Source organism: Shewanella algidipiscicola, from assembly GCF_900380485.1.
GTDB lineage: Bacteria > Pseudomonadota > Gammaproteobacteria > Enterobacterales > Shewanellaceae > Shewanella > Shewanella algidipiscicola.
The window spans coordinates 115,344-346,029 of sequence record NZ_OXJV01000017.1; the positions used below are offsets into that span (position 1 = coordinate 115,344).

Below are 230,686 nucleotides of genomic sequence, written 5' to 3' on the forward strand. Positions count from 1 at the left end.
ACATGACATAGCACAGTGAGATAGAGCAGTGAGTGTTACATAGAGATTGTTAAACATAGCGGCTTGCTTGACCAAAATGGATAATTTAATTGTGATAGAGGTCATTAACATGTTTAAGAGGTTACGCCGACACGGTCCACGTCACTGTTACTCTCTTACCCTTGTCGCCGCGCTGCTCAGCGCGGCGGCTCATAGCACCACATTTACCCCACAACAACAGCAATACCTCGATGCTAGAGCGGCACTGGCAAAAGGTGATACTGGGCGCTACCTCGCCCTAAGACAAGGGTTAGAAGGTTATCCCTTAACCCCTTATTTAGACTTTCACGCCAAGCTGGAGGATATGCTCAAGTTACCAGCAGAGCAAGCACTGGGGCAACTCAAGCGATTTCAAGGTACACCACTGTACGCGACAGCCCGTTACCGTTATTTACTGGCTGCAGGTCAAGATAAACGCTGGCAAGATTTTCTAAAAATCTCACCCACAACACCACGTGATGTGGCTCTGCAATGCTATTTTTATCGGGCTAACTTGGCTCAACAACCTGAAACGGCTTATCAAGGCGCGCAGCAATTGTGGCTCTATGGTCGGTCCCGCCCTAAAGCCTGCGACCCACTGTTTCATGCGTGGGAAAAAGCCGGCTATCGCACCCAAGCATTAGTCTGGTCACGTATGTTACTCGCCTTCAATAGTGGTCAATATAGCTTGCTGCGCTACTTAGCCTCTAAGGTCAATAATCAAACCCAAGCGAAACAACTCTTGGCGGTGTATAAAGATCCGCAGCGTCTACGCCACACTCAAAAATTTATGACATCGGCGCCGATAAATGCTGACATTGTCGATGCAGGATTACGCCGCTTAGCCAAACAAGATCTACAGCAAAGCGTCAAGTTATACGTTACTTACCAGCAAGCGGGTCGTTTCAGTGAGCATCAAGGACGTAAACTCAGTCACTATTTGGTCAGACGCGCCCTGATAACTCAAGACCTTGAGCTGCAACCTTTTGTCGATAACCTGCTGCCCTTAATTGACAGTGACGACCTTAAAGAGCTGCGTTTACGCTGGGCGATACGAGATAAGGATCAGCAAAATATCGACCATTACTTACCTCATTTAAGTCGCGAAAAACAAGCCAAATCCCGTTGGCAATTTTGGGCAGCTAAACGCGCACTCAGCCAAGATGAAACAGTGGCTAACACTCTATTATCGACCTTGAGTCAGGAGCGAAATTTTTATGGTTTCAGCGCAGCTTATCTACTCAACACTCAAGTGCAGTTGCAACATCAGGCGACCGTTTTTGATGCTACTTTAGCCACCACATTAGCCAATGATCCTGGGCTTGCACGCGTGACCGAGTTATTAGCCTTAGATAAAACTATCGATGCCCGTGCCGAATGGGTGTTACTGCTTGGCAGGCACGATAAACCCTTACAGGCGCAATACGCATTGCTGGCAGAGCAAAACCAGTGGGATGATTTAGCGGTCCAAGCGACCATTCAAGGCAAACTATGGAACGACATGACGCTGCGTTTTCCGTTTGCGGCAAACCGCGCTTTTGAAACCGCTAGCCAACAAGCGAAAGTTGACATTGACGACTTAAGAGCCATTGCACGGCGAGAATCTGCTTTTTACCCTTATGCCACCTCGGGTGTCGGGGCCAGAGGCTTGATGCAACTCATGCCTGCAACCGCTAAAGAAACCGCCAATAAAAGTGGCCTCAAATACCTAGGTAGAAAAAGCCTCTATGACGTCCACTTTAACACCCAGCTGGGAAGTCGATATTATGCCAGCCTACTTGAGCGCTTCGATAATAACCGCGTGCTGGCGACCGCCGCGTATAACGCTGGCCCCCATAGAGTCACGCGCTGGCTCGACGAGAGTAATGGCCAATTGGATGTTATCGCCTTCATAGAGTCTATTCCCTTTCGCGAAACCCGCGAATACGTGCAAGCGGTGCTGAGCTATCGAGTGATATACCAAGTCAAACAGAACAAGCCTGTCGACCTGTTTTCGGCGCAAGAATGGCAGTTCAAATATTAAGTCATCACTAGAGCCTAAGGCGATGCAATGGCATCAATCATCGCATTATCATCTAAGCTGCATGTGTTGCTAGGTACCATCAAGCCTCGGGGCAAAGTGCAATATACAACAGTGCCCCCGGGTGACGCTTTATTTACCAAGCTTCACTTGCCAGTATCGATATTTTGCCACTTAACTCACCAAGGTTACGTTACTATTTCAGCTAAAAAGGACTGATATGGCTAATCCCATAATTGCATCATTATTAACCCAACTGGAACGGGTGTTACTGGGTAAACCACAACAGATCAAATTGGCATTAGCCTGCATTTTGGCCAAAGGCCATCTATTGATAGAAGATCTGCCTGGCATGGGTAAGACCAGCCTATCTCAGGGACTCGCTCAAAGTTTGGGCTTGAGTCATCAGCGGGTGCAATTTACCAGTGACATGTTGCCAGCCGACATTATTGGCGTATCGATTTTCGATAAAGAACAGTCACAATTTGTATTCCATCCCGGGCCGATTTTCAAACAGATGATCCTCGCCGATGAAATCAATCGCGCCAGCCCTAAAACCCAAAGTGCCCTGCTCGAAGCCATGGCTGAACATCAGGTGACAGTCGATGGCATGACTCACCCACTACCCAAGCCATTTTTTGTGATCGCCACGCAAAACCCGAGCGAGCAATCGGGCACCTTTCCCTTACCTGAATCACAACTCGATCGCTTCATGATGCGCCTCACCATTGGCTACCCGAGCGCGGTGGCAGAACTGGCCATGCTTAAGGGAGAGGATTTATCACCGCAAAGCGCGCCATTGCCGCAATGCATCGATCCTGTCACCTTAAGCGCCTTGCAACAAGAGGTCAGTACGGTCAGCGCCTCGGATGCGTTATTACAGTATATTTTGGCGCTGGTCGATGGGTCACGTCAGTTACATGAAGGTTACGGGCTGTCGCCGCGAGCCAGTAAAGCCCTATTGAGCGCCGCCAAAGCATGGGCCTTTATTGCCGGGCGACGCTATATCGTCCCTGAAGATGTACAAGCGGTATTTGCCTCAGTGGCAGAGCATCGCCTGCGTCACACCAGCCAGCAACAAGGTGAGGCACTATCGCAAAAATTGCTTAGCAGCACGAACCCCATACGCTAATCCGATGCCACAGGCTAAGGCTGGACTCAAACCTTATCAAGGCTGGTGGCAACACTGGTTGTCGCGCCGCTTACCTGCGCAATCCCCCATAACCTTAGCGCATAAGAGTATTTTCATTTTGCCGAGCGCATTTGGATTATGTTGGCTTGGGGTGGTGGTACTGTTATTTCTGTTTGGTACCAACTACCAAAACAATTTAGTGATAGGCCTTGCCCTCTTACTACTGAGTATCTTTAATACTTGTATTATCTACAGTTACCGCAATCTCGCAGGCCTTACCCTTAACGCTGCACAAGGCCCCGCGGTCTATGCGGGGGAAGATGTGCTCTATCCTGTTGAGTTAACGGCTAAGCAAGCCCAACACCAAATCCAATTGCGTTATGGCAATAATGCGCCGCTTAGCGCGGCGCGCGTCGATGATAAAAAACAGCGCTTATTATTGCCCTTTACCAATCAAGGTCGTGGCTGGATCCATCCAGGTCGATTAACTGTTGAGACTCACTACCCGTTAGGATTGTGCCGCGCTTGGTCGGTTGTCGATTTGGCTAACCGCCAACTGGTGTTTGCGGCCCCTAAAGCGGTAATGACACCACTTAGCCAACAAGCTGCTCACGCCCATGAGCAAGCTCATCTAAAGGGAAGTTTGGCGGCGGGGGTGGAAGAATTTAATACCTTAAAGCCCTATGTCTGCGGCGAATCGCCCAACCAAATCGCATGGAAACAGTTGGCGCAAGGCCGAGGTATGCTCACCAAATCATTTGGTGAGCCCGTGAGCGCGCCCACTTGGTTAATACTCAACGCCCAGCATCCTGACATTGAGCAGCACCTCAGTGAATTGACATGGACGGTAGACACCTTATGGCAAACCCAGCAAGTATTTGGTTTACAGCTCCCGATGCTCACCATTGCTCCCAATAGCGGCGCAGCACATCGGCTGCAATGTCTCACCGCGCTAGCCGTCTACCCGGAGGTTCCCAACGTTGTCAGCTCAGGTTCCCCACCCGTCATGTTCCACACCAAGGAGCCGAGCCAGACACAAGCAAATGCTGCTACACCAGAGAAGCCGACAAGCTCGCAGGAGCAACATAATGGCTGATCGGCAAGAGATCATCACGCGCCACACACTCGCTTGGCTACTTCTGGTTAATATCGCCGTGTTGGCACCGCTACACGATAAAATGACCCATTGGACTCTCGCCATCTGCGCCATCTGTTTCGTCTGGCGTGTGGGCATTTTTAGCGCCAAAGTCGCTCGTCCACCGCGCTATCTGGTCACCCTGCTCGCGCTTGCATCGGCCGCTACGTTAGTGTTAGTCACCAGCCAAATAGGCATGCTCAATGGTTTGATTAACTTACTGATTTTAGGTTACGCACTTAAGTATATCGAGATGCGAGACCGCCGCGATGTGCGCGCGGTCGTCATGGTCGGCTTTTTCTTAATCGCCATCACCTTTATCGAAAAACAAAGTCTGTCGTTTACCCTACAACTGACCCTAGTCGCCACCCTTAATTTAGCGGTGTTACTCAGTTTATACCGTGAAAATGAGGCGATGATGCATACCGCCAAGCGGGCGAGTCAGCTGCTGTTACAAAGCGTGCCACTGGCGCTCTTGTTATTTATCGTGCTACCGCGATTACCCCCACTGTGGTTGGTGCCTAACGCCAATAATGCCACTACAGGACTGTCAGATACGGTTTCCTTGGGTGACATCAACCAATTAACCCGTTCGCCAGCACTGGCGTTTCGGGTCAGCTTCGACAACGAACCGCCACAGCACCAACAACGCTATTGGCGCGCCTTAGTGATGGAGCATTATGACGGTAAAAGCTGGACCCCTTCTGCGGCAATAAAGCAGCTTGAAGCCAACCCCAGTCAAGCTAAAGCGGCGCAAAGGCAACGCCCTGTAGGTCAAGCATTGCAATATCAAGTGATCGCCGAGCCCAGTCATCAGCACTGGTTATTTGGCCTAGACCTTGCCTACAGCCCAAGCGATGGGGTGATTAACCTACCCGACGGTCGGCTATACGCCATAAGCTCGGTGGAGCAGCAATATCAATACAGCGTCGCCTCCTACACTGAGGCAAGTTTAGACAGCCAGCTTAGCGAGGCGCAAATCCAAGGTAATTTACAGTTACCCGCACGCAGTAATCCTAAAACGCTAGCGTTAGCCGAGCGGTTTAAGCAAAGCTATCCAGATCCTCAGCAGCGTATGGCTGCCATGATGCGCTATTTCAATGAGTCGCCCTATTACTATACTTTGCAACCACCACCTGTTGGACCACAGCAGATAGATGATTTCCTGTTTGAAAACCAAGCGGGCTTTTGCGTGCATTATGCCAGCGCCCTCGCCTTTATGGCGCGGCAAACTGGCATTCCAGCCCGCTTAGTGACCGGATACCAAGGCGGAGAGTGGAACCAAAGCGCACAATATCTCAGCGTGTATCAATATATGGCCCATGCGTGGGTCGAAGCATGGCTTCCTAACCACGGCTGGACCCGATTTGATCCCACCGCTATGATAGCGCCAGAGCGCGTTGAACAGGGATTTGATGCCTTTTTTAATCCCGCAGATAGCTATCTACAAGAGCGTCCTTTTAGTAGTTTACGGCTCAGACAATACCCCTTACTTAACCAGCTCAGGTTGTCCATTGCCAGTATCGACTACTACTGGAGCAAATGGGTGTTAGGCTTTGATAACCAGCGTCAGCAGCAACTGCTTAAACGCCTGCTGGGCGATGTTGACAGTACTAAACTGGCCATATTGATTATCTGTACCATGGCCCTTATTGGCGTCGCTATTGCCTACAGTGTTGGATTATTGCAGTTTCAACGCCAGCCAGACCGACTTAAAGCAGGCTTCGATGCCATCACCGCCTTGCTGGCAAAAAAAGGCCTGCCCCGTGAAACCGACGAACCGCCGCAGCGTTATGCTCAGCGCGTTGCAACGCACTTGCCGACACTCGCCGTTCCCTTGCAGCGGTATATCGACTGTTACATGGCGTTAAAATACCAGCCTCACAGCCCTAGTGAGCGCCAAGCGTTACAACAGCAGATAACGAGGTATCGCTGGCAATTACGCTTGGCGATATTAAGCCTTGATAGCCGCCAAGCTACGCGCTGATGTTTTTTCAGGCAAATGTTTGTTTCACTCGATAAAATTGACCTTGATGATTGGCTATCAAGCATTAACACCATAGAATAACCCCTATAAGTTTGTCACTCTTGGCGCACACCTTCGCGCGCAGCATCATAAAGATAAAGGCCCACTATGCTTTACTTGGTTCAGTCAAATCGAATGGAATCGTTAGCCCAATTATTGGCTGATGAGCTGAAATCGCCTCAGGCCATGGACTCGCTGTTATCGTGCGAGCAAATTTTGGTGCAAAGCCCGGGCATGTCCACTTGGCTGCGTCTGGCGATTGCGCAGCACAACCACATTGCTGCGGCGCTCGAATTCCCCCTGCCTTCCAGCTTTATCTGGCAATTGTGTCACACCCTGCTGCCTAACGTGCCCAAAGAAAATGCCTACACCAAAGCGGCGATGACCTGGAAATTAATGGAGCTGTTGCCGCAGTTGCTGGCACAACCTGTGTTTGCGCCCCTAAGACACTATCTAGATGATGATGCCATCACAGATGATCTCAACGCGACTCACTCGCTTAAGCTGTATCAGTTATGCGGTCAAATCGCCGATATTTTTGACCAATACTTGGTCTATCGCCCCGATTGGATTTTAGCTTGGGAGGCCAATGAGCCGTTGCTGCCCCCCAAAAATGAGCGCCTTAGCCCAGCACAAGAGTGGCAACCAGTGCTTTGGCGCGCGCTTATCCAATACAACAATCAAGAGTTAGGCCAAAGCACCTACCACAGGGCCAACCTGCATCAGGCACTGTTTGATACCTTAGATGATCCTAACTGCGACTTAAGTGGCTTACCTCGACGACTGTTTGTGTTTGGTATCTCATCCATGGCACCGCAAACCCTAGAGGTGCTCTATTTCTTAGCCAAACGCATCGATGTGGTGATGCTCAACCTCAGCCCTTGTCAGCATTATTGGGGCGACATTGTCGACCCTCGTCTGCGCGCCCGTATGGCGCTGCAATATGCAGATAAGCAGCAACTGTGTATGGACTGGGAAGATAAACTGGAAGTGGGTAACCCTTTGCTTGCCAATAATGGCAAGATGGGCCGTGAACTGCTGGATTTAATCCTCGAACTGCCTGAAGAAGATACCAATTTTAACTTCGAATGCTATCAAGATCCCGGCAATAACACCCTGTTACACGGCGTGCAGCAGGATATTTTGGAGCTTACCACCCGCGGTAAGAGCCTTGGCCCCGATGGCGAGCTCTATTTAAGCCTCGAAGGGCGGCGACGGTTACACGCCAATGATGACTCTATTACCTTTCGAAGCTGCCACAGTGCACTGCGCGAAATTGAAACCCTGCATGATCATTTATTGGCGCTACTGGCACAGCAAGAGGGCAGCGAAACGCCCATCAGCCCGAAAGACATAGTGGTGATGATGCCTGATGTTGCGGCCTACGCGCCCTATATCGACGCCGTGTTTGCGGCTAAAAGTGGCGCGCACTATATCCCTTACGCCATTGCCGATCGCGGCGCCGCCCAAGAGTCGCCCTTGATCAGCAGCTTTTTACACCTGTTAACCCTAAATCAGAGCCGCTTCGCCCTCACCGATATTTTAGGCATTGTGGAAGTGCCAGCGGTACTGCGCCGCTTCGATATCAGTGATGATGAACTGGATATTATTCGTCGTTGGTTAGAGCAAGCTGGCGTGCGTTGGGGCCGTGATGCCAAGGCGCGTCAGGCACAACAACTGCCCGCCTTTGAGCAAAATTCTTGGGCCTTTGGTATTAAGCGATTGATTTTAGGTTACAGCTTTAGCGATCACGCCCCTATCTACCAAGACAACTTGGCGTTAGAGGGCATTGAAGGTCAATCGGCTCAGGCCTTAGGTAAGTTACTCAATTTTATCGAAGCGCTCGATGAATTTACCCTGGCGCTCAATCAGCCTTGCTCGCTCAATGAGCGTATCGGCCAGCTGCAGCAGTTAGTCGATGAGTTTTATGATTGCGATGAGGAGGAGCTTAATCAAGAGCAAGCCATTCGCGGCGCCATTAGCCGCCTAAGTGAAGAGCTAAACCAGAGCCAATACAGCAGCGAACTGGATATTAGCGTACTGCAAAATTGGTTTGTTAGCCAACTGTCTGAATCCCGCGTTGGTCAACGTTATTTAGCCGGTAGTGTCAATTTTTGTACCTTAATGCCGATGCGCTCTATTCCCTTTAAGGTGGTGTGTTTACTGGGGATGAACGATGGTGTCTACCCTAGGGTACAACATCCGGTAGGCTTTGATTTAGTCGCACAGTTTGGTGCGCGCAAAGGCGATCGTTCACGCCGACTCGACGACAGATACCTGTTTTTAGAAGCCATGTTATCGGCAAGGCAGCAACTGTATATTAGCTACATAGGTCATAGTGAGCGCGATAACAGTGAGCGCATCCCCTCGATGCTGGTCTCTGAGCTGATCGAATATTGCCAGCTGTGTTACCTGCCTGCATCGCTCGAAGCTACGCTTAATGCGCCAGACTCTGGCGCTGTCGATATTGATGCCATTGAAAAAACCATTGCCGCGCAGTTGATAAAACAGCAGCCGCTACAGCCCTTCGATGAGCGTCTGTATCAAGCCGGCCAAGGCTTACAGCACAGTTATAGCCAGCAATGGTGCCCCGTTGCCAGTCACAGCAGCGACGCGCAAGGCCAACAGAGCCGCTTTATTGAGCACGCGCTCAAGGTTAACAGTGAGGATGACAGCCGTGAAATCGAGCTCTCGGCGCTGATCCGCTTTTATCGTAATCCCGCGCAGTATTTCTTTAACCGCTCGCTGAAACTGGATTTAGGCTTAGATATTCAAGCCGATGACAATGATGAGCCCTTTAGCCTCAATCCATTATCTCGCTACAAGTTGCAAGCCCACCTGATTGATGATGCCATTAAGCGGCAGCAAGAGCTGCCCGACGAGCAACTGCTGCATAAACTCAAACTGGCGGGCCAACTGCCCCTAGCGCCGTTTGACGATCTGCTGCTTAATCAATATCTACACGATATTAAACCCATTATCGGCAGAGCTAACTACCTCAAAGGCGAACAATCCCACGCGCTAGAGATAGCTATCGCCCTCAACGATAGCCGTCAAAGCCACCTTGTGGGGCGGATAGACTCGCTATCGGCCAAAGGGCTCGTCAATTATCGTCCAGGCACGGCCAACGCCCGCGATCTTATTCGGGTTTATTTGCGCCACCTTTGCCTTAACGCCATGGGCACCCAAGCCATTGGCGACAGTTATCTGCTCGATATTGGCCATTTTTATGGGTTTGCCCCAATTACGAGCGAGCAAGCCATCAATCAGCTCAGTGTGTGGGTCGACTACTTTCACCGTGGCCAACATCAGCCCTTGATGTTTATTCCGCGCACGGCCATGAGCTATGTCGAAGCCGAAGGCGACCACACAGACAAACTTGCCGAGGCGCAAAAACAGTGGCTCGATGATCAAGGTACCATGGGGGAAGGGCTCGAACCCCATTACCAGCGCCTATTTCGTTTTCCAGAAGATTTCACTGAGGCCCAATTTGGCGAGCCTGCCACAACACTATTATCGCCCTTGCTTAGCCTGCTTTATAAGGCGCCATTAAGTGAGCTGGCCACCTTTGTGGAGGGACGCTAACATGAGCACCATACTCGACACCCTTACCCTGCCTTTTGACGGCACCCGTCTTATTGAAGCCAGCGCCGGCACAGGTAAAACCTATACTATCGCGGGCCTATATGTGCGCCTATTGCTGGGTCATGGTTGCCCGCAGCCGCTGCGCTGCGAGCAAATATTAGTGGTGACCTTTACCAATGCCGCCACAGGTGAACTGAGGGATCGCATTCGTAAAAAAATCCAGCTGGCTTATCGCTGTTTTATTGGCCTGCCCGTGAGCGATCCCCTGATTGAGCAGCTCTACGCACAGACCCCAGCAGAGCAGCTACCGCTGGCGCGTAAACGACTCGATTTGGCGCTAAAATCCCTCGATGAGGCGGCCATTTTTACTATTCATGGTTTCTGTCAGCGCATATTAGCCGACATGGCGTTTGAATCGGGTTTGCTGTTTGAGTCTGAATTTACCCTCGATGATAGTGAGTTTTTACACCATGCGGTGCGCGATTTCTGGCGAGAAACCTGCTATCCGCTGCCCGGCTATCTTGCCCAAATTGTGCAAGGTAAGTTTAGCGATCCCGATGGCTTGGCCCAGCAACTCAGGCCGCTGCTCGGCGCCAGTCAAGCCAAAGCGACTCCCACGCCGCAGCCCTTTAAACAGATAGCCCAGGCGCTGAGCCAAAGCCTGAGTCGCTTAAGACTCATCTGGCCGCGTGAGCGCGATGCACTCGAGCAACTCTTGCTGCAGCTGCCGCTCAATGGAGTGCGGTTTGGTAAAAAAGATCAAGGTTTTCCCAAACTCGCTGCCATGTTAGCGGCGATGGACAATTGGGCTCATCATGGCCAATCACTGCCCGATAGCAAAGTGCTCGATGCGCTCGCGTTAAGCCAGCTTAAACTCAATAAAGGCGGCGAGATCCCAACGGCTGAGCAAGCGCCGCTGTTGGCCCATATCGACAATCTGAATCAATTGATAACTCAGTTTGTGCCCAGCTTTCTGTTTGCGGCGCGCCAAGGGATCTCGAGCCGTTTTGCAAAGCAAAAACAGGAGCGTAATCTGCTGACACCCGACGATCTGCTGCTCACCCTTGCGGGTGCACTGAGTGCGCCCAGTCAAGATAACAGCGACGCAGCGCAGAGTCTGGCTCACAGCATCGCCCAGCGTTTTCCTATTGCGCTTATCGATGAGTTTCAAGATACCGATCCACTGCAGTATCAAATTTTTAGCCACATCTATCAGCAGGGCGAAAACCTAGCGCATCCGGCGCAAAGCTTATTGATGATTGGCGATCCCAAGCAGGCCATTTACGCCTTTAGGGGCGCCGATATTCACACCTATATTGACGCTCGCCAGCAGGCTCAAGCCCACTACAGCTTAGACACTAACTTCCGCTCGAGTCGCAATATGATAGCCGGCGTGAATCAGTTATTTGGCCAACATCACGATCCCTTTATTAGCGAAGCGATTCCGTTTGAGATCGTGGCGCCCTCACCCTTTGCCGATAACAAACGTTTAATCGAGGCCAATAGCGATAACAGTGCACTGCGGCTCAAACTGCTCGGTGAAGATCCCGACAAAGGGCTCAATAAAGCCACCGCGAGAAGTTTGCTCGCCGAAGATGCCTGTAATGAGATAGCCAGACTATTAACCGAGGCGCAGCAAGGTTTATGCCTGCTGGATGATAAACCCCTTAGGGCCAAAGACATTGCGGTGCTGGTTCGAGACCGTAACGAAGCCGCCTACATTAAAGCCGCCCTCAGCGAGCGCCAGATAGGCGCTGTGTTTCTCAGCCGTGACAGTGTATTTGCCACCCTCGAAGCTAAAGAGCTGGCACTGGTGTTGGTCGCGATTGCTAATCCAAAGGATGAGCGCGCGCTAAGAAGCGCGCTGGCCACCCAGCTGCTGGGCTACAATGCCGAAGCTATTCATCAGTTTAACCTCGATGAAGACAGCCGACAGCAACTGCTGGAACAATTTAATGGCTTGCAGCAGATCTGGCAAAAACGCGGCATTATGCCCTGTTTATTGGCCATGGCCAGCGATACCGCGCTTATTCAGCGGCTGTTAAGTACCGCAGACGGCCAGCGCCGCTTAACCGACTTTAGGCATTTAGGCGAACTGTTACAGCAAAAAGCCAGCGAGCTTGACGGGATCAGCGCCCTGCTCAATTGGTATCAGCAGGCGCTGCTCGACAGCCACAGCACAGAAGAAGCGCAGCTCAGGCTCGAAAGCGAGCAAAACCTTGTGCAGATAGTCACTATCCATAAGAGTAAGGGGCTAGAATACCCAGTTTGCTTTGTGCCCTTTGTCAGCCTTGCCCGCGACAACCGCCGTAAGCCGGCCCCCATGTTGTACCACCAAGATAACCAACTGCTGTGGGACATAGAGCAGAGTGATGAGGGCTGGGCGCGGCATAAACGGGAAACGCTGGCCGAAGATTTACGCTTACTCTACGTGGCGTTGACTCGCCCCGTGCTCGCCTGTTATCTGTATGTGGCAAACCACTCGCGCTACACCAAAAAAGCGGGCATTAGCAGCCAACTACACGAAACCGCCATTGGCTATCTGCTTGGCATCGAAGAGGCCAAATGTGAATTTAGCGATATACAAGCGCGTGCCCAAGCCTTGGCAAGTGATGCGTTAAGTGTCACCAGCATCGAGGAGATAGCCAGCGCCACAGTGCTGGCGCCAACGAGTGTCGATAACCTAAGCCTAGCGCCTAAGGCACTGCGACGCCTTCAAACCACCCCATGGCGGGTCGGCAGTTATTCGGGGCTGGTAAAAAACCAAGCCCATGAACGTGTCATGCCCGGCGGTGACGATGAGGCCTTTCCTGAGCTCAACGTGATTGAAGATGATCTCGATAACCAGATGTCACGTTTCACCTTCGAGCGCGGCGCCAATGCAGGTAGCTTTATGCACTTGGTATTAGAGCTGATTGATTTTACCCGCGCCGATGTCACGCTACAGGAGCAACTGCCCATAGCGATGGAAAAATTTGGCATCGATAGCGTCTGGCAACCTGTGCTGCACCAGTGGTATATGGACCTGCTCGGTGCGCCGCTCAATGACAGTGGGCTGTGCTTGGCGCAACTTCCAGCAAGCAAAACCTTAGTCGAAATGGAATTTTACCTACCGATATCGCACTTACAGGCCAGCGCATTGAATCAGCTACTTAGCGAGTTTGGTTATAGCGCCGAACTCAGCTTCGATGCACTACAGGGCATGCTAAAAGGCTTTATCGATTTAACCTTCGAATATCAGGGCCAATTTTACATTGCCGATTATAAGTCCAATCATTTGGGTAACGATGTGAGTCAGTATCATCAAGGCCAGATGCAACAGGCCATTAGTAGCCACCGTTATGACTTGCAATACATCCTCTACACCTTGGCGCTGCACCGCTACCTTAAGCTGCGCTTAGCCAACTATTGTTACGAGCAGCATATCGGCGGGTGTTACTACCTATTTTTACGCGGTATGTCACAACAAGCACCTGGTGCTGGGGTGTTTTATGATAAACCCAGCCAAGCCCTGATCGAGCGACTCGACCATCTATTCCAAGCTCCCTATCAGCCTTTGGGCAGTGGGACATCTGCGGAGCTCGCACTATGATAACCTTAGAGCAACCCTTAACGGCACTGTTAAAACAGTGGGAACAAGAACGACTATTAACCCCACTCGATCGCCATTTTGCACTGCAGATGAGTGCGCTGCATCCGAGCAGCAATGAGCTGTTTATCTTGATCTGTGCCCTGCTCAGCCGCCAACTGTCACTGCAGCATAGCTGCCTACCCATTGAGCAGATCGATGTCGATAACCCCATGAGTGAGCAGCAAGCTCAATGCCGTATCACCTTAAGTCCACAGGAGATCATCGCTGAGCTGAGTCGCTGCGATGCGGTCGGCTTAGCGCCTGAGCAACTCGATAAACCGCTGATCCTTGATGGCTTCAACCTCTACTTGCAACGTTATTACCAGTTTGAATCTCGCGTGGGACAGCAACTCAACGCCTTAGCCCAGCCCATTCGCGTGAGTGATATCGGCGCAAGCACCAATATGCTCGCCAGCTTATTCGCCCCTACCGAGAGGCAATATGACTGGCAAAAAATCGCCACGGCCACAGCGCTCACTCAAAAGCTGGCGGTGATCACGGGCGGCCCGGGGACGGGTAAAACCACCACAGTGACTAAGCTACTCTTGTTATTGTGTCAGCAAGAAACCATGACTATCCGCCTCGTTGCGCCCACGGGTAAGGCCGCAGCGCGATTAAGTGAGTCGATTAAAGCCTCTAAAGCGCGCCTAGCCACTGAACTGGCTCCCTTTAGTGACATTATCGATCTTAACGCATTACAACAGGTGCCGGAGGAAGCCTCGACCCTACATCGTTTACTGGGGGTTATTCCCAACTCGCACCGTTTCCGCCACGATAGCGACAACCCACTGCGACTGGATCTCTTGGTGGTCGATGAAGCCTCAATGGTAGATCTGCCTATGATGTATAAACTGCTAAATGCCTTGCCTAGTCATGCTCGGCTTATTTTACTTGGCGATCAGGATCAGCTGGCGTCGGTAGAAGCCGGCGCTGTGCTGGCCGATATTTGCGCTGGGTTAAAAGACAGAAATGGTCAATGGTCAATGCGCTACTCGCAAGATAAGGCAGCATTACTCAGCCAGCTCACGGGGACAGATCTTAATGGCTTTGTCAGCGAATCACCCCAGCTCGGTGACAGTTTGGCGATGCTGATGCACAGCCACCGCTTTAAGGGGGATGCCGGTATTGGTCAACTGGCCAGCGCCGTTAACATCAGTAATTTAGCGGCCATAATGCAGGTCTGGCAGCGCGGGTATGAGGAACTGTTGTGGATTGAGCATCAGATTAATCAGCAAACCAATTTGGGCTTAAACGCCTTGCTCGAGCGCAGCGTGGCGCAATATCGTCACTACCTTGAGGCGATCACTCAAGAGCAAGATGCCATGAGTATTATCGACAGCTTCAATCGTTACCGCGTGCTGTGTGCCATGCGCGCTGGTGAATATGGCGTCGATGGCATTAATGCCAGTATCACCCAAGCCCTCGCCAAGGAAAAATTGGTCAACCCGGCCACTGAATTTTATGCAGGGCGGCCGGTGATCATCCAAAGTAACGATTATAACCTTGGTCTGTTTAATGGTGATATCGGCATTATTTTGCCCGATGCCCATAACCAACATCGCTTAATGGCCCATTTTGTTCAAGCCGATGGCACCTTACTCAAAGTATTACCGGCGCGCCTGCCAAGCCACGACACCTGTTATGCGATGACAGTGCATAAAAGCCAAGGCAGCGAATTTAGTCAAGTGGCGTTAGTCATGCCACCTCGCCCAAGTGTCGCCCAGCGGCAACTGCTCACCAAAGAGTTGGTGTATACGGCGATCACTCGCGCTAAACACCATTTTACCTGTTTAGGTAGCCAGCGCGTGTTTGAACAAGCATGCAGCCAAGCCACACTGCGCGCATCAGGACTGGCGAAACGCTTATGGCAGTAACAACATAAAATAGGCTGGCAAGCCTATAAAATCGTCAAACGATAACGGCGCTTGATAGCAAAACTTGCATAAAATTATTAGCGCGTCATAGTGCATCATAACATCTACATTCAGTTGTAAACGGAGACCCGATGAGTCCGACCAATCTATTATTGTTATGTGGTGGTGGTGGTGATGAACACGCTATCTCACTGTTGTCAGCTAACTATTTTGAAACTTCGCTGGCAAAATTAGACCAGGTGAATGTGCTACGTGTCGAACTTGACGGCCATGGTCAGTACACCACCAAAGACGGCCACCACTGTGAGCTCACTAATCGTAAAGAGATCCGTTTCGAAGATGACAGCATAGCGCCTTGGCCTGTGGATTACGTCATCCCTTGTATACATGGCTATCCGGGTGAAACGGGTGATATTCAATCCTATTTTGAACTCATAAAACTGCCCTATTTTGGCTGTAACTCAGAAGGTTCGAGTAACTGTTTTAACAAGGTCACCGCAAAAATGTGGTTTAGCGCACTGGGGATCCCCAATACCCCCTACCTGTTTTTAAATCAACTCGATGACGACGCCATTGAACAAACGCAGCAAGCCTTGGCGGACTGGGGCTCAATTTTCATTAAAGCCGCCTCACAAGGCTCATCTGTTGGCTGCTACCGAGTTGATGATGCAGCGCTTATCCAAACTACGCTGACCGATGCCTTTCAATATTCCCCCTATGTGGTAGTTGAAAAAACCATCAAGGCTCGGGAATTAGAGGTGGCTGTCTATCAATATAAAGGGCAGACAGTGGCGACCCTGCCCGGTGAAGTGATCTGTGCTGGCGACACTTTTTATACTTTCGATGAAAAATATGCAGCTAACAGTAAGGCCACTACACAAGTGGTTGCCGATGTTTCGCCGGCTATCGCCCAACAAATACAGCAGTATGCCATCAAAGTATTTGATGGCATGAAACTGCGTCATTTGTCACGTATCGACTTTTTCTTAACCGAGCAAGGTGAGATCTTACTCAATGAGATCAATACCTTTCCGGGCTTAACTCCAATCTCTATGTTTCCTAAGATGCTAGCCAACCATGGCGACGATTTTAGTGCGTTTTTACACGAAACCATTATGGCGGGGTTATCGGCGGAAAAATAACCGCCTCATGAGCTTATCCTGAGGCGTAGGTTGTAAGGTGTTATGCGTCATTAGCACCGATTGAGTACAAAAAAGGGAGCCAAGGCTCCCTTTTTTGTTTGTGTGAGCAATGCAGGCTAAGCCGCATTGGCTAAGGCGGTATTACTCTTTATTGAGTAAACCTGAGTGGTTGATCTCAATTTTACGAGGTTTGAGCATCTCAGGGATCTCACGTTTGAGATCGATATTGAGTAAGCCGTTTTCTAAATCGGCACCAATCACGGTGACATAATCGGCTAACTGGAATGTACGCTCAAAACCACGCTCAGCAATACCTTGGTATAAGTATTTGCGTTGTTCATTGGCTTGTTCCGCCTTTGTGCCCTTCACAATCAATTTATCACCTTCGCTGGTGATCTCTAATTCTGACATCGAAAAGCCGGCTACAGCCATGGTAATACGGTAACGATTTTCGCTGAGTAGCTCGATGTTATAAGGTGGGTAACCTGAGTTACCTTTGTTCGCTGCTGCATGCTCTGCAAGCTGAGCTAAACGGTCATAACCAATGGCACTGCGATAAAGTGGAGATAGATCATAATTACGCATTTTTATATCCTTGTATTAAGCAATATAGTGAAAATTTGGCCGACCACCCATATAGTGGGCTTGAGTCGCACCGTTTGACTGTCTCTCTAGTAACGTTAATTCAATGAGGGTGACAGCCCTGTTAATGGTCGATTGCACAGCCCCAAAGGCACTGTACTTCAGTCAACCCGAAAGCCTCGTCGAGCGCTTCCTACAGACTATATAGGGATAGGCAAAATTGTTTTCAAGTCATCACTGCAAAAAATTTTATCGCGTCTAACTTATCTATTAACCGCCAATAAAAAAGCAGCCTTGCGGCTGCTTTCACGCTGTAAAGTGTAAGGTAATAACCCTAACGCCTCTGGCATAGCAAGGTGCTAGTTAAATCATGTCATTACTCTGCTGCACAACTTGCAACAACTTTACCCGCTTTAGTGAACGTGAGCTCGCCATCTACCGGCGCATAATCGACTATCGATAGGCTTGGGTTTTTAACGAAGTAATCACGGAATACCGCGGCATCGGTCAACTGGGTGTCAATATAATTTGGGTGTTGGTTAACGATAGGGTAATCATCACCACCCGCTGCACTAAAGTGGATCAGTGCAAAGGTGTAATTTTGCTCTAGGTCAAAGGCGCGGCCACCTAATTGAGCAATATCGACAGTCCCTGCATCACAATTAACGTCCATTGCGACTTTGTTAAATTGTGGGTAACCTCCACCGGTTTTAACAGCAACAGCGGCCAGGTAATCTTGCACTTCAGCGCCGGTCATGGTGACGTATGACACAAAGTTACCAAATGGCTGCACGGTCAGTACATCACGATAAGAAATATCACCTTGTGCAATCGATGCGCGAATACCGCCTGAGTTCATTACGCCAAAATCGGCCGTCACATTAAAGTTATTGGTCACAAATTCAGAATATGCAGTTGTCAGCAATTGACCTAGGTTAGTTTGCTGACCACGTACTATATTTCGCTCCCCTTCAAATACCCCATCGGTGTACGAGATCACCACATCAAGCAACTCTTGACCGCGCTCTTGGTAAGGCTTGAGCATGGCATACACATCTTGGTCTTGCTCAATCTCTTCGGTCACGTAGACCAATTCACCAGCGTCATCTTTGGTCTTTAAGTTAATTGGGATCAACTGATAACTTGCCAGCGTTAACTCACCGTCAAGGTATTCAAAATCGGCGCGGCCCACATACTTGCCCCACTCGTGGGCTTGCATGATATAGGTGCCATTTTGCACATCAGGTTTACACTCATCACCAGGTTTGAAGTCGGCATATTCGCTGCCTTCCATACACACTGGATTTTGCGAATGACCACCAATAATGGCTTGTAATTGGCCAGCCTCCACCGAGCGGGCTAACAACACATCACCTGGGGCCTCTGTACCATGATTACCGTTGGCGTAATGGCCCATGTGGGTTAGTGCAAATACCATATCCACAGTTTCATTTTGTTCAATTTCAGCTAATACTTTTTTAAGCTCGACCTGTGGATCGGTAAAGCTTAGTGGCTCAACATTTTCCGGGTTAACGATCTTTGGTGTATCAACGGTTGTGAAACCGACAATGGCCACTTTAACCCCATCAAGTTCAAACACACGGTAGGGTTCAAAATAGCGCTCATCACTATTCTTATGGTAAATGTTAGCCGCTAACATGGGGAATCTCGCCAGCGTTTGCTGCATATCGAGCACATCTAATGAGTTATCAAACTCATGATTACCCACAGCCATTGCATCGTATTCCAGTAGGTTCATACCGACAAAATCGGGAATAGCCTGTTGCATATCAGACTCTGGAACACCGGTATTGATATCACCACCAGACAAAACGATGGCTTGGCCACCACGGCTTTCAACTTCGTCTTTAATCTGTTCGATGACCGTCATACGAGCGGCCATACCATATTCGCCTTTGCTGTTTTGCCAAAAACGACCGTGGTTATCGTTGGTGTGGATCACAGTAAATGTTTTACAAGCATCACCTGCAAGTTCACATGCTGTTTTAACTTGATCATCATCGCTATTACAACCAGCAAGTGCAGCGAGCACTGCTGTCGCAACTAATCCTTTAATAAGCTTATTCATTATTACATCAACCCCTAATTTTAGTTTTTAATAACCATTATTCTTGTGCCGGCGAATCGGAGTTATCGCCAGCCAATATAATAACAAACATTACACCTAAATTGTGGCATTTTTATGAACAAGCTTGAGCTAACTCATTATTTTAAAACAATTTTATTAAAATCATTGTTCGTTAACAAAAACAAGGGTGTTTAAAAGTGAAAACAAACACGCTCATTGGCACTTCACTTTGAAATAAAATCGCTACATTTAAATCACTTACATCAGTCAAGTATCTATAACCCAGCATCCTCTACTCAAAACAACAAAACAGTAACAATCCTCCCGTGATTGCTACGGAGATGAAACTTTTATGCATTTTATTGGTTAACTGAAGGTCATTAATGCTGGTAAAGCGTCAATAGGAGCGATGCCGATTTGTGGATGCTTAACTGCGCGCCACAACAATAAATTGCGGCGCGTGTAACTTAGGTGACTGGATAGCGCGATATAGCATTAGCGATTGACTCGAAGAAGACGGCCTAACGCCGCACGGAACTTGAGCCGTTTATGTCGCATCATGGCTGATTATAGGGAGTTAATTTGTGCTTAGCTTAAACAGTCAGTCAACCAGCGGCCAATATCTTGTAACTGATTTGGCAGCACGCTATGCCCCATAGGGTAGGTTTGCCACTGGGTTGGGTAACCTGCGGCTCGAATAAGCTCAAACGCCGCCAATCCTAAAGATAACGGCACCACCTCATCTTGCTCACCGTGCTGCTGTAAAATAGGCGTCGTTAAATTTGCTTCACTTAGCTGCGTTGGTAATGCATTACCTGTTGGCAGATAACAAGAGAGCGCCATGATCCCAGCTAATTTTTTAGGGTATCGCAATCCGGTAAATAGGCTCATCACCCCACCTTGACTGAAGCCTGCTAAGACAATGTTCTCTGCTGGGATCCCCGCCGCTACCTGTCGATCGATTAAAGCGGCGATGGCTTTCTCAGAATGCAGCACGCCTGGCATATCGGCGCGATTATCCATCTCCATCCCCTTGATATCATACCAAGCAGGCATGACATAACCTTGATTAATGGTCACGGCCATACTTGGCGCATGGGGGAAAATAAACCGCACAGCTAGCGCATCTGGCATGCCTAACATGGGGACGACTGGGGCAAAACCGGCCCCAGAATCTCCCAATCCATGTAACCAGATCACACAGGCTTTAGCGGGAAATTTGGGTTCTATGGTGATCTGCTCTAATGGCTGATTCGACATTTTTATATCCTTTAACAAGAGATTGTGGATTGTTTATGGTTGTGATGACTGCAGCGATGATGCCAATGTTGTTCGATTCACACACGCGCAGTCGAAAAATGAGTGTCACGGTTTAGGTTGTTATCTGAAGCGCCACCGAAACGATAGCCTTACTCACCAATGGTTCTCACCTCGCCATTGAGCACACTTAAAAGGAATGGCCAACAAAAATTAAGCCAACCCGCTGGTGCGCAATCATAACAGGAAGGCTCAACACACCCAACTATTCGAAAAATTCGATATTTTAAGGCCGTTTTCTGGCCTTTTTATTTCGTTGGTGGACTTATACACTCAATAGACCAGCAAATAATGAGGCAAACTAATGGGATTACTACAAGGTGGTAAGTGGGTCGACCAATGGTACGACACAGAAAAAACCGCGGGGCAATTTGTAAGAGAAGATGCCGCCTTTCGTCATTGGATAACAAAGCCAACCCCTGACAACCCTCATCCTAAATTTGAACCTCAATCGGGCCGTTACCATCTCTATGTTTCGCTGGCCTGCCCGTGGGCACACCGCACCTTAATTTTTCGGTCATTAAAGTCACTGCAATCACATATCGATGTGACCGTAGTGGAGCCGCATATGTTGGCTAATGGCTGGGAGTTTAGTGGGCCAAACCAGAGTAGTGATGCCATACATATTGACGGGGCTGAGCCAGATAGCCTTAATGGCCGTGATTATCTGTATCAACTGTATCAACAAGCAAAAGCGGATCATAGTGGCCGAGTTACCGTCCCTGTTTTGTGGGATAAGCACCACAACACCATTGTCAGTAACGAGTCGGCGGAGATCATCCGTATGTTTAACGATACATTTGACGATATTACTGGCAATACCAGCGACTTTTACCCCAGTAAACTTCGAACTGAAATCGATACGCTAAATGATTGGATATACCAAACCATTAATAATGGTGTCTATCGAGTCGGGTTTGCGACCACTCAACACGCCTATGTGCAGGCATTTGATACCCTGTTTAGTGCGCTCGATACTTTAGAGCAACGCCTGACGACCCAGCGATATCTCACTGGTGACACCATCACCGAAGCCGATTGGCGCCTGTTTACCACGCTTATCCGTTTCGATGCTGTGTACGTGGGCCACTTTAAGACCAACCGCAACAGGCTGGCCGATATGCCTGCCATTCACGCTTATATGAAAGCACTGTATCAATACCCTGGGATTGCAGAAACGGTTAATTTTGAACACATTAAGCAGCACTACTATTTCAGCCATGGGCAAATTAATCCCACCCGCATTGTGCCTGTAGGGCCAAGGCTGGATCTACTCAGTCCCCATGGTCGTGATTAAGGTCGTTTCAATGCGCCATGAGAATATGCTTAGTGAGAGCCACCATTATAAAATATTGATCTAGTAGCTTAAGTTGCCAGCGAGCTTAGCCATCAATGCCAAGCTCGCTTGCCACGTCATCGAACTGTTCGATAGAGTCGAGTTTAATGCTCCAACGTACCGCGCCTGCATCGGCCACTAAGGTGAGCGCGCTGCGCATCAGCTTAATGTCTTCTGCCATGGCATATAACGACACGCCTGTTGCCGAAAGCAATATTTGGATCTCCTGCATCGACACCACAATCTTACCTTGAGCGAAATTAATCACCATTATTGGACCCGTCTTCTAGCGTTGAGTATGAACATAAAAAAACCCAAACGCTTGTCTGGGTTTTTAGCGATATGGCACTTAATTTTCACCTTAGCCTCAGTGCTGAATCACTGAGGCTAAGGCATTAAAGATTTAGTGGTGATGGCCGCCAACCCCGTGGGCGTGACCATGAGCAATCTCTTCGGCACTGGCTTCGCGCGCATCGACAATCGTTAAGTCAAAGGTTAACTCGCGACCGGCTAAAGGATGATTAACATCCACGGTCGCCATAAACTTACCCACTTTAACTACGGTCACTTGGCGCTGACCTTGATCAGTGTTGATAATGGCGCGCATGCCGGGTTTCCACACTTTAGCGCCCTGAAGATGCTTAACTGAAACCCGCTGCTCTGCATCCTCATTACGAATACCGTAAGTCAACTCTGGTGGCAATGTCACTGAGAAACTGTCACCCACGTCACGACCGGTAATGGCATTTTCGACACCGGGCATCATATTGTCATGACCATGAAGATAGGCGATGGGATCTAGCCCTTCGTTGGTCTCAAGCACGTCGCCCGCTTCGTCACGTAACGTGTAGTTAAACTGCACCACCATATCATCTTTAATGCTCATCAAGGATCCTTTGTCTCTGTTCAAAAATAAAATTCGCCAGAGCTTAACAAAACTTGTTTCATTGCTCTAGCGCTATCACTACCTTGGCACGATTTAATTAGGCTAAGGCAACCATGACCACCGCCATGGACGCATCATGCAGCGCTCGATGATTATTCCAACCCCAGCAGCTTGAAGGTTTCATCACTTGGAAAACCATCGGCAATTAATCCCACGCTGCGCTGATAGTCCTGTAAACCGGAGCGCGAATTACGCCCAAGTACGCCATCTGGAGTGCCAACATCAAACCCTTTTTCATTGAGCTTAGTCTGTAACGCTTTGAGCTTGTCACGACTGATATTCGCTTGTTGCGGCGGCGCTACACGTAATGGCGCCGCGCCATTAATACGGTCGGCTAAATGCCCTACCGCGATGGCATAAAATTCAGAGCGGTTCCAACGCATGATCACATTAAAATTGTCATAGCCTAAAAATGCAGGGCCTGTATGACCTGCCGGTAAATATAAGGCCGCCTGCATATCTGGGGTCGACAACGGCTGCCCATTAGCTTTCGTTAACCCAAGTGTCGCCCACTGGGTCAGTGGTAAGGTGGCTTTGCTACCCAAATAACGATAATCATAGGCGTTAGGCACCAAGACTTCACGGCCCCAGCGCTCATTACGTGCCCAGCCTAATTGTTTTAAAAAATTGGCCGCTGAGCTAAGCGCATCGGCAGTACTGTTCCATAAATCGGCTTTACCATCGCCATCGCCATCGACCGCATATTGTGCATAAGCCGACGGCATAAACTGAGTGTGTCCCATGGCGCCCGCCCACGAGCCAACCATGTCACTGGTATCAAACTGATAGGCTTCCTTGAGTTTCAATGCCTGAAGTAACTCGCCACTAAAATAACGGCTACGACGTTGATCGCAGGCCAATGTAGTAAGCGAATCAATCACTGGCATCTTACCTTTATAAGAGCCAAAATTAGTTTCCAGCCCCCAAAAAGCCATCAAATACTGAGGAGGAATGCCGTAGGTCTGTTGTAATTGACTCAGTAATGGACCGTGTTGCTTTAATAAACGGCGCCCTTCTTGTACACGCCAATCGGTCACGCGCTTAGTAAAATAATTTTCAAATGTTTGACTAAACTCAGGCTGCTTTTTATCCAGCTCAATAACGCGTGTCACATACTTAACCTGACCCAAGGTTTCATCAATGGTTTTGGTCGAAATGCCAGCGGCTATGGCTTGCTGTTTTAGATTATCGACGCAAACATTGAAATCTTGTTCCGCATTAATGGGGTCAACAGCCAAGGCTGAAAAAGCACTGAGACTCGAGGCAAACATGATTGAGGCAAGGGTGAACATTTTAGTCAAAATAGGGACTCCACAATATTAGGGCTGAATATACACGCTACCCAATAACTGACAGCCTAAAAAAGATGATAGCGTACTGACATCATAGCGATAGAAACTATTAATACTAAGTATTTTATGATTAATTATTGTTGGAATTGCCGCTTTTAAGAGTGAGCGTTTAAATAGTGCACTTTTTCATAAAACAATCACTTGGTCGAGCACTCACTTGGCGTATAATAGGGCCGTTTTTAATCGACTTCTAAGAGAGCAACATGACTGATAGCAATCCCGTATTAGCAAGTTTTATCGACAACGTAAAAGAACACCAAGCCGTTTGGGGTCTTCAAGACGAAACTGGCGAAGGCTGGGTGGTATGTGACTCTTCAGAATATGAAGAAACGGATGTGATGCCGCTGTGGTCAAGTGAAGCACAGGCAAAAGTGCATTGCACCGACGAATGGCAAGATTATCAACCCGCGGCTATTAGCCTAGAAGAGTTTTTAGAATACTGGGTTAAAGATCTACATGATGATGGCGTCTTAGTGGGCGTTGACTGGATAGCTGAGCAAGAGTGCTTAGAGTTAGATCCTATCGACCTAGCTAAAAACTTAGTCGATATCGAGCAAGAATAATTCCTTGGCAAGTCTTATTGTAGTGATGTCAGTAGCCGAGGGAACTTCCCTTGTCTGCTGATATCCCGTTAATCGATATCCCATTTGAGCAACGTCACACCTGTTGGTTTTGCAGTGAACCTTGCGATTGCGTGCTGCATTATGAAGCACAGCCTTACACTCCCCATCCCTCATTAGCCGTCCCCTGCTGTAAAGAGTGCCTCAACATTGCCAAACGCTCGCCATTAACCTCTATTTGGGATTGCCATATGGCAGTTAAAGATGAATTAATGCGCATTTATGCTAAACATTTAGCCATTGGTGAAAACTGGACAGAGCAAGAACTCGCCGAGTCTGAGTTTTCGTGTAAGGTGTTTGAGGGGTTTAAAAAGAGTGCTTGGTTTATGTATCAAGTGGCTAAAACCCGCGTAAGTGTTGCGCCTTGGCCACTGAGCATCGATGGAGTGCTGATTGACAATCAAGATTATCAACTGGCGTTTGAATTTGATGGGGTTCAATATCGCAGTATTGCTAATGCTGTAGAGCATTACAGCCAGATGCTGGGGTTAGACCGCCACTTTTTACATGATATTGTAACGCTCGTCGGGCGAGAGCGTTTTGCCTACGCGGTCAGAGTCTGCCGCCTTAATATCGTTAGTACTCAAGCCGTCAAACGGCAAATCTTGGCTGACATCGCCAGCCAAGAAAATCACATTTAAGCCTCGACTAACTGCCTGAGACGATCTTGCACCACACCGACCAATAAATCCGGCTGGAACTTTGAGATAAATTTATTACAGCCCACCTTTTCGACCATAGCATGATTAAAACTACCACTGAGTGAGGTATTGAGGGTGATGAATAATGCCTGCATGCGTTTGTCATTACGTATCTCATGGGTGAGCCGGTAACCGTCCATTTCAGGCATTTCTGCATCGGTTATCAACATCAAAATCTCATCGTAAACGTTAATCCCTTCATCACACCAGCTTTGCAACAACTTCAGCGCTTGCAAACCGTCAGATACCTCTATCACTTCGATACCCAAGGGCATTAAGGTCTCTTTAATTTGCCGCCTAGCTGTTGAGGAGTCATCGGCAATTAAAATCTTGCGCCCCACCATATTCTCAACCAATGACTCATCTAACACGCCATCAGATAGCGTGATATCGTAATGGATGATCTCAGCCAGCACCTTTTCTACATCGATAATTGACACTAATTGTGTTCCACCATCGACCTCAATTTTAGTAATAGCGGTTAAATAACTGTTACTACCAGCGGTTTTCGGAGGCGGCATAATGTCGCCCCAGGTCATGTTAATGATGTGCTCAACCTTACCCACCATAAAACCTTGCACGCTGCGGTTATATTCAGTGATGATTAAATTAGCCTCAAGGTTCTCTGCCATCGGCTGATAGCCAATGGCACGACGTAAATCGATCACTGGAATCGATACGCCGCGGATATTGGCCACCCCTTTAATACTGTCATGGCTACCAGGAAGATGACTTAACGCCGGCAGTTTAACGACCTCTTTCACTTTGAAGACATTAATGGCGAACAATTGGGTGGCATTAATACGGAACAATAAGAGCTCTAAACGATTTTCACCCACCAATTTTGTTCTTTGATCAACTGAATCTAACACCTTAGCCATACATCATCCCGTTACTGCTTTTAAATGTGTGTACTTATTTTGCGTTGATTATAACTCGTATAGCGGGATTTAGAATCACCTTAAGCCATTGAAGATCACATGTTATCTATATTTTTAATGACATTTCCGCTACTTTACCTAATCAAAAGTATTAAGCTAACCTCTGCCATCGCCATCATATTGCCAGTGACCAGTTGTCATAAGGTTATTCAACCAACTCCAGCATAAAACCTAGGGCCTATTGATCTTTGCTGGTTGAATGTTGTTCGAGACAAAAACGTGTTAATCGAGGCGAATGGATTACAGCCTAGCCATCTAAGCAAAATTCACTTAACAAAGAGTCAAATGATTTTAGCCAACCCTTTCGGGCAGCATTTGTTGAGTATTTCTACTGCGTTCTTAGCTTTTTATGTGGAATAACTACACCACAAAGCTTCTGCCTTGTATAAATACCCAACAATTCGCTGTAACAACAAGCTTGAAAGATCAACAGGCCCTAGGCAAGCATAATAGATAATATTCAAAGCACTCATTGAGCAAACAAGCCTTAATAAAACAATACCTAAACAGCACACCGCTAAAAAGGCACGGTTCAATCATTCACTTAGCCACTCACGTATGTTGCGTAAAATGCACATAATGATAGCGATAAGGCTAACGAATGAAATAAAACAACAATAATGACAGCAATATGTTGACAAAGGTTAACTTGTCGATATACTCGCTCAATTGAACTTCCTGCCCCATTTGCTTGTATAGCTCGACCCTTCAGTCATCGCATCCAACAAAAATCAGCAGCATCTCTTTTGTCATAGATTTGTCATCAAACGATGGTTAACTCTATAGGCTAACAATTCAATGTTGTGATCTGTCTAACAACGATTATCAGATTAAGCCACAACGTCGACTTGATTAGCGCTAAAGAAATGGATAGTCTCAGTAACTTAGAATTCATCTTTCGCTAAAGCTAAGGATATTTTTATTATTAAATTTCAACTGCTAACCAAGCAGTCATTATTAAAGGAGTATGGCCTATGTCGTACAATATGAACGGTCAAGAGATCACGGTTAATTTTCCAGTGGCCTCGATATCATCAAACAAAACGTCTATCGCATTTACTGACAGTGTTGGTAAAAATAGACAAACCTTTTCAAAACGTACCGAAGCGTTACAGTTTATGAAATGGTTACTTTCAAGCAATAAATAAATCTCAGGCTATTCGATACACCTCCTCTCATCGTATCGAAGGTTGCTAACGCAACAAGTAGGATTGACATCATTCGTCAACGACTCAGCACACTTCATTTGGCCTAGGTTGTATCACTTTCACAGATACTGACCTAGCCAAGTGATATTACCCCCCATATTTGCGCCTGTATCTCGGCAACATAGACTCATTCCCCAGTAATCCACCTTGATGTACATAAAGCACCTTAGCCATTGGCTTATTTGCAAGAAAGTGCAGTAATACTAGCCAGCCGAGTGGATCGTACAGTAATTCAAACTCCATTCCAGCTTGCTTAAGCTTTTGCCATACTTGGAAAAATTCGGGATAAAGCTTACCAAAATGGTAACGTTTATTCGGGCTCAAAATTTGAGGAAACATAGACTCATCGCTAGCCAACATTCGCCATTGCAGCTTAAGGTAATCATCCCCGCCAACGGCTGAGCATGTCATTACTTGAATGCTATCATCGAGTTCGGTAAAACTCTTTTGTAAAAATAGCGCTGTGGTTCCCGTCCCCGAAGGTAAAAAAACCGTAAGCTGACTTAACTGCTCGGCCTGTTTCCACGCTATGATCTCACATGCTAATTGCCGCACCCCAGGTTCTGCATAATGACAACGTCCACCTTCTGGAATAAATAACAGCTCGTCACGGCCCGGTAATACACATTGCTCAATATAATCCGCGCAATCATGCTGTCCCCTATCTAGGCACTGACTTAAGTCAATAATCTTAGCGCCATTTTGCAACGCTGCACGGTAATTACCCAGCGGATTGTTAAGGAGGTGGCTGGCGATATGATCGACATAAAACTGTAATTGCCAGCCCTTGAGTTTAGCCAGTGCGGACATAGAATAGAGTGAGTTCGCTTGGGGTGAGCCATATCCCACCAAAGTGTCAATACTGGGGAAGTCCTGCTCGAGAAAATAGGCAAACTTGCGCGCCTTATTACCAGAAAAAGCCGGATGGAGTAAGTCATCTCGTTTGACAAAAACATCATGCCCATCAACATGTAGCACATGTACTGGTGTATCAGTCAGTTGTATCATAAGCCGATCATAGATAAAGAACTCCATTTTACACGGGCTGTTACGCCTTGGCTAACTTCAATCTCAAGTACCTTAGCGACGCTATGGCGGTGCACTGTTGATAGCATGCTCCCGCTTATTTGTTAGTCTGATGTGCTAAGCAGTAGTGAAAAATCCCATCTATGCGTGTAATGAAAATTAAAAAGCAATAATAAACAGCAGGTTAAATATTGGCATGATTATCGCTTGATTGCATTTATAGGTGATTAACAATACTGAAATAGCGTGAGACACATTCGCCCTTACTGGCGACATCGATAGCATAAGTGAAAACAATAACAGGAGCGCTCAATGACCGTCATTCGTTTACTACTCAATATTGCATGGTTTATTTTAGGTGGGTTAGTGATGGGGTTAGCCTGGTGGTTAGCCGGCATACTCTGTTTTATCAGTATTATTGGCATTCCCTTTGGCCGCGCCTGTTTTGTGATTGGTGAAATGGCTTTTTGGCCCTTTGGTCAAGAAAGCCACAACCGTAAAGCTTTAACTGGCGTTGAGGATCTAGGCACCGGTCCACTGGGTATGATAGGCAATGTCATCTGGTTTCTATTATTTGGTTTCTGGTTAGCGATAGGTCATCTTGTCCATGCACTGGCTTTATTTGTCAGCATTATCGGCATTCCGTTTGGGCTCCAGCATTTAAAACTGGCCCTACTCAGCCTAACGCCAATAGGACAAACCATCAAAACCAAAGCCGCTTAACTCAACCTGCTGTTCACTATTTATGGAGTATTAATTAATGGGTAACCCATTGCGTAAGATGGTTATCGCCATGATAGGAGGCAGCTTAGTATTGCTTGGTGCTGTGCTAATAATACTGCCAGGCCCTGCATGGTTACTACTGCCTGTAGGGCTCGCAGTATTGAGTATTGAATACCCATGGGCAAGGCGTTGGCTCAAACTCAGTCAACGCCAGATGAAACAATCGGCACTTTGGTTAGATAAGCGTTGGGCCAATAGGAAAGGCTAAGTAAGGTAAATAACGCGCAGTAATTCGTTACTGCGCGTTATTCATTGTTAGCACAGTCACATTGCCAAGCGAGCATCACTCCGACAAGCATTTAAGAAATGCCTTGTAAAATAATAATTTAATTCAATTAATTGTTATGTTAGCGTTTGATTAGTTATGGATCATTTGGTTGAGTCGCTCTAAAATGGCTAATAACACGCCTTGGCGACGCATATTATCGAGCAAACCTACACTAAAGCGCTCAAGACGCGTCATAGCGGTCAATAATAACTGACACTCTTGCAAGCTAGCATCACCAATATATTCAGGCCTATCGATAAGATGGCTATTTTGATACCAATCATTCCAGTCCAAGCACTCTAGTAACAGGCCACTCTCGTGCAACTGTTCAGTAAAAGCATGCAGTTTACTGCTACATACAAGGTGTTCACCTTGGGTAAAATGCTGAGCATATTGCGCATATAATGCAGAGATTTGTAATGACATAATATCACTCATACCGACCTCCTAAAGCGAAATATCAGGACTCGCAACCAACAATGTGGCGCGTGGCACTAAACTAACGACAAAAGAGATAAGCACGTCACCTTTACCAACTAACGGGGTATTAGGCTAAGTCAATGCAGCTGAACCATAGCTTAACGGCTGAGCATAAGCCTGCGGCGGATCATAATTCGAGAGGGCTGCGGCGTGCAAGAGCTGCTGTAGTATCAGAAATGAAGCCAGACTAAACAGGTACGCTGGTAGGGTAATAGGAATTAAACCACCTTACACTGCGAGTGTTGATACAGTGCAAACTCCTGTAAAATCAGATCGGTAAATAGACGACCAGCCCGGCCTAAAGGCCGCTCCATGGTGGAGACAAGTTGCGGAGTAAAGCTGTAACGACTGGCGCCGATAAAGTCCACTTCCACTAACTCCCCCGAGGTCAGTTCGGTTTGAATCAAAAATTCAGGCATCCATCCAAAACCCAAGCCCATCTGCAGCGCATTTTTCTTCATAATAAAACCAGATAAATAAAACACCTTGTCGCCGCCAAACTGTAGTTGGTCACTGTGGTGCACACTGGGGGATGAATCTTGAATGGTGAGCTCGACATGTTGCAATAACTCAAATAAGGCCACCTGTTGCATCGCGGCAAGTGGGTGTTCGCGACTGACCACCAGCACACTGTTAATGATGGGCAAAGGTTGAGGACAATAGTTAGGACCAGAACGATAGTCCTTCACCAGCATAAGATCGGCGGCGTCACGCTCAAACCTGTGTTGTACCCCCCCTAAAAATTCTACATTAAGCTGGATCTTGGTGGGGATATTCTGCTCGGCCACTTGCTTAAGCGCCCGCATTATCGGCTCCATAGGTAAAGAACCGTCGACCACCAATTCCAATTTAGGCTCCCAGCCTTGGCTAAATCGGCTGGCTAAATGTTCAATATTCCCCAGATACTGCAGCAGCCTTTGCCCCTCGGCCAACATAACCTTACCTTCTGCAGTTAATTCGGCCCGATACTTATCCCGACAAAAAAGCTTTACACCTAAGTGTTGCTCTAGTTTTTTAACCTGATAACTCACAGCCGATTGCGCCTTGTGTAAACGTTCTGCCGCCTTGGCAAAGCTGCCCTCTTCTACCAGTACTTCGAGTACCTTAAATGCTTCAATATCAATTTTCATCAGCCCTCCAAAGCGTAAAGCAAATACAACCATCTAATTATTAGATTAAGTTAAGCTATTTATTATTCTTTTTTTTGTTATTGCTAGCAACTAAATTGATAACTCGGTCACAAAAAATGCGTTCACCACAATAACAACAAGATCTGTGTGCTGTTAAAGCACCGAGGAAGAACAGTATGCCGTTTTATGTTAAGCAGGGGCAGATCCCACACAAGCGTCACATCACCTTTCAAAAAGACAACGGTGAACTTTATCGTGAAGAGTTGTTTTCTACCCACGGCTTTGCCAATATTTACTCTAATAAATATCATCACAATATGCCCACCAAAGCATTAACTGTGGCGCCTTATGAATTAAACCACGGCGAAACTTGGCAAGATCCACTGATCCAAAACTACAAACTTGACTCAAAGCAAGTGGATCGCCAAGGCCACTTTTTCTCCGCCCGTAATAAGATTTTTTTCAATAATGATGTGGCGATCTATACCGCCAAAGTCACTCAAGATACCGACGAGTTTTATCGTAATGCCTATGCCGACGAAGTGGTGTTTATTCATGAAGGGCAAGGCATGCTTTACAGCGAATATGGCACCATTAGTGTCAAAAAATGGGATTATCTGGTGATCCCACGAGGCACTACCTACCAACTTAAATTTACCGATGTTGATCATGTCCGCCTGTTGGTGATTGAGTCCTTTTCCATGGTGGAAGTGCCCAAACATTTTCGTAACGAATATGGTCAACTGACTGAATCGGCGCCCTATTGCGAGCGCGATATTCGGGTGCCAACCTTGCAAGACGCCACAGTAGAGCAAGGGACATTTCCCTTGGTGTCTAAATTTGGCGAGCGCTACCAGCTCACCCAACTGGAATGGCACCCATTTGACTTAGTCGGCTGGGACGGCTGTGTTTACCCATGGGCATTTAACATCCAAGATTACGCACCTAAAGTGGGGCAAATTCACCTGCCTCCCTCTGAGCATTTGGTCTTTAGTGGCCATAATTTTGTCATCTGTAACTTTGTGCCGCGCCCTTATGACTTTCATCCCCAGTCGATCCCGGCACCTTACTACCACAACAATATTGACAGTGACGAGGTGCTCTATTACGTCGACGGCGACTTCATGAGCCGAACAGGCATTGAAGCCGGTTACCTCACCTTGCATCAAAAAGGGGTACCACATGGGCCCCAACCGGGACGAACCGAAGCTTCCATTGGCAAAACCGAAACATATGAATATGCCGTTATGGTCGATACGTTCGCCCCACTACAACTCACCCAGCACGTACAAACTTGTATGAGCCCAGATTACAACCGCTCGTGGATAGAAGAAAAACAATAATCACTCATGGTAGCCAAGCTGCCGACACAGCTCAAGCCGATGGTTCAACACACAGCGGCGAGATAACATATTGAACGAGGACATTGACATGGCAAGCGAACAAAATCCCCTAGGACTCTTAGGTATCGAATTTACTGAATTTTGCACGCCTGATAGCGAGTTTATGCATCAGGTATTTATCGACTTTGGTTTCTCTAAATTAAAAAAACATCAGCAGAAAGAGATTTTTTACTACAAACAAAATGACATCAACTTTCTGTTGAATAATGACAAAAAAGGCTTCTCCTGCGCCTTTGCCAAAAAGCATGGCCCTGCGATTAGTTCTATGGGCTGGCGGGTGGAAGACGCTCAATTTGCCTTTGACGGTGCCGTGGCGCGCGGCGCAAAACCTGCTACAGCAGCGGCGAAAGATCTGCCCTATCCTGCAATTTACGGTATTGGCGACAGTCTTATCTATTTTATCGACACCTTTGGTGAGCAAAACAACATTTATGCCAATGACTTTATTGACTTAGATGAGCCTGTTATCACCCAAGAGAAAGGTTTTATCGAAGTCGACCACCTGACCAATAATGTCTACAAAGGCACCATGGAGCATTGGTCTAATTTCTATAAAGAAATATTTGGCTTTACCGAGGTGCGTTATTTCGATATCAAAGGCTCGCAAACGGCATTGATCTCCTATGCACTGCGCTCACCCGATGGCAGTTTCTGTATCCCAATCAATGAGGGGAAAGGCGATGATAGAAACCAAATAGATGAATATTTAAAAGAGTATGATGGCCCGGGTGTACAGCACCTGGCTTTTCGCAGCCGCGACATAGTGGCCTCGCTCGATGCGATGGAAGGCAGCTCGATTGAAACATTAGACATCATTCCCGAGTACTACGACACCATCTTTGACAAGCTGCCACAAGTCACCGAAGACAGAGAACGTATTAAGCATCACCAAATTCTGGTCGATGGGGATGAAGAGGGTTATCTATTGCAGATTTTCACCAAAAACCTATTTGGGCCCATTTTTATCGAGATTATTCAACGCAAAAATAACTTAGGTTTCGGTGAAGGTAACTTCAAGGCGTTATTTGAGTCCATTGAGCGCGACCAAGTGCGCCGCGGTGTGCTCTAAAGTCCACCGGCTCTCATAGGATACTAAAAACCAGCTCAAGGGCTGGTTTTTTTATTGGCACCCAAGCGATAAATCACTACACTAGCGGCCTGTTTATATTCACTGATTAGTCCTTATCGCCATGTCTGAACACATTCTTATTGCGGTATTTTTACCGACCTTCTTCTTTGTCTCGATAACCCCAGGCATGTGCATGACCTTAGCCATGACCTTAGGCATGAGCATTGGCGTACGCCGCACCCTGTGGATGATGATAGGTGAATTGGTGGGCGTGGCACTCGTGGCCATTGCCGCCGTAATGGGCGTGGCCAGCATGATGCTCAATTACCCCCAGATATTTGAGATCTTAAAATGGGTTGGTGGCCTCTACCTCGCCTTTATCGGGGTGCAGATGTGGCGCGCCAAAGGTAAACTCGCCCGTTTAGAAACCTCAACCTCTATCAGTAATCGCGCCCTTATTACTCAAGGCTTTGTCACCGCCATCGCCAACCCTAAGGGCTGGGCCTTTATGATCTCTTTACTGCCGCCTTTTATCAATGTCGATAACGCCATTGCGCCGCAAATGATGATGCTGTTATCCGTCATCATGTTGACCGAATTTGTTAGCATGTTGGCTTATGCCAGCGGCGGTAAATCCCTCAAACTGTTTTTAAGCCGTGGTGACAATATTAAGTGGCTCAACCGCATCGCCGGAAGCTTAATGGTGGGTGTGGGTTGCTGGCTGGCGCTAGGCTAGACGCTAGCCTCTAACGTAAACTGCTTCACTCTTGCCCTTTTTTGTACGGCAGAGCCTGTTTAAGCTGTGTCATGTAATGCTGTACCTGTACCCGCTCTTGCTTGGTAAAGTCGGCGATGGCGGCGCGAAATTGCCCATGAGCTATCTCATGGGCCGAATAGGTTTCCACCGGTTCAAAACCCCGTAACACCTTATGTTCGCCTTGAGCCCCCGCATCAAACACCTTAAACCCATGAGCAATAGCATACTCGATCCCCTGATAGTAACAGGCCTCAAAGTGCAACCCATCGAGCTCAACTAAGGTGCCCCAATAACGCCCATAGAGGGTGCTGTCAGAGACAAAATAGAGCGCCGCCGCAATCATAGACTCATCGCCTTCCTCTTGCTGGCTCACCAATAACAGGCGTATCGCATCGCCCATGGTGGCCACCAGCTGAGTAAAAAAAGCCAAGTTAAGATAACCGCTATGACCTGAACGTTTAAAATAGGTCGCTTGATAACACGCCACAAAATGTTGCAATGCATCACAGGTGATCTGCGGCCCCTCAACAAACCGAAAATACAGTGATTTATCCTGTAACTGCCGTCGCTCTTTGAGGATGTTTTTACGCTTGCGGCTGCTCATTTGCGCTAAAAATGCATTAAAATCATGATAACCACGATTATGCCAATGAAACTGAGTGCCCAAGCGGGTTAAACACCCGGTACTGGCCAAACGCTGATGCTCGGCGTGAGGATGAAACAGTTGATGCCAGCCAGAGCCTGCAACACGTGCAACCTGCTGTTCAAGGTAACGACTGAGCTGCGTTAACAACGCCTGCACCTGTGCGGCATTTAACTGCGTCGATATTGCCAGCCGCGGCCCGGTCACAGGCGTGAAAGGCACGGCACTAACGAGTTTGGGATAGTAGTTGAGTTGATGCCTCTCATAGGCCTGCGCCCATGCCCAATCAAACACATATTCGCCATAGGAGTGGGTCTTAAGATACATGGGCATGACAGCGACTAGGTTAGTTTCAGCACCAGTAGTGCTATTGACAGTCTCATCCCCCTCAACCACCTTGACGATGACATGCATCGGCTGCCATCCTGTTTCGATACTCACGCAGCCACTGTTTTCTAATGCATGTAAAAACTCATAGCGGCTGAAGGGGTTATCACTGCCCATTAACTGCGCCCACTGCCGCTGGCCTATTTGACTTATCTGACTGACGCACGTGAAGGTAAACAAGGGCACAAGACTCCTTTAGGATGATGGTTTAAGTGCAGCAACACGCTGTGGCAAGCATCACTTGCTATGTTTCATTTGATAACCGCCTGTTGACAGTACGCTGTAGCAAAAAAGCTTTAACGGCACTCTTTTGACAGCAATGACTTACTATTAATAATGCCAGCGGCTTGATTTTAACAGCAATAGTCGGCACATTGAGGAACAAATTTAGACACAAAGGATCAATTGTGCGCCCACTGAACACCCTCATTATCGCCCTATCGCTTTCACTGCCTTTCACCTTAAGCCAGTATAGCCACGCGGCTGAATCATCAATATACAGTAATAGCGCTACCGTCCAACCGGTATGGGCAAAGCATGGCATGGTCGCCAGCCAAGAAGCGCTCGCCACCCGAATTGGGGTGGATATTTTGCAGCAAGGAGGCAATGCCGTCGATGCTGCCGTGGCCGTTGGCTTTGCCTTAGCAGTTACCCTACCGCGCGCGGGTAACCTCGGCGGCGGAGGTTTTATGCTGGTCCATATCGCTAAAGACAATAAAACTATTGCCATCGATTATCGCGAGGTCGCGCCCGAAAAAGCCGATAAGGATATGTTTTTAAACGCGCAAGGCGACGCCGTCGCTAAGCTCAGCCGTGAACATGGCCTCGCCGTAGGCGTGCCCGGCACCGTAATGGGCATGGAATTAGCCTTAACACAATATGGCACCATGACCCTAGCACAAGTCATTGCCCCGGCCATCTCTTTAGCCAAACAAGGCATTGTCGTTACCCCAGATTTAGCCACCTCCCTTGCAGGGCTTAAGCGTCGCATTAGCCAATGGCCCAGTTCGAAAGCGATTTTTTATCGACCCGATGGCAGTAACTTTGAGATTGGCGACACCTTAGTACAACAGGATCTGGCTCACTCGCTAACACTGATCGCCGAGCAAGGCAGTAAAGGCTTCTATCAAGGCAGTACGGCTGAAAAAATCGTGACTGCGGTAACCGACGCTGGCGGTATCATGACTCTGGCCGATCTGGCCGACTATCATGTGGTTGAGCGCGAACCTGTGAGTGGCGAATATCGCGGTTATCGGGTGGTCTCTATGCCACCGCCATCATCGGGCGGCGTGCACATCATAGAGATGCTCAACATGCTCGAGCCCTTCCCCATCGATAAAATGGGCCATAACACCGCCGATACCCTGCATGTGATGGCTGAAGTGATGAAGCGCGCCTATAGCGATCGCAGCAAATACTTAGGCGATCCCGACTTTGTTACTGTGCCGGTGGCCGAGCTTATCAGTAAGCCCTATGCCAAACAGCGTTCTAAAACCATCACCTTAGAAACATTGACCCCAAGTCATCTTATCAACCCAGGTAAAGTCTCAGGCTATGAAAGTCCACAAACGACCCACTATTCTGTGGTCGATAAATGGGGTAACGCAGTCGCGAACACTTACACCCTTAACTTTAGTTACGGCTCTGGTTTAGTGGCTCAAGGCACAGGGATTTTACTCAATAATGAGATGGATGATTTCTCGGCAAAACCCGGCGTGCCTAACGGGTATGGGCTAGTTGGCGGTGATGCTAATGCGGTCGAGGGGCATAAACGCCCGTTAAGCTCAATGAGCCCAACCATAGTGATGCAAAACGGCAAACCTTTTATTGTCACCGGCAGCCCCGGGGGCTCGCGGATCATCAACACCACCTTACAGGTGATCATGAATGTGATTGACCATAAGCTCAACATTGCCGAAGCAAGCTATGCCAGCCGAGTTCATCATCAATGGTTGCCAGATGAGCTGAGGGTTGAGAAAAGCCTCAATCGCGACACTATTAAGCTACTAGAGGCCAAAGGCCACAAAGTGACGATAGGCAATGCCATTGGCTCGACCCAATCGATTATGGTCACTCCCGAGGGGATCTATGGCGCATCGGATCCACGCCGAGCTGGCAGTGAAACAGCGGGTTATTAACATAGCCACTGTGTATGAGTCAAAAAAGCGCCGTCGAGGCGCTTTTTTATTGAGTCAGCCAAAGCCATTAAGGTAAAGTGAGCCATCAACTCCACCACAAAAGAGCCGCAATGAATCAAGCTGATGGACTGCCCTACTCCCAAGCCTGCGAAAACAATAAACAGGCCATTTTATCTGTGTTACGCCACGGCTTTGCTCAGGCCACTCAGGTATTGGAAATCGGCAGTGGCACGGGACAACATGCACTCTATTTTGCCGAGCAGTTGCCTCATCTCACTTGGCAACCAAGCGATCAAGGCGCCTATCTTGCGCCGCTGTGCCTTAGAGTGAGCCTAGCGACCCACCTTGATAATCTTGCCCTGCCGTTAACTATTGATGTTATGCAGCCTTGGCCCTGCGAGTCGCAACAATTTGATGCACTCTTTAGCGCTAACACCTTGCATATTATGAGTAAAGCCATGGTAGAAGCCATGTTTGAGGGGATATCGCAGCATTTAGCTCTAGGAGGAGTATGCTGCCTGTACGGGCCGTTTAATTATCAACAAGCCTACAGCAGCGCCAGTAATCGTGAATTTGATACTTGGCTAAAGACTCGCGATCCTCTCAGTGGTATTCGCGACATTGAGTGGATAATCCAGCTTGCCGCCCGCGCAGGTATGCGCTTAATGGCTGATAATGAGATGCCTGCCAACAATCGCTTACTGCAATTTTTAAAAGAGGCGTGATCATTCCCCCTGATATGCCGCGTGACCACGGCATATCATTATCTAGCAGTCATTAAAAATGGTGGCTTAGAAGTCGGCCTCGGTCAGTGAACAGATAATCTCACTACTGGACTCAATTTGCGCCCCCAAACTGCGAGTTTGCACCGCCCAATACGCCATGTAAAACGCGGCGGTTTTCAGTTTATCCTGATAAAACGCCTGCTCTTGCGAGGAATGCTCGAGCGCCACCGCCGCCATCCTCGCCCACATCCAAGCTAACGCGGCAATGCCAAACATCTGCATATAGGGCATAGACGCCGCCCCGATGATATCGGGATTGTGACCAGCATGAGTACTGATATAACTTGTGGCCTGTTGCAGCTCCTGTAAAGCATCACGTAGCGGCATAATATAGGGAAGCATGGCATCATTACTTTTATGCTCATCGATAAAGCTGGTTACTATCTCAGCCCATAGGGCTAAAGCTGCACCGCCATCGCTGAGTATTTTGCGCCCAACTAAATCCAATGCCTGCACGCCATTAGTGCCTTCATAGATCATCGCAATACGACTGTCGCGTACAAATTGCTCCATGCCCCACTCATGGATATACCCATGGCCACCAAACACCTGCTGAGCATCGACACAGGCCTTAAACCCTTGGTCGGTCACAAAGCCTTTGACCACTGGGGTAAATAACGCGGCCAGCTTACTGGCATTAGCAGCCAGTGACTTATCGTTAGCGCGATGGGACTCATCGAGCCACAGTGCTTGCTGGCCCATTAAGGCTCGCGCCCCTTGATTAAAGGCCTTTTGGGCCATCAACATACGCCGAATATCACCATGCACTATGATAGGATCGGCGGCCTGTTCGGGTGCCTTGACACCGCTCAGCGCGCGACCTTGAATCCGCTCTTTTGCATAGGCTAATGCATTTTGGTAGGCAATCTCCGATACGCCAAGGCCTTGCACTCCCACCCCAAGGCGCGCCTCATTCATCATGGTAAACATGGCACGTAAACCTTGGTGCGGTTTACCCACCAGTTCCCCCATGGCCCCATCAAACACCATCACGCAGGTTGAATTACCATGAATGCCCATTTTATGTTCCAGCGCACTAGCGACCACCCCATTGTGCTCGCCTAAGCTGCCATCGTCATTGACGCGATATTTCGGCACCGCAAATAAGGAGATCCCTTTCACTCCAGCAGGCGCATCGGGCAGACGAGCCAAGACCAAATGCACTATGTTGTCGGCCAAGTCATGATCGCCCGATGAGATAAAAATTTTCTCGCCGCTAATGGCATAATATTGCTCATCAATCGCGTGTGCCTTGGTACGAAGTAGCGCCAGATCGGTTCCCGCATGGGATTCCGTTAAGTTCATGGTGCCGCTCCATTCACCGCTGACCAATTTGGCTAAATATTTCGCTTTAAGCGCCTCACTGCCGTGGGCATGAATCGCCGCATACGCCCCATGAGTTAAGCCGGGGTACATGGCAAACGCCATATTGGTGGAGGTGTTCATTTCTGTAGCAAATATCCCCACCGACTCGGGAAGCCCCTGGCCACCATAATCAGGATCGCTGGTCAATGTAGCCCAGCCATTGTCTACATATTGTTGATAGGCCGCTTTAAAACCTGTTGGGGTGCGAACTTGCCCGGCGACAATTTCGCAGCCTTCGACATCGCCGCTGCTATTTAATGGCAACATCACGTCGGTAGTAAAATCTGCAACCCCTTGTAGAATCGCGTCCACTAATGGCGCATCAATCTCATCGAATCCTTGTAGATCGCGGCGCTGATAAATCGACAGTAACTCACTTAATATAAATTGATAATCTCGAAGCGGAGCTTGATAGATAGGCATTGAATCATCCTTATTAATCGCTATTTCATCCATTACGTCATACCGAGCTTAAGTTCTGTTACGTGACAAAGAGATTGCATCGCCACCCATGTAGTCACAGTAACGGCCACTGCACACCTATGCATCGAACTTGAGCGTCAATATATTCCTCAAGAGACAAGCTAAACATGGCACTTGCTCTTGTCCTCCCACTCTAACCAAATCAGCCTAAAAATACAGCACTTATAAGACTAATAATCTTGAGCGGGGATAATAAAACAGCAAAAAAAATCAATGCGATACTTATGCTTAAATAAAAAAAACGTTAAGCTAACATCTCTGCCGCCTCAGGCCAATATTGGGCAATAAGGATAAGACGATGGCTTCTGTTACCACCAAAAAACACCCTAACGGACTCGACTATGTCGAAATCGACACGCCCTTATGCGAGGCGCGGATCTTTATGCAAGGCGCGCAGATCGACCGTTTTACCCCTAAGGGTAAGCCTCCATTACTCTGGGTATCGAGCGCCGATGATTATCAGCCAGGACATGGTATTCGTGGTGGTATTCCCGTGTGCTGGCCTTGGTTTGGTATGAGTAATCATCCAGAATGGCCACAACATGGTTTTGCGCGCACTCGTATTTGGACGCTCGATTCGGTGCAGCTGCGCAATGACATAGCCGAACTGAAATTTAGTTTATCCATCAACGATGAAGATAGGATCAGCTGGCCCCATGACACCAAAATCGAGCTGCTATTTACCCTCAGCGATACCTTAAGTGTCAGCTTAATCAATACCAATCTCAGCGATGAAACCGTGAGCCTAACCCAAGCCTTACATACTTATTTCCCTATTGGCGATATTCACCAACTTAAGGCTACAGGCTTTAGTGGTGCCCATTACATTGAATTTGGTAAGGGGCCCTATGCGCAGGCCACTGATGAAGTGATATTCAACCAAGAAACCGATAGGGTTTATAACGCCCTTGGCTCCCAACAGCAGCTACATACGCCACAAGGGGTGATTAATGTCTGTCGCCGCAATAGCCAGTCAGCGGTACTGTGGAACCCATGGATTGATAAATCCAAGCACCTCGCACGCTTTAATCATGATGATTATCTCACCATGGTGTGTCTCGAAGCGGCCAATGTGCTTGAGGATAACGTCACACTTGCCCCCTATGGCAGTCATACCTTAACGACTGAGATCAGCTGGGCCAACTAACAACATTGGCCTCAAATAGCTAACATTAGCAGCTTATGTTGCGCCAATTGAGGGCTAACTGACTTAACTGCTAGACTGATCGTAACGACTCTATTTGTGGCGCAGCATGTTTAACCAACGACATTAAGGGCAGCAAGCGAACCAAATGACAAAGAGACAGGGATAGATGTGGCAACGACTGAGTCAATCACGCCTAATGGCAGTGCTACTGATCGCGGCGCTGCTAGTGGTTGTCGCTCTTAGCTTAATGGTTGTCAATCTCAGTGGTATCACCCAAAGCCTAGCGAATCGTTACCTATTACCGGCCAACACACAAATCAGTGCCCTCAATGTTGGCCTTAACGGTGTGCTCAACGGCCATATTGCACGGTTAGATTTACAGGTCAACGACAGTCATATCGCCATCAGCGATCTGCAATTGACCTTCGATGATGCCGTTGAATGGACACACTTCTCTCTCGAGCATATCGACACGCTGGCCATTAGGCGCATTGAGGTGCTGCTATCACCCACGCTATTTTATCCCCGTCCCAGTACAGAGTTTGCCCCGACAACTAGCCCAGCACTGTCGCTCGATATGGCAGCATTACCTAAAATAGCCATAGGCCAGACGCAACTGAGTGTGCAGCAGATCCCGAGTGAGCAACTGAGCCTAAATCTGGATTATCTTAATATCGATAATCAAGGAAGAGTAACCAGCCAGTTAAGTCATCATGATAAATTTCTGTTTGGTCTCGATGCACAACTATCTGACGAGAGCTGGCAGTTCGACACTCGCCTATCCTTAGATACCCTCCAAGCATTCATGACTCAGTGGATAGCATCGGCGCCAGCACAGCAGCAAGACACGCCACCGCTGCGCCAATTTATCGCGCTAAAACACCAGTTAGCTACCCAGCATATAGATGTGAGCGGCCAGCTTATTTCATCGACTCGGCTCGATATTGCCAAGGCCCGCATCGATTCTAGCCATCAACTTGAGCCGTTTTCGCTAACACTTAACGGCTTGGCTGGTGCAGTACTAAGCCCACCCTTGCAATTAGTTCCAAAAGCGCTGCCGATTGAGGGCGGTGCTGACTCAACCTCCGTTTCGACGCCAAACAACTCGTTGCCATCAAATAGCATTGCCTTCGAGATCACAGGTCCAGTTAGCGATCTGAGCGTAAACCTTGCGCCAACCCAACTTGAACTGGCAATATCGCCATTGCAACGTCAGGCATTCTATAGCGGGGCAACGACCCTCGCGCCTTTGCTCAATTCACTCGATAGGCTATTGAGTACAACCGCCTTGTCTGAAAGCAACGTAGCTGACAACAATTCGTCTGATAATCGCCGCCCCCCTTCTCCCCCAGATCAGGACACTTTGGACTCTCAGCAATCTCTGCGCACTCAGCATGGTGAGCTAATTGGCGACGTGCTAACTGGCCAGCCACTTTATCTTACGTTGCGACTCGCCAGCCCGCTAAGCTATCAAATTAATTCACAGCAATTAAGCATCGATCACCTACAAGCTGAGCTGTCATGGGGTAATTTACAGCTTAATACTGAGCTAAAACATCTCAATAGCGTTAAAAAAAATGATGAAACGACTATCACCACTGATTGGCAGCTGACACTGTTGCTGCCATCAAGCTTGTGTGTCGATTTGTCAACGCAGCAAGAAGACCCAGCCCCTATTGCCCCCTGTGATACGATGAAAGAGCTGCAGTTACGCGCCGATGAGGTGGCATTGTCGGCAACAGGCAGCGCCAGTGCAACCTCCCCCACAGCAGCGCTCGCTGCATCGAGCTTTGCCTTAACGGTGCAGCCTAATGCACAATTGATAATCGACGGGCCAAATTATCGTCATCAATCTCTTGATGTCGCCTCAACACGGTTTACACTTGCGCTCATAGAGCCGTTACGCTTTAACATTGCCGATGCGGTTAAACTGCAATTTGGTCATATTGATATAGGCAGCAGTGACAATCAATTCACCTTCACCCACGCTGGCGAGCAGTACCAACTTGCCAGTGAGCGTAGCTCGCTGCAGCTAAATGGTGGCCATTTCAGCAGGCAGACCAGCGGCGCAAGCCAGTGGCTATTGCACCCCTTAACCATCGCCACGGTAAACCCACAACTGAGCCAATTCAGCGAAACCATCACGGCGCCGCCAACAACTACATTGACCAGCTCTGAGCTTATGCTAAGCAGTAAAGCAGCACTGCACCTGCATCTCGCCGCTAAGCGCGATGATACAACCCCATTATTAACTGGCGTTGCGGCCAGAGTCGCCACCTCGCCAGCTAGCACGGTGACATTTAATCAGCAGTTAGTTGCATCTGCCGCTTCGCCTGCACCGCCACAAGCGGACTCAAGCGCGACTCAACTTTATCTACCGCCACTTACCCTACAACTTAAGGCGACACAACTGACGCAGCAGCGTATGAATGAGCAGCAACAGACTATTGCCACCACAACTAACATAGGCGCCGCACACCTAAATATGGGTGCCGTCGACATGCAGCCTGCAGCCTCCTCTGCTGTAAATATCAGTCCTGCTGACAACAAAGGTATTACTGAACTTAAAAACGCTGTAGCCAACACGAGCGTGCAGTCAAAGGAGAATGCATCATCAAACTCGCTGGCCGCGCAGCTTCTTAACGCACCATGGCACAATCAACTTGAGCTGAAACTTGAGAATGTCAGTGTTAATCAGCAGTATTATCAATTTAAAAAACGACGCCAACGTAACCTATTCGCTATCACCCTGTTGGGACTGACTCAACAACTCGATTGGCAAGCAAGTGCCAGCCATTATCGACTCAGGACGGCTGAGCAATGGATGGCAGGACAATTATCGATGCGCAGCCATCAGCAGCTAACACTGCAAAAACACCACGACAGTGCAGCGCTACAAGGTGAGTTCACCCATAATAGCGATCTTCAGCAATTGATAAACCAACTCAGTAGCAGTTTTGCTCTCAATATGCCTATCGCGACCATAGGTGATATTCAGATAACAAGCCGCCATCAACTGACATGGCAGCCCGATGAGCTCGATTTTTCAATGCAGCTAACACCACTCATACAAATAAGCGAAGGTAGTATTAACCTACTGCCCTTTGAACAGGTCAAGCTTGCAGGCGAGTGCCATCTTAATGCGAATATCGCTCAGCTACGTCCGAGCAAACACTCTATTGCCTGTGATAGGCTAAGCCTTCAAGCACAGGCATTTAATCCAGGAGTGGTGCTCAATAATATCAATGCAGACTCTCAATTTAATTGGTCTTCTCAAAGCGCTTCATCGTTTAAGGGCGCTGGCGCACAACTGCTAGACTCGGCCTATATCAATATCAACGCCAGTGCTGATACCCTAGGAGGCCATCTGCTACTGCCCAAGTTCTCGCTCGACTTACATCACCCCTCGGAGGCGTATCTGGTGTTACAGGCGGTAGATTTAGCCCAGCTACTGGCCATTCAACCACAAGAAGGCATTTACGCCGATGGTATTTTCGACGGTGTTTTACCTTTGCAGATTGTCGATGGCAAAGTGTCGGTCACAGGCGGTAAATTGGCCGCGCGTGCTCCGGGTGGCCTAATTAAAGTCAGCAATAATCCTGCCGTGATACAGATGCGCGCCTCTCAGCCCTATTTGGATTTTGCCTTTTCTGCACTCGAAGAACTGCACTATAGCGAGCTATCGAGTCGTTTTGATATGGCCACTAATGGCGATGCCGTGCTGCATGTCAATGTAAAAGGTCAAGCTAAAGATATTGAACGCCCTATTCACTTGAACTACGCTCAAGAAGAGAATATGTTGCAGTTGCTCAAGAGTTTACAGATAGGTGATCGGCTACAACAGGGTATTGAACAGTCGATGGCACAATAAACGTGCCCTATCTTGTTCAGGTTATGGTCATCTATAAAGGATTAAGCTGAGCTCATCTTGGATGATCCTTACACGATCATCGCTACAGAAAAAGGAATCACCAGTGAAAATATTGCCGACGTTAATACGCACCACGATAGCGGCCGCGCTATTAAGTACCATAGGGTGTACCCCCACGGTTAAAATCGAGCCGCCCGATAAGCCTATTGTGATTAATCTCAATGTTAAAATTGAACATGAGATCAAAATCAAGGTCGATAAAGAGCTTGATGAATTGCTGAATAACAATGAGCTATTTTAACCCATTTTGAGATCAGGGGATCATCATGAAACGTCAAATACTTATACTCATAACCGGCTTACTGTTGAGCCTAAATGCGTTCGCTATCTCCTTACAAGAGGCCAAGAGTCAAGGCCTTGTGGGTGAGCAGACTAATGGTTATTTAGGGCTCGTAGTCAACAACAGCGAAGCCAAACAACTGGCTGACTCGGTCAATGCCAAACGCCGTGCCCATTATCAAAAGATTGCGACTCAAAATGGTATTAGCGTCGAAGATGTGGCTAAACTGGCTGCAGAAAAAGCCATTGGTGCTGCAGATAAAGGCGAGTATATCCAAACACCACAGGGCGTTTGGGTTAAAAAATAATCCTTACGAATACTTGGTACTAAGTGATCGGCATATGCACTAAACTCAGGCGTCAACCTCGATTGGCGCCTTTTATTTTGCCGAATGATAAACCGCCGATGAGTGGGGTTTCACCACCAGCAAATCACAATCGATACGATCGATCACCTGCTCGGCAATATTACCGCACATGTTAGAAAGCAAATTCGATTGGCCGCAGTCCCCCACTATCACTAATTCAGAATCCACCTGCTTCGCCAACTTGGCAATAGCATCTTCAGGTAAGGCCTTTGTTACATGGAAATGGCTGGCAGACACATGACGGTCACTCTGATTAGGCAGAAGATGATAGCGGCTAGAATAGAGTGACAGTTGGCATAAATGATACTGCTCATCGGTTTCTGGCATGACAGGTTGTTGAAAAGAGATGCTGGGACTGTCACCGTAATAACAATCGAGCAGATGACAATCTCCCTTTAGCAGTTGGGTGAAATGTTCGGTTGTTTGTAAGACCGCTTCGTTAATGGATTTTTGCCCCCCTTCTGCGCAGGGCTCCACCAGAGATACAATGCGCCCACCGGGCTGCCACGCATGCTCTTTCACTATCACCACTGGCCGCGGTGATTCTTTAAGTAATCTCACATCTAATGATTTAATCGCCAACCAATGCCATAACTGGCGCGTAGAGGCACTAATCAACACGGCATCAACTTGAAAATCTCGGCAACACTGCAACACATCATCAATGCAGTGACACGATGTTGATGCAGGTGATATGGCGACGCCAGTCTGAGCCACAGTCTGAATAAAGTCGGCAAGACAGTGACGTTTAGCGCTAATCGTTTGCCCGAGGTTACCTAGATTGCTGGGATATGATGCTTGACTGTGGTGGAATGTCTCTACTAATCGGGAAACGAAATGGCTATGTTCAAGCAGCATGACTAAAATATGAGCTCGGCTCTTATTGGCCATATAGGCCGCTCTTGAAATACCTCTAAAACTAAAATCGTGTTCATCAATAACCACTAACAATCGTTTGTAGCTGTCCATAACTGATCCATCTTTGCCATGGGTGAAACCTAATTGTAGCTTAGCATCATGTGTTATTTTGGGCAGTCTCCCCCATAAACACTGGCCTAGCGACAAACACCTGATAATGAAAATGATTGCTGTTTATAATGTTTTTGACTTAAAAAAGAGAATCAACATCATTTTAGGCCCAGTTATCTAGGCTCTAAAGTCTGTCAACAGACTTTAGAGCCTAACATTGGCATTAAGTGCTTATTATTGTTATTGATAAAAAATACCATTAACGCGACCTGCAGCAAAAAACACGGGGTCTGTGTCCCTCTGAAATCGGCTGCCTGAGTTAAGCTGGCAACATCCATTGTCGCTAAGTAGTGGCATATACCCCAACATGCAATTTGGCAACTTAAGCCACCTTGCAACGCCACTATGCAAATCACAATGACCAAGAGGGCTAATCACTCATTTGTGACTTCAGTCCTTAGGCTTAATACGTTGGCGTGAACCCGCTCACATGGTGCAGAAAAAGTGAATTAGGTAGCGCTACTATTGCGCTAAAGCGCGTAAAATCGGCTTATCGCATAAGCAAGTCATACTATTAATAAGCTTCCCTGCTCTCATACCGTCCTTTTGGTTTTTTAACACCGTGGAGTTTTTATGATCGCAACTGAGCTATTTGTAGTACTGGCATTTATCTATCTGGGCGCGAGAATGGGTGGAATAGGTATCGGTCTGGCTGGCGGCGCTGGCGTACTGGTGCTCACCCTCATCTTAGGGCTAGATAGCGGCCATATTCCGGTGGATGTGATTTTAATCATCATGTCGGTGATCGCCGCCATTGCAGCCATGCAGGTCGCAGGAGGATTAGACTGGCTGGTGCAACTCTCCGAAGCTTTTTTACGAAAAAACCCTAAACGAATCACTTTTTACGCCCCGGTCGTAACCTATTTAATGACGTTACTCGCTGGCACTGGCCACACCGCATTTTCGACCCTTCCCGTCATTGCGCAAGTCGCTAAAGAGCAAGGGATCCGTCCGTCTCGACCATTATCCATTTCCGTTGTCGCCTCACAAATCGCCATAACCGCATCGCCTATCTCTGCCGCTGTGGTATTTTTTTCAGGCATACTCGAACCGTTCGGGGTTGATTATCTAACGTTGTTGGCCATCTGTATTCCCGCGACCTTGTGTGCTTGTATGGTGGGTGCCATGGTAGCCAATGTGATGGGCTGTGAATTACAAGACGATCCGATTTACCAGCAGCGTTTAGCCCAAGGGCTGATTAGCCAGCAACAAGGTAAAACGCAGGAGATAGCCCCCAGTGCCAAACTCGCGACGGCCATTTTTATCAGTGCCATTGTTTGTGTCATCCTATACGCCACTCTTATCTCAGACTCAGTAGCCTTGATCACCGACCCCAATTTGAGCCGTAACGATGCGATCATGGTCTTTATGTTAACGGCGGCCGCGGCGATTGTAACCTTTACTCGCATCGATGCCAGCAAGATCTCTGAAGCGTCAACCTTTAAGTCAGGAATGAGCGCCTGTGTTTGCGTATTGGGCGTTGCTTGGCTTGGCGACACCTTGGTCGCGGGTCATATTGATGAAATTAAAGACGTCGCAGCCGAGTTATTACAGCAGTATCCTTGGTTATTGGCATTAACGCTGTTTTTGGCATCTATGCTGCTTTACTCACAGGGTGCGACCACCACCGCATTGATGCCTGCTGCGCTCGCCATTGGTGTTGCGCCTATGACGGCGATAGCCTCTTTTGCCGCGGTCAGTGCATTATTTGTGTTGCCAACCTACCCAACCTTACTGGCTGCTGTCGAGATGGACGATACTGGCTCGACCCGCATAGGTCGCTGGGTTTTTAACCATCCCTTTTTTATTCCCGGTGTGGTGACCATTAGCACCTCAGTGCTACTTGGCTTTGTTTTTGGCGAGCTACTCTTAGGATAAGGCTTTGACTGAGCAAACCACGACTTAACCTCTATGCTGTCATCGCTGCAATGCTTGAGGTCATCGCTTAATAATTAATCGAGATGCTATTAAGTCATGACTAGCGGCATCCACCTATGCATTAATCCCCATTTCAACTAAGGCCTTCATCACTAAATTAAACCAGTTGTGCTTAGTTATTCCGCCGTATGGCTATGGGGGCTCATCAAGTACTGTCGGTGAGATGGCTCACCAGAGGTTATACAGACAGCCGTTAGCGCTTTTGGGGATTATGGCGATAGATGTACTCATCGGCCTACTGCAACAATCGGGTTATCTCTGTGAGTTCATTGGCCACCGCGGTGCCCAGAAGATGCAACGCCGTTAACCAAGATAGGCGATAGGGCTCATCTTGGGGCTGACACATGTGCGGCCACTGTTATCAAAGCGGGCAAAATTATCTGAGGTCTGGCCAATAGCGGGCGTAGGCTAAGCGGTCACTTAGCCCAACACAGATACTGATACTGATACTTGTTATTTATTGCTCCAAATCAAAACCTGCGCAAGCTCACCGCTTTTTCGCGTCGCGCGGTACATACCTTCGGTATTAAACGGCGTGGCAATGTTGCCACGTTGATCGATAGCAATTACCCCTCCAGTGCCGCCAGCGGTGATCAAGCGCTGATTAATCACCTCATCGGCGGCCTGAATAATCGATTTTTGTTGGTATTTCACTTTCGCACAGATATCACCCGCGACATGATAGCGGATAAAATACTCTCCATGCCCCGTTGCCGACACGGCGCACACCTTGTTTTCAGCATAAGTGCCAGCGCCGATAACGGGCGAGTCACCGATACGGCCAAACCGTTTGGCAGTCATGCCTCCGGTAGAGGTGCCTGCAGCTAAATTACCTTGCTTATCCAATGCAACGGCGCCTACGGTGCCGAACTTATAATCAAGCTGAGCCGGGTCGTCAAATAATCCGGCGCCTTGTGATCCGCCGCGCTCATCAGCCCCCTTGAGCTTGGCTTTGGCATCGAGTAACTGTTGATAGCGATGGTCATCATCAAAATACGTCACTGGCACTAAATCAAAGCCTTGGGTCAACGCAAACTCCTCTGCGCCACTACCTGCCAACATCACATGGGGCGAATGCTCCATCACACTGCGGGCGAGCGTGATGGGGTTCTTAATGTGTTTAACCCCCGCCACTGCACCGGCATTTAAGGTGCGGCCATCCATGATGGCGGCGTCCATCTCATGTTGGCCATCAAAGGTATATACCGCGCCAACACCGGCATTAAACAAGGGGCTATTTTCTAAGATACTGATGGCGGCGGTCACGGCACTCAAGCTATCTCCACCTTTTTCTAATACTTGATAACCCGCATCAACCGCCTGCTTTAACTTGGCGCGATAAGCTTGTTGCTGTGTATCAGTCAACTCAGCTTGTGAAATTGTGCCAGCACCGCCATGAATGGCTATCGAAAATGGCTGGGAAGATGACGCCGCGCTGGCCGTTGTGGCGACGATACTCAAGAGTGCAGTTAAGCTAAATAATTTGATAGTGCTGTTCACCTAAGGCTCCTTATTATGGTTTGCATTGTTTGTACCGATTTTAATTATTAATTACAATCATCATCTTGCTTGGCCGTAATAATCTGCGACAATAAAGCTTAATCACTTTTCAATTAGACAAAGGCTTTTTTGTTGCGAATTTTTTTCGTTAAGTCGCTTCTCCTCCTAGTGGTCACTTGGCTAGGCATTCATACATCACTAGCATCAGCAAATCAATGGCTTAATATTAATGTGGTGGGCGCTAATGAGGCGCTTACTCAAAATATCAATGCCCACTTAAGCCCTTTACCAACATCAGAGGTACAACGCCGCGCTTTTTTGTTTAATACCGCGGATAACCTGGATGCGGCACTGCATTCCCTCGGTTACTACCACGGCGTGGTAGAACAACAATTAGCCAGCCCAGAGCAAGGTCCCTGGCAACTGACCTTAACCGTGACGCCGGGTGAGCCGACTCTTGTCCAATGGATTGATATTCAACTAAGCGGTGAAATTCGCCAAGATAAGGCCGTCAACAGATGGCTAGCTAAACTCAAAATGAAACCTGGCGATATTCTTAACCATGGCCAGTATGAAACCATCAAGTCACAACTGCTTACCTTGGCATTAGCCAGAGGTTATTTTGATGGCCACTATGTCACCAATACCATAGTGGTTAACCGTGATCTCAATCGTGCCCAAATCAATCTGCATTATGATTCTGGACCACGATATAAAATGGGCAGTGTTAACTTTAGCGGCGACACTCTGATCCCAGGATTACTCGAACAATTAATTCCCTTCGAGCCCAACAGCGATTACAGCACTGGCGCCTTGGGGGATTTAAACCGGGAATTGGTCGACACGGGTTACTTCACTAACATCAAAGTATTGCCGCAACTGGATAAAATTGAACAACATAAAGTTCCTATTAAAGTCGAGCTGACGCCAAGACCCAGCCACTCGATTAAATTGGGACTGGGTGTCGATATTGGAAGTTCGGCCAACAATAGCGTCGAACCTAGAGTGCGCGTCACGTGGCGTACTCCGCAGATCAATCGCTATGGCCACTCACAAGAAACCAGTGTCGAATGGTCACCCGATCGCCCCAAATTTCTGACCACTTATACGATTCCACTTAGCCATCCGCTAGACGACCAGCTTAAAATTCGTGTTGGTTTGCTGCGCGACAAGTACGGTATAACACAAGTGTATGACGCTAACGATCGCAGTTACGTTAATACTGGGGAGCTAGAGTCCACTAAACGTAGCGCCGGGGTGTTAAGGCAAAAGCGCCTCGATAATAATTGGTTGCTCACCTATTCACTCGATGCCCTTAAAGAGTCTTACACTCAATCAGATATCTATTACGATCCTAATTTTTTGCTCATGGGCACGAGCCTAAGCCACACCCATCGCGGCGATAACTCGCTGGATCCTAAATCAGGTTTCTTTCAGTATTACAGTCTTGAATATGCCGATCCTAGCTTGGGTTCAGAAGTGCGTTTAACACGGCTACAAGCCAAGTTTAAGTGGATTGATACCTTTTTCGACAAACACCGCTTGGTCGCTCGTATGGATCTAGGTGCCAACCTTGCCGCCGAAGGTGACTTAGCGAATATCCCTCCCTCATTACGATATTTTGCCGGTGGCGATCAGAGTATTCGTGGTTACAGCTTTAATGAACTGGGCCCCTATATCGACTACCAAACACAAGATAATCAATTAGCTCGCATGGTGGTCGGCGGACGCTATTTAATGGTGGGCAGTATTGAGTACCAATATTATGTGACTCCAACTTGGCGGGTCGCGACCTTTGTCGATGGCGGTAACGCCTTTGATGTCGATCAAGTTGAGCCAATTGTGGCCGTCGGCGCGGGGATCCATTGGATCTCCCCCATTGGGCCAATTAAGCTCGATTTAGGGGTAGGGCTTAACGAGTCTGAAACCGTTGACCGCTCTTGGCGCATCCATTTGTCGATGGGAGCCGAGTTATGACCCAAGTGACACAAGAGTCATCGAACTCAGACTTACCAGCTAAAACAACACATAAAACCAAAACCTTAAGCGCCAGATTACTGCGCTGGCTAAAAAATACCATCCGTTTGGTGCTCTACCTACCGCTTTTGCTGTTAGTGATAGTGGCAGTGTTGTTTGGCACCCCGTTTGGCAGTCGAATTGCCGTGAATATCGCCGATACCCTTGTCGATGGATTGGCACTTAGCTATCAATCTGGCACCCTCAATAGGCAACTGAATCTGACCCATGCCCGTTGGCAAATGAATGGCCTCAATGTTGCCATTGACGACTTAGTTCTTAATTGGCGGCCGCTGTGTTTGCTACAACGTCAGGTCTGTGTTGAGGCATTAACCGCCACGGCGGTGAGCGTCGACATTGATACCGACCAACTTAGTGCTGACTCACCTGCACCCACTGTAGATGATGCTAGCCAACAGCAGCCACTGCAGCTGCCTGTGACTATCTTACTGACCCACGCTCAATTGCAACAGATCAAGGTGACGGTTAATGAGATGCAATTTAATGCCGAGCAGCTCAGTGGCAAAGCCAGCTGGTTAAGCAATGGCTTACGCATTCACTCTCTGGACAGTCTAGGCTTATTCATCTCTCTCTCACCAAGTGAGACCGCCCCCAAGGACAATAACGTCGCCCCTCCCCATCAGCAGGAGTCCGCGACCACATCTAGCCCGAAGAGTGAGCCACAAACAGAAGTCGCAGCTACCAATGATAGCCCATGGCCCCTAGCCTCCTTGCCTCAAGTGGCCATGCCCATGCCGATTTTTATCGATAACTTACAGCTCAACGACAGCCAATTGCAACTGAGCAGTCGCACTGACAAGTTCGCCGAAATCCGCTTACAAGCCAACTACATTGACTATCGTCTTGCCCTAGAGCTTCTGCAAGTCAAACACGATTACGGCCAAGTCAGTCTCGATGGTGATATTACCCTTAACGCCCATTATCCCATGACACTTCACCTTGAAACGGCAATCGATAAGATAGCCGAACTGCCAAGCTTGACCCAGCAAGGGCTCAGCCTTGAGCTTAGCGGCGATCTGCAGCAGTTACAGTTAACCGCAACGGGCCAAGGGCATATTAACTTAGACTTACAAGGTGAAATTGATTTAGTCGACCCCGAGCTCCCTTATCAGTTCAATTTGTCTAGCGAGCGATTGATGTGGCCACTCGATGCGCCACAGTATCAAGCCAAAGCTGTCACACTCGACACTCAAGGCTCACTCAGCAAGCAGCAAGCTAAGGTCAGTGCGCAGGTATTGACGCCTTATCATCCTAGCTTGCAACTGGAGGCCAAGTTAAGCCACAGCGAACAGACTATTGCGCTAAGCCAGCTAGATATTGTCAGCGACATGGGTCAGTTACAGGCAACTGGGTCGGTCAGTTACGGCGATGAAATCTCATGGGATTTAGCACTAGCAAGCGAGGCTTTGCAACTGGCCGACCTTAAGCTTAATAGCGACACTGTGCTACCCAGCACAGATATTACCGGCTCACTGACCAGCCAGGGCAAAGTGACGGGACAAGCGTGGCAAATTGGCATTCGAGAGGCCTCGCTTCAAGGCCATGTCGATGACTATCCGCTCCGACTAGAGGGTGATATCAAAGTTAACAATCAATGGCAGCTTAATGCCGACAGCTTAATCATCCATGCATTAGATGCTCAATTAGCTTTATCGGGCCACGTTGACCAGCAATGGGCCCTCAAGGGGCAATTGTCTGTGCCAGCACTCAATTTATGGCACCCTGAGGCCGCAGGCAATATTCAGGCCCACATTAATGTCTCTGGTAACAGCGACCATCCTGAAGTGACAGCCAATGTCGACAGTAACGAGCTCAGTTTTAGCGACTATTTAATCCACAAAACCAATATAAAAGCCTTCTATCGCCCGTTAGATGATCACCAATTGGCGTTATCGATAAAAGCATCGGATATATCGACTCCAGCGATCAAACTCAATACCATCAACCTTGGGATCAAAGGCGATCAGGCAACGCAGCAACTTAGCCTACAAAGTGATGGTGATGTTAAGCTTGATACCGTTATGGTATCGACGTTTGATAGCATAAAACAGCGATTAGCACTGTCTGTGGATAAGCTTAACCTTAATTCGCAGATGGGATTAGTACAGCTGGATCAGCCCATTCTCTTCGATTGGGATAATCAAACACAGCAAGGGCAGATTGCGCCATTTTGCTGGCAGCATCAACATGGAAAACTCTGCCTCAGTGACACAGCCGAACTCGGCAGTGCCGGCGATGCCAATGTGCAGTTTAACGGTGATGTGGGGGCAATCCTTAAACCTATATTGCCACAAAACCTCGCTTGGCAAGGCCCAGCAACATTGGACTCACACTTTAGCTGGGCACCTCAGCAAAAACCTCAAGCTCGGGTCGATTTAACTTTTAGTGCTGGACATGTGTTATTACAAACCAGCAAGCGCAAACTGGAAACCCATTATCGGCAACTGCAGATCAACGCTTCATTAGACGCCGATAAGCTCATGTTAACCACACAGCTTGATGCACAGGAGTTGGCACAACTCACCAGTGATATTGAGATAGGTGTGGGCCCTGATAAGCGCTTATCGGGTAGCATTAATATCGATAAGATTGACCTACAAGCACTGACCAACTTCACTCCACAATTAGAAACATTAAAAGGTGAAATCGACAGTAAGCTAACGTTATCGGGATCGCTGAGCCAACCGCAGATTGCCGGCAACATCCACTTGAGACAGGGACAGCTATTGGCAGCAGCCAACCCCACCCTACTCGATGCCATCAATATTGCTATCCAGCTGCAGGGACAAACGGCCAATATTCAAGGCGGCTGGCAAATGGGTGATGGTAAAGCGAGCGTCGGCGGGGAGATCGATTGGAGGGGGAAAGCGTTTCAAGGCAACTTAACGGTCAATGGCGACAAGCTAACCGTGATCCAACCTCCCATGGTCATTGTAGATGTATCGCCTGCGCTCAACATTCAATTTGGACCTAAGCAACTCGACATTAGCGGTAAAATTGATGTGCCATCGGGCCATATCAACATTGTCCAATTGCCAGAAGGTGGCGTGGCCGAATCCAGCGATGTGGTCTTTAACGACAGTATGGCGAGTGCGCAAAAAAACACTAGCCCAGTGGCTACCACCTCAAAAATAGACATCAAGGTCGGTGATCAGTTAACCATTGATGGCATGGGCTTAAAGGGTCGATTACAAGGTGCTTTAACCCTACGTCAAGAAGCCTTTAAACCGCCACTACTGTATGGCGATGTCAAAGTCGTGGATGGTTTTTACAAATTTATGGGGCAAAAATTGTCAATCGACACCGGTGAAGTGCAATTTGTCGGTCCTATCGATGTGCCTAACCTCAACATTGAAGCGGTGCGCGTCATTAAAAGCGAAGATGTTATCGCTGGAGTGCGCATCAGTGGTACGCCTTTAAAACCCATAGTCACACTATTCTCATCTCCTGCCAAAGAGCAAGCAGAGATCTTGTCATACATAGTTAAAGGCACTGGGTTTAACAATAATAATGACTCCCAAAATAACGCCTTAATGATGGGGGCGGCATTAACCCTTGGTAATCAATTGGGCGGCGGTGCGGTCAATACCATAGGCAGTTCGGCCACAGGCATTGTAGAAAAATTTGGTCTCTCCAACGTACAGCTCGATACCAATGATGATGGTAAAGTGGCTATCAGTGGTTTTATAGGGGATAACTTGATGGTTAAATATGGTATTGGCGTATTTAATCCAGGTTATGAGATGACAGTACGCTACTACCTACTCTCTCAACTCTATTTAGAAAGTGTCTCGGGCACGGTCGAAAAATCACTCGATATCTATTACAACTTCAATATCGATTAGCAGCTTGTATTAACTCGTTACGCTAAGCGCATTTTGCTAAAGCCATCCCCCTGACAAGCTAGGCTGTTGATAAGGCATTAATCTGACCTTGTGCATCACCACGCAGGCAGACTTTAGATATGAGTGCTTATGGATATGTATGCTTTTGTATATGAGTCCCACTCATAAAGATAAAGCGAATCAAGTAATATCGATATAAGCATCACACAGCCACAAAAAAACCGCGACTCACAGCGAATGTAAGCGCGGTTTGTTGTTTATTGATTTAGCCATGGACTCACTGCATTTATTTAGCACTTTATTGACAAGAGAAACCTCTTAATCATACGGTTAGCCACACAGCCATCACAATGATTTTTCTGCCTGTAACAAGAGATCATTTTTATACCGTTGCCAGACTTTACCGCTATTAATACCGTAGCTGCGCATCAACACCGGGATATCATTATGATTATGCTCTTTGGCTAACGCCTCGAGTGCCTGATAAAAATCAAGCGCCAACTCTCGAGCCTTATCGATGGCAAAATACTCTTTACCCACTCGGCTATATAAGCCTTTAAAGCCATTAAGGATCAATACGTAAAGTGGATTTCCCGAATGGTAAGCTAGGGTATGATGCAGTTGATAATCGAATTCGATATAGGCTTTTGCTTCATCTTTTAAGGTGGCTAATGGCGCTAACGCTTCTAGCACTTTATCAGGGTTATAACGTACGGCCCCTTTAAAATAGATAGCGCTGATATTGGTACGAGCCGACAATAGTTGCTCTAACAAGACAGGCTCGCCAGCTGGATTAAGTTCGGCAATGGTCTCTAATACATTTAAACCGGAAGTTTCCCAGATATCATTAACCCTAGTAGGCTTACCATGTTGAATAGTCAACCAACCATCACGAGCCAATCGCTGTAATACTTCGCGTAAAGTGGTACGGGTCACCCCGATAAGTTCAGACAGCTCGCGCTCTGCGGGTAAAATAGATCCTGGAGGGAATTTACCTTCCCAAATAGAACGTACAATATATTTTTCGGCAAAGCTTGCGGGCCCTTTCGCTTCAATTATATCTTTGTTTTTCGGCGGTACTGGTGCTTGGGGGACAGTTGTCATCAGGCCACTATTCCAAATCTATGAGAGTAATTTTGGCACTGATCATACCAGAGCGACGAAAAATGGAAACCTAATCTGCGACATTACTTACTCACCCAGAAATGACATAGTTCTCAAATATTCACTAAGCGTGCTGTCGATCAAGCATCGTTTTGCTAACTTATTGTCCTAAATCTTAGTTTTTAAACTTTAGCGTCAAAAAAGTATTAATTTATAGATATCATTGGGCTACACTGTGGCGAACTTCAGTCTGTTCCTTGATCTTTTTCTATCAAAAACAATTAAACATTTGAGAGGGTGCCATGCCTGTGACCATGAGTCGGGCGTTTATTGATAACTTCTTAGGAAATTCTCCTAAGTGGTTCAAAATCGCAATTTTATCGTTTCTAGTGATTAATCCCATCGTATTCTATATCAACCCATTTGTGGCGGGTTGGTTATTGGTGGTCGAGTTCATATTCACCTTGGCTATGGCATTAAAATGTTACCCGCTACAACCTGGGGGGCTATTAGCCATTGAGGCCGTGATCATCGGTATGACCTCCCCTAGCCAAGTGCTGCATGAAATTGAAGCCAACCTTGAAGTGTTATTACTGTTGATCTTTATGGTCGCCGGTATCTACTTCATGAAGCAGCTACTGCTATTTGTCTTCACTAAGATGATCACTAAGGTACGCTCGAAAATTATCGTCTCTTTGATGTTTTGTATTGCCTCGGCATTTTTATCGGCGTTTCTCGATGCATTGACCGTTATTGCAGTGATCATTGCCGTCGCTGTCGGGTTCTACTCGATCTATCACAAGGTCGCGTCGGGCAAAAATTTCTCCGATGATCATGATCACACCAGTGATCAGCATGGTGATGGGCACTCTTTATGTGAAGATGAACTGGAAGCTTTCCGCGGATTTTTACGCAACCTATTAATGCACGCAGGTATAGGTACGGCATTAGGTGGTGTTTGTACCATGGTGGGTGAGCCGCAAAACCTGATCATCGCAGCCCAAGCCAATTGGCAATTTGGTGAGTTTGCTCTGCGTATGGCACCAGTGACAGTACCCGTGTTTGTTGCCGGTATCCTCACCTGTTTCTTAGTTGAGAAGTTTAAAGTGTTCGGCTATGGTCAACAATTACCAGAAGCGGTACACAAGATCTTGGCTGATTACTCTTCATACGAGGATGCACGTCGGACTAAACACGACAAAATGAAGCTAGCTATCCAAGCGTTAGTGGGTATTTGGTTGATTGTTGGTTTGGCATTCCATTTGGCATCAGTAGGCTTAATTGGCTTATCAGTCATCATTATTACCACGGCATTTAATGGTGTCACTAACGAACATGCTTTAGGTAAAGCGTTTGAAGAAGCCTTACCTTTCACGGCGTTACTGGCGGTGTTCTTCGCTATTGTGGGTGTCATTATCGATCAACAACTGTTTGCTCCAGTGATCCAATGGGCATTAAGTTATCAAGGTAACACCCAATTAGTGATCTTCTACATTGCTAACGGTTTACTGTCGATGGTCAGTGATAACGTGTTTGTGGGTACCGTCTACATTAACGAAGTAAAAGCAGCGTTATTGGATGGTCAAATTACCCGCGATCAGTTTGATCTACTCGCGGTGGCGATTAATACCGGTACTAATTTACCGTCAGTTGCGACCCCTAACGGTCAAGCTGCGTTCTTATTCCTGTTGACCTCTGCCATCGCACCGCTCATTCGCCTCTCCTATGGCCGTATGGTCTGGATGGCACTACCTTACACTATCGTGTTATCGGTGGTCGGCGTGCTGGCGATTGAAACCGGGTATTTAACTGATATGACCCAGTACCTCTATGATTCACAGATGCTGATCCATCATTCAGTAGCCGAAGTGAGTCAAGGTGCTGTTAGCGGTCATTAATTTGTTGATTGACCTCAGCGACGTTGTTTCGTAAAGTCGTAAAAACGCCTCTCAATGTGAGAGGCGTTTTTTTATAGGAGAAGATTGTTTGAGTCCACTCACTCGTTTTGCTCAATCTCGTACCGCATGGTTAATATTATTTGCCAGTGCGGCGGCACTCGAAGGCTGTGCCTTATATTTTCAATATGTGATGTTACTTGATCCCTGTGTGATGTGCATTTATCAGCGCCTAGCTCTATTTGGCGTGTTGTTTGCTGCTGCATTGGGCTGTATAGGTTATCGCCACCGTGTAGTGCGTCTAATGAGCATTATATTATGGGGGATTAGCGCCGCATGGGGCTTAAAACTGGCCATTGAATTGGTGGATATGCAGACGAATCCATCGCCTTTTTCGACCTGCTCTTTCCTACCGGAATTTCCGGCATGGATGCCCCTACATGAATGGTTACCTTCGGTATTTATGCCAACAGGCATGTGTACCGATATCCCATGGCAGCTATTTGGTGTCACCATGGGACAATGGATGATTGTGGCATTTAGCGTCTATTTACTGGCCTTAATTATTTTTGCCATCCCCGCTTTGAGTCAAACCAAAGACTCGCGTAATTAAGCCAGCGCCTCTTAGTTAATCGACCATAAAAATGCCCGAGTATCACTACTCGGGCATTTTTATGGTGTGGCTTTTAACTAAGATCTTACCACTATATATTCATTAGATAGTGTCAATTTCGATATGATAAGTTCTACATTCGAAGGCACGGTTACTCGCAATCCTTGAGCGGCCATAACACAATATGATCCTCTAAATATTTCACTTTCGTTTCATTAACCACTTTACCTTGGGTAGACATCCCCAGCGCATGCATCTGCTGTTTGTCGCCCGTCACTAACGGATGCCAACTGGGCAAACTGCGCCCTAGATATAACCGTCGATATGCACAGCTATCGGGTAACCAAGTCAGCTCAGCGATATTATCCAGTGTCACTTTAGTGCAGCTGGGAACAAAGTCAAAACGCTGCTCATAGTGGCGACATTGACACTGCTGCGCATCCAACAATTGGCAACTGACGTTGGTGTAATACAACTCCTCAGTCTCATCATCAATAATCTTATTTAAACAACACTTGCCACAGCCATCACACAACAGTTCCCACTGTTCACTGTTCATCTGTGCCAAGGTTTTTTCTTTCCAAAACGCCATGTTTTTCATTCTATACAATGCCTGCACACGCAGACGGGTTGACATTATTTTAGCCCGGTATGGCTGATAGCAACGTCCTATTATTGTATGGCTGGATACTTGATCCGCTCAGACAGATAGGTCAAAGACAGCAGGTCATAATCAGATGCATTCCACTGGGTTAGCGCACGATAATTGTCATACACCAAGTATTTCCGTCCCTTAATGCCGTCAGGCATAATGAGCGATACTTGCATATCTTGTTTGTTCGGCAAGTTAGTACCATCGAAACGTTTAACCCCTAATGCCTGCCACTGCGCAAAGCTCTTGCGTGTCTCTATGCCAATCAGATCGAGTGGAATAGCCTGAGGCACTTGCACTTGGCGCCCCCACGTCTGCTGGTCATTCCAACCTAATTGCTGTAAATAATAGGCTGTCGATGCAAACGCATCATTGAGATTATGCCAAACATCGATGATGCCATCATCATCAGCATCTTGGCCAAAACGGTTATAATCGCTAGGAGAAAAATGCGCATAGCCCATTTTTCCTGAGGCGTTACTCTTTAATGCATTGAAATCAATCTGCTTACGCTCAATCACTTTAAGCGCATCCATAAATGCTTGTCGGTTTTCAGCAACATTATCGCCATGATATGCATTAGAAGCCGTGACAGCTAATATCGGATAATGACCCACATCATTCCCCGATTTTGACGTCAATCCCCATAAGGCGATGACAAATCGAGGCTGCACACCATAGTGAGCACCTAAGCGATCAAATTGGGCTTTATTGGCCTGATATAAGCTTCTCGACTGCTCGATTAATGTGCTCGTTACCTGTTCTAAATGCTGCTCTAAAGTCAAAGGGATACTCGGGGGCTCTAGATTAAACGACGCTTTCTTAAATAACTTAATTTGCGGAAAAATAGCACTAACGGTAGCATCAGAGACCCCTTCAGTAAGCGCCTGTTGTTGCAACACATCCAGGTATTGCTCAAACATTAAGTCTGATGGGGCAGCTTCTGCAGCAGATAGAGATATTACTAAGGATAACAGTAGGCTTCCCCACAATGTATTTGCAAACATGCACATTCCTTTCATCATGAGCCACATAATGGATCAGTCACGACTATAGCCGATCTCTTTTTTATATTCTTCGAGTAGGTTTATCGGTGGTGGTGGTAACTGAAGATAATAGCCCTTCTCTTTGAGTTCAACCTTTACCTTATTGATATCGGCAATCCCTAAATGTTGACGCTTATCCAGTGGCACTATCATGACTAATTCTGGTGCACCAAACATCTGCATCAATTGCTCAGGTACCCGTTCAAATTCATTGCGTTTTTCAACAAACAGATAAGAGTCCGCTTTAAGTCGACTTTTGTATACTGCACAGATCATATTGAGTGAAATTCCTGTTGATTCAACTTGCCAGCAAATGAGGCACACTATACCATGTGGCCTAGGATTATAATAATATCTAACTGGCGTTAGCCGGTTTATTTTATAAAGAGCAAAATTAGGAATGCAGAAACCTAGCCTCGAATTAAAAGGCTCTTCTTTTACGCTTTCAGTACTGCACATTAATCATGCTGATCTCAATAAAGTTGCCGCTGAATTGGACAACAAATTAGCGATTGCGCCGCAATTTTTTATCGGTGCACCTCTAGTGGTAAACTTAAGTAGTATTCAAGATGCTAATTATCCATTAGCAGGGCTTAAAGATCTGTTGCTGTCGCGTAACTTAGTCATTGTGGGGATCACAGGGGCTCCCAGTGCCATAGCTAACCAGGCTCAATCCCTTGGACTGGCCATCATTAAATCTGGCAAACAAAGCGCCAATCAACCGCAATTACCGAGAACCACCAAAATAGTGAAGCAAAATATTCGCTCAGGACAGCAGATATACGCTCAAAATGGCGATCTCATTATTGTCGGCGCCGTGGGTAATGGTGCTGAAGTGATTGCAGATGGCAGCATACACATATACGGTAGTCTAAGAGGTAAAGCCATGGCGGGTGCCAATGGTGACAGAAATGCCGTCATTATTGCACAAACGCTGGACGCGGAACTGGTGTCCATCGCAGGGCAATATTGGCTAACCGAAAATCTTCAGGCACATGCCACGATAAAAAGCGGTTGTATTCGGCTCGAAGGTGACAGCCTTACCCTCGACGCATTATCGCTATAGCAACACATTAAGGATAGAAATGCACATGGCACAAATCATTGTTGTCACCTCAGGTAAAGGCGGAGTGGGCAAAACCACTTCTAGCGCAGCGATAGCCACTGGGTTGGCCTTAAAAGGACATAAAACCGTCGTTGTCGATTTTGATATCGGCCTACGTAACCTCGATCTCATCATGGGGTGTGAACGTCGGGTTGTTTACGATTTCGTCAACGTGATTAACGGCGAAGCCAATTTAAATCAGACCTTAATCAAAGATAAGCGCACCAGCAATTTGTATATTTTGCCGGCGTCGCAGACTCGAGATAAAGATGCGCTGACCAAAGAAGGGGTTGGCCGAGTGCTCGACGAGCTGCGTAAAGAGTTCGAGTACATTATTTGCGATTCTCCTGCCGGCATTGAAACAGGCGCAATGATGGCACTTTATTTTGCAGATATCGCGATCGTTACCACTAATCCAGAAGTCAGCTCAGTCCGCGATTCGGACCGTATCTTGGGTATGTTACAGAGTAAATCTAAGCGCGCCGAAGACGGGCTAGAACCAGTCAAAGAATTTTTACTGTTAACCCGTTATTCACCTACTCGAGTGGCGACTGGTGAAATGCTTAGCGTCGCTGACGTTGAAGAAATTTTAGCCATCCCACTCTTAGGGGTTATTCCTGAATCACAAGCGGTTTTAAAAGCCTCTAACTCTGGTATTCCCGTTATCGTCGATCAAGAAAGTGATGCAGGTCAAGCCTATAGTGATAGTGTGGCACGTTTACTCGGTGAAGATGTTGCAATGCGTTTTGTCACCGAAGAGAAAAAAGGATTCTTAAAAAGGATATTTGGTAGCTAATTATGTCTTTACTCGATTATTTTAAAACCAAGAAAACACCGAGCACAGCAGTGACAGCCAAAGAGCGACTGCAAATTATCGTGGCCCACCAACGTGGAGAGCGTGATGTGCCTGACTATTTTCCTGCGATGAAGCAAGAGATCATCGAAGTGATCCGTAAATACGTGCAGATTGACTCAGACCAAGTCACTGTGCAGTTAGATCAAAACGATGACCATCTATCCGTGCTTGAGCTCAACGTGACCTTGCCTGAAAAATAGTCGTAACCTCACCAATGACGCTGTTTAAGCTAATGAATATGGCAAACAGTAAATGGTTACAAAGACAAATAAGCCCTCATCAATGAGGGCTTATTTATAGCGAATTGTCATGATGACTTGTTAATTAGCCAAACAAGATCATGATGTTAGACTAACTGCCTACTAACGTTAAATGGTCAACTGCTGCAACTTATCTTGGGTGAGTGAAGCTCGCCAACCACATAACAAGAGTGGTAAATCACCCGTTTGCCCTTCCCAGCGCCACTGTAAATATTCATGAATATGACGCTTTGAACCAATTAGCTCCATCGGTACATCGTGCTGCTCGGCAATCTCTGTCAGGCAGTTTTTAAGCTGTTTAAAGGCCGACTTATAACCCGGCTTTAATGCAATCACATCAATCGCTTTGGGCAGATTATTCAGATCTGCTGTGGCCATCACAGCGACTATCGCCTTAGCATGCACCCGCTTTTCTTGCTCAGTAAGCTCCGACATCTTAAAGATATCGGCAGTCGTTTTAGGCTGTTTTTTAGCTAACGCGATCAATGCATGATCTTTAATGACAAAACCCAAAGCTAAATCTTTAGCCAAGGCTTTCTCAAGGCGCCACTTAGCCAGCACTTTTAAATACGCCAGCTGTTTAGGGTTAAGCTGAAAACTATTTTTAACTTTAAGGTAAGCCGTTTCACCATCGGGAGCATCCAAGCGCCCTTGCGTCATGCGCTCTCCTTCTTCATAAAGCCAAGCCAATCGGCCGGATGCCTCAAGCTTGCTTACCAGTTGCGGGTATAACTGATACAAGTATTCGACATCATTGGCCGCATAATGTAACTGCGCCTCGCTCAAAGGGCGCTTGAGCCAGTCGGTGCGAGACTCACCTTTATCTAACGTGACATTTAAGCAATGTTCAACCAACTTAGCGTAACCTAAACCATGCCCTAAGCCACATAACGCCGCGGCAATTTGGCTGTCAAACAAGACCTTAGGTTGGCATAGGCCATATTTTGCCAACACTTCGAGATCTTCACTGCAAGAGTGCAACACAGTAATAATATCATCGCGCTGAAACAGCGCCCAAAAGCCGCTGAGATCGTTAACTGCCAATGGATCGATTAAGGCCAACGATTTACCGTCATACACCTGGATCAAGCCTAAACGCGCATAATAAGTGCGTGTGCGAACAAACTCGGTATCCAGCACCAGCACACTCGCTTGACTATACTGCGCTACAAGCTCAGTTAAGCTTGCATCATCCTCTACATATTGAAACGCTAACAATCTCATCTCCCCAAACACGGATCTATTTATCGCAGCGACATTAACTCAGCATGCGATCACTTAATGTCACCGCAATTAACATAAAAGCCGGCAATAAGCGCCGGCTTTTAGTTAACATTAATACGGTTGATACCTAATGACTGATACCTAATACCTAATACCTAATACCTAAGCTTAACTACGCTGATTTGGCCTCATCGCGTAATTCGCGGCGCAAAATTTTGCCGACATTACTCTTAGGTAACTCATCTCTAAATTCTACCAGCTTAGGCACTTTATATCCCGTCAAATGATGACGACAATGCTTAATTAGCTGCTCTTCGGTCAAAGATTTATCGTTCGCGACCACAAAAATCTTCACCAACTCGCCACTCACCTCATGCGGTACGCCAACGGCTGCGACTTCCACCACCTTAGGATGCAATGCAACTACCTCTTCGACTTCATTAGGAAACACGTTAAAGCCAGACACTAAAATCATGTCTTTTTTACGATCAACAATAAAGAAGAATCCTTGCTCGTCCATGTAGCCTATGTCACCGGTTGCCAAATAGCCTTGGGCATCAATGACTTTTGCCGTTTCTTCTGGACGTTGCCAATAGCCTTTCATGACTTGTGGGCCTTTAGCAAACAACTCTCCAGTCTCCCCTTGTGCCAATACATTACCGTCATCATCACGCACCTGCATATCGGTATTGGCTACAGGAAAACCAATAGATCCGTTATAACCTTCAAGATTATAAGGGCAGCAAGCCACCAGAGGTGAGGCTTCAGTTAATCCATAACCTTCCAGTAATCTTGTCTTGGTGATCCCCTGCCACTTATCGGCCACTGCACGTTGCACCGCCATACCACCGCCAATTGACAGTTTAAGTGCAGAGAAATCTAATGTCTGAAACTCCATAGAGTTCACCAAGGCATTAAACAGCGTATTCACCCCTGTCAGTGCCGTAAAGGGGTGTTTCTTTAACTCAGCCACAAACGCTGGGATATCTCTAGGGTTAGTGATCAATAGGTTATTGGCCCCTTTATGAAGAAACAATAAGCAGTTAACCGTTAATGCAAAGATGTGGTACAAGGGCAATGCCGTCACCACAAACTCTTTACCGTTTTCCAGTAAAGGGGAGTAAGCGGCATCGGCTTGCAATAAATTACTGACAATGTTGCCATGGGTCAGCATCGCACCTTTAGACACCCCTGTGGTACCACCTGTATATTGCAAAAAGGCCACATCATCGGCATTTAGCGTGGGCTTAACATACTGCATACGGCGCCCTTTCGATAACGAACGGCGCATAGAAATGGCGTGTGGGAGGTGATACTTAGGTACCATCTTTTTAATATATTTCACCACGAAATTCACTAGGGTGCGTTTAGGCGCGCTCAGCAGATCGCCAAGCCCAGTTAAAATCACGCTTTCAACAGGAGTATCTTCAACCACTTCTTCCAGCGTACTGGCAAAGTTAGAGACGACGATAATCGCTTTGGCACCCGAATCATTAAGCTGATGCTTTAATTCCCTAGGGGTATACAGTGGATTGACGTTAACCACCACCATCCCGGCACGCAAAATACCAAACAGTGCAATAGGATATTGCAACAAGTTTGGCATCATGATGGCAACGCGATCGCCTTTTTGCAGCTTAAGTTCATTTTGTAAGTAGGCGGCAAACGCACGGCTACGCTCTTCGAGTTTGCGGTAAGTCAGTGTCGCGCCCATATTCACAAATGCAGGCTGATCGGCATATTTTGCCACTGAACTTTCAAACAGATCGATTAGCGAACTGTACTGTTTCTCGTTAATAATGGCGGGTACATCATCGGGTAAATTTTTCGTCCAAAGCTGTTCCACTAGATCTCTCCTAAATCCCGAGGCAGAGTTATTGTGAATGAAATCAATCACTAATCGTTTCAAAAAACAGAAACTAAACACTGACTTATCAATATTGTAAGTAACACCCAAAAATCATACAGGCGTTTTAATTTTGAACATCATCACATAAATAGAGTAAAAATCCTAGACTAATTTTGCGTACCGATGATTATTCAGTCGACTGACTCATGTCAGCTTAAAAATTCACAAATATGCTTTGCCACCTGCTGTGCATTCCCCATATGCAGATGATGGTCACCCTCGAGTTCTACATGGGTTATTGCCTCGTACCAATCAAGCACTTGCTGGGCGATTTCTGGCTCGCGTTGATAACCATCACGAGCAGTAATCAGCAACACGTGGCCAGTATGGCCTTGCATTAATCCAGTCAGATGTTCGAGGTTAAGCCGCATCGGCGAGTCCAAAGTCAGCCTTGGATCGGTGCGCCATCGCATCAGTGCTTCATCATCATTAACATTACGTTCGATGATAAGTCGACACCAAGGTGTTGCCAGTCCGGTTAAACGATGCCGTGCCGTTACGGCACTCTCAAGTGTAAAACTGCGCGATGGCGCGCTCTTTCTGGTCAACAAACGGCGATAACCTTGAAAACTGCGAACCAAACGTCGCCGGCTATTTGCTGGCGCTTCAAATAGTGGTGCCATTGCTTCAATCAATATCCAGTGGGGCACTTTGTCGGCAAATGCAGCACTATAAGCAGAGGTCACAATGGCGCCGAGTGAGTGGCCTATCACCGCATAAACCGGTTTAATCGCCATCACAGCATCCAGCAAGATATCGACATCATAAAGATAATCAATCCAATGCAGCGGATAGGCGCCGGGTCGATGTTGTGAGCGACCGTGCCCTGGCCAATCAATGGCCAACACTTGAAAGTTATCAAGATACTGGGTTAATGGCGCAAAGCTGTTGGCATTATCTAACCAACCATGCAACGCCAGTAACAATGGCTTATCGTCGCTTCCCCATACTCTTGCGGCCAAACGAATATGAGGTAACTGAATCGTTACCTCATTTTCTGCGCCGCAAGATTGCCATAGCAGGCTCTTTTTGTCAGGCATTTATTACTACTTTTTGATAAATTTGAGCGTCATGCGATCGCTTTCGCCTATTGCTAGGTATTTTTGCTTATCTAGCTCACCTAATCTCAGACTTGGCGGTAAGGTCCACACCCCTTTAGGATGATCTTTGCTGTCTTTGGCATTGGCGTTAATTTCGCTGCTAGACACTAAAGTAAAGCCTGATTGCTGCGCCAAATCGATGATCTCATCTTGCACCATATAACCTGAGCTTAACGCCATTCCAGGCTTAGCCCTATGCTCAACAATGCCCAGTACTCCACCGGGTTTTAGCACCTGATAAGCACTGTCAAACACATTCTCTAACTGATCTGAACTCGCCCAGTTGTGAAGATTACGAAAAGTCAGCACTGCATCGACGCTGTTATCTTCACCTAACTCGGTCAGGCGTGGTGGAGCAAATGCCAAAGATGAAGCTTGACCAAGCATTGAGCGATTTTCATCAAGCCACTGCTCTAATGCCTTACCTAAACGAATTTGATAGTCAGGTAACTTAACTCCTTCTGGCGGGTTGGCGTCGAAGTTTGCCGCAATATAATGTCCTTCGGCGGCTAAATATGGCGCCAAAATCTCTGCATACCAGCGTCCACCAGGCCACCAGGCCACAATTCAATCACGGTATCTGTGGGTTTAATACCAAAAAAAGTGAGGGTTTCACCGGGATGACGATATACATCTCGCTGAAGATTTGCCTCTTGGCGTAGGTCATTGTTTAAAGCTGCGGTCAATTGTGGATTCACTTCGGTTTGTGCATTTGCCACTGTTCCCAACAGCGATGGCACTAATAACGCGGCAATTAATGTCATTTTTTTCATTATAATTCTCCCTGATAAAACCTTAAACCTATCAGCCTCAGCCAATAAATAATACCTAAATAAACAGTTAGGATCAGTTGATCTTTCGCGCTTGATGTTTGTTCTAATGCAATGCTGTTATTGCCAAGTATGAACAATGATGCTCAACGGGTTAACCTACAGGTGCGTAACGGCGTAACAACAGGATTGAAATAAACTCACAGGATCGCGTTTATTGGCTTTGTTGCCTGTGTGCTAGGCTACTTACATGGAGCGACTTCTTTTGGCTAAGGCTAAAGGTCATAACCGCCGACTTGCAAAATTGTCATTAACTTCGCCCCCGTAGAGAAGGTCAACAGATCCGAGTTATATTTTGGTATTGAGTTATTCGTTATTTGGCAGCGTCATCGATACGCCGCCAGCACAACCACAACATCAGCAGGCTGGTCAATACCCAGAGTGTCACCCAAAACACCGCTGGCAACCATGTCAGCTGTGCCAACATCGCGGCATCTCCCAGACCTGTTAAGCCAAATAATACCGTTGGACTGGCCAAAGCATTTAGCATCACCATCAATGCCATCACCCTGAGTGATAACGTCAATATTGGACTGTGACTTAACTTTAGCGGTAATAAAAACAGCAATGCTAATAGCGACAAAATACCAAGCGTCAGCAGATCGCGCCCCCACAGTAACATGGTCAACAATACCGCTAAGCCTAAAACAGCAAAACTAAGCCGTATCCACTGCCGCCACGTGGCTAAATTAAAAATCAGTAATCCCCATAAGGCTGCACCAAAATACCCAGCAAAACCTATGACCACAGGCCAACCACCTTGGCTAAAACACAGCCCCGCGCCATTAGGAAACAGTTGGATATGGCTAACGACGCCGCCCGTTATCAAGGTCGCTAAGCCATGAGAGATCTCATGAAAATAACTCTCTAACCATTTAAATGGCACGCTGATATAGGGAATACGCGTTAGCACCAGTGCCAGCAACAGTTCGACGATAAACTGACCACGACTTGGGATTGAGATTGCACTAGGTGCTGGTAATTGACCGAGCGGCGCCATTAGTGACTCAGCCTAGGCAAGTAGTAACTGTGATTTACGGTATGACTAATTAAGCTATTGTTATTTAAGCAATAGCAACTTAAATCGCGTACATAACCTAAGACATCAGGTGACAAAAGCGATTTCAGCTCAGCAGAAACGGTTAATCTCCAGATAGAGACAAAAGAAGTAAAATCAACCCAAAGCCTGCCCACGCTGAGCCGCTTAAGCATAAGTGTCGATACCCACCATTTGCGAAATCGCTTCTCGCTGGGCGGCATGTTCGTGGTGAAGGTAAGTTGTAATCGCGCCTAGCTTGGCTTGAGTGTTCTGCTCATATTCGAGCTTGGCATCGAGACGGGCATCGAGTTGCATAACACTTGAGTTGTCTGCATTATCAGCATTGTCAAGTTCCACCTCAGTGGCGCCTGACTGGCCTTGTTGACGCAATAGATCGCTAGACTCAATCGCTTTGACATCAATAATCGCAGGCAAGTCTTGTGCCGCCTTGAGCGGCGCAATGCTGTCACTGATGGTTGTTGCGCTTGGCAATGTATTGCTACGCAGCACATGACCTGATTGGATCTGCATTCACTTACCTCATAGCGTGGCGCTTGATATATGCAGTTCGCCACGACAACGATTAGATTATCGATATTGACTCATGTATTACTCGTTACAACAGCCCCTAGCTTTTAGCATTGTAAACTTGTTAGGGTTAACCTCAAAGTCAACTCCTATAAGTTTAAAACAGATCACTCACGGCCGGGTAACTTTTTCCACGTAACGGTATCACGTAAATAAACCGGTTCAAGTCCTTCTACATCTGTAGATTGCCCTGCACCATGGGCGATATCAGCAAGTTTCAACATATATTTAGCTTCTGGAAACTTGGCCTCTGGTGCCACCACCATACCATCGATAAGCAACTCAGGATAAGCATCAAAGCCGGTGCCACATGCCATCACCGCGTACTGATAATCTAAAGCACGGCTGACTTCAGCAGGAGTACACACGTTTTCTCGGCCTATCAGTGTCGCTACACCAGACTGATTAATAAATTCGCCCCAATAGACTTCACCCATACGGGCATCGATGGCAGCCACGACTTGCGCCGTGCCATGAATATCCATTGTCGCCTGCGCCATCGCCTGTAAAGTTGAAATACCCACTACAGGTAAGTCTTGGCCTAACGCTAATCCTTGAGTCATTGATGTGCAGATGCGTATACCGGTAAAACTGCCTGGGCCGCGGCCATAGGCTATCAAGTCAACATCACTTAACCCAATATTGGCATCATTGAGCACCTTATCGACCATAGGTAATAGCCTTTGGCTGTGTTCACGCGGCGCATCGGCCTGCTGGGCATACACTTGCCCCTGATACCTTAAGGCCACCGAGCAAGATTCGGTGCAGGTGTCTAGTGCAAGCAGTGTCAAAGATGAAGCATTGTCTGTATTATCAGGCATTAATCTAACCAAAATAGGAATAAAAGCGCATGTTGATCGTCAATCGATGTTCATTAAGGTAACCAGTATCGCAGCGCGAAAAGACTCGCTCCAGTAATCGAGTGACAATAACATATTGAATGACGCCGATTATAACGTAAATTCAAATCAGGTATAGCCCAAAAGCGTGCATAGACTAAAGCTAACTCAAGATATTGCGCCGCTTTGCGCACTTGTGTTCACCTTCCCGCATCTTAACCTCTCGATATAAGTAACATAAGTCAATAACATCAAGCTGCACCTTATAAATCGCTATCATTACCATCACGCAGCTGCGGTACGTAAAAAGGCTTTCGTATTTTGGGCCAATTGGCAAGAGTCACTTTGTTGAAAATTATTTCATGGTCAAATTGATGAAAAACGATACCATAAAGGCCATATAGCCAAAATACTCAGCCCATAAGACATTCTGACCACAAGGATCGGCAGCACCATGACACAGGATACAAGTATGAGCACACCACCTCTTAAGATCATTATTGTGGGTGGCGGCGCTGGAGGTCTAGGCCTTGCAACCCAATTGGGGCATAAACTGGGGAAAAAAGGCCAAGCGGAGATCACCTTAATCGATAAAAACCGTACCCATATTTGGAAGCCGCTACTCCATGAAGTCGCCACCGGCTCACTCGATGCCGATCTCGATGGTGTGGTCTATTCGGCCCATGCGGTGCGCCACGGTTATCAATTTCAATTAGGCGAACTCAATCATGTCGATCTTAAGGCTCAGTGCATTACGCTTGCCCCGATCATGAACGCTAATGGGGAAGCCCTACTCCCCAGCAGGCAGCTCAGTTATGATAAATTAGTCATCGCTGTTGGCAGTGTCAGTAATGATTTTGGCACCCCAGGGGTACAAGAGCACTGCTACTTTTTAGACTCCCACCAGCAAGCCAATCGATTCCATAATGCACTGTTAGACAGCTTTACTCGGGTGCATCAATCGGATGAACTCGGCGCACTAAAAATTGCCATTGTTGGCGGCGGCGCCACAGGCGTTGAGCTGTCGGCAGAGCTATACCATGTCACCGAGCAACTCAAAATGTACGGTTTAAGTAAGATGACCGCCGATAAACTGAGCATCAGCTTGATTGAAGCGGGCCCGCGTATTTTACCTGCGTTACCTGAACGGATTGCCGCCAGTGCAGCGCGGGAGTTAACGGCACTGGGCGTTAATATCAGAGAAAACACCCGTATTAATCAAGCCACGGCGCAAGGTTTTATCACCGCCGATGATGAGCTCATCGATGCGCACCTGATGTTGTGGGCTGCGGGGGTTAAGGCCCCCGAGTTTATTAAACAGATTGAGGGGCTCGACCTTAACCGCGCCAACCAAATTCTGGTAAAAGGCACATTGCAAAGTACCCAAGATGATAACGTCTATGTGATTGGTGACTGCTGTGCATGTCAGCAAGCCGATGGCAGTTTTGTCCCACCGCGCGCACAATCGGCACATCAGATGGCCCAATGTGTTGAACACAATATGCTTGCCGAGATAAAACAACTGCCATTGCAAGACTATGTTTATGTCGATCACGGCTCTTTAGTCAATCTATCGCGTTACAGTACCGTCGGTAGCTTGATGGGTAACTTAACCAAAAACAGCATGTTTGTTGAGGGGAAGATCGCTCGCTTTATGTATATCTCGCTATACCGTATGCATCAAAAGGCGATCCATGGCATACCGAAAACCTTGGCATTATGGATGGCAGAAAAAATGATGCGCGTAGTGCGCCCCAGAATGAAGCTGCATTAAGCTCAATCACTCGCATCCTCAAATAAACAGCCTGTATGCTCTGTTTATTTGAGCCGCCAAGTCGCTATTAGCACAAATAGCAGTAAGACAAGATGAACATCTAATCGATTTCACTTATGCGTTTTTCTTAAGTATTTTAACTTAAGCACTTAAAGACTCAGCTATCAATGTCAGCCTTAAAAGCGAACGTTACCGTCTGTTGGGGCTCAATCTATCTGCTGCAAAAAGGTAATTGCTTGGTCAAGATCCCGGGTGCGGTGCATAGGTGGCAATGAGTTGATAAACGCCTGTCCGTAGGGGCGATTAACGATGCGGTTATCGCATAAAATCAACACGCCGCGATCTTTTTCATCACGGATCAATCGACCAACGCCTTGATTTAAAGTGATCACCGCTTGGGGCAATGACAAACTCATAAAGGGATCGAGCCCATCACGCATGACCCCCTCGGCTCTCGCCTTATACAAGGTGTCATCGGGTGACATAAACGGCAGTTTATCGATAATGACGCAACTTAACAGTTTGCCGCGCACATCAACCCCCTCCCAAAATGCCCCCGTACCCAACAAGACAGCATTACCCAATTGGCGGTACTTTTTCAGCAAGGTTTGTTTGCCCGCCTGCCCTTGTACTAATAAAGGATATTGCACGCGCCCGTGCAGCGCTTGGGCCACCTGATTAAGCATTCGATGGCTAGTAAACAGCATAAAAGTGCGACCTTTAGCGGCATTGATGGCTTTTATCGCCACATCAACCAACTGCTTAGTGGCATTGTCGTGTTGACTGACGCTGCCAAGATGACGTGGCACACAAAATAGCGCTTGGCGCGCATAATCAAATGGACTGTCTAAGATCGCCGTTGGCGCGCTTTTTAATCCTAACGCCTGAGTAAATAAGCCTAAATCACGATTAATTTGTAACGTCGCCGAGGTGAAAATCCAACTGGTATCAGCCCTAAATAATGCCTGGCACTCTTTAGTCACATTAATTGGCGATATTCGCAGCGTCATATGCCGATAACCGTATTCGATACTGTAGGCACTGTTGTGATTATCGCATTGAAAAAACACCGCTAATTTACTTAATTGCTGATTAAGTTTCTCGACGCTATCATCGAACTCTTCATTACGGCCAAGGTACCCCATTAACAGGGTTTGATAAGCGGTCAGCTCTTGTAACAGCGCCCATGAGGCTGTCATTATCGCTTTGTCGGCCAGCAGATAGCGCCAATTGACTTGTTCGGTAGCAAAGACTTGAGCTTGCCATTGCTCTATCAAGGTGTAACAGCGGGCCGTCATCGACGCTATCTGCGCTGAGTCCGTCATCGATTCACGGTAAAGCTGGGCAAAGCGTTCGATTAGGTTAATCACGCTTTTAATATTCAGCTGCTGACCAAAGTAAGTGACCGCAATATCGGGCAGCAGATGTGCCTCATCAAAAATAACGGCGTCGGTATCGGGCAACAGCTCGGCAAAGCCAGTCTCTTTCAACACGCTGTCGGCAAAAAACAGGTGATGATTAACCACTATCACCTTGGCATCCATCGCCTTTTGCCGCGCTTTACGGGTAAAGCAAGATTCATAATGCTCGCAGGCTTTACCAATACAACTCTCTTTTGAACTGACCACCAAAGGCAAGGCTGCTGAGTTTTCTGACACACTATGAAGACCGCCGATATCACCATCTTGAGTCTGTCCTGCCCATTGATTGATACGCAGCAGATCGTCAAGGACTTGGCTGTCCATCACATCTGCACCGTTGAGTTGCCGCTCCATATTGAGCTGACAAAGGTAGTTGCTGCGGCCTTTGAGTAACGCGACGTTTAGTTTAATATCGAGCATCGACAACAATGCAGGAATATCTTTAAAGAACAATTGCTCTTGTAGGTTTTTACTGCCGGTGCTGATGATAACTTGCTGACCACTGAGCAGTGCTGGCACCAAATACGCGTAGGTTTTACCCACACCAGTGCCCGCTTCAACCACCAAGTTGTCTGCACGCGACATCGCTTGGCTGACTAAAGCTGCCATCTGTTGCTGCTGTGGGCGGCAACTGTAGCCGCTAACGCCTTGGGCTATAACACCGTCATCAGCGAAAATACGCGCCACTTCTTGGGTTAATCTGCTGCTCGTCAATCTCAATCCATCATAGGGTTGTCAGTGCTATCGTGTGGGCATTATCCGTGTTTCATCTCTGAGCACAAGTGGTCGGCATTATCTCACTGTCAAAACTTGTTACCTTTACGGCTCACCACCCAACCGATTTTACGACGGACAACGCGACTTCCCTACCACCAAAGCCATTTTGACTTTGCACAACGCCTTTTCCCCACGCAGCTTGAAGATGAAGATCACTCATGATGCAAATTAGGGGTTGCATAAATATCCAATCTTGATTAGTTTAAATACAACTTAGGCGACAGCATCGCCGCTTTAGCAAATGATTACACGAGAAAAGAACATGACACAGCGTTTGAACACTATCCATCATCACCATCATATGCGGTAGCCTTCGGACGCTTACTGCCGGAGGACTATTTCCTTCTGGCGGTTGATTCAAGACAGATCAAAAACCCCTGGAAGGAATTCCGGGGGTTTTTAGTTTCTAGCTTAATATTTTGTTTTAAAACAGTTTTTAAAAAATTATAGAATCAACCATAGAGGAAGTCAGTTATGTCAGAGTCAAGCAGATTACGTATCGCCATCCAAAAATCTGGCCGACTATCAAAAGAATCACAAAAGTTATTAAAAAGCTGCGGGGTTAAGTTTAACGTTAACGAACAACGCCTTATTGCCCACTCTGACAATATGCCTATCGATCTGCTGCGGGTGCGTGATGATGATATCCCTGGCCTTCTGATGGATGGCGTGGTTGATCTGGGCATCATAGGTGAAAACGTGCTTGAAGAGGAACAGATTGAACGTCAAACCTTAGGCAAACCAGCTGAATGCCTCAAGCTAAGAGAACTCGATTTTGGCGCCTGTCGATTATCGCTGGCTGTACCTAATGAATTTAATTATCAAGATGCGACCTCACTCGAAGGACTGCGCATCGCCACCTCTTACCCGAACCTACTTCGCCGTTATATGCAGCAAAAGGGCATAAGTTATCGCGACTGTATGCTTAAGGGCTCGGTCGAAGTTGCCCCTCGCGCAGGCCTTTCTGATGGGATCTGCGACTTGGTATCAACTGGCGCCACCTTAGAAGCAAATGGCCTGTACGAAACTGAGGTGATCTACCGCTCTATGGCCTGCATCATTCAATCGACTCAAGAGCAAACCCCTGACAAACAAGCGCTGATCAACAAGATTCTTTCTCGTATCAATGGCGTTGTACGCGCTAAAGAGAGTAAATATATTCTGCTGCACGCGCCTACCGAAACCCTCGATCAAATTGTGGCCCTATTACCCGGCGCTGAAAACCCAACCGTACTGCCCCTTAACGATGATACCAATCGCGTCGCTATCCACGCGGTAAGCACTGAAGATCTGTTCTGGGATACCATGGAGGAGCTCACTCAGCTCGGAGCCAGTTCAATACTGGTCATGCCAATCGAAAAAATGATGGGTTAACACTATGACATTAACGACGAGTACCGATGCGATTAAGGTCGAGATGCAACAACTTAAGTGGGCAGAGTTAAGCCTTGGCGAGCAACAACAAGCACTGCAACGCTCTCCCCTCGTTGGCGATTTGGCGCTAGAACAAAGTGTCAAAACCATTATTGATAAGGTGGCTAACGAGGGTGATGTCGCGCTCAAGCAATTGTCAAAGCAGTTTGATGGCGTCGAGTTAGATAAGCTTGCACTGTCTGACATTGAGATAAAGGCCGCCTGCGCAAGAGTTAGCGATGAGATAAAAACCGCCATCGCCCAAGCTATGGGTAATATTGAAACCTTCCATAAAGCACAAGCGTTTCAAGGCATTGATGTTGAAACTCAAACGGGCGTACGCTGCGAGCTTCGCAGTGAGCCCATCGAGAAAGTGGGACTTTATATTCCTGGCGGCAGTGCGCCATTAATATCTACCGTATTGATGCTCGCATTGCCAGCTCAAATTGCTGGATGTGAGCAACGCGTACTCGTCAGCCCCCCGCCAATTGATGATGCCATAGTCTATGCTGCAAACGCTTGCGGTATAGAGCAGATATTCCAAGTGGGCGGCGCCCAAGCCATCGCCGCCCTTGCATTAGGCACAGAGTCAATTCCTGCGGTCGATAAAATATTTGGCCCAGGCAATCGCTATGTCACCGAAGCTAAACGTCTGGTATCCCAAGACAGTCGCTGCGTGGTGAGTATCGATATGCCAGCGGGCCCATCAGAGGTATTAGTTATCGCAGATAAAGACGCGAACCCCAGCTTTATTGCCGCAGACCTATTATCTCAAGCGGAGCACGGCCCAGACTCTCAAGTGATGCTGGTCACCGACAGTCAAAATTTGGCCAATGAGGTCAATCAGGCGCTGCAACAACAACTTGCTCTATTACCTAGAGCCGATATCGCCACAACGGCGCTAAGTTGCAGCCGTACCATATTGGTTAAAGATATGGATGAAGCGGCCAAGGTGTCCAACCGTTATGGCCCTGAACACTTAATTATTCAAACCAATGCGCCCCGTGAGCTGCTTAAGCAAATTCGCGCAGCGGGTTCGGTCTTTTTAGGGGCTTACACACCTGAGTCGGTTGGCGATTATGCCAGTGGCACCAATCATGTGTTACCCACCTACGGTTATAGCAGAGCCGTATCTAGCCTATCGCTTGCCGATTTTAGCCGCCGTTTTACCGTGCAAGAACTCAGTGCAGAAGGCTTAATGGGGCTAGGACAAAGCGTGATGACACTTGCCAGCGCCGAGCAACTCGATGCCCACAAAAATGCCATTGCAGTGCGCCTGCTTAGCATTGAAACCGAAACGAGTATGGATAAAGGAGCGTAATATGGGTCAGCAAAAGTTAACTATTGCCGAGCGACTTGCACGCCCAGAGCTGCTGACACAGCAGCCCTATGAGTCTGCGCGCCGCATTGGGGGCGAGGGTCAAATTTGGATCAATGCCAATGAGTCGCCTTTTAACAACAGTGATGTCGATAATCTCAACCGTTACCCTGAATGTCAGCCACCAGCGCTCATTAACGCCTATGCGCAATACGCCCAAGTGCGCAGTGAACAAGTCATCACCAGTCGCGGCGCCGATGAAGCTATCGAGCTGTTAATCCGCACATTTTGCGTGCCGGGCAAAGATAGCATCGCCTGTTTTGGACCGACCTATGGCATGTATGCCATTAGCGCCCAAACCTTTAATGTCGGCGTTAACGCCCTGCGCCTCAATGATGAGTATCAACTGCCAAATGATATCGCAGAGCAAGTTAGCGATGCCAAGCTAGTGTTTATTTGTAACCCCAACAATCCAACTGGTACTGTCATTAGCCCACAGGTAATAGCACAGGTTATCGCAAAGCTGCCTGATGCACTCGTCGTTGTCGATGAAGCCTATATTGAGTTTTGCCCCGACTATAGCGTTGCCAACCTTATCGACCAGTTTGACAACCTTGTGGTGCTGCGCACCTTGTCCAAAGCGTTTGCATTGGCTGGCGCACGCTGCGGCTTTATGCTCGCCAATAAGATGATTACTGAGATGGTGATGCGAGTCATCGCGCCCTACCCTGTACCTTTACCAGTATCGAATCTTGCTTGCGAGGCGCTCAGTCCACAAGGCATCGACACCATGAAACAACAGGTCAGCCAACTGAAACAAAATGGTTCACGACTCAGTGAGGCACTGCTGCGCATCGGCGCTAGCGTGCTGCCCGCCAATGGCAACTTTGTGTTGGCGACCTTTAGTGATGTGACCGATATCCAACATCAGCTTAAGCAAGGGGGCGTCGTGGCCCGCGCCTATAAAGATCCCGCCCTTGCCAACAGCATTCGCTTTAGTTTTGCCTGTGATGAACAAACTGATACGTTAATCAAACTGCTGGTCGATTAATAGCTGCGAAACACTGACATTGCCCCATATAACCCTAACTAGTGGCACAGAATAAGAATTGAAATTGAAGGTAGACAAAAGATGAAGCAAAAGATCCTTTTTATTGATAGAGATGGCACCATCATCGAAGAGCCTATTACTGACAAGCAAGTTGATAGCTTAGCCAAGTTAGTCTTTGAACCACAGGTGATCCCTGCGCTGCTTAAGCTGCAAAAAGCGGGTTATCGACTCGTTATGGTCAGTAACCAAGATGGATTAGGCACACCTTCGTTCCCGCAAGATGATTTTGATGCCCCGCAAAATATGATGATGCAGATCTTAACCAGCCAAGGAATAGTCTTCGATGACGTGCTGATCTGCCCTCATTTTAATGATGAAAACTGCAGCTGTCGTAAGCCCAAACTGGGCTTAGTCAAATCTTACCTCACCGAAGGCCGCGTCGACTTTACCGCCTCTGCGGTGATTGGCGATAGAGAAACCGATTTAGGTCTTGCCGATGCCATGGGAATAGCCGGACTGCAGTACAACCGTGAGACCCTAAACTGGGATGCGATTGCCGATAAGCTCCTTTGCAGCGATCGCGTTGCCACGGTCGTGCGCACCACCAAAGAAACCGACATTCGCGTCACCATTGATTTAGATAGCCAGCAGAAAAGCGACATCAATACTGGCATTGGCTTTTTTGATCACATGCTCGACCAAATCGCCACCCACGGCAGCTTTAAGATGGATGTTAGCGTCGATGGCGACCTAGAAATAGATGACCATCACAGCGTCGAAGACACCGCGTTGGCCATTGGTGACGCACTAAGGCAAGCCCTAGGTGACAAGCGTGGCATCGCCCGTTTTGGCTTTAGCATCCCTATGGACGAAGCCAGTGCCACTTGTTTGCTGGACTTATCAGGGCGACCGTTCATCAAATTTGACGGCCAATTCGAACGTGAAATGGTGGGCGAAATGGCTACCGAAATGGTGCCGCATTTTTTCCGTTCTTTCGCCGATGGGCTGCGCTGCACCCTGCACTTATCCACCAATGGCGATAACGATCACCACAAGGTAGAAAGTCTGTTTAAAGTGCTGGGTCGCACCCTTCGCCAAGCCGTCAAAGTCGAAGGTGATACCTTGCCATCAAGTAAAGGTGTGCTATGAGCAATGATAAAGACAGCACCATTATCATCGACACTGGCTGCGCCAATTTAAGCTCGGTCCGCTATGCGTTTGAGCGTATCGGCGCCGATGTTCAAATCAGTGACGATTTGACCAAAATCAACGCCGCCACCCGCGTAATACTGCCCGGTGTGGGTAGCGCTCAAGCGGCAATGGCATCACTTAATGACAAAGCCCTCCTCGATACCATTAAGTCATTAACCCAACCCGTACTTGGCGTATGTCTAGGCATGCAGATGATGACTAACTCATCGACTGAGCGCGGTAATTTTGCAGTAAAAAACAGCGCTGACGGTTGCCGCTGCTTAGGGCTTATCGATACCGAGATTAGCGACCTCGATAGCCATGGACTGCCACTGCCGCACATGGGCTGGAATCAGATAACGCCAACGGCCCATCCATTATTTGCAGGGATTGCCGCTGGCAGTTATGTCTATTTTGTTCATAGCTACCGCGCGCCAATCAGCCAATACACCATAGCCCAGAGTGAATATGGTGAAGCCTTCAGCGCTGCAATCGCGAAAGACAATTTTATGGGGGTGCAGTTTCACCCTGAAAAAAGCGCCGCCATTGGCGCTCAAATACTGAAAAACTTTATGAAGATGACCCGTGACAGTCTTAGCCCACAAACAGCGGAGGTCGCCCAATGATCATCCCCGCAATCGATCTTATCGACGGCCAAGTGGTTCGCCTCTATCAAGGCGACTATAACCAGCAAACGACTTTTGCCTTAAGCCCATTAAGCCAACTGCAATCTTATCAAGCTCAAGGCGCAAAATGGCTACACATTGTCGACCTTACTGGTGCGAAAGCACCTGAAAAACGCCAAACAGCATTGATAGCTGGGCTAGTGAACGGGCTTGATGCCAATATTCAAGTGGGCGGCGGCATTCGCAGTGAGGCGCAAGTGGCAGAGCTACTCGAAATCGGGGTCAAACGGGTGGTGATCGGCTCGCTCGCGGTGAATGAGACCGCGCTGGTGCAAAGCTGGTTTACCAAATATGGTAGCGACGCCATCTGCTTAGCACTCGATGTTAATATCAACGAGCAAGGTGAAAAAATCGTTGCCGTTTCGGGTTGGCAATCGGGTGGCGGTAAAACCTTAGAGTCATTGGTGGAAGCTTTTAAACCTTATGGCCTAAAACACGCACTGGTGACCGACATTAGTCGTGATGGCACCCTTAAGGGCAGTAACACCGAATTATACCAAGAGATCGCTCAGCGTTATCCCAATATTGCATGGCAAGCCTCTGGTGGTATTGCTACTCTCGAGGACGTTGCCGCAGTAAGAGACAGTGGCGCTAGCGGCATTATTATTGGCAAAGCGCTGTTAATTGAAAACTTTAGTGTCGAGGAGGCTATCGCATGTTGGCCAAACGCATAGTCCCCTGTCTCGATGTTCGCGAAGGTAAAGTGGTTAAAGGCGTGCAATTTCGTAACCATGAAATTGTCGGTGACATAGTGCCACTTGCCGCACGTTATGCCCTTGAGGGCGCCGATGAACTGGTGTTTTATGATATCACTGCCAGCGCCCACGATCGGGTTGTCGATAAAAGCTGGGTCAGCCGCGTCGCCGAGCAGATAGATATCCCCTTCTGTGTTGCGGGTGGGATAAAAACGATTGCTCAGGCGCGAGAAAAGCTTGCCTTTGGCGCCGATAAAATCTCGATTAATTCACCGGCTTTAAGTGATCCTAGCCTTATCGATCGCCTGCAAGATGAGTTTGGCCGCCAATGCATCGTCATCGGTATCGACTCCTTCTACGACGCCGACACCGATAGCTACAAAGTCAAACAGTTTACTGGTGATGAAGCCGCCACCAAAGATACCCAGTGGTATACCCAAGACTGGGTCGAAGAGGTGCAAAAACGCGGCTGCGGTGAAATCGTACTCAATGTGATGAACCAAGACGGCGTGCGCCAAGGCTATGATATAAAACAGCTCTCGATGATCAGAGCGATATGCGATGTCCCATTAATTGCCTCAGGTGGTGCAGGTACTATGGCGCATTTTAAAGCAGTCTTTGAAGAGGCCAAAGTGGATGCGGCATTAGCCGCCAGTGTGTTTCATAAAGGGATCATCGACATTCAAGCATTAAAACGTTACCTACAAGATAATGGCATCCAGATGCGTTTGTAACCGCAAGCTGATAAGGATCAACAATGAAAAACAGACAAGATTTTTCCAATTTAGATTGGGATAAACAGCAGGGACTTATTCCTGCCGTGGTACAAAACCACCTTACCGGTAAAGTATTAATGCTCGGCTATATGGATAAAGCCGCATTAACAAAAACCCTAGACACCAAAATGGTGACCTTTTTTAGTCGCAGTAAACAGCGGCTGTGGACCAAAGGTGAGACCTCTGGTAACACCCTAGATTTAGTGGCCATCGATTGTGACTGCGACAATGACAGTTTATTAGTGCAAGTGATCCCAAATGGGCCTACCTGCCACCTGGAACGTGAAAGCTGCTGGCCAGACGGGGATGCCCATCCGTTTATCGATAACCTTACTAAGCTCATTGCTTCACGTAAGGGCCAAGATGCCAAGTCGAGCTACACTGCTCATCTATTTGAGCGTGGCACTAAACGTATTGCGCAGAAAGTTGGCGAAGAGGGATTAGAAACCGCGCTCGCCGCGGCGACGCATGATAAACCTGAGCTAATCGATGAAGCATCCGATCTTATCTATCACTTGTTAGTGCTGCTAGAAGATCAAGAACTCAGCCTTGCCGACATTACCGCTAATCTGCTCAAGCGCCACAGTCAATCGAGCCAGTAGCAAATAGCAAATAATAAGTAGTCGATAGTAAGTCACTCCGTACATAGCAAACCATGATGTAAAGAGTCCATTCGGGCTCTTTTTTATACGCTACGTCAGCCACAATCAGCAATGCTCAACTAACATCATCAGCGATAATTCATTAAACAAAACACTCTGTTTTCAAGTAAGTTATCCCACCGAAAAGACTGTTGCCACCTGTCAGTTCTGTTACAATTGCGCCGTTATCTCATCCTCTAACATGACAACTAAAAATAATACCCTATGAATCAATCAAACAAAGTTTTAGCCGTTAATGATGATCTGCCAATTCGTACCGATAAGGCTGTCCATTCAGGTAAAGTGCGCAGCGTATATTGGTTAACCGCAGCCGATAGCGCCCGTCTTATCGAGCAAAAAGGCTACGATGTGCCTGCCGATACCCCGCTAGCCATTATGGTGATCAGTGACCGTATTTCAGCCTTTGACTGTATTTGGCAAGGCGAGAATGGCCTTAATGGCGTACCCGGAAAAGGCGCCGCACTCAATGCCATCTCAAACCATTGGTTCAAACTGTTCAAAGAGAAAGGACTAGCAGATAGCCATATTCTTGATGTGCCGCATCCATTTGTATGGATAGTACAAAAAGCGAAGCCGGTAATGGTTGAAGCGATCGCAAGACAATACATCACCGGTTCCATGTGGCGAGCATATAGCAAAGGCGAACGTGATTTTTGCGGTATTACCCTACCTGAAGGGCTTAAGAAAGATCAAAAGCTGGATGAAGTACTAATCACCCCATCGACCAAAGGGGTGCTAACCGGACTTGAAGGCGTACCTGAAGCCGATGATGTAAATGTGTCGCGCGCCGATCTTGAGCGTCACCTTAACGCTTTCAACTTTCGTTCAATCAGCGACATCGACTTATATGAAAAACTCCTCAAAGAAGGCTTTGCGGTGATCAGTGATGCACTAGCAGAACAAGATCAAATTTTTGTCGATACCAAATTTGAATTTGGCTATGTAAAAGATGCCAGCGGCCAAGAGAAGCTTATCTATATGGATGAAGTCGGTACACCTGATTCATCACGTATTTGGGACGGTGAAGCACATCGTAACGGCAAAATCGTCGAGAAATCAAAAGAGGGTTTCCGCCAGTGGTTACTAAACCATTTCCCCGATCCCGACATCTTGCTCAATAAAGAGCGCATGCCTGAGCGTTTTGCCCTCGCCCGCGATAATAAGCTGCCAACAGAAGTAATGATGGATATCTCAAATACCTATGTTGGTATCGCAGAAACCATTATTGGTGAGAAACTCATCTTAAGTGACAACCCGCGTCAAGAAGTCATTAATATCCTGCGTGATGAGTATCAATTAATTGTGAATTAATCGCTGACACCTTGCACCAGCGTCAATGATAAAACCGTAATGGTAACTGCTCCATTACGGTTTTTTTATGCCAAAATGAAGCTCAGGTATTAGCTTCTTAGCTTTAAATCATATTCCCGCTGCGACATGAGCATCTTTATCGTCATCACCAAACCTCAGCATTAAGTAACCACTTTAATGGCAAATGATACCTTCAAGTCACCCAGCATAAATTAACTCATAAGCTTGCCCACAGCACTTATAATAAAGTGATAATAATTCATTAATGTGGGACACCTATGAATACTCTTAATCTAGATACTATCAATTACATCTGTGGATTTTTAGGTTGGTGTACGATACTCAATATCGTGTTGTTCTGTTATATGGCAGTTATGCTTATCGCCTTTAATGCACCAATCAAGCGCTTGCATAGCCGTATAATGCTTATCCCTAAAGAACAGCTAAACGGGCTTTACTTCTCACTTTTAGCACACTATAAATTGGCGATATTGATCTTAAATCTGGTGCCTTATTGTGCCATGAAAATAATGGCTCAATAACATTTTGCTGTAGCCTAGCCCGCGCTCAATATTGTGATTCTGTCATCGTGCACACGGTGTAATGCCTTATTTCAGCAAGCCTAATGACAACAAGCAACGATTTAACAGATCCAAAGTCACCATATAAAACAGGTGGATCGCACTTGTTGTCGAGCCACCTGTTTTCTGAGATTTCTCAAGTTTACTTGGGTGAGTCGCACCTCAATAAATAGGCGCCTCTCCTGGCGGGCGGGTACGTAAGACTTTTAAAAACCACATATACTGCTCTGGATACGCTGAAATGACCTGCTCTACTGCGCGGTTAAGCGCTAAGGCTTCATTTTCTTTGCCTTGCATCTCATCGGGAGAAATCGCCGGCATGACAGTTAACTGGAATTTGCGGCGCTGTTGATCGTAGCCAATTTTAACAGGCATCACCTGAGCGTTTCCAGCCGATGCTAATCTTCCCACCACAGGCAGCGTGGCTTTTACCGTGGCAAAAAAAGGCGCAAATACACTTTTTTCTGGGCCTAAATCTTCATCGGGCAGATAAAAGAAACTGTTATCATTTTTAAGTTCAGAAAGTAGTGCCCGAATGCCAGCATCGCGCATATAGATATTGCCACCTTGTGAGCTGCGCATGCGATTATTAAACCAATCAAAGAGTGTATTGCGGTGCGCTTTAGCCATAGAGACCATAGGCAACTCGAGATTCAAACGCAGCCCCGCATACTCAATTCCCCATACATGGGGCATGATAAAGATAACGGGTTGGCCCGCATCGCGCGCCCGCTGTACATGCTCAAAGCCATCAAGCATGACACGGCGACGTAAATTATCGCTCGAGCGAATAAGTAACTCTGATTGTGCCAGCAAGATCATCACAAAATTAGCGATATTCTCATCGAGTAACTGACTAATTTCGCTCTGTGATTTTTCTGGAAAGCAGGTTTCTAGGTTAGCCCTTGCAATGCGCAGCGGTTTTTTAGCCACTTTTTTAACTAATTTGGCGAGCATGCGCGCTATGGGATCGCGCACTCGTGCTGGCATTGCACCAAAAATGACCAACACACCGATCGCCAGCCATGTTGGCCAAAGTTTGGGGTGTAACAAGCTAAGCTTAAAGCGGCGATCAAAATATTTGGGTTTTCTAGACAAGTAATTAAACCTCTAAACTTGCAAAAAAGTAAGATGAATCGGCAAATAAAAAACAGAAAAAGCCACTCTTTGAGTGGCCTTAACTGTCTCGATAACTAACGTTATTTATCGGCTTTATTAGCCTCTTCGACTCGGCTCTTGAGCTTCTGTCCTGGACGGAAAGTCACCACACGACGAGCAGAAATTGGAATATCCTCGCCTGTTTTTGGGTTTCTTCCCGGTCTTTGGTTTTTGTCCCTTAGGTCAAAGTTGCCAAAACCAGATAACTTGACCTGCTCACCGTTTTCGAGTGCTTGACGAATCTCTTCGAAAAACGTCTCTACCATCTCTTTTGCGACTCGCTTATTAATACCAAGTGTCTCAAAAAGATGTTCTGCCATTTCGGCTTTGGTAAGTGCCATACTTTTAATCCCTCAACAATGCGTTGAACTCTGACTTGAGTTCAGAAACTACTTTTTCAACCATCTCAGCAATTTCTTTTTCTTCAAGTGTACGAGCGTTGTCTTGTAGTGTAAGTGCTATCGCCAGACTCTTTTTGCCCGGTTCAACACCTTTACCTTGGTATACATCGAACAAGTTTAAGCCAACCAACTGATTTTCGCCAACTTTTCTTATCAAATTTATAACATTGCCCGCTGAAACCTGCTCATCAACAACAATGGCAATGTCTCTACGATTTGCTGGAAACTTAGACACAGCCTGGGCTAGCGGTAAACTTGCATGCAATAAAGCGTCTAATTCAAGTTCAAAAATAATGGTTTTACCGTTTAATCCAAATGGCTTTTCTAAGCTCGGATGGACGGCACCAATGACACCTATGACGCGATCATTTCTTAATATTTCAGCACATTGCCCCGGATGTAATGCCGGGTGAGATGCTGATCTAAAAGTAAATTCTTCATCAGATACTGTCAAGCCGATAATGGCTTCTAGGTCACCTTTAAGGTCGAAAAAGTCGACCGTTTTAGATTCCATTGACCAATGTTCATCATTTTGGTTGCCTGAAATCACCGCTCCCAACATTGGTTGTTGACGTACTTGAGACTCTGCCGTCTCATCTGGTACAAAGCGCAAGCCAGTTTCAAATAGGCGCACACGGTTTTGCTGACGACTTTGGTTATACCCTACCGCGGTCAATAAGCCAGTAAACATCGACAAACGCATCGCTGACATCTCTACCGAAATAGGATTAGGCAAGATCATTGCCGGCGCATCAGGATGGATCAGGGCTTGCTGCTTAGGATCGACAAAACTATATGTCACCGCTTCTTGGAAACCACGCGCCACCAACATTGCCCGCACACGCTTTAAATCAATGTCAGATTCTTTATGATCTGGCATACGCAGCGCTGCTATTGGGGCCGTATTAGGAATGTTGTTGTAACCATAAATACGCGCCACTTCTTCGATAAGGTCTTCTTCAATCGCCATATCGAAACGGTAAGTCGCCGTGGTCACGTTCCAAGCGCCATCGATCGCCTCAACGATAAAACCTAATCGTTGCAGAATTTCAGTGACATCATTGTCAGCAATATGATGACCCAATACGCGATCAAGCTTACTGCGACGTAGCGTAATGCTAACAGGCTTGGGCAAATGCTCATCGGATTTTGACTCAACCACTGGACCGGCTTCGCCGCCACAGATATCAAGTACTAGCCGCGTCGCTCTGTCCATCACTTTAGCTTGCAGCTCAGGATCGACACCACGCTCAAAACGGTGTGATGAATCGGTATGTAAGCCTAAACGACGCGATTTGCCCATAATGGCCAGTGGCGCAAAGAAAGCACATTCAAGTAAAATGTCTTGTGTTTGCGCACCCACGCCCGATGCTTCACCACCAAAGACACCAGCCAACGCCAGTGCTTGTTGTTGATCGGCTATCACTAAAGTATCAGCCGGCACCGTAATTTCATTGCCATCAAGCAAGGTCAGTTTTTCTTCACCATCAGCCAAACGCACCACGATGTCACCGCTAAGCGTGGCTAAATCGAATGCATGCATTGGTTGACCAAACTCGATCAACACATAGTTAGTAATGTCGACTATCGGATCGATAGAACGAATACCACTGCGGCGCAGCTTCTCTTGCATCCATACTGGTGTTTGTGCTTTAACGTTGATGTTCTTAACCACACGGCCTAAGTAACGTGGGCATGCCGCAGGCGCTTGGTTATCAATAACAACCGCATCAGTAATCGTCGCAGTTACCGCTTCCCATGTTGGCTCGGTCACTGCTTGACGATTTAATACGCCGACTTCGCGAGCCAGACCTACCATACCTAAACAATCGGCGCGGTTAGCTGTTAAATCAACGTCAATCACGGCATCATCTAGATCTAGGTATTCACGAACATCGGTACCAATTGGTGCATCTAATGGTAGCTCGATAATGCCATCACTTTCGATATCGATACCCAGTTCGCCATAGGAGCACAGCATACCAAATGATGGCTGACCACGAAGTTTAGCCTTCTTAATTTTAAAGTCGCCCGGTAATACGGCGCCGACCATAGCCACGGCCACTTTCAGTCCTAAACGACAGTTAGGCGCACCGCAAACAATGTCGATCAACTCATCTTGACCCACATTAATTTTAGTCACGCGCAATTTATCGGCATCTGGATGTTGGCCACATTCGACCACTTCACCGATAATCACGCCAGAAAACTCACCTGCAACGGCGTCGATTCCATCGACTTCAAGACCTGCCATGGTAATTTGGTGAGATAATTCTTCTCGGGTCACACTTGGGTTAACCCATTCACGAAGCCAAGATTCGCTAAATTTCATTTTTACTCGCTCCGTTATTTGAATTGCTTAAGAAAGCGCAGATCGTTCTCGAAGAATGAACGCAAATCGTTAACGCCATAACGCAGCATAGATAAACGCTCAACTCCCATACCAAAGGCAAAGCCTTGATACTTTTCAGGATCAATTCCTACGCTGCGCAGCACATTAGGATGTACCATGCCGCAACCCAATACTTCTAACCACTTACCGTTTTTACCCATCACGTCGACTTCCGCTGAAGGTTCAGTGAAAGGAAAGTAAGATGGACGGAAGCGTACTTGTAAATCTTCTTCAAAAAAGTTACGCAAGAAATCGTGCAGGATCCCTTTTAACTCGGCAAAGTTTACCTGCTCATCAACCAGTAAACCTTCGACCTGATGAAACATCGGCGTGTGGGTTTGATCATAGTCATTACGGTAAACTCGGCCCGGAGAGATAATTCTCAGCGGCGGCTTTTCGTTTTCCATGGTACGGATCTGTACACCCGAGGTTTGAGTACGCAACATCAACTTAGGATTAAAGTAGAAGGTGTCATGATCGGCACGTGCCGGGTGATGCTCCGAAATATTGAGTGCATCGAAATTATGGAAATCATCCTCAATTTCAGGCCCCTGCTTGACGCTAAAACCCAGTTCACCAAAGAAAGTTTCAATACGTTCGATAGTTCGCGTAACTGGGTGTAGTCCACCATTGTCAATACGACGTCCTGGCAAGGTCACGTCGATACTTTCTGCCGCTAATTTGGCTTCAAGTTCGGCTGATTTCAGCCCGTCTATACGCTCAGATAACTTCTGCTGCACGGCTTGCTTAGCTTGGTTAACTGCTTGGCCAAAAGCAGGCTTCTCTTCTGCACTAAGCTTCCCCATCATTTTCATCATGTCGGTGATCTTACCTTTTTTACCAAGGTAATCGACACGAAGCTCATCGAGGGCTTTCAGATCATCAGTCCCTTCGATAGCCTGCAAGGCCTGTTCTACGATTTCTGTTAACTGTGACATCATCTCTTCCAGTACGCCCGCTCCCGAGTTCGAGAGCCAAGACTTTCTATATGCTGACTATTTATCTTGCGAAAATAGAAAAAGAGACAAATTTTACGTGAGCCTAAGCCGTTTGACTAGGGCTTATTTGCTATTTTTCCTTAGAGTTTCGCGGATCTAAGCTGCTGAGGCAGAAGGATAACGGGTTTTAAGATTAAAAATAGGGCTGAAATGCTGCCTATGGTGTGATCTTCCCCTGTAACCACAACAAAGACAAATACGTACAAATAAACAACAAGCAGTCATTGCGAGTTGCATTTGCTATAAAGTAATTACAATTCAACCCGATAACATGGTTACCACTTTGCACCGCAAACGAGTATTTCGATGAAAGAAGTCAAGTTTAGATGGATAGACCAATACCTAATCCACATGAGCTTAAAAACAAAATTTACCGTTTTAGCCATTATTCCCATTATGACCCTCATTGGCTTAGCCCTGGTTTTATATGGGCTGTTCAATCATCAACTGAGCCAAAGTCATCAAGTCACTAGCATTAATAATGCACAGCAACTCGCCGATGCAATAGAGATCAGCTATCAACACATCCCGATTGAGCAGCAATTAGCCTTCAAACGTGCCTTAGTTCAACAAGGTATCGCCACACCATCGGACTCGTTAACTGTCGATGTGGCGCGTATGGCGTCACAAGGCGGTGGCGTGAACCTTATCGATGACGACATTAACGCCTATAGCCGCATAACAGATAGCGGGCTTATCGCCCTCGTTCAGGTCAAGGATTTACGCCAGGCACTTGATTCGGCTAAACCCTATGTATTGACCACTTTAGTCGTGTTGACCCTAATCATCTTGATCGCTTGCTATTATATTTCAACCTTTGTTGGCGGCGCGCTCTACACCAGCGTAATGGCCCTAAAGCGCGCAGCCGATGGCGATCTCACCGGCCGGCTTAACTTCTTCGAAGTGAAAGATGAATTTAGCATCTTGGCAGTCAGCATAGATACCTTAGTTGAGCGTCAGCACAACCTTGTCCGTCAGCTATCACAAGCCAGTAACCAAATTCGTTCAGTGGTTCAAGACTTTAGGCAGACGGCCGAAGAAGGATTGCACTTGGCCGCGGGCCAACGTCAACATTTAGACTCACTCGCCACAGCGATGGAGCAGATGACAGCCGCAGTTAAAGAGGTGGCACATAACGCCGAGTTATCGTCGAGCGAAACCCAAGAAGCCAACCAACAAGTTGAGACGGGGTCTAAAGATATTGAGATTACCGTGGATGCAATTGGTGCGTTATCCAACGAGATTGGTGACGCCTCACATGCCGTTAATGTGCTTAATGAGAATGCCAGCAAAATTGATGAAGTAGTGTCGACCATTAATGCGATTTCTGAACAAACAAACCTGCTGGCATTAAATGCCGCCATTGAAGCTGCTCGCGCCGGTGAACAAGGGCGAGGCTTTGCCGTGGTCGCCGATGAAGTGCGTACCTTGGCAGGGCGGACTCAAGCCGCTACCGTAGAAATTAAAACCATGATTGAAGCGTTACAAAGTGGCTCGCAAAATTTAACTCAAGTGATGCAGCGTACCGTGGCATTGGCGCAAAATGGGAAGCAACATGTACTCGATACCGGTAATGACTTGAAAGCCATCGCCCACCATAGTGAAAAGGTGTACGAGATGAGCGTCATGATCGCGACCTCTGCCGAACAGCAATCTGCGGTGGCTAACGAAATAGCCACAAACCTCATGGAAATACGCAATCAATCTCATGAGGTTGAGACATCGGCTAACCAATCTGTATCAGGTTGTGATGAATTACACGCCACCGCAGAGCAATTAGATCGGCTGCTCATCGGCCTAAACGTTTAATACCTAACCGACGCTAGCCTTATTAACTATAAGGCTAGCGCACTGTTTTGCTTTACTATTTAATCTCAGTCTGCTTTGATTAAACTCGATTATATCGCGTTGGGTAAAAGGAACTGCTACTGAAAATGGCTATTCACACTAAACACAATACAACAATGCGCAATACCCGATGGAAAAACAGCCTGACGGTTAAATTTACTTTCGTTCAATTTGTTGTTGCCGCACTCATCATAGCCTCCAGTACTTGGTTTATTTTTACCGCTGAAAAAAAGCATCATATCGACACCCAACTCTCCTTAAGCCAAAGCTATGCTCACGCTGTTATCGCTCAATTACAACAAGTGACCTCTAAAGTGGAAACTTTAGCCCGTTCACTCGGCACAGTCGGTGAAACTTACCAAGGTCAAGCTACACAAATTAATAAATTAATTCCGCCACTGCTGACGATGGAAGATGATCAGCAGCTGATTGTTAGCGGTGGCATTTGGCCTGAGCCGCAAAAAGCGTCAGGGGAAGCGTCATTAAATGGTTTTTTCTGGGCTAAAGATGACACCCAACATTTTCGGCAAGTTGATGGCTATAACCAAACGGGCGCAGGGCCAAGCTACGATAAAACGAGCTGGTATACTCCGGCGAAATATTTACAAGATAGTCATACCCATTGGTCGCAATCCTACATCGACCCTTACACCCAACAATTGATGATCACCGCCACCATCCCGATGCGCGTTAATCATCAATTTATCGGCGCCGCATCTGTGGATATGGCATTGAGCGGAATCGATAAACAATTTACTTTTTCAGATCAAAACCCGCTCTCTAAAGGTTATATTATCGCGTTAGATGCCTATAATAACCTGCTTAGCGATCCATTTAAAAACCACGCCAATGAATCACAACATTTAGGTAAATCCTTTACCAATTTAGTGAGCCATTACCCTGCTCTCGCCCCGCTTGGCGCGGCGATTGAACAGATGGATAAGCAGTTTTATCAACACGTCATGGCTAAACCGGCTTATCAAAGTGCACAGTTACAGCCATTACTTGACCACACAGCTAAGGCGCAGCATGACAGACTCGTGGCAGTTATCAATGCCTCGCTGCAACCTAAAGCCATTAAACAATCTGTGGTCACCTTAGAGCTTGACTCTGGTCCACTACTCAACAAACCCGTATTGATCTCGATCCTCACCATGGAAGAGACCTTATGGAAGATCATTCTAGTGACCCCTATCTCTGGGTTATCACAGCAAGCCAACGCAATCGCGGTGAAGGTAGGGGCGTTTCTGTTACTGTCACAACTGGTGGCATTGATCATTTTATTTATCTTTCAGCATAAGCTGTTTATTCGGCCTATCTTTCAAATATCATCAGCCTTACAAAGTGGCAATTTGGGCTGGTTGGCCCTCGATGCCAATGCACGTCAAGACGAAATTGGTCAGCTCGCGAAGGCCTTTGTCGCCCGCAGTAACCAATTAGAGATAGCCTACGCCAGCCTAGATGCCAGTAACCTTGCACTGGAGCAACAATTATCGATGCAACAACAGGCTCAAGCTGAGTTAGAAAATAAAAAAGAGCTGATTAATTCGCTGCTTAATGCATCCCAGAACCTAATTTGCATCAAAGACATGAGCGGTAGATACACCTTAGTCAATGACAAGTTTTGTGAAATATTAGGCTTAGAGCGCGAGCAGATACTGGGCGCAAAAGACAGTGATATTTACCCACAACATATTGCAGAGATAGTGGCACACCATGATGCCATTATTAAAAATAATGACAACGCGCAGAGCTTCGAGCAACCCATACCCACCATACATGGTGAGTTAACCTATTTAGTGACTAAGTACCCTATCAACGACGCCGACGGAAATCTCATGGCTTTGGGCGCCATGGCAATGGATATCAGTAGTTTAAAATCACGCCAGCTAGAACTAGATACGCGCATTCAAATACTAGCCCAACAAAATGCACAGTTACAACAAGCGCTCAATTTGGCGCAGCAACAGAGTCAAGTACAGGCAACGGCCACAACCGCTAATCGCCACAACTTTGCAGCGAATAACTCATCCATTGCAACGGCTAATAGCGAACACGAGCAACAACAGCTCTTATTGCACTTAGTGCAGCAACTTAATAAGCAACAATTAATTGCACTTGAGCATCTATTTACTCGGCTGCAAAGAATCGCTACCGGCGCGACTAATCAAAACGGCACAAACGAGCACCTAATAGACGAGTTAGCCGAGCAGATTGATATCTTACGTCATACGCAACCACTACTGCTTAACGAGCATCAAGAAACAAAATCCATCCAGATCGAACAATATTTACAAGATATGTTGGCGATGCTTGCACCGCAACTGAAACAGAAACAAGTGCAGTGGCAGGTAAACAGCGAGCAATCACTGGCGGTGTCTCTGCCCTCTTGGCACCTGTTTTATCTAAGTTACCGCTTAATCAATAACACACTAGTACACGCTTTCCCCAATGAAGTCCCTTTCGACAATCCAAAAACGTTACATCTTGCTGTGAGCTACCAGGAGGGCAAGCTCACCATCACACTGCGCGATAATGGTATTGGTCTCTCGAGCAGTGCCTTAACTAAATTACAAGCACAACTGACTAACCATGAAGGTTATGGCACCTTAGTAGCACTTAACCGTTGGTTAGCCACCCATTATGAGGGCGAAATAAGTATCACATCGCTGGCCCGCCAATTTACTGAGATACGTTGTCAGATCCCCTTGAGTGGCCAGCAAATACATTGCAGTTAATATTGCTCAACTCAGCCATAAACAGGGATAAGCCATATGACTAGGCAAGCGGCTTAAGGCTTACATTTCGTGATAACTGCTGCTAATTAGCTATTTTTGTAGTGGCGTAGACCCGCTGAAACAAGCACTGACAGCTTAAGCTTTGGCAAGGGAGGCTGTTCTGACTCTGATTGACACCGAAATAATTTAACAAATAAACATGAGGTTAAAGTTGAGCTGCGGCAGTTAGCGTATCGATAAGCATTTGAAAGCGATCTGGATTGATAACTATAATATCGACAGGCAAAAAATAGGCGCACAAATGGCGCCCAAGCTAGCCAACGTTAAACTGTCTACCGTCATGAAAGTATATTAGCGCGAGACATCGACCATATAATGCCCCTGCAACCAATTGCGCCCAATAAGCAGTTTATTGGTCATTTTTGAGCGATCACGTAAATTCACCTTGGTTTTATACTCTTTACCTGGCTCGCCCACGTTAAGCTCAACCATATAGCGGATCTCGCTGCCTTGGGCGTTTCGAATCAATGATGTTTCCACGATGCGGCTACGCACCCGCTGTCTTTCACCCTGCTCATTTTCAGTGGTGAAAGCTATCATCTTACCGACATTTTTTTCCATATCTTCGACGCCGCCTTCAATCTTAAGATCAACAGCATGCAGTGAATTTTCAACCGCTCCCGTATCAATACGAGTCTTATACTGTAATCCTGTCTCCACGATATTAATCATTGCCACTGGGCCTATCAGCTGCTTTTCAGCAACATCAACAATATAGTGATCTTTAAGCCAATTACGACCAACCAGTAAACGGTAATCCATATGGCTACGATCGCGCAGGTTCACTTTCACTTGACGCTCCTTGCCATCGAAACCAACGTTTAATGACACCATGTAGCGCGTTTCTCTTCCCTGTGAATTTTTCACTGTGGACACTTGGATAATTTTGGCACTTAAACGCCGTGCTTCACCGGCTTCATTTTGTGTCGTAAACCAAAGGGTTTTGCCGATGTTATCTTTCATTTTGGCCGCGCTACCACCTTCAATCTCTAGATCGATGGCATGTAATGAGGTATTTGCCGCTCCCGTGTCCATGCGTGCATCGTAGATGAGGCCCACCTCTTCAACAGATAATTGAGCCGTTTGTCCAATGATCTCTTTTTGTGCACCCCAGCTTGGCATGGTAAGCAAGATGGCACAAAAACAAATGACTTTAAGCATTTAACACCTCATATCTAATCAATTAAAAAGCCGACAATTTGAGTCGGCTTAATGGCAATATATTGTTTTTACTCGGTGACCTCTTGGTCGGCTAACCACTGACGCGCTGCATCCCGATTGTCACGCTCAAAGACTTTAACAGGACAAGGCACCATGCAGGCTAGCACTGAAGCCATACGTGCATCACGCCCAGTGATAATGACAACTCGTGAAAAATCAGTCAAATGAAAAAACGCTAATTTTGCATCATCCCAAAGTGTCTCAACCGACACTCCTTCAAAGTGTTCACCCAACTCATACCACAGCTTAATCGTTGCATGATCTTTTAACTTGGTCTCGATAGCAGGCAATAACCGTTGATTATAATCATCACTAGTCAGTACGCCATCCACCTTCATTGCTATCACTTCATGACTGAACCCATCGAGTAACTCGATCATTGCTTACTCCTTGTCTAATCAAGTGCCGATTAAATGGCCCTATTCGATAAATGCCGATGCAAAGAGCAACTGGCAATAACCACTGACTTATGGCGAAGATTAACGTCTTCTACAAGGTCAAAAACTCATGGTGTCTTGCCTTTAGCAACCTCTCACGCAGCGGTGCTACATTGACAAATCATTGTTTGGTCAGTTTATCAGGGATCGGTAAGGCAAGCCGCTCAAGGGACATTACTGTAACTTTGCAATTTCTTGGTCAAATAAATTTTTGATTAAGCCTGAAAACTCAGTGATAAACAGCGTTTGCTCAGAGGTGGCATTATGATGCGCAACTTTAGCCAAAATCTCTTCTAGATCATAGACAATCGCATCGACTTCTCGTATGACGGTATTACGCTGAGCAAAGGTTAATGCAGGGTTTTGACCACACACCATAATAATCTGCGCCGCAAGCTGCTCTTCAAACAGCTCCATCACAGTGTCGCCGCCAATTATGGTGCTATCTGACGACTCAAAAAGCCCCAGATGCTCGGTGAGATATTGTATGAGATGGATATATCCGTCTTTATCTGTAACCATGATTCGCCTTAACAAACATTAATTGAAGAGCATGTTCTCACCCATGCTCTTAATTCGGTAATTGCCGCTATTATGGTACAAATCGCGTAGTCAGTCTCGTCTAAAGTGCACGTTTTTAGTTAACGGTTTAAAGTTAACACAAATGATACTGGCACGGCTTGGCTAATAGCGCTTAAGCCGGCGAGTTCGCGTAGCTTCTCGACCCCTGCTGCTAAGTCGAAATCGGCGGCATTGATGATAAGAGGCATTTCACTGGTAACTAACAGCGTGTTTTGATTCAGTTTGGCAACCCGCACCGTAATATCTAACGCTTTAGATTGACCGTGCAACATAACCTTAGCAGGGATAGCCATGGTGTCCATGCTGCCCACCGCCAGCTTATCTACCGTCTGAGCATCAATAGCGGCGGTTAATGACAAGGTTGGAAACTGCGCTGTTTCAAATAATACCTGCTTCATGCGCTCATCACGGATATCGATATTGGTCCATACACTGGTTAATGGAATCGATAAAGAAAAATCGCCATTAGCAGCTAACTCACCGGTGATCTGAGTAAACTTATGGATCTCTGCAATATCGCCATTTTTAAACGACATAAAATTGACCACTGAATCTTGATTATTCACTTGCCAATTTGAGGCAAACACACTCAGGCTCATAACGGCGGCCCATATACCTAATAATACTGTTTTCATTTCACGCTCCATTGAGTTAGCTGTAATTCCATTAACCAATATCAAGCTATTACACTGATGGTTATTTCTATATTAGCCTATTATAAAATGCGTTGAAGCGCGAAATTAATCGCCATAAAAAAGCCCTAACAAGGTTAGGGCTTTTTATTATCGCTAGCTATTTTGCTTTTGGCTTAGCCTTGGGTTTCGCTTTAGGCTTGGCCTCTGTCACCCATTTACCATCGATATATTTAGCGGTCCAACCTGTAGCCTTACCATCAACTTCGGTAGCCACATACTGCTCTTTGGTCTTACGACTAAAGCGCACAAACGCCTTATTCCCGTCATCATCTGTCACTGGAGCATCGGCAAGATACTGATACTTAGGCCATAATAATTCTCGGTATTTAACCAACTCTTCGACTAAGGGAGCACGAGTTTCACGTGATTTAGGGAAAGTACTGGCCGCCATAAAAATACCCGCTGCACCATCACGTAATACAAAGTAGCCATCGGACTTAGTACACTTAAGATCGGGTAGATGAATCGGATCTTCTTTTGGTGGCGCCGCTTCACCGCTTTTAAGCAGTTTACGGGTATTTTTACATTCGCTATTAGTACAACCGAAATATTTACCAAATCGGCCGTTTTTAAGCTCCATGTCATTACCGCAGCGGTCACACTCTAAGATAGGACCTTCATATCCTTTAATCTTAAATTGGCCCTGTTCGACTTCATAGCCGTCGCACATAGGGTTATTACCGCACACATGCAACTTACGCTTCTCATCAATTAAGTAGCTATCCATGGCTGTGCCACAGACACCACAGCGATGTTTGGCCCGCAGCGCATCCGTCTCGGCATCTTCGCTGTTTTCACTCACCGCCTCTTCACCCGGGGTCAAGTTCATGGTGGTTTTGCAACGCTCTTTAGGCGGCAAGGCATAACCAGAACATCCCAAGAACACCCCGGTAGTGCCTGTGCGGATACCCATAGGACGCTGACAAGTTGGGCATTGAATATCAGTTAGCACCATCTCGTTAGGACGCATGCCGCCCTCTTCTGGTGGTAACTCGGCTTTTTCTAATTGCGCCGTTAAATCTTTGTAGAAGTTGTCGAGTACTTTTTTCCAATCAAGCTGGCCTTGGGCCACGTTATCGAGCGTTTGCTCCATGCCCGCGGTAAAGTCGTAACTCATTAACTCTTCGAAACTGCCCACGAGGCTTTCGCTCACGATTTCACCCATTTTCTCGGCGTAGAAACGACGATTTTCCACCTTGACGTAACCGCGGTCTTGGATGGTTGAGATGATCGTGGCATAGGTCGATGGACGACCAATTCCGCGTTTTTCTAACTCTTTCACCAGTGACGCTTCGCTGTAACGCGCGGGCGGCTTGGTGAAATGCTGTTTGGGTAGTAACTCTTCGAGCGCCAAATTGTCACCTTTGGCAACAAACGGCAAGGTGTTATCTTCTTCGTTTTTCTTCTTGATGGCGGTTTGTACGCGCGTCCAACCATCAAATTTAAGCGTACGACCAGTCGCCTTTAATTCATAATCGGCAGCCGATACGGTTAAGCGAGTAGCATCGTATTTAGCAGGTGTCATCTGACAAGCCACAAACTGACGCCAAATCAGCTCATAAAGACGCTGAGCATCACGCTCCATGTCCGAAAGGCTCGCAGCCGTCACTTTTACGTTGGAGGGGCGAATCGCTTCGTGGGCCTCTTGTGCGCCTTCCTTGCTACCGTATCGAATCGGGGCTTCGGGTAAATACTTATCACCAAAGTCATTGGCGATCATTTCCCGAACATTATCTAACGCTTCTTGACTCAAGTTGGTTGAATCGGTACGCATATAAGTAATATGACCAGCCTCATAGAGACGCTGCGCCATCATCATGGTTTTCTTGACGCCAAAACCCAATCGGGTGCTCGCCGCTTGTTGCAAGGTCGAAGTAATATAGGGCGCAGACGGTTTACTCGATGTGCCTTTGTCCTCACGATCGCTCACCACAAAAGTGGCACCAGATAAGGCCGCCACCGCCGCCATGGCTTGGGCTTCATTTACCGGATTGAAGGCATCGCCTTGGTACTTATTGACCTGCATTTTAAGCGATTCATTACTGAGCGTGTTTAGCTGAGCATGAATGTCCCAAAATTCTTCTGGCACAAAGGCTTTAATTTCGCTTTCGCGTTCAACCACTAAGCGAGTCGCAACCGATTGCACACGACCCGCAGATAAGCCTCTGGCCACTTTTTTCCACAACAGCGGCGATACCATAAAGCCAACAACACGGTCGAGGAAGCGACGTGCTTGTTGAGCATTAACCATATTGGTATCTAGACTAGAGGGATGGCTGAAGGCCTCTTGAATGGCAGTTTTGGTGATCTCATTAAACACAACGCGCTGATAGCGCGCCGGATCCCCACCAATCACTTCTTGTAAATGCCAGGCGATCGCCTCTCCTTCTCTATCCAAATCGGTTGCGAGAAAGATATGGTCGGCATTTTCAGCAAGAGATTGTAATTCTTTGACGACTTTTTCTTTACCGGGCAGAATTTGATACTGGGCTTTCCAGCCATTTTCAGGATCTACCCCCATGCGAGCGACGAGAGCTTGCTTGGCTTTTGCGGCTTTATAAATTGCCTTTTCTTCAGGAGACATCTTGCGCACTTCAGCGGGCGTTTTCGTCAAAGACTTCGCCTCACTGGTGGAAGATGTTGGTAGGTCACGAATGTGCCCCACACTCGATTTCACGATGTAATCTTTGCCGAGATATTTATTAATAGTCTTGGCTTTGGCCGGTGATTCGACAATAACTAGCGATTTACCCATAGAATGATCTGCGCCAAAAAGTCTCAAAATTCTGTAAATTGGCTCCATATATAGAGTGTTGTACTCCGAGTTTCAAGCAAATCCCTGTTTTATTTGTCACAGACAGCCAATTTTTAACCATTTCTTAAAAAAATGTAAAAAATAATATTTCGCCATAACATGCTAATTTTCCATTATTGTGCACTCATAAGTGATACTTATGCACTTATAACCCTATCGACACTCACATGCCCAAAGTGGCAACTTGTTAAGCACGTCACCTTACGTATACTGGTGCCCAAATTCAGCAAATCATCAAGTACCGTATTAATGGTTTGCCTACAATAATAATGATATTGAAGGAATGGGAATGAAGCATTACGAAGCGAATTTTGATGGACTCGTTGGACCAACACACAACTATGCAGGCCTCTCCTTTGGCAATGTCGCCTCACTAAACAATGCCGCATCGACCTCAAGTCCAAAGTCGGCCGCTAAACAAGGCTTACTGAAAGCCAAAGCACTTGCAGATATGGGAATGGTTCAAGGCATGCTGGCCCCTCAGGAGCGACCAGACCTACATACACTGCGTCGAATTGGTTTTTCCGGCAGCGATGCACAAGTATTAAGTAACGCGGCTAAGCAAGCCCCTGCGGTCCTTAGAGCATGTTGTAGCGCATCCAGTATGTGGACGGCAAATGCGGCCACTGTCTCGCCCAGTGCCGATACCCACGATGGTAAGCTACATTTTACTCCCGCTAACTTAGTCGATAAATTACACCGCAGCATAGAACCAATTACCACAGGCAACATTCTTAAGGCCACATTTAATAACTCTCGCTATTTTAGCCACCACCAACATCTACCAGAACATGCCAGTTTTGGTGATGAAGGCGCGGCTAACCATACCCGTTTATGCAGTGAATATGGTCATGCTGGGCTCGAGCTTTTTGTCTACGGCCAAGAAGCGACTAACCCTTTAGCGGCCAAGCCCAAGCTTTTCCCTGCTAGGCAAACCTTAGAAGCGTCACAAGCGATAGCACGCTTACACCAACTCGATGATGACAGCGCGGTATTTATCCAGCAAAATCCTGATGTGATTGATCAAGGGGTGTTTCATAACGATGTCATCGCCGTGGGTAACCAAAATGTACTGTTTTATCATCAACAAGCGTTTGTCGACACTCAAGCGAAAATCGCCGAGATCCAGCGTAAATTTAATGGTCAAGAGTTGCACTTTATTGAGGTGCCCACCGCCAAGGTCAGCATTGACGATGCGGTTAAAAGCTACCTTTTTAATACTCAAATCATTACGTTACCCAGTGGTGAGATGGCCATTATTGCACCTACAAATTGCCAAGATAATCCAGCGGTTGCAGCTTACCTTGATGAGGTCGTTGCCTTAGGCACCCCCATTAAGCAGGTGCATTACTTCGATGTGAAGCAGAGTATGCAAAATGGCGGTGGCCCAGCTTGCCTGCGTTTACGTGTGGCCATGAATGAGATGGAAGTGGCGGCCGTAAACCAGCATACATTAATGAGTGATGCACTTTTTGCTCGCCTTAATCTCTGGGTCGATAAGCATTATCGTGATGAGCTGGCCGTTGATGATCTTGCCGATCCCCAGCTTGTTATCGAATCGCGTACCGCCCTTGATGAGCTAACGCAAATTATGAAACTGGGTAGTGTGTATCAATTTCAAAAATAAACTAAAACTTGAATCCTTAATAATCAATAAAAAAGCGCACGTTAAAGTGCGCTTTTTACTGACTTTATTGTCCCTTTAACTGAACTTGATGAGCTTCAGCCTATGCTATCTAGTGAATAATCACAGGGATGGTAGCCACTTGACTTAGTTTTCCTTTCGGTGTGACAGCCTCAATCACTAATGTTCCAGAATCGGCTTGATCAGCGCCTTTAATCACCACGCTGTAAATACCCGCACGATTATCGTTAGTCGATTCGACAGTAAACTCACCTTTACTCGCAAGGCTGCCCGCTGACGGTGTAAAGGTTATCTTAGTACCTGCTGGTAAAGGCTGATTATGCAAATCGCCAATAATGATGGATACGCCACCGGTTGATTTGCCGATAATATCTAAGGTCTGGTTATCATTAAATCCGTCACATGGATCCGCTACGTTTTTGTCATCGATGCAGCTATCCTCGATAACTGGTGTCGATGACACCGCATCACTACCAGCCATCACTAAGACAATCGATGCACGCACATTGAGTGACTTTTTAACGCTTGAACAGCCATCGTGCCCGTCGCCATTAGCATCTAACGTACATAGACTGCCGTTATATAAGTTATCAGCAATATCAAATACCTTGTTATTGTTAAAATCAACAAAGGTCTCTGCATCACCACCCGCTTCACCGGTAAATCTTGGGTTAAACAATGAGTCTTCATTATGATCGACAAATGCCTCATCTAGATCATAAGGCTTACCTGAAACATTAAGCTTGGCTCTAAAGTTGACGACTTCATTGGCATCGAAGCGACCATTACCATTGAGATCAGGAAACGACTCTTCACCAATGGCTCTGGCTAAAATGGTTACCCGTCCACCATAGGGCTGACCTATATCTGCATCTAGAGATGGCTCTTGAGCCAAATCGAATAAGGTTTTACCTGTAGGTCTTGGGTTTTGGCTGGTCCATTTAACCGAGCATACACCATTGACAGTGACACATGACGGGTCAATGACACCGCCTTCTGCGGTAAAGGTCACGGCGGTACCATCTGGCACAGGGTTATTAAAGGCATCGGCTAAGCGCGCCGTCACACTCACCTCAACACCGTCATAATCCCACCCCTCAGGATTCAGGTTATCGGCAGACAGAGAAAAACTGTCTTGATCTGGTAACCCAGTTGAGACAACCAATAGTTTAGATTGGCTCGATATTTCAGGCGAGCTACCATCCACAATCGCGGTGACTCTGACTGATGTAGACACCGCACCTGAATTAACCACTGTCTGAGCGATACCTTGAGCATTAGTAGTTGCAAAATCAGGATCTAATTCCACATTACCAGTATCGGTATTTAAAGAGAAAAGAACCTTTTGATTACTGACGGGAATACCGTTTTTATCTGATACTTTAAATTTGACTGTTGAGGACTCAACCCCACCGGTACCTTTAAGATTAATCACCTCTGGCAAGGCTTCGACAAATGCTATACTGCCGACACTTGCAGGCAACACATTCACCAAAGCACTGGCTGAAAGTGATTTCCCTCCCACATTAGCACTGACATTTATCGCATCATCTCCCACACACCCTTTAGCCAAATAGGTCGTGGTTGCCACGCCATTGATCGCCAATACCGGTGAGCTAATTTCAGCTTCTGCTTTAGTTGAACATGTAGATGAAAAATTCACTTCCACAGGCTCAGTAAATACGGCTCCAGTATCATTTTGCAGTGATACTGAAATGCTGGCCGTACCACCGGCTGAGACTTCAGCTGGCGAAACTGAAGCGACACCAGATTGAAACGGTGTGCCACTGCCCATCTCAACATTGGTTGCACCGATTTTAAAGACTAAATCCGCTTTTTCACCAGACAATAAGGTCGCCGTCGCAGTACCAGCACCAGGTGTGGTGCCAGCTAAAATTTGCACATAAGCTTTACCATTGTCGGTGGCAGCGGTATCGATCGGGATCTCACCCAAGGTGCTGGAAAACTGTACAATCGCCGTTTTAGAGATACCAGATACGCTTGCCACCAAATAACCAGATGATAATGATGAAATAGTGTCGATAGACTTTTGAGTGGCAGGATCGTCAACTAAAATGAGGGATATTTGAGCACCATCGGTTGGTGCTCCGCCATCTCCCAATGTATTAAAGGAGACCAATGCCGTTACAGTCCCCCCATTGGTAGGATTATAAGTGGCAGTCACACTGCCTGAACCCAATTTATCACCTGGCAATACATCAACAGTAACCTGCCCTGCGCTATCGGATACCCCACTATCAGGTGTTAACGCCCCCTCACCTTCAAGGGTAAATACAATACGCCCACCAGATAGTGAACTACCATTTTTGGACAGTGTGGCTTTTAATTTACCTGGTGTGGCATTAGAAATATCGTTAATGACCTGTCCAGTCGCATCCGTCAGCACTAATGTCAGGCTATAAACATCATCAACAGCCGGAGGTGTCCCTCCGTCCGAGCCACCATCAGTGCCGCCCCCACCACTACAAGCTACGATAAAAAACAAAAAGAAATATGAGGTAAAAACTTTATACGCTGACTTCATTGTCAGACTCCCTGTTACTCAATTCATCTATAATGATTACTGCTAACATAAGCGCGTTACTTGCGGCTACAGATAGCAAAACACCATTGTAACCATTGGGATATAATTAGCACTTATTTTTTACAAAACAAACTCAAACAGGTAACTTAAATAAAATCAATCTAGCCAGTTACACGTTTTGTCTTACTTGGCTTTATAAATAAATGAGAAGTATAAAAATAATACAGGACACACTATGGCGCAAACTCAACAAAAGAAGCTTGGTTTAACCGGTAAAATACTCATTGGTATGGGGACAGGGATTTTATTTGGCTTACTTCTTCGCAACTTATTTCCCGAAAGTCAGTTTCTTCAAGATTATATTACTGATGGGATCTTAAATGTTATTGGCACTATCTTTATCTCCAGCTTACAAATGCTTGTCGTTCCCTTGGTATTTATCTCACTGGTCTGTGGTACCTGCTCGTTAAGCGAGCCCTCGACTCTAGGGCGTCTGGGAGGAAAAACCATTGCGTTTTACTTATTTACCACCGCTATAGCGCTGAGTATGGCGATTCTTATTGCATTGCTTATTCACCCAGGTAATGCCTCCTTGGCGACAGAAAATATGCAATACAGCGTCAAGGAAGCGCCCAGCCTTGCCAATGTATTGATCAACTTAGTTCCTCGTAATCCAATACAAGCCATGACTGAAGGTAACATGCTGCAAATTATTATCTTTGCCGTTATTTTTGGTTTTGCGGTTGCCCACATTGGTGAAAGAGGTAAACGGGTTGCGGCATTATTTACCGACTTAAACGAAGTGATCATGCGTGTTGTAACCTTAATTATGCAACTCGCACCTTATGGTATTTTTGCCTTAATGGCTAAATTGGCCTTAACCCTTGGTTTAGAAACGTTCGAAAGTGTTGTTAACTACTTCTTTGTGGTATTGGGCGTATTGCTAATTCATGCTTTTGTTGTTTACCCCACTTTACTAAAAGCCTTCTCTGGCTTAAGTCCACTGTTATTTATCCGCAAAATGCGCGATGTACAACTGTTTGCATTCAGTACAGCCAGTTCAAATGCAACACTGCCCGTGACCATTGAAACCTGTGAACATCGTCTTGGTGTTGACAATAAAGTGGCATCCTTTACTTTGCCATTGGGCGCAACCATCAACATGGACGGTACGGCGATTATGCAAGGCGTGGCGACCGTATTTATCGCGCAAGTTTTCGGTATCGATTTAACCATCACCGATTATGCCATGGTCGTCGTCACCGCAACCCTGGCCTCCATCGGTACTGCAGGCGTGCCTGGTGTGGGCTTAATCATGCTCGCTATGGTACTTAATCAGGTGGGTCTACCAGTTGAAGGAATAGCGCTCATTATGGGGGTCGATCGTCTTTTAGATATGGTACGAACGGCCGTCAACGTAACTGGTGATTCAGTGGCAACATTGGTGATTGCAAAATCAGAAGGCGCATTTAACGAAGTGGTGTTTCACGATACCCAAGCCGGCAAAACCACTGGCAGCTTTGTTGACCAAGTCAATTACGAAGCCAAAGAGTGAGGCCATGATACTCGCGATAAAAAGTGATAAACTTACAGGGTAAATCATTGATAAAAAAGTATATATTGTAACCTCAACATATCACCAAGCCTAACGGCAACAAAGGCGTCCATTGGACGCCTTTGTTGACAATCACCCTTCTGGGATTTAGCGTTCCCAGTAAGCTTCTTCTAAGCTGTCTTCTTTTTCTGGTAAGCCACGAGAAAGGCGTGGGCTGTGCTGGGCGAGCACCTCATAAGCCACACGGTTAGCGTATTTACAGACCTGGGAAAATGAGGAGTAACATAACCCGTCTCGTTTGTGTTTACTCGAACCTGGCACGTTAGCTTTATGATAGGTGTTTGAGGCCAAATCATGCAGTAATGCAGCCAAGGCTCCATCACCGGCACCGTTAGTATTGCGGATCACTTCAGGCCCTCCCATGTAAGGTGGAATATGAGCAAACACCTTAATTGGGGTATCACAATCGTTTTTAAGTTTGGGTCTAGAAAACTCATAACGATTAAACTCAGGAATGATGCCAGGTAGCAAGGTATGACTGGTTTCACGTTTCTCTGAATCTTCGGTATAGCCCGCCATATACAAGCCTAGTGGGCCAGCTGTGGTTAACACTAAATCACACCACTCTAATGCGGCATCACTAGCACTTAACGGATCACGACAACCAGTTAACGCTTCACCTTCATCTTCATTCATCGCCAAAATAGAAACATTTTCTTTGATAAAATTAATCCACCATTGTGGATCTTCCTCAATTAAAAAGCGCGTTCCTAATGTCAACACCACTGGCACATCGGCCTCTTTGGCGTATTTAATGGCTGTTAACGCTGCATCAGTTATCTGATCACCATCGCTGGCACGCATCAAATAAGCCGTTAACACTAACGCCGATGAGCTCTGTACCACCTCTTTATCGATAAACTCAGGGGTCAACTTATCCATAGCCCCCTTACTGATGGCAAAGGTGCGCTCACCACAAGCAGAGATCAAAGTAAAACAGCGGCCAATAGGGCCATCAACGGGTTGTAAATAATTGAGGTCAACTTTTGAAGAGGTGTTACAGAGGTAACGATAAGCATAACTGCCCACTTCAATATTGTTGCTCATGACCCCAAATAACACCGAGCGATCGTCAGCTAAGATAGAGTAGTTGTGAACGGTATTGCCAATGGTACCGCCGGCAAACTCGTCACTTATCATGTTTGATTGCTTGAGTTCGATATAAAGTTGTTGCGCCTTCTCATCGTTAATAAGTGTGGAATTACCTTTGGGCAATCCATAGCGGCTAAGCAACTCATCTTCGACTTTGGCTTCGATATCAACCAAGGTTTGATCAATACCACTGATATGGGTAGTAATATGTTGTGGCTGCAGGGTTAACTGCGCTAATAATGGATCGCGATTTTTTACTGGAAAGTAATGCTTAGACTTACGTTGACCAGGAAACTTCATACCTAACTCACTTGTGCCGCATCCATGCAAAATCAAATTGAAGTAAATAGTAAACCAGACCCTCTTAATTCACTATTTACAGAACCGTGTCAATGAAAATGACGACAGCCCTTACCCTACTAAAATGGCGGCAGATTCTACCATATAAAATACGACTAAGCAGTGATTTATACGTCTGTAATGACATTGAATGTGTATTCAAACAAGCCAAGTCCATGACGACCGCGTCAACATACATCATCCACAGGCTATTTATACCAGATGAATACTGCTGAGCATAATGTGTTAGCACTGGCGCGCTGAGGCGATATCATCAATGAGGACAGCTAAATGGCCAATGCATTCTAAAACAGTAACAGGCTCTACATCTGTAACCAGTAAATTGTAGGGGGTTAAACACAAAAAAGCTCACCGAAGTGAGCTTGTATAGTGCGTTTAATCTAGTGATTAACCGATGGCCTTGACAATGGCATCACTAACAGAGGCAACGCTTTGAGTACCGTCAAACTTATTGTAAGTCACGCCACCTTTGGCTGCTAGGCCGCCATAATAGTCAACCAATGGTTTAGTTTGCTCATGATAAATCGCAAGACGCTTACGCACTGTGCTCTCTTCATCATCAGGGCGGATCGCCAAGTCTTCACCCGTCACATCATCTTTGCCTTCCACTTTAGGTGGATTAAACACCACGTGATAAACACGGCCTGAGCCTGGGTGAACACGACGTCCGCTCATGCGCTTAACGATCTCTTCATCTGGTACATCGATTTCAATCACATGATCGATTTCGATACCGCTGGCCGCCATAGCATCGGCTTGTGGAATCGTGCGTGGGAAACCGTCCAGCAGGAAACCTTTTACACAATCATCTTGTGCAACTCGTTCCTTAACTAAGCCAATAATCAGCTCATCAGACACCAATTGTCCTGCGTCCATCACTTTCTTTGCTTCAAGGCCAAGTGGCGTTCCAGCTTTAACCGCGGCACGTAACATGTCGCCTGTTGAAATTTGTGGCACACCATATTTTTCCATGATGAACTGGGCCTGAGTACCTTTACCGGCACCTGGGGCACCTAATAGCATAATGCGCATCTGAGAGTCCTCTTATTTCGCATAGAGTTGATTATTAGTTTTGATGATTCAATTAGAATTATTTTTATCATTGGGCGGCGATCTTCGCACATATGGCCGCCCTTTTGAAGTGAAGAAACGCTCGTTTTAGTTCGACTTTAGGCTGATGCAGTTAAATCAACTGCCCTTTAATCATTAAACAGCACTAAAAGCCATAAAGCAGATAGCAAGTAGCAATGACTAGTACAGCAAGCTGTACAACTTGCGTCGATATTGATTCGCAATCGAGTTACTTTGCCCCATTGCCGTCAAAATATCCATAAATAACTGCTTCAACTCACCGTTGTGAGCACTGATATCTTGCCGCAGCACAGCAAATAACCTATCCAGTGCCTCTTCATCTCGGTTAGCACCATGCAGGGCTTTTGCCAAAGAGAGCAATAAACTCAAATCTTGTGGATTGGCCTCGACATTGTCCATCAATTGGCGAATTTCAGGTGTATCGGCAGCATCGAGCGCGAGGGTTAATTTCGCACGTAAACTTTGATAATAACCATCTTGATCTGCCAACCCTACGCCATCGAGTAGTACTTGAGCCTGATTGATATTACCAAGGCTTAATAGCGCATCGGCATAGACCAAGGCAACTTCCGCTTGTTGATTGGCTTGATAGGCCTGCTGCAATAGCGGTAATGCTTGCTCAACGTCATTTGTGGCGAGTAAGGTTTTGGCCTCTGCCAGTTGTAATTGCCAAACTTGTGGCAAATGCGGCTCAAACATGGCTTCAATTTGGGCCGGTTCTTGTACGCCAGCAAAGCCATCGATTGGTTTACCATCGCGCAGCAGCAAGGTCGTCGGCACACTCTGGATCTGGAAATAATTCGCAATTTCCAGCTCGGCATCGCAATTGACCTTAGCGAGTACAAAACGACCCGCCTCTGCGCTGGCCATTTGCTCTAGTGTCTGTACCAATGTCATGCTTTCAGGGCTTTGCTGACTCCAAAAAGTCAACACCACCACCTGTTGCATTGACGCATCAACCACTTGTTGGATGTTCTCTTTAGTTAAATCCAATACCGTATCCATAAGATCCCTTCGCATAGATTAAGCGCATATAAGAAGAGGCAGTTAAACTGCCTCTTACGTTTGACGACTAATTACTTCATGCCCGCCAGCAACATCTTGTTCATTAACTTAATGAACGCCGATGGGTCAGCTAGACTCCCTTTTTCAGACAATTGCGCCTGTTGTAATAATAGCTCAGACCATTGACCAAACACCTCATCATCTTGCTCGTTATCTAAACGGGCGACCAATGGGTGTTCTGGGTTAAGTTCAAACACGGGCTTAGTTTCAGGCACAGCTTGACCAGCGGCTTGCATCAGTTTAATCATCTGTGATGACATTTCGCCTTCACCCGCCACCACACAAGCTGGGGTATCGGTTAAACGCGTGGTGACTTTAACATCAGAAACCTTGTCACCCAGTGCGGCTTTCACTCGCTTGATCAAGCCTTCAGATTCCGTTTCCAGTTGTTTCTGAGCTTCTTTTTCCTCGGCATCTTCAAGATCGCCCAGTTCTAAGTCACCACGTGTGACTGAGTGAAGTTGCTTGCCTTCAAACTCGGTTAAGTGGTTAATTAACCACTCATCGATGCGCTCGGACATCAATAGCACCTCAATCCCTTTCTTGCGAAGCAACTCAAGGTGTGGGCTATTCACGGCCGCCTCATGGCTGTCAGCAACGATATAATAAATCTTGCTCTGGCCCTCTTTCATGCGGCTCACATAGTCACTGAGCGATACGGTATGCGCAGCTTCATTAGTGTGAGTCGATGCAAAACGCAGTAAACCTGCAATACGTTCTTTGTTAGCAAAGTCTTCAGCTGGGCCTTCTTTAAGCACTTGGCCAAACTCTGCCCAGAAAGTTTGATACTTTTCAGGCTCATTTTTTGCGAGTTTCTCAAGCATACTTAATACACGCTTGGTCACAGCAGTGCGCAGTGCGGTGGTTATCTTGTTGTCTTGCAAGATCTCGCGCGATACGTTGAGCGGCAGATCGTTAGAGTCAATCAGACCTTGCACAAAGCGCAAGTAGCTTGGCATAAACTGCTCGGCATCATCCATCACAAACACGCGCTGCACAAACAGTTTTAAACCATGTTTACGATCGCGATTCCATAGATCCCACGGCGCTTTTGCCGGGATATAGAGCAAGCTGGTGTACTCTTGCTTACCTTCTACGCGGTTGTGGCTCCACAACAATGGATCGACAAAATCATGGGAAATATGTTTATAAAATTCTTGGTATTCTTCGTCGGTCACTTCGCTCTTATTACGAGTCCAAAGCGCGGTGGCTTTGTTCATCGGCTTCCAGTAACCCTCGGTGGCTGGAATGGCTTCGCCACCCTCTTCTGTCGCCTCTTGCGCTGGTGTTCCTTCTTGCCACATCTCTACAGGGACAGAGATATGATCTGAGTATTTAGCGATGATTGAGCGCAAACGGTAGTCATTGGCAAACTCTTTTTCCTCTTCACGAAGATGCAAGATAACCTCTGTACCGCGAGTCTCTTTAACGATGTTTTCAACGGTAAATTCACCTTCGCCAGCTGATTCCCACTGTACTGCTTCATCGGCAGCATGACCGGCTGCACGCGTGCGAACGGTTACCTTGTCGGCCACGATAAAGGCAGAGTAGAAGCCCACACCGAATTGACCAATGAGCTGTGAATCTTTTGACTCATCGCCAGAGAGGTTTTTAAAGAACTCCGCGGTGCCTGATTTCGCAATGGTACCTAAGTGCTCAATCACGCCATCGCGAGTCATACCAATACCATTATCTTCAATGGTGATGGTGCCCTTTTCACTGTCGGCGCTCACACGGACGCGTAACTCTCCGTCACCTTCGTACAGATCATTATTGGTCAATGCTTGGTATCTGAGCTTATCGGCAGCATCGGCGGCGTTGGAGACCAATTCACGCAAGAAAATCTCTTTGTTTGAATACAAAGAGTGGATCATCAAATTAAGTAATTGTTTGACTTCAGTTTGAAAGCCATGGGTTTCTTGTTGTGACATCGATTATTCCTTCTTAAATTTCACAAATGACGCTCTATGGCTTAAGAGATGGGGTTAGAATTTTGCTTTTCAAGCTTAAAGTTGTCAGCACTGTTCATTTGCTCAAAAAAAATCCAGCATCTAGGTGCTGGATTTAAAAAAATCACGATAAACCTATGATAATTACAGCGGTAAGCGCCCGTTGAAGGACAAGGCTAATGTGGTGCTATCGACATATTCGAGTTCGCCCCCCACTGGCACACCATGGGCAATGCGACTGACATTAACAGCATGTTGCCGTGCCATGTCGGCAATAAAGTGTGCCGTTGCATCGCCCTCCACTGTGGGATTAGTCGCTAAAATTAACTCGCTAATCTCACCGCTGGCCAGATGCTGCTCAAGTAGACTAAGACCTAACTCTTCGGGCCCGACGCCATCGAGGGGCGATAAATGCCCTAAGAGCACAAAATAACGACCAGAAAAATACCCGCCCGCCTCAATGGCTAACACATCCGCAGGGGTTTCCACCACACAGATAAGATCGGACTGGCCGCGTCTGCTACTGGCGCAAATAGGGCACAAGGTCTCTTCAGTAAAAGTACGACACGCACTGCAGTGACCCACATCGCTCATGGCACTGGCCAGCGCCCGCGCTAAGGTTTGCCCCGCTTTACGATCGCGTTCCAACAACTGAAACGCCATGCGCTGCGCCGACTTAGGGCCAACACCGGGTAAACAGCGTAATGACTGAATTAACTCATCGACCAAGGGACTAAATTTCATAATTAAGCGGGCATCCTACTGGTTAAAACGGCTATAGTGATAAGTCGTTCATTGATATGACCAATGGCTTCTCATCAAATTATGCGCAGGATATTATCATAAATCATCGGCATGATGAGTCCTATTTAATGCCGAACTTAACCGGTCGATTGACTTGTACCACCCAATGCCATTTCACCGATGTTGAACAGCTTGAATAAGATCCATTAAGTTAGTCAATACAATTGCTAATAAATGGGGTTTATCGATTTTCAGCAACAAAAAAGCCTAAGACTTGCTTAGGCTTTTACTGCATTATTATCTATCGCATCCCTATTTACCCATCAACGGAAGAGGTGCCATCAACAGGTATTACATCATGATGCTAGCTTAAAATGGCATCTTCATGCCAGGGGGTAGTTGCATACCGCCGGTCACTTCAGCCATCTTCTCTTTTTGATTTTCTTCAACACGGCGCGCTGCATCATTACAGGCTGCTGCGATCAGATCTTCTAGCATCTCTTTATCGTCTTCTAGCAGGCTAGGATCGATGTCAACCTTACGAACACTGTGAGAGCCTGTCATAGTGACTTTTACAAGACCCGCGCCGGCTTCACCCGTCACTTCCATACGTGCAATCTCTTCCTGCACTTTGGCCATCTTGTCTTGCATCATTTGGGCCTGTTTCATCAGGTTACCCATACCGCCTTTTCCAAACATATCGAGTTCTCTTCAATATTAAAAAACTGGCTAATCTTACTTAATTAGCACCAAGAAGCAATCAATGCTGATCACCAATCTACAAACTTATGATCTAAATACCCACGAACTTAATACACATCACGACTGCCATTATGACTCTGCTTTAGCAATAAAGTTCGATTTATTAATAAGCGCAATCGTCTTGCCACGTTGGCCTAATCGCTCTGGAGCATAGCTTAAACTATCAGGCTCCATCTGCGCATTCATGGTCTCACTCAACCAGCGAATATTATCATCATTAAGCAATTCATGATGCGCTAAGCCTAACAGTTCTCGATGAAAACGCTGCCTGATCTCAAGTGGTGTCTCACGATTGGACTCCATGCCAACGGTAATGGTAACCGTGCATTCGCCCTCTAAGGCTTTGGATAGCGCCGCTTCCAATTGCTGCACCGCGCCAGGCGCCGCCAAATGCTTTTGGTTGGGTTTTAACACGAGCGGCAACGGGTCAACAAATTGCTGACATACTGAGTTAACCGCTAATTGCCGTACCCTGCCCCCTATGTCGAGTGCCGACATGAGTCGGTACCATTGCAGATCGATTTCATTACCACTAATGTCAGCAGTAAGCGTAGGCAAGTGAGTCTGTTCACTTGCCTCAGGCATCTGCATACTGTCTTGAACAGCTCGAATATTTTCAGGTTCAGCTTGCTGGGACATCATTGTCTGTGTTGCACCAGCGGCAGCTGACGACTGAGCCTGGGTTAACTGCGACTCTGGCTCATGTGATGTGTCCGGTGTCAACAACGCTTTGTCGTCTGTGGTTGGATCCTGAGCCTGTACAGGCGCTTCCCATGGTGGCCTATCATCAGGCTCATTAACCATTACGCTATTGCCAGCCGTATGTTCAAGGGCTGAGGCTTGATCACTTTTATGAGTTAAAGAGGCTGCCTCGCTTACGACTGCGGCCAGCTCATCAGCTTGAGATGATGACGCTTCGCGCTTAGGTGGCACGAACGCCTGTCGCCCCGCTTCAGGCTTTTTTGTGTCACTCTCCTTAGACGAGGTTTCATCTAAGTCGCTGAGCAAGGATTGCCTCGCTGAAAGAACGGCATCGAGTACATCATCATCTGAAAATAGGTCAGCTTCTTGCTCTGGTGCCATATTTAACGCTAAGTCAGCGTTAGCGCCTGCTTCATCGTTGGCTGAACTGACAGGCTCATGTGTTGTGCCATAAGGCGTTTGATACGCGTCAGCCACTGCCGTTTGACCACTGTCATTGGCCTGCATTTGGCTAGCAAGGTAGGCTTCATAATCGCTAGGATCGGCGTCATTCACCTCATCAACATCATCCAAATACCCTTGTGGTATCGAATAATCATCTGCTTCTTCAGCAGCAACCGGCCCCCCTTGGCTTTGCGCTTGGCTTAAAATAAGCGCTTGCTCTGCAAGCAAGGCGGTGTCATCACAATCGATATTGCCCGGCTCTTCTGTTTGAGCCGGCTCACTGGCCTCATCGATATCGCTGCCACTTGAGAGATGTTTAGAGTGCTCATCGCCCGCCTGAGCGGCAGTATCGAGGGCAGGTTTGCTCACCGCAACACTGGGCTGACTGGCTAACGCTTGGCTTGTCTCATTACTGCTAACATGGTCATGTTTAGCTTGACTATCATCAGGCACCTCACTTGTCGCTACTTCAGCAGCGTTAGCAGCGTTAGCAGCACTGGTTGGCAAAGTAACCTTATGATTAGCTTCCACTTGCCAGCGTTTCACTGGCGCTTCTGGGACAAAAGCGATAGCGCGCAGTAACGCCATCTCTAATCCTGATTTGGGATCCGGTGCATGGGGCAGATCTTTACGCCCAGTTAACAGTAACTGATAGTAAAGCTGCACTTGCTCAGGGCGTAGCTGCTCGGCAAACGCCTTAATCTGCTCGGCATAACGAGATAATTGCGCGGCGGCGGGGGCAAATTGGGTTAAGGTAATTTGGTGCAACAACTCCAGTAAGCTACGTAACACCTCAAACGGATCGGCGCCATAAGAGAGTACTTCATCAGTCACCTGCATCAAATTAGCCACATCGCCATCACACAATGCCTTAAGCAATACAATAACATAGTGCTCGTCTATGGTGCCGAGCATGGTTTGCACTTGGTTCAGTTGCACCTGTCCTGCACCAAAGGCAATAGCTTGATCGGCCAGACTTAAGGCATCACGCATACTGCCGTTGGCGGCCTTAGCCAGCAGTTTTATCGCGCCATCATCAAACGCGATATCTTCTTGAGCCAAAATAGTGGCAAGCTGCTGGCAGATCTCATCGAGTGTTAAACTTTTTAAGTTAAATTGCAGGCAGCGCGATAGTACGGTAACTGGCAGTCGCTGAGGGTCGGTGGTTGCCAGTAAAAACTTCACATGTTCTGGTGGTTCTTCTAGGGTTTTAAGCAGCGCATTAAAACTGCTGCGAGACAGCATGTGCACTTCATCGATAAGGTAGACTTTATAACGCCCACGTGATGGCCGATATTGTACGTTATCGAGCAGTTCGCGTGTATCATCAACTTTAGTACGTGACGCCGCATCGACTTCAATGAGGTCAACAAAACGTCCCTGAGCGATTTCTACACAGCTGCTGCATTCGCCACATGGCGTGGCCGTGATCCCTTGCTCACAGTTGAGTCCCTTAGCAAATAACCGCGCCAAACTGGTCTTACCGACACCTCGGGTGCCTGAAAACAGGTAAGCATGATGTAAGCGGTTTTGTGTCAAGGCGTTGGTCAAAGCATGTAAAACATGTGACTGGCCGACAACTTGCTCGAACTTGGCAGGGCGCCACTTTCTGGCTAACACCTGATATGACATGGAACTCCCCAACTGTGTCATCAATCAATAACGGAACTCGCTTCCGACAATGGGCAAACAATAACACGCTAAGGCGTAACTCGCTAGCAAGCAGCGGCCTTGGTTAAGGTTATTTTTAACCATTACGCTACCGTCGCAGCATGTTTAATCAATAACGTTAAAAAGTCGTAATGAGTGTTTGAAAATCAATCAGATAAATATGGTATTAAAAAACAAAAATGCTACGAATACGTCGGCGTATCGTAGCATTTAAAAGGAGATAATCAGGATATTATTCGCCGTCAAACTCACATAACGTCATAAGTTCAAGGCCTAAATCAATTAAACGTTGCTCACCGCCCAAATCGGGTAAGGAGATCACAAAGGCAGCGTGGCTCACTTCACCACCGAGCTTACGGATGAGTTTTACTGTCGCTTCGATAGTACCGCCCGTGGCTAATAAATCATCGACCACTAATACCTTATCACCGGCGTTAATGGCGTCGGTATGGATCTCTAACATATCGTGACCATATTCAAGCTCATAGCTTTCTGAAATGGTTTCACGCGGTAATTTACCCGGTTTACGTACTGGCACAAATCCTAAGCCAAGTTCTAATGCCAAAGGGGCCCCAAATAAAAAGCCACGAGCCTCAGTGCCGACAACCTTGGTAAATCCACTGTCTTTGTACTGTTGTACAAACATTTCAATGGTTGCTTGATAGGCATTATGATCTTCCATCAGGCTGGTCACGTCGCGAAACATGATACCTGGTTTGGGATAATCAGGAATTGTTTTAATGCTCTCTTTGATCAAGGCTAACTTGTCTATATTCATTGCTACCATCTTTGTCAATTAAACCCCTTTACGGGAAAAACTGACCATAAGGCCAGTTAGATAAGAATTTTCGGCTAAAGCTTAAGCCCCTTTGCCAAGGGTTGCAACAACGGGTGTCACAAAGCGCAGTCAAGACTGGCGCGCCATATCACCATTCGCCATTTAAGCTCTGTTTTATACGACGTTGCTGCAAACTAACCAAAATAGTGTCGTTGCCCCATGACGCAATAAAGCTTACTAGGGTTACTCTTCCAACTCAGGGATCTGGCGTAAATAAAGCAGTAACAACGTTACCATGCATAGCAACATCACTTTCACCCACAACAGTGGCACTAGGGCAATGCTGATGGCAAAACTTATGCTGGTTGCCACATACGCTTTACGTTTTAACCCCTTGCGCATCGCACGTTTGCTTTCCCAATCTTGCAAAGCATCAGTAAACCAAGGATGACGCATTAACCATGCGTGTAAACGACTACTCGAACGGGCAAAACAGAAAGCCGCTAATAAGATAAATGGCACTGTTGGCAGTAAAGGTACGACAATACCAATAACCCCCAAAAGCAAACTTATCAGGCCAACCATTAGCAACACACCACGCTTTAACGCCATTAGCCCCTCGCATAAAAAAACCACTCAGAAATGAGTGGCTAGTATACCTGAGTTCAGAATTGAGACTACAGCAGTTGTAGGTGCTTCAACCAAGATAGCGTAGCGGGTAATGTTGGCAGCATCAATACGAGCAAAAATCCAACAAAATAAACAATATTAAACGGGTCTTTAAACGGCTGACTCATGACTTCCTCACTCGAGATTAATGACTTTTATTGATCTAGATCAATTTTCGCGGCCATTATAGTGAGATGTGCCGGAGATAGAAAGTCTTATGAGCCACAAATTAACCGCGCTGCGCTAAGACAATATTTTTATCACTCATCTCAATTAACATCTGCCGACTGCCATTAACCAACATATCGCCATCCATCTGATTAAAAGTCTGTTTAAGCCACTGACAGACTTCTCTAAAAGTCACACCATTACTCTGGCCAATGTAAGCCAATACCTGTGCAGTTAATGGATTTAATTGTAAAAAACACACCTCATCCTGTGCATCTCGGTAGATACAGAAAAATTGGGGCTGAGTGCTCGGACTTAACGGGCGATAACTGGGGCTGATATGCTGCACATCGAAGTGATATTGCGCCACTTGCGCCGCGACATTCAGGCACAGTGTCGTATTTTCAAGCTCTGATGAGCTAAATGGGTGCTGTATTGATTGTGCAGGCACCGTCGCCACCAGTAACTCAAGCCATTCATAGTGTGCAAGCTCCAACATAAAGGGCGCGTCATGCTTATTAGGTTGATATTCATGCTGTAAAAACAGCAAAAACTCTTGTGCAATTTCAATAAAGATAGGCGTTTGACACTCATGATGCATAAAAAAGTCTTGCACCAGCGCATTCCAGTCATCCTCCTCATATAAAGAACAAAGTACCGGAAAGCCGCTTGAGATAAATCCCTTAATATTATTGAAAAAGAGCTCTCGATAAATTTGCATCCGGCGTTTATCTGTCCCCGGCGGTAAAGGTAAAGCGGGATCACGAATGTAATCGATAAAGGCTTGCTGCACCGTTAAAAAATTCATTTACGCACGCCGCTCCTGTTGTGACAAGGCCGCCGCTTGATAAGCGTGTATTTGGTTAATCTCCTGCAACAGTATTTCAGTCTTGGGGATGTTAAAGTCGCGCTCTAATAGTGTTGGAAACACGCCATGGTGGGCGTAGCATTGTTGCAATAACTGCCACACGGGGGTGATAACATCGCTGCCATGGGTATCAACCATTAAATCAGCCGCTTCTTGGTAATGTCCGGCAATGTGCAAATAGGCAATACGCTCGGTGGGCATGGCCTGTAAAAAGGATAAAGCATCATATTGGTGGTTAATTGAATTGACATAAATGTTATTTACATCGAGTAATAACTGACAATCCGCCTCGCTTAATACTGCGTTGACAAATTCCAGTTCGCTCATCTGGCTGGCGGGCGCCGCATAAAAGGAGACATTTTCAAGAATAAATGGCCGCTCCAGTATCGCCTCCACTTGCTTAATACGCTTAGCAACATGAATAACCGCGTCATCGGTAAAGGGGATCGGCATTAAATCATACAGATGGCCACTGCCAGAGCAGTAACTTAAATGCTCGGAATAGATCTCGATACCATGCATGTCTAAAAAATGTTTAATCCGGTGCACAAAATCGGTATCCAGCGGCGCAGGGCTACCAATTGAAAGTGATAATCCATGACAAAAAAATGGATGTTGCTCTGTCAGTTGACGAAATTGACGCCCAAACTTACCGCCTAAGGTCATCCAGTTTTCAGGCGCAACCTCAAAAAAATTGATCCCACTCGGTACCGATTGGCAAAATTCATTGAGCATCTCTCGGCGTAAGCCTAAACCAACGCTTGCTACTTGAGCCATAAGGTCCTCTTCATCATTAACCCCATAAATATACAACACAATAGTAAACAAACTAGGCCAGTAAACACTGACCTAAAAAGGCATGAGAGCATTTTATGCTTACGATATAACCATTAACCTTGCGCGTATTAACTCACCACTTAGTAAATAAATGCGCTTAATCAATGTTATAGTCATGTGTTATAACATGAAGTCACAACACATTGACTTGTCATGCCTACTGATTGCCACCGCACTTGCCTTCTTTCACTTTGGTCTCACCGCCACATTTACCTTCTTTCATGGCTTTCTTCTCGGCGCCGCATTTACCTTCACCACATTTGCCCTCTTTCATGGCTTTTTTCTCTGCGCCACATTTACCTTCGCCACATTTGCCCTCTTTCATGGCTTTATTCATGTTTTCGCCGCACTGACCTTCTTTGGCTGCTTTCTTCATGTTCTCGCCGCATTTACCTTCTTTAGCGGCTTTCTTCATGTTTTCACCACATTTACCTTCACCGCATTTGCCTTCACCGTCGAGAAGTTGGTAACCAGCCTGCATTTCGCTATAACCAAATGGGTTAGCTTGTGCTTGCGCCGCAAAAGCTGAACCGACACAAACAGTACCTAAAGCAACAGCGACCGCAGTTTGTTTAACTAATTTCATAATCTTTTCCTTCCTTCATCCAATGGTATGCAATTGGTTGCCAACTCCATAATGTTGCTGGCTCGTATCATATGACCTGACACCATCACATTTTATTGCAAAAACTTATCCTGCATCACAGTTATGGTGCAAATGCTGTGGTAGTGCAACTCAATTTAGCACCACTTAAACGCAATTGACTGATGAGTCACCCGTAATATTTTTGTAAGTCCTCCGCCCATGGCGTAGAATTAGCGCCCTTTAATCCGCTGCGTAGTAATGCTAGATACACTTACTACCGCGGGCAGCAACACGGCACGTTGTTTACCGTGCTTGTAGTACGATCAGAACGCGAGTGATAAGAGAGAACCGAGTCGATGCGAGTAGTTTTAGCCCCAATGGAAGGTGTTGCAGATGCACCAATGCGCGCGTTACTCACTGCAGTGGGCGGCTATGACATGGTGATAAGCGAGTTTATTCGCGTCGTCGACCAACTGCTGCCAGAAAAAGTGTTCTATCGACTGTGCGCCGAATTAAGATATCAATGTCATACCGAAGCCGGTACGCCTGTGAGGTTACAACTATTGGGGCAACACCCTAATTGGATGGCTGAAAATGCGCTCAGGGCCATTGAACTGGGCTCTCGTGGTGTCGATATCAACTATGGCTGCCCAGCCCCTATGGTTAACCGCAGCAATGGCGGCGCCGCGCTCTTAAAAGAGCCCGAAACCATATATCAAGTGACGAAAGCGGTGCGAGACGCGGTGCCGTTAGATAAACCGGTTTCGGCTAAAATTCGACTCGGGTGGGATGATAAAAGCCGTTGCATTGAGATTGCACAGGCCATTGAAGCTGCAGGCGCCAGTGAACTCACAGTACACGCTCGCACTAAAGAGGAGGCCTACCGACCTCCTGCACACTGGCACTATATTCAAAAAATCAAACAGGCGACTTCCCTGCCCATTATCGCCAATGGCGAAATTTGGAGCCGAGAAGATTACCTTAATTGCAAAGAGGCCAGTGGTTGTGATGATGTGATGCTTGGCCGCGGAGCATTGACTGTGCCCAATCTAGCCCATGTTGTTAAAGGCAACCAATTACCAATGACATGGCCCGAAGTAAAAGCGCTACTGATCCAATATTCAGAGTTTGAAATTGTCAGCGAAAAAGAGAAATATTACCCCGCTCGCATAAAACAGTGGCTGAGGTTTATTGCCCGTCATTACCTAGAAGGTGAAGCCTTATTTTTACAGGTTAGAGTGCTAAAAAATACTGCTGAAATCCTGTCGCTACTGCGCAGCAGCTAGCGTGATCCACTGGTAAGTTGGCAAAGACCGACACAGCGCGCTCGATTGGTGTCGATATTTAACAAAATATCACTCACTTTTGATCTTCGTCATAGTCAAGTTGAGTCAGCGGTTTAGACTGGCTACCTAACACGATTAAACTAGGCAATGATTTGTGAGCAGATCCTATATCAGACATGAACTGTCAGAGCTTGAAGCTAATCTCAGGGAAGAGTTAGGCCAACTGCTAGCGCTACACCAGCTATCGATTGATAGTGAGACACTCTCGTTATCGGCATTGATCGATGCCTTAACCGCAGCAAGACTCTGTGATGAGCCATTATTTATACAACTCACCCAGCTCGATGCGGCAATTTGCCAGCTCGATATTGGTCTCTATGGCTTATGCGCCGACTGTGAGGCAGACATAGAAGCGCAGCGCTTAACCCTCAACCCGCTGGAGCAACGTTGTCAACAATGTGCGGCAGAACACGCCCATGAGCATCGTCACGAGCTCAGGCTAACCCACTGATAAAAACAGCGTTAACCAAATGTTAGCGCTACTGTTTTTAGCCTACTATTTTAACTCGCACCAAGCGTCACATTGGCAAAATAGAGGGCGCATTTTCCTTCATGAGATGAGTAGTAACTGACCAATAACTCATCACCTTGCTGCACAATGCCAGCATAACTGGTATCACCACCCGATGGGAACCTCAAACACTCAACCACAGTGCCTGTATCTAATTTTATTTCCACCAAGGATGTTCTCACTATCTTGTCATATAGACGCACAATGGCGTACAACCGCTGCCGGTAGATAAAACTTACCGGTCCGCCGATACGTTTGTCTAATACCCGCCACTGCCAGTGAGTATAGGGCGCTGTTGACTGCCCTAACAACGCCCGTTCATCGGTTTGCCACAGTGGATCGCGGCGTAATAAGCAGTAGGCAACGCCTTGTTCATCAATGCTTAATCCCGCCTCATTGACATATCCAGCCCGACTCAAGTGACTAACTAAGGGTTGCCAGTCGAGCAATGCATCCTCGGCAAGCTGTGCTTGGTAAAGCCGTACATAACCATCATGTTCATCGGCATAATAGGCAATGCCAAGTAAGCGATGTTGATGGGCAGTAATGCGCCATAACCATTCATCTTGACCGCCCACAGCCACGGGCTTAGACCAAGTGCAGCCATCATGAGAATACCAATAATAAGATTGAATGCGCGGCGAGCGGCCTTTGGCGAAGGTCGCACCGCTAAACAGATACAGTTGCCCCTCAAACACCACCAACTTGGCATCACGTAGATCGGCATCGCTATGGGTTAATGTTGCCACTAAGTGCCAAGTGACACCGGCATCAGATGATGCCAACACCCGAATCATGCCATCGGGCGAGACATGTGCACTGCCCTCTCTAAAGGCACAATACAGTCGTTGTTTAAACAAGGTGAGGTCGCTAAAGGCATTATGTGCTCCCTTGTCCCAGATCTTATTCACCCAATTTAATCTCATCGCCATAACATACCCTTCATTACCTTTATCACGTCCACCATTAAGCGTGAACTGCGCGATAAGTGCAACCATCACAGACTCAACGGCAACTGACAAATAGATACCAAGAGAGTAAACGTCACGCCATCACCACGACGGCTCAACTTTGCCCCTCCTTAAGCTGCCTAACCCTCATGCATAAATCGGCATGACTAAATCAAGCCACATGAGTCAATTTTTATCGATAAACCATAGCGTAGTAAATATAGGTGGGAAGAAATAGCGCAATAGAAAATGTACGAAGAAACGGCTTAGCAAGGTTCTGGCGACACTCTACTCACAAGCTAAAGGTGAAGAGGAAGATCAGCAGCCTTACTAAAGTAATGCTAATCACTCAGTTTAAGGCTAGGTAAACCAGCACAGTCGAGCAATGAATGACATAATGACCAGCATCAGGGTTAATGAGCAAATGCCACAGGCCAAGTACAAAAAAAACCGCTGAAGCGGCTTTTTGTGAGCGTCACGCTAGCTGTGTATACAAGTAAAATAACACCACAGCTATGCGTGTTTTTTAGACGGTAAGTGGAGTAGTAAAAACGTTTTTCAGTCATGTGTCACATATAAAAAGATTTTATAAACAACACACTCGATATAAAAACATCATCATTCAACAAATCTAGCTAAACGACTGAATGTACACCAAGATGGTGTGCATTCAGTCAATAGCGTAAGGCTCTTATGCCTCAGTGCTCAGCAGCTCACTTTAAGTGCGTTGACGAGGCGTCTTACCCGCAGTGGTCTTGTGCTTGCGCACCGCACGACGGATCTTGGCGCTTTTCACTTTAGAGCGGGCAACACTGTGTTTATCGGTACCCATTAAGGTGCGGGTCTCTTCTTCGAGTCCGGCTAATTTACGTAGGTAATTAACCTGCTCAATCGGCAATTCTACCCAACCACCACGTGGCAATGTCTTTGGCAGCTCAATCATACCGTAACGAATACGGATCAAACGGCTAACCTGCACCTCTTGAGATTCCCACAAGCGGCGCACTTCACGGTTACGGCCTTCAGCCAGTGACACATGCCACCACTTATTCATGCCCTCGCCGCCCGCAGGCTTTACTTTATCAAAGTGAGCAGGGCCGTCTTCCAGAGTCACCCCATTACGAAGGCGCTGAATAACAGCATCAGACACTTCACCAAAAGTACGCACGGCATATTCACGCTCAACTTCATGTGACGGATGCATGAGGCGATTAGCCAATTCACCGTCAGAAGTAAACAGCAACAACCCAGAGGTGTTGATATCTAAACGACCCACTGCAACCCAGCGTGAATCACGCGTACGAGGCAAACGGTCAAATACCGTTGGACGTCCTTCAGGATCTTTACGACTGCAAATCTCACCTTCAGGCTTATGATAAGCAATCACACGACAAACTAAATCTTCTTCAGATTTAACCGATACGCTGCGGCCATCGATACGCACTTTGGCATCAGCTTCGATACGATCGCCAAGCTTGGCAATTTCACCGTCAATACTAACTCGACCTGCAGCAATCCATGCCTCCATCTCACGACGGGAGCCATGGCCTGCACGGGCCAAGACTTTCTGCAATTTTTCACTCATTAGTAGACTCTTCTGTAGTTTTGGGCGCGGACTCTGGCGCGTCTATGTCCGTCTCAGGACGGGTCACACCAGAAAACAGCGCCGCTAATGACTCAGCATCAGATAAAGCAGGAAGATCTGCTATCGTATCTAAGCCAAAATAGGCTAAAAATTCATTTGTAGTCGCATACAGAGCGGGCCGTCCCGGCACCTCTTTATGGCCTACAATCTTTATCCAATGTCTATCGGACAAACTCTTAATTATATGGCTACCGACTGCTACACCGCGGACAAACTCAATATCGCCACGTGTCACAGGTTGACGGTAGGCTATCACCGCCAAGGTTTCTAGCGTCGCTCTTGAGTAGCGCGGCGCTTTCTCTTGCCATAAACGTTGTAAATAAGGACTTAAGGTTTCAATGCTCTGAAATCGATAGCCCCCTGCCACTTTAACTAATTCAACGCCGCGGCCTTGATAGTCTTGCTGCAAAGCATCAATCGCCGCCTTAATTTTAACCCGTGAAACGTTAAAATTGGCCAGCACGCTCTCGCTTAAATGTTTTATCGATACCGTTTTCGCCATCACAAATAAGCTCGCCTCGATTAGCTGCTTAAGTTGTTCTGGATTGATTTGCAGTTTATTTTTCGACAACTCAATACGCCCTAACGTGGATGGTCGACAACGGCTCGGCCTGAATGACGTCAACCAGTAACTCTTTGACCAGCTCCATCAGCGCCAGAAAACTCACCACCACACCACTGCGCCCTTCGGCAACATCAAACAGGTGTTCAAACGGGACGTAAGACTTACCTTCTAGCATAGCCAAGATCTGGATCATGCGTTCACGTGTCGACAAGGTTTCCCGACGAACATGATGGTGCTCAGTCGCTTCAACCCGTTTTAGCACAGCGGCAAACGCGCTGGCCAACTCGACTAACGACACCGAAGGCGGCACCAATACTGGCTTAATATCGGCAGCAGGTAAGGCTCTGGCTTGAAAAATATCACGCTCTAAACGGGGTAATTCATCCAGGCGCAACTGCGCCTCTTTGATCACTTCATAAGCTTTTAATTGCCTAATCAATTGCGCGCGAGGATCGTCCTCTTCTTCATCAGCCATATCAGGTTTAGGCAGCAAAAGCCGAGACTTAATCTCGGCCAAGGTCGCCGCCATCACCAGATAATCGGCGGCTAATTCAACCCTAGCCCCTTGCAGCAGTTCAATATATTCAAGATATTGATCCGTCACTGGTGAAATGGCCAAATCTACCACATCGAGTTTCTGCTTGCGGATCAGATACAGCAGCAGGTCGAGCGGACCTTCAAACGACTCAAGAAATACTTCGAGCGCTTCGGGAGGAATAAAAAGATCGGCGGGTAAGTGTTTCACCACTTCACCGCGTACCACGGCTAAAGGTAGACTTTGCTGTGTACCCTGCATCCGCTCTCCCAATACTCCCTTATTTTTCAAAGGGTAAAACGATAGTCACCAGCACCATCTTAACGGTATGGCTTTTATCAAACGCGCGATTATACCTGCTTAATCCCCCAATAGACAGGAAATTAACCAAACTGACTCACATCACCCGCCCCAACGCGCAGTATCTCAATCTCCCCTTCAGACAAGTCGATCACTGTGGTGGGTTTCTGTCCTAAATATCCGCCATGAATAATCACATCCACTTGGTGCTCTAAAATATCGCGGATATGCTCGGGATCAGATTCGGTAAACTCTTCTCCTGGCATGATCAAACTGGTCGACATCAGCGGTGCATCCAACGCTTCAAGTAAGGCCAGCGCGATAATATTGTCGGGTACCCGAATACCTATGGTCTTCTTTTTCGGGTTTTGCAGACGCTTAGGCACCTCTTTGGTCGCCTTAAAAATAAAGGTAAACGGCCCAGGTGTGTTGTTTTTAAGCACACGATAAGCTTGGTTATCGACGCGTGCGTAGGTTGCCAGCTCAGACTGGTCACGCACCATCAAGGAAAAATCGTGATCGTTATCAATCTGACGAATGCGCGCAATACGCGTCATCGCCTCCTTTTCACCCAATAAACACCCTAAGGCGTAACCAGAATCGGTGGGGTAAACTACCACTCCTCCTTGCTTAATCAGTTGCGCCGCTTGGTTAATCAACCGCGTTTGTGGGTTTTCCTCATGAACATAAAAAAATTGACTCATCGGCTTTCCATCCATTTATCCATTTGCCAAACCCAGTCTACCCCCTGGGGTTGGAACATATTTTTACCCAACTCAATCCAGCTACCCGGAAAGTGGAAATCACTACCAAGGGACGCGAATAGCTGATTAAGTTTACTAAGGGCAATTAAATTATTGCGATCATCTAAAGTTTGCTGACCCAGCACCACTTCCATGGCATCGCCGCCGGCCGCTTTAAAGTCGCGCACTAAACGCTTTAGCCATTTAGCCGACAACTTATAGCCACTTGGATGCGCTAATACCGCAACGCCGCCAGCCTGATGAATAATCTCAATGGCGCTGGCCATGTCGGACCAATTATTAGGTACATAACCTGTTTTACCTCGGGCAAGGTATTTCTTAAATACCGACGCCTGATTGACCGCATAGCCATGTTCTGCCAGCCATCTCGCATAATGGCCACGACTTAATGCCGCGCCACCCGCGAACACTTTTGCACCTTCGTAAGCCCCTTCGATACCGGCTTTTTCTAACCTAAGACCTATCTCTTTAGCGCGGGTTTCGCGCAGGGAACGCTGCTGACAGAGAAACCCATCAAGCGTGGCGTTTGTTCTATCGATGTTTAAGGCAACGATATGAATATCAAAGTTATTCCAACGAGTCGATATCTCGGTGCCATCCACCAATTTTAGCGGCTTAGGCTGCGCATTGTTAAAATGGTGCGCCTCATCGAGGCCCGCCGTCGTATCGTGATCAGTAATGGCCAACACCTGCACCCCTTTTTCAAGGGCACGAGCGACTAATTCGGATGGCGTTAATTGGCCATCAGATGCGGTGGTGTGGCTGTGTAGATCGATTAAAAGCGTTTCATCTGTCATCCGTATATTCTACTCGAGTTTGCCATTAGAAACATCTAATTGGCTTAACTTATTTACACAAACATTGATGCTCAAATAGCGCAGTGCCTTGGCATTAATCACTATTTTTAGAAATAGAAAAATATTCCATTGACATCACTACCATGCTGATGCTTTTATATAGCCAACGACATAATTTAACTTTTACATGACTTTTAGAGACACAATCTTATGACACAGCAATTTAATCACATCATTTGGTGGTGGCACTTCCCAACATAGCGGGTGGTGTGAATTTCTGTGCTCATGTAAAAGAGACTAGATTTAAACAAAAAGCCCGCATTAAATGCGGGCTTTTTGCATTTAAGGGTTTAATTTCATTAATGTATTTTATTAATTTATACCAATCAAATTAACGGTTTGATTGACGCAGGAGCAGACACATGGCGCTACCCTCTTTGGCAAGAGTCAACACAGTAAAGGAGCGGATCACTTACCAAGACGATCCACTCAACTTGTATCAACAACTTACCCAAAATGCGCCGCACACCATGTTGCTCGAATCAGCAGAGGTAGACAGTAAAGACCATCTTAAGAGCATCGTGATGACGCACGCCTCGATGATGATACGCTGTGAAGGATTTCGCCTAACCTTTACTGCACTCAATGCTAATGGTCAGTCATTGCTAGCGCCCATTAAAGCTTTTTTTAACCTCGACAATGCCAAACTGAAGGGTAATTGCTTAACCCTGACGCTCAATCAGGCGCCAGCCCAGCTCGATGAAGACGCCAGACTCAAAGCCACCTCACCTTTAGATGGTCTTAGGACTTTAGTGCAACATATCGATTGCGGTGATGATGTCGAGTTTGAGTCGTTATTTCTAGGCGGCGTATTGGCCTATGATCTTATCGATACCGTCGAGCCCCTGCCCTCGGTGCCTGAGAGTGAAAATAGCTGTCCTGATTACCTGTTTTATTTAGCTGAAACCCTCATTTTAGTCGATCACCAGCAGCAAACTGCCAACTTGATAACCCATGATTTTAGCCAACAAGCGAGTGTTCAGGCAGTGCTGGCAGCGCGTACTGAGACCCTAAAAAGAGCCTGTCACACACTCAAGCCTATCGATGTCTTAATCCCAATTGATGCGCCCACCCAAGTCAATATTGATGATGAGGCTTTTATAAACATAGTCAATGACTTAAAAGAACATATTATCGCTGGCGATATTTTTCAAGTAGTGCCTTCACGCAGCTTTAGCTTGCCTTGCCCGAACACATTAGGGGCATACCGCGCACTGCGCCTCACCAACCCTAGCCCTTATATGTTTTATTTTCGCGGCGATGATTTTACCTTGTTTGGCGCCTCACCCGAAAGCGCCCTTAAATATGAGGCGGCAACCAATCAAGTGGAAATTTATCCCATTGCCGGCACACGCAAACGTGGCAAAAAAGCCAATGGTGACATCGATTTTGATCTAGACAGCCGTATCGAACTGGAATTAAGACTGGACAAAAAAGAGCTGTCTGAACATTTGATGTTAGTGGATCTTGCCCGTAACGATATCGCACGTATTAGCCAAAGCGGCAGTCGCCAAGTGCCTGAGCTACTTAAAGTGGATCGCTACTCCCATGTGATGCATTTAGTCAGCCGCGTAACCGGCCAACTGCGCAGCGACCTCGATGCCCTACACGCTTACCAAGCCTGCATGAACATGGGCACCTTAACGGGCGCCCCAAAAGTCAGTGCAGCCCAATTGATCCGCGGTGCCGAACAAGCGAGGCGCGGCAGCTATGGCGGCGCCGTTGGCTACATCAATGGCCTAGGCGATATGGATACCTGCATAGTGATCCGCGCAGCCTTTGTGAAACAGGGAACGGCGCATATTCAAGCCGGCGCAGGGGTTGTGTTTGATTCCGATCCCCAGGCCGAAGCCGATGAAACCCGCCAAAAAGCACAAGCGGTCATTACAGCCATCAAGATGGGAGGCGGACAATGAAACTGTATCTGCTGGATAATTTCGATTCATTTACCTACAACCTGGTGGATCAATTTCGCAGCCTAGGTTGTGAAGTGATTATTTACCGTAACGATGTGGCGGCAAGCTTTATCGCCGATAAGCTGCTCAGTGAAACCAAGCCTGTGGCGTTAATCTTATCACCAGGCCCTGGAGCCCCCCATGAAGCAGGCTGCTTAATGGCGCTTATTGGCCTGCTGGCGGGCAAAGTCCCTATGCTGGGGATCTGCTTAGGCCATCAAGCTATGGTTGAACACTTTGGGGGTAAAGTTGAGCGCGCCACACAGGTGGTACACGGTAAGGCCAGCCCAACCCTGCACAGCGGCCAAGGGATCTTCCACGGATTGCCCTCGCCGCTGCCGGTGGCCCGCTATCACAGTTTAGTCGCCACCCAAGTACCCGACTGTTTAGCGGTGATAGCCACCACAGACACCATGCCGATGGCTATTAGCCATAAGGAATTCAAAGCCATTGGCTTTCAATTTCACCCCGAATCGATTTTGACCACCTTAGGCAGCCAGTTGTTAACCCAAACATTGGACTATCTAACAGGTGACAAACTCGGGTTAAGTACTGATAAAGGAGCACTGTAAATGAGCGACCTACAAGCGATTATCGATAAGTTGTATTTAGGTCAGAGCGTCAGTCGCGACCAAGCTAACTTGCTCTTTAGCGCCATAATTCAAGGTGAAATGGGTGAAGCCACTATGGCTGGCATGTTGGTCGCCATGAAGATGCGCGGTGAAACCATCGATGAGATCTCCGGTGCCGCCGACGCGCTACGCGCCGCCGCCAAGGTGTTTCCGATCCCCAACGCCACCACTCGTCGCCAAGGAATAGTCGACATAGTCGGCACTGGCGGCGATGGTCATAACACCATCAATATCTCCACCACTGCAGCCTTTGTGGCTGCCGCTGCTGGCGCCAAAGTAGCTAAGCACGGTAATCGCAGCGTATCGAGTAAATCAGGCTCATCGGATCTACTATCGCAATTTGGTATCGACTTAGCCATGTCGCCAGAGACGGCTCGCGACTGCCTCGATGAGCTGGGGTTATGTTTTTTATTTGCGCCCCATTACCATGGCGGAGTGCGCCATGCCGTGCCGGTGCGTCAATCATTAAAAACCCGCACCCTGTTTAACTTGTTAGGTCCGCTTATCAACCCTGCCAACCCAGATTATATTGTACTGGGCGTGTATAGCCGTGAGTTAGTTGAGCCTATCGCAAATGTGCTCAACACATTAGGGCTCAAGCGGGCCATGGTGGTGCATGGCAGTGGCTTAGATGAAGTGGCAGTGCATGGTGACACCTTAGTGTGCGAGCTCAAAGACAAGCAGATCTCCCAATATACCCTAACCCCAGCGGCATTAGGGGTTGAGCAAGCGACATTAGCCGAGCTTGAAGGTGGCACCCCTGCGGAAAATGCCGCCATCACGCGCGCCATTTTACAGGGGCAAGGCAGCCAAGCACATCGCAATGCTGTGGCCGTCAATGCTGGGTGCGCGCTCTATATTTCGGGCCACAGCGACACTCCCCTCGAGGGGGTAAAGCAGGCCTTAGCCATACTCGACAGTGGCAAAGCCTTCACCTTACTCGAGCAGCTCGCCAACGCCAGCCGCCCTGCCAATTAATCCGAGGAGTCATTGTGAGTAGTCAAGCAGCGCCAAGCCAAAGTAACGTATTAACCCGTATTGTTGCGACCAAAGCGGCACATATTGCCGCGCTTAAGTTGCGTTTTCCTGAAGCATCACTTCAGCCCAAACAGTCGGATCGCAGTCTATTTGACGCATTAAAAGCGCCTAATGCTGGTTTTATCTTTGAATGCAAAAAAGCCAGTCCGTCTAAAGGGCTAATTCGCCAAGACTTTGATGTTGAAGCCATTGCCGACGTTTACGCCCATTACGCTGCGGCAATATCGGTACTGACCGATGAGCAGTTTTTTCAAGGGGATATGGATTATATCCCTAAGGTGCGGGCGCGCGTTGCACAACCGATTTTGTGTAAAGACTTTTTTGTCGACACTTACCAAGTCAAGCTGGCGGCGCATCAAGGTGCCGATGCAATTTTGCTGATGTTATCTGTGCTCGATGATGCGCAGTATCGTACTCTGGCTCAGCAAGCGCAGGTCTATCAACTCGATATCCTGACAGAGGTGAGCAACGAAGCCGAGCTGCAGCGAGCCATCGCGCTCGATGCCGCCATCATTGGCATAAACAATCGCAATCTTCGCGATCTATCCACCGATTTAGCCACCACAGAGGCGCTCGCTCCCGCCATACCACAAGATCGGGTGATCATCAGTGAGTCAGGCATTTACCAGCATGCTCAGGTACGCCGCTTGAGCCCGTTAGTCGATGGTTTTTTGGTGGGCAGCTCCTTGATGGCCGAGGACGATTTAGATATCGCGTGTCGCATGTTGACACTGGGACACAACAAGGTGTGTGGGTTGACACGTGATGCTGATATACAAGCTGTAACCGACGCCGGCGCCGTCTACGGCGGGCTGATTTTTGCCCCCAAATCTCCCCGTTATATCAGCCCAGCGCGCGCACTTGAGCTAGTACAGCGCCAACGTGCCAGAGGTAAAGCGTTACGATTTGTCGGGGTTTTTGTCAATGAGGCCACTGAGGTTATTGCCGCGATTGCGGCTTCGCTTAACCTGTTTGCGGTGCAATTACATGGCAAGGAAACCGCCGAAGATATCGCTACGCTGCAACAGGCACTCAAGGCTCTCGATTGCAACGCGCAGATATGGAAAGCGCTCCCCATTAGCGTCGATAGCGGCACAGCAAACCTTAACATCGAAGTGCCATCCATGGTTGATCGACTACTGTATGACAGCCAACGGCTTAACAAACAAGTCGATAACGCTGGCCAATTTGGCGGCACTGGGCTGTGTTTTAATTGGCAGTTGGCCCTGCCCCATAAAGCACAGGCCATGTTAGCTGGCGGGCTCAATGACGAAAACGCTACACAAGCGGCAACACAAGGATTTTTCGGTTTGGACTTTAACTCCGGCCTTGAGAGCGCGCCTGGGCTAAAAGATAGCCATAAACTGAACGCTGCCTTTAAGGCGTTACGCCAATATTAAGCAGATTGACCATACACTTATTGATATTTCGCCCAGCACTCACTCTGGGCAACACATTAGGACACGATTATGACTAAGCTTGACCCTTACTTTGGCGAATATGGCGGTATGTATGTACCACAAATATTGATGCCAGCATTGAAGCAACTGGAGTCGGCCTTTGTCGATGCGCAGCAAGATGAAGCCTTTCAAGCCGAATTTAACGACCTGCTGAAAAACTATGCCGGGCGTCCTACCGCCTTAACCTTAACCCGAAATTTAAGTCCCAACCCTTTAGTCAAAATCTACCTAAAGCGTGAAGATTTACTCCATGGCGGCGCCCACAAAACAAACCAAGTGTTAGGTCAGGCTTTACTGGCTAAACGCATGGGCAAAAAAGAGATCATCGCCGAGACGGGCGCAGGCCAACACGGCGTCGCGACCGCCCTGGCTTGTGCCCTGCTGGGGTTAAAATGCAAGGTGTATATGGGTGCCAAAGATGTCGAACGTCAATCCCCCAATGTGTTTCGGATGAAACTGATGGGCGCCGAAGTCATTCCGGTGACATCAGGCTCTAGCACCTTAAAAGATGCCTGTAACGAAGCCATGCGTGACTGGTCTGGCAGCTATGACAAAGCCCACTACTTACTTGGTACAGCGGCAGGGCCGCACCCGTTCCCTACCATAGTGCGTGAATTTCAGCGGATGATCGGCGCCGAAACCAAAAAACAGATCCTCGAGCGCGAAGGATGCCTACCCGATGCCGTCATCGCCTGCGTCGGCGGCGGGTCAAACGCTATTGGGATGTTCGCCGACTTTATCGATGAACCCTCGGTGCAGCTTATCGGTGTCGAGCCCGCGGGCTTAGGCATAGACACGCCGATGCACGGCGCGCCACTTAAACACGGTAAAACTGGCATTTTCTTTGGCATGAAAGCGCCACTAATGCAGGATAAAGAGGGCCAAATTGAGGAGTCTTACTCTATCTCGGCAGGGCTGGACTTCCCCTCGGTAGGGCCACAGCACGCCCATTTGGCGGCAACGGGACGAGCCTCTTATGAGTCTGCCACCGATGATGAAGCCTTAGAAGCGTTTCAACAATTAGCGCGTTGTGAGGGCATTATTCCGGCATTGGAGTCGGCTCATGCACTCGCCTACGCCGTTAAACTGGCCAAACAAGCCACCAAAGAGACCCTGCTCGTGGTTAACCTGTCGGGCCGTGGTGATAAAGATATCTTCACCGTCGCCGACATTCTCGAACAACAAGTCAAGTCAGCACCACAGGAGAGCGGCAATGAGTAACCGTTATGACGCCACGTTTAGCGCCCTTAAGGCTATTAATCAGGGCGCTTTTGTCCCCTTCGTTACCTTGGGAGATCCAAACCCTGAATTGTCGCTACAAATAATCGACACCTTGGTCGATAATGGCGCTGATGCCTTAGAGCTGGGGTTCCCATTTTCCGATCCGCTCGCCGATGGCCCAGTGATCCAAGGGGCAAATCTGCGCTCGCTGGCAAGTGGCACCACCGCCAGCCACTGCTTTGAGATGTTAAGCCAGATCCGAAACAAGTATCCCGATATCCCCATTGGCCTACTACTGTACGCTAACTTAGTCTATAGCAATGGCATCGACACTTTTTATGCCAAGGCCAAGGCGGCCGGTGTCGATTCGGTGCTAATTGCCGACGTGCCCGTGGAGGAAGCCAAACCCTTTATCAAGGCGGCAACGCACCATGGCATAGCGCCCATTTTTATTGCGCCGCCCAATGCCGACAGCGATACCCTGCAACAGGTGAGCGAGCATGGTAAAGGCTATACCTATCTGTTATCTCGTGCAGGCGTGACGGGCACCGAGTCGAAGGCGGGCATGCCCATCGCCGATATTTTAGCCCGCCTAAAGGCCTTTAACGGCGCGCCGCCCCTGCTGGGGTTTGGTATTGCCGAACCGGCACAGGTACGCGAGGCGATTAACGCCGGCGCTGTTGGGGCGATTTCGGGCTCTGCCGTAGTTAAGATCATCGCCGAGCATCAAGATGATCCTGCAAGGTTACTGGCCACATTAGCCGAATTTACCCGAAATATGAAAGCCGCCACCTTAATGTAACCAAGCTGAATCGGTACTCATGTTCATCGTATGACTCAACAAAAAAAGCGCCTAATATCAGGCGCTTTTTTTATCGACGTAATGAGAGTTAATGTTGACTTAATTGAGCGTCAATAAGGCTCACACGCCATGCTTTAAGCTTGGGTTTTTACCGCCTCTAGCTTAGCTTTATGATCTAACTCGAAGCTAGGCAGGTCACTTGCATCTTGCTTAAGGTAATGATCCATCCAGCGCATTAAACGCAGGTGATAATCATATTGAGCCGCCGCTTTACGGTTGCCGTGACCTTCGCCAGGGTAATACACCAAACGTACCGCTTTACCTTGCACTTTCATATAGCGATACAGCTCCATTGACTGCGCCGGATGCACCCGAGGATCCTCTTTGCCATGCATGATTAGCAGAGGCGTCTTAGACTGACCCGCCCAATAAATAGGGCTACGCTCTAAATACCATTGCCATTTTTCCCATGGGTATGAACGTGCATGCACTAGATGCATCTCGTTGGAGATATCTGTCGTACCAAACTTAGACAGTTGATTAGTCACCCCAACAAACATCACACTGGCAGCAAAATGATCAGTTAACTTAGTCGCCGCCCACGCAGAGGCGTAACCGCCGTAGGAGCCGCCTGTAATGCCGACTCTCTTGGCATCCACCAGCCCCATATCCACAAGGTGATCTTTAAAGCTAACTAAATCGTCAAACTCTTTACCGGCATAATCGTTTTGCCCAAGCTTAGAGTAATCAACCCCCTTACCTGTACTGCCGCGATAATTAGGATAAAACACTGCGTAGCCTTGCGCCGCTGCTAGCTGCCCTGGACGCGAGTAGTTGGTTAACCATCCATCTTTATCATGGCTCTCTGGCCCCCCATGTACCGACATGATTAAAGGGTATCGCTGCCCCTTTTTATAATTCAATGGGTAGATAAGAACACCGCCAATATCGACACCGTCACTGGTGGTAAATGAGATAGACTCTTGCTTCGCAAAGCGTTTATTGTCTAGCCAAGGATTAGAATTACTCAAACGCGTGGCGCTAGAGTCACGGCTTCCAATCCGGTAGACCTCATTAGGGTGCTTAGCGTTATTGGCACGCATCACTAGGGTCTTGTCCGAGTCAGATAAGCTCAGTTGTGAGGCGATAAGCTGCCCAGGTTTGACTACCTTGCGGTAATCGCTGCTCCCGGGTCTGAGTAAACCCACGATGGAGTCGGTGTTGATATTACTGATAAAATACAGTTCGTTACTCTTGTTTTTCCACTCAAAATCACTCACATGACCTAAGTGATTAGGTAACCATGAGCTGATCTTGCCTGTTTTCGTCTCGGCCAGATAGAGACGGCCTAACGCGGGATCGTGCTTGTCCTGCGCCCCTAGGATCGCCACATATTGCCCATCATAAGAAAACTCTGCCGTGCCTAATTTACCTTCGGTGATAAAAGAGGTCATGATCTTTTGTTGGTTGGCATCGACAATGTGCCATTGGGATTTCATGTATTGATCGTCAATTAATGCGCTAGGCTGAGTCTTTACCAATAACTGGCTGTCATCTGCCGACCACTGCACTGCAGACACCACATCATCTATTGGCCAAGCAACAGGGGTTAACGGCTTATCACTAACGGCCAAGTCCAGCACAAATAACTGTTTCGTGGTTAAGTCTTCTTCATAAACTTCGGCCATAAAGCCGAGTTTTTTCAATTCATCGACACTGCTATCTTTGGCTGGTTTAGCGATTAAGGCGACTTGCTTACCATTATGGCTCAGAGCATAGTCAGCGACATCCGTTCCCTTTAGCGACAAGGTCTTAACCGCTTGTCCCCCATTAAAAGGGATTCGATACAGGGCGGTGTGTTTATCTTCGCCCATCTTGGCTAAGAAGTAGACCAACGAGCCATCGGCAGACCACTGAATATTGGTGATGGTCACCTGCCCAGTAATGTAAGGACGCTCAACCCCCTTACCGTCCACCAAGTAAAGCTCGGCCCAATGGGCACCATTTTCTTCTTTATACAATTGGCGAGGCACATAACGGGTAAATGCCACATTATCGCCCGATGGGCTCACTTGCACCTGGGCTACCTGCTGTAGGCCTATGACCTCTTCGGCCGTCAACACATCTGCGGCGCTACTACTAAAACTGAAAATCCCCAGCGATAACGCTATCGCCTGCTTAACAGTATTAAACTGTTTAATCATCAATATCACTCCAATTTGTTCATTTTATTGTTTTAATCTTGATCTGCTCTGCCATTATAGGTTTTTGTTAACAAAACAAAAGCACCTTGGAGGCATTATTCACCTCTGATGACGACTATAATGCAACAGACGTGGGCTATTGCCTGTGCTTTAACATAAAGCAACGAAGCGACTGTCGATAAGTGATCGATTGATATCGGGCTCGCGTAATACCATGACCATTATGGTCTCGGGAGTTAGACATGACGCAAGATGAACTGATTGAACTCTTTAAAGCAAAGCACCTTTCACCCACCATCATTAACACCGCCGATGCCACCCACTACCTTGTTGGCGGCGAAGATCCCCAAGGTAATTTTTATCAGTTAACCTATGACGATCTCAGCCCGATGCAATATCAGTCTCTGGAGCAAGCCAAAGTGCAGTTGAAACAGATGGGGGTGTGTAAAGCCACTTTTGAACTTTATACCGCCTATGATGAGATGATTGGCGTGACGCCCCAACACGATAACAAAACCAGTATTGAATTATCCCTCTAACTCAATACTGCAGTTAAATGGACGCCCAATGAATCACGCCATTAATATGACCCAAGCGCTACGAGTCTATGCGCTGGTGATCGATAAAGGCACTAAAGCCCAAGACTCACAGCAGGCAAATACCCAACAGCTAAACACTGAGAGTGACGACAACAGTTACTGTTATGAAGAGATGCTGGCTTGGAGCGATTATGACGGGTATACCGCCTACCTGAAATATAATCAGGTTACTCTGACCTTGTTATTTCATGGGAAATATTTGCTCGACTACCCAAGCGACGCCAAGTTAGCTGCCTTTATCCAGAAACTGAATAAGCTGGCCAATGAGGTCAAATAAGGAATTAAGATGCAACGTTTCACTCATAGCTTTCAAGGCGTTATTTTCGATTTAGATGGCACGTTAGTCAGTTCTAATTTGAATTTTAGTGCATTACGTCAAGCGATTCAGTGCCCAGTCGAGCAAGATATTTTGCATTTTATTGCCAAGCTACCTGCTGTACAAGCGGCCCAAGCCCAACGCATTATTGAACAAGCGGAGCAGCTTGATGCGCAGCAAGCGCGACTGCTCAATGGCACCGAGGCCTTATTGGATTTCCTGTTAATGCAGCAGATCCCTATGGCAATTGTCACCCGCAACAGTAAAGCGGCGGCGCTGCAAAAAGTGGAGCAAAACAATCTTCCCATTGACCTTATTCTAAGCCGCGAAGATGGCCCAGCCAAACCTGATCCCACCAGTCTTATACAAGTGGCAACCCTATGGGGGCTAGCGGCGGATAAAATTGCCTTTGTCGGTGACCATCATTATGACGTCGATGCGGCTAATCGCGCTGGCATGCAATCGGTGCTGTTGACCTTTGACGAGCACAAAGCCTATCAACACCAGGCACGTTTTGTGTACCGCGATTTACAGCAGTTGTTGCAAGCCATGCCATTAATTTCGCTGTGCGCGTAATTAAATGAACACTGCTGATGTCCCCGCCGATGATATTTACGCCACTGCCAGCGCAGGAGCTCACATGTACAGTATCGAACTACTGAATCTCGCTGACGCGCCACAACAGCAGTGGAGCATAGTTAATGACGGCGTGATGGGCGGACGCTCAAGCAGTCGAATAAATAATCATGGCGACACCTTGCTTTTTTTTGGCACGGTTTCACTGGAAAACAATGGCGGATTTGCCTCCATCAACCAGCCGATAACGCCCCGGCAACTGAAGGGTAAAGACACATCATCCGCCGCCCTTGTGGCGCAAAAAAGCGCCGCAATCCGCATGACTCTTACGGCAAAAGGTGACGGTAAGCGCTATCAACTGCGGATCAAAACGGGTAATGGTATGGCCCAAACTACCTATAAGGCAGGTTTTACCCCCTTAAACGGGACGCCACAGCAATGGCAATTTACCCCGCAGCAATTTATCGAAACCTTTCGTGGCCGCGACTACCCAACGCGCCCCAAGCCCGACTTTAACCAACTGAGCGCCGTGGGGATCTTAATCAGCGACAAGCAGGCGGGAGATTTCCAACTCGAACTGCATTCATTGCAGTTGCAGTTTGAGGAATGACCACAGCCAATGGTATCGCCTCTGCTGCCAGCCAACATGAGCGCGCATGCCAGATAAAGGCTTGCTTGAGCCGATTAATTTAAATTCATCGCAATTAGCCGCCTCTGCCCAGTGGATATCTTTTTCACACTTAGCATGCGTGCTACACTTCGGCCAATCTGTTTATTGACTCATTGAAACCAAACTTATGAAACAACTGCTCGACTTTTTGCCATTAGTGATCTTCTTCGCAGTGTACAAATTTTTCGATATCTATATCGCCAGCGGCGCCCTGATAGCGGCAACGGCGTTACAATTGATCGTCACCTATCTGATGTACAAAAAAATTGAAAAGATGCACCTTATCACCTTCGCCATGGTCAGTTTTTTCGGCACATTAACCTTAGTCTTTCATGATGATGCCTTTATCAAATGGAAAGTGACCGTGGTATATGCTCTCTTTGCACTCGCTTTGGCTGTCAGTCAATTCATTAATAAGCCTATTTTAAAGAGCATGCTGGGCAAAGAGTTGGTTGTCGCCGATAACATATGGGCACACGTTACTTGGTATTGGGTGCTGTTTTTTGTGGGCTGTGCTCTACTGAATATTTATGTCGCCTTTAGCCTACCTCAAGAGACTTGGGTTAACTTTAAAGTGTTTGGCCTTACGGCACTTACCCTACTTAACACTGTAGTTACTGTGGTCTATCTCTATAAACACATGCCAGAAGAACATAAAAAGGAACTCAAATAATGTGGTATATGATCTCATCTCAAGATATTGAAAATAGTTTAGAAAAACGCTTATCAGTGCGTCCTGCACATGTGGCGCGGCTACAAGAGCTATCCGACGAAGGTCGGCTGATGCTGGCCGGTCCCCATCCCGCTATCGATAATGAAAACCCGGGTGAGGCTGGTTTTACTGGCTCACTCGTCGTGGCAGAGTTTGACTCATTGGAAGCCGCACAAGCCTGGGCAGATCAAGACCCATACGTAGCCGCAGGTGTCTATGCCAATGTCATCGTCAAACCGTTTAAACACGTATTGCCATAGCATTTACAGGATCAAACACATTGAAAATCGTATCATTTAACATCAATGGCCTCAGGGCAAGACTGCACCAGCTTCAAGCCCTGATCGATAGCCATGCCCCCGATATTATCGGCTTACAGGAGACTAAGGTCCATGATGAAGCGTTTCCGCTCGCAGACGTCGAAGCTATGGGCTACAAGGTGCACTACCACGGTGGCAAAGCACACTATGGGGTAGCCATGCTGTCTAAGCGCGAGCCGCTCAGTGTACAAAAAGGCTTTCCTACCGACGAGGACGATGCTCAGCGCCGCATGATCATCGCCACTTTTGAGCAAGACAATGGCAGACCGTTAACCGTGATAAATGGCTATTTCCCTCAGGGCGAAAACATCAGCCATGAAACGAAATACCCCGCTAAACGTAAGTTTTATCAAGATTTAATGCACTATCTCAATACCCATTGTCATCCTGGAGATGATATCGCCATCATAGGGGATATCAATATTTCTCCCATCGATTTGGATATTGGTATCGGTGAGGTGAACGCTAAACGTTGGTTAAAAACCGGTAAGTGCAGTTTTCAACCAGAAGAGCGTCAATGGCTCAACACGCTACTCGATTGGGGTCTAGTTGATACATTCCGGCAATTACACCCCACTCGCTGTGAACGCTATTCATGGTTTGATTATCGCAGCAAGGGGTTTGATGATAACCGCGGTCTGCGTATCGACGTGATTTTAGCCACGCCATCACTGGCTGAGCGCTTAATCGAATCTGATGTCGACTACAAACTGCGCGCTATCGAAAAGCCGTCGGATCATGCGCCAATTTGGAGCACCTTTAAATAACCAGCGCTTTCAAGAGCTGATGAGATAAGCTGATGAGAAATTCGCCGTTTATCTCACGCTCATTTGTGCCAACAGGGGGGCTTGTCATACGCCCGAGCGAAACGCATATTGTTGAGATGCCACGCTGTTAGCGCAACTTAAAGTAAGTAAAAGGGAATTAGAGGGAGCCAAAGGGGTAACGGACTGCTTAGCAAATTGAGTCATTAAGCGCAGCACCAGTAAAGTACCCCATTTAAAAAAGGTTCAATATCGTCTTAACAAGACGTCATTGAACCTTTTTTGTACTGCTTTTTATTCTGTACGTCACCGCTTACAGCCTAATTAGCGGCATTAACTCAAACGATATTGGCTTAAAATCCCCTCAAGTTCAGTCGATGACTGCTTAAGTGAGGTGGCCAGAACCACTGAGCGTTCGGCGGTTTCTTTAATGGTTTGCGACTGCTGGCGAATATCATTTAACTGGCCGCCAATATCACGGGCCGACACACTTTGCTGCTCGGCTGACGCCGCAATTTGTGAATTCATATCAAAAACATGATCGGTTGAATCAGCCATATTATCAATATCAACGCCCACAGTTTCTATGGCTCTGCGGCCAAGTTCGGCCTGCTCAACAATCTCATTAGTAATGCTGGCCAACTGACCAGATCCCGTTTGCAAGCCTTCAATCATAGATTGAATTTCAACCGTCGCCTGCTGAGTGCGGCCGGCTAAGGTTCTCACCTCATCTGCCACCACGGCAAAACCGCGGCCTTGCTCACCCGCACGCGCCGCCTCAATGGCCGCATTTAATGCCAATAAGTTGGTCTGCTCGGAAATGCCGTTAATAGTGGTAACCACAGCGCCAATCTCGCTGGCATTGGTTGACAGTGTATCTACCGCGCTAGACGCCGAGGCGATTTGCTCGCTGAGCTGGCCAATACGCGCCATCGCCTCACCGATGCGTAATTTACTGTCGGCCGCCGCATCGGCATTTTGTTTAGTATGATCTGAGGCATTGGCTGCATTTTGAGATACTTCACTAATGGCAGCAGTCATTTGATCCATCGCCACCGCCACAGTGTCGAGAAACTGCCGCTGAAATTTAGCCAGTTCATCATTTTGCTGCGCTTGTTGATTAAATTCATCGGCGGCATTGGCAAGCGTGGCCGCATTATTACCAATGGCAGTGACCATTTCACTCATATTGTCGGCGCTGCGATCGATTTCGCGGGCGATCAGACTGAAGTCATCGGTACCGAAAAAGTTAAGCCTAAATGATAAATCACCATCGGCTAAACGCTTGATGGCAGCATACATGTCCCATAAGCCGGCCCCAAGGGATGTCGAGATCCAGTAACTGAGTTGATACAAAGGATATAAGCCAATCAACGCCAACCAAAACATCCACCACGCATCGCCCTTAATCTCTTTTTCCCACTGAGCCACATTGGTGCTCGTCTGTAAAAATTGACCTGCAATTGGGGCGCTGACGGTGACATTATCGCCCTGACGCGTATTGACGGCGCGACTGGCTAAGCTCAATCCGTGCTGCGTGGCAAACTGCGCAAGTGTTGATTCAGTGAGTTGTTGTGATTTCGCGATATTGGCATAGGCATCGAGACTGGCCTGCGCCCGTGCGACAGAGCTGCTGTCGGCGTATTGGGTGAGTTGATTGAGATTAAGCAAGGCGATACTTAAGGTAATGAGGCTGACCATAGCGCACACCACCCCAAATTTACCATTGAGGCTTAACTTAATCATTAATGCATCTATCTTTCTAAATTCGATTGCTTTCATGGGAGTCCACTTATTTTTATACGACGAGGTGAGCCTCTAGCTATTTCACAGACTAACGTTTTCCGCATTAGCAGCTGAAGTCTTGACGATGTCGAAGATTTATATCGGCTAGGCAAGATTTTACTGTATGGATAGCGGAAGAAAATGTGACATCGACGATGCGTTAGGCTTTAGGGAACACACCTGCCAAGCCACCTTAGCTTGTGAGGCTTAACGCCATGCTCAAGATGGTGTTAGCTGTTGCATACCCGCAAAGTCAAAACAGCATGATGCCAAACGGCTGAGCGCACCTAAAATCAAGGGAGGTAAGATGGCGGCGATATTAACACCCATAACAAAAGTGATGCAACACTCAAGAGGCGATCAACATCGACTATCGATTTTAATGACAAATCTTTAAACAATTACACTAAAATCACTTGGGCACAGCATGCTGATGTGCCCAAGTAACACTTAAGCAACCCGCTCTCACGTATAACGGGGCATAGTTTAGGTTGCGCTTACGTCATGCCAATTAACCTGGAGCAGTTTATTGACATCACATTACACCGACATATGGGCGTTAATTGGCAACTGCCGAATACGTTTGCCCGTCGCAGCAAAAATAGCATTAACGACACTTGGCGCCACCGGTGGTACGCCTGGCTCACCCACCCCAGCAGGCACGGCATCCGAGGCGATGATGATTGTCTCAATATCAGGGCACTGTGACATACGTAACAATGGGTAATCATGAAAATTAGACTGCTCTACCCGCCCCGCTTTAAAGCTGATTTGCCCCATTAAGGCGAGGGTCAAACCAAACATCACCGCCCCTTCAAGCTGAGAGCGAACGCGATCTGGGTTAACTAAGGTACCGGCATCGATAGCAATAATCGACTTAAGCACCTTGAGTTTATTATCCGTCACCTCAACCAAGGTGGCAGTGGCGACAAACGCGGTAAAGCTGCGGTGCACGGCAAACCCCCACCCTTGACCCGACGTGAGCTTAGGTTGACGAGCCATGGCCTGTTCGACCGCATCGATCACCCCTTTAAAGCGCGCCGTATCCACAGGATGGCGACTCAGAGAGTCACCATAGTTACCATAGGTGAACCCTTGGTTTTCAAAGGTTTCGTGCCTATCGCTGCCAAGCAGTTCGCGCCACATTTGCACTGTGGGTAGGCCGCGTTTATGTGCCAATTCATCGACAAATGAGCCAATGCCAAACCCGTGCTGAATATTACACACCGAGCGCAGCCACCCGATACGTGTATGAGCCTGCGCTTTTACCGACTCGCAGCGTAAGCTGTTGATACTCAGCGGCACATCGACAAAGCCCATGTCCAATTCTGAGGCGCTAGGCTCATCAACACTGGCATTAAAGGTAGAACTGATGCTCGGGAAACCACTGCGTTGCAGTATGGCTTCGACGCCATCGGCCCCCACTTTGCCTTTAAAATACTGGGCGCTAATGGCATGCAGATAACCGTTTTGCAGCTCATCTTCGCGGCTCCAACTGACCTTCACCGGCTTACCAGTTTGTTTGGCTAATAAGGCGGCCTCGACACAAAAATCGGGTTTCGACTTACGCCCAAATCCCCCACCGAGCAAGGTCACATGAATGATCACCTGCTCAACTTTGAGCCCCAGCGCATTAGCCACGGTTTGCTGCGCACTTTGCGGGGTCTGAGTCGATGCCCACAACTCAACACCATCGGCAGTCATTCTGGCGGTGGCTGTCGGGGGCTCCATCATAGCATGGGCCAGATAAGGCACGGTATAGAGAGCACTGATGGTCTGCTCTTTTGGCCAATCAGTATTGACAGGCCCTTGTTGGCGTACCACTTTGCCCGGTTGCTTCACCCGCTCACTGAGCTCGGCTAAATACTGCTGTGAGTCATGCGCGTCATTAGGCGATTTCCCCCAACGGATACTCAGTTGTTTGCGCCCTTCGATGGCGCTCCAGCTATTGGTTGCAACAACCGCCACGCCGCCTAGGGGTTGGAAACTCGGCGCACCTATAGGCGCTGGCAAGGTGATCACATCGACCACGCCAGCGGTGGCACGCGCCAGAGTGTCATCCAGATGATTTAGGACGCTGCCCGCCACGGGGGGGCGTGTAATGCTGGCATATAGCATCCCATCAAGCTGCACATCGTAACCAAATTCTGCTTGGCCAGTGAGAATATCCTCCATATCGACAATCCCATGAGATTTACCAATATGGGTGTACTGCCCCGCCGATTTCAGCGTTAAGCTAGCAGGATCGGGCAAGGGCAGCGCAGCGGCCGCTAAGGCGAGCTCACCAAAACTCAGGCGTCGACCAGAGACAGAATGCACCACCTCATTGTCAATGCAGATTAGCTCAGAGGTGGGCACCTTGAGGCGCTCTGCACCAGCTTGTTCTAGCATGGTACGAGCCATCGCGCCCATCTCACGCATCTTATCGAAACCACGGCGAATACTGCGCGATCCATCGGTATTTTGGCTGCCGTAACGCTCATCCGCCAGCCCTTGTACCACCACCACATTATCCCATTTAGCACCCAACTCATCGGCCAACACTTGCGGGATCCCGGTTCTGATCCCCTGACCCATTTCTGAGCGATGACACGTTAAATACACCTGATTATCTTCACCGATAGCGATAAACAGATTAAGCCGAGACTCTGACGTGCCTTGCTGTGCAAGCGCCATCGGGCTCCAACTTACGCCACTGGCTCCTAAGGCTAATCCGCCTCCGGCAACACCAAACAGCTTTAATACGTCGCGGCGACTAAAATTTTGTACTGCAGTGAATTGACTCATGCTTGTGCCTCCTGCTCAGACTCGCTACGGGCGTCGGTTTGGCTGACTTTTTGACCCGATGCCGTTTGAATCGCCGCCTTAATGCGCGTATAGGTACCACAGCGACACAGGTTACCTGCCATCGCCTCATCGATTTGGCGCTCTGTCGGTTGCGCCGTCTGAGTTAACAAGGCCGCAGCCGACATCAACTGCCCCGCTTGGCAATAACCACATTGAGGCACATTATGCTCACGCCAGGCCCGTTTTAACGGCTCAAATGTCAAGCCTTCGATGGTGGTGACCTGCTTACCTTGTACCTGTTTTAGGCTGGTTAAACAGGCACGTTGAGGTTGACCATCGACATGGACAGTACAGGCGCCACATAAGCCTGCACCGCAACCAAATTTAGTACCAGTGAGCCCAACAATATCGCGTATGGCCCACAGCACAGGCATATTGGGGTCGGCATCCAAGGTGTAATCTTTGCCGTTAATCTTGAGTCCTAATGAATTCTTGGACATCTTATTTCTCCTTGATAACCCCGACAACGACTACAGGGTGTTCGACTAGTTAAACAGGTACTGAGCACCTATATCTTATAAAAATCATACAGTTGCTCTTGGGTATCGATATCAAGTTCGGCACGAGGTAAGCTTGCGGCAATCAGTTTGCCCTCTTGATACCGGCGTCTAAGCAGCGCCTTGGCCCCCCTATCCCCTTTTAATGTGAGTAATGCAGTATAGTCATCACGATGAAATATCGCGGGCACCGCAGGGGCCGAGGCATAATAGGCGCTAACACGGGTACAGGCTTGCGCGCGGGCGCCATACAGGGTTAAGTAATCGGTAACTTGTAAGCCAAGCTGATCGCCCAAGGTGATCATTAACGACTCGGCGCCCCTTGCCTGCGCATACTCAGTCGCAACGCCAATGGAGCTGGCCATCCCTTGTTGCCAGTGACGGTTATCCAATACCTTGGCATCGGCAGGTAAACCGTCGATCACCGCCTCACGATGCCCACCGACCACCACCACTAACTGTGCGCCCACATGGCTGGCAACCTGAGACAAACGCCCATACACGACCCCAAGAAGTGTCTGTTTGTGGCCCGTTTGTGAGTCATCAATTGAGTTGTCAGCCTTAATGGGCGTGGCTAATTTGGCCCCACCAAAACGGCGGCTCCCGCCTGCGGCCAGCAAGGCGATCATCTGTAATGGCGACTGAGTTTGGAATGGCGATTGAGTTGTCTGCGTCATAACATCACCTCTTGCAACGCTCCAAGTTTGGCCTGATGCAACACCCCATGACACTCAGACAAGATGCTCAGCGCAATCGATGCGGGCAGCTCTCCGCCTAAGGCCAAGCCTGCCGGCGCCGAAAAAAATGGTTTAATCGCATCAGAGGTGAGCTCGGCTAACGCCAGCACGCGATCGCGCCTATGCCCAGGACCAAGCAGGGCAATATAGGCGATATTTACGCCATTGGTATGTAGCGAAGCCAAGGCCTTAGCGTCGAGGGATAAATTGTGGTGCATAATAATCGCCCCATCGAGGCCGTGCCAAAATGACGCATCTAGCGCCTCGATGGGCAGCTTAAGCACGCGGGCACCGACGAAATCATGACTACGCGCATAACTGGTGCGTTCATCGACCACATCAACCTGCCACCCTAGCTCCATGGCGATACGACACACTGGCTGGGCGTCCAGACCGCCGCCAAAAATGGCAATACGGTAACGACTGCGCAGCGGGATCACTAAGGTAGCCTGTTCACTCTGATGAATCCCCGCTCGGTTAAAGTCACTCAACTGTAGGCTAAGCGCTTGTTTATCAATTTGTGCCTGACTGGCCCATACCGCTGTGGTTATCGCCCCTTGCGGCGCCCTCGAATGACACAAGCTGAACTGGTAATAGCACCGCCCTCCCAACTTTAACGCCTGACTCAGGGTGGGGAAATTAAGGTAGTGATTTTCACGGCACAGGGGAATTAGCATCAAGTGCACCACGCCGCCACAACCCAGTTGATAGCTGGCGTCAGACTCGTCGCTGGCATCGTAACAGACACTCAGCGCTTGCTGAGTTTGTAATGCTTTTTGGGCGTAACGTTTTAAATCAGCCTCTAAACAGCCACCACTGATCACCCCAACGCTCTTGCCCAGAGAGTGGATCAGCATCATGGCACCCACTTTACGATAGGCCGAACCTTCAACCCGAGTGATCACTACCAGCACCCAGTCGTCATCGGGCGCCGCTTGCCAGCTGTTCACTAGATCTTCAATATGATGTGACATTGCCGTCAGCCTCCTGCGTGTGACGCGTTACAATCCACTGCAGGTTACAACCTACCCTAACAAAGCACAGATAAGCAAACTCACATTATTGTTATGTCAAAATCAACGGCACACTAAGTCGCCACTCGTCATGAAACGATGGCGACTGATGGCAAGGCTGAGGCCAGTATGAAAAGGTTAGGCTAATAGCTGATCGGCAACGAAAGGGTTTTGCTCGCGCTCGGCGCCAAAATTAGAGATAGGTCCATGGCCCGGAATAAAGGTCACATCGCGGCCTAATGGCCATAAATTTTGGGTTATCGACTCGACTAACTGTTGATGGTTTGACTGCGGAAAATCGGTGCGACCAATAGAGCCTTTAAACAGCACATCGCCCACCCACGCCAACTTCGCTTGCTGATTAAAAAACACAATATGCCCAGGCGTATGTCCGGGGCAATGCAAGACTTGCAATGTTTGTTCGCCAACCGAGATGGTATCGCCCGCCGCAAGGTATCTGTTGGGGACAAAAGGCTGTGCCGGTAAAAAACCAAAATGTTTGCTCTGCTCCGCTAACGAAGTCAACCAAAATTCATCGTCTTTATGAGGGCCAATAATATCGACGCCAGTGGCTTCACTGAGCGCTTTTGCACCGCCAACATGATCGATATGACCATGGGTTAACAAGATTTTCGTTATCGTTAAACCATGATGAGCCAATTGCTGCTCGATACGAGCGATATCGCCACCGGGATCGACAACTGCAGCTGACTTGGTTTTTTCACACCAAATAATACTGCAGTTTTGCTGAAAAGGTGTGACCGGCACAATTTGATATTTCATCTGCTACTTCCACTCTTTCAATTAAGCATAGATTAGGATAACACGTCAGTTTTAACTAATATCGGTTATCAATATATTGATCTAGGATAATCTATGCCACGCTATTGTTTTTATATACAATTCTTGCGGGCTACATCCACTGAAAATCAAAAGGATACACATGAGCAATTGCCAAATACTGTCTGGGATCCAATCCATTAAACACACCTTTATGCTGCCATTGGATCACCAACAGCCCAATGGGCCGCGCATCAGTGTGTTTGCTCGCGAACTCGTCTCACCCAGCCACAGCGATAAAACACTGCCTTATCTAGTGTTTTTTCAAGGTGGCCCAGGATTTGGCGCCGTAAGGCCTGTCGCAAACAGCGGCTGGATAAAAAGAGCCTTGCAAGAATATCGGGTGTTACTCCTCGACCAACGCGGTACCGGGCTGTCGTCACCCGTTAACGCTGTGTCGCTGAGCCATTTAGACGCTACCGCTCAAGCCGAGTACCTTAGCCATTTTCGCGCCGATAGTATCATTGCCGATGCTGAAGCGATACGTCAGCAGCTTTGTCCGGGTAAAAAGTGGAGTATTCTTGGGCAAAGTTTTGGCGGCTTTTGTGTCCTAAAATACCTTAACGATGCCCCCCATGGCCTCGAAGAAGCCTACATCACCGGCGGAATTCCCTCGCTCACTCGCCGCTGTGATGAGGTCTATCAAGCCACCTATCAAAGAGTGCAACGCAAAAATAGCGACTTTTTCGCGCGCTTTCCCGACGCGCAGCCATTAATACAAAACCTCGCACAATATATCAGTACCCATGAGGTGCGTATCGCCACTGGCGAGCGACTTACGGTAGAAATGTTGCAACTGCTGGGGATCAATATTGGCATGGAGCAAGGCCCAGAAGCGGTATATTATCTGTTAGAGCAAGCCTTGATGGAGAGCGACCAAGGCCTGCAGATGAATCCGCTGTTTTTAGCCCATTTTTGCCAGTTACTCGACTTTAATACCAACCCGATTTTTGCCTTGTTGCACGAGAGCATCTACTGCCAGCAGCACGCATCAAACTGGGCGGCGCAGCGCGTACGAGGCCAATTCGAACAGTTTAACTACCGTGCCGATAGTCCATTTTTATTTACTGGCGAAATGGTATACCCATGGTTTTTTGAGCAATTTACTAACCTTAAACCGCTCAAACATGCCGCGCACCTGTTAGCCGAAAAAGCCGATTGGCCCATGCTATACGATGTTAATATTTTAGCGCGCAATCAGGTGCCGGTCGCCGCAGCCATTTACAGCGAAGATATGTTTGTCGAGATGACCTACAGCTTAGAAACCGCAGCTCAGGTGGGTAACCTAACCTATTGGCTCACCTCTGAATATGAACACAATGGTATTCGTATGGATGGTGAGCGCATTCTAGATAAACTTATTGCCCTTAATCGCCGCCAGCAGCTACGCTAAACCCTACTTGCACCCTATAAAAACGCCAGCGAGATGAAGGCTGGCGTTTTGGGTGGAGACAGTTTACGGATTAGAACCCTTGGACACCTCGCATATCCGGTAAGTGATGGGCGATGCCCTTGTGACAATCGATACAGGTTTTTTCACCACTGGCCAGAGAGGTTGAGTGCATCTGCGCCGCTCGAGGCGATTGGCGAGTAAAATCCATATAATCGAAGTTATGACAGTTACGACATTCTAAAGAGTCATTGGCTTTTAATCTTTCCCATTCATGCTCAGCTAACTCGCGGCGTTTTCCCTCAAATTTTTCACGGGTATTAATAGTGCCAAATATCTTCCCCCACACCTCTTTCGATGCTTGCATTTTTCGGGCAATTTTATCGGTCCAATTATGTGGTACATGACAATCAGGACAAGTGGCACGTACCCCACTGCGGTTGGTAAAGTGTATGGTGGTTTTTAACTCTTCATAGACATTATTTTCCATTTCATGGCAACTGATGCAAAAAGCCTCTTGGTTGGTCGCTTCCAGTACTGTGTTAAAGCCCCCCCAAAATATAACCCCTGCAACAAAGCCACCTATGGTCAGAAAACCTAAGCTGTAATGCACACTTGGCTTCCTTAACACTGCCCACACCTTTTTTAGGCTAGCGTGTAATTTAGCTATCATCTCGGCTCCTAGTGCTCTGCTTTTGTTTTAGGGGCAATCAAGTGATCCATATCGACAAAGTCATTTTCGACTAGCAACTTAGCTTCAAGTTGAGGCACATGACATTGGGTACAGAAATACCGCCTTGGGGACAAGGTGGCTAAAAAATTATTTTCCCTGTCCATATAGTGAGTCACGCTCACCATCGGCGCTTGTGATTCCCCCGTGCGCTTGCGCGCATGGCATGACATACACTTGTTCACTTTCAAGTCGAGTTGATAACCATCAATCTTGTGCGGGATCACCGGTGGTTGCATCGGATAATTACGCACTTGTTTAATGTCTGTATTGCTTACTCTTTGCATCGCTGGCGGCGTGGGTTCCACGTTAATCGGCGCCTGACGTAATGTGGCAACTTTTTCATCCGGTACACTGGCCGCATGGACGCCCAGCGACATCACCACACTTACACCAACCATTGCGATTAAGGTTACTTTTTTTGCTGATTTCATGATGCTTCCCCTATGCTTTAACCACTTTAACGGCACACTTTTTAAAGTCAGTCTGCTTTGATAATGGATCTGTCGCATCGAGAGTCACTTTATTAATCAACTGACTGGCATCGAACCAAGGGACAAACACTAATCCAATCGGGGGCTTATTACGGCCACGTGTTTCAACACGGGTCTTAATTTCACCACGGCGTGAAATCACTTTCACTTCATCACCACGGCGCAAACCGCGTTTTTTAGCATCGTCAGGGTGCATAAAACAGACCGCATCAGGAAAGGCACGATACAACTCCGGGACACGTTGAGTCATTGAACCTGAATGCCAATGTTCCAGTACTCGCCCTGTCGATAACCAGATGTCATACTCTTCATCGGGAGACTCTGCGGCGGGTTCATAGGGTAAGGCGAAAATCACTGCCTTGCCATCTGGTTTACCATAAAACTCAAAGCCACTTCCTACCTTGACATAAGGATCACTGCCTTCACGAAAACGCCACTTCGTCTCTTGCCCATTGACCACAGGCCAACGTAAGCCGTGGACTTGATGGTATGTATCGAAATCGGCTAAATCATGCCCATGTCCGCGACCAAAAGTGGCGTACTCTTCGAAGAGACCTTTCTGGAGATAAAAACCAAAATGCGCCGCTTCGTCATTGAGGTACTTAGGGTCAACCTGTTCCAATGGAAACTTGTCAACATTACCGTTTTGGTACAGCACTTCAAACAGCGTCTTTCCCTTGTATTGAGGGTTTTGAGCTAATACCGCCTCAGGCCACACTTCGTCGGTGGTAAAGCGTTTAGAAAACTCCACCAGTTGCCATAAATCAGAATGCGATTCACCTGGGGCGCTTACCATCTGATGCCAAAACTGGGTACGGCGCTCTGCGTTACCATACGCGCCCTCTTTCTCAACCCACATCGCCGTCGGTAAGATAAGATCTGCTGCCTGAGTGGTCACCGTCGGATAAGCATCAGATACCACAATGAAGTTTTCGGGGTTGCGATAACCTGGTAAGCCTTCCTCATTGATGTTGGGGCCCGCCTGCATATTGTTATTGACTTGTACCCAATAAACATTCAAGTCACCGTCCTTGAGGCGACGGTTCTGCTCCACCGCATGATAACCCGGCTTAGGTGGAATAATGCCGTCGGGAATGCGCCAAATTGTTTCGGCTATTTTTCTATGTTCAGGATTATTCACCACTAGATCGGCCGGTAGGCGATGCGAAAATGTTCCCACCTCGCGCGCTGTCCCACAGGCAGAAGGCTGCCCTGTGAGTGAAAAAGGACTATTCCCAGGTGTTGAGATTTTGCCGACTAATAAATGAATGTTATAAATCAGATTGTTACACCACACCCCACGAGTATGTTGGTTAAAGCCCATGGTCCAGAAAGAGGTTACTTTTCTATCTGGATCGGCATACAACTCCGCCAGTTCAATCAGTTTATGCTCGGGTACGCCAGAGAGTTTGCTGACAGAGACCACATCATAATCGGCCACAAAAGCTTTGAATGCCTCGAAATCTATGGGCGTCGAGTCACCCGCTGTTTTGACGTTTTTGGCCTTTTGTTGTAATGGATGGCTAGCACGTAATCCATAGCCAATGTCAGTTTCACCTTTGCGGAAATTGACATGCTTATTGACGAAATCCCAATTGACCTTATCGTTTTGAATAATATAGTTGGCAATAAAGTTAAGCATCGCCAAGTCAGTTTGCGGTGTAAATACAATGGGCAGATCGGCTAAATCGAAAGAGCGGTGTTCGAATGTGGATAATACCGCGACTTTTACATGAGGCGCACTTAAGCGACGGTCTGTCACTCGTGTCCACAAAATAGGATGCATCTCAGCCATATTAGACCCCCACAACACGAAAGCATCGGCAGCCTCCATGTCGTCGTAACAGCCCATAGGTTCATCGATGCCAAAGGTACGCATAAAGCCACCTACGGCAGATGCCATACAGTGGCGGGCATTGGGATCAATATTGTTTGAACCGAAACCGGCTTTCATCAACTTAGAGGCGGCATAGCCTTCCCACACGGTCCACTGACCAGAGCCAAACATACCCACAGCAGTCGGCCCTTTCTCTTTAATGGTTTTCTTCCATTTTTCTGCCATGGTGTCGAATGCGGTATCCCAGCTTACTGGGGTAAATTCACCGTGTTTGTCATATTGACCATTCGTCATACGTAGCATAGGGACCTGTAATCTATCTTTGCCGTACATGATTTTCGATAGAAAATATCCTTTAATGCAGTTCAATCCGCGATTGACTTCACTTTTGGCATCACCATGCGTCGCAACCACCTTGCCATCGCGCGTCCCCACGATGACAGAGCAGCCCGTCCCACAAAAACGACAGGGTGCCTTGTTCCATTCGAGTTTGGTCTGTTCTGAACTCGTGATTAAATTACTGGCTGCTGTCGGCAGTGCTAATCCGGCAACGGTTGCTGCGGTCATCGCCGCATTGGCCTTCATAAATTCGCGTCTATTCATCTTCATTTTTCATCCTCTTTAAGCACTTCACTTTGATGGTAAACCATCGCTGCCGACAGGACGCCCTCAATGCCATTAATGGCTGCAATATTTGCCAGTAATTCTTGTTGAGTCTCTCCCTCTAAAACCACCACCAGCTTGGTCTCATCATTAACAGATAACTCGGTTTTCTCCATTGTTAAAATGGCTTGCCTAACGTTGAACATTTGCCTAGGTTTGACTTGAACCACCAAGCTTGTAACATGCAGTTCTTTGTCCATCGATACCCTCTCCCATTGATTGTTTTTATATACTGAATCAGCCTGCACCTGGTGGTCCGGTCAATATCTGGCTAAACCAAATCGCAAACCCTAATCCAGAAACTAGTAACACAGATAACAACGGAGCAAGGAACACTGTGATAAAAATAAATATTTTAAGTTCTAAGCTTTTCTCATCCTTAGATAAGGAACCCATACATCCTCCAACGAACCATGTCGACGCTAATAAAACCCAGTGACGCAAACATAATTCAATTTATTAAGACAATGTCTCACGAAACCCACCACTAACAAGCTAACAACAATTGCATATCACTATGTATACCTCTAAAGCGGTAAACTATAAGCATCTTTGATATAGATCACCTTTTATCTTGAAATAATAACTAGGGCCTGTTGATCTTTGCTGGTTGAATTTTGTTCTAGACAAAAACGTTTTAATCGAGGCGAGTGGATTGCAGCCTAGTCATCTAAGCAAAATTCACTTAACAAAGAGTAAAACGTTTTTAGCCGAACCCTTCGGGCAGCGTTTGTTGGGTATTTTTACTGCGTTCTCAGCTTTTTATGTAGAATAACTACACTACAAAGCTTCTGCCTTGTATAAATACCCAGCAATTCGCTGCAAAAACAACCTTGAAAGATCAACAGGCCCTAGATCATCTATTTCAGGTTTCGTTTTGGTTAATAAGTGAACACACCCTAGTCTAGACCTCAATATGAATTGGCGACAGAAGCAGACAATTGATGGCAAACCACCAGCAATCCAGGCTCCTCCAACGCTTTCACCCCAGCTTTGGAATTATTTATAAACAAAAAAAAAGCACCTTTAAAAGGTGCTTTTATCGACTCTTGTCTATTTTACGCTTCGTTAATACGATTAATAATCCGCTTCTCTGAAATGGGATAAGCAGTACCCAGCACCTGAGCAAAACAGGACACTCGGTACTCTTCTATCATCCAGCGGGCATCTTGCAGCGCCTGAGGAATAGCCGCACTTCGCGGTACCTTAGCCAGTTGTTGCTCGAGTAATTGCTGCACATTATTAATGCTTTGCAGGTGCAAACGATCGCGATTGGGATCGACCGGCAACTTGTCGAGACGATTATCTATCGCTTTGATATAACGAACTAAATCGGTTAATCGTTGCCAGCCACACTGCTCAACAAATCCTTTGTAAACCAACTTGTCGAGCTGCGCTTGAATATCACTCATGGCAAAGGCGATATCGAAGCTAATTTTACCCTTAAGGCGTTTTTTCACCTTTTGATACAAGGTTAAAATCTCTTCCACCTGCAAGGCTATCTTGGCCGCTGTGGGGTTAAGCTCTTGGCGCACCCACTCTTTAGCCTGTTCAAATTGCGCGGCGCTACGAATATCCAGCCCTTTTTCGTCCAGTAACTGCTGCACTGCCGCCGATAAAATATCATCGATCAGCTCATTAACCTGACCGAAAGGATTAAAATACATCGCCAACTTGGCTTTATTGGGCAAGGTTTGTTGCAGATGTTTCACAGGCGACGGCATGTTAAGCAGCAACAAGCGCTGCAGACCACTGCGATGGGCGCGCTGGGCCTCATTTTCATCATCAAATAAGGCGATAGAGACACTGGTTTTATCATCCACCAGCGCTGGAAACGCCTTGACTTCAAAATTCCCTTTGCGTTGCTGATACTGCTTGGGCAGGTCGCCAAAACTCCACTCGGTCAACGCTTGCTGCTCAATACCCGTGTCGGCCACATTGCGAATCGCTTGGCTGACTTGGCCTTGCAGCTGAGTCTTGAGATCCTCTAGGTTGCGGCCTTGGGCAATGAGCTTACCGCGGTCATCTTCGACCTTAAAATTAATCAACAAATGCGCAGGTAACTGCGACAGATCAAAATCATCGATTGAGACACGCACCCCGCTCATGCGCAGTAACTGTTTGCACATGGCCTCGAGCAGGCTCAGCTCGGTCGATGTCATCGCCTGTAAGCAGGCTCTGGCATAATCGGGAGCGGGCACAAAGTTACGCCTTAAGGTTTTAGGCAAAGACTTTATCAGCGCGATGCACTTCTCTTCTCGCAAGCCCGGCACCAGCCAGTCAAAACCGTTACTGTCTATCTGATTTAATAACGCCACCGGAATATGCACCGAGACGCCATCATCAACATCGGCAGGTTCAAAATGGTAACTTAGGCAGAGGGTTAAATTGCCTTGATGCCAATGGTCGGGAAAATCCAGCGCCGAGATATGCTCATCGCTGCGTTTCATCAGCTGTGAACGTTCAAAGTCTAAGAGATCGGGATTGACCTTTTTCTCCTGCTTCCACCAACTGAGTAATTTGGGCGCGTTATAAATGCCAGCGGGAATGCGGCTCTGGTAAAAATCCACCAGAGCCTGTTCATCGACCAAAATATCGCGCCGACGCGACTTGTGCTCTAACGACTCAATGTCTTCCAGCAGCTGACGATTTTTGACGAAAAACGCTTCATTGGTCCGCAGCTCTCCGTCAGCTAAGGCGCTGCGAATAAAAATATCACGCGCCTCAACAGGATCTATCGGCCCATATTGCACCCGGCGACGATTGACTATGGTCAGGCCATAAAGCTGCTGGTTTTCCAAGGCCACCACACTGCCCTGCTTGGCCTCAAAATGGGGCTCAACATAGCTTTTCTTAATTAAATGGCCAGCTAAGGGTTCAATCCATTCAGGCTCAATTTTGGCGCAGCAGCGAGCAAAGAGGCGCGAGGTTTCGGTCATCTCGGCGGCCATGATCCACTTAGGGCCTTTCTTGGCTAAAGGAGAGCCTGGAAACACAAAAAACTTACGGTTACGGGCGCCGACATATTCGTTGTCTTTATCTTTAAAGCCGATATGGCTCAGCAAACCGGTTAACAGTGCTTGATGCAGGGGTTGATACTCGGCCGGTTCGCTGTTGAGTTTCCATTTAAGATCATGCACCGCTTGACGCAGCTGAACATACAAGTCTTGCCACTCTCGTACTCGCAGGTAAGCTAAAAACTCCTGCTTACACAGCTTACGGAACTGGCTAGCTGATAAGGTTTTTTGCTCGGTTTTGACATGATTCCACAAGTTAACCCAGCCCACAAAATCTGAATGTTTGTCATTAAAGCGACGATGGGCTTCGTCCGCCGCCTGCTTTTTGTCCATCGGTCGCTCACGGGGATCTTGTATCGACAAGCCTGCGGCGATGACCAGCACCTCATGCAAACAGCCATACTCGTTGGCCTGCACGACCATGCGTGCTAAACGGGGGTCCACAGGAATCGATGCCAATTGACGCCCAAGTGGCGTCAGCTGTAGCTGACCTTGGTGTTTTTTAACCGACTGCAGTTCTTCGAGCAGCAAGAAACCGTCGCGGATGTAACGGGGATCTGGCGGCTGAATAAATGGAAAACCTTCGATATCCCCAAGGCCAATGGCCAACATCTGCAGAATAACCGACGCCAAGTTGGTGCGTAAAATTTCGGGATCGGTAAATTCGGGCCGATTAATAAAATCGGTTTCATCATATAAACGGATACAGATACCTGGCGCCACACGACCACAGCGGCCAAGACGTTGGTTGGCGCTGGCCTGCGAGATGGGCTCAATGGGCAGGCGCTGCACCTTAGTGCGGTAACTGTAGCGACTGATTCTGGCGGTGCCGGGATCGATCACGTATTTAATGCCGGGCACGGTTAACGACGTTTCGGCCACGTTGGTTGCTAATACGATACGCCGGCCAACGTGGCTCTTAAACACCTTAGACTGCTCACCATAAGAGAGACGTGCGTATAAGGGCAAGATCTCAGTATCGCGATACTGGCGTTTATTGAGCTGATCGGCCACATCACGAATTTCACGCTCGCCGTTCATAAAGATCAAAATATCACCGGGGCCTTCGGCCATCAGCTCTTCTGCTGCGGCAAATATCCCCTCGGTTAAATCTAAATCTTCGTCTTGATCGCGCACTAAAGGACGATAACGCGTCTCAACCGGATAGGTTCGCCCAGAGACTTCAATCACAGGCGCATTATCAAAATGCTGGGAAAAACGCTCTACATCTATGGTGGCTGAGGTGATGATCACTTTGAGATCGGGGCGCTTTTTCAGCACATTTTTTAAGTAACCTAAAATGAAATCAATATTCAAGCTGCGCTCGTGCGCCTCATCGATAATGATGGTGTCGTATTGGTCGAGCCATTTGTCGGACGTCAGCTCAGCTAATAAAATACCATCGGTCATCAATTTAATGTACGAGCTGGGTTTTATCGCATCGGCAAAGCGCACCTTAAAGCCCACCACTTCACCTAATGGACTGTTGAGCTCTTCAGCGACTCGGCTTGCCACACTGCGCGCCGCCAGACGACGCGGCTGCGTATGGCCGATAAGGCCACGACAACCCAGACCCAGCTCTAAACAGATTTTAGGCAGCTGCGTCGTTTTACCTGAGCCAGTTTCACCCGCAACAATCACCACCTGATGACCCGCGATTGCCCGCGCTATTTCGTCACGTTTTTGCGAGATAGGCAGCGCCTCGGGATAGTCTATTTGCGGACGACCACTGCGGCGTTGCTCAACCTTATCCCAAGCGGCAACCGCCTGTGCTTCAAGTTTGACCAATTCATCCCGCTTCTTATCGGAATCGGCTTGCTTATTTAAGCGAAAAAGACGACGCCTAATTTTAGAGGCATCCGCTTGATAACATTGCTTTAAGAAGGCATTAGACAGGGGGTGAAGTGGCGAATTCAAATGCAAAACCCATAAAAGAAAAAACAAGGCTGCGATCCTACCAATTAACGCACGCTATTGGTATGGCAAATGGTGCATTTCTGCAGGAGATCAGGCTCAGCCTCGCGTTGCTTTAATTCAAGCACCGTTAAAGTAACGCGACGAGCTGCAAGGAGTCATAATGCCTAAGCAGGCTTAAGATAGCAGGCTTGCATCGACTGGTTTATCGCTTTGAGCACCGCATTACGATCGACAATGCCGACCACTTTGCCCTGCTCTACCACTGGGTAGATTTTGGGTTTAGCCTGTAACATCTGTTCCGCTAGGGTGATGATTGGCGTGTCTTGGGTGACACTTAACACGTCACTGCGCATGCAATCGCTAACATTAGCTGTTAAATCACAGTGGTACGAGCTTTTTAACATCACAGCTAAACAATCTTGTTGCGACAAAAAGCCCACTAAATTGCCCTCATGATCCACCACAGCTGCCCCGAGTTTTTTTTGTGTCAGCAGCTTTTCTACCGCCGCAGCTAGTGTCATATCCGGATGTAATAACACGGGTTGACGGTCCATATAATCAACGACTTTCATCGACTCCATAGTGTAGCTCCTAAGGTTGTGTGCACTAAGTAACAATCCCATGAATTAATAAATCACTCTTAATGGCTAGCCTGCGTCACTAAGGGCGTATCACTTCGCATAACTCGACTCATGCCTGACTTACAATCAGCAGATCTAAGCAAGCCCGCTTTTTTATCATCAACAAAAACAGTCCAGTTATTCATGTGATTGCTTATAGTAAGTGTATATAAGGTTAGCAATATCAACCGAAAATTTTGCCTAACTTTTAATGTAACGGCGGCTTAATAAAGGGCTTTTAAGAGCGCCATGCTTGATACGACCCATGATTACACCCTGTCTGTGCGCATAAGTGTCAACCATTACAAGCTAATACCAACGACTGGCGACCTGATAACATAAGTTGCCACGCGGATCTGCGCTAGCTCACACAAGCACTAAAAAATGGGACTTTTTGTCCCAAATATGAGAATAAACATGATCTGCCTCATACGAATTAACTGAAAAGTATCGACTCGATCACAACATCTCAAAAGCTTGATACATATCAACAAATATACCTAAATTGCGGCCTAAACTTAGTTATCGAATCGATACACCACACCTCAGCATCAGAATGACAACAAAGGGTTAACCATGGACACACATGCCGCCTTATACCAACAGGGTCAAGCGCGCCTCAAGATGTTGCGTAGCTTATCACCCCGTCATGCCCATTCTTTGCAAAGCAAAATGGAAGAGCATGGCATTTCACGCCGAGACTTCATGAAGTGGAGCGCTGCAGTAACTGCAATGTTGGCTTTACCACTTCCATTTAGCACCTTAGTTGCCGAAGCCGCCGAACTAGCCGATAGAGTGCCACTGATTTGGTTACATATGGCAGAGTGTACCGGTTGCTCCGAATCACTGGTACGCGCCGATACCCCTAACCTTGATTCACTCATCTTTGACCATGTGTCATTGGAATACCACGAAACCTTAATGGCCGCTGCTGGCTGGCAAGCAGAAGAGAACCTCGAGCATGCCTTAGAAGCCTATAAAGGCAACTACCTGCTAGCGGTTGAAGGGGCGATACCCACGGCCAATAATGGTGCCTACCTTACCGTAGGCTGTAAAGGTCATACCGGACTTCACATTGTTAAACATGCCGCCGAAGGCGCCGCCGCCATTATCTCGGTCGGAACCTGTGCAGCCTTTGGTGGCGTGCAGGCCGCAGCGCCTAATCCAACGGGCGCAAAAGGGGTTGACCAAGTGGTCAATAAGACAGTGGTTAACTTAGGTGGTTGCCCGCCAAGTGAGAAAAACATTGTCGGTACACTGATGTATTTCATCATGTTTGGTCAATTACCGGCCCTAGATATGTTTAACCGACCTAAGTGGGCCTATGGCGCTCGGGTACATGATAACTGTGAACGACGTGGCCGTTTCGATGCCGGTGAATTTGTCGAAGAGTTTGGTGACAGCGGAGCCAAAGAGGGTTTCTGTTTATACAAGGTGGGATGTAAAGGTCCCTACACCTACAATAACTGCCCTACCGAGCGATTTAATCATCACACTAGTTGGCCAGTATTGGCTGGTCATGGCTGTATGGGCTGTTCTGAGCCCAACTTCTGGGATGATATGGCTGATTTTGAGAAGCCTCTAGGCAGACAGTTACTTCACGGACTCGATGCCACCGCCGACACAGTCGGAGCCGTTATTTTAGGGGCGACAGCCATTGGTATCGGCGCCCATGCAGTTGCCAGCGTATTTGCCAATTCGAAAGAGGACTAGTTAAATGAGCAAACGTGTAGTTATCGACCCCATCACTCGCATCGAAGGCCATTTACGCGTCGAAGTTGAAGTTGATGAAAATAATGTTGTTCAAAAGGCCTGGTCCTCATCCACCTTGTGGCGCGGTATTGAGGTGATCCTCAAAGGGCGCACCCCCATGGATGTTGGCCTCATCGTACAGCGCATCTGTGGTGTCTGTACCTATTCCCATTATCGCTGCGGCACAGAAGCGGTTGAAAATGCACTTGGATTAACCATTCCACTGAATGCCAAATACCTGCGTTCTTTAATGCTGACATCCCTGTTTATGCATGATCATATTGTCCATTTCTATCACTTACATGGGCTAGACTGGGTCGATGTGGTCTCGGCATTAAGCGCCGATCCAGCCGCGGCTGCCCAAGTGGCTCTCAAATATACCGATAAACCAATTGCGGCCGGTGAAGGTGAACTTAGAGCAGTACAAGAGCGGGTAAAAGGCTTTGTCGAAACCGGTAAGCTTGGCCCCTTTGCCAACGCTTATTGGGGCAACCGCACTTATAAGTTTACCCCAGAGCAAAACCTAATCGCACTGTCGCACTACCTAAAAGCACTTGAAGTACAGCGGGTAGCGGCAGAGATGATGGCGATTTTCGGTGGTAAGCAACCCCATCCACAATCCTTAGTGGTCGGCGGTGTGACGTCGGTACGTGATATGTTAAGCCCTGCTCGCCTGCAAGAGTGGAAGCAAAAACACGCTACGGTAACCGACTTTATTCGCCGTGCCTATCACGCCGATATCGTCATGGCAGCCGACGCCTTTGGTAACGAGCCAAGTGTATTAGGTGGAGTCAACGTGAAAAACTTCATGGCGACCAATGACTTTATCTTGGCTAATGGCGAATACCTGTTTGACCAAGGGGTGATCATGAATGGCGATTTAGCCAATGTCAGCGACCTCAACCCCGACTTGATTAAAGAAGATGTCAGCCATGCATGGTATGACGCCGATGGGCCACAACACCCTTATGATGGCACCACCATCCCTAACTACACCGGCTTTGTTGAACGCGACACAGTATATGGCAAACTGCCCACCCTCGACGGTGATGGTAAATACTCATGGGTCAAATCACCGCGCTATCAAGGTGAACCCGTTGAAGTCGGCCCACTGGCTTGTTTGTTGGTCAGTTACGCACGTGGTAACGAAGTGGTCGTCAAGGCGGTTAATGGCTTACTCGAAGCAACTGGCCTGCCAGTTGAAGCCTTGTTTACCACCCTTGGTCGCACCGCAGCGCGCATGCTACAAACCTTGATTGTGGCCGAAGAGGGCTTAAAAACTTTCGATGCCCTGATCCAAAACATTCAAGTGGATGAAAGCACCTATGTGAAGCCCGAGATGGATCCTGACCGTGAATATGTCGGCCACGCCATGATTGAGGCGCCGCGGGGGGCTCTCAGCCACTGGATCCGCATTAAAAATGGCTTAGTGGAAAATTATCAGGCCGTCGTGCCTACCACGTGGAACGCGGGCCCTGTCGATAATGAAGGTAAGATGGGTCCCTATGAGGCGGCGCTCATCGGATTGCAACTAGAAGATCCCACTAAGCCGCTGGAAGTGATCCGTATTATTCACTCGTTTGACCCTTGTATGGCGTGTTCTGTCCATGTGATGGATTACAAAGGTCAAGATTTGGGTGAATTCCGACTCGATGCCAACGCTAACACCTAAGGAGCAACTCATGGATACACCTACTGTACCCTATGAGAGAGCCTTTATATTTAGCGCCGCGATCAGAATTTTTCACTGGTTGCGAGCGCTAGCCATACTGGTTCTTGTCATCACGGGCTTCTACATCGCCTGGCCATTCTTGGTTGCGCCCAGCAGCTCAGATGTATTGGTGCAAGGCTGGATACGTTTTGCTCACATCGTGTTTGGCTTTGTATTGTGCGCCATCACTGTGGTGCGAGCTTATCTGTTCTTCTTTGCTAAGAGCGATATCGAACGACGCTCCTTTAAAGATGTCACCAGTATCAAGAGTTGGATTGTGCAGCTCAAGTCCTATCTGTGGATGGGACACCTTGATAAAAAAGGCGTTTATGGCCCATTGCAATTTGTGACCTACTTAGTGATTTCACTCATTGCGGCGTTAATCTGCATCACAGGACTGGTTCTCTATGCTAATGTCTATCATCTAGGGCTCGGTGGCCTTATGTGGGAGCCTGCCGCATGGATAACCGCGCAAATGGGTGGCTTAGCACAAGTGCGTATTTGGCATCACTACTTCACGTGGGTGTTTGTCATCTTTGTGGTGATCCACGTCTATATGGCGGTGTGGACCGGTATTCGATTTAAACATAACTCGGTTGACTCGATCGTGTCTGGATACGATTATCACCCCAAAAAGCATTAACAAGGATGTCATGAAAATACTGCTACTTGGTATTGGTAATGTGTTGTACGCCGATGAGGGTATCGGCGTACACTTCGTTAATTACCTACAAGAAAACTATCAATTTACCCATCCAACCCATCAACTCGATATCATGGATGGGGGAACCTTGGCTCAAGGCCTTATTCCTATTATCTGCCAATATGATTATCTGATTGTCGTCGACACAGTCAATGCCAATGGGGTCGGCCCCGGCGAAGTTTACTTTTTTGATTTTGACAAAGCCCCAAGCGAAATAGACTGGCAAGGCAGTGCCCACGAAGTGGAGATGCTGCAGACCTTGACCATGATGGAGATGGTTGGCGATCGTCCAAAAACCTTTGTACTCGGTTGCACCCCGACCCTTATCGAGCCGATGACCCTCGGTCTTACCGCTAGCGTCGCCGCCGCGGTGCCGTTAATGGAGGTGACCACGCTAAACCATTTACGCTCACTGGGGTTTACCGTGACGCGCATCAACAACATTGCTATCGATAAGCTCATTCCCGATTCTTACAAGCGCGGTGTCATCATAAATGAAAATAATCAGATTTGAATTTACCTGCTCACGTCCGGTGCCACTGTACGCACACTTATGTAATCAATACCTAAATTACGCTGAGCTAACAATCAAGGTAGGTTACCAAAAAGGCTGTTATTTTATCGAAGCCGAGGGTAAGCAACCGCAACTGGAAACGTTAGCCGATGCCATCGCACACGACTTTTTAATCTCGGTATGGCTGACCGATTCGCGTATCGCCTTAATCGATAGCCCAAGTGGCAGCAGCCACCCACTGAAAGGCGGGGCCATTACCCAGGAGTTTTGCCAGCAATGTACACCGCAATTTGGCGATAACCAATCCCCCCAATTTGGCGATTTGGGCTTGGTGTGCGACTGTTGCCACGGCGAGCGCAGCATCAATCCCCATTATCAAGGACTCACCGGCGCCGATATTGCGGCGCTGAGCACGGAGTTGCTCACCCATGGAGCGTTAACCTTAACAGGCGATCTCCCCGTCACCTTAAGCCTCAACCCACTGAGCCCGGCGGGTCGTCCCACATTATTGGTGTGTAACCCCAATACCCTTAATGCCCAGTTTCACTTAACCGATCGCCAAGTACTTGCCCTGTCGAGCATCGAAAAGCCACTGATCACGGCCAGAGCCATAGATAATCACCCTAAGCTGGACGCCCCCCTGTATGATCTCTGCTTTGCTTATAACCGCTTATTGGTGATTTTAACCGAGCATCTGCGAAGACATGGCGTTGACTGGCTCTATATTGACGATCCTCGCCACAGCGAGCCACTGGCCTTTATCGACGGCGCCTGGGTCGATATCGATTGCAGCGCTCAAGCGCCTGTCACCCTAAACCTTAGCACGCCGGCACTGCATGATGATGTGTTACTGCGCAACGGCGCGCAGGCCTACTACGCCCGCCATGACAAACAGCAATATCGGGTCGAGCGCGTTACTGGCTCGCTGACGCCACAACAGCAAGCGGCCTTAATCAGCTTAACGCCCCAAGAATATGGGCTATCGGCCTTACACAGCGTAAATCTAGAACATGGCGTGGATAAACACAGCGCCATCATCTACTTTAGCCAGCAACACGGCGGCCAAATTCAGACGCTCGACGCTAAACATAACAGTGAACTGTTTTTTGCCTTGCCCAGCCTGCCAGACAGTGGCTATGAAATTTATCATCAATTAGAACAGAGTCCGCAGCGCAAGGTGCTGGAGAAGTTTAAACAGCAATACCCAGATGATTATCTCAGGTTGCTCGACCTCAAATTGTCTGCACCGCGCGATAACCTCACAACCCTATGGGCCATTGGCGCGATTTTATTAGGGCTGCCTAGCCGCTCAATGCAGATCGATGATCTAAGTGATGCTCTGATGGCCGCGGCTCAAGCCCACCGCGGCGCAAACTCACCGCGTATCGACTACCCCCTCACCCGAGGAGAAGCACACCGCAGCCTAAACTGGTGCAAAACGCTTGGCACCGTAATGAGTTTTCGCCTAGCCGACGACAGAGACACTCGTAAGCTGGCCTTTGGTATGCACGACTCGTTAGCCGATTACCTCGCCAACTGGATAGAGCATTTAGACCAAAATATTGGCGTCCGCTCGGTGGCACTGGCGGGAAGCGAGTGGCGTAATCCCCTATTGTGCCAACGTGTGGTGCTGCGCGTCGGTAAAAACTTTCCGATAAAATGCAATCAGCAATTGGCTATCGACGGTAATAATCATGCTATCGGTGCTTTATTGTTGAAAAAACGGCGAAAATAGCGTGACCATCCCCCCATCTCAACGGCCTTCGGCTCACTCAGCGGCTCAAACACAAGCCGCGCCACAGGCATCACTGCATCGGGTTAAACTGCTGGTCACCGGCATTGTCCAAGGGGTGGGATTTCGCCCCTTTGTCTACCGCCTCGCCCATGAATTAGGCTTGAGCGGCTTAACCTTTAACCATAGTCTGGGCGTGACCATTGAGCTGCAAGGGGCAAGCGCGCAGCTGGCGCAATTTATAGCGACATTAACTCAAACGCCGCCTCCGCTCGCCCGTATCGACAGTGTGACTCAAGAGACCATGGCGCCTATCCCTAATAGTCAAGGTTTTGAGATCATTCAAAGTCAAGCTAGCGAGGGGGCGCAGGTCGCGGTATCAGCCGACAAAAGCTGCTGTGAAGATTGCCTCAATGAGATAAAAGATCCTCATAATCGTCACTTTCGCTACCCCTTTACCAACTGCACCAACTGCGGGCCGCGTTACACCTTAATCAATGCGTTACCTTATGATCGCCCCAATACTTCGATGGCGAAATTTAGCCTGTGTGAGCAATGCGCCGAGGCTTATGCCGATCCGCTAAACCGGCGTTACCACGCTCAGCCTGTCAGTTGCCCTAACTGCGGGCCGCAGCTGACATTAACCACACCCAATGGCCAAGCGATAGCCCACAGTGATGCCGCGCTAGATCGCTGCGTTGCCTTGTTGCAACAAGGGGATATTGTCGCGATCAAAGGCTTGGGCGGGTTTCATCTGGTATGCGATGCCAGCAATCATCAGGCCGTGATGCGCCTGCGCGACCGTAAACAGCGTCCAGCCAAGCCCTTTGCCGTGATGTGCAGTGACCTTAACATGGCCAAAACCCTGGCCAAGGCAAGTGAGGCTGAGTGGCAACTGCTGTGCAGCGCCGAGCGGCCTATCACCCTACTCGAACGCATCGATAACCCCAGTTTGCTCAGCCCTGGTGTCGCTCCCGATATTGACCGATTAGGGCTGTTTTTGCCCTACACCCCCTTACATCACCTGTTATTGGCGCAGTTGCAACGGCCCTTAGTGGCCACCAGCGCCAATCGCAGCGGTGAGCCTATCATTACCGAGAGCGTTGGCATTCAAAACCAACTAGCTGGCGTGGTCGATGCGATATTGGATCATGATCGCGCTATTTTAAATGGCTGTGATGACAGCGTAGTGCAGATGATAGATGACGAGCTGCAAGTGATCCGCCTAGCACGGGGTTACGCGCCATTGACGCTCCACTGGCAGGACAGCGTTAAAGAGCATACCTTGGCGGTTGGCGCGCAGCAAAAAAATAGCCTCGCTTTCGGTTTTGGCCATAATCTGGTGTTAAGCCCACATATCGGCGATCTATTTAGCCTAGAGGCTGAGCACTATTTTACCGATACCTTGGCCACGTTTAGCCGCCTATATCAGTTTACGCCCCGCTATGTGGTGAGCGACCGCCACCCTGACTACGCGCCGACACGCTGGGCACGAGACTATGCCGCAGAGCAAGCTTGTCACCATAGCCAAGTGCAGCACCATTACGCCCATATTCTCAGCGTCATGGCGGCGCAGCAATACACAGGTAAGGTGTTGGGGTTTAGCTTTGATGGCACAGGCCTTGGGGATGATAAGCAGTTATGGGGTGGCGAAGTGATGCTGGCCGACGTTTATGGGTATCGGCGCATCGCGCACCTACAGCCCATGGCACTAATTGGTCATGAGCAAGCGATTAACGATCCGCGGCGGATCATGCTCGCCCTGCTGTTTGAGCAGTATTCGCCCGAGGCGATCGCCGCGCTCAATTTGCCCGCCATACAAGGGATGTCACCGCTGCTGATCCAAAATTTATATCAGTTATGGCGTAAGGACGTCGCCATCCATCAGACCAGCTCGATTGGTCGGCTATTCGATGCCCTCGCCTGTTTACTGGGCTTAATGACCCGCACCCAATTTGAGGGTCAAGCGGGTATGTTACTGGAGGGGGCAGCCAATCGCGTTGCCAATGAGCCAGCGCCGCTGCGCTTTACCTTACCCTTGGTGGAGGGCGTGTGGCAAACCGATCACCTATGGCAACAGATCCTTAATGCCATGTCACTGCGCGATAATGCCCCCCAGTGGCAAGGACTGATTGCCCGCGCTTTTATGGATTGCCTCGCCGACGCCATCGACAGCTTAGCCAGTGAACACGCCCACTTACCTGTGGTACTCACTGGCGGCGTATTTCAAAACCGTTACTTACTCAAACACACTCAGCGGCGGCTCAAACAACGCAACCAGCAAGTGCTCAGCCCCAAACAGGTGCCCGTCAATGATGGCGGCATTGCGCTGGGGCAGTTGTGGCATGAGATCCATCGACAAAGATCGGCTGCTAAGCAGTAAGGCAAGATTGATAAAAATACGTACATTTTGTTAATAAAGTGACCCGTATCAATGAAGTTAATACTGTCACAGGGCAAAATGTTTATTAGCATTAGATTAAATGGAGTTCATCATGTGTAAAGATTGCGGCTGCTCTATCACTCAACGCGAACGGGCTCATGCCAGTGGCGCAGAACATGCTCATCACCACGAGCATGATCACGGCCACAGCCATGACCATCAAGAGTTGCACAGTAACCCGCAACTCAATGACAGCAAGACCCTCTCCGTCATTCACAAAATTCTCGATAAGAACGATCATGAAGCCGCCCACAATCGGCAACATTTTGAGGCACATCAGATAACCGCATTCAATTTGATGAGCAGCCCAGGTAGCGGCAAAACCACCTTGCTGGAACACTTAAAAGAGTATACCCCGCTCCACTATGGCGTGATTGAAGGTGATTTAGAAACCTCGCGCGATGCCGACCGTTTAATTGCCAAAGGGATCCCCGCTTACCAAATTCAAACCGGCTCAGCCTGCCACCTCGATGCCTTTATGGTGCATGGTGCCTTGCATCATGTGGACCTTAATCCGCTGGATATATGCTTTGTCGAAAACGTCGGTAACTTAGTCTGCCCTGCCTCTTATGATGTGGGCACCCACTTCAATATCGTGTTGGTATCGGTACCGGAAGGCGATGATAAAGTAGAAAAATACCCGGTGATGTTCCGTAAAGCCGATTTGGTTTTAATCACCAAAGCGGATCTGCTGCCCCATTTTGATTTTGATGTTGAGGAAGCCAAGGCCCAAGTGAAAAAACTCAATCCAAAGGCCGAAGTGATGCTCACCTCGGTTAAAGACAGTGACAGCATGTTTGCTTTTGCACAATGGCTCAATGACCATAGGAGAGCCTAAGCATGTGCTTATCAATCCCCTCAAAAGTGGTTGCGATTCACCCAGACGAGCAAGCGGTAACGGTTGAAACCATGGGGGTTAAACGCAAAGTATCTAGCCACTTAATGAGTGAGCCGTTAGCCATGGATGATTATGTGCTTATCCATATCGGTTTTGTCATGAATAAAATCGATAAGGTTGATGCCGAGCAAAGCTTGGCACTCTATCGAGAGATAGTCGACAAGATGGAGCAGGAGCACTGAGCATGATTGAGCTTAACCAGCTTTACCAAGGATTTAGAGATCCCACGACCATACATAATTTGGCCCGAGAGATCCAAACCTTAGCGAGCCAATATCCGGGGAACATCAATATTATGGAGGTCTGCGGTGGCCATACTCATACCATAATGAAATATGGCCTCAATCAGCTATTACCCGCCAATATTGAATTTGTCCATGGGCCCGGGTGCCCTGTGTGTATTATGCCTAAAGAGCGTATCGACCACGCCGCCATTTTAGCCTCCCAGCCCGAGGTGATTTTAGTGACATTAGGCGACATGATCCGCGTACCAGGCTCTAAAGGTAGCTTGGCGCAATTTAGGGCACAAGGCTGCGATATTCGCCCCATTTATGATCCTCTCGATACCCTCACCATCGCCAAAGAGAACCCTGAAAAAACGGTGATCTTCTTTGCTATCGGCTTTGAAACATCCACTCCGATGACCGCGGTGCTGATAGAACAAGCTGAGCAGCAAGGGGTTAATAACCTGCTTTTTCATATCAATCATGTATTAGTGCCCCCCGCCATCGATGCCGTGATGGCCGATCCCAAAGCCACAGTGAACGCCTTTATTGGCCCATCCCATGTGAGCGTGATAAGTGGTGCTAAATTGTATCGCCCTGCGGTTGAGCGCTACCACACCCCCGTGGTGGTCGCCGGATTTGAACCCGTGGATGTGATGGAGTCTATTTTACGTATCGTCAAACAGAAGTTAGCCGGTACAGCCGAGTTGGATGTGCAATACAGCCGCGCGGTAAGTGAAGATGGTAACTTGCATGCCCAGCAAAAAGTCAATCAATACCTCATGATACGCCCGCAATTTCGTTGGCGTGGCCTTGGGCCTGTGGCCAACTCGGCATTGATGCTACGGCCCGAATACGCCCACCGCGACGCCGAACGTATTTTTAGTGAACAGCTTAATGTCGCCGACATTGACGATCATAAAGCGTGTCAATGTGGTGATATTTTACGGGGGATCGCCAAACCCAAAGATTGCAAGGTGTTTGGCCGTGGCTGTACGCCCGAGTCCCCTTTAGGCAGTTGCATGGTGAGCTCCGAGGGGGCTTGCAACGCGTATTATCGCTATAACGGAGTCTAATCCATGTCTGTAGAGATCAAGCTGCCCACCGAAAAAGCCGTGCAACTTAGCCATGGTGGTGGCGGCAAAGAGATGAATAACCTGATTAAGTCTATCTTCTTTAAGGCCTTTGCTAACCCAATTTTAGCCAGTGAAGAAGACGCTGCCGTGCTCAACTTAGACGGGCCTACCGCCTTTACCACCGACTCTTTTACCGTGAGCCCACTGTTTTTTGCTGGCGGCGATATTGGCAAATTGGCCGTGGCGGGCACGGTCAACGATCTGGCGATGATGGGCGCAGAGCCACAATATCTCAGTTGTAGCTTTATTATCGAGGAGGGATTTGCCATCGCCTCGCTCAAACAGATTGTTGCGAGCATGGCAAGTGAGCTGCATAAAAGCGGCACTCGCGTAGTGTGCGGCGACACTAAAGTGGTGCCAAAAGGCTGCGCCGATGGCTTATTTATTAACACCTCCGGGGTTGGGCGGATCCTCAAACCCCATATTTCGGTCAATCATCTGCAGCCAGGGGATGCCATCATTGTCTCTGGTGACATTGGCCGACACGGCGCCGCCATTTTGATGGCCCGCGAAGGGCTTAACCTAGAGTCAGATTTACGCAGTGATTGCGCCAACTTATGGCCTGTGGTCGAGCAGCTTATCGCCGCTAATATCACCATCCATGCCATGCGCGATGCCACCCGTGGCGGCTTAGCAGCCGTGCTCAATGAATGGGCGCAGGCATCGAAGGTGGGCATTAGTGTGGCCGAGTCACAGATCCCCGTCAGTGATGAGGTTAAAGGTCTGTGTGAACTCTATGGCTTTGAACCCCATGATTTAGCCAACGAAGGCACCTTTATTTTGGCCGTGCCACAAGCCATCGCATCTGGGGTGGTTGAAATTATCAATCGCTATGGTGATAGCCAAACCGCTGCCATTATTGGTCAAGTGGAAGATAATCATCATGGCAAGGTGATCTTAACGACCCCGTGGGGCAGCACTCGTTATCTCGACCTACCCCAAGGCGAATTATTACCTAGGATCTGCTAATGCACGAATATTCCATCGTCGGCGCTCTGCTGGAGCAATGCGAGCAATATGCCAGTGACAATAACGCCACCCGTATCAGCGAAGTGGTGATAAAAATTGGTGTGCTAAGTGGCGTTGAACCCGCCTTATTAGCCACCGCATTTGACACCTTTAAGCTAGAGGGTCGTGCCAAAGAGGCCGTGCTCACCATAGAGCATCAAGCCATCGTACTCAGTTGCCAGCAATGTAACACCACTAGTGAAGTGGCCGAGCGTACCGTTATTTGCCCTCAATGCCACAGTTTTGACACCCGCATCGTTGCCGGTGAAGAGATGTTGCTGATGCAGTTAGCGTTGGAATCAGATTAACCCTTATTACACGTAAGAAGTTACACGAAACAATGGAGCATCACCATGAACAGAGCATTATTACTACTTGTGAGTTTATTACCTGCAACGGCGTGGGCACACGGAGGACACAGTGGTTTTGGGCTGTTCCACCATATATACGATATATTACCATTTGTGGCATTAGTGATTATTGTCGCTGGGATCATGATGTGGAAAAAACGTCATTAAGATAGAGCACGGTGACAAAGCGTTTAAACAGTAAGGGCACACCTCACCAACAGCTGAAGTTTATGTGCCCATCTGACTATCGCTAAAATGATAAGCGTCTGATGGTCGAGATGTGGCGGATCCCGCGCTTAGGCGTGCCTCGCTTGCAAATCAAACGAGTGGTTTTCGGCTATTTGCTTATCACAGTGCATAATAAACGTCAGCTGTCCCTCCCTAAGCACTCAAATGTTGACGCTATAACGATAAACTGACGCTGGTTTTTTATTTGGCGCCTCGAGATTTAAAACCAAAACACCAATTAAAAACAACAACTTAAGCTACAGTTAACGTTTTGAATTAACGGCAAAACATTGACAGTTTATTTGTACAAAATTAACGCGTATAGTGCACCTCTAATTTAGCAAACACCAAGGTAATCCCATGTTCCGCTTTACCATCTACTCCATCGTTGGTTATGCCTTTTGGCTAACCTTTGTGGACATTTCAGCCTATGCCCAACCCAGTCCTAACGGCGGCTGGTTTAACGATATACAAGCCTTGTTTGTAGATGATAAGCCGGTAAATGACAGCCCGGTAACAGATGCACCTAAACCCCTATTAACCACAGCAATTGAGACGAGTCGTTGCCAAACAGAGCAGCATTGCCCAGCACTTCCTTTACGGGCGGCAAACTGAACTCGCAGGCGCATTGAATCAGCTTAATAGTGCACAACATAAACAGGCAGCATTAGCGACTTAAGCCGCCGATTAACATTGTAAGTTGAAGCTTACACTGCAACACTGCAGATTAAAGCAAGCGTCACCTAGTAGCATAACTCTCGATTTTAACCCGCAGCAACACCACTGCGCTTTAATCACGTTGCAACGCCACGATGGGATCTAACCGCGCCGCTTTTTGCGCCGGATAAAGCCCAAAACCTATCCCTATGGTCATACACACCCCAAGCGACAGCAGCACGGCAAAGGGAGACCATGCCACAGGCCAACCCGCAGCGGCTGATATCACTAAGGCTAACAACAGGCCAACCACTATGCCTATCACGCCCCCCGTGGCAGAGATAGCGATACTCTCAATTAAAAATTGACGCGCGATATCTTTACGTCTCGCCCCTAATGCACGCAATAAGCCAATTTCAGCGGTACGCTCCATGATCGTTGCCAACATGATGTTCATGATCCCTATGCCACCCACCAGCAAAGAGATCCCCGCCACGCATGCCATCACAATATTGAATATTTGCTGCGTTTTTTGATGTTGGGCCAATAGATCGGCAGGTACCACGATCTCATAATCTTTCTCTCCACCGTGACGCCGCTCAAATAGATGACCTAAACTTTTGGCTGCTAGTGAAGGCTCAACCCCATCGGCAATGGCCAACTTAATCGAATCGAGTTCATCCTCTAACGGTTTAACGTTCATCTTCTTGAGTGCCGTGGCCAGTGGAATAAACACTTGATTACGTTCGCCGCCAAGTTTAACCCCTTGAATTTTAGACTGCACCGCCTCGCCTTCAGACAGCACGCCGACCACCTCAAACCATTGATGGTTCACTTTAATCAGTCCGCCAACGGGTTTATCTTGCGGAAATAAACTGCGCGCGGCTTCGGGCCCCAGCACGGCGACTTGACGATAATGACTCTGATCGGCTTGAGTCAAGCTGCGGCCTTTGGCCACCATGAGCGCACTTAAATTAAAGTAGCTGGGCGTCACCCCAACCACAGTGGCATCACTGCGCCCTTGCTGGCTAAATAAACTAAAGGTTTTCACCTGCTTTTGCGCGCTCCAATCTTTAACAAAAGGCAAGGTGGTGGCCGCACTGGACACATCGCGCAGGCTTAAGCCGATGCTGTGTTCACGGATAGATTTTAACGCATCACCATCGGCGGGCCGCGCATTGATGACGATGTTGTTCACTCCCATGGACTCAATCATCCGCAAGGCTTCACGCTCGGCGCCTTCGCCGACGCTGAGCATCGCAATCACCGCGCCCACACCAAATATCATCCCCAGCAAGGTTAATGCGGTGCGCAATTTATGATGGCGCATCTCGTCAAACGCTTGAATGACGCCCTCAACATACCCCTTAATCACCTTCATAAGCGGCTCCTTTTGGGCGGTGTGGTTAAGGCAATCACATCACCTTGGTTAAGTCCGCTGGTAATTTGCGTCATGTCGATACTGCGTTGTCCGGGCTCGACTCCTTGCTCGATAAAACCCTCTGCCGTTTTGAGGTACACCCAATAGCGGCCCTCTTTCTGAAATAGCGCTTGGTTGGGTACTGTCAATACCTCATTGAGTGACACCGCATCCACTTTAGCGCTCAGCTGTCGCCCCGGTTGCATGATCGATGGCAGGGTCTCATCTAGGCTCACGGTAAACTGAAAGTAGTTAACTGGGCTGTCTTTATCTTTGGGTTTAGCTAACGCATCGAGCTGACTGACCTTACCGCTGAAACGTTTATCTGGGTAAGCATCGAGATACACATGAGCTGGTTGCCCCACCGAAAGACCCGCCGCCTCAGACTCAAGCACAAACAGCTTAGCTTGCATCACTGAGGTGTCGGGCAAGGTGCCTATGGTAAAACCTGACCACATCATGTCACCGACCACTGGCATGGCACCGTCCCAGCCAGACTGATACACAAATAGGCCATCATGGGGCGCGATGATCTCCATCTGATTGAGGTTATTTTCATAGCGATCAATTTTCGCTTTATGCCCCTGCTGCTTAAGCTCGATAAGCTGCTGCTCGGCTTGCGCCTGCGCATCATGCTGAGACAACCCCCAATCAAAATAGTCCATCTTGGCACCCAAATAATCTTGATTACGCATCTGCTCGATGATCTCTATTTTAGTGTAGACCCGTTCATCTTCACTGAAGAAACGCTCGGCCAACTCCCGCTCTTCACTGGTGACCTGCGTACCCACCTGCAGCTCTTGGCTTACGGTTTTATCTTTTTGTTGCTGCATCTGTTTATCGAGATCCAACTTATTAAAATCAAACGCTTCCATTTCGAGCAAATAGGCTTGTCGTGTGGGATCCATGCGTGCCACCACATCCCCCGCCTTGACTCGACTAAAGTTGGCCGCAATCCAGGCCAGAGATTGCGGCCCACGCAGTCCTGAAGGCACTGTCACCGCCGTCGAGTGGCTCGCCTCAAGCTCACCGGTCGCGGGGATCTGCACATTAAAATCGCGCAGCTTAACCTCCATGGTTAACACCCCATCGTGCTCGGGTTGACTGCAGCCAAGCAGCAGTAGGCTGCTACAAAGTACGCTGCTCACCAAAACAGATGACCGCAGCTTAACTTGGCCCAAGCTGGGTGTCATAAGACGACAACAATCAAAAAAATGCAATAACATCATGGCAGTAACACCTCATCACCGACACGTAAACCTTGGCTAACTACCATTCGTTCGGCACCCATAGCCCCAATAGTAATGGGCTGTTTACGTTCGCCCAGCCAGGTAGGCTGGCGTACATACGCTTGGCCGCCTTCAAAACTCACCGCTTCTTTGGCCACTAATAACGAGGGGCTCGCCTGAGCAATATCGATACTGATCTTGGCCGTCATGCCAGGTCGCATCAGCTCGCTGTCGGGCTCATCGATACTGGCAACGGCATCGAATACCACCATGGGCACATCTTGATTCTTATTGCGAAACACTGCGCCCAACTCAATGATTTTGCCCTTAAACACGCGCTCAGGGTTGGCGTCGAGACGAATGTTAATTTTTTGGCCACGTTTCACTCGCTGCGCCTCGACTTCAGGCACTGTCATGTTGACCTGCATATGGGATAAATCAGGAATAGATAACACGGCGTCACCGGCAAAGACCGACTGGCCCTCTTTAATTTTATTACCTTGTGGATCGTTGCCATACACCACCATGCCCGCACGAGGCGCTTTTAGGGTCATCGACGCGATCCCCTTCTCTAACGCCGCTACTTCTGAGGCAAACTTCTGCTCATCACCGGCTAACATGGCTTGACGCTGCTCGGCACCTTGGGACTCTAACGCCATTTTTTGCTTAATCAATGCCACTCTATCTTTGGCAATAATGGCATCACGCTGGTATTTTTCTTTCTCGATTAACGCTACGGTTTCATCGGATAGCTTAAATTTTCGTTCCGCCTTTTCATGGTTCATCTGGGCTTCGGCGAGATCGAGCCGCAACTGTTCGAGTCGCTTGGCATTACGCAGTTTAGAGGTTTCAATATCTTGCTTAGTCGCCGCCAGTTGTGCCGCGCTGACCGACAAGCGTTGGGTTAACTCAGAGGTATCTAATCTGGCGACCACGTCACCTTTGGCCACTTCGCTGCCCTCTGGAGCCAACTGTTTGACTTGATATTGCCATACACGACGGATCGCCGGAGGCATCATCGCCACAGTATCGGCAGACACCAGTTCACCTGTCACCTCTACTTGCTGGATCAATATCCCTTGTTCGACGCGGGTCAACGCCTGTTGGCCGCAACCTACTAGTATGCAACCGACGAATAAGGCACAGTACACCTGCATCATATTACCCTTGCGCATCAGCAAACTCCTTGGTCACCACCAGCACACTCATGCCCGGCACTAACTCAATTTGGGCATTTTCTTTGGCGAAATCGATGCCGACCTTAAACCATTTGCTCTGCCCCCAAGCTGGTTGAGACATCGCTTGCTTACCAATAGAGGCGATAGTGCCATCGAAGGTCACTTCAACATGGGCATCGAGTTGCAGACTAACCGCTTGCTTAAGCCTTAGGCGGTCAACATCCACCTCATTTACCCAAGCCACGACTTCGAGTTTATCTAGCGCTGGGATGGTCGCCACTTGTCGGCCTATCTGCACTGTGTCGCCCACACCATATTTGGTTTCTGTCCAGGGATGACGCTCATATAAGATAGGGCCGGCAAATTGCGCGGTTAATTCCAGTTGCTCTATGCCTTGCAGCGCCTGGCTTAACTCCAGCTGTGCTTTGCGTTTATCTATGGCTAACTGTTGGCGGCTGGCATCTTGCTTATCGAGCGCCTCGGTCAAGGCTTGCTGCGCCTTTTCAAGCTCGCTGCGTGCCTGCATCAAACTGAATTGGTTTTCGGCGTACTCTTTAGCCGCCAGATAGGCTAAGGGCACTTCGGCATCAAGCTGGGCTTTTTCCACCTCCAGTCGGCGCTGCTTAAGATCAAACTGCGCTTGCAATACCGCCCCCGTTAACTCGATAGCCGTACTTTGCTCTTGCGCCGTGACCCGCAATAAACTGGCCTCTAGCTGCTCAATTTGATTGGTCAATTGGCTTTTATCAAAAATCACCACACTTTGCCCGGGCTGGGCTAAAGTGCCTTCGGGCAGCATCCACTGAATTTGATAGCGCCAAGCATCTCCGGCCTTAGGTACGGTAAAGGTTTGAGAATCAACCGAGCTGATTTTGCCCGTTAACAGTAATGAGGGGAGACTATCGTCGGCCCAGCTGCACAAGCTTATCATGCAAGCAGCCAATGTGGCGCAACCGCCAAAAAACACCTTATGCGGCATGCTCACCTCGTTGTTCAATGCTGACAATATCGCCATCGCGCATACGGATTATCCGCTGTGCATAAGCCGCGACTTCCTCCTCATGAGTCACTAAAATGATGGTTTGCCCCGCTTGGTGGAGCTCGGTAAACAGCGCCATTATCTCAACCGACGTTTTACTGTCTAAGGCACCGGTCGGTTCATCGGCCAATAAAATGGTGGGGCGATTAACCAAGGCTCTGGCAATCGCAACTCGTTGACGCTGCCCACCTGATAATTGGTTGGGGCGATGATCTTGACGCTCGCTTAAGCCCACTCGCGCCAATAATTGCTGGGCATAATCCGTGCTATCGTCGGCATGCTCACCAAAGCGCAGTGGTAATAATACGTTTTGTAATGCGCTGAGACGTGGTAATAAATGAAAGCTTTGAAACACAAAGCCTATCTCTTTGTTACGCACAGCAGATAAGGCGTCATCATCGAGTTGACTCACCTCTTGCTCATTTAAGCAGTACGAGCCACTGGTGGGTTTATCGAGACAACCAATAATATTCATTAAAGTCGATTTACCAGAACCAGAGGGCCCCATGATGGCGACAAATTCATTGGCTTGAATGGAAAAATCGACTCCACGTAATGCCAATACCGGCAACTCTCCCATTTGGTAGGATTTAACTAATTGTTTCACATTTATCATTTAGTGAGTCTCACACTCTTAAGGCTTACAGCGCAGCAGCCGTTCCGTCGACTAAATTGCTAATCGTTCACTGTGCCTTAATAGCGCAGCACTATGCAATTGAATTTAGATAATATTACACTCAATTACACTTAGACACATTTGTGCAGAGACTCTGACGTTATTCAGCTCAATAGCAACCACCTTTTGCGGTTAGCGCTTACCCAGTAAACACACCTAGCAGGGTAAATACACTAATGATAATAAAAAATACCCAGTGAAACTGAACGCGGCGTACACTCTTAACTTCGGCAAAATATCCAATGTAAATTTGCCAAATGGCAAACAACATAAAGTTAAGGCTGATAAACAACGCTAAGGCATAGGTTTGCATCCTTGGCACCCATTGCAAACCACAGGCAAATAACACCAGTGTCGATAGCACCAAAAATATCGACACATAGTGAAATACGCAGTGCATCAGGGTTATCGTCGTGGGATCAAAATCGGCTTGCCGCTTAGAACATAACAATTGCGGCTTGGCTATCACAAAATGGCCAACACAGGTAATTGAGGCCAATACTGCTGCAACCAAAAGGTAGATATTCATAGCTTCTCCGACAACACTGTTGTTGGCCGCATTCACGAGCAACCCACAGGATCTATTCTACATAGACGATAGCTAACTAGACCGTATCAGTACGAATGAAGTTTCAACACCAAACAAAAAAGAGTGCTACTGCACTCTTTTAGTTTACTTTTTATCCTAATTACACCTATAGAAGCTGATAGGTGCTGGCTCAAAATTCACAAATTAAAGCCATAGCTCATAGCAATAGTGATCACATGGTGGCCATTATCCAATAATCGAGGCGCTGCTGCGGATTAGCCAGCAGGTTTTGACAAGGGGTCTTATAACGGCCCATCAGGCCACCTAAACTTTTATTGTTGGGCAGACTCGCCTGCTGCTTGGCAATGGCTTGTTGCAATAATTGCTCGACCTGCGCTTCACTTTGATACTGTTTTGCCAGTGTCAACGCCGCCTCCCCCGACTGTTTAAGCCGCTCGCCCACTGGCTTCATTTGTGGGGCATCCATATTGCTTATGGCATCGGATGCAATATGATAATAAGCAGCGCATTGCAGCACCTCTTGATTAAACGCGATTTCGGCTTCAGAGGCCGGAGCTTGGGTTGCCGAGGCCGACAAACTAAAAACAGTAAGCAGCGCGGCAGAAAGTGGAGTGTAAAAGCGCATATGGGGATTCCTTTGCATTAAGCTTATATATTGCGTCATTTCTACTTTAGATATCACTCAATATCAAGACTATAACTTAAAAAATCTTGTTCTGGTACAAACATAAGTGACCCATCCTAGGCTTGTACTTGATGATTATGAGGCTTGAGCCATGCGTTGGCGTAACTGCCGCTGCACCCCTGGCCACTCACTGTCAATAATCGAATAGACCACGGTGTCTCTGACCGTACCATCTTTAAGCAGGCGATGGTTACGTAACACCCCATCTTGCTTAGCACCTAGGCGCGCTATCGCCTCGCGTGAGGCTTGATTATGCCAGTGGGTGCGAAACTCCACCGCCATAACAGCTAAGGTTTCAAAGGCATATTTAAGCAACAAGTATTTAGCTTCGGTGTTGATACCACTGCGCTGTGCACTTTTGCTATACCAAGTATGACCTATCTCTAGCCGGCGATGGGCTTGCTCCCAGTTCATGATGCGAGTTGCACCAACGATGTGACCCGACAGGGTATCACGCACCGCAAAGGCTAACGCTTCGCCGCGTTGCTCGTCTGCCATCGCCCGTGTTACATAGGCGTTCATCTCATCGGGATGCGGTACATTGGCATACCATAATGTCCATAATTCCCCATCGCTTACAGCAAGTGATAACGCTGCAACATGCGCCTGCGTCATGGGTTCTAATACTACCCGCTCACCTTGTAACCAGCCTACACGCACACCTTGCTTCATAATAGCTCCAGCATAATATCCATTTAATATGATCTATTAATGACCCGCTCTCTTACTGCACCAACGTATCAGCTTTAACATAAACTGCCTGCGCTTTCATAATATAAGCAGTTAAGTTAACAACAATCGCCTTGTTTGAACAAGCATCAATATATGGACTAAGCCAATGAGGGCGATTAAGCAGCGAAGTTCATTACTGGATATCCGAGGGTCGATAGCACTTTATCTGCCGCGACTGAGCCTCACCATTTAGAAGATGATTAACGTAAAGTGGCAACGTACAACCTCAGTGAGCCATGCTTACGCTGCGCAACCCAGTATCGAACAAAAAAATGCCCGCTATCATTTAGCGGGCAATATAATCACAAATATAATCACTTAGGGTGAAAACCTGTACATGGGTATGAGGCAGGCATCCCCCACTGTGCCAGTTTCATCTTGGGTGTAAACCCGACCAAAGTCGAACAACAGCATAAGTAACTGGCAGCTACAAGTAGCGCACAAAATCTTGCGCCGATTTAGCCGGTTTTATTGGGGCCTTTACCGCTGGGGTGCCCAGGTACAAGAAACCGATAATTTGTGCCTCATCATCCAGTGCTAACGCTTGATGTAAATGACGATTAAATGCCAATCCACCAGTACGCCAAATACCGCCTAAGCCTAAGGCAAATGCCGCTTGCTGCATCGCCATACAAGCGCAGCCCACCGCAAGGTGCTGCTCTAAAGCGGGCACTTTGGCATGCTCGACCACTTTAGCGACCACAGTTATCACCATTGGCGCACGTTGTGGCATATTGCGCACTTTATCCATTGTGGTTGCGTCGCCGCCATCGGCTTCGGTTGCATCAACAAACAGCGCACCTAACCGATCGAGCCCCTCACCACTGGCAATGATGAACTCCCAAGGAGTTAATCCCGCATGATCTGGGGCGCGCACTGCGGCACTTAAAATGGTGTTTAGTTGAGATTCGTCAGGAGCCGGAGCCACTAACCGAGGTGAAGATTGACGTGTTAATAACAGTTCGAGAGCGTCCACAAAATAATCCTGTAATAGAGCAAATCAACGAGCAGAGGGTAGCAAATTTGCACTAAAAATCCTACCAAAACAGTAGGACTTATCTCTTGCCCTGCGACAATTAAATTCGTTGGTACCGTTTGGCTATCAGGTGGTCGAGACTCGTATAACGTCCGCCCCCTATCACCATTAACGCCAACAACATTAATAAATAGGTGATGGCAAATTCAATTCCATTATTGAGCACCACCAATTTACCTGATGATATTAACCATTCATAATGACCATATTGTTGCAGTAACGCTTGAGCTGCTTGTAACTTCTCGCCAGAGGCGATCACCTGCTCATTGGCTAACCAAGAGTTGGGATCGGCTATCGCCAACCAACCGTTTTGCCAATGCACACTCAATGCAGCCACTAGCATGGTAATACTCAGTGGAATGGTCACCAGACGGGTAGCCAATCCAAAGAGTAACAAGATGGCGCCAAAAAACTCGGTTCCCGCCGCAAGCGCCACCATCAGCTCGGGCATAGGCAAGCCTAAGCCCCAGTTAGGGTCGCCAAACCAAGCCGCGGTATCGCTAAAGTGAGTTAACTTATTGTACCCAGCCTGCATCAATACCGGGGTCAAATAGAGACGAAGCCCTAACGCTACTAGTCCATCGAGCTGCTGTATGCCTTTGAGCCCTTGTTGGTATAATCGAATAACCTGCATAACCCCCCCCCTTTATCATCATTGATAAAAGAGACCCTTAGCCAGCTGATTATCTTTCGCCGTCCGATAAAATAGAGCCAACCGTCTGCAGCTGATTAAAACTGAGCACCCACCCTAACAGCCTTTAGCCGCGATGCACTGCAGGAATTGGTCAAAATATTCAAGGTAGTCGGCGGTTAGGTTAGGCACCTTAACATCTGCAGTGAAAGCGACTTTCACCTCATTCACTAGGCTCTCACCCTGCATTAATAGCGCCCAACAAAGCGCAAAATACCAGTAGAGCTCAATCGCAGCAGGCACAGCATTAAACGCTGCGCCATTGAGTTTGCTATGGTCTTGCAAATAATGAGCTATTAACCATTGACGCTGCCAGCCGGACAACTTATGGGTCGCCAATACGCTGGCCAAATCAACCAAGGGGTGTGAGCTGCAGGCATATTCATAATCAATACACCAAAGTCTGTCGCCGCTAAGCAGCAAATTATATGGATTGAGATCACGATGACTAAATTGCGGCGCTACCATGCAACCTGCCAGGGTATCGAGTAACTGCTGCACTCGTGGCTCATGACGCTTTAGCAGCTCAAAGCGAGTCAGCCAAGCTGGGCGCTGGCCAAGTGAGCCCTCAACCTGCCCACTGAGCAAGCTTAGCTTGTCGAAATACTCATGCCATTGCTGGGCGACCGAGATAGCATTATCGGGCACGGGCAATGCCTTTAACCCCTGCAGTAAGGACAATAAGCTTTGATGGGCCGTCTGACACACTGGGTTAACAGGCTGTGGCTCGCAATGATTGATGCTCATTAACTGGCCCCAATCTACAGTGTTTAAAATAAATTCACTGAGATAATATCGATAATCATCAGAGACATAATATAATTGTGGTGCAATCGATGCTTGGGCTGCGCTGCGCCAAAGTTGCACTTCACTGTGACGGCTGCAAAGTGTATTACTGGCATCGCTATTGATGCGCAGTGCAAATTCACGCTCCCTTGTGGCAATACGGTAATTTTGATTGCTTAGTCCGTGAGACAAGCGCTCAATATGCACAGCCTGAGCAAGGTTACAGCCTTTGGCGACCAGTGCAGCATGGAGCTCAGCAGGCAATTGTTGCAACAAAGGATGCACTAAGCGCGATGCCATGGTCACAAGTTAAGACTCATACGCATAATGGTTTGCCTGATCTTCCGATTGCTCGCGCATGCTAGCTCGCCAAATAAAATAACCGCCGATCGCCATGCCAACATACAAGATAAATAAGATGCTGGTCAGTAGCAGTCCCTTGTTGAGGTATAGATAAATGGATACCAGATCAATAACCACCCAGTAGAGCCAATTTTCCAGCACTTTTTTAGCCACTAAATAGGCGGTCATCACAGCAAAACAGGTGGTCGCGGCATCAAGATAAGGATAAGACGCCTGAGTCTGTGTCGCCATAAAGTGGCCTACCAGTAAGGAAGTGGTACCGGTTAGGCCAATCAAGAGTAAATGACGAGACACGGACCAACTGACAATATCGACCCCTTTATCGCCACCGCGTCCTCTTGTCCACAACCAATAGCCATAACCCGCCATCGCCATATAGTAGATATTGAGCAGTGACTCCATCAGCAAAGAGACTTCCCAAAACAGTACAGTGTAAATAGCGGTACTGACAAAGGCCGCCGCCCAGCACCAAATATTGCCACGCATCGCCAGCATCAAATACACCATGGCTAGCACGACAGCAACACCCTCCCACCCTGTCAGTTGATGGGCTTGCGCCAGTGCGTCAGTAACGGTCGACAGCAAGTCGTTCCAAAGCTCAATCATTGTAATATCATACTCTTATCGTGAACTGATACCGATCCTTAAGCAAGATCATTGGGTGTGAGACAAGTCCAGTTCACCACCAATAAATTTCACCACAAAAACCGCCTTGCCCCATTTTTCATGGGCCGCTTGCATCTCAATCGCCAACATATTCATCACGACGGTATAATCGCCACAAATTTGCGTTGCCATGGCATTGGTCTTACGCTCAATATGCTCATAGCTGTCGAGACGATCGATAAACCACTGTATAGGTTCGATATAATTTTCTTTGAACGGATACATGCTGATTTCAGCGGTTAATTTCATCGTGGTTGATTGCATTTTACTTCATCCTCATTGAGCAGGCTTAGTTAAAAACTGTAGCCTATTGATAAATTTGAGTTTGAGGCCACCGAATCGCCAGCAGCCTCCCCCTTGATGCGATGGGCATTACATCAATTTGACCTTAAGGGTTAAGCCTAGCTGACGTGGATCGCCATAGCGAATGTACTGCTTGTCGGCCCAGCCTAAATCGGGTTCATTACCAAAATAGAAACCGCGTACACCATACTGCTCATCAAACAGATTACGACCCCATAAATAGGCGGACCATACCTCGGTTTCATAACCGATACGCGCGTTAAAAATGGTATAAGGCTCAGATTTAGATTCATTACTGTCCGAGTAATAAAACTCGCTCTTACCGCTGCTCGTCAGGTTGGCAAACCAACCATTATCGCTACGATACGTGGCACCTAAGCTGTGGGTGAAGTTTGGCGAGTGGGCTAATTCACGATCGCTTAAGTCCACAAGTTCACCATACTTATTTTGATATTGGTAATCGCCATAAGCCGTCTCTAGCCAACCTAAGGTGGCGTAGAGCGTTAAGTTATCGCTGGTGTACCAACGTCCCTCAAACTCCGCACCATAGTTATAGGAGTTGCTGGCATTTTCGGTATACAGAATAAATTTTTGCGGTTCTGCAGGATTTTGTTGCGATGCTGCAACCTGTTGATCCCTGCGATCCATATAAAACACGCTGACATTGGTACTGACATCCCCCTCAAGCCAGGTCGATTTTAATCCAAGCTCATAGTTGTACAGGGTTTCGGCCTGATACTCTTTTTTATCACTGAGCTCTGCAGGCAAAGACATATTAAAGCCACCGGCTTTATAGCCTCGAGCGATACGGATATAAGTTTGATGATCATCACTCAGCGCCTTACTCAAGGCAAGATGCCCGCCCCACATGGTCTCAGAAGGATCAAAACCATCCCCTGCACTGTCTTGATAATCGCTTTCTCTGCGCTCGACTCGTAACCCTACTGAGAGGGCATAATCATCACCCAAATCACTATCAAGCTGACCAAATAATGCCATATTAGTGGCGTTATAATCGGCAACCAGTGCTTCTGGCCAGCCGTTGTACACTTCTGTGGTGTGATTATCTTCATCGAGTTTCATACCATACACGCCCAATAACCAATCAGTGCTGCCATTAAACAGCTTTCCCGCATCGGTCGAACTGAGACGAAACTCTTGTGACACCGTTTGACGATCGCCCACTTTATCCCAAGTATAATCATACTCACACGGGGCCGCGTCACACACTCTTGCGTGCCAATAATCGGGATTGCCCCAATCGCCATCGTACCCATGATGAGTATCGGTCTGCGCCATTGATGTTAACGACACCAATTCAAACGTGTCATAACCCGAATAGGTGATTTTAAGTGAGCTGCCCGTGGTGCGCTGTTTATCGACACCGGGAGCATCGGTCAATGTATCGAAACCGTTGTTGTCTAACGTCCAAGCATCGTAGCCGTTATCAAAATTGGCGTGCATCAGGTTAAAATCAACCGTGAGAGAGTCACTGGCGTACCAGCGCAGCTTAAGGCGGGTGTTTAGCTCATCACGGCTGTTGCTGTCATCATGACCCGTGTAAAGATTATCGCGATAACCGTTTTGCTGATGTTGCTGCACCGAGACCCGATACAACAAGGTGCCAGAATCGGTCAAAGGCCCCGAGCTAAAGCCACTAAAAGTACGCAGCTGATCGTCACCTAAGGATACTTCGGCGCCATGTTCAAACATCGCCGTGGGATCGTTGCTTTTAAGGTAGATTAAGCCCGCTAAGGCATTGGCGCCATAGCGTGTGCCCTGTGGGCCGCGGAGCACTTCTACCTGCTGCAGATCATACATGCTGGCGACCATGCCTAAGCCCGACATATCGATATCATCGATGATATAACCGACTGATGAATTGGGCGCGCCTTGATACTCTTCTTGCTCACCCACGCCGCGGATCTGAAAATATTTTGCCCGTGAGCTACCACCAGACCAATTAAAGTTGGCAATAGAGTTGAGCAGATCTTCAAAATGCTGCGCGCCTTCATCTTCGATCTGTTGCTGATCGATGACGCTGATGCTAGACGGCATTTTATCTAGGGCTGATTGACGAAAATCGGATGTGACGACAATGACTTCCATCTCATCGGTTTCAATTGGAGTCGTGTTTGCCGCAAGGCTTGAATGAGTTAACGCCGCAGTGATCGCTAACGCTATTGGAGATAAAGATTTAATTGTAAACATAGGACCTCAAATAAACTTTTGAGATCCGGCAGTTAAATAAGCGAGAAAGAAAGCACAGTGAGATTATAAAATCAGATGGATCATATAATACAGTTAGTGTGGCCCATTCCTACGCCGGTATTAGCCGGATCAGGTTCTAAGGGTTTGTCGATAGACATCTCAGTGAGTCAACTATGGGATCTATATCAAAACCGATCGTAAGTTGCTAACACCCCTTGGCGCCGAACATTATACATCAACAATACAAGTCTTTGACATCTCTAACGTTAATTTAGGCCATTTTTAATGATAATGACGTGTCATCAGACCTGTGAGCCATAACGCTTATCGCATCCATGCCTCAAGCGACAACGATGCTCAAACTTAACCTTAGATGAGCAGCGTCGTACGCACATCTTAGTTAGAAAAAGCCTCACGCACATACAACTGGCAGCGCACTGCCATATTATTGGGTGCGACCGCACGAACCTGTAACTGCTGCTTGCCATGCAATTTGACTGGCTTCCAACTACTGCCTTCATCTTCAATAGCAAAGCCATTAATATCAAACCAAGTGAATTTATATTGTACTCGAACATCGGTCGCCACTTGGCTTGTAAGGGTGCCTGAAGCCGTCAGTTGCGCCCCTTCATAACGCGTCTGCACATTATCGACAGTCACTTGACGATGAAAGGCGTTGTTGTCGACCCTCACCTCGCCGGTTGAGCTGGCCATCACCCCTGCGGTATGGTTTGCGCAAGCCGTTAACATCAATAACGCGGTAAATAGTATTCGTTTTTTCATACTCGCCTCGCTTAATTTAGGATCTATTGACCTCGGCGTATGCTTAACTCAGCCTAATGATTACTCAATCAGAAAATGCGCCCTTGCCGTGGCAATAAGGGCTTTTCGATTGGTTTGCCAACAGTTAATACTCACATTGGCAACCCGTCTGCCTTGACGGGTTATTTTACATTCGGCAAAACTGTCTTTGTGATGACCCGCTCTTAGGTAATCAATTGAAAAATCAACTACCTTTGGCACCTTGGTCGCCTGCATAAATACCATTAATTGCAAAATTGCCGACATTTCCATAAACCCAGCTATCACACCACCATGCAATGCAGGCAAGGTCGGATTACCGATATTGTCATCTTTAGCGGGCAGTTGAAATACTAACTCATCGCCAAAGCGCGACACCTGCATGCCGATAAACTGAGCATAAGGCACATGTTCGAGTAAGTGACTAAAGTCATTTAGCTCGGTAGCCTTTTTGACAAGATCTTTAACATTTAATTGGCCGCTTGGGATCCCTGTTTCGCTCATGATTCCTCTCCCATTAGCGCCCGTCTAAAGGGTTCGCCAACCATATCGGGACTAATCCGCATGAATGATCCCACCGCATGGGCAATCGGATCATCAATGGAGTCTTGATAAGCTATTGCACGAGTAAACGCCACACTAGACGAGAGTTTATAGCATTCAGCAAAACCATATACACTCTTATTGGGCTCGGCGGGTTTCATATAATCCACCCGCAAGTCTAAGGTTGGCGACAGCTCTAATGATTTGTATTTATCGAAAATACTGCACACCACAGCGGTGCCACTGGCGGTATCCATGAGTGTGGTGATCACCCCACCATGAATGACGCCCGTTTCGGGATAACCGATTAACGCTTTGTTATAAGGCAACTCAATTAGCACATGATGTTCGCTGGCCTCTAACACACCTAATTTTAGCCGACGACATTGTACTAATTGATCCACAAAGCGGCTGGCTAAATCCGTTAAGGGAAAAAACTCTGGATTCGTTTTCATGAGATGCTCAATCAGGCATTAGCTTAGCGGTTGCGTGACTAATGGCCCTAAATATTGGCCACCTAGCAGGTGCATATGAATATGGAAAACCTCTTGGCCACCATGCTTATTACAATTGATCACTAATCGATAGCCATCTTCGGCAATACCCGCTTCTGTGGCGAGTTTGGCGGCGACGGTTATCATCCGACCTAGGGCTTTCTCATCGGAAGATTTTACATCGTTAATCGTCGGAATCAGGTGATTAGGGATGATTAAAATATGCGTTGGGGCTTTAGGTTGAATATCACGAAATGCTGTGACTAGTTCATCTTGATATAAAATGTCTGCAGCAATTTCTCGTCGAATGATTTTACTAAAAATTGTTTCTTCGGCCATCTTCGCGTCCTCTCTCTATTAGGGTCTGTCAGTATACCCACAAATCAGTGATTTGCGATCGGCATCTATAACAACCACTTATTATTTATGCGACTGATTATAGCTAACTCTAACGCTAAAATCCTAACAAGTAAGATGGTACAAATCGAGTAAGCAGCGCAGACAGAGAGATTAGTCGCTATCGCCACAGAAAATGGTAATTACACTTAGGTAAAAAGAAATGGGGAATGGCAAAAAACGCTCTGGCCGCTCAGCAATGATGGCCAGAGAAGTATCTGTTATATTATTGCTGCACTTCGTGCAAGTGAGTCTGGGCCCACGCGATAGCCTGCCCCCGACTCGATACGCCTATTTTACGAAACACCCGATAAAGATGGGTTTTAATAGTACTTTCACTGACAAAAAGCTGATTGGCAATATCGATATTGGTGCTACCGCTTAACAATGCTTGCAGCACTTCTCGCTCGCGTATGGTTAAATTATCGCTCCCATCATCGAACGCGGCATCATTCTCAGCCAAGAGTAATTGTGCAGGGATAATCCGCTGCCCCCTCAATACATCGATTAAGGATTGGCCGACCTGTTCAAGACTCGCATGACGAAAGAATACCGCCGCCGTGATGGGAGAGATCAAAAAACGCGCATCAATCTGCTCAGGATAATGCAAAAAAACAACTCGTGCCGAATGACGCTTTTTTATCTGTTTCTGTAGTTGGTAGGCTCGCTGAACATCCACAGTGGCTAAATCAATCACCACCAGTGAATAACTACTTTCATTCATGGTCGCCTCTAGACTTTCTGGCGCCACTTTAGCGAGTTTGACTAAAAATTGTTGTGGCCAACGCGTTTCAAGTAAATCATTCAACAATTGCGAACGTGAAACCACTACCCACTTGATTACTTTGAACATCCTGTACACTCCATGTCGCCAACCAATGGCGTATTCCATTCAACCAATATTTATGATAACAACTTTAACGCAAAATAATAACTTCCTAATTGTTCCGACCTGCTCTTATTACACATTAAAGCCTGTAAATAGTAAGGGTAATAATAGAACATCTGCAAGATTAGACCAGCTTTTACGCATAAAGTGAAATCAGTTGCATTGGATTAGTTGATTATTGGGTTAAAAAACTCATTGTGACCACATAGGAATGGACTTGAGACTTTAATTGCGTTTATTTTACCCAATCTAACTAATAACTCAACAATGCTGAACAATTATTCCAATTAATAAAGGCCCATGTCATCGTCTGTTTTAGGCTAACGCGGCCTCATTATGCAAACCTCTGGGTGAACTATCATCTCGTCACGACTTCTTCCTTGACTAACTGTGCCCTCCTCTTAATTAATGCACTCGGCAACACCAATTTTCTAGGTTAAAAATAGATAAAAAAAACACCAGCTATATTGCTGGTGTTTTTAACGAAACTGAGGCGTTATGACATTACTGTTTCAACGCTGATTCTGCGGTGCGACCATCATCGTGGCAGCTATCACAACCTGGCTTGTCACCCACATTCGATGAATGAGGCGCGTGACAGTCAGCGCACACCAGATTACCATCATGTGGCTTATGCACAGCGTCCATTTCGGCTAAAGTGCCATGGCAGCTTTGGCATTGCTCAAACTCATATGCACCATCAGCAGATGGCTCGCCGTCTGCATGGCATGCTTCACAGCCATCCATTTCAGCATGCATTTCTGCTAATTCTTGTGGTTCAGCCATTGCCGCTGGCGATAATGCCAATGCCGCTAAGCCTGCACCAAATAATGCGCTTAATATTTTATTGCTCACAATCATATCCTCTTTATGGTTGGCATAGTGGGTATTTGTTATTAATCACGGCCCATCTTGCCTGTGTCCTAAATTTGTCTGTACTTGACAAAGCCTAAGCTAGCCGAGACTTTACAAATTAGCAACGCTTTATGTGGCGGCGATAGTAACAACAGCTTATGACTAAAAATGTGCACTCAATCAAATATCTATAGCCCAAACACCCTACGAGCTGACAAAAGTGACACTTGTCACACCCAGCCTATGCAAAATGGAATCGACTTGGCATCAACAAGCGAACAATCCTTAACCAGTATAGTGGTATTCGCCAATTTACAACATTAGCCCATAAAAAACGGGAGCCTTAGGCTCCCGTTATATCTACGCAGTGTTATTGCATGCTATGACGTAAGTCATTATTTCGCTTGTAAAGCAGCGATACGTTTTTCAAGCGGTGGATGGCTCATAAGTAATTCAGCCATCGATTTTTTACCATTGATACCAAATGCGGCCATTTGCGCAGGCATCGCACCGGTTTCTGGTCCACGACGTAATCTATCTAACGCCGCGATCATCTTATGCTTACCGGCTAAGCGTGCGCCGCCTTCATCGGCTTTAAATTCACGTACACGAGAGAAGTACGCCACAATGATCGACGCTAAAATACCAAATAGCATATCGAGTACAAACACTACCGCCATATAGGCGAACATACCTAGGCCTTCACCCTCTTCATCGTTGCTCGACACAAAAGTGTTGATAATGCCAGCTACAACACGGGCAGCAAAAATAACGAAGGTATTCACCACACCTTGGATTAAAGTCAGTGTCACCATATCGCCGTTAGCCACATGGCTCACTTCGTGGGCTAACACCCCCTCAATTTCATCTTGTGTCATGCCGTAAAGCAAGCCACTACTGACCGCAACCAGCGCGTTATCTTTGCTCGGACCTGTCGCAAACGCATTGAGCTCTGGAGATTGATAAATCGCCACTTCAGGCATCTTAATACCCGCTTGCTTTGCTTGGCGCGCGACGGTTTCGAGCAACCAACGTTCGGTATGCTCTCTTGGGGTGGTGATCACTTCACAGCCCATGGTTTTCTTCGCCATCCATTTTGAGATAGCTAGGCTGATAAACGCACCACCAAAACCAAATATCGCGGCAAAGACCAACAAACCGCCCATGGTTGAGGTATTCACCCCTAAAAGGGACATAACAATTGATGCAACCAGCAATATTGCCATGTTTGTTGCAATCAATAGGAAAATACGCTTCATTTTAATCTCCTGCTCCGGTAAGACACCCTTGGTGCCATCTTTAATTCTCTTGTTGACATAATATGTCCGAAAGAGCAGATATCAAGGGGTAAACGTAAAAAAAATAATTTCCGGCGTGTTATCGAGCATCAATCACTCGCAACTGCCGTCGCCGCAGTCTAGGGTGAGAGTATTAAGCCAAAATTAATATTACCCCACTTTATAATTAGATGAGGCATTAATCTTAATTAATATTAACAAATAAGCGAAACAACAACTTGGCTCGAAAGCATAGCGATTATCAGCAGCCTATTGATTAAGCACGTCGAGCGAAAGATGGCGCGCCGCCTCACTCACTTTGGCTTGCTCATCGAGTGCTGAGAAATACGGAACCACACCCAAGCAAGGGCTCGACATAAGATGATGCAAGCTGTCGAGATTCTGCTGCGCGACGCTCATCGCCGGATCCACCATATTAGCCACCCAACCGGCAATCTGCACGCCATCGGCAAGCATCGCCTCCTGTGTGAGTAAGGCATGGTTTAAACAGCCCAGCTTCACCCCCACCACTAAAATCACAGGCAAAGATAAACGCTGTACCACCTGAGATAAAAACTCCTCTTGATTTAAGGGTAAGCGCCAACCTCCTGCGCCTTCGACAATGGCAAAATCGACATCGGTGAACGGTAGCGTCGCCAAGTGGTCGATAATGACCGTCGAGGTAAGGTTTTGTCCACACTGCAACGCCGCAATATGGGGCGCGATGGCAGGGGCAAAAGCAAATGGATTCACCTGCGAGTACGCCAACTTAAGTGTCGATTGTGTCATTAAGCTCAATGCATCGCTGTTACGCAGCCCATCAGGGGTTAACTCACATCCTGACGCCACAGGTTTCACCCCTAAAGTCGTACCGGTTTGCTTGGCCCGATACAGCAAGGCTGAGGCGATCAATGTTTTACCACAATCGGTATCGGTCCCTGCGACAAAATACTGCATAAATTACCCCTTTAATTTGGCGCGAATAAACAAAATTTGATAGGTGAGCGGTAATCCCGCTTTCTGGCGCATCTGCTCTGCTTGGCTATTGAGCGCCTGCCAATCTTGGCGTCCGCGCAAAAGCGGCTGCGCTTGGCCAGTATCGCCCTCGCCTCGCACTGACGCTCCAACCCCTTTGATTGAATACAGCAAAGGTTTAAGGTGATCAAAGTGCACCGTGATAGGCATCACCTGTTGCTCCCGCAGCTGCCACTGCTCATGGTTAAAGCTGGCCAAGATCTCCTTTGCCGACCGGAAACGGTTAACCCTCAACCCCAGCTGCTTAAGTTGCTGCAAGCTGCCATCGACAACAATCGCCAAATAACACTCCCCCTTAGGTGATAGCACGCGGGCCATCTCTTGCACTGCACTATTGAATGTGGCGCACCATTGCAACGCCAGATTCGAATAAATGGCATCAACACTGTTATCTTGCAAAGGCAAACACTGAGCATCACCACAAACACTGAGATACTCAGGGTAGCGCGTACGCATCTGCTGCAACATGCCTGGTGCAATATCGACAGCCAGCACTTGCTTGATTGGCCCCAAAAATGAAAAATCGGTGCCTGGGCCGCAGCCAATATCTAACAGCCGCGACGTTGAGCGCATGGCCTCTTGCAGTACCTGGGCGGTAATACGTTGCAGCACATCATGTCGCTGATATTGCTGCGCGGCTTGGGAGAACTGCTGGGCAATCTTATCGACGGCACTCACATTCAGCGTCATAACATCATCACCAGAGGGCAGCGCTGAGCCATTATGCTTGCTAGGTTATGGGCGGCAAAGAGAGAGGAGATAAGCATGTTTGTTGTACCACTTTATTAATGACTGAGACGTTAAATATTTAAGCTTTTAATTTAGGCGCTATAAATTTCGGATTAAGGTGATTGACCCACACAGACCTTAGCATTACCGCATGCGCAGTATTGTTTAGCTAGCGCGTTATAGCACTTCAACCAAGCTGGCTATCAGGTGGTCAAGCTGCGCCTGAGTGTGATTCACATTAAGGGTAATTCTTAGGCGGGCACTGCCTTTAGGCACCGTTGGCGGCCGTATCGACCCAGCCCAAATGCCTCGCGCTTTAAGCCCATCGGTTACCGCTTGTAAGCGCTCAAGCTCGCCTATCACTATGGGTTGAATTGGCGTAACCGAGTCGCTCAGCGTGATCCCCACTTGCTGACATTGCCGCCTAAAGGCATCGATGATGCCGAGCAAGGTGTCTGCGACCTTGCTTGACTCACCAAGCCATTTGACCGCGCGATAGGCAACATAGGCATTAGCAGGAGACAGCGCCGTCGAATAGATGTAATGGCGGGCATTGGCCACCATAAAATCGATACACGCTTGCGAGCCTAAAATCGCCGCGCCCTGACACCCCAGCGCCTTGCCAAAAGTGACCACCTGCACGTTGCAGTTGCTAACGCTCGCCCGCGGCTGCTTTGCCACTGGTAACACCCCAAAACCGTGGGCATCGTCAACGATAAGCCAGCTTTGTGCCTGTTGGCATGCTTGATACAGCGCCCCCAACGGCGCGCAGTCACCATCCATGCTAAAGACACTTTCGGTGATCACCGCTTGCGGCTGATGAGTGGCAATAAGCTTAACCGCCGCATCAATATCGTTATGGGCAAAGCGCTTTAAATGTGCGCCGCTATCGCGTAAGCCATCGATAAGTGAGGCATGGATCAACTTATCGGCCACCACGGTATCATGGCGGTCAAACAAGGTTTTCATCAATGCACTATTGGCACTAAAGCCCGAGCAAAATAGCAAGGCAGCTTCATGTCCGCTGGCCTCACACAAGGCCTGTTCAAGTTGACGATGCGCCTCACTGTAGCCTGTGACTAAAGGAGATGCGCCGCTTCCCACGCCATATAACTGACTACCTTGGCTCATGGCCTCCACCAGCACAGAAGCTTGGCTCAGGCCTAAATAGTCGTTACTGCTGAAGTTAATAAAGCTGACACCCTCGAGCATAAACTCATTTGGCGTCTCATCGCCCGCCTTAGCGATTGCCAAGGCGCGGCGCTGACGCAGTAACCCTGCGTGACGGGCGCGCGCCATCTGGGTATCGATTTTTTGGCTCAGTCGACTCACCTTAGGTGTGGCTGCACTCATATGGCCAACATCAGCAACAAGGCACTTAACACGTTCAACATTAAATTAGAGCGCCGCCGCATCATAAAAAGGCTGTGTCTGCTTGGCCTTGATGGCTTCGGCCTTGGCAAATACCGCTTTTTCTTCTTCAATGGTTGCCGCTTTACCCTGTTCTGGGTGCAAGCCTAAACGTTTAAATAGCGCCATATCATCGTTTTCTTCAGGGTTGCTGGTGGTGAGTAATTTGCAACCGTAAAAAATCGAGTTGGCGCCGGCAAAGAAACACATGGCTTGTAGCTCATCGCTCATGCTCTCGCGTCCAGCCGACAAACGCACACGTGAGTGAGGCATAATAATGCGCGCAACGGCAATGGTGCGCACAAACTCTAACGGATCAAGATCGTCCAAATTCTCAAATGGCGTGCCCGCCACTTTCACTAACATATTGATAGGGACAGAGTCAGGGTGCTGCTCCATGTTGGCCAACTGCTGCAATAAGCCAGCGCGATCGCTCGCCTGCTCACCCATGCCGACAATACCGCCAGAACACACTTTCATGCCTGCGGCGCGCACATTCGATAAGGTGTCTAATCTGTCTTGGTAGGTACGCGTAGTGATGATATCGCCATAATATTCTGGCGAAGTGTCTAAGTTGTGGTTGTAGTAGTCAAGCCCAGCCCCAGCCAGTTCTTCAGCTTGCGAGGGCGACAACATCCCCAACGTCATGCAGGTTTCCATGCCCATGGCTTTGACTTCTGCCACCATATCTTTAAGGTACGGCATATCGCGCTCATGGGGATTACGCCATGCAGCGCCCATACAAAAGCGCGATGCACCGGCGGCTTTCGCGGCGCGAGCCTCGGTAAGGACTTTATCAATTTCAATCAGCCGCTCTTTTTCAAGTCCGGTGTCATAACGGGCGCTCTGAGGACAATATTTGCAGTCTTCTGGGCAAGCCCCCGTCTTAATTGACAGTAGACGACTGATCTGCACTTCGTTAGGATCGTACACTTGACGATGAATACTGTGGGCCTTAAACAATAAGTCGTTCATCGGCAATACAAAAAGTGATTCTATTTCATCACGTTGCCAGTCATGACGTAGTGGTATTTGTGACATGGATAGCGGCCCTTACTCTGAATATGATCGCGATGAAGTCATACCATTCATCGACATTTATGTTGCTTAGCATACCTTTAGGTCTTAATCTGTCAACGCCAACCAGTGCGCCAAGTTGACTAATGGTCAACAATTAACCACGGAGACGCTATGACCGCGACACCCCCTATCGATTATAATTTTGACAAACAACACATCTGGCATCCTTATACCTCTATGACCCACGCCCAGCCTACCTTTGGCGTAGTGTCAGCCGATGGTTGTGAACTCACCCTCGACAATGGACAGCAACTGATCGACGGCACCAGCTCATGGTGGGCCTGTGTCCACGGTTATAGTCACCCTTATATTCTTGAGGCGATGCAAGCGCAGCTGCACACCTTAAGCCATGTTATGTTTGGCGGGATCACCCATCACAGCGCCATCGACGTGTGTAAAAAGCTGCTCAATTTGACCAGTGATAACTTAACCAAGGTGTTTTTAGCCGACTCTGGCTCGATTGCCGTTGAAGTTGCCATGAAAATGGCACTGCAATATTGGCAAGGCCAGCAGCTGCCCAATAAGCAACGTATCTTAACGGTAAAAAATGGCTATCACGGTGACACCTTTGCCGCCATGAGCGTGTGCGATCCCGAAGGCGGCATGCACACCATGTTTGGTAATGCGGTCACCCAACAGCTGTTTGTTAATGCGCCGCAAACCCCATTTGGTGAGCCATTACAACACGATGATCTTAGCTCGATGCGCGATGCACTAGATGAACACCACCAGAGCATTGCGGCGGTGATTATCGAACCCATCATGCAAGGGGCTGGCGGCATGCGTTTTTATTCGAGCGATTACCTCAAAGGCTTAAGAGCCCTGTGTGATGAATACCAAGTGCTGCTGATTTTAGATGAAATTGCCACAGGTTTTGGCCGCACCGGTAAGTTGTTTGCCTATGAGCATGCCGCTATTGAAGCCGATATCCTATGTGTGGGTAAGGCCCTAACAGGCGGTTATATCTCCCTTGCTGCCACGCTCTGTAGTGACGATGTTGCCCAAGGGATCAGTGACTCGCCCTCGGGGGTCTTTATGCATGGGCCAACCTTTATGGGTAATCCACTGGCCTGCGCCGCGGCCAGTGCCAGTTTAGATCTCATCGCCCGCAATGAGTGGATTGAGCAGGTGGCACAAATTGAGGCGCAAATGCAGACAGAATTAGCGCCAGCAAGCACATTGCCTGGCGTGGCAGCGGTGAGAGTGCTGGGGGCCGTGGGGGTGATAGAGATGCAACAACCATTGAATACCGCCCAGTTACAGCAGGCGTTTGTTGACTTAGGTGTCTGGATCCGCCCTTTTGGGCGCTTAATCTACATTATGCCGCCTTACTGCATTGATCAGCAGCAACTCACTCAGCTGACCAATGCAATGACATCGGTGGCAAAAATGGTGGGTGAGCAAAGCGCTAACGGGCAAGTACAGCCACAATTTATCAGTCACGGCTAATGGCTAAAAGCTCAAACTAAGTGCTAAGTGCTGAGCCTGCCAGTTTGCCAGTTTGCCAGCGTAATCGAGAGCCGTCAGGCTCTCGATTACGCAGATACCCATTAGACTCTGATATTAATACGGTTTCGACCATCAGATTTGGCCCGGTACAGGGCGGTATCGGCGGCGCACAGCAGGGCTTTAGAGGTGCGGTATTGGCCTAAGGTTTCCACGGCAATCCCCTGACTGACACTGACACGCACCGAACCATGTAACCCCAAGTCGGTAAATGACAAATGATTAATGGCAGTTTGTACGCGTTGGGCGCAAAGCTGCGCAGCGGTAGCATCACAGTTAGGTAAAATAAGCGCAAACTCCTCCCCACCGTAGCGCGCAGCCATGCATTGACTGGTGGGTAATGCGCTATCAATCACCGCCGCTATCTTCTTCAGGCAGGCATCACCATTGACATGACCATACCTGTCATTAAACAGCTTAAAATAATCAACATCGATCACCACTAAGCTCAGTGGCTGATGGTCATTATTACAATCGACCCAGCAACGCTCTATCTCTTCATCAAACGCATGGCGATTGGCTAATCCAGTTAACTTATCGGTGCGCGCCTGCAGCCTTAAGGCTTGGTATTGCGCCTTATGGCGAGTTAAATTGTGCATCATGCCCATGTACAGTGCTCCCTGCCCCGTTGGCGAAGCGGGTAAATAAGACAGGGATAAGTCGACATCTAAGCTCAAGCTATCGGCGCGCTGCAGCACTATCTCCTTAGTGCCCATATTCGCCAGCGTTTCTTGGCCGTTAGCCCCTTGTGCTAGTAGAGATAAATAGCGCTCTTTCACCTCAGGTTGCAAAAAATCACTCCAAGATTGCTCCGTTAAGTCCTCTATTGATGCGCCAAATAAGGTCGCAGCCATCGGATTGAGCATCTGTAACACGCCTTGCTCATTAATGATAAAAATGGCTTCATTAACATGGTTAATAACACTGGCCAGTGTGGTTAACAGTCCGGGCTGCACCTTGGTAGAGGGTAAGTTAAGCGTGGCTACATTTGCGTTGAAAGGTGTGTCCAGTATGGCCGCACTATCAGTATCAACACACCCACGGTGAGTTAATAAAGAACTACCTGCTGTAGCATCAGCATCGCCACAGTAGGCAGCCCATCTATCATCCAGTTTCTTGAGTGTCTCCAAGCTATCACCTCGGTATTGCTCAATCATGTTTACGCATTTATCAGCTTGCATATCTTATCCCTCGACCTTGGCAGGCAGTCACGGCTTTCACCTTATGGGATAAAGACTACAGCAGCGAAGTGAACTTAACCTTTCGGTACTCTTCCCACGCAAACCATTGGTTTGATTGACATTAAATGGTGACCGAAGATTAACTCAAGCGAGAAAAGCACCTCATTGAGGCTGATTATTGGCTCAACAAGATAAACAATGCAGATAAATAACCCATACAAACAACCTGCAGCAACATATACATAAGCAATATGCACAACCAATATAAACGACTCAGATAAGCGACTGAGATAAGCGACTCAGATAAACGACTCAGATAAGCGATAGACAACACAGATGAAGAGTCGCTAATTATGTATTTGTTCGCCCCAACGTTAACCGACCTCATGCCAACCGAGTCAGTGAAGCCATTTAATCTATGCACGCGCATAACGAGACATTAATAAAACAAGGGGTTCAATGAAGAAAATTAAGGGAGGGAGCGAAAGCACAAAAAGCGCTGCAACTCAATGCAGCGCCTAACATTTACATTATTTTACATCTCGATTAATAACCTCTGGATCGGGACTTAACACTAGCAATGTATTGGCGGCATTGGATAACACAAACTGGAATTTGGTGGTGCCTGGGGTGTTATCTAGGTCCAGCATTTGAATTAAGGTGCCATCACTGCTAATCGTTACCGCATCGACAATACCGTCAAATGGCGTAATAAAGCCCACGCCGGTGAATTTAAGGCCTTTGCCGGTATTATCATTGAGCTGGTAGGTTATAGTGCCCGCTTCAGTCACTGTAACATCGCCTTCACAAGGCTCGCCGTTAAAATGGCTATAACTGAATACGGGTTCACCGTTTTCTAAATCGACATTCACTTTCACATAATGGGCCTGACCGGCTGCTTTAGACATTTGATTTCCTTTTAATATTACGCCAGAAACTAGAAACTAGAAACTAGAAACTAGAAACTAAGCACTAGAACAAAAATGATGATTGACATCACTACCTATAAATTAACTGTCTTTTATTACAACCTTTACCTGTACAGCTAATGTTTACAACTTGATTAACAATTTAAATCACTTATGTGAGCAGTGCTATTAGCGAATAATGGTTGAACTACAGGTTTACTACTGGCTGACGACAGAATAAATAAAGCCAAGCACTAAAACGTTATACCGCCAACACCTGCGCTGCTGAGGTGCTGCACTAGCTCGCTGCTGTTGTCTAACTCGCCCAAGCAGTCGAGCGCTTTAGCCAGCGGGATCCCGTAACGGGGATCTTTATCCTGTAACACTATCGGGCTAAGCAGGCTGTGGGCCTTAGCGCACAGTGCGGTGATCTCTGCGCTCTGCTGTGTTGGGTTAACAGGTGTTTTTTGTGATAACTTTTTTTGTAATAGCTGCGCCTGTAATAACTGGCTTTCTGCCAATCTCAGGGTATAGCTAGAATTTTGGCTAAACTCTTTGGTTAACGCTTGATAGGACGCAATAGCAGGCTCAATATAGCGCTGGCTTTGTTCATGCTTGCCAACATTAAACAAGTGCCGCGCCGCCGCGTATTGAAACGCGGCCCACACCTCCCTATTTCTGGGTGAACTAGCCAGTTGTTCATCTGCCGTTAACAAAACCGCTAATCTCTCAATATTAAAGGCATTGTCGCTGTCAAAATATTGATCGCTCAGCTCCAGCAACTGGAACAATGAATAATATCTAATTGACTTCCAAACTTGATTATCGGGATCTACCACTAACGCCTCGTCAATAGTTTCTAAACCTTTGGATGCCTTCTCATAAGCATTAACAATATTACCCTTATAAAACAATAACTTTGATGATATATAATAACTACTCGTTACTCTGTCAAGTAAATAAGGCTGCTTCTTAAACTGGAGCAGTTCAAACTCACTTTGGATCTGTTGATGGATGTCTAGTGCGCGATCAATATCACCAGTTGATAAAATGGCACTTGCTAGCCAAGATCGTGCATTAGCCACATCGGCAATTCGCTGACTGTTATCAGGTTCTAGCGTTAGCGCTTGTAGCTTCAGTTGCAGTGATTGCTCAAAGGCGGCGGTAGCGCGGCTAAAATCCTTTCGCTTCATATACACAGAGCCCAGCGAGTTATGAGCGTAAGAGAGCTCCATCATGGCGTCTACATTATCAGGCGCCACTCGATACATCCGCTGACTATAATTGAGATACTGTTCAAACCAAGGCTGTGTGGCACGCCAATCGCTGTTATCGTAGTGCAGTTGCCCTAGCCAAAAGGCATTGGCCCCCAAGGCTTTGAGTAAATCTAAATGATTGGGCTGCAAGTTTAACAGCGGCGCCATTTTGTTTTGAGCCGCTAACAGTGCGCTGCGGGCTTCATCGACTTTATTACGCGAATAAGCCACCTCACCCATCGCCTCTAAGGTTTGACCATGCTGAAAACGGGCATCGAAACTGAGGTGTTTCTCATCATCATCCACCGAAAAGTCACTGAAATATTCCAGCGCTTTATTACTGATCCCATCGAGCAGATCCATTCGGCCAATGCCGCGCAGCTTGTCAGCAAAATCCCCCACCATAAACCCGAGTAAGTTTTCTGCAGCCAAGCGCTTTTGCTGGGCTTGTTGCTCGGCATCGTGACTTTTAACACTCATTAAGATAGAGATAAACGTGAGCAGACATAAGAGTGCGACCGTCGCGCGCCCCGTCCAGCGCCTAACTTGGGCCCGCCGCCGTGAGGCGGCAATAAACGCCAACTCTGGTTTATCTAAGGTAAAAAACGGGTTATCACAAAGCTGCTCTGCCTCATTGAGCGGTTTACCCGCCGCGAGCAAGTAGGCATTTTGTTTGTTTTCGCTCAGCCAGCGCTGCGACAGATGAAACAGGCGGCTTTTAACGCTTAAGCTATGATGGTGCGCCTCTATCCATGCGGTGATCCTAGGCCATCGCCTGAGCAAGGCCTCGTGCGCAACACTAAAACAGGGCTCACCATTTTGCAGATGGGAGACAAACAAGCGGCTATCCACCATGGCTTGTACTAGCTGCTGTTCATCCTGACTGTTTAACTGTGACCAGCGCGCAGTGCGGCTGGTAATGCTGTTTTCATCTTCCTTTAAGGTCACTAGCAGTGATAAGACTCGGGGTAAACAGCCTTGCTGCGCCGCACTTAACTGGCAAATGGTCTCTTCGGCTTGTTTGCCAATCGCGCCATCGATACCGCCAAGTTGGCGGTAAACACTGGCGCTTAATTGATTATCTTCGCTGCGTTGCAAATACAGCGACTGCAACACAAATTGCAGCATAGGCAAGGTGTCAGGGTTACCAGCGGCATCGGAGCAGATAAGCTCATCGAGCGGCATGGCACTGCGCTCATCAAACTCCCAGGTTAAATTGGCCGCAATCGCTGGCAGACGGATCATCTGTAACAGCTCTTGGCGACTCGGCGGCGCAAGATCAAAATGGGCGCCGCGAGATTTACCCGCCATTAAACTAGGGTACTCAACCAACAAAGGGTAAAAATCGTTACGACAGGCGCTGACGACTAATACACTACCGGAGCTAGCAAGTTGCTCGATTAAATCAACAAATTGATGTCTCTCTGTATCACTAAACAGTGGCGATGAGAGCAGTACCTCTAAGCGGTCGATAAACAGTGCCAGTTGCGACAGATGATCGGCATGGGTTCGAAGTGCAGTGTTACAATGCTCAATCACGGCTTTGGGCTCGGTCTGCAGCAACTGGGCTAACGCTTGGGCGCTTGAGCCGTCAAATACCGGCACATCGTTGATCTCCCAATCGAGCATCACACAGGCTAAATCCATCAGCAATTGCCCACTGGTAACATCAGCAAGATCTAAGTGACTAAAAGACTTAACGTTAAGGCCGTTATAACCGTGCTCGCTCATTAAGTTGGGCATCACACCGGCGCTGATCAAAGAGGATTTACCACTGCCACTGGGGCCAAGCACTAAACAGAACCCACGACCAAACTGGATCTGCTGAGCAATGCGATCTAACAAGGTGGCGACCTGCTCGCTGCGGCCAAAAAACACTCCTGCGTGTTCAGGCCCAAAGGCTTTGAGGCCGGGATAGGGAGAGTCGCCTTGCCAGACTTGGGTTTTGGCTGCTTGCTCACTGCCGACAGGATAACTCACCTCGGCAAGCGTGCGATAACCGCGCTTACGTATGGTTTCAATGTAAGTGGACTGGGTGGCACTGTCGCCTAAGGCGCGGCGCAGTTGATTGATAATTTTGTGTAGCGGATTGTCGCCGATATCGGCCGCTGGCCAACATTGTGCCACGATATCATCACTACTGAGCACCTCCCCCTGATGGCGACAAAGCAGCTGCAATACGTCCATGGCTTTAGGCTCAAGTTGTTTAACCACTGAACCGCAGCGAAGGGTGTTGGCCGAGGGAATAACCTGCCAATCACCAAAATAAAAGATCTGCTCATCCATGTAAAAGAGATACCCTAAACGTATTGGTCGCGTTAACAAAATGTTGGCAGCGACATTTTTTGGCTACAACTTTATGCGCAGTCTAAGGTGAAGTCAATTAAACATAAGAAGAGTATTAGTAGATAAGTATTAGATTATTCAAGGCATTGCCAAATTTGACTCAAGTTCGCCTCACCTAGGCTAACTTGAGTCAGTCTAGCTGGCCCATATTGGCTTTACCGATATTGGCTTTGTCAGCATTAACCCTTTTTTATTCGGCTAAACCCATTCAGTGAGACTCTGGCGTAGGCATCATGGGCGTTGATGGGGTTTGTAGGAAATAGATAACGGTGCTGGATGCTGGATGCTGGATGCTGGATAGGGTGTGCACACATGCCACTGCAAAGCATAGAACAAGTGGCTTGTTAAACCTTAGCCCAAATGGCACACATGCTAAGTCATGATGAGTGAGTCGCAACAACTCAAACACTATTAATGAATCTCATATTAACTACTTATATTAACTACTTATATTAAGTACTCGTTGTTAGTGCGTATATGGGAGGATAAGTTAGCGCGTATAAATTAAGGCGTTAGACAGATAGTTAAAGTCACTTTTGTTGCTGTAACCAAGAGGCTAATAACACCATACCGTCATCGATAGAGATCAGCGGTTGATAACCCAGATCCTTTTTGGCCGCCGAAATATCAAAATAGTGGCTGGTCGACAACTGCTTAGCGACAAAACGGGTCATGATGGGTTCTTGCTGTTTACCCAGCAGCCAATAGACACCTTCGAGCAGTGCCCCCACCCCATAGGCAAGATTAGCTGGCACGCGTTGGGTAACCGCAGGCAAGTGTGCACAAGCTAAGATCTTATTTAGCATGGCCGCCATGGTGATGGGCTCATCGTTACTTAAAAAATAACATTGCCCCGCACAAGATGGCGCGTCGTCATATAAGGCCAGCGCCGCCAATAGATGACCATAGGCGGCATTGGCAATGTAAATGGTATCGACAAGTTTATCGTCTCGGCCAACCAATTTCAGTCGTTTGGCCCGAGCACGCGCAATCACGCGTGGCACTAAATGGGGATCTTCAGGCCCCCAAATAAGGTGCGGCCTGAGCGATACCGTCTTTAACAGCTTACCATCGGCCAACACTTGGCCATTGGCCGCCACCACCTGTTGTTCGGCGCGGGCTTTGGACTCAGCATAATAGTTAAGGTAACTGGCGGCATAGGGCTGCGTTTCATCGATAAATGCTTCATCGACTCCGGCAAAAGTGACGCTGGGGGTGCTGGTATACACCAAGCGCGGAATATTATGCGCCACGCAGGCGTTAATAATGTTGTTGGTGCCCACCACATTAGGCAGATAATAGCTGGATTTATCGCCCCACACGCCCGCTTTGGAGGCCACATGAAACACCAAATCGCAACCTTGCAGCGCATCAGAAACCTGTTTGGCATCAATAATGTCACCCTTGAGCATATTGACGCCCATGGCGGTTAGCTCTGGATAAGTGCCACGGGCCAAACCACTGACCTTGATGCCAGCAGCGACAAGTCGCTCACAAATCGCCTTACCTAAAAAACCGCCAGCGCCAGTGACTAACACCCGCGGCGCACGCTGCGCTAATTGCTGTAAGGCGGCTTGCTCTTGTGGGTGAAACTGCGCCAGGCTTGGCGCTGTGGTGTGCTCTGCTGTCATGCTACCTGCTGTTATACTCTCTGCTGTCATGCTATCCGTAGCCATCATCATTTTTCAGTCATTTATCGGCCATTGCTCAGTCAGACTCATTTATCTTTTACCTTGCGGCGAGATCAATGGGGCAATTTTTGCTTATTCTTTATAAGTGGCTTGGGCCCATAGTGCTAATTTTTCTCTAAAAATCTTAGCGTTATGACGAATATCGACTGGAAACCCCCCATGAATAGCAAACCGTGTTATCCCTTTTGTTTGCTCATGGGTTTGGGCTAACTCACGTAATTCGTGATACAGCTGCGCCGAGCAACTGCAGCTTAAACCTTGCTTCAGCTCTAAACAGATCAGGGGCGTGGTGTTACCATCGATGTCGATACCCACTAAGGCGGAGCGTTTAACGCTGGGATGCGTATTAAAAATACGCTCACAGGGAATAGAGAAATAGCGTTTGATGCTACCCTCATTGTCAGGCGCTAACGCCTCGACCCGGTGCGCTTTGCGCCCGCACATCCATAATTTCCCGTCAGCATCGAGATAACCCAAATCTCCCATACGATGATAAATAACATCGTCATTGCCTGCTATCTTGGCAAGCAGCGTCGCGCAGTCACGCTGATAATAGCATCGACTGACCATAGGCCCTGACACCACAATTTCACCAATCTCACCCGCAGGTAAGCGCAAATTGTCATCCCATTGAGCAATGGGCGCGTTATCGATCCCAATGATGGCAATATCGACTCCCTCTATGGCGTCACCTACGCAGATCCCACCGCCGTTATCTGTGATATCTGTAGTGGCAAATAGGGCCTGACTGCCCATTTTACTGATGGGTAAGGATTCTGTCGCGCCATAGGAGTTAAGCACCTCAACATCATCATTGAGTAGCTGACTAAAGCGTTTTATAGAAGCGATGGTGGCAGGTGCACCGGCGGAGATCACCCGTCTTAGGCTAGGCAGTGTTACCGCGTGGTTATCTGTGCCCGCCTCACCTAAACGCTCAATCAGCGCCGGATTAACAAACATGTTAGTGCATTGATAGCGTTCGAGCGCGGCAAAGATATGGCTAGGATTGGCCGTAATAGGTTTACTGGCATCCATATCGGGCACAATAGAAGCCATGCCCAGCGCAGGGCCAAAGAGGGAAAACAGCGGAAAAGTGGCTAAATCACGCTCGCCATGGCTTATCTGATAATCGTGTTTAAGCGCGCTAATTTGCGCCTCAAACATGCGATGGGAATAGACCACCCCTTTTGGCGTACCAGTGCTACCACTGGTAAATAAGATGGCACACATCTCATCATGACTCAGCTGCGCCATTGGATAAGGCTTATCCACTGGCACCTGGCTTAAGAGTTGAGGCAAGGACACCCCGCCCCACCAGCCCTTGCCGCCAACGGTGATGAGTTTTTTAATGCTGTGTTTACCCCAGCCAAACAAGCGCCTAGCGAGGTGCGCTTTAGGAATACCAATAAAAGCATCGGGCTGAGATTCTGCAAAACACTGCTTAAGGTTTTTTACTCCCATGCCAGGATCAACCAAAATAGGAATGATCCCCGCCTTAAACAAGGCAAAGGTGAGCGTGAAAAATTCGATACTGGGGGTGACCATTAACACGGCTTTCATGCCGCGAGTGATGCCATATTGCTCTAGGGCAAATGCCATACGCGAGCTGAGCTTATCGAGTTCATCGAAGCTAAGCTCTTGATAGCTGAACTTTTTAGTCAACAAACCGCCGTGGGCCTGCTGCACCGCCACCGCCAGTTGCGTTGGGGTTTTCTGGGCGGCGCTGTGCAGATGGCGACACAGATTGGCACCATCGGCATTTAATTGTGGTTTATCAACGACATTTGCCTGCACTGGGCTAACAGATGAGCTACCAGATAAGCTATCGGCTGGGCTACTGCAAACGGGCCGTGTCATTAGTGCGCCATAAACTGGCGAACATGAGTGACGACCTCATCACTGGCATCTTCTAAAATGTAGTGACCACAATCGGCAAATTCATGCACTTGAGCACCCGGAAACACCCGTTGCCACTCATCTAAGAAGTGCTTATCGAACACAAAGTCTTGCAGGCCCCAACAGATCATCACAGGCAGTGTGGCAAACTGTGGCAAGGCGGCGGCAATATCCGACACCAACTGATAGTTTCTATCGCCAGGCTTAAGCGGAATATCTTGCACAAAACGCAGCGTCGAGATGCGATTGGCCCAAGAGTTAAACGGCGCAACATACGCTTGGCGAACCGCTTTCGGCATAGGCTGACGTTTAACGCCAACATAAGATGCAATCGATGAAAAAGCATTAAAACCGCGCACCAATACCGTACCTAGCAGCGTGTTGCGGCAGATAGATAAGGCCCACGGAAAGGGTTTTGCCTCTGGCAGGTGAAACGCGCCAGTGTTGAGGATGACTAATTTTTTAATCCGCTCAGGATGACGCGCCGCAAAGCCCATGCCGATCATACCGCCCCAATCGTGCACGATAAGGGTAATATTTTGCTTGACGTTGAGGTGATCTAATAAGGCTGCTAAATCATCGATACGCTGCTCAAGGGTGTAATCGTATGCGCTATCGTCTGGCTTATCTGACAAACCGCAGCCAATGTGATCCGGCACAATACACTGATGGTTATCGCTTAAGGCCGATACCAAGTTACGATAATAGAATGACCAGCTTGGGTTACCGTGCACCATCACCACCGGCTCGCCTTGGCCCTCGTTGACGTAATGCAGTTTGTTACCATTGATATCGAAATAATTGCGCTTAAAGGGAAATAGCGTATCGAGCATGATCTTTCCTATATACCATTTTTGTCCTCGATAACGACCGATGCGCCGCTATCGAGATAATCTGTTTGATTGAGACAACACTATGGGGACAATCAGTGGCCAATTACCACTTAAGCCCAAGCATCATGCAATTTAGACCACTGCCTATGCCAAGAAAACTCACCTGATCGCCTTTACGCAAAAAGCCTTGATCATGCGCCATGGCAGCGGTGACCGGCAACGAGACAGTGCCCATGTTGCCCAAAAATTGGTAGGTTGGAAACTCTTTCTCTTGCGGAATATTAAGCGCACTGAGTACCTGTTTACGGTTAGAGGCGCCCACTTGGTGACAAATCACCTTGTCGACCTGCTCCACCAGCCAGTTACGCTGCTCAAGGAAATGGCTCCAAGTATGTCGTGCCAACTCGACCCCCTCTTTCAATAGGGCCACACCATCGGTGCGCATAAATTCGCGGTACAGTTGCGTGCCCGCTTCTTGCAAGCCCCACTGACACAAATTGTGATGCTCGGGGGCCGACAGATGACTTGCGCCCAGCAGTTGGTGCTTACGCTCGCCTTTTAAGGGGATGCTGCCATCGGTTAATAACACCGCCACCGCGCCCGAACCGCCAGTTAAGGTCGCTAATGAGCGGGCATAATTTTGCATCGTTGGCTCAGCCAGCATGTTGTCTATGGTGATATCGACAATATGGCGCGCCGATTCACATGAGACCACAAGCCCAGCTTTGATCTGGCCTAACTCGATACGATTAGCGATATCGAGAATACCCGACAACACCCCAAGGCAGGCGTTACTGATGTCGTAGATGGCGGTATCTTTTGAGACGCCAAGCTCAGCCGCGATGCGACATGCTGTGGCGGGCTCATGTTGGTCACGACAAACGCCGGTGTAAACCACCGCGCCTAAATCGCTAACGCTGATGCCGGTTTCTTCGATTGATTTATGCGCCGCTGCTATGGCGCCGTCAGATAATCTGTGTCCTTTTGGCCACCAACGACGCTCTTGGATCCCAGTTAATGCGGCAAGTTGCCCCATTGGGATCCTAAACTTTTGATAGAGGGGGGCTAATCGAGACTCTAACTCTGAAGTGGAGACCACTACAGGGGCCAGCTCATAGGCTAGGCTATTTATAAAAACGCGAGAATATTTCATGCAACCGTGTAGTTCGCTCAATATATCAACACTAACCGCGCCAATATTTATTATTATTCACTGATAACCCGACATTTGAGCAAGAAACGGCGCATGATTCAATAAAAAACCACCATAGAGCGGCTTTTTTCGACAATTAGCCGACAAGTGTCGTCTCTTTAACCAAGTCTATCGGGTTTATCTCACCAAGTGGCACCTGCATTCACCCAGAACCAAGGCAACGCCGATTTAGTCATGGGGGTGACGCTGAGCCAAAATCAGATGGTTTCGCGGGGTGATCTGCTTATCACAAAAAGTGGTTAACTTGACCTGATAACCCGCCTCTTCGAGAAAGCAGACTCTATCAAGCAAGAGCCATTGCTCTAGCACGTCACGAAACAGGTGCGCCACCAGATCGATACGCCGCGTGAGTCGCTGGCGTCGATACCCTAGTGCCAAATAGTGCTCCACAGGCCAGTTTACCGGCAAGGATACGCCTTTTTGTGCTGCGGCCCAGAGACAAAATGCCTTAAAGTCGCCATTGAGCTGACTCTGTTTTACCGACGGTATCGGCAAGTAATGATCATGCCCGCTCACCTCACGCTGCAAGCTATCAAAACCTAAGCGCCACGCCACCTCTTTATGGCGCAGCTCGGTGGCCTTGTCATTGGCGATAACGCTGTGTTGCAAAGGCAACTGCAGATCGTGACGACTTAAGTTAAGTCCACTTTGCTGAGCGACCTGCGATAACGGCTGATAATGGCTAGCGCGAATAAGATGGTAACAGCAAGGTGATATTGCCAGTGAAGCCGTGTTCGCGCACCTTGCCTGTTGCAGTAACGCCACATGTAAATCGCCACAAGCATGCAATGCCACCGCTTGCTGAGCCGGTGTTAGCAACCGAGCGGCATCGGGGCTAAAGGCATCGGCGCAGACAAACCGTTGCGGCAGTGACCACTGCTGCGCAAAGGCTTGACCGCTATCACATAAGGCCGATTGCCATTCAAGACTGATAACACTTCGCTGCTGCGCTTTAGCGATTAACCGCCCCAGATGACCTTTACCGGCGCACCACTCGAGCACATCGTGCTTATCATCGGCAATGGCCTGGGTAAATGCACTGATCTGCTGCCACTTACGGCCTTTAATGTGCGCGCTAAAATGGGGCGCCACTTCATCGGCTAAGCCGGTGACTGCCACATGCTGTACCGCGTGACTTGCCTGCGATTGAGCGGCGCGTGGCGCATGGGGCAGCTCTTGGTCTGGCGCGCCGCCTGACAATAACCCCAGCGAATCTAAGAATACCTGCGCCTGAGTCGCAGACGCTGACTTCCCATTGACCATGGCGTTAAGATCGTGCGTCAGTGCTGGCAGCAAGGTCGCCAGTAAGCGCGGCGTATCGACATCAATAGCGTCGATATCATCATCGCCTATTTGCCACACCTGCTTAGCCAAGGTCGGGTAGTGTGCCTCCCAAGGCAGATGATGACATTCGAATGCTTTGACCTGCCATAACCCACGGCTGCTATGCAGTAATGCGCCGAGTACCTGCAGGGTTTGACCATAAGACATGTTAATTCCTTCATAAAAAAAGCACTCGGTGAGTGCCTTTTTATTGTAATCAAGTTACCGCAGCCAGCATAGCGCTATTGAGGCGATTGCGGCTTATGTGCCATGCGTTTGCCCAGCCAAACGCCCAAGCCGAGGGGCGCAAAAAAGATTACCAGCAAAAATAAGACAAAATAGAGGATCAGGCTCTTGAGCGTGGCGGTTAATTGCGCAAACACCACCTCAACCGAGTGCTGGGCAATTTGATCCAAATTGGCAGCAGCGGCCATACGCTCTCTTGCCACCATCTCCTCTAGGGCAAGGCGCTCATTTTTAACCATAGATTCGAGTGCTTGTCGCTCGGCAGACAGCTGCACAAGTTTGCTATCGGTCGCTTCATTGAGCTGCTGCAAGAGTGGGGTCAGTTCGCGGCGCAGATCCACCGCTAAGTCTTGCATCATTTGTGGGCTCTGCTCCATTAAGCGGTGAAAACGCGCCGATGTTTCGCTGATGCTAGCCAAGGTCACCTGAATATGTTCCACATTTAGGGTTGAATGCAATGCATAAAGCTCTGCTTTCCAGCCAAGGATCTTAGGCATCTGCTCAGATATCATCGCCATGCGATCAGAAATATCACTCATCACCTCGGGCACGGTACCAAATGTGGTCACCGCTTCAAACTCATTAATGGCTTTAAAGTCTAACCAATCCCTAAAAGCGGAACGGCGCACAAAGGTGATATCAATCAGCGGATTATCGGCCACGTACTGATTAACAAACGCTTGATACTGCTTAAAATCGACCTCGTTAACAAAGCCTTTCACTGTCTGCTCGAACTCTTGTTGCAGTCGCTGACTAGCAGTGACGGCAATGGCTTGCTGCTCGCCAAACAGTTGATGACCTGCGCCAGAGGCAAAAAAGGCCGACATTTGAGCCGTTAAGGTCCAGGTATCGACCATGGCCGCCATAGGCGATGCCTGAAAGATCGCCCGCTGCAAAGCTTGCTCGCTGTTGATTTTCCACATCAGGGAGTGAGACTTGATAGCCACATCATCGGGCGCTAGCGCCGCAATTTTATCGGCGCTATGCTCAACCCCTGTGTAGAAGGTATTACTGAACTCACGACTAAACACCCGCATATTCAACTGTTCCTTGGGTAGCGGTTCGATACCACTTTCTAATTTAATCTCCAGTAATGAGCAGCCGCTAACGCCGATTAACATGATGACAATTAAGAAAAACTGAATATTGCTGCGCATAACATAACTCGTGAGGTAAGCAGATTGAAGTACCTCTTAAAGTAAGTGTTTTATGCAGGCGGCTCAAGTGATAGTGATTAGATAATCTCAATAGCGTCAGCAAAAACGCCTAGGAGGGCTTTATTGTTAAGCACAAAGGTAGCGACGTTGAATCTGCCTTGCCACTGACGTAGAATCGCGGCCAAAACAATGAACAAGAGTTTACCTATGCGCTCACCCTGCGTCGCACGCTGTGGCCTTAATGACGATGATATTTGTGTGGGCTGTTTTCGCCATATTGATGAGATTGTTGGTTGGGGACAGGCCAGCGAGGCCCGCCAACAGGCGATTATCGAAGCGGTTAATCAGCGCAAAGCCCAGTTAAAACAGAGCAAGCCGTCTCAGGCCAGCGCGCAGAATAAGGGGCAGGTCATTAGCCGTGACAAGTGGCGCCAAGCCGAACAACGCTTGCTTGAGCAAGACAGTTGATAACGGCTCGGCATCTTATGCTAGCGATAGGCCGGTGGCGCTTATCACTTTTTGCTCATCATCCCTTTTAAGTCTGCAAACGGGTTATAGGTGGCCGCCTCGACTTTGGTTTCTGTGGTCGCGCCATATTGGATCAGCTCTTCATATTTAGCGTGTTCATTGTCATGGCAATAGAGGCACAATAGCTCCCAGTTTGAACCGTCTGAGGGGTTATTGTCATGGTTATGATCGCGATGATGTACGGTCAACTCGCGCAAGTTGGAGTGAGTAAACTCGCGGGTACAACGGCCACACACCCAAGGATAGAGTTTTAACGCCTGCTCACGGTAACCGGTTTCTCGTTTGGCTTTGTATTCGCGCGCCTCAGCCAGCACTTTGTCTAGCTTGCTTTGACCTTGATGGGTTGACATGAACTGCCTCTCTTCAAAAAATAATTGCCTGCAAGAATAATCATTGGCCTACCTAAGTGCAACCAAAATAGTGCAGCACCAACAGCGCTAACCATCCCCATAAAAAAGCCCAAATCCTAAGATTTGGGCCTTTAAATCACTTTCAGCGATTTATTGGGTATTAAGTGTTTTCATCGCTGACATATTCTGAGTTCGACAGATGCAGATAATGCAAATAGCGCTCATACTGGGTCACCACGTCGGCCAAAATCTGCTCCTCGGTGTAACCCATCACGTCATAATGCTGACCGCCATGCTCAAGGAATACTTCCACCCGATAATAATTCACGTCACCGTCTTTAATCTCGGCTTCTAATGGATTAGGGATAGTATAAGCCCGTATCCTTAAGCCGTAGACAAAGTCACCCTGCTCTGTTTCTTGAATGATAAAGCGCACTCTGTCTTCAACATATTGCATCTGCGCCGGAATACTGCGCTTCACAAAGCTTAAACAGGCCTTTTCTAAAGCGGGCGCTGCAACATGTTTTAAAAACAACACGGCATCTTCGTGGCTGGGATGCGACACCAGTACATCGATGCGATCTTCCCAACTGACGTTGGTCTTAGCGTATTGCACACTGGTATTGTGTGACTGCACGCTGTTGATCTTAAGCCAATCATCCTGCAATGCCTTGAATAAGCCTAAACACATCAGCAGCATCACCAACAAAAAGGGCATCGCACTGGCTATCGCTACCGTCTGCAAGGCTTGTAACCCGCCAGCAAGCAACAACACTGAAGCAACTACCCCTTGCAGTAACGCCCAGAAAATACGTTGCCATACTGGCGAGTTGGGATCACCGCCCGAGGTCAGATTATCTATCACCAGCGACCCTGAGTCTGACGAGGTAACAAAAAAGGTTACCACTAGACACAAGGCGATTGTCGATAACAGAGTCGACATCGGCATATGTTCGAAAAACATAAACAAAGCCACCGATACATCGGAAGAGACCGCCTCGCTTAGATAGGTCGCGCCATGGTTCATGATGGCATCGATAGCGGTATTACCAAATACCGTCATCCACATAAAGGTTAAGGCCGAAGGCACAAATAATACACCGATTAAAAACTCACGGATCGTGCGTCCACGGGATACGCGTGCAATAAAAGTACCCACAAATGGAGACCAAGAGATCCACCAGCCCCAATAAAGCAGGGTCCAGCCACCAAGCCAATCATTTTTCTGCTCATAGGCATAGAGGTTAAATGTCTTACCGACAATGTCACTTAAATAGGCACCGGTATTTTGGACAAACGCCTGTAATAAGGCGACTGTTGGGCCAAATAGCAACACAAATATCAGCAATAAGATGGCGAGACCTAGGTTAAGCTCACTGAGGCGCTTTACCCCTTTGTCGAGGCCAGAAAAGACCGATAACGTGGCAATAAGGCTAATGGCGATAATCAACACCACCTGCACAGTGGCAGAAATCGGCACTCCAAGCAGGTAATTGAGTCCAGAGTTAACCTGTAACACGCCAAAGCCTAATGAGGTGGCCACACCAAATAAGGTACCTAATACCGCAAAGGTATCCACCGCGTGACCTATTGGGCCATAAATGCGCTCACCGATTAACGGATATAAGGCACTGCGGGGGAGCAAGGGTAATTTATGACGATAAGAGAAGTAAGCTAAACACAACGCCACCACAGCGTAGATGGCCCAAGCATGAATACCCCAGTGGAAAAAGGTGATTTTCATGGCATCTTTTGCAGCCTGAATGCTTTGTGGGTCGGCATCGGGCGGTGCTAAAAAGTGCATCACCGGCTCTGCCACACCAAAAAACATCAAACCAATCCCCATACCAGCCGAAAACAGCATGGCTATCCAGCTTTGATAGCTGTAATCGGGTTCTGAATGGTCGGGGCCTAATTTTATATCACCAAAACGACTGACCATTACAAAGATAATAAAAATTAAGAAAATAGCCACTGCCAAGATATAAAGCCAACCGGTTTTCATCTCTAGCCAGTGCTGAGCAGATTTAAATATAGTTTGTGCCTGTTCAGGCCATATGGCTCCCACAAACACCATAATAAAGATCATGACCACCGATGAATAAAACACCGGTGGGTTGATACTCGATTTTATCGACATAGTTCCTCTCAACATAAACTAATACCACACAGCCCAACTGCTGACTGCCTAGCTAAATTTGATGCTATCCATGAAGATGCCATTAAGTCATATGGCCATGGTCAGCACGCTTCTGAGTGAACATTTAAACAAGATATACACAACGGCATAGGCCAAAGCTATCTCGACCTACGCAATAAATTACATTAAATAACAACCATTAATAAAGCGCTATTGAATACAATCTACCTTCACCAGAAGCTGGCGAAGTATACCCGAAATCCCTTTTCAATTCACCCTCTGACTAAATCGTGCAAATATTAATCGATACCGATAAACAAAAGAGCAGCCTTGAAGGCTGCTCTTATTGCGACTGAGTTTAACCCGACTGGCTAGGGCCTATTGATCTTTGCTGGTTGAATTTTGTTCGAGCAAAAAACGTGTTAATCGAGGCGAGTGGATTGCAGCCTAGTCATCTAAGCAAAATTCACTTAACAAAGAGTAAAACGTTTTTAGCCGAACCCTTCGGGCAGCGTTTGTTGGGGATTTTTACTGCGTTCTCAGCTTTTTATGTAGAATAACTACACTGCGAAGCTTCTGCCTTGTATAAATACCCAGCAATTCGCTGCAAAAACAACCTTGAAAGATCAACAGGCCCTAGATATTTTTCATCTCTTCATAGGAAGTGTGGCGCACATCTTTGCCTTTGACATAATAAATGATGTATTCACATATATTTTGGCAACGATCCCCTACCCGCTCGACCGCGCGAGCCGCCCATAACACATCAAGCACTTCGGGGATTGAGCGCGGATCTTCCATCATATAGGTCATCAACTGGCGAATAATGCCCTCATACTCACTGTCGAGCTTGATATCTTCTTTATGCAGTTCAAGGGCCACGTCGGCATCCATGCGCGCTAAGGCATCTAAAGTGGCATGTAAGGTGCGGGTGGCATGACGGCCCATATTCTCGATGCTGACCAATAGCGGTTGTTGGTTTTTCAATCGCTTGTCTAATGCCGCCTTGGCAATCTTAACGCACGCATCACCAATACGTTCTAAGTCAGTGATGGTTTTAGAAATGGCGATGATCAAACGTAAATCACTGGCAGCAGGCTGACGTTTGGCGATGATGCGGGTGCACTCTTCATCGATAGACACTTCCATACCATTAACCGTATGGTCGCCTTCAATCACCTGCTGTGCCAGTTCGACATCTAAATTGCCAAGCGCATCGAGCGCTTGCTCTAACTGGCGTTCGACCAAGCCACCCATGGCCAATACGCGATGACGAATATCATCCAGCTCAGCGTTAAACTGACCCGAGATATGTTTATTTAAGTTCATGTTTTCCATAAAAATTCAACCTTGTTAAATGTCATCAATTCCGTGCCACCGGCAACAGACTTAGCCCGCCAAGCAAAGCTTGCTATCTCAATGAGATTAGCCATAACGCCCAGTGATATAATCTTCGGTCTTCTTCTGCTTAGGGGTGGTAAAGATGGTGTTAGTGTCGGCATATTCCACTAACTCTCCCATGTACATAAAGGCCGTTTGATCTGACACCCTTGCGGCTTGTTGCATATTATGGGTCACTATCACCACAGTATATTGCGATTTTAAGTCGGTGATCAGCTCCTCAATGGTTAAGGTCGAGATAGGATCCAAGGCTGATGTGGGCTCATCCAATAGCAAGACTTCTGGCTCAATGGCAATGGCTCTGGCGATCACCAAACGCTGCTGCTGCCCGCCCGACAAGCCAAAAGCGTTATCGTGTAACCTGTCTTTGACTTCATCCCAAATGGCTGCGCCGCGCAGCGAGCGCTCCGCCGCTTCATCGAGTTGACGACGATTGTTAACGCCTTGTAAACGCAAGCCATACACCACGTTTTCATAAATCGACTTAGGAAACGGGTTCGGACGCTGAAACACCATGCCCACATTGCGACGTAATGAAGCTACATCGACATTTTTGGCGTAAATGTTTTGCCCATGCAGTAAAATCTCGCCACTGATATGGCAGTTATCCACTAAATCGTTCATGCGATTGATGCAGCGCAACAAGGTCGACTTACCACAGCCACTGGGGCCGATAAAGGCGGTCACTTGCTTTTTCGGGATCTTCATCGACACATCAAAGAGCGCCTGTTTATCGGCATATTTAAGATCCAAATTGCGGATCTCTAGTGCCGTCTGCTCACTGCTTAAGTTATCTAAATCTACCGGCGCGGTTTGCATTACCGACTTATCTATCGAAATCATATCTGTTCCTAATCACTTCAGGATAAAGGGATATTGGCGCTCAAGCCGAGCTTAAGCACTATGTAATCTATGCCCAATTAATGTTCTAGCGAGCGATACTTCTCACGCAAGTGGTTGCGCACGGCGATGGCCGTTAAGTTTAAGCTCACAATCACAGACACCAATAAAAATGAGGTCGCATACACTAAGGGTCGCGCCGCTTCAACATTGGGACTCTGGAAACCGACATCATAAATATGGAAACCTAAATGCATGAATTTACGTTCTAAATGCACAAATGGAAAGTTCATGTCTATCGGCAATGTGGGCGCTAATTTAACCACACCCACCAACATCAATGGTGCCACCTCACCGGCGGCGCGGGCCACCGCTAAAATAAGCCCGGTCATAATCGCAGGGCTCGCCATGGGCAACACAATGCGCCATAGGGTTTCCGCTTTCGTCGCCCCCAATGCCAAGCTGCCTTGACGCACCGCACTAGGAATACGGCTTAAGCCCTCCTCAGTGGAGACAATCACCACTGGCAAGGTCAAAATCGCCAAGGTGAGTGCGGCCCATATCACCCCAGGGGAGCCAAAGGTGGGCGATGGTAAGGCCTCGGGGTAAAACAGTTGATCGAGCGAGCCACCCAACATATAGACAAAAAAGCCTAAACCAAACACACCGTATACAATCGACGGCACGCCGGCTAAGTTGATCACCGCAATGCGGATCATCTTAGTGATGGGGCCTTTTTTGGCGTATTCATGTAGGTAAACCGCGGCAATGACACCAAAGGGGGTCACAATCACCGCCATCAACATCACCATAAACACGGTACCAAAAATGGCCGGAAACACGCCACCTTCGGTGTTGGCTTCGCGAGGATCGGCGCTGACAAAATTACCCACCCCCTTAAACCAGTGCACTAACTTACCGACGATACCTAAACGATTAGAATAGGTGACACCTAAAATAGTATCGAGTTTAAGCACCACCTCTTCACCGCGCATATCGCGCACCACAACCGCATCGCGAGCCGCCGCTTGACGCAGGGCAAAGAATGTTTTTTCCAGCTCAAGGTACTCATTTTGCAGCCGCTCACGTTCACTCGCCAGCGCCTGCTTACGGCTGTCGGTCAGGGCGTTATCTAATTCATAACCCCGCTGCTTGAGACGCAAGTTTTCCAGCTGATAGTTAATCGAGCCAATGTCGCCTTTTTGCAGCGACACCGCTTGGTCACTCAAGGCGACGGCCCGCTCGATATGTGCCTCAAAAGAGGCTTCAACATCATCTAACGCTAATCGTTTGCCATCTTCGATAATGGCAATAGGATAACCGTAAAAATCGCCATTTTTGCTACGCTCAAGCTTAGCCACATCATAGGGCGCGGTGCGCGAGACGATATCAGTGGCCAACACCCAACGAAAGTCCAGATTCACAAACTCACGGTTACCCGTTTTAATTAAGTAACGGGTGACCGTTTCACCTGGATGCTGCTTAAACTGGTGCCCCGCCGACAACAAACGCTCGGTAGGTACAGCTTCGGTGTCGTAAATCTCACCAATTAAGGTTGAACGTACTCCTTGTTGATCCACTAACTCCCACTGATAGATCTCTGCTGGCCAGAAATAACTCAGTCCGCGCCATGCGATTAACAGCAGCAATCCCAACACGGCAATCAAGCTAATACTCACGGCGCCGCCCGTCATCCAGATCCACGGCGAACCCGATTTAAACCACTTACCCATTACATAAGCCTCTTAAGGTCACAGGCGAAAATATTAATGTCGAAAACATACTGGCCTCCACTACAATGAGCTGTAGCGTTCACGTAAACGCTGTCTCACCACTTCAGCAATGGTGTTAACTAAGAAGGTAAAGATAAACAGCACGAACGCCGCCAAGAACAACACTCGATAATGGGAGCTACCAATGGCAGACTCTGGCATCTCGACCGCGATATTGGCAGCCAAGGTGCGCATGCCTTCAAATACACTCCACTCCATAATGGCCGTATTACCCGTGGCCATGAGTACTATCATGGTTTCGCCGACCGCGCGCCCAAGCCCCATCATCACCGCGGAGAAAATACCTGGGCTAGCAGTCAGTAGCACGACCTTAGTCAATGTTTGCCAGTTAGTTGCCCCCAGTGCCAAACTGCCGTTTGACAGATGGCGCGGCACAGAGAACACCGCATCTTCGGCAATGGAGAAAATGGTTGGGATCACCGCAAAGCCCATGGCAATACCGACCACCAAGGCATTACGTTGATCGAAAGTGATCCCCAGCTCGTTAGTGATAAACATGCGCGAATCACCGCCAAAGAAGGCCTGCTCAACCACGGGACTGATGTAAAATGAGAACCAACCGATAAACACGATAACCGGTAACAGCATGAGCTCTTGATAGGTCTCTGGCAGGCGTTGTTTCCAGCGCCCAGGCAACTGATGCCAAGCAAAGGCGGTGAGCAAAATGCTGCAGGGCAGCAGAACCAGTAACAGCAAGAGCCCAGGGAGATTATCTTCAATTAACGGCGCCAACCATAAACCCGCTAAGAAACCCAAGATCACCGTAGGTAAGGCCTCCATGATCTCAATGGTGGGCTTTACCACGGCACGCACCTTTGGCGACATAAAGTATGCGGTATAGATAGCGCCAGCAATAGCAAGCGGCGTGGCAAACAGCATGGCATATAAGGCCGCTTTCATGGTGCCAAATGCCAAGGGCATTAGGCTTAATTTCGCTTCGAAATCATCCGAGCCCGAAGTCGACTGCCATACATATTGCGGCTCAGGATACCCCTCATACCACACCTTATCCCACATGGCGCTCCACGACACCTCTGGATGGCTATTGTCCACGGCAAACAAGTGTAATTGCCCGCCCGCCTCGACCACTAAAGCATTGGAGCGTGGGCTAAAGCCCATCACGCCGGGTTGCTTAAGATCAAAGCGTTGGGAAAATAGCTTACGTTGACTGGTGGTATATAAGAGGTTTAACTCGCCTGAGTCGCTAATAGTGGCGAAACTTTTACGATAAAACTCGCTAGCGATACGCTTAACACCCGCCTGATTGCTAAATTGGCGGATCGCTTGATACTGGCGGCCTTTGTCACCATTAACCTGAAAATACTGCAGTATCAAACCATTATCGTAACTTACCAATACCGAGCTGGCACCTGCCAGCAAGGAGACATCGGTCACCTTAGTTTTGGCTCGCTCCAATTCAATCACCTGCATTAAGCTGATCGCTTCTGCATCACGAATATCATAGACAAATAGCCGGTTACCCGAAAGTAGCAGTAACTGACGTTGATCTGGCGTCATTAACTGCTGCTGCACTTGCACGGGCGTATCACTTATCACGCTGGAGGTCGCTGTCCATTCCACCTCCTCGGTCATCATGTTCTCTTCGCCCTCTTGGCGTGAAAGAAACCATTGCCCCGCGTCGCTGCGATAGGCAAAACTCATTCTATCGCTTGAGTAAGCAAAAGTGAGCTGATTAAGCGCCACATCGCCATCGGCCACTTGCAGTGAAGGTTGCCCTAACGGAAAGCTCACATTCGGGGTAATGAGTCGCTGGTTATCTGGATAGGTCACGCCAAACTGAAGATCGGCGATGATCACTTGGCCATTTGATAAGCCATAAGCGAAGCGTTGCTGGCTAGGAAAGGCGGTGGCACTGCTAACAATGTGTGCATCGGAGGGGATCTCTATACTATTGGTTTCAATAAGCTGACCTGTAGTTGCACGATAAAACTGCACTTCACCTTCACTGGTGACCCGATAGATAATTTCATTTTGCTCATCGCTGCCTACCATCAAGGTAGCGACACCGGGTTTATCGAGCTGGGCGGTCATAACCGGCGTCACATCGGCGCCATCAAAAATCGGCTTAACCACATACAGCAGATAAAAGAAGATCAACAGCAAGGCGACAAACACCATGGTGCCGCCAAACGTTACCCCTACTTGGGTGAGCTTATCTTGCCAAGCTCGTCGATTAGAGCCCCTTCCCATCAACAGTTTTGCTGCAGTAGAACCAGGTTGAGTTACCTGAGTTTCCATTAAGAACCTCGTTTATGTTTGTTCTGTAGAGTTTTCACTGGGATTGTTGTTATACCTATGTTAACAATAGTCAAACATGCATATCCCATTGCTGACGGTCGAGATTATATGACGTCAAGATGACATTATTGTTACAGCGACACAATGGCATCGATATTAACCAACTTACGGAGTTTTAGCGAAATGTTACGATACCTAGTTACCCTGCAAGTAGCCGATAAACAAGGCTTAGTTGAACAGATTGCTCATATCGTTAGCCGACACGGTGGCCATTGGCTCGACTCAGAGCTGCGTCATATCGATGGTCTATTTGCCGCCATCTTATTACTTGAAGTGCCAGCAGCTAATTGGGAAACCTTGCTCGAGAACCTCGAATGTATCGATGGCTTAAGCCTAACCTATGCCAAAACCCGCCATAAGCTCACCCCGAGCCGCTACCAAGCTTATTCGCTGGTGGCTTATGACAGGCCAGGGCTTGTGCACCAAATATCCAATAAAATTAGTGAACTTGGACTCAATATAGAGCGACTGTCTACCCAGTATGAGAGCGCCAGTCACACTGGTGTGGCGCTCTTTAGGGCTAACTTTAGCCTGAATATTCCAAATGATGATATCGAACAGCAACTGCGCTTAGCGCTCTACACTATCGGCGATGACGTGGTGCTCGATACCAACGCCTAAACTTAGGCGGAACCTGCGATACCGATTGTTAATCCATCACCTGCTTCGCGGCCAGTTAACAATCGGTAAAACCAATCAAAAACATTGCTAGCAATCTGATATAATCTAGCGTCATCGCGATGCTACTCGCACTATTTAGCTATTTTCATTTATTTTATATCGGACTCCATGATGCCAAATGCCCCAATCAGCGGAAACATCCGCAAGATGCGTTCTGCGCTCGATAGCCAAGGCCAAGTACAATACCAGTTGCCACTGTCTGACCACCTTATCGAGATGAATCCGCTTATCGGCCGTCAAGTCACCCTTACTCACACTGGCCATATTTACTGCAGTCATTGCAGTAAAAAAACCAAGAAGAGTTATTCACAAGGCCATTGTTTCGTCTGCATGAAAAAGCTCGCCAGCTGCGATATGTGTATAATGAAACCGGAAACCTGCCATTTTGAACAAGGCACCTGCCGCGAGCCACAGTGGGGCGAAGATAACTGCTTCGTACCGCACTATGTGTATTTATCTAACACCTCGGGCCTAAAAGTGGGTATTACCCGCCATACTCAGTTGCCGACCCGCTGGATAGATCAGGGCGCCACCCAAGGCTTAGCCATATTGAAGGTCTCAAGCAGGCAGTTATCGGGTCTAGTGGAAGTGGAGTTAGCAAAAATGATTGCCGACAAAACCAATTGGCGCACTATGCTCAAGGGCAACGCCCAGCCGCTAGATTTAGCCGCCCACGCCAAGGCGCTGCTACCGCAAATAGAGACCCGGATGCACGAGTTATCGATGCAACATGGTGAATATGCCATTGAGCAACTCGATGAAGAGATTGTCGCCATTGATTACCCTGTCAACGCGTTCCCCAGCAAAATAGCCTCACATAACTTTGATAAAGATCCTGTGGTCAGCGGCACGCTTATGGGGATTAAAGGCCAGTACCTGATTTTTGATACGGGCGTTATCAACCTAAGAAAGTTCACCTCCTACGAGATAAGCCTCAGCGCAGACGAGGGTTAGAATTCTCTTAGCCATGCCCAATAAAGGCGCCGATGGCGCCTTTTGTCTTTATTCGCCTCGCTCATTATCGACAATCGTCATCATAGATAAGCGCTTAACTTGCTATAAAATCTGAGAGTATTGCCTCAAAAAGTGAAAAGAGGAGGCTGTAGACTGGCGATGGGGGTTAACTCCTTTTGACCAACATTTTTAGCCCGCTTTTACCACCGCTTTTGTTCCCCCCTCTTTAAACAAGCAACAAGGGATTATCACCCTATCGCAAGCAGGGTAACAAATCCTGCCGCAAGCATAGCGCCGATATGATGACTGACATTTTTTACTGGCAAGGCGTGATATTCTCAGCGATGATGTGCCACTGACTTTAAGCGACTATACGATTACGTCCATGGAACTTGTCTTGGCTATTGCGCTGTTTGCGTTTTCATCTGGTATTACCCCAGGGCCTAATAACATCATGTTGATGTCTTCAGGGGTCAACTTTGGTATCAAACCCAGTTTGCCTCATCTCGCGGGGATCTGTATTGGCTTTCCTGCCATGGTGCTGGCGATAGGCCTAGGCTTAAGCACCCTGTTTCAACGTTACCCCATACTGCATGTCGCCATAAAATATATTGGCATCACCTACTTACTCTATCTTGCCTGGCTGATCGCGAATAGCAGCAGTAAGATGGAGGGCAAACACACTAGTCGACCACTCAGTTTTATCCAGGCCGCGGCTTTTCAGTGGGTTAACCCTAAAGGCTGGATCATGGCGGTGGGCGCGGTAGCCACCTTTACCACCCTAGAGCAACCGCTCACAGGCCAAGTGCTCACCATTGCCTCGGTTTTTTTAAGCGTGGCCTTTCCCTGTGCCATCGTCTGGTTAGGCTTTGGGGTTGCTTTAAAACGGTTACTAAAAAACCAACGGCAACAAAAAGCGTTTAACATCACCATGGCACTCTTGCTTGTGCTGTCTATCATCCCTATGATCGCGCCTTAATTCTCCCCAACGATTACGCCGTCATAGGCTTAGGGGATATTGATAATAATGGAGACACTAGGTGACACTGCAACGACCAGCAACCGATGACTTTACCCAGGCCATAGCCACCGAGATGCAGCATTGGGTCGAACGGGTCATCATGAAATACAATATCTGCCCATTTGCCCGCCAAGAGGTGTTGGCCGATACCATACGTTACCAAGTCGTGGAAAACCGCCAACTGGATGACGTGCTCAACGCCTTAATCGATGAATGCCAACTGCTCGATGCCCATGGCGAGATAGAAACCACGCTACTGATCTTACCGCGCGGATTTGAAGGGTTTTACCTCTATCTGGATTTGGTCGACATGGCCAATGATCTGCTTATTGAGCAAGGCTATGAGGGGATTTATCAACTGGCCAGCTTTCACCCTGATTACTGTTTCGATGGCGAGCCACAAGATAGTGCGGCCAACTACACTAACCGTGCCCCTTATCCGACACTGCATATTATTCGTGAAGCGAGCATGGAACAGGCGCTGGCCAATTATGCTGATCCCGAGTCGATCCCAGAGCGTAATATCGCCTTTGCCGAACGTAAAGGCACTGAATTTTTCGTTAAACTCTTGCATGACTGCAAGCAATAATACTCACAACGATTGGCACAAGGTTAAGACGAGATAAACATGGCAACAAAATATTATGTAGTTTGGGCAGGACGTGAAACTGGTATTTTTACCAGTTGGCCTCAAACCAAAGCCTTAGTCGATGGTTTTGCAGGCGCCCGCTATAAGTCATTTAAAACCGAAGCCGAAGCCAAAGCCGCTTTTGCTAAAGGTGGCGTCAGTGCCCGCCCTAGCCCATCGGCTAACAAGCCGAAGAGCCAAGCAACAGCAACAGCCAGCGCCGCGCCTGACAGTGATGTGGATATCTATACCGATGGCGGCTGTGAGCCCAACCCCGGCAAAGCAGGATCTGGGCTAGCACTGTATCGACAAGGTGAACTTGCCGAGCTGTGGTACGGTTTATATAACCCTAAGGGGACCAATAACACCGCAGAATTAAATGCCCTATTGCAAGCACTGCTGATGGCAAAAACCGAACTTGCGCGCGGTAACAGCGTTCATATTCACAGTGACTCTCAATATGCCTTAAATTGCATTACCAATTGGGCTTATGGCTGGAAAGCCAAAGGTTGGAAGCGCAAAACCGCAGGCGACATTGCTAATTTAGAGATAATCCAACAGGCCCACACCCTGTATGATGAGCTCAAAACTGAGCTAAAAATATCCCATGTTGCCGCCCACGTAGGCATTGAGGGTAATGAACTCGCCGATCGCATGTCAATCTATGCTATCGATAAGCAAGACAGTGACTTTAATCGTTACCCTGCGCCATTTTCGCTCGATGAGATACTGGCACTGCGCGCCGGATAATCGGCCTATTACGCGCAATATGGTCGCACTAATCTAGCGCGACCATAACTACCCCGTTTGAGCCCACTTGGGCTTAAACATAACCCATCAATGAGTTAGGGAGTCACAATATGTTCAACATGGATTTCACTCAGCGATTGGCTATCGACACCCAGCAGCAAGACTGGCAAGCAAGCCCAGCCAAAGGGGTATGGCGTAAGCCACTTGAGCGTGAAGCCAAAGAGTCTGGGCACACCACCAGCATAGTCAAATATGAGGCGGGCTCGGCGTTTGCCAGTCATACTCACCCACTGGGTGAAGAGATTTTAGTGCTTGAAGGTGTATTTTCTGATGAACACGGCGACTACCCTGCCGGCAGTTACATCCGTAATCCTCCCGGCAGCCAACACGCCCCCTTTAGCCTGCAAGGTTGCACCTTATTGGTTAAGCTCAATCAATTTGCTCCACATGACAGTAGCACTGTGCGCATCGACACCCGTAATACTCCTTGGCAACAAGGCATAGGCGGCTTGCAAGTCATGGGCTTACATCAGTTTGAACATGAACATGTAGCCTTAGTCAAATGGCCTGCGGGCGAGCGCTTTCAGCCCCATCGCCATTTTGGTGGCGAGGAGATCCTAGTGCTCTCGGGTGAGTTTCGTGATGAATTCGGGGTATATCCAGCCCATACTTGGCTGCGCAGCCCGCACATGAGCGAACATTTCCCCTACGTTGAACAAGAAACCGTCATTTGGGTTAAAACCGGCCACCTGCCAGTGATATAGCCGAGCCTAAACAGGTCTGTTTATTGTATTTTCCCCGCCAGTGACAGGGTCAGCTCGCTGGCACAAATGGCACGACAAGCTTGGCTATTTTGCCCACACCACAAGGGTGAGAAATCGCTGTTATAGTGTTTTTCTGCCACTTGTCTCAATTGCGTCAACTCAATTGCGGCATAGGGGAAGTCTGGCGCGTGTGGGCTCATGTAGCCCAATTCTCGCATCACACGATTAACAATGCCCCGCGCAGGACGCCCTGAAAACACATTGGTAATGGCAGTATGCATAGCAGCATCAGTGGTGATCGCGGCGCGATGCAGCGGCGATGTAGTGGCTTGGTTCGTCAACAGATAAGCCGTGCCCACCTGTACCCCAACCGCCCCCAAGGTGAGTGCAGCTTTAACCCCTTGATGACAGCCAATCCCGCCTGCGGCAATCACAGGCACCTGGACTTGACTCGCCAATTGCGGCACCAACGCCGCCAGTCCCATTTGGGTTGACACATCACGGGTTAAGAACATGCCACGGTGACCGCCAGCCTCAAAGCCTTGGGCAATGATGGCATCGACACCTTGGGCCTCGAGCCAAAGTCCCTCTTTGAGTGTGGTCGCCGACGAGATCACCTTAGTGCCCCAGCTTTTAACCCGTTTAAGCAGTATTGGCTCAGGCAAGCCAAAATGAAAACTGATAATGGGCGGGTTGAATGCCTCGACAGCATCGGCCATCTCATGACTAAAAGGAACTCGGCTAGCACCGTTTGGCTGGCTTTCACATTCGACCCCCAGCTCATTAAAATAAGGCGCTAATTGTGTCTGCCAACTGGCGTGTTGCTGCGCATCATAGGCTTGCACCTGATGACAAAAAAAATTGAGGTTAAAGGGGTTCGCCGTGGCGCGCTTAATAGTATTGATTTCATCTATCACTTGCTCTGGCGTCAACATACCGCATGGTAAGGAGCCTAAACCGCCAGCATCACTAACGGCTATCGCTAATGCACTGCCTTGTACCCCGGCCATGGGCGCTTGAATGATCGGCAGTTCAATACCCAACAGTGATTTCATTTGATGATCCATAAGCAACGTCCTTTGTGGGCTATGGTTGTAGCGTTAGTGACACAACCCCTTATCTCCGTGGTTTGTATCCGTGTGTGTTGCACTTTTATTGGCGACCCAACTCAAGCGCTGGTGCTCAAGGCAGGATTAAGAGTATCGACAGTCTCCGGGAGAGACCATCATGTGATGAACAACGCCCCACTTGGCTGTAGCGATTTTATCCTCAAATACCAAAGGTTATCGCTTGAATAAAGAGTCAGTCTAATAAATAGTGAGCCCAATTATCAACTCATTCAATCAATAACCTGTTCAATACAAGAGTTATTTCAATAAGAGACTTTGAGCTCACGTTAAAACGGGAGGTTTTATCTGACACTCGCCTGAATTAAGCCTATTGGGTGTAGCCTTGGCAATATTCAGTCATGACGTTTATAAGTGATATTCGCCCGCTCGCTCAGGTTGATATTCAACCGCGATGATCTTAACCAATAACTGACCTCCTCCTGGTTTTGGCCACTCAATTTCATCACCTTCTTTTAACCCCAGTAGCGCACTGCCCACTGGGGCCAAAATTGAAATTTGACCCACATCGCCATTGTGGTTTTGAGGATAAACCAAGGTCAACGAGAACTCCTTGTCCGATGAGGCCACTTTAAAGCGCACTGTCGAGTTCATGGTCACTATGTTAGCGGGCATCTGCTCTGGAGGCAGGATCTTTGCCCGCTCAAGCTCAGTCATTAAATCATCAATTTCAGCGATATGCTGGCCATCTAACGAATCAATCATTTTTTCTAATCGAGCTAAGTCGATAGAAGATACTGTAATATTTGGCTTCTTACTCATAATTAATCTACCTAACCTTTGTAAATTTATTATTATCACTAACGCATCACCGTCAAGGCATGCGGTTAGGCTCAAACGCGTTCACTGTAATGCAACGCCGAGCCGACTATCTGATCTAGGCACTTATGATTGAACTTTCCCCATCATAAGTCCCATATTATCCAAAACAGAGCAAGACAAACATCGCTCCTTTACCCTCCAAAAACTGAATTTTCGTTAATGAGTGACCGACCATAATCATGGCAATAAAGCCTAAAATAGGCAACGGATTAAAACATTAAACCGAACACAACAAAATAATAAGATTAAAAATAAAAATCTTATTATTTCATAGCGATAAAACTTATAAATTAAAAACTATTTAAAAGCAATTGACGATATTGAGATGATGTAGAGGTGTAAAACCATGATAAAACTTGCACGATAATGACAGCTTAATAAATAGCATCTAAAACTTCAATACAAGATTCAGTTGAGAATTTATTGATTGTGAGATACCGGCGCTATTAAGTCAAAATCACTCCCTGTAAAATGCTTAGCGTTATGTAACAGCATTCACCCCACTCAGGATGCGAACATACAATTATGCTAAAAAATAGCAACCTAGATGCTAGCTGTGTTACCAAAAGTTAGCTAAAGCGAGACATTATTGTAATTACGGCAAGATACGGACATTTTTATAGGTAAGATTCCTTGTTCTAGATCAAGTTTACTCTAGAATTGTCGCTGTATATTCAAGAGTCAAAACAAGCTCGGCTCACTTACAAACAAACGGATAAACATAAAAAGGGAATTCGTTGTGTTTAGCTATGTCACCATTTAATGTGATTGGCTGCCTACGAGGCAGGCAATCGAAAAAGTAAAGGGTCAACAAGTGTTTAGAAATTTAACCATCGGGACTCGCCTCGCAGGCGGCTTTACCAGTTTAGTGGCGCTGACTGTCGCCATTATGGCAATCTTCTATCTAGTCAACTCCAACCAATTGATCTCCGAAGCAGAGAAGCGAGAAATGGAGAGCCTCTATGGCGCCGCCAGCTCGCAAATTAACACTCAGGCGCTGTTTGCTGAAGCCATGAGCGCGATTATCGCCAATCAACCATCAGTAAAACAAGCCTTCGCAGAGGGCAACCGTGCTGAGCTGACCCGCGAATTCAAGCCCGTTTTTGATGTGCTTAAACAGCACTATGGCGTAGCGCAATTTCAGTTTCATACCGCCCCTGCCACCTCCTATCTACGCTTGCATAAACTAGACAAATACGGTGACGACCTGTCCAATTTACGCGAAACAATTGTACAAGTGAATCGCACACGTCAACCCGTTAGAGGCATGGACGGTGGCGTTGCTGGCATTGGTATTCGAGGCTTAGTCCCCATGAATTACCAAGGGCAACATACAGGATCGATTGAGTTTGGTCTTAACCTATCTCAAGATTTCGCCAACCGATTTAGCCAAGCATTTGGTAGCAATGTGGATATTGCGATTCATGCCGTCAACAATGGTAGTACCAAGGTGTTAGCTTCGACCATTAATGGGCAATCGTTCGTCAACCAAGACACTATCTTAGCGGCGTGGAAGGGACAAACCGTTATTAGCCAAAATAATAGCCAAAGCCGCCCATGGGCGACATTAGTCAAAAATATTAATGACTTCTCTGGTAAACCTATTGCAGTTGTTGAAATTGCGATGGACAGAAGCTTTTATGCTCATTCTGCCAATAAGACGCGCAATTTCGTCATCATCATGGCCATCGCTGCCATAGCATTTGCCATGTTTATTGCCTATTGCTTGTCGCAAACCATTATTAGACCATTGAAATCGACTGTCACAACCCTGCAAGATATCGCCGAAGGTGAAGGCGATCTGACCCGCAGGCTAGATGAGAGCGGTCAAGATGAACTCAGTAATTTAGCCAAAGGCTACAATCAATTTATCTCTAAAATTCAAGAACTGATACAGCAAGTGGCCGACTCAACAAATCAGATGGCTGCCGCCACAGAAGAGTTATCGGCAGTCGCTGATGAAACTCGCCAAGGCGTTGTGACCCAGCGTGACCAAACCACTCAAGTGGCCACCGCCATGACCGAAATGGCCGCCTCTATCCAAGAGATAGCGGGCAATACTCATAACGCCGCAACCAATGCACAATCAACCACTGAAGTCGCCTTAGAGGGCAATCGCACGGTTGCGCGCAGCGTCGATGCGATTCACTCTCTTGCGGCAGAGGTCGAGCAAGCCTCGCAAACCATCCGCGATCTGCAAGTGCAAAGTCGCAGTATTGAGCAAGTCCTTGAGGTGATCCGTAATATTGCCGAGCAAACCAACCTACTCGCCCTCAATGCCGCGATTGAAGCGGCGCGCGCAGGAGAGGCTGGCCGCGGTTTCGCCGTGGTGGCCGATGAAGTGCGTAACCTCGCCCAGCGTACCCAGCAGTCCACGGGGGAAATTGAAGAGATGGTGGCAGGTATTCAAAGCGGTACTCAAGATGCGGTCAATGTGATGCAGCGCAGTAGCCAAAAGAGTAATGATGCCGTCACTGAAATTGCGGGTACCCAAAGTACGCTCAACGAGATAAACCACTCAGTAGAGGCGATCCACGACATGAATATCCAAGTGTCGGCCGCCGTGGAGCAACAATCATTAGCCGCAGAAGAGGTCAACCGCAGCATTACCACCATTAGTGATATTGCAGAGCAGAGCGGCCAATCGGTGGAGCAAACCGCACAGGCGTGTGACGATCTGGCTAGACTGGCAGCGGGATTACAGGTATTAGTGGCGCGTTTTCGCGTATAGCCCTGAGTCAGTATTGACTCACTTACCCCGTTAGGTGTTAGCACCTAACGGGGTAAGCCCCTAAGATCCATCAGCCTAGATGCCAGCAAAACTGGTCACCAAACTCTTTCAACGAACCGCCACCGACCTGTTTAGCCACAGTCTCTTGTTGTCCCATTAGCCTCATCTTAATAAACGACGCAACGCAATTGTGATCCGCTTTTTGATATTATCTACAACGCAAAAAAAACGACCAAAAGGCTCTATCGCGCAGAGATAAAAGTAGGTGTCAGGATGACCCTATGAGACAATTGAGCAATGAAAATTTATCGTAAATTACATAAAGCGCCTTTTAGGGTATTTCATATCAGTCGGCGTCGAGCGGGCCTGCGTTTAAAACGCGATATGCTGGTACTTAAAGATGCCCTGTCACAAGAAAAACAGGAAACCAAAGAGATGTTGGTGACCTACAAACGCTACACTCGTAAACAGGCGAGTAAAGATGAGTTAAAGCTAGCCAATAGACAGTTAGCCGATCTTATTAAGGGCTTAGGTTTAGGCGTTTTTGCCGTGTTACCCTTTGCGCCAATCACTATCCCCATAGTGGTGAAACTGGCTAAGGTGGTGGGCGTTGAGATACTGCC

Annotated in this window: 194 protein-coding genes, 1 pseudogene, 1 riboswitch and 1 other annotated feature (1 of these 197 running past the window's edge); of the genes and pseudogenes, 85 read left to right on the top strand and 110 right to left on the bottom strand. The window is 47.8% G+C overall.

Annotated elements, in window-relative coordinates:
- Nucleotides 1–109: 109 nt before the first annotated feature.
- The 8 genes from DN599_RS12755 to DN599_RS12795 all read left to right on the top strand — a co-directional run bounded on the left by DN599_RS12755 (nucleotide 110) and on the right by DN599_RS12795 (nucleotide 16,563).
- Nucleotides 110–2,041: a transglycosylase SLT domain-containing protein gene (locus DN599_RS12755; RefSeq protein ID WP_110458176.1), complete on the top strand. Its 1,932-nt coding sequence runs from the start codon at nucleotides 110–112 to the stop codon at nucleotides 2,039–2,041.
- A gap of 217 nt (nucleotides 2,042–2,258) precedes the next feature.
- Nucleotides 2,259–3,170, top strand: coding sequence for an AAA family ATPase (locus DN599_RS12765; RefSeq protein WP_110457975.1), 912 nt, complete (start codon nucleotides 2,259–2,261; stop codon nucleotides 3,168–3,170).
- 4 nt (nucleotides 3,171–3,174) lie between these two features.
- On the top strand, nucleotides 3,175–4,266 hold the full coding sequence (locus DN599_RS12770) for a DUF58 domain-containing protein (RefSeq protein ID WP_110457976.1): 1,092 nt from the start codon (nucleotides 3,175–3,177) through the stop codon (nucleotides 4,264–4,266).
- Entirely contained in the window at nucleotides 4,259–6,292 is a 2,034-nt protein-coding gene (locus tag DN599_RS12775; RefSeq protein WP_110457977.1) for a transglutaminase TgpA family protein, read from the top strand. Before DN599_RS12770 ends, DN599_RS12775 begins: the two co-directional genes overlap by 8 nt.
- A gap of 147 nt (nucleotides 6,293–6,439) precedes the next feature.
- A complete protein-coding gene (recC, locus tag DN599_RS12780; RefSeq protein ID WP_110457978.1) occupies nucleotides 6,440–9,916 on the top strand; it encodes an exodeoxyribonuclease V subunit gamma in 3,477 nt (1,158 codons plus the stop codon).
- 1 nt (nucleotide 9,917) lies between these two features.
- Nucleotides 9,918–13,508 carry an exodeoxyribonuclease V subunit beta gene (gene recB / locus DN599_RS12785; protein WP_110457979.1) on the top strand — a complete coding sequence of 1,197 codons (3,591 nt, stop codon included), beginning with the start codon at nucleotides 9,918–9,920 and terminating at the stop codon, nucleotides 13,506–13,508.
- Nucleotides 13,505–15,421, top strand: coding sequence for an exodeoxyribonuclease V subunit alpha (recD, locus tag DN599_RS12790; protein ID WP_110457980.1), 1,917 nt, complete (start codon nucleotides 13,505–13,507; stop codon nucleotides 15,419–15,421). The genes recB and recD overlap by 4 nt, the downstream gene beginning before the upstream one ends.
- Nucleotides 15,422–15,552: 131 nt before the next feature.
- Nucleotides 15,553–16,563, top strand: coding sequence for a D-alanine--D-alanine ligase (locus DN599_RS12795; RefSeq protein WP_110457981.1), 1,011 nt, complete (start codon nucleotides 15,553–15,555; stop codon nucleotides 16,561–16,563).
- Between the two features lie 141 nt (nucleotides 16,564–16,704).
- Here the strand turns inward: DN599_RS12795 and DN599_RS12800 are convergent, their stop codons facing one another.
- From DN599_RS12800 to DN599_RS12810, 3 genes are all read right to left on the bottom strand, one after another.
- Nucleotides 16,705–17,148, bottom strand: coding sequence for an Hsp20 family protein (locus DN599_RS12800; protein ID WP_110457982.1), 444 nt, complete (start codon nucleotides 17,146–17,148; stop codon nucleotides 16,705–16,707).
- Between the two features lie 373 nt (nucleotides 17,149–17,521).
- The gene (gene ushA, locus DN599_RS12805; protein ID WP_204165135.1) at nucleotides 17,522–19,237 is read right to left on the bottom strand and encodes a bifunctional UDP-sugar hydrolase/5'-nucleotidase UshA; all 1,716 of its coding nucleotides are present in this window, start codon (nucleotides 19,235–19,237) and stop codon (nucleotides 17,522–17,524) included.
- A gap of 585 nt (nucleotides 19,238–19,822) precedes the next feature.
- The gene (locus tag DN599_RS12810; protein ID WP_110457984.1) at nucleotides 19,823–20,494 is read right to left on the bottom strand and encodes an alpha/beta hydrolase; all 672 of its coding nucleotides are present in this window, start codon (nucleotides 20,492–20,494) and stop codon (nucleotides 19,823–19,825) included.
- A gap of 361 nt (nucleotides 20,495–20,855) precedes the next feature.
- Between DN599_RS12810 and DN599_RS12815 the strand changes: the two genes are divergently transcribed.
- Nucleotides 20,856–21,848 carry a glutathione S-transferase family protein gene (locus DN599_RS12815; RefSeq protein WP_110457985.1) on the top strand — a complete coding sequence of 331 codons (993 nt, stop codon included), beginning with the start codon at nucleotides 20,856–20,858 and terminating at the stop codon, nucleotides 21,846–21,848.
- Nucleotides 21,849–21,933: 85 nt separating this feature from the next.
- On the opposite strand, the gene DN599_RS12820 is transcribed toward DN599_RS12815, so the two are convergent.
- The 3 genes from DN599_RS12820 to DN599_RS12830 all read right to left on the bottom strand — a co-directional run bounded on the left by DN599_RS12820 (nucleotide 21,934) and on the right by DN599_RS12830 (nucleotide 24,104).
- Nucleotides 21,934–22,158, bottom strand: coding sequence for a DUF3389 family protein (locus DN599_RS12820; RefSeq protein WP_110457986.1), 225 nt, complete (start codon nucleotides 22,156–22,158; stop codon nucleotides 21,934–21,936).
- A 132-nt stretch (nucleotides 22,159–22,290) separates the two neighbouring features.
- Entirely contained in the window at nucleotides 22,291–22,773 is a 483-nt protein-coding gene (locus DN599_RS12825) for an FKBP-type peptidyl-prolyl cis-trans isomerase (RefSeq protein ID WP_110457987.1), read from the bottom strand.
- A 152-nt stretch (nucleotides 22,774–22,925) separates the two neighbouring features.
- Nucleotides 22,926–24,104, bottom strand: a complete 1,179-nt coding sequence (locus DN599_RS12830; RefSeq protein ID WP_373317395.1) for a lytic murein transglycosylase — start codon at nucleotides 24,102–24,104, stop codon at nucleotides 22,926–22,928.
- Between the two features lie 284 nt (nucleotides 24,105–24,388).
- Between DN599_RS12830 and DN599_RS12835 the strand changes: the two genes are divergently transcribed.
- Nucleotides 24,389–24,748: a DUF2750 domain-containing protein gene (locus DN599_RS12835; RefSeq protein WP_110457989.1), complete on the top strand. Its 360-nt coding sequence runs from the start codon at nucleotides 24,389–24,391 to the stop codon at nucleotides 24,746–24,748.
- 50 nt (nucleotides 24,749–24,798) lie between these two features.
- Nucleotides 24,799–25,446, top strand: a complete 648-nt coding sequence (locus DN599_RS12840) for a hypothetical protein (protein WP_110457990.1) — start codon at nucleotides 24,799–24,801, stop codon at nucleotides 25,444–25,446.
- On the opposite strand, the gene DN599_RS12845 is transcribed toward DN599_RS12840, so the two are convergent.
- Complete coding sequence (locus DN599_RS12845) at nucleotides 25,443–26,387, bottom strand: chemotaxis protein CheV (protein ID WP_110457991.1); 945 nt, start codon at nucleotides 26,385–26,387, stop codon at nucleotides 25,443–25,445. The two genes, DN599_RS12840 and DN599_RS12845, sit on opposite strands and share 4 nt — an antisense overlap.
- Before the next feature lie 1,034 nt (nucleotides 26,388–27,421).
- On the opposite strand from DN599_RS12845, the gene DN599_RS18745 reads away from it, so the two are divergent.
- Nucleotides 27,422–27,595, top strand: coding sequence for a hypothetical protein (locus tag DN599_RS18745; protein WP_110457992.1), 174 nt, complete (start codon nucleotides 27,422–27,424; stop codon nucleotides 27,593–27,595).
- A 147-nt stretch (nucleotides 27,596–27,742) separates the two neighbouring features.
- Here DN599_RS18745 and DN599_RS12855 read toward each other — a convergent pair whose 3' ends face one another.
- Nucleotides 27,743–28,663, bottom strand: coding sequence for a 1-aminocyclopropane-1-carboxylate deaminase/D-cysteine desulfhydrase (locus DN599_RS12855; protein ID WP_204165130.1), 921 nt, complete (start codon nucleotides 28,661–28,663; stop codon nucleotides 27,743–27,745).
- A 330-nt stretch (nucleotides 28,664–28,993) separates the two neighbouring features.
- Between DN599_RS12855 and DN599_RS12860 the strand changes: the two genes are divergently transcribed.
- A complete protein-coding gene (locus DN599_RS12860; RefSeq protein ID WP_110457994.1) occupies nucleotides 28,994–29,404 on the top strand; it encodes a YccF domain-containing protein in 411 nt (136 codons plus the stop codon).
- A gap of 37 nt (nucleotides 29,405–29,441) precedes the next feature.
- Nucleotides 29,442–29,672, top strand: a complete 231-nt coding sequence (locus tag DN599_RS12865; protein WP_110457995.1) for a PGPGW domain-containing protein — start codon at nucleotides 29,442–29,444, stop codon at nucleotides 29,670–29,672.
- Between the two features lie 150 nt (nucleotides 29,673–29,822).
- Here DN599_RS12865 and DN599_RS12870 read toward each other — a convergent pair whose 3' ends face one another.
- Both DN599_RS12870 and DN599_RS12875 read right to left on the bottom strand, forming a co-directional pair.
- On the bottom strand, nucleotides 29,823–30,170 hold the full coding sequence (locus DN599_RS12870; RefSeq protein WP_110457996.1) for a DUF6508 domain-containing protein: 348 nt from the start codon (nucleotides 30,168–30,170) through the stop codon (nucleotides 29,823–29,825).
- 260 nt (nucleotides 30,171–30,430) lie between these two features.
- Entirely contained in the window at nucleotides 30,431–31,342 is a 912-nt protein-coding gene (locus tag DN599_RS12875; protein ID WP_110457997.1) for a LysR family transcriptional regulator, read from the bottom strand.
- A gap of 176 nt (nucleotides 31,343–31,518) precedes the next feature.
- Between DN599_RS12875 and DN599_RS12880 the strand changes: the two genes are divergently transcribed.
- The 3 genes from DN599_RS12880 to DN599_RS12890 all read left to right on the top strand — a co-directional run bounded on the left by DN599_RS12880 (nucleotide 31,519) and on the right by DN599_RS12890 (nucleotide 34,550).
- Complete coding sequence (locus DN599_RS12880; RefSeq protein ID WP_110457998.1) at nucleotides 31,519–32,685, top strand: homogentisate 1,2-dioxygenase; 1,167 nt, start codon at nucleotides 31,519–31,521, stop codon at nucleotides 32,683–32,685.
- Nucleotides 32,686–32,773: 88 nt separating this feature from the next.
- Nucleotides 32,774–33,814 (top strand): 4-hydroxyphenylpyruvate dioxygenase, encoded by a 1,041-nt coding sequence (hppD, locus tag DN599_RS12885; RefSeq protein WP_110457999.1) that lies wholly within the window; start codon nucleotides 32,774–32,776, stop codon nucleotides 33,812–33,814.
- 121 nt (nucleotides 33,815–33,935) lie between these two features.
- Nucleotides 33,936–34,550, top strand: coding sequence for a LysE family translocator (locus DN599_RS12890; RefSeq protein WP_110458000.1), 615 nt, complete (start codon nucleotides 33,936–33,938; stop codon nucleotides 34,548–34,550).
- Nucleotides 34,551–34,575: 25 nt separating this feature from the next.
- Here the strand turns inward: DN599_RS12890 and DN599_RS12895 are convergent, their stop codons facing one another.
- Nucleotides 34,576–35,787, bottom strand: a complete 1,212-nt coding sequence (locus DN599_RS12895) for a GNAT family N-acetyltransferase (protein ID WP_420820868.1) — start codon at nucleotides 35,785–35,787, stop codon at nucleotides 34,576–34,578.
- 221 nt (nucleotides 35,788–36,008) lie between these two features.
- On the opposite strand from DN599_RS12895, the gene ggt reads away from it, so the two are divergent.
- A complete protein-coding gene (gene ggt / locus DN599_RS12900; RefSeq protein ID WP_110458001.1) occupies nucleotides 36,009–37,739 on the top strand; it encodes a gamma-glutamyltransferase in 1,731 nt (576 codons plus the stop codon).
- Between the two features lie 110 nt (nucleotides 37,740–37,849).
- Nucleotides 37,850–38,464, top strand: a complete 615-nt coding sequence (locus DN599_RS12905) for a DUF938 domain-containing protein (protein WP_110458002.1) — start codon at nucleotides 37,850–37,852, stop codon at nucleotides 38,462–38,464.
- 66 nt (nucleotides 38,465–38,530) lie between these two features.
- Here DN599_RS12905 and DN599_RS12910 read toward each other — a convergent pair whose 3' ends face one another.
- The gene (locus DN599_RS12910; protein ID WP_110458003.1) at nucleotides 38,531–40,312 is read right to left on the bottom strand and encodes an acyl-CoA dehydrogenase C-terminal domain-containing protein; all 1,782 of its coding nucleotides are present in this window, start codon (nucleotides 40,310–40,312) and stop codon (nucleotides 38,531–38,533) included.
- A 358-nt stretch (nucleotides 40,313–40,670) separates the two neighbouring features.
- Here DN599_RS12910 and DN599_RS12915 point away from each other — a divergent pair, with 358 nt between their 5' ends.
- The 4 genes from DN599_RS12915 (at nucleotide 40,671) to DN599_RS12930 (ending at nucleotide 46,037) form a co-directional block, all read left to right on the top strand.
- Nucleotides 40,671–41,519 carry a D-hexose-6-phosphate mutarotase gene (locus DN599_RS12915; RefSeq protein ID WP_110458004.1) on the top strand — a complete coding sequence of 283 codons (849 nt, stop codon included), beginning with the start codon at nucleotides 40,671–40,673 and terminating at the stop codon, nucleotides 41,517–41,519.
- A gap of 166 nt (nucleotides 41,520–41,685) precedes the next feature.
- Nucleotides 41,686–45,390, top strand: coding sequence for an intermembrane phospholipid transport YdbH family protein (locus DN599_RS12920; RefSeq protein WP_110458005.1), 3,705 nt, complete (start codon nucleotides 41,686–41,688; stop codon nucleotides 45,388–45,390).
- 103 nt (nucleotides 45,391–45,493) lie between these two features.
- A complete protein-coding gene (locus DN599_RS12925; RefSeq protein WP_162599208.1) occupies nucleotides 45,494–45,691 on the top strand; it encodes a YnbE family lipoprotein in 198 nt (65 codons plus the stop codon).
- Between the two features lie 25 nt (nucleotides 45,692–45,716).
- Nucleotides 45,717–46,037 (top strand): YdbL family probable chaperone protein, encoded by a 321-nt coding sequence (locus tag DN599_RS12930; RefSeq protein WP_110458007.1) that lies wholly within the window; start codon nucleotides 45,717–45,719, stop codon nucleotides 46,035–46,037.
- A gap of 72 nt (nucleotides 46,038–46,109) precedes the next feature.
- Here DN599_RS12930 and DN599_RS12935 read toward each other — a convergent pair whose 3' ends face one another.
- Nucleotides 46,110–47,066 carry a universal stress protein gene (locus tag DN599_RS12935; protein WP_110458008.1) on the bottom strand — a complete coding sequence of 319 codons (957 nt, stop codon included), beginning with the start codon at nucleotides 47,064–47,066 and terminating at the stop codon, nucleotides 46,110–46,112.
- Between the two features lie 633 nt (nucleotides 47,067–47,699).
- Between DN599_RS12935 and DN599_RS12940 the strand changes: the two genes are divergently transcribed.
- Entirely contained in the window at nucleotides 47,700–49,004 is a 1,305-nt protein-coding gene (locus tag DN599_RS12940; RefSeq protein WP_110458009.1) for an anaerobic C4-dicarboxylate transporter, read from the top strand.
- Between the two features lie 513 nt (nucleotides 49,005–49,517).
- On the opposite strand, the gene DN599_RS12945 is transcribed toward DN599_RS12940, so the two are convergent.
- Nucleotides 49,518–50,525 (bottom strand): isoaspartyl peptidase/L-asparaginase family protein, encoded by a 1,008-nt coding sequence (locus tag DN599_RS12945; protein WP_420820872.1) that lies wholly within the window; start codon nucleotides 50,523–50,525, stop codon nucleotides 49,518–49,520.
- 225 nt (nucleotides 50,526–50,750) lie between these two features.
- Between DN599_RS12945 and DN599_RS12950 the strand changes: the two genes are divergently transcribed.
- Nucleotides 50,751–52,541, top strand: a complete 1,791-nt coding sequence (locus DN599_RS12950; RefSeq protein ID WP_420820873.1) for an autotransporter assembly complex protein TamA — start codon at nucleotides 50,751–50,753, stop codon at nucleotides 52,539–52,541.
- Nucleotides 52,538–56,446, top strand: a complete 3,909-nt coding sequence (tamB, locus tag DN599_RS12955) for an autotransporter assembly complex protein TamB (protein WP_110458011.1) — start codon at nucleotides 52,538–52,540, stop codon at nucleotides 56,444–56,446. The genes DN599_RS12950 and tamB overlap by 4 nt, the downstream gene beginning before the upstream one ends.
- 345 nt (nucleotides 56,447–56,791) lie before the next feature.
- On the opposite strand, the gene fadR is transcribed toward tamB, so the two are convergent.
- Nucleotides 56,792–57,550, bottom strand: coding sequence for a fatty acid metabolism transcriptional regulator FadR (gene fadR, locus DN599_RS12960; RefSeq protein WP_110458012.1), 759 nt, complete (start codon nucleotides 57,548–57,550; stop codon nucleotides 56,792–56,794).
- A 302-nt stretch (nucleotides 57,551–57,852) separates the two neighbouring features.
- Between fadR and nhaB the strand changes: the two genes are divergently transcribed.
- Together nhaB and dsbB are read left to right on the top strand one after the other, a co-directional pair.
- Nucleotides 57,853–59,448, top strand: a complete 1,596-nt coding sequence (nhaB, locus tag DN599_RS12965; protein ID WP_110458013.1) for a sodium/proton antiporter NhaB — start codon at nucleotides 57,853–57,855, stop codon at nucleotides 59,446–59,448.
- 88 nt (nucleotides 59,449–59,536) lie between these two features.
- A complete protein-coding gene (dsbB, locus tag DN599_RS12970; protein ID WP_110458014.1) occupies nucleotides 59,537–60,058 on the top strand; it encodes a disulfide bond formation protein DsbB in 522 nt (173 codons plus the stop codon).
- Between the two features lie 151 nt (nucleotides 60,059–60,209).
- Here dsbB and DN599_RS12975 read toward each other — a convergent pair whose 3' ends face one another.
- The 3 genes from DN599_RS12975 to DN599_RS12985 all read right to left on the bottom strand — a co-directional run bounded on the left by DN599_RS12975 (nucleotide 60,210) and on the right by DN599_RS12985 (nucleotide 62,032).
- Nucleotides 60,210–60,650: a YcgN family cysteine cluster protein gene (locus DN599_RS12975; RefSeq protein WP_110458015.1), complete on the bottom strand. Its 441-nt coding sequence runs from the start codon at nucleotides 60,648–60,650 to the stop codon at nucleotides 60,210–60,212.
- Nucleotides 60,651–60,730: 80 nt separating this feature from the next.
- Entirely contained in the window at nucleotides 60,731–61,717 is a 987-nt protein-coding gene (locus tag DN599_RS12980) for a lytic murein transglycosylase (RefSeq protein ID WP_162599209.1), read from the bottom strand.
- A 33-nt stretch (nucleotides 61,718–61,750) separates the two neighbouring features.
- A complete protein-coding gene (locus DN599_RS12985; RefSeq protein ID WP_110458017.1) occupies nucleotides 61,751–62,032 on the bottom strand; it encodes a YcgL domain-containing protein in 282 nt (93 codons plus the stop codon).
- Between the two features lie 124 nt (nucleotides 62,033–62,156).
- Here DN599_RS12985 and minC point away from each other — a divergent pair, with 124 nt between their 5' ends.
- From minC to minE, 3 genes are read left to right on the top strand one after another with little or no spacing between them, the layout of a single operon-like run.
- On the top strand, nucleotides 62,157–62,822 hold the full coding sequence (minC, locus tag DN599_RS12990; RefSeq protein WP_110458018.1) for a septum site-determining protein MinC: 666 nt from the start codon (nucleotides 62,157–62,159) through the stop codon (nucleotides 62,820–62,822).
- Nucleotides 62,823–62,847: 25 nt separating this feature from the next.
- On the top strand, nucleotides 62,848–63,657 hold the full coding sequence (gene minD / locus DN599_RS12995; RefSeq protein ID WP_110458019.1) for a septum site-determining protein MinD: 810 nt from the start codon (nucleotides 62,848–62,850) through the stop codon (nucleotides 63,655–63,657).
- A 2-nt stretch (nucleotides 63,658–63,659) separates the two neighbouring features.
- Nucleotides 63,660–63,917: a cell division topological specificity factor MinE gene (minE, locus tag DN599_RS13000; protein ID WP_110458020.1), complete on the top strand. Its 258-nt coding sequence runs from the start codon at nucleotides 63,660–63,662 to the stop codon at nucleotides 63,915–63,917.
- Between the two features lie 168 nt (nucleotides 63,918–64,085).
- On the opposite strand, the gene rnd is transcribed toward minE, so the two are convergent.
- The 7 genes and pseudogenes from rnd to tsaB all read right to left on the bottom strand — a co-directional run bounded on the left by rnd (nucleotide 64,086) and on the right by tsaB (nucleotide 71,488).
- Nucleotides 64,086–65,195, bottom strand: coding sequence for a ribonuclease D (gene rnd, locus DN599_RS13005; RefSeq protein ID WP_162599210.1), 1,110 nt, complete (start codon nucleotides 65,193–65,195; stop codon nucleotides 64,086–64,088).
- Between the two features lie 178 nt (nucleotides 65,196–65,373).
- On the bottom strand, nucleotides 65,374–67,047 hold the full coding sequence (gene fadD / locus DN599_RS13010) for a long-chain-fatty-acid--CoA ligase FadD (RefSeq protein WP_110458022.1): 1,674 nt from the start codon (nucleotides 67,045–67,047) through the stop codon (nucleotides 65,374–65,376).
- 212 nt (nucleotides 67,048–67,259) lie between these two features.
- Nucleotides 67,260–68,150, bottom strand: coding sequence for an alpha/beta fold hydrolase (locus tag DN599_RS13015; protein ID WP_110458023.1), 891 nt, complete (start codon nucleotides 68,148–68,150; stop codon nucleotides 67,260–67,262).
- 6 nt (nucleotides 68,151–68,156) lie between these two features.
- A pseudogene (locus DN599_RS13020) lies at nucleotides 68,157–68,983 on the bottom strand (class I SAM-dependent methyltransferase).
- Nucleotides 68,984–69,353: 370 nt separating this feature from the next.
- Nucleotides 69,354–70,040 carry a M50 family metallopeptidase gene (locus DN599_RS13025; RefSeq protein ID WP_110458024.1) on the bottom strand — a complete coding sequence of 229 codons (687 nt, stop codon included), beginning with the start codon at nucleotides 70,038–70,040 and terminating at the stop codon, nucleotides 69,354–69,356.
- 204 nt (nucleotides 70,041–70,244) lie between these two features.
- The gene (locus tag DN599_RS13030) at nucleotides 70,245–70,610 is read right to left on the bottom strand and encodes a hypothetical protein (protein WP_110458025.1); all 366 of its coding nucleotides are present in this window, start codon (nucleotides 70,608–70,610) and stop codon (nucleotides 70,245–70,247) included.
- A gap of 164 nt (nucleotides 70,611–70,774) precedes the next feature.
- A complete protein-coding gene (gene tsaB, locus DN599_RS13035) occupies nucleotides 70,775–71,488 on the bottom strand; it encodes a tRNA (adenosine(37)-N6)-threonylcarbamoyltransferase complex dimerization subunit type 1 TsaB (RefSeq protein ID WP_110458026.1) in 714 nt (237 codons plus the stop codon).
- A 490-nt stretch (nucleotides 71,489–71,978) separates the two neighbouring features.
- On the opposite strand from tsaB, the gene DN599_RS13040 reads away from it, so the two are divergent.
- On the top strand, nucleotides 71,979–73,280 hold the full coding sequence (locus tag DN599_RS13040; RefSeq protein WP_110458027.1) for an NAD(P)/FAD-dependent oxidoreductase: 1,302 nt from the start codon (nucleotides 71,979–71,981) through the stop codon (nucleotides 73,278–73,280).
- Nucleotides 73,281–73,486: 206 nt separating this feature from the next.
- Here the strand turns inward: DN599_RS13040 and DN599_RS13045 are convergent, their stop codons facing one another.
- Nucleotides 73,487–75,421, bottom strand: a complete 1,935-nt coding sequence (locus DN599_RS13045) for a DNA repair helicase YoaA (RefSeq protein WP_110458028.1) — start codon at nucleotides 75,419–75,421, stop codon at nucleotides 73,487–73,489.
- A 342-nt stretch (nucleotides 75,422–75,763) separates the two neighbouring features.
- Nucleotides 75,764–75,884 (top strand) — a sequence feature (His leader region).
- Nucleotides 75,885–75,952: 68 nt separating this feature from the next.
- On the opposite strand from DN599_RS13045, the gene hisG reads away from it, so the two are divergent.
- The 10 genes from hisG to DN599_RS19095 all read left to right on the top strand — a co-directional run bounded on the left by hisG (nucleotide 75,953) and on the right by DN599_RS19095 (nucleotide 85,123).
- Complete coding sequence (gene hisG, locus DN599_RS13050; protein WP_110458029.1) at nucleotides 75,953–76,852, top strand: ATP phosphoribosyltransferase; 900 nt, start codon at nucleotides 75,953–75,955, stop codon at nucleotides 76,850–76,852.
- 43 nt (nucleotides 76,853–76,895) lie between these two features.
- Entirely contained in the window at nucleotides 76,896–78,212 is a 1,317-nt protein-coding gene (gene hisD, locus DN599_RS13055; RefSeq protein ID WP_110458179.1) for a histidinol dehydrogenase, read from the top strand.
- A 1-nt stretch (nucleotide 78,213) separates the two neighbouring features.
- On the top strand, nucleotides 78,214–79,260 hold the full coding sequence (gene hisC / locus DN599_RS13060) for a histidinol-phosphate transaminase (RefSeq protein ID WP_110458030.1): 1,047 nt from the start codon (nucleotides 78,214–78,216) through the stop codon (nucleotides 79,258–79,260).
- 81 nt (nucleotides 79,261–79,341) lie between these two features.
- Nucleotides 79,342–80,409 carry a bifunctional histidinol-phosphatase/imidazoleglycerol-phosphate dehydratase HisB gene (gene hisB / locus DN599_RS13065; RefSeq protein ID WP_110458031.1) on the top strand — a complete coding sequence of 356 codons (1,068 nt, stop codon included), beginning with the start codon at nucleotides 79,342–79,344 and terminating at the stop codon, nucleotides 80,407–80,409.
- A complete protein-coding gene (gene hisH, locus DN599_RS13070; protein WP_110458032.1) occupies nucleotides 80,406–81,077 on the top strand; it encodes an imidazole glycerol phosphate synthase subunit HisH in 672 nt (223 codons plus the stop codon). The genes hisB and hisH overlap by 4 nt, the downstream gene beginning before the upstream one ends.
- Complete coding sequence (gene hisA, locus DN599_RS13075; RefSeq protein WP_110458033.1) at nucleotides 81,074–81,811, top strand: 1-(5-phosphoribosyl)-5-[(5-phosphoribosylamino)methylideneamino]imidazole-4-carboxamide isomerase; 738 nt, start codon at nucleotides 81,074–81,076, stop codon at nucleotides 81,809–81,811. Before hisH ends, hisA begins: the two co-directional genes overlap by 4 nt.
- Nucleotides 81,793–82,566 carry an imidazole glycerol phosphate synthase subunit HisF gene (gene hisF, locus DN599_RS13080; protein WP_110458034.1) on the top strand — a complete coding sequence of 258 codons (774 nt, stop codon included), beginning with the start codon at nucleotides 81,793–81,795 and terminating at the stop codon, nucleotides 82,564–82,566. The genes hisA and hisF overlap by 19 nt, the downstream gene beginning before the upstream one ends.
- Nucleotides 82,567–82,589: 23 nt before the next feature.
- A complete protein-coding gene (hisIE, locus tag DN599_RS13085; protein ID WP_110458035.1) occupies nucleotides 82,590–83,210 on the top strand; it encodes a bifunctional phosphoribosyl-AMP cyclohydrolase/phosphoribosyl-ATP diphosphatase HisIE in 621 nt (206 codons plus the stop codon).
- A 264-nt stretch (nucleotides 83,211–83,474) separates the two neighbouring features.
- Nucleotides 83,475–84,581, top strand: coding sequence for a phosphoribosylaminoimidazolesuccinocarboxamide synthase (locus tag DN599_RS13090; RefSeq protein ID WP_110458036.1), 1,107 nt, complete (start codon nucleotides 83,475–83,477; stop codon nucleotides 84,579–84,581).
- A gap of 278 nt (nucleotides 84,582–84,859) precedes the next feature.
- Nucleotides 84,860–85,123: a DUF6868 family protein gene (locus DN599_RS19095; RefSeq protein ID WP_420820869.1), complete on the top strand. Its 264-nt coding sequence runs from the start codon at nucleotides 84,860–84,862 to the stop codon at nucleotides 85,121–85,123.
- Nucleotides 85,124–85,324: 201 nt separating this feature from the next.
- Here the strand turns inward: DN599_RS19095 and lpxM are convergent, their stop codons facing one another.
- From lpxM to pheS, 4 genes are all read right to left on the bottom strand, one after another.
- Nucleotides 85,325–86,260 carry a lauroyl-Kdo(2)-lipid IV(A) myristoyltransferase gene (gene lpxM / locus DN599_RS13095; RefSeq protein WP_110458037.1) on the bottom strand — a complete coding sequence of 312 codons (936 nt, stop codon included), beginning with the start codon at nucleotides 86,258–86,260 and terminating at the stop codon, nucleotides 85,325–85,327.
- 101 nt (nucleotides 86,261–86,361) lie between these two features.
- Nucleotides 86,362–86,661 (bottom strand): integration host factor subunit alpha, encoded by a 300-nt coding sequence (gene ihfA / locus DN599_RS13100; RefSeq protein ID WP_110458038.1) that lies wholly within the window; start codon nucleotides 86,659–86,661, stop codon nucleotides 86,362–86,364.
- 4 nt (nucleotides 86,662–86,665) lie between these two features.
- Entirely contained in the window at nucleotides 86,666–89,053 is a 2,388-nt protein-coding gene (gene pheT / locus DN599_RS13105) for a phenylalanine--tRNA ligase subunit beta (RefSeq protein ID WP_110458039.1), read from the bottom strand.
- A 14-nt stretch (nucleotides 89,054–89,067) separates the two neighbouring features.
- On the bottom strand, nucleotides 89,068–90,051 hold the full coding sequence (gene pheS, locus DN599_RS13110; protein WP_110458040.1) for a phenylalanine--tRNA ligase subunit alpha: 984 nt from the start codon (nucleotides 90,049–90,051) through the stop codon (nucleotides 89,068–89,070).
- A 366-nt stretch (nucleotides 90,052–90,417) separates the two neighbouring features.
- Between pheS and DN599_RS13115 the strand changes: the two genes are divergently transcribed.
- The gene (locus tag DN599_RS13115; RefSeq protein WP_110458041.1) at nucleotides 90,418–91,920 is read left to right on the top strand and encodes a methyl-accepting chemotaxis protein; all 1,503 of its coding nucleotides are present in this window, start codon (nucleotides 90,418–90,420) and stop codon (nucleotides 91,918–91,920) included.
- Between the two features lie 125 nt (nucleotides 91,921–92,045).
- A complete protein-coding gene (locus DN599_RS13120) occupies nucleotides 92,046–94,697 on the top strand; it encodes a PAS domain-containing protein (protein ID WP_110458042.1) in 2,652 nt (883 codons plus the stop codon).
- 351 nt (nucleotides 94,698–95,048) lie between these two features.
- Here the strand turns inward: DN599_RS13120 and DN599_RS13125 are convergent, their stop codons facing one another.
- From DN599_RS13125 to topA, 5 genes are all read right to left on the bottom strand, one after another.
- Nucleotides 95,049–95,918, bottom strand: coding sequence for a putative ATP-dependent zinc protease (locus tag DN599_RS13125; protein ID WP_110458043.1), 870 nt, complete (start codon nucleotides 95,916–95,918; stop codon nucleotides 95,049–95,051).
- Nucleotides 95,919–95,986: 68 nt separating this feature from the next.
- Nucleotides 95,987–96,358: a SpoIIAA family protein gene (locus DN599_RS13130; RefSeq protein ID WP_110458044.1), complete on the bottom strand. Its 372-nt coding sequence runs from the start codon at nucleotides 96,356–96,358 to the stop codon at nucleotides 95,987–95,989.
- Between the two features lie 231 nt (nucleotides 96,359–96,589).
- A complete protein-coding gene (locus DN599_RS13135) occupies nucleotides 96,590–96,937 on the bottom strand; it encodes a DUF3802 family protein (RefSeq protein WP_110458045.1) in 348 nt (115 codons plus the stop codon).
- Between the two features lie 119 nt (nucleotides 96,938–97,056).
- Nucleotides 97,057–97,632: a YceI family protein gene (locus DN599_RS13140; protein WP_239473305.1), complete on the bottom strand. Its 576-nt coding sequence runs from the start codon at nucleotides 97,630–97,632 to the stop codon at nucleotides 97,057–97,059.
- A gap of 157 nt (nucleotides 97,633–97,789) precedes the next feature.
- The gene (gene topA / locus DN599_RS13145) at nucleotides 97,790–100,447 is read right to left on the bottom strand and encodes a type I DNA topoisomerase (protein WP_110458047.1); all 2,658 of its coding nucleotides are present in this window, start codon (nucleotides 100,445–100,447) and stop codon (nucleotides 97,790–97,792) included.
- Nucleotides 100,448–100,796: 349 nt separating this feature from the next.
- On the opposite strand from topA, the gene astB reads away from it, so the two are divergent.
- Complete coding sequence (gene astB, locus DN599_RS13150) at nucleotides 100,797–102,134, top strand: N-succinylarginine dihydrolase (RefSeq protein WP_110458048.1); 1,338 nt, start codon at nucleotides 100,797–100,799, stop codon at nucleotides 102,132–102,134.
- A gap of 109 nt (nucleotides 102,135–102,243) precedes the next feature.
- Here astB and DN599_RS13155 read toward each other — a convergent pair whose 3' ends face one another.
- The gene (locus tag DN599_RS13155) at nucleotides 102,244–104,697 is read right to left on the bottom strand and encodes an Ig-like domain-containing protein (protein ID WP_110458049.1); all 2,454 of its coding nucleotides are present in this window, start codon (nucleotides 104,695–104,697) and stop codon (nucleotides 102,244–102,246) included.
- A 235-nt stretch (nucleotides 104,698–104,932) separates the two neighbouring features.
- Here DN599_RS13155 and DN599_RS13160 point away from each other — a divergent pair, with 235 nt between their 5' ends.
- On the top strand, nucleotides 104,933–106,252 hold the full coding sequence (locus DN599_RS13160; protein ID WP_110458050.1) for a dicarboxylate/amino acid:cation symporter: 1,320 nt from the start codon (nucleotides 104,933–104,935) through the stop codon (nucleotides 106,250–106,252).
- A 147-nt stretch (nucleotides 106,253–106,399) separates the two neighbouring features.
- Here the strand turns inward: DN599_RS13160 and DN599_RS13165 are convergent, their stop codons facing one another.
- From DN599_RS13165 to DN599_RS13220, 12 genes are all read right to left on the bottom strand, one after another.
- Nucleotides 106,400–107,704, bottom strand: a complete 1,305-nt coding sequence (locus tag DN599_RS13165; protein WP_110458051.1) for an inosine/guanosine kinase — start codon at nucleotides 107,702–107,704, stop codon at nucleotides 106,400–106,402.
- A gap of 447 nt (nucleotides 107,705–108,151) precedes the next feature.
- A complete protein-coding gene (adk, locus tag DN599_RS13170; protein ID WP_110458052.1) occupies nucleotides 108,152–108,796 on the bottom strand; it encodes an adenylate kinase in 645 nt (214 codons plus the stop codon).
- A 219-nt stretch (nucleotides 108,797–109,015) separates the two neighbouring features.
- Nucleotides 109,016–109,861 (bottom strand): co-chaperone YbbN, encoded by an 846-nt coding sequence (locus DN599_RS13175; protein WP_110458053.1) that lies wholly within the window; start codon nucleotides 109,859–109,861, stop codon nucleotides 109,016–109,018.
- 71 nt (nucleotides 109,862–109,932) lie between these two features.
- Nucleotides 109,933–111,852 (bottom strand): molecular chaperone HtpG, encoded by a 1,920-nt coding sequence (gene htpG, locus DN599_RS13180; protein WP_110458054.1) that lies wholly within the window; start codon nucleotides 111,850–111,852, stop codon nucleotides 109,933–109,935.
- A gap of 162 nt (nucleotides 111,853–112,014) precedes the next feature.
- Nucleotides 112,015–112,614 carry a recombination mediator RecR gene (recR, locus tag DN599_RS13185; protein ID WP_110458055.1) on the bottom strand — a complete coding sequence of 200 codons (600 nt, stop codon included), beginning with the start codon at nucleotides 112,612–112,614 and terminating at the stop codon, nucleotides 112,015–112,017.
- Nucleotides 112,615–112,983: 369 nt separating this feature from the next.
- The gene (locus DN599_RS13190; protein ID WP_069672062.1) at nucleotides 112,984–113,313 is read right to left on the bottom strand and encodes a YbaB/EbfC family nucleoid-associated protein; all 330 of its coding nucleotides are present in this window, start codon (nucleotides 113,311–113,313) and stop codon (nucleotides 112,984–112,986) included.
- Nucleotides 113,314–113,445: 132 nt separating this feature from the next.
- Entirely contained in the window at nucleotides 113,446–116,154 is a 2,709-nt protein-coding gene (gene dnaX / locus DN599_RS13195) for a DNA polymerase III subunit gamma/tau (RefSeq protein ID WP_110458056.1), read from the bottom strand.
- A gap of 271 nt (nucleotides 116,155–116,425) precedes the next feature.
- The gene (gene apt / locus DN599_RS13200) at nucleotides 116,426–116,980 is read right to left on the bottom strand and encodes an adenine phosphoribosyltransferase (RefSeq protein WP_204165136.1); all 555 of its coding nucleotides are present in this window, start codon (nucleotides 116,978–116,980) and stop codon (nucleotides 116,426–116,428) included.
- A 234-nt stretch (nucleotides 116,981–117,214) separates the two neighbouring features.
- Nucleotides 117,215–117,583: a YbaN family protein gene (locus tag DN599_RS13205; RefSeq protein ID WP_110458058.1), complete on the bottom strand. Its 369-nt coding sequence runs from the start codon at nucleotides 117,581–117,583 to the stop codon at nucleotides 117,215–117,217.
- A gap of 286 nt (nucleotides 117,584–117,869) precedes the next feature.
- A complete protein-coding gene (locus DN599_RS13210; protein ID WP_110458059.1) occupies nucleotides 117,870–118,616 on the bottom strand; it encodes an HvfC family RiPP maturation protein in 747 nt (248 codons plus the stop codon).
- Nucleotides 118,617–119,453 carry an HvfB family MNIO-type RiPP peptide maturase gene (locus DN599_RS13215; protein WP_110458060.1) on the bottom strand — a complete coding sequence of 279 codons (837 nt, stop codon included), beginning with the start codon at nucleotides 119,451–119,453 and terminating at the stop codon, nucleotides 118,617–118,619.
- Nucleotides 119,454–119,670: 217 nt separating this feature from the next.
- The gene (locus DN599_RS13220) at nucleotides 119,671–120,099 is read right to left on the bottom strand and encodes an HvfA family oxazolone/thioamide-modified RiPP metallophore (RefSeq protein WP_110458061.1); all 429 of its coding nucleotides are present in this window, start codon (nucleotides 120,097–120,099) and stop codon (nucleotides 119,671–119,673) included.
- Between the two features lie 356 nt (nucleotides 120,100–120,455).
- Between DN599_RS13220 and dusC the strand changes: the two genes are divergently transcribed.
- Both dusC and DN599_RS13230 read left to right on the top strand, forming a co-directional pair.
- Entirely contained in the window at nucleotides 120,456–121,385 is a 930-nt protein-coding gene (gene dusC / locus DN599_RS13225) for a tRNA dihydrouridine(16) synthase DusC (RefSeq protein WP_110458062.1), read from the top strand.
- Between the two features lie 154 nt (nucleotides 121,386–121,539).
- On the top strand, nucleotides 121,540–121,896 hold the full coding sequence (locus tag DN599_RS13230) for a TraR/DksA C4-type zinc finger protein (protein WP_110458063.1): 357 nt from the start codon (nucleotides 121,540–121,542) through the stop codon (nucleotides 121,894–121,896).
- A gap of 50 nt (nucleotides 121,897–121,946) precedes the next feature.
- Here the strand turns inward: DN599_RS13230 and DN599_RS13235 are convergent, their stop codons facing one another.
- The 6 genes from DN599_RS13235 to rnm all read right to left on the bottom strand — a co-directional run bounded on the left by DN599_RS13235 (nucleotide 121,947) and on the right by rnm (nucleotide 127,512).
- Nucleotides 121,947–122,978, bottom strand: a complete 1,032-nt coding sequence (locus tag DN599_RS13235) for a sialidase family protein (protein ID WP_239473306.1) — start codon at nucleotides 122,976–122,978, stop codon at nucleotides 121,947–121,949.
- Nucleotides 122,979–123,624: 646 nt separating this feature from the next.
- A complete protein-coding gene (gene rluB, locus DN599_RS13240) occupies nucleotides 123,625–124,491 on the bottom strand; it encodes a 23S rRNA pseudouridine(2605) synthase RluB (RefSeq protein WP_110458064.1) in 867 nt (288 codons plus the stop codon).
- Complete coding sequence (gene scpB / locus DN599_RS13245; protein WP_110458181.1) at nucleotides 124,484–125,107, bottom strand: SMC-Scp complex subunit ScpB; 624 nt, start codon at nucleotides 125,105–125,107, stop codon at nucleotides 124,484–124,486. Before scpB ends, rluB begins: the two co-directional genes overlap by 8 nt.
- 16 nt (nucleotides 125,108–125,123) lie before the next feature.
- On the bottom strand, nucleotides 125,124–125,912 hold the full coding sequence (locus DN599_RS13250; protein ID WP_110458065.1) for a segregation and condensation protein A: 789 nt from the start codon (nucleotides 125,910–125,912) through the stop codon (nucleotides 125,124–125,126).
- Between the two features lie 122 nt (nucleotides 125,913–126,034).
- A complete protein-coding gene (locus DN599_RS13255; protein WP_110458066.1) occupies nucleotides 126,035–126,655 on the bottom strand; it encodes an L-threonylcarbamoyladenylate synthase in 621 nt (206 codons plus the stop codon).
- Nucleotides 126,652–127,512, bottom strand: a complete 861-nt coding sequence (gene rnm / locus DN599_RS13260; RefSeq protein ID WP_110458067.1) for an RNase RNM — start codon at nucleotides 127,510–127,512, stop codon at nucleotides 126,652–126,654. The genes DN599_RS13255 and rnm overlap by 4 nt, the downstream gene beginning before the upstream one ends.
- A 422-nt stretch (nucleotides 127,513–127,934) precedes the next feature.
- On the opposite strand from rnm, the gene DN599_RS13265 reads away from it, so the two are divergent.
- The 6 genes from DN599_RS13265 (at nucleotide 127,935) to trpA (ending at nucleotide 134,680) form a co-directional block, all read left to right on the top strand.
- Nucleotides 127,935–129,488, top strand: a complete 1,554-nt coding sequence (locus tag DN599_RS13265) for an anthranilate synthase component 1 (RefSeq protein WP_110458068.1) — start codon at nucleotides 127,935–127,937, stop codon at nucleotides 129,486–129,488.
- Nucleotides 129,485–130,099, top strand: coding sequence for an aminodeoxychorismate/anthranilate synthase component II (locus tag DN599_RS13270; protein WP_110458069.1), 615 nt, complete (start codon nucleotides 129,485–129,487; stop codon nucleotides 130,097–130,099). The genes DN599_RS13265 and DN599_RS13270 overlap by 4 nt, the downstream gene beginning before the upstream one ends.
- On the top strand, nucleotides 130,100–131,137 hold the full coding sequence (gene trpD / locus DN599_RS13275; protein WP_110458070.1) for an anthranilate phosphoribosyltransferase: 1,038 nt from the start codon (nucleotides 130,100–130,102) through the stop codon (nucleotides 131,135–131,137). It abuts the gene before it with no gap.
- Nucleotides 131,138–131,151: 14 nt separating this feature from the next.
- Nucleotides 131,152–132,597 (top strand): bifunctional indole-3-glycerol-phosphate synthase TrpC/phosphoribosylanthranilate isomerase TrpF, encoded by a 1,446-nt coding sequence (gene trpCF / locus DN599_RS13280; RefSeq protein ID WP_110458071.1) that lies wholly within the window; start codon nucleotides 131,152–131,154, stop codon nucleotides 132,595–132,597.
- Between the two features lie 69 nt (nucleotides 132,598–132,666).
- On the top strand, nucleotides 132,667–133,878 hold the full coding sequence (gene trpB, locus DN599_RS13285; RefSeq protein WP_162599211.1) for a tryptophan synthase subunit beta: 1,212 nt from the start codon (nucleotides 132,667–132,669) through the stop codon (nucleotides 133,876–133,878).
- Nucleotides 133,871–134,680, top strand: a complete 810-nt coding sequence (trpA, locus tag DN599_RS13290) for a tryptophan synthase subunit alpha (RefSeq protein WP_110458073.1) — start codon at nucleotides 133,871–133,873, stop codon at nucleotides 134,678–134,680. Before trpB ends, trpA begins: the two co-directional genes overlap by 8 nt.
- Before the next feature lie 134 nt (nucleotides 134,681–134,814).
- Here the strand turns inward: trpA and DN599_RS13295 are convergent, their stop codons facing one another.
- Nucleotides 134,815–136,884, bottom strand: a complete 2,070-nt coding sequence (locus tag DN599_RS13295) for a S9 family peptidase (RefSeq protein WP_110458074.1) — start codon at nucleotides 136,882–136,884, stop codon at nucleotides 134,815–134,817.
- Nucleotides 136,885–137,126: 242 nt separating this feature from the next.
- Between DN599_RS13295 and DN599_RS13300 the strand changes: the two genes are divergently transcribed.
- From DN599_RS13300 to xthA, 7 genes are all read left to right on the top strand, one after another.
- On the top strand, nucleotides 137,127–137,423 hold the full coding sequence (locus tag DN599_RS13300) for a DUF6482 family protein (RefSeq protein ID WP_110458075.1): 297 nt from the start codon (nucleotides 137,127–137,129) through the stop codon (nucleotides 137,421–137,423).
- Between the two features lie 28 nt (nucleotides 137,424–137,451).
- Entirely contained in the window at nucleotides 137,452–137,760 is a 309-nt protein-coding gene (locus tag DN599_RS13305; protein ID WP_110458076.1) for a DUF3081 family protein, read from the top strand.
- 9 nt (nucleotides 137,761–137,769) lie between these two features.
- Nucleotides 137,770–138,375, top strand: coding sequence for an HAD family hydrolase (locus DN599_RS13310; protein WP_110458077.1), 606 nt, complete (start codon nucleotides 137,770–137,772; stop codon nucleotides 138,373–138,375).
- A 4-nt stretch (nucleotides 138,376–138,379) separates the two neighbouring features.
- On the top strand, nucleotides 138,380–138,985 hold the full coding sequence (locus DN599_RS13315; protein ID WP_110458078.1) for a CIA30 family protein: 606 nt from the start codon (nucleotides 138,380–138,382) through the stop codon (nucleotides 138,983–138,985).
- Nucleotides 138,986–139,172: 187 nt separating this feature from the next.
- Nucleotides 139,173–139,718 carry a septation protein A gene (locus DN599_RS13320; protein WP_110458079.1) on the top strand — a complete coding sequence of 182 codons (546 nt, stop codon included), beginning with the start codon at nucleotides 139,173–139,175 and terminating at the stop codon, nucleotides 139,716–139,718.
- Nucleotides 139,718–140,017 (top strand): YciI family protein, encoded by a 300-nt coding sequence (locus DN599_RS13325; protein WP_110458080.1) that lies wholly within the window; start codon nucleotides 139,718–139,720, stop codon nucleotides 140,015–140,017. Before DN599_RS13320 ends, DN599_RS13325 begins: the two co-directional genes overlap by 1 nt.
- A gap of 20 nt (nucleotides 140,018–140,037) precedes the next feature.
- Complete coding sequence (gene xthA, locus DN599_RS13330; protein WP_110458081.1) at nucleotides 140,038–140,844, top strand: exodeoxyribonuclease III; 807 nt, start codon at nucleotides 140,038–140,040, stop codon at nucleotides 140,842–140,844.
- 330 nt (nucleotides 140,845–141,174) lie between these two features.
- Here the strand turns inward: xthA and DN599_RS13335 are convergent, their stop codons facing one another.
- The 6 genes from DN599_RS13335 to DN599_RS13360 form a co-directional block, all read right to left on the bottom strand.
- Nucleotides 141,175–142,623, bottom strand: coding sequence for a methyl-accepting chemotaxis protein (locus DN599_RS13335; RefSeq protein WP_110458082.1), 1,449 nt, complete (start codon nucleotides 142,621–142,623; stop codon nucleotides 141,175–141,177).
- Nucleotides 142,624–143,166: 543 nt separating this feature from the next.
- Complete coding sequence (locus DN599_RS13340; protein ID WP_110458083.1) at nucleotides 143,167–145,413, bottom strand: xanthine dehydrogenase family protein molybdopterin-binding subunit; 2,247 nt, start codon at nucleotides 145,411–145,413, stop codon at nucleotides 143,167–143,169.
- Nucleotides 145,410–145,913 (bottom strand): (2Fe-2S)-binding protein, encoded by a 504-nt coding sequence (locus DN599_RS13345; RefSeq protein WP_110458084.1) that lies wholly within the window; start codon nucleotides 145,911–145,913, stop codon nucleotides 145,410–145,412. The genes DN599_RS13340 and DN599_RS13345 overlap by 4 nt, the downstream gene beginning before the upstream one ends.
- 68 nt (nucleotides 145,914–145,981) lie before the next feature.
- A complete protein-coding gene (locus DN599_RS13350) occupies nucleotides 145,982–146,647 on the bottom strand; it encodes a nucleotidyltransferase family protein (RefSeq protein WP_110458085.1) in 666 nt (221 codons plus the stop codon).
- Nucleotides 146,644–147,681, bottom strand: coding sequence for an XdhC family protein (locus tag DN599_RS13355; protein ID WP_110458086.1), 1,038 nt, complete (start codon nucleotides 147,679–147,681; stop codon nucleotides 146,644–146,646). The genes DN599_RS13350 and DN599_RS13355 overlap by 4 nt, the downstream gene beginning before the upstream one ends.
- A gap of 177 nt (nucleotides 147,682–147,858) precedes the next feature.
- Nucleotides 147,859–148,503: an MBL fold metallo-hydrolase gene (locus tag DN599_RS13360; RefSeq protein ID WP_110458087.1), complete on the bottom strand. Its 645-nt coding sequence runs from the start codon at nucleotides 148,501–148,503 to the stop codon at nucleotides 147,859–147,861.
- A gap of 160 nt (nucleotides 148,504–148,663) precedes the next feature.
- Here DN599_RS13360 and DN599_RS13365 point away from each other — a divergent pair, with 160 nt between their 5' ends.
- Nucleotides 148,664–149,953, top strand: a complete 1,290-nt coding sequence (locus DN599_RS13365; protein ID WP_110458088.1) for an alpha/beta fold hydrolase — start codon at nucleotides 148,664–148,666, stop codon at nucleotides 149,951–149,953.
- A gap of 70 nt (nucleotides 149,954–150,023) precedes the next feature.
- Here the strand turns inward: DN599_RS13365 and DN599_RS13370 are convergent, their stop codons facing one another.
- The 7 genes from DN599_RS13370 to DN599_RS13405 all read right to left on the bottom strand — a co-directional run bounded on the left by DN599_RS13370 (nucleotide 150,024) and on the right by DN599_RS13405 (nucleotide 159,189).
- Nucleotides 150,024–150,623, bottom strand: coding sequence for a cytochrome c3 family protein (locus DN599_RS13370; protein WP_110458089.1), 600 nt, complete (start codon nucleotides 150,621–150,623; stop codon nucleotides 150,024–150,026).
- 8 nt (nucleotides 150,624–150,631) lie between these two features.
- Nucleotides 150,632–151,081 (bottom strand): nitrate reductase cytochrome c-type subunit, encoded by a 450-nt coding sequence (locus tag DN599_RS13375; RefSeq protein ID WP_420820874.1) that lies wholly within the window; start codon nucleotides 151,079–151,081, stop codon nucleotides 150,632–150,634.
- 43 nt (nucleotides 151,082–151,124) lie between these two features.
- Nucleotides 151,125–153,614, bottom strand: a complete 2,490-nt coding sequence (gene napA, locus DN599_RS13380; protein WP_110458182.1) for a nitrate reductase catalytic subunit NapA — start codon at nucleotides 153,612–153,614, stop codon at nucleotides 151,125–151,127.
- 2 nt (nucleotides 153,615–153,616) lie between these two features.
- Nucleotides 153,617–153,874 (bottom strand): chaperone NapD, encoded by a 258-nt coding sequence (locus tag DN599_RS13385; RefSeq protein ID WP_110458091.1) that lies wholly within the window; start codon nucleotides 153,872–153,874, stop codon nucleotides 153,617–153,619.
- A 37-nt stretch (nucleotides 153,875–153,911) separates the two neighbouring features.
- On the bottom strand, nucleotides 153,912–154,070 hold the full coding sequence (locus DN599_RS13390) for a nitrate reductase (protein ID WP_110458092.1): 159 nt from the start codon (nucleotides 154,068–154,070) through the stop codon (nucleotides 153,912–153,914).
- A 662-nt stretch (nucleotides 154,071–154,732) separates the two neighbouring features.
- The gene (gene hrpA, locus DN599_RS13400; RefSeq protein WP_204165131.1) at nucleotides 154,733–158,608 is read right to left on the bottom strand and encodes an ATP-dependent RNA helicase HrpA; all 3,876 of its coding nucleotides are present in this window, start codon (nucleotides 158,606–158,608) and stop codon (nucleotides 154,733–154,735) included.
- Nucleotides 158,609–158,772: 164 nt separating this feature from the next.
- Nucleotides 158,773–159,189 (bottom strand): CBS domain-containing protein, encoded by a 417-nt coding sequence (locus tag DN599_RS13405; RefSeq protein ID WP_110458093.1) that lies wholly within the window; start codon nucleotides 159,187–159,189, stop codon nucleotides 158,773–158,775.
- 615 nt (nucleotides 159,190–159,804) lie between these two features.
- On the opposite strand from DN599_RS13405, the gene hyaA reads away from it, so the two are divergent.
- From hyaA to DN599_RS13465, 13 genes are all read left to right on the top strand, one after another.
- On the top strand, nucleotides 159,805–160,941 hold the full coding sequence (gene hyaA / locus DN599_RS13410) for a nickel-dependent hydrogenase small subunit (RefSeq protein WP_110458094.1): 1,137 nt from the start codon (nucleotides 159,805–159,807) through the stop codon (nucleotides 160,939–160,941).
- A 4-nt stretch (nucleotides 160,942–160,945) separates the two neighbouring features.
- Nucleotides 160,946–162,652 (top strand): nickel-dependent hydrogenase large subunit, encoded by a 1,707-nt coding sequence (gene hyaB / locus DN599_RS13415; RefSeq protein WP_110458095.1) that lies wholly within the window; start codon nucleotides 160,946–160,948, stop codon nucleotides 162,650–162,652.
- Nucleotides 162,653–162,662: 10 nt separating this feature from the next.
- Nucleotides 162,663–163,334, top strand: coding sequence for a Ni/Fe-hydrogenase, b-type cytochrome subunit (cybH, locus tag DN599_RS13420; protein WP_110458096.1), 672 nt, complete (start codon nucleotides 162,663–162,665; stop codon nucleotides 163,332–163,334).
- Between the two features lie 10 nt (nucleotides 163,335–163,344).
- Nucleotides 163,345–163,908, top strand: coding sequence for a HyaD/HybD family hydrogenase maturation endopeptidase (locus DN599_RS13425; RefSeq protein WP_110458097.1), 564 nt, complete (start codon nucleotides 163,345–163,347; stop codon nucleotides 163,906–163,908).
- Nucleotides 163,889–165,643, top strand: coding sequence for a Kae1-like domain-containing protein (locus DN599_RS13430; protein ID WP_110458098.1), 1,755 nt, complete (start codon nucleotides 163,889–163,891; stop codon nucleotides 165,641–165,643). Before DN599_RS13425 ends, DN599_RS13430 begins: the two co-directional genes overlap by 20 nt.
- 7 nt (nucleotides 165,644–165,650) lie before the next feature.
- On the top strand, nucleotides 165,651–168,023 hold the full coding sequence (hypF, locus tag DN599_RS13435; RefSeq protein WP_110458184.1) for a carbamoyltransferase HypF: 2,373 nt from the start codon (nucleotides 165,651–165,653) through the stop codon (nucleotides 168,021–168,023).
- A gap of 112 nt (nucleotides 168,024–168,135) precedes the next feature.
- Entirely contained in the window at nucleotides 168,136–168,921 is a 786-nt protein-coding gene (gene hypB, locus DN599_RS13440; protein WP_110458099.1) for a hydrogenase nickel incorporation protein HypB, read from the top strand.
- Nucleotides 168,922–168,923: 2 nt separating this feature from the next.
- Nucleotides 168,924–169,163, top strand: a complete 240-nt coding sequence (locus DN599_RS13445) for a HypC/HybG/HupF family hydrogenase formation chaperone (RefSeq protein WP_110458100.1) — start codon at nucleotides 168,924–168,926, stop codon at nucleotides 169,161–169,163.
- Between the two features lie 2 nt (nucleotides 169,164–169,165).
- The gene (gene hypD, locus DN599_RS13450; RefSeq protein WP_110458101.1) at nucleotides 169,166–170,281 is read left to right on the top strand and encodes a hydrogenase formation protein HypD; all 1,116 of its coding nucleotides are present in this window, start codon (nucleotides 169,166–169,168) and stop codon (nucleotides 170,279–170,281) included.
- Nucleotides 170,282–170,284: 3 nt separating this feature from the next.
- Entirely contained in the window at nucleotides 170,285–171,310 is a 1,026-nt protein-coding gene (gene hypE, locus DN599_RS13455) for a hydrogenase expression/formation protein HypE (RefSeq protein WP_110458102.1), read from the top strand.
- Nucleotides 171,310–171,657 carry a hydrogenase maturation nickel metallochaperone HypA/HybF gene (locus DN599_RS13460; protein WP_110458103.1) on the top strand — a complete coding sequence of 116 codons (348 nt, stop codon included), beginning with the start codon at nucleotides 171,310–171,312 and terminating at the stop codon, nucleotides 171,655–171,657. The genes hypE and DN599_RS13460 overlap by 1 nt, the downstream gene beginning before the upstream one ends.
- A 45-nt stretch (nucleotides 171,658–171,702) precedes the next feature.
- Complete coding sequence (locus DN599_RS18750) at nucleotides 171,703–171,867, top strand: hypothetical protein (protein ID WP_204165132.1); 165 nt, start codon at nucleotides 171,703–171,705, stop codon at nucleotides 171,865–171,867.
- Between the two features lie 420 nt (nucleotides 171,868–172,287).
- Nucleotides 172,288–172,542 carry a hypothetical protein gene (locus DN599_RS13465; RefSeq protein WP_110458104.1) on the top strand — a complete coding sequence of 85 codons (255 nt, stop codon included), beginning with the start codon at nucleotides 172,288–172,290 and terminating at the stop codon, nucleotides 172,540–172,542.
- 175 nt (nucleotides 172,543–172,717) lie between these two features.
- Here DN599_RS13465 and DN599_RS13470 read toward each other — a convergent pair whose 3' ends face one another.
- From DN599_RS13470 to bioB, 25 genes are all read right to left on the bottom strand, one after another.
- Nucleotides 172,718–173,965, bottom strand: coding sequence for an ABC transporter permease (locus DN599_RS13470; RefSeq protein ID WP_110458105.1), 1,248 nt, complete (start codon nucleotides 173,963–173,965; stop codon nucleotides 172,718–172,720).
- A complete protein-coding gene (locus DN599_RS13475) occupies nucleotides 173,962–175,197 on the bottom strand; it encodes an efflux RND transporter periplasmic adaptor subunit (RefSeq protein WP_110458185.1) in 1,236 nt (411 codons plus the stop codon). The genes DN599_RS13470 and DN599_RS13475 overlap by 4 nt, the downstream gene beginning before the upstream one ends.
- A 32-nt stretch (nucleotides 175,198–175,229) precedes the next feature.
- A complete protein-coding gene (locus DN599_RS13480) occupies nucleotides 175,230–176,408 on the bottom strand; it encodes an efflux RND transporter periplasmic adaptor subunit (RefSeq protein ID WP_239473307.1) in 1,179 nt (392 codons plus the stop codon).
- On the bottom strand, nucleotides 176,395–177,390 hold the full coding sequence (locus DN599_RS13485; protein WP_110458106.1) for an HlyD family secretion protein: 996 nt from the start codon (nucleotides 177,388–177,390) through the stop codon (nucleotides 176,395–176,397). The genes DN599_RS13480 and DN599_RS13485 overlap by 14 nt, the downstream gene beginning before the upstream one ends.
- Nucleotides 177,380–178,066 (bottom strand): ABC transporter ATP-binding protein, encoded by a 687-nt coding sequence (locus DN599_RS13490; protein ID WP_110458107.1) that lies wholly within the window; start codon nucleotides 178,064–178,066, stop codon nucleotides 177,380–177,382. Before DN599_RS13490 ends, DN599_RS13485 begins: the two co-directional genes overlap by 11 nt.
- 199 nt (nucleotides 178,067–178,265) lie before the next feature.
- Nucleotides 178,266–178,655 carry a hypothetical protein gene (locus DN599_RS13495; protein WP_110458108.1) on the bottom strand — a complete coding sequence of 130 codons (390 nt, stop codon included), beginning with the start codon at nucleotides 178,653–178,655 and terminating at the stop codon, nucleotides 178,266–178,268.
- 232 nt (nucleotides 178,656–178,887) lie between these two features.
- Nucleotides 178,888–179,301, bottom strand: coding sequence for a hypothetical protein (locus DN599_RS13500; protein ID WP_110458109.1), 414 nt, complete (start codon nucleotides 179,299–179,301; stop codon nucleotides 178,888–178,890).
- 135 nt (nucleotides 179,302–179,436) lie between these two features.
- Nucleotides 179,437–180,033, bottom strand: coding sequence for a GNAT family N-acetyltransferase (locus tag DN599_RS13505; RefSeq protein ID WP_110458110.1), 597 nt, complete (start codon nucleotides 180,031–180,033; stop codon nucleotides 179,437–179,439).
- Between the two features lie 487 nt (nucleotides 180,034–180,520).
- Nucleotides 180,521–181,069 (bottom strand): NAD(P)H nitroreductase, encoded by a 549-nt coding sequence (locus DN599_RS13510; protein ID WP_110458111.1) that lies wholly within the window; start codon nucleotides 181,067–181,069, stop codon nucleotides 180,521–180,523.
- Between the two features lie 100 nt (nucleotides 181,070–181,169).
- Nucleotides 181,170–181,763, bottom strand: a complete 594-nt coding sequence (locus DN599_RS13515; RefSeq protein WP_110458112.1) for an HvfX family Cu-binding RiPP maturation protein — start codon at nucleotides 181,761–181,763, stop codon at nucleotides 181,170–181,172.
- Nucleotides 181,764–181,877: 114 nt separating this feature from the next.
- Nucleotides 181,878–182,906 carry a phosphotransferase gene (locus DN599_RS13520; RefSeq protein ID WP_239473311.1) on the bottom strand — a complete coding sequence of 343 codons (1,029 nt, stop codon included), beginning with the start codon at nucleotides 182,904–182,906 and terminating at the stop codon, nucleotides 181,878–181,880.
- A 9-nt stretch (nucleotides 182,907–182,915) separates the two neighbouring features.
- Nucleotides 182,916–183,575, bottom strand: a complete 660-nt coding sequence (gene pnuC / locus DN599_RS13525; protein WP_110458114.1) for a nicotinamide riboside transporter PnuC — start codon at nucleotides 183,573–183,575, stop codon at nucleotides 182,916–182,918.
- A 48-nt stretch (nucleotides 183,576–183,623) separates the two neighbouring features.
- Complete coding sequence (locus DN599_RS13530) at nucleotides 183,624–183,884, bottom strand: hypothetical protein (RefSeq protein WP_110458187.1); 261 nt, start codon at nucleotides 183,882–183,884, stop codon at nucleotides 183,624–183,626.
- 123 nt (nucleotides 183,885–184,007) lie between these two features.
- On the bottom strand, nucleotides 184,008–186,149 hold the full coding sequence (locus tag DN599_RS13535; RefSeq protein WP_110458115.1) for a TonB-dependent receptor: 2,142 nt from the start codon (nucleotides 186,147–186,149) through the stop codon (nucleotides 184,008–184,010).
- An 89-nt stretch (nucleotides 186,150–186,238) separates the two neighbouring features.
- Nucleotides 186,239–186,375: riboswitch (TPP riboswitch) on the bottom strand.
- 170 nt (nucleotides 186,376–186,545) lie between these two features.
- Nucleotides 186,546–186,932: a YcfL family putative periplasmic lipoprotein gene (locus tag DN599_RS13540; protein WP_110458116.1), complete on the bottom strand. Its 387-nt coding sequence runs from the start codon at nucleotides 186,930–186,932 to the stop codon at nucleotides 186,546–186,548.
- Nucleotides 186,933–186,992: 60 nt separating this feature from the next.
- Nucleotides 186,993–187,454, bottom strand: coding sequence for a PaaI family thioesterase (locus DN599_RS13545; RefSeq protein WP_110458117.1), 462 nt, complete (start codon nucleotides 187,452–187,454; stop codon nucleotides 186,993–186,995).
- Nucleotides 187,451–187,948 (bottom strand): PaaI family thioesterase, encoded by a 498-nt coding sequence (locus tag DN599_RS13550; RefSeq protein ID WP_110458118.1) that lies wholly within the window; start codon nucleotides 187,946–187,948, stop codon nucleotides 187,451–187,453. The genes DN599_RS13545 and DN599_RS13550 overlap by 4 nt, the downstream gene beginning before the upstream one ends.
- Before the next feature lie 18 nt (nucleotides 187,949–187,966).
- Complete coding sequence (gene hinT, locus DN599_RS13555) at nucleotides 187,967–188,326, bottom strand: purine nucleoside phosphoramidase (protein ID WP_110458119.1); 360 nt, start codon at nucleotides 188,324–188,326, stop codon at nucleotides 187,967–187,969.
- Nucleotides 188,327–188,609: 283 nt separating this feature from the next.
- Entirely contained in the window at nucleotides 188,610–189,236 is a 627-nt protein-coding gene (locus DN599_RS13560; RefSeq protein ID WP_110458120.1) for a LuxR C-terminal-related transcriptional regulator, read from the bottom strand.
- A 540-nt stretch (nucleotides 189,237–189,776) separates the two neighbouring features.
- Nucleotides 189,777–190,127 (bottom strand): tetraheme c-type cytochrome CctA, encoded by a 351-nt coding sequence (gene cctA, locus DN599_RS13565; protein ID WP_110458188.1) that lies wholly within the window; start codon nucleotides 190,125–190,127, stop codon nucleotides 189,777–189,779.
- Between the two features lie 395 nt (nucleotides 190,128–190,522).
- A complete protein-coding gene (gene htpX, locus DN599_RS13570) occupies nucleotides 190,523–191,386 on the bottom strand; it encodes a protease HtpX (RefSeq protein WP_110458121.1) in 864 nt (287 codons plus the stop codon).
- A 288-nt stretch (nucleotides 191,387–191,674) separates the two neighbouring features.
- Nucleotides 191,675–192,361 carry a dethiobiotin synthase gene (gene bioD / locus DN599_RS13575; RefSeq protein WP_110458122.1) on the bottom strand — a complete coding sequence of 229 codons (687 nt, stop codon included), beginning with the start codon at nucleotides 192,359–192,361 and terminating at the stop codon, nucleotides 191,675–191,677.
- 3 nt (nucleotides 192,362–192,364) lie between these two features.
- Nucleotides 192,365–193,129: a malonyl-ACP O-methyltransferase BioC gene (gene bioC, locus DN599_RS13580; RefSeq protein ID WP_110458123.1), complete on the bottom strand. Its 765-nt coding sequence runs from the start codon at nucleotides 193,127–193,129 to the stop codon at nucleotides 192,365–192,367.
- 216 nt (nucleotides 193,130–193,345) lie between these two features.
- On the bottom strand, nucleotides 193,346–194,521 hold the full coding sequence (locus DN599_RS13585; RefSeq protein ID WP_420820870.1) for an 8-amino-7-oxononanoate synthase: 1,176 nt from the start codon (nucleotides 194,519–194,521) through the stop codon (nucleotides 193,346–193,348).
- Nucleotides 194,522–194,566: 45 nt separating this feature from the next.
- A complete protein-coding gene (gene bioB, locus DN599_RS13590; RefSeq protein WP_110458124.1) occupies nucleotides 194,567–195,619 on the bottom strand; it encodes a biotin synthase BioB in 1,053 nt (350 codons plus the stop codon).
- A gap of 150 nt (nucleotides 195,620–195,769) precedes the next feature.
- Between bioB and bioA the strand changes: the two genes are divergently transcribed.
- Nucleotides 195,770–197,107 (top strand): adenosylmethionine--8-amino-7-oxononanoate transaminase, encoded by a 1,338-nt coding sequence (gene bioA / locus DN599_RS13595; protein WP_110458125.1) that lies wholly within the window; start codon nucleotides 195,770–195,772, stop codon nucleotides 197,105–197,107.
- Nucleotides 197,108–197,208: 101 nt separating this feature from the next.
- Here bioA and DN599_RS13600 read toward each other — a convergent pair whose 3' ends face one another.
- The 9 genes from DN599_RS13600 to DN599_RS13640 all read right to left on the bottom strand — a co-directional run bounded on the left by DN599_RS13600 (nucleotide 197,209) and on the right by DN599_RS13640 (nucleotide 211,214).
- The gene (locus tag DN599_RS13600) at nucleotides 197,209–198,345 is read right to left on the bottom strand and encodes a GGDEF domain-containing protein (protein ID WP_239473308.1); all 1,137 of its coding nucleotides are present in this window, start codon (nucleotides 198,343–198,345) and stop codon (nucleotides 197,209–197,211) included.
- 530 nt (nucleotides 198,346–198,875) lie between these two features.
- Nucleotides 198,876–199,253 carry a DP-EP family protein gene (locus tag DN599_RS13605; protein WP_110458126.1) on the bottom strand — a complete coding sequence of 126 codons (378 nt, stop codon included), beginning with the start codon at nucleotides 199,251–199,253 and terminating at the stop codon, nucleotides 198,876–198,878.
- Nucleotides 199,254–199,507: 254 nt separating this feature from the next.
- Entirely contained in the window at nucleotides 199,508–202,795 is a 3,288-nt protein-coding gene (locus tag DN599_RS13610; RefSeq protein WP_110458127.1) for an nSTAND1 domain-containing NTPase, read from the bottom strand.
- Between the two features lie 590 nt (nucleotides 202,796–203,385).
- Nucleotides 203,386–204,486 (bottom strand): 2-alkyl-3-oxoalkanoate reductase, encoded by a 1,101-nt coding sequence (gene oleD, locus DN599_RS13615; RefSeq protein WP_110458191.1) that lies wholly within the window; start codon nucleotides 204,484–204,486, stop codon nucleotides 203,386–203,388.
- A 132-nt stretch (nucleotides 204,487–204,618) separates the two neighbouring features.
- On the bottom strand, nucleotides 204,619–206,403 hold the full coding sequence (oleC, locus tag DN599_RS13620; RefSeq protein ID WP_110458128.1) for an olefin beta-lactone synthetase: 1,785 nt from the start codon (nucleotides 206,401–206,403) through the stop codon (nucleotides 204,619–204,621).
- A complete protein-coding gene (locus tag DN599_RS13625) occupies nucleotides 206,403–207,275 on the bottom strand; it encodes an alpha/beta fold hydrolase (protein WP_110458129.1) in 873 nt (290 codons plus the stop codon). Before DN599_RS13625 ends, oleC begins: the two co-directional genes overlap by 1 nt.
- Nucleotides 207,276–207,378: 103 nt before the next feature.
- Nucleotides 207,379–208,428 carry a 3-oxoacyl-ACP synthase III gene (locus DN599_RS13630; protein WP_110458130.1) on the bottom strand — a complete coding sequence of 350 codons (1,050 nt, stop codon included), beginning with the start codon at nucleotides 208,426–208,428 and terminating at the stop codon, nucleotides 207,379–207,381.
- 228 nt (nucleotides 208,429–208,656) lie between these two features.
- Nucleotides 208,657–209,979 carry a methyltransferase gene (locus tag DN599_RS13635; RefSeq protein WP_110458131.1) on the bottom strand — a complete coding sequence of 441 codons (1,323 nt, stop codon included), beginning with the start codon at nucleotides 209,977–209,979 and terminating at the stop codon, nucleotides 208,657–208,659.
- A gap of 74 nt (nucleotides 209,980–210,053) precedes the next feature.
- A complete protein-coding gene (locus DN599_RS13640) occupies nucleotides 210,054–211,214 on the bottom strand; it encodes a chemotaxis protein (RefSeq protein ID WP_110458132.1) in 1,161 nt (386 codons plus the stop codon).
- 207 nt (nucleotides 211,215–211,421) lie between these two features.
- Here DN599_RS13640 and DN599_RS13645 point away from each other — a divergent pair, with 207 nt between their 5' ends.
- A complete protein-coding gene (locus DN599_RS13645) occupies nucleotides 211,422–211,682 on the top strand; it encodes a DUF1289 domain-containing protein (RefSeq protein ID WP_110458133.1) in 261 nt (86 codons plus the stop codon).
- Nucleotides 211,683–211,726: 44 nt separating this feature from the next.
- Here the strand turns inward: DN599_RS13645 and DN599_RS13650 are convergent, their stop codons facing one another.
- From DN599_RS13650 to DN599_RS13680, 6 genes are all read right to left on the bottom strand, one after another.
- Nucleotides 211,727–212,092 (bottom strand): YajD family HNH nuclease, encoded by a 366-nt coding sequence (locus DN599_RS13650; RefSeq protein WP_110458134.1) that lies wholly within the window; start codon nucleotides 212,090–212,092, stop codon nucleotides 211,727–211,729.
- Between the two features lie 160 nt (nucleotides 212,093–212,252).
- Nucleotides 212,253–214,232 carry a BCCT family transporter gene (locus DN599_RS13655; RefSeq protein ID WP_110458135.1) on the bottom strand — a complete coding sequence of 660 codons (1,980 nt, stop codon included), beginning with the start codon at nucleotides 214,230–214,232 and terminating at the stop codon, nucleotides 212,253–212,255.
- Nucleotides 214,233–214,868: 636 nt separating this feature from the next.
- Nucleotides 214,869–215,570 carry a phosphate signaling complex protein PhoU gene (phoU, locus tag DN599_RS13665; RefSeq protein WP_110458136.1) on the bottom strand — a complete coding sequence of 234 codons (702 nt, stop codon included), beginning with the start codon at nucleotides 215,568–215,570 and terminating at the stop codon, nucleotides 214,869–214,871.
- An 87-nt stretch (nucleotides 215,571–215,657) separates the two neighbouring features.
- Complete coding sequence (gene pstB / locus DN599_RS13670; RefSeq protein WP_110458137.1) at nucleotides 215,658–216,476, bottom strand: phosphate ABC transporter ATP-binding protein PstB; 819 nt, start codon at nucleotides 216,474–216,476, stop codon at nucleotides 215,658–215,660.
- Between the two features lie 77 nt (nucleotides 216,477–216,553).
- Nucleotides 216,554–218,206 (bottom strand): phosphate ABC transporter permease PstA, encoded by a 1,653-nt coding sequence (gene pstA / locus DN599_RS13675; protein WP_110458138.1) that lies wholly within the window; start codon nucleotides 218,204–218,206, stop codon nucleotides 216,554–216,556.
- A 60-nt stretch (nucleotides 218,207–218,266) separates the two neighbouring features.
- A complete protein-coding gene (locus DN599_RS13680; protein WP_110458139.1) occupies nucleotides 218,267–220,525 on the bottom strand; it encodes an ABC transporter permease subunit in 2,259 nt (752 codons plus the stop codon).
- A gap of 183 nt (nucleotides 220,526–220,708) precedes the next feature.
- On the opposite strand from DN599_RS13680, the gene DN599_RS13685 reads away from it, so the two are divergent.
- The 6 genes from DN599_RS13685 (at nucleotide 220,709) to DN599_RS13710 (ending at nucleotide 225,383) form a co-directional block, all read left to right on the top strand.
- Nucleotides 220,709–221,206 carry a glycine cleavage system transcriptional repressor gene (locus DN599_RS13685; protein WP_110458192.1) on the top strand — a complete coding sequence of 166 codons (498 nt, stop codon included), beginning with the start codon at nucleotides 220,709–220,711 and terminating at the stop codon, nucleotides 221,204–221,206.
- Between the two features lie 186 nt (nucleotides 221,207–221,392).
- Nucleotides 221,393–222,220 (top strand): DUF2797 domain-containing protein, encoded by an 828-nt coding sequence (locus DN599_RS13690; RefSeq protein WP_110458193.1) that lies wholly within the window; start codon nucleotides 221,393–221,395, stop codon nucleotides 222,218–222,220.
- 385 nt (nucleotides 222,221–222,605) lie between these two features.
- Nucleotides 222,606–223,199 (top strand): LysE family translocator, encoded by a 594-nt coding sequence (locus DN599_RS13695; protein ID WP_110458140.1) that lies wholly within the window; start codon nucleotides 222,606–222,608, stop codon nucleotides 223,197–223,199.
- A gap of 115 nt (nucleotides 223,200–223,314) precedes the next feature.
- Nucleotides 223,315–223,830, top strand: a complete 516-nt coding sequence (locus DN599_RS13700) for a DUF1415 domain-containing protein (protein WP_110458194.1) — start codon at nucleotides 223,315–223,317, stop codon at nucleotides 223,828–223,830.
- A gap of 39 nt (nucleotides 223,831–223,869) precedes the next feature.
- The gene (locus tag DN599_RS13705; RefSeq protein WP_110458141.1) at nucleotides 223,870–224,619 is read left to right on the top strand and encodes a ribonuclease H family protein; all 750 of its coding nucleotides are present in this window, start codon (nucleotides 223,870–223,872) and stop codon (nucleotides 224,617–224,619) included.
- Between the two features lie 110 nt (nucleotides 224,620–224,729).
- Nucleotides 224,730–225,383, top strand: coding sequence for a cupin domain-containing protein (locus DN599_RS13710; RefSeq protein ID WP_110458142.1), 654 nt, complete (start codon nucleotides 224,730–224,732; stop codon nucleotides 225,381–225,383).
- Nucleotides 225,384–225,403: 20 nt separating this feature from the next.
- Here DN599_RS13710 and DN599_RS13715 read toward each other — a convergent pair whose 3' ends face one another.
- A complete protein-coding gene (locus DN599_RS13715; RefSeq protein WP_110458143.1) occupies nucleotides 225,404–226,450 on the bottom strand; it encodes an NAD(P)H-dependent flavin oxidoreductase in 1,047 nt (348 codons plus the stop codon).
- Between the two features lie 408 nt (nucleotides 226,451–226,858).
- Complete coding sequence (gene rnk, locus DN599_RS13720) at nucleotides 226,859–227,272, bottom strand: nucleoside diphosphate kinase regulator (RefSeq protein WP_110458144.1); 414 nt, start codon at nucleotides 227,270–227,272, stop codon at nucleotides 226,859–226,861.
- 874 nt (nucleotides 227,273–228,146) lie between these two features.
- Between rnk and DN599_RS13725 the strand changes: the two genes are divergently transcribed.
- Together DN599_RS13725 and DN599_RS13730 are read left to right on the top strand one after the other, a co-directional pair.
- Nucleotides 228,147–230,063, top strand: coding sequence for a methyl-accepting chemotaxis protein (locus DN599_RS13725; protein WP_110458145.1), 1,917 nt, complete (start codon nucleotides 228,147–228,149; stop codon nucleotides 230,061–230,063).
- Nucleotides 230,064–230,360: 297 nt separating this feature from the next.
- Nucleotides 230,361–230,686: the 5' portion of an LETM1 domain-containing protein gene (locus DN599_RS13730; RefSeq protein ID WP_110458146.1), read on the top strand. It continues 109 nt past the right edge of the window; only the first 326 of its 435 coding nucleotides appear in the window; it begins with the start codon at nucleotides 230,361–230,363; the stop codon falls past the right edge of the window.

What these genes read in the sequence shown, in the direction of transcription:
- DN599_RS12845 (WP_110457991.1), bottom strand. Translation starts at nt 26,387, where the DNA reads ATGGCTAAGGTGTTAGATTCAGTTGATCAAAGAACAAAATTGGTGGGT.
- DN599_RS13365 (WP_110458088.1), top strand. Translation starts at nt 148,664, where the DNA reads ATGAGCAATTGCCAAATACTGTCTGGGATCCAATCCATTAAACACACC.
- DN599_RS13270 (WP_110458069.1), top strand. Translation starts at nt 129,485, where the DNA reads ATGAAACTGTATCTGCTGGATAATTTCGATTCATTTACCTACAACCTG.
- minD (WP_110458019.1), top strand. Translation starts at nt 62,848, where the DNA reads ATGGCACAAATCATTGTTGTCACCTCAGGTAAAGGCGGAGTGGGCAAA.
- DN599_RS13700 (WP_110458194.1), top strand. Translation starts at nt 223,315, where the DNA reads ATGCAGCATTGGGTCGAACGGGTCATCATGAAATACAATATCTGCCCA.
- DN599_RS12810 (WP_110457984.1), bottom strand. Translation starts at nt 20,494, where the DNA reads ATGTCGAATCAGCCATTAGAGCAGATCACCATAGAACCCAAATTTCCC.
- astB (WP_110458048.1), top strand. Translation starts at nt 100,797, where the DNA reads ATGAAGCATTACGAAGCGAATTTTGATGGACTCGTTGGACCAACACAC.
- DN599_RS13470 (WP_110458105.1), bottom strand. Translation starts at nt 173,965, where the DNA reads ATGAAGGTGATTAAGGGGTATGTTGAGGGCGTCATTCAAGCGTTTGAC.
- htpG (WP_110458054.1), bottom strand. Translation starts at nt 111,852, where the DNA reads ATGTCACAACAAGAAACCCATGGCTTTCAAACTGAAGTCAAACAATTA.
- DN599_RS13630 (WP_110458130.1), bottom strand. Translation starts at nt 208,428, where the DNA reads ATGAAATATTCTCGCGTTTTTATAAATAGCCTAGCCTATGAGCTGGCC.
- hypD (WP_110458101.1), top strand. Translation starts at nt 169,166, where the DNA reads ATGATTGAGCTTAACCAGCTTTACCAAGGATTTAGAGATCCCACGACC.
- DN599_RS13540 (WP_110458116.1), bottom strand. Translation starts at nt 186,932, where the DNA reads ATGAAAAAACGAATACTATTTACCGCGTTATTGATGTTAACGGCTTGC.
- DN599_RS13650 (WP_110458134.1), bottom strand. Translation starts at nt 212,092, where the DNA reads ATGTCAACCCATCAAGGTCAAAGCAAGCTAGACAAAGTGCTGGCTGAG.
- hisA (WP_110458033.1), top strand. Translation starts at nt 81,074, where the DNA reads ATGATCATCCCCGCAATCGATCTTATCGACGGCCAAGTGGTTCGCCTC.
- pheT (WP_110458039.1), bottom strand. Translation starts at nt 89,053, where the DNA reads ATGAAATTTAGCGAATCTTGGCTTCGTGAATGGGTTAACCCAAGTGTG.
- DN599_RS13390 (WP_110458092.1), bottom strand. Translation starts at nt 154,070, where the DNA reads ATGGGTTCCTTATCTAAGGATGAGAAAAGCTTAGAACTTAAAATATTT.
- recB (WP_110457979.1), top strand. Translation starts at nt 9,918, where the DNA reads ATGAGCACCATACTCGACACCCTTACCCTGCCTTTTGACGGCACCCGT.
- DN599_RS18750 (WP_204165132.1), top strand. Translation starts at nt 171,703, where the DNA reads ATGAACAGAGCATTATTACTACTTGTGAGTTTATTACCTGCAACGGCG.
- DN599_RS13345 (WP_110458084.1), bottom strand. Translation starts at nt 145,913, where the DNA reads ATGTCCAAGAATTCATTAGGACTCAAGATTAACGGCAAAGATTACACC.
- DN599_RS13465 (WP_110458104.1), top strand. Translation starts at nt 172,288, where the DNA reads ATGTTCCGCTTTACCATCTACTCCATCGTTGGTTATGCCTTTTGGCTA.
- DN599_RS12935 (WP_110458008.1), bottom strand. Translation starts at nt 47,066, where the DNA reads ATGGACAGCTACAAACGATTGTTAGTGGTTATTGATGAACACGATTTT.
- DN599_RS13490 (WP_110458107.1), bottom strand. Translation starts at nt 178,066, where the DNA reads ATGATAAATGTGAAACAATTAGTTAAATCCTACCAAATGGGAGAGTTG.
- DN599_RS13475 (WP_110458185.1), bottom strand. Translation starts at nt 175,197, where the DNA reads ATGACACCCAGCTTGGGCCAAGTTAAGCTGCGGTCATCTGTTTTGGTG.
- DN599_RS13155 (WP_110458049.1), bottom strand. Translation starts at nt 104,697, where the DNA reads ATGAAGTCAGCGTATAAAGTTTTTACCTCATATTTCTTTTTGTTTTTT.
- DN599_RS13695 (WP_110458140.1), top strand. Translation starts at nt 222,606, where the DNA reads ATGGAACTTGTCTTGGCTATTGCGCTGTTTGCGTTTTCATCTGGTATT.
- DN599_RS19095 (WP_420820869.1), top strand. Translation starts at nt 84,860, where the DNA reads ATGAATACTCTTAATCTAGATACTATCAATTACATCTGTGGATTTTTA.
- DN599_RS12870 (WP_110457996.1), bottom strand. Translation starts at nt 30,170, where the DNA reads ATGAGTGATATTATGTCATTACAAATCTCTGCATTATATGCGCAATAT.
- phoU (WP_110458136.1), bottom strand. Translation starts at nt 215,570, where the DNA reads ATGGAAAACATGAACTTAAATAAACATATCTCGGGTCAGTTTAACGCT.
- DN599_RS12825 (WP_110457987.1), bottom strand. Translation starts at nt 22,773, where the DNA reads ATGAGCATTAAAGATGATATGGTGGTGCAGTTTAACTACACGTTACGT.
- DN599_RS13680 (WP_110458139.1), bottom strand. Translation starts at nt 220,525, where the DNA reads ATGGAAACTCAGGTAACTCAACCTGGTTCTACTGCAGCAAAACTGTTG.
- dnaX (WP_110458056.1), bottom strand. Translation starts at nt 116,154, where the DNA reads ATGTCATATCAGGTGTTAGCCAGAAAGTGGCGCCCTGCCAAGTTCGAG.
- hypE (WP_110458102.1), top strand. Translation starts at nt 170,285, where the DNA reads ATGTCTGTAGAGATCAAGCTGCCCACCGAAAAAGCCGTGCAACTTAGC.
- oleD (WP_110458191.1), bottom strand. Translation starts at nt 204,486, where the DNA reads ATGACAGCAGAGCACACCACAGCGCCAAGCCTGGCGCAGTTTCACCCA.
- DN599_RS13600 (WP_239473308.1), bottom strand. Translation starts at nt 198,345, where the DNA reads ATGCAAGCTGATAAATGCGTAAACATGATTGAGCAATACCGAGGTGAT.
- hisC (WP_110458030.1), top strand. Translation starts at nt 78,214, where the DNA reads ATGGGTCAGCAAAAGTTAACTATTGCCGAGCGACTTGCACGCCCAGAG.
- hisH (WP_110458032.1), top strand. Translation starts at nt 80,406, where the DNA reads ATGAGCAATGATAAAGACAGCACCATTATCATCGACACTGGCTGCGCC.
- DN599_RS13015 (WP_110458023.1), bottom strand. Translation starts at nt 68,150, where the DNA reads ATGCCTGACAAAAAGAGCCTGCTATGGCAATCTTGCGGCGCAGAAAAT.
- DN599_RS13025 (WP_110458024.1), bottom strand. Translation starts at nt 70,040, where the DNA reads ATGGCGCCGCTCGGTCAATTACCAGCACCTAGTGCAATCTCAATCCCA.
- napA (WP_110458182.1), bottom strand. Translation starts at nt 153,614, where the DNA reads ATGAATAGACGCGAATTTATGAAGGCCAATGCGGCGATGACCGCAGCA.
- oleC (WP_110458128.1), bottom strand. Translation starts at nt 206,403, where the DNA reads ATGACACGGCCCGTTTGCAGTAGCCCAGCCGATAGCTTATCTGGTAGC.
- DN599_RS13305 (WP_110458076.1), top strand. Translation starts at nt 137,452, where the DNA reads ATGAATCACGCCATTAATATGACCCAAGCGCTACGAGTCTATGCGCTG.
- recR (WP_110458055.1), bottom strand. Translation starts at nt 112,614, where the DNA reads ATGAAATTTAGTCCCTTGGTCGATGAGTTAATTCAGTCATTACGCTGT.
- trpA (WP_110458073.1), top strand. Translation starts at nt 133,871, where the DNA reads ATGAGTAACCGTTATGACGCCACGTTTAGCGCCCTTAAGGCTATTAAT.
- DN599_RS13685 (WP_110458192.1), top strand. Translation starts at nt 220,709, where the DNA reads ATGTTACGATACCTAGTTACCCTGCAAGTAGCCGATAAACAAGGCTTA.
- DN599_RS12865 (WP_110457995.1), top strand. Translation starts at nt 29,442, where the DNA reads ATGGGTAACCCATTGCGTAAGATGGTTATCGCCATGATAGGAGGCAGC.
- DN599_RS13205 (WP_110458058.1), bottom strand. Translation starts at nt 117,583, where the DNA reads ATGGCGTTAAAGCGTGGTGTGTTGCTAATGGTTGGCCTGATAAGTTTG.
- DN599_RS13125 (WP_110458043.1), bottom strand. Translation starts at nt 95,918, where the DNA reads ATGCTTAAAGTCATTTGTTTTTGTGCCATCTTGCTTACCATGCCAAGC.
- hisG (WP_110458029.1), top strand. Translation starts at nt 75,953, where the DNA reads ATGTCAGAGTCAAGCAGATTACGTATCGCCATCCAAAAATCTGGCCGA.
- cybH (WP_110458096.1), top strand. Translation starts at nt 162,663, where the DNA reads ATGGATACACCTACTGTACCCTATGAGAGAGCCTTTATATTTAGCGCC.
- DN599_RS13215 (WP_110458060.1), bottom strand. Translation starts at nt 119,453, where the DNA reads ATGGCTCAAGTAGCAAGCGTTGGTTTAGGCTTACGCCGAGAGATGCTC.
- DN599_RS13385 (WP_110458091.1), bottom strand. Translation starts at nt 153,874, where the DNA reads ATGGACAAAGAACTGCATGTTACAAGCTTGGTGGTTCAAGTCAAACCT.
- DN599_RS13530 (WP_110458187.1), bottom strand. Translation starts at nt 183,884, where the DNA reads ATGAAATTAACCGCTGAAATCAGCATGTATCCGTTCAAAGAAAATTAT.
- DN599_RS13375 (WP_420820874.1), bottom strand. Translation starts at nt 151,081, where the DNA reads ATGGTTGGTGTAAGTGTGGTGATGTCGCTGGGCGTCCATGCGGCCAGT.
- DN599_RS13175 (WP_110458053.1), bottom strand. Translation starts at nt 109,861, where the DNA reads ATGGATACGGTATTGGATTTAACTAAAGAGAACATCCAACAAGTGGTT.
- DN599_RS13425 (WP_110458097.1), top strand. Translation starts at nt 163,345, where the DNA reads ATGAAAATACTGCTACTTGGTATTGGTAATGTGTTGTACGCCGATGAG.
- DN599_RS13115 (WP_110458041.1), top strand. Translation starts at nt 90,418, where the DNA reads ATGAAAGAAGTCAAGTTTAGATGGATAGACCAATACCTAATCCACATG.
- DN599_RS18745 (WP_110457992.1), top strand. Translation starts at nt 27,422, where the DNA reads ATGTCGTACAATATGAACGGTCAAGAGATCACGGTTAATTTTCCAGTG.
- DN599_RS13220 (WP_110458061.1), bottom strand. Translation starts at nt 120,099, where the DNA reads ATGAAATTAGTTAAACAAACTGCGGTCGCTGTTGCTTTAGGTACTGTT.
- DN599_RS12920 (WP_110458005.1), top strand. Translation starts at nt 41,686, where the DNA reads ATGTGGCAACGACTGAGTCAATCACGCCTAATGGCAGTGCTACTGATC.
- DN599_RS13250 (WP_110458065.1), bottom strand. Translation starts at nt 125,912, where the DNA reads ATGCAGGGTACACAGCAAAGTCTACCTTTAGCCGTGGTACGCGGTGAA.
- DN599_RS12835 (WP_110457989.1), top strand. Translation starts at nt 24,389, where the DNA reads ATGACTGATAGCAATCCCGTATTAGCAAGTTTTATCGACAACGTAAAA.
- DN599_RS12890 (WP_110458000.1), top strand. Translation starts at nt 33,936, where the DNA reads ATGTCTGAACACATTCTTATTGCGGTATTTTTACCGACCTTCTTCTTT.
- DN599_RS13325 (WP_110458080.1), top strand. Translation starts at nt 139,718, where the DNA reads ATGTGGTATATGATCTCATCTCAAGATATTGAAAATAGTTTAGAAAAA.
- pheS (WP_110458040.1), bottom strand. Translation starts at nt 90,051, where the DNA reads ATGTCACAGTTAACAGAAATCGTAGAACAGGCCTTGCAGGCTATCGAA.
- DN599_RS13485 (WP_110458106.1), bottom strand. Translation starts at nt 177,390, where the DNA reads ATGCCGCATAAGGTGTTTTTTGGCGGTTGCGCCACATTGGCTGCTTGC.
- DN599_RS12755 (WP_110458176.1), top strand. Translation starts at nt 110, where the DNA reads ATGTTTAAGAGGTTACGCCGACACGGTCCACGTCACTGTTACTCTCTT.
- DN599_RS13300 (WP_110458075.1), top strand. Translation starts at nt 137,127, where the DNA reads ATGACGCAAGATGAACTGATTGAACTCTTTAAAGCAAAGCACCTTTCA.
- DN599_RS13445 (WP_110458100.1), top strand. Translation starts at nt 168,924, where the DNA reads ATGTGCTTATCAATCCCCTCAAAAGTGGTTGCGATTCACCCAGACGAG.
- DN599_RS13710 (WP_110458142.1), top strand. Translation starts at nt 224,730, where the DNA reads ATGTTCAACATGGATTTCACTCAGCGATTGGCTATCGACACCCAGCAG.
- hisIE (WP_110458035.1), top strand. Translation starts at nt 82,590, where the DNA reads ATGAAAAACAGACAAGATTTTTCCAATTTAGATTGGGATAAACAGCAG.
- DN599_RS13655 (WP_110458135.1), bottom strand. Translation starts at nt 214,232, where the DNA reads ATGTCGATAAAATCGAGTATCAACCCACCGGTGTTTTATTCATCGGTG.
- tsaB (WP_110458026.1), bottom strand. Translation starts at nt 71,488, where the DNA reads ATGCCTGATAATACAGACAATGCTTCATCTTTGACACTGCTTGCACTA.
- DN599_RS12915 (WP_110458004.1), top strand. Translation starts at nt 40,671, where the DNA reads ATGGCTTCTGTTACCACCAAAAAACACCCTAACGGACTCGACTATGTC.
- DN599_RS13535 (WP_110458115.1), bottom strand. Translation starts at nt 186,149, where the DNA reads ATGTTTACAATTAAATCTTTATCTCCAATAGCGTTAGCGATCACTGCG.
- DN599_RS12880 (WP_110457998.1), top strand. Translation starts at nt 31,519, where the DNA reads ATGCCGTTTTATGTTAAGCAGGGGCAGATCCCACACAAGCGTCACATC.
- DN599_RS12940 (WP_110458009.1), top strand. Translation starts at nt 47,700, where the DNA reads ATGATCGCAACTGAGCTATTTGTAGTACTGGCATTTATCTATCTGGGC.
- DN599_RS13295 (WP_110458074.1), bottom strand. Translation starts at nt 136,884, where the DNA reads ATGATTAAACAGTTTAATACTGTTAAGCAGGCGATAGCGTTATCGCTG.
- hisF (WP_110458034.1), top strand. Translation starts at nt 81,793, where the DNA reads ATGTTGGCCAAACGCATAGTCCCCTGTCTCGATGTTCGCGAAGGTAAA.
- DN599_RS13550 (WP_110458118.1), bottom strand. Translation starts at nt 187,948, where the DNA reads ATGAAAACGAATCCAGAGTTTTTTCCCTTAACGGATTTAGCCAGCCGC.
- DN599_RS13320 (WP_110458079.1), top strand. Translation starts at nt 139,173, where the DNA reads ATGAAACAACTGCTCGACTTTTTGCCATTAGTGATCTTCTTCGCAGTG.
- DN599_RS13480 (WP_239473307.1), bottom strand. Translation starts at nt 176,408, where the DNA reads ATGCGCAAGGGTAATATGATGCAGGTGTACTGTGCCTTATTCGTCGGT.
- bioC (WP_110458123.1), bottom strand. Translation starts at nt 193,129, where the DNA reads ATGACGCTGAATGTGAGTGCCGTCGATAAGATTGCCCAGCAGTTCTCC.
- trpB (WP_162599211.1), top strand. Translation starts at nt 132,667, where the DNA reads ATGACTAAGCTTGACCCTTACTTTGGCGAATATGGCGGTATGTATGTA.
- DN599_RS12985 (WP_110458017.1), bottom strand. Translation starts at nt 62,032, where the DNA reads ATGATCTGTGCAGTATACAAAAGTCGACTTAAAGCGGACTCTTATCTG.
- DN599_RS13030 (WP_110458025.1), bottom strand. Translation starts at nt 70,610, where the DNA reads ATGCAGATCCAATCAGGTCATGTGCTGCGTAGCAATACATTGCCAAGC.
- DN599_RS13350 (WP_110458085.1), bottom strand. Translation starts at nt 146,647, where the DNA reads ATGACGCAGACAACTCAATCGCCATTCCAAACTCAGTCGCCATTACAG.
- DN599_RS13040 (WP_110458027.1), top strand. Translation starts at nt 71,979, where the DNA reads ATGAGCACACCACCTCTTAAGATCATTATTGTGGGTGGCGGCGCTGGA.
- DN599_RS13315 (WP_110458078.1), top strand. Translation starts at nt 138,380, where the DNA reads ATGAACACTGCTGATGTCCCCGCCGATGATATTTACGCCACTGCCAGC.
- DN599_RS13460 (WP_110458103.1), top strand. Translation starts at nt 171,310, where the DNA reads ATGCACGAATATTCCATCGTCGGCGCTCTGCTGGAGCAATGCGAGCAA.
- hppD (WP_110457999.1), top strand. Translation starts at nt 32,774, where the DNA reads ATGGCAAGCGAACAAAATCCCCTAGGACTCTTAGGTATCGAATTTACT.
- DN599_RS12875 (WP_110457997.1), bottom strand. Translation starts at nt 31,342, where the DNA reads ATGAAAATTGATATTGAAGCATTTAAGGTACTCGAAGTACTGGTAGAA.
- minE (WP_110458020.1), top strand. Translation starts at nt 63,660, where the DNA reads ATGTCTTTACTCGATTATTTTAAAACCAAGAAAACACCGAGCACAGCA.
- DN599_RS13140 (WP_239473305.1), bottom strand. Translation starts at nt 97,632, where the DNA reads ATGAAAACAGTATTATTAGGTATATGGGCCGCCGTTATGAGCCTGAGT.
- rnm (WP_110458067.1), bottom strand. Translation starts at nt 127,512, where the DNA reads ATGACAGATGAAACGCTTTTAATCGATCTACACAGCCACACCACCGCA.
- DN599_RS12830 (WP_373317395.1), bottom strand. Translation starts at nt 24,104, where the DNA reads ATGTTTGCCTCGAGTCTCAGTGCTTTTTCAGCCTTGGCTGTTGACCCC.
- DN599_RS13430 (WP_110458098.1), top strand. Translation starts at nt 163,889, where the DNA reads ATGAAAATAATCAGATTTGAATTTACCTGCTCACGTCCGGTGCCACTG.
- pnuC (WP_110458114.1), bottom strand. Translation starts at nt 183,575, where the DNA reads ATGATTGAGCTTTGGAACGACTTGCTGTCGACCGTTACTGACGCACTG.
- htpX (WP_110458121.1), bottom strand. Translation starts at nt 191,386, where the DNA reads ATGAAGCGTATTTTCCTATTGATTGCAACAAACATGGCAATATTGCTG.
- DN599_RS13715 (WP_110458143.1), bottom strand. Translation starts at nt 226,450, where the DNA reads ATGGATCATCAAATGAAATCACTGTTGGGTATTGAACTGCCGATCATT.
- hisB (WP_110458031.1), top strand. Translation starts at nt 79,342, where the DNA reads ATGAAGCAAAAGATCCTTTTTATTGATAGAGATGGCACCATCATCGAA.
- DN599_RS12800 (WP_110457982.1), bottom strand. Translation starts at nt 17,148, where the DNA reads ATGCGTAATTATGATCTATCTCCACTTTATCGCAGTGCCATTGGTTAT.
- recC (WP_110457978.1), top strand. Translation starts at nt 6,440, where the DNA reads ATGCTTTACTTGGTTCAGTCAAATCGAATGGAATCGTTAGCCCAATTA.
- DN599_RS13610 (WP_110458127.1), bottom strand. Translation starts at nt 202,795, where the DNA reads ATGGATGAGCAGATCTTTTATTTTGGTGATTGGCAGGTTATTCCCTCG.
- DN599_RS13625 (WP_110458129.1), bottom strand. Translation starts at nt 207,275, where the DNA reads ATGCTCGATACGCTATTTCCCTTTAAGCGCAATTATTTCGATATCAAT.
- bioA (WP_110458125.1), top strand. Translation starts at nt 195,770, where the DNA reads ATGACCGCGACACCCCCTATCGATTATAATTTTGACAAACAACACATC.
- fadR (WP_110458012.1), bottom strand. Translation starts at nt 57,550, where the DNA reads ATGACAACTGTCCCCCAAGCACCAGTACCGCCGAAAAACAAAGATATA.
- DN599_RS12815 (WP_110457985.1), top strand. Translation starts at nt 20,856, where the DNA reads ATGGGATTACTACAAGGTGGTAAGTGGGTCGACCAATGGTACGACACA.
- DN599_RS13505 (WP_110458110.1), bottom strand. Translation starts at nt 180,033, where the DNA reads ATGAAGCAAGGTGTGCGTGTAGGCTGGTTACAAGGTGAGCGGGTAGTA.
- DN599_RS12905 (WP_110458002.1), top strand. Translation starts at nt 37,850, where the DNA reads ATGAATCAAGCTGATGGACTGCCCTACTCCCAAGCCTGCGAAAACAAT.
- pstA (WP_110458138.1), bottom strand. Translation starts at nt 218,206, where the DNA reads ATGGGTAAGTGGTTTAAATCGGGTTCGCCGTGGATCTGGATGACGGGC.
- DN599_RS13635 (WP_110458131.1), bottom strand. Translation starts at nt 209,979, where the DNA reads ATGTCTTATGGTCAAACCCTGCAGGTACTCGGCGCATTACTGCATAGC.
- DN599_RS13705 (WP_110458141.1), top strand. Translation starts at nt 223,870, where the DNA reads ATGGCAACAAAATATTATGTAGTTTGGGCAGGACGTGAAACTGGTATT.
- rluB (WP_110458064.1), bottom strand. Translation starts at nt 124,491, where the DNA reads ATGAGTGAAAAATTGCAGAAAGTCTTGGCCCGTGCAGGCCATGGCTCC.
- hypB (WP_110458099.1), top strand. Translation starts at nt 168,136, where the DNA reads ATGTGTAAAGATTGCGGCTGCTCTATCACTCAACGCGAACGGGCTCAT.
- hyaB (WP_110458095.1), top strand. Translation starts at nt 160,946, where the DNA reads ATGAGCAAACGTGTAGTTATCGACCCCATCACTCGCATCGAAGGCCAT.
- DN599_RS13130 (WP_110458044.1), bottom strand. Translation starts at nt 96,358, where the DNA reads ATGATCGAGTTACTCGATGGGTTCAGTCATGAAGTGATAGCAATGAAG.
- ihfA (WP_110458038.1), bottom strand. Translation starts at nt 86,661, where the DNA reads ATGGCACTTACCAAAGCCGAAATGGCAGAACATCTTTTTGAGACACTT.
- DN599_RS13135 (WP_110458045.1), bottom strand. Translation starts at nt 96,937, where the DNA reads ATGGTTACAGATAAAGACGGATATATCCATCTCATACAATATCTCACC.
- DN599_RS13640 (WP_110458132.1), bottom strand. Translation starts at nt 211,214, where the DNA reads ATGCGCAGCAATATTCAGTTTTTCTTAATTGTCATCATGTTAATCGGC.
- DN599_RS13495 (WP_110458108.1), bottom strand. Translation starts at nt 178,655, where the DNA reads ATGAATATCTACCTTTTGGTTGCAGCAGTATTGGCCTCAATTACCTGT.
- DN599_RS12855 (WP_204165130.1), bottom strand. Translation starts at nt 28,663, where the DNA reads ATGATACAACTGACTGATACACCAGTACATGTGCTACATGTTGATGGG.
- DN599_RS13190 (WP_069672062.1), bottom strand. Translation starts at nt 113,313, where the DNA reads ATGTTTGGAAAAGGCGGTATGGGTAACCTGATGAAACAGGCCCAAATG.
- DN599_RS12795 (WP_110457981.1), top strand. Translation starts at nt 15,553, where the DNA reads ATGAGTCCGACCAATCTATTATTGTTATGTGGTGGTGGTGGTGATGAA.
- DN599_RS13545 (WP_110458117.1), bottom strand. Translation starts at nt 187,454, where the DNA reads ATGAGCGAAACAGGGATCCCAAGCGGCCAATTAAATGTTAAAGATCTT.
- DN599_RS12765 (WP_110457975.1), top strand. Translation starts at nt 2,259, where the DNA reads ATGGCTAATCCCATAATTGCATCATTATTAACCCAACTGGAACGGGTG.
- hisD (WP_110458179.1), top strand. Translation starts at nt 76,896, where the DNA reads ATGCAACAACTTAAGTGGGCAGAGTTAAGCCTTGGCGAGCAACAACAA.
- rnk (WP_110458144.1), bottom strand. Translation starts at nt 227,272, where the DNA reads ATGAGTAAGAAGCCAAATATTACAGTATCTTCTATCGACTTAGCTCGA.
- DN599_RS13265 (WP_110458068.1), top strand. Translation starts at nt 127,935, where the DNA reads ATGGCGCTACCCTCTTTGGCAAGAGTCAACACAGTAAAGGAGCGGATC.
- DN599_RS12975 (WP_110458015.1), bottom strand. Translation starts at nt 60,650, where the DNA reads ATGGCGTTTTGGAAAGAAAAAACCTTGGCACAGATGAACAGTGAACAG.
- trpD (WP_110458070.1), top strand. Translation starts at nt 130,100, where the DNA reads ATGAGCGACCTACAAGCGATTATCGATAAGTTGTATTTAGGTCAGAGC.
- DN599_RS12820 (WP_110457986.1), bottom strand. Translation starts at nt 22,158, where the DNA reads ATGGTGATTAATTTCGCTCAAGGTAAGATTGTGGTGTCGATGCAGGAG.
- minC (WP_110458018.1), top strand. Translation starts at nt 62,157, where the DNA reads ATGCAGAAACCTAGCCTCGAATTAAAAGGCTCTTCTTTTACGCTTTCA.
- DN599_RS13210 (WP_110458059.1), bottom strand. Translation starts at nt 118,616, where the DNA reads ATGAATTTTTTAACGGTGCAGCAAGCCTTTATCGATTACATTCGTGAT.
- bioB (WP_110458124.1), bottom strand. Translation starts at nt 195,619, where the DNA reads ATGTCACAAATACCACTACGTCATGACTGGCAACGTGATGAAATAGAA.
- DN599_RS13560 (WP_110458120.1), bottom strand. Translation starts at nt 189,236, where the DNA reads ATGTTCAAAGTAATCAAGTGGGTAGTGGTTTCACGTTCGCAATTGTTG.
- DN599_RS13520 (WP_239473311.1), bottom strand. Translation starts at nt 182,906, where the DNA reads ATGGCATCGCGCTTAGTGCATCCTTTGTTGCAACAATTGCCTGCTGAG.
- DN599_RS12860 (WP_110457994.1), top strand. Translation starts at nt 28,994, where the DNA reads ATGACCGTCATTCGTTTACTACTCAATATTGCATGGTTTATTTTAGGT.
- DN599_RS12980 (WP_162599209.1), bottom strand. Translation starts at nt 61,717, where the DNA reads ATGTTTGCAAATACATTGTGGGGAAGCCTACTGTTATCCTTAGTAATA.
- DN599_RS13645 (WP_110458133.1), top strand. Translation starts at nt 211,422, where the DNA reads ATGCGCTCACCCTGCGTCGCACGCTGTGGCCTTAATGACGATGATATT.
- DN599_RS13585 (WP_420820870.1), bottom strand. Translation starts at nt 194,521, where the DNA reads ATGAGTGCAGCCACACCTAAGGTGAGTCGACTGAGCCAAAAAATCGAT.
- bioD (WP_110458122.1), bottom strand. Translation starts at nt 192,361, where the DNA reads ATGCAGTATTTTGTCGCAGGGACCGATACCGATTGTGGTAAAACATTG.
- DN599_RS13165 (WP_110458051.1), bottom strand. Translation starts at nt 107,704, where the DNA reads ATGAAGTTTCCTGGTCAACGTAAGTCTAAGCATTACTTTCCAGTAAAA.
- DN599_RS12910 (WP_110458003.1), bottom strand. Translation starts at nt 40,312, where the DNA reads ATGCCTATCTATCAAGCTCCGCTTCGAGATTATCAATTTATATTAAGT.
- pstB (WP_110458137.1), bottom strand. Translation starts at nt 216,476, where the DNA reads ATGATTTCGATAGATAAGTCGGTAATGCAAACCGCGCCGGTAGATTTA.
- adk (WP_110458052.1), bottom strand. Translation starts at nt 108,796, where the DNA reads ATGCGCATTATGCTATTAGGTGCCCCAGGTGCCGGTAAAGGTACTCAG.
- DN599_RS13405 (WP_110458093.1), bottom strand. Translation starts at nt 159,189, where the DNA reads ATGGAGTCGATGAAAGTCGTTGATTATATGGACCGTCAACCCGTGTTA.
- DN599_RS12770 (WP_110457976.1), top strand. Translation starts at nt 3,175, where the DNA reads ATGCCACAGGCTAAGGCTGGACTCAAACCTTATCAAGGCTGGTGGCAA.
- DN599_RS13370 (WP_110458089.1), bottom strand. Translation starts at nt 150,623, where the DNA reads ATGATAGCTAAATTACACGCTAGCCTAAAAAAGGTGTGGGCAGTGTTA.
- hinT (WP_110458119.1), bottom strand. Translation starts at nt 188,326, where the DNA reads ATGGCCGAAGAAACAATTTTTAGTAAAATCATTCGACGAGAAATTGCT.
- DN599_RS13605 (WP_110458126.1), bottom strand. Translation starts at nt 199,253, where the DNA reads ATGTCTAAAGCAGCCGGTCAGGCCCATTATGTGAAAGTGAATGTCGAT.
- DN599_RS13255 (WP_110458066.1), bottom strand. Translation starts at nt 126,655, where the DNA reads ATGAGTCAATTTTTTTATGTTCATGAGGAAAACCCACAAACGCGGTTG.
- DN599_RS13340 (WP_110458083.1), bottom strand. Translation starts at nt 145,413, where the DNA reads ATGAGTCAATTCACTGCAGTACAAAATTTTAGTCGCCGCGACGTATTA.
- DN599_RS13500 (WP_110458109.1), bottom strand. Translation starts at nt 179,301, where the DNA reads ATGCGCTTTTACACTCCACTTTCTGCCGCGCTGCTTACTGTTTTTAGT.
- DN599_RS12930 (WP_110458007.1), top strand. Translation starts at nt 45,717, where the DNA reads ATGAAACGTCAAATACTTATACTCATAACCGGCTTACTGTTGAGCCTA.
- DN599_RS13160 (WP_110458050.1), top strand. Translation starts at nt 104,933, where the DNA reads ATGGCGCAAACTCAACAAAAGAAGCTTGGTTTAACCGGTAAAATACTC.
- apt (WP_204165136.1), bottom strand. Translation starts at nt 116,980, where the DNA reads ATGGTAGCAATGAATATAGACAAGTTAGCCTTGATCAAAGAGAGCATT.
- DN599_RS12775 (WP_110457977.1), top strand. Translation starts at nt 4,259, where the DNA reads ATGGCTGATCGGCAAGAGATCATCACGCGCCACACACTCGCTTGGCTA.
- DN599_RS13310 (WP_110458077.1), top strand. Translation starts at nt 137,770, where the DNA reads ATGCAACGTTTCACTCATAGCTTTCAAGGCGTTATTTTCGATTTAGAT.
- DN599_RS13090 (WP_110458036.1), top strand. Translation starts at nt 83,475, where the DNA reads ATGAATCAATCAAACAAAGTTTTAGCCGTTAATGATGATCTGCCAATT.
- DN599_RS13355 (WP_110458086.1), bottom strand. Translation starts at nt 147,681, where the DNA reads ATGTCACATCATATTGAAGATCTAGTGAACAGCTGGCAAGCGGCGCCC.
- nhaB (WP_110458013.1), top strand. Translation starts at nt 57,853, where the DNA reads ATGCCTGTGACCATGAGTCGGGCGTTTATTGATAACTTCTTAGGAAAT.
- DN599_RS13335 (WP_110458082.1), bottom strand. Translation starts at nt 142,623, where the DNA reads ATGAAAGCAATCGAATTTAGAAAGATAGATGCATTAATGATTAAGTTA.
- DN599_RS13515 (WP_110458112.1), bottom strand. Translation starts at nt 181,763, where the DNA reads ATGCAGGTTATTCGATTATACCAACAAGGGCTCAAAGGCATACAGCAG.
- tamB (WP_110458011.1), top strand. Translation starts at nt 52,538, where the DNA reads ATGACCCAAGTGACACAAGAGTCATCGAACTCAGACTTACCAGCTAAA.
- hyaA (WP_110458094.1), top strand. Translation starts at nt 159,805, where the DNA reads ATGGACACACATGCCGCCTTATACCAACAGGGTCAAGCGCGCCTCAAG.
- DN599_RS13120 (WP_110458042.1), top strand. Translation starts at nt 92,046, where the DNA reads ATGGCTATTCACACTAAACACAATACAACAATGCGCAATACCCGATGG.
- dusC (WP_110458062.1), top strand. Translation starts at nt 120,456, where the DNA reads ATGCGAGTAGTTTTAGCCCCAATGGAAGGTGTTGCAGATGCACCAATG.
- recD (WP_110457980.1), top strand. Translation starts at nt 13,505, where the DNA reads ATGATAACCTTAGAGCAACCCTTAACGGCACTGTTAAAACAGTGGGAA.
- DN599_RS13360 (WP_110458087.1), bottom strand. Translation starts at nt 148,503, where the DNA reads ATGAAATATCAAATTGTGCCGGTCACACCTTTTCAGCAAAACTGCAGT.
- topA (WP_110458047.1), bottom strand. Translation starts at nt 100,447, where the DNA reads ATGGGTAAATCGCTAGTTATTGTCGAATCACCGGCCAAAGCCAAGACT.